The sequence below is a fragment of the Streptomyces sp. NPDC056479 genome, assembly GCF_042795335.1.
GTDB lineage: Bacteria > Actinomycetota > Actinomycetes > Streptomycetales > Streptomycetaceae > Streptomyces.
Genome location: NZ_JBHTRZ010000002.1, coordinates 6,670 through 235,383, shown reverse-complemented (window position 1 = coordinate 235,383; position 228,714 = coordinate 6,670). Strand labels below are relative to the sequence as shown.

Annotated in this window: 195 protein-coding genes and 18 pseudogenes (1 of these 213 only partly in view); 98 read left to right on the top strand and 115 right to left on the bottom strand. The window is 68.9% G+C overall.

Annotated features, from left to right (window positions below; genetic code table 11):
• From ACFQ6S_RS07370 to ACFQ6S_RS07360, 3 genes are all read left to right on the top strand, one after another.
• Positions 1-534, top strand: the 3' portion of a protein-coding gene (locus ACFQ6S_RS07370; protein WP_383404725.1) for a hypothetical protein. It extends 483 nt beyond the left edge of the window; 534 of the gene's 1,017 nt are visible here — the last part of the coding sequence; the start codon falls outside the window, past its left edge; it ends in the stop codon at positions 532-534.
• 206 nt (positions 535-740) lie between these two features.
• Positions 741-1,025, top strand: a complete 285-nt coding sequence (locus ACFQ6S_RS07365; RefSeq protein ID WP_383404723.1) for a hypothetical protein — start codon at positions 741-743, stop codon at positions 1,023-1,025.
• 19 nt (positions 1,026-1,044) lie between these two features.
• Positions 1,045-5,514: a hypothetical protein gene (locus tag ACFQ6S_RS07360; protein WP_383404721.1), complete on the top strand. Its 4,470-nt coding sequence runs from the start codon at positions 1,045-1,047 to the stop codon at positions 5,512-5,514.
• Between the two features lie 67 nt (positions 5,515-5,581).
• Here the strand turns inward: ACFQ6S_RS07360 and ACFQ6S_RS07355 are convergent, their stop codons facing one another.
• On the bottom strand, positions 5,582-6,166 hold the full coding sequence (locus ACFQ6S_RS07355) for an SMI1/KNR4 family protein (protein WP_383404719.1): 585 nt from the start codon (positions 6,164-6,166) through the stop codon (positions 5,582-5,584).
• A gap of 497 nt (positions 6,167-6,663) precedes the next feature.
• The gene (locus ACFQ6S_RS07350) at positions 6,664-6,990 is read right to left on the bottom strand and encodes a hypothetical protein (protein ID WP_383404717.1); all 327 of its coding nucleotides are present in this window, start codon (positions 6,988-6,990) and stop codon (positions 6,664-6,666) included.
• 213 nt (positions 6,991-7,203) lie between these two features.
• On the opposite strand from ACFQ6S_RS07350, the gene ACFQ6S_RS07345 reads away from it, so the two are divergent.
• A complete protein-coding gene (locus ACFQ6S_RS07345) occupies positions 7,204-9,171 on the top strand; it encodes a protein-arginine deiminase domain-containing protein (protein ID WP_383406467.1) in 1,968 nt (655 codons plus the stop codon).
• 3 nt (positions 9,172-9,174) lie between these two features.
• Here ACFQ6S_RS07345 and ACFQ6S_RS07340 read toward each other — a convergent pair whose 3' ends face one another.
• From ACFQ6S_RS07340 to ACFQ6S_RS07255, 18 genes are all read right to left on the bottom strand, one after another.
• A complete protein-coding gene (locus ACFQ6S_RS07340; protein ID WP_383404715.1) occupies positions 9,175-9,564 on the bottom strand; it encodes a VOC family protein in 390 nt (129 codons plus the stop codon).
• On the bottom strand, positions 9,561-10,358 hold the full coding sequence (locus ACFQ6S_RS07335; protein ID WP_383404713.1) for an ArsR family transcriptional regulator: 798 nt from the start codon (positions 10,356-10,358) through the stop codon (positions 9,561-9,563). The genes ACFQ6S_RS07340 and ACFQ6S_RS07335 overlap by 4 nt, the downstream gene beginning before the upstream one ends.
• A gap of 32 nt (positions 10,359-10,390) precedes the next feature.
• Positions 10,391-10,825: an NAD-dependent epimerase/dehydratase family protein gene (locus tag ACFQ6S_RS07330; protein WP_383406464.1), complete on the bottom strand. Its 435-nt coding sequence runs from the start codon at positions 10,823-10,825 to the stop codon at positions 10,391-10,393.
• Between the two features lie 128 nt (positions 10,826-10,953).
• Entirely contained in the window at positions 10,954-13,125 is a 2,172-nt protein-coding gene (locus ACFQ6S_RS07325) for a hypothetical protein (RefSeq protein WP_383404711.1), read from the bottom strand.
• On the bottom strand, positions 13,122-17,141 hold the full coding sequence (locus ACFQ6S_RS07320) for a hypothetical protein (protein ID WP_383404709.1): 4,020 nt from the start codon (positions 17,139-17,141) through the stop codon (positions 13,122-13,124). Before ACFQ6S_RS07320 ends, ACFQ6S_RS07325 begins: the two co-directional genes overlap by 4 nt.
• A 6-nt stretch (positions 17,142-17,147) precedes the next feature.
• Complete coding sequence (locus ACFQ6S_RS07315) at positions 17,148-18,134, bottom strand: hypothetical protein (protein ID WP_383404707.1); 987 nt, start codon at positions 18,132-18,134, stop codon at positions 17,148-17,150.
• 44 nt (positions 18,135-18,178) lie between these two features.
• Positions 18,179-18,796, bottom strand: coding sequence for a hypothetical protein (locus ACFQ6S_RS07310; protein WP_383404706.1), 618 nt, complete (start codon positions 18,794-18,796; stop codon positions 18,179-18,181).
• Complete coding sequence (locus ACFQ6S_RS07305) at positions 18,789-21,881, bottom strand: LamG-like jellyroll fold domain-containing protein (RefSeq protein ID WP_383404705.1); 3,093 nt, start codon at positions 21,879-21,881, stop codon at positions 18,789-18,791. Before ACFQ6S_RS07305 ends, ACFQ6S_RS07310 begins: the two co-directional genes overlap by 8 nt.
• Positions 21,878-23,197 (bottom strand): baseplate J/gp47 family protein, encoded by a 1,320-nt coding sequence (locus tag ACFQ6S_RS07300; protein WP_383404703.1) that lies wholly within the window; start codon positions 23,195-23,197, stop codon positions 21,878-21,880. Before ACFQ6S_RS07300 ends, ACFQ6S_RS07305 begins: the two co-directional genes overlap by 4 nt.
• Entirely contained in the window at positions 23,194-23,706 is a 513-nt protein-coding gene (locus ACFQ6S_RS07295) for a hypothetical protein (RefSeq protein ID WP_383404701.1), read from the bottom strand. Before ACFQ6S_RS07295 ends, ACFQ6S_RS07300 begins: the two co-directional genes overlap by 4 nt.
• Positions 23,703-24,047, bottom strand: coding sequence for a hypothetical protein (locus ACFQ6S_RS07290; RefSeq protein WP_383404699.1), 345 nt, complete (start codon positions 24,045-24,047; stop codon positions 23,703-23,705). Before ACFQ6S_RS07290 ends, ACFQ6S_RS07295 begins: the two co-directional genes overlap by 4 nt.
• Positions 24,047-25,765, bottom strand: coding sequence for a hypothetical protein (locus ACFQ6S_RS07285; protein ID WP_383404697.1), 1,719 nt, complete (start codon positions 25,763-25,765; stop codon positions 24,047-24,049). Before ACFQ6S_RS07285 ends, ACFQ6S_RS07290 begins: the two co-directional genes overlap by 1 nt.
• The gene (locus ACFQ6S_RS07280; protein WP_383404695.1) at positions 25,762-26,145 is read right to left on the bottom strand and encodes a hypothetical protein; all 384 of its coding nucleotides are present in this window, start codon (positions 26,143-26,145) and stop codon (positions 25,762-25,764) included. Before ACFQ6S_RS07280 ends, ACFQ6S_RS07285 begins: the two co-directional genes overlap by 4 nt.
• A 53-nt stretch (positions 26,146-26,198) precedes the next feature.
• Positions 26,199-26,702: a hypothetical protein gene (locus ACFQ6S_RS07275; protein ID WP_383404694.1), complete on the bottom strand. Its 504-nt coding sequence runs from the start codon at positions 26,700-26,702 to the stop codon at positions 26,199-26,201.
• Positions 26,699-27,010, bottom strand: coding sequence for a hypothetical protein (locus ACFQ6S_RS07270; RefSeq protein WP_383404692.1), 312 nt, complete (start codon positions 27,008-27,010; stop codon positions 26,699-26,701). The genes ACFQ6S_RS07275 and ACFQ6S_RS07270 overlap by 4 nt, the downstream gene beginning before the upstream one ends.
• Before the next feature lie 3 nt (positions 27,011-27,013).
• Entirely contained in the window at positions 27,014-27,406 is a 393-nt protein-coding gene (locus ACFQ6S_RS07265) for a hypothetical protein (protein WP_383404690.1), read from the bottom strand.
• A gap of 34 nt (positions 27,407-27,440) precedes the next feature.
• Positions 27,441-28,871, bottom strand: a complete 1,431-nt coding sequence (locus ACFQ6S_RS07260) for a hypothetical protein (protein ID WP_383404688.1) — start codon at positions 28,869-28,871, stop codon at positions 27,441-27,443.
• Between the two features lie 237 nt (positions 28,872-29,108).
• Positions 29,109-29,927, bottom strand: a complete 819-nt coding sequence (locus tag ACFQ6S_RS07255) for a hypothetical protein (protein WP_383404686.1) — start codon at positions 29,925-29,927, stop codon at positions 29,109-29,111.
• Between the two features lie 270 nt (positions 29,928-30,197).
• On the opposite strand from ACFQ6S_RS07255, the gene ACFQ6S_RS07250 reads away from it, so the two are divergent.
• Complete coding sequence (locus ACFQ6S_RS07250; RefSeq protein WP_383404684.1) at positions 30,198-30,491, top strand: hypothetical protein; 294 nt, start codon at positions 30,198-30,200, stop codon at positions 30,489-30,491.
• 33 nt (positions 30,492-30,524) lie between these two features.
• Here ACFQ6S_RS07250 and ACFQ6S_RS07245 read toward each other — a convergent pair whose 3' ends face one another.
• Positions 30,525-31,187 carry a LuxR C-terminal-related transcriptional regulator gene (locus ACFQ6S_RS07245; RefSeq protein WP_383404683.1) on the bottom strand — a complete coding sequence of 221 codons (663 nt, stop codon included), beginning with the start codon at positions 31,185-31,187 and terminating at the stop codon, positions 30,525-30,527.
• A gap of 489 nt (positions 31,188-31,676) precedes the next feature.
• Here ACFQ6S_RS07245 and ACFQ6S_RS07240 point away from each other — a divergent pair, with 489 nt between their 5' ends.
• The gene (locus ACFQ6S_RS07240; RefSeq protein ID WP_383404681.1) at positions 31,677-32,906 is read left to right on the top strand and encodes an MFS transporter; all 1,230 of its coding nucleotides are present in this window, start codon (positions 31,677-31,679) and stop codon (positions 32,904-32,906) included.
• A 114-nt stretch (positions 32,907-33,020) separates the two neighbouring features.
• On the opposite strand, the gene ACFQ6S_RS07235 is transcribed toward ACFQ6S_RS07240, so the two are convergent.
• Positions 33,021-34,085, bottom strand: coding sequence for a glycoside hydrolase family 5 protein (locus ACFQ6S_RS07235; protein WP_383404679.1), 1,065 nt, complete (start codon positions 34,083-34,085; stop codon positions 33,021-33,023).
• A gap of 290 nt (positions 34,086-34,375) precedes the next feature.
• Here ACFQ6S_RS07235 and ACFQ6S_RS07230 point away from each other — a divergent pair, with 290 nt between their 5' ends.
• The gene (locus ACFQ6S_RS07230; RefSeq protein ID WP_383404677.1) at positions 34,376-34,891 is read left to right on the top strand and encodes a hypothetical protein; all 516 of its coding nucleotides are present in this window, start codon (positions 34,376-34,378) and stop codon (positions 34,889-34,891) included.
• On the opposite strand, the gene ACFQ6S_RS07225 is transcribed toward ACFQ6S_RS07230, so the two are convergent.
• The 3 genes and pseudogenes from ACFQ6S_RS07225 to ACFQ6S_RS07215 form a co-directional block, all read right to left on the bottom strand.
• On the bottom strand, positions 34,870-36,765 hold the full coding sequence (locus tag ACFQ6S_RS07225) for a glycoside hydrolase family 76 protein (RefSeq protein WP_383404675.1): 1,896 nt from the start codon (positions 36,763-36,765) through the stop codon (positions 34,870-34,872). The genes ACFQ6S_RS07230 and ACFQ6S_RS07225 overlap by 22 nt on opposite strands.
• 75 nt (positions 36,766-36,840) lie before the next feature.
• A complete protein-coding gene (locus ACFQ6S_RS07220) occupies positions 36,841-38,331 on the bottom strand; it encodes a glycoside hydrolase family 76 protein (protein WP_383404673.1) in 1,491 nt (496 codons plus the stop codon).
• 233 nt (positions 38,332-38,564) lie between these two features.
• Positions 38,565-39,266, bottom strand: a pseudogene (locus tag ACFQ6S_RS07215) (thioredoxin domain-containing protein).
• A gap of 795 nt (positions 39,267-40,061) precedes the next feature.
• Here ACFQ6S_RS07215 and ACFQ6S_RS07210 point away from each other — a divergent pair.
• Complete coding sequence (locus ACFQ6S_RS07210) at positions 40,062-40,736, top strand: DUF4232 domain-containing protein (protein WP_383404671.1); 675 nt, start codon at positions 40,062-40,064, stop codon at positions 40,734-40,736.
• A gap of 409 nt (positions 40,737-41,145) precedes the next feature.
• Here ACFQ6S_RS07210 and ACFQ6S_RS07205 read toward each other — a convergent pair.
• A pseudogene (locus ACFQ6S_RS07205) lies at positions 41,146-41,568 on the bottom strand (SAM-dependent methyltransferase); the annotation flags it as partial.
• A 577-nt stretch (positions 41,569-42,145) separates the two neighbouring features.
• Here ACFQ6S_RS07205 and ACFQ6S_RS07200 point away from each other — a divergent pair.
• Both ACFQ6S_RS07200 and ACFQ6S_RS07195 read left to right on the top strand, forming a co-directional pair.
• A complete protein-coding gene (locus tag ACFQ6S_RS07200; protein WP_383404669.1) occupies positions 42,146-46,231 on the top strand; it encodes a discoidin domain-containing protein in 4,086 nt (1,361 codons plus the stop codon).
• 67 nt (positions 46,232-46,298) lie between these two features.
• Complete coding sequence (locus tag ACFQ6S_RS07195) at positions 46,299-46,526, top strand: GyrI-like domain-containing protein (protein WP_383404668.1); 228 nt, start codon at positions 46,299-46,301, stop codon at positions 46,524-46,526.
• Between the two features lie 75 nt (positions 46,527-46,601).
• On the opposite strand, the gene ACFQ6S_RS07190 is transcribed toward ACFQ6S_RS07195, so the two are convergent.
• Positions 46,602-47,549 carry a PLP-dependent cysteine synthase family protein gene (locus ACFQ6S_RS07190; RefSeq protein ID WP_383404666.1) on the bottom strand — a complete coding sequence of 316 codons (948 nt, stop codon included), beginning with the start codon at positions 47,547-47,549 and terminating at the stop codon, positions 46,602-46,604.
• A gap of 249 nt (positions 47,550-47,798) precedes the next feature.
• On the opposite strand from ACFQ6S_RS07190, the gene ACFQ6S_RS07185 reads away from it, so the two are divergent.
• Positions 47,799-48,500 carry a hypothetical protein gene (locus tag ACFQ6S_RS07185; RefSeq protein WP_383404664.1) on the top strand — a complete coding sequence of 234 codons (702 nt, stop codon included), beginning with the start codon at positions 47,799-47,801 and terminating at the stop codon, positions 48,498-48,500.
• 195 nt (positions 48,501-48,695) lie between these two features.
• On the opposite strand, the gene ACFQ6S_RS07180 is transcribed toward ACFQ6S_RS07185, so the two are convergent.
• Positions 48,696-49,160 carry a hypothetical protein gene (locus ACFQ6S_RS07180; protein ID WP_383404662.1) on the bottom strand — a complete coding sequence of 155 codons (465 nt, stop codon included), beginning with the start codon at positions 49,158-49,160 and terminating at the stop codon, positions 48,696-48,698.
• 487 nt (positions 49,161-49,647) lie between these two features.
• Positions 49,648-50,466, bottom strand: a complete 819-nt coding sequence (locus tag ACFQ6S_RS07175; protein ID WP_383404660.1) for an SAM-dependent methyltransferase — start codon at positions 50,464-50,466, stop codon at positions 49,648-49,650.
• A 548-nt stretch (positions 50,467-51,014) separates the two neighbouring features.
• On the opposite strand from ACFQ6S_RS07175, the gene ACFQ6S_RS07170 reads away from it, so the two are divergent.
• Positions 51,015-51,326: a WhiB family transcriptional regulator gene (locus tag ACFQ6S_RS07170; protein ID WP_383404658.1), complete on the top strand. Its 312-nt coding sequence runs from the start codon at positions 51,015-51,017 to the stop codon at positions 51,324-51,326.
• A gap of 157 nt (positions 51,327-51,483) precedes the next feature.
• Here ACFQ6S_RS07170 and ACFQ6S_RS07165 read toward each other — a convergent pair whose 3' ends face one another.
• Positions 51,484-51,696, bottom strand: a complete 213-nt coding sequence (locus ACFQ6S_RS07165; protein ID WP_383404656.1) for a DUF4287 domain-containing protein — start codon at positions 51,694-51,696, stop codon at positions 51,484-51,486.
• Between the two features lie 151 nt (positions 51,697-51,847).
• Here ACFQ6S_RS07165 and ACFQ6S_RS07160 point away from each other — a divergent pair, with 151 nt between their 5' ends.
• The 3 genes from ACFQ6S_RS07160 to ACFQ6S_RS07150 all read left to right on the top strand — a co-directional run bounded on the left by ACFQ6S_RS07160 (position 51,848) and on the right by ACFQ6S_RS07150 (position 55,145).
• Complete coding sequence (locus ACFQ6S_RS07160) at positions 51,848-52,810, top strand: threonine/serine dehydratase (protein WP_383404655.1); 963 nt, start codon at positions 51,848-51,850, stop codon at positions 52,808-52,810.
• Between the two features lie 58 nt (positions 52,811-52,868).
• Positions 52,869-54,014, top strand: a complete 1,146-nt coding sequence (locus ACFQ6S_RS07155) for a serine hydrolase domain-containing protein (protein WP_383404653.1) — start codon at positions 52,869-52,871, stop codon at positions 54,012-54,014.
• A 249-nt stretch (positions 54,015-54,263) separates the two neighbouring features.
• Positions 54,264-55,145 (top strand): GNAT family N-acetyltransferase, encoded by an 882-nt coding sequence (locus ACFQ6S_RS07150; RefSeq protein ID WP_383404651.1) that lies wholly within the window; start codon positions 54,264-54,266, stop codon positions 55,143-55,145.
• A gap of 70 nt (positions 55,146-55,215) precedes the next feature.
• Here the strand turns inward: ACFQ6S_RS07150 and ACFQ6S_RS07145 are convergent, their stop codons facing one another.
• The 3 genes and pseudogenes from ACFQ6S_RS07145 to ACFQ6S_RS07135 form a co-directional block, all read right to left on the bottom strand.
• Positions 55,216-56,199, bottom strand: coding sequence for a BtrH N-terminal domain-containing protein (locus ACFQ6S_RS07145; RefSeq protein WP_383404649.1), 984 nt, complete (start codon positions 56,197-56,199; stop codon positions 55,216-55,218).
• A gap of 696 nt (positions 56,200-56,895) precedes the next feature.
• Positions 56,896-59,904: a family 16 glycoside hydrolase gene (locus ACFQ6S_RS07140; protein WP_383404647.1), complete on the bottom strand. Its 3,009-nt coding sequence runs from the start codon at positions 59,902-59,904 to the stop codon at positions 56,896-56,898.
• Positions 59,905-60,253: 349 nt separating this feature from the next.
• Positions 60,254-61,032, bottom strand: a pseudogene (locus tag ACFQ6S_RS07135) (SAM-dependent methyltransferase).
• 262 nt (positions 61,033-61,294) lie between these two features.
• Between ACFQ6S_RS07135 and ACFQ6S_RS07130 the strand changes: the two are divergent.
• Entirely contained in the window at positions 61,295-62,767 is a 1,473-nt protein-coding gene (locus ACFQ6S_RS07130) for a glycoside hydrolase family 43 protein (RefSeq protein ID WP_383404645.1), read from the top strand.
• Between the two features lie 268 nt (positions 62,768-63,035).
• Here ACFQ6S_RS07130 and ACFQ6S_RS07125 read toward each other — a convergent pair whose 3' ends face one another.
• Positions 63,036-63,440, bottom strand: a complete 405-nt coding sequence (locus tag ACFQ6S_RS07125; RefSeq protein WP_383404643.1) for a type II toxin-antitoxin system PemK/MazF family toxin — start codon at positions 63,438-63,440, stop codon at positions 63,036-63,038.
• A 167-nt stretch (positions 63,441-63,607) separates the two neighbouring features.
• Between ACFQ6S_RS07125 and ACFQ6S_RS07120 the strand changes: the two are divergent.
• The 4 genes and pseudogenes from ACFQ6S_RS07120 (at position 63,608) to merB (ending at position 69,792) form a co-directional block, all read left to right on the top strand.
• Positions 63,608-64,815, top strand: a pseudogene (locus ACFQ6S_RS07120) (IS701 family transposase).
• Between the two features lie 337 nt (positions 64,816-65,152).
• Positions 65,153-68,668 (top strand): SpoIIE family protein phosphatase, encoded by a 3,516-nt coding sequence (locus ACFQ6S_RS07115; RefSeq protein WP_383404641.1) that lies wholly within the window; start codon positions 65,153-65,155, stop codon positions 68,666-68,668.
• A 100-nt stretch (positions 68,669-68,768) separates the two neighbouring features.
• Positions 68,769-68,953, top strand: a pseudogene (locus ACFQ6S_RS07110) (transporter); the annotation flags it as partial.
• 131 nt (positions 68,954-69,084) lie between these two features.
• Positions 69,085-69,792 carry an organomercurial lyase gene (merB, locus tag ACFQ6S_RS07105; RefSeq protein WP_383404639.1) on the top strand — a complete coding sequence of 236 codons (708 nt, stop codon included), beginning with the start codon at positions 69,085-69,087 and terminating at the stop codon, positions 69,790-69,792.
• Between the two features lie 48 nt (positions 69,793-69,840).
• Here the strand turns inward: merB and ACFQ6S_RS07100 are convergent, their stop codons facing one another.
• Positions 69,841-70,746: an alpha/beta hydrolase family protein gene (locus ACFQ6S_RS07100; RefSeq protein ID WP_383404637.1), complete on the bottom strand. Its 906-nt coding sequence runs from the start codon at positions 70,744-70,746 to the stop codon at positions 69,841-69,843.
• A gap of 611 nt (positions 70,747-71,357) precedes the next feature.
• Between ACFQ6S_RS07100 and ACFQ6S_RS07095 the strand changes: the two genes are divergently transcribed.
• Together ACFQ6S_RS07095 and ACFQ6S_RS07090 are read left to right on the top strand one after the other, a co-directional pair.
• Positions 71,358-71,873: a hypothetical protein gene (locus ACFQ6S_RS07095; protein WP_383404635.1), complete on the top strand. Its 516-nt coding sequence runs from the start codon at positions 71,358-71,360 to the stop codon at positions 71,871-71,873.
• Between the two features lie 357 nt (positions 71,874-72,230).
• Positions 72,231-72,545, top strand: coding sequence for a hypothetical protein (locus ACFQ6S_RS07090; protein ID WP_383404633.1), 315 nt, complete (start codon positions 72,231-72,233; stop codon positions 72,543-72,545).
• Positions 72,546-73,631: 1,086 nt separating this feature from the next.
• Here ACFQ6S_RS07090 and ACFQ6S_RS07085 read toward each other — a convergent pair.
• Positions 73,632-74,810, bottom strand: a complete 1,179-nt coding sequence (locus tag ACFQ6S_RS07085; RefSeq protein WP_383404631.1) for a PucR family transcriptional regulator — start codon at positions 74,808-74,810, stop codon at positions 73,632-73,634.
• A 218-nt stretch (positions 74,811-75,028) separates the two neighbouring features.
• Between ACFQ6S_RS07085 and ACFQ6S_RS07080 the strand changes: the two genes are divergently transcribed.
• The gene (locus tag ACFQ6S_RS07080) at positions 75,029-76,510 is read left to right on the top strand and encodes a long-chain fatty acid--CoA ligase (protein ID WP_383404629.1); all 1,482 of its coding nucleotides are present in this window, start codon (positions 75,029-75,031) and stop codon (positions 76,508-76,510) included.
• Positions 76,507-77,952, top strand: coding sequence for a carboxylesterase/lipase family protein (locus tag ACFQ6S_RS07075; protein ID WP_383404627.1), 1,446 nt, complete (start codon positions 76,507-76,509; stop codon positions 77,950-77,952). Before ACFQ6S_RS07080 ends, ACFQ6S_RS07075 begins: the two co-directional genes overlap by 4 nt.
• A 431-nt stretch (positions 77,953-78,383) precedes the next feature.
• On the opposite strand, the gene ACFQ6S_RS07070 is transcribed toward ACFQ6S_RS07075, so the two are convergent.
• The 5 genes from ACFQ6S_RS07070 to ACFQ6S_RS07050 form a co-directional block, all read right to left on the bottom strand.
• Positions 78,384-78,518 carry a hypothetical protein gene (locus ACFQ6S_RS07070; RefSeq protein WP_383404626.1) on the bottom strand — a complete coding sequence of 45 codons (135 nt, stop codon included), beginning with the start codon at positions 78,516-78,518 and terminating at the stop codon, positions 78,384-78,386.
• Positions 78,519-78,590: 72 nt separating this feature from the next.
• Positions 78,591-78,815 (bottom strand): hypothetical protein, encoded by a 225-nt coding sequence (locus ACFQ6S_RS07065; RefSeq protein ID WP_383404624.1) that lies wholly within the window; start codon positions 78,813-78,815, stop codon positions 78,591-78,593.
• Positions 78,812-79,207, bottom strand: coding sequence for a hypothetical protein (locus ACFQ6S_RS07060; protein ID WP_383404622.1), 396 nt, complete (start codon positions 79,205-79,207; stop codon positions 78,812-78,814). Before ACFQ6S_RS07060 ends, ACFQ6S_RS07065 begins: the two co-directional genes overlap by 4 nt.
• 170 nt (positions 79,208-79,377) lie before the next feature.
• Complete coding sequence (locus tag ACFQ6S_RS07055) at positions 79,378-80,070, bottom strand: iron dependent repressor, metal binding and dimerization domain protein (RefSeq protein ID WP_383404620.1); 693 nt, start codon at positions 80,068-80,070, stop codon at positions 79,378-79,380.
• 8 nt (positions 80,071-80,078) lie between these two features.
• Complete coding sequence (locus ACFQ6S_RS07050; protein WP_383404618.1) at positions 80,079-80,618, bottom strand: YbhB/YbcL family Raf kinase inhibitor-like protein; 540 nt, start codon at positions 80,616-80,618, stop codon at positions 80,079-80,081.
• Positions 80,619-80,780: 162 nt separating this feature from the next.
• Between ACFQ6S_RS07050 and ACFQ6S_RS07045 the strand changes: the two genes are divergently transcribed.
• The 4 genes from ACFQ6S_RS07045 to ACFQ6S_RS07030 all read left to right on the top strand — a co-directional run bounded on the left by ACFQ6S_RS07045 (position 80,781) and on the right by ACFQ6S_RS07030 (position 83,195).
• Positions 80,781-81,455 (top strand): GntR family transcriptional regulator, encoded by a 675-nt coding sequence (locus ACFQ6S_RS07045; protein ID WP_383404616.1) that lies wholly within the window; start codon positions 80,781-80,783, stop codon positions 81,453-81,455.
• A gap of 324 nt (positions 81,456-81,779) precedes the next feature.
• The gene (locus ACFQ6S_RS07040; protein ID WP_383404615.1) at positions 81,780-82,049 is read left to right on the top strand and encodes a helix-turn-helix domain-containing protein; all 270 of its coding nucleotides are present in this window, start codon (positions 81,780-81,782) and stop codon (positions 82,047-82,049) included.
• A gap of 63 nt (positions 82,050-82,112) precedes the next feature.
• On the top strand, positions 82,113-82,271 hold the full coding sequence (locus ACFQ6S_RS07035) for a hypothetical protein (RefSeq protein ID WP_383404613.1): 159 nt from the start codon (positions 82,113-82,115) through the stop codon (positions 82,269-82,271).
• A 57-nt stretch (positions 82,272-82,328) separates the two neighbouring features.
• Positions 82,329-83,195 (top strand): GNAT family N-acetyltransferase, encoded by an 867-nt coding sequence (locus ACFQ6S_RS07030; RefSeq protein ID WP_383404611.1) that lies wholly within the window; start codon positions 82,329-82,331, stop codon positions 83,193-83,195.
• Between the two features lie 187 nt (positions 83,196-83,382).
• Here the strand turns inward: ACFQ6S_RS07030 and ACFQ6S_RS07025 are convergent, their stop codons facing one another.
• The gene (locus ACFQ6S_RS07025) at positions 83,383-85,584 is read right to left on the bottom strand and encodes a SpoIIE family protein phosphatase (RefSeq protein WP_383404609.1); all 2,202 of its coding nucleotides are present in this window, start codon (positions 85,582-85,584) and stop codon (positions 83,383-83,385) included.
• A 133-nt stretch (positions 85,585-85,717) separates the two neighbouring features.
• Here ACFQ6S_RS07025 and ACFQ6S_RS07020 point away from each other — a divergent pair, with 133 nt between their 5' ends.
• A complete protein-coding gene (locus tag ACFQ6S_RS07020; protein WP_383404607.1) occupies positions 85,718-86,023 on the top strand; it encodes an HIT family protein in 306 nt (101 codons plus the stop codon).
• On the opposite strand, the gene ACFQ6S_RS07015 is transcribed toward ACFQ6S_RS07020, so the two are convergent.
• The 4 genes from ACFQ6S_RS07015 to ACFQ6S_RS07000 all read right to left on the bottom strand — a co-directional run bounded on the left by ACFQ6S_RS07015 (position 86,020) and on the right by ACFQ6S_RS07000 (position 92,531).
• Positions 86,020-88,506: an FtsX-like permease family protein gene (locus ACFQ6S_RS07015; protein WP_383404606.1), complete on the bottom strand. Its 2,487-nt coding sequence runs from the start codon at positions 88,504-88,506 to the stop codon at positions 86,020-86,022. The two genes, ACFQ6S_RS07020 and ACFQ6S_RS07015, sit on opposite strands and share 4 nt — an antisense overlap.
• Positions 88,503-89,318, bottom strand: coding sequence for an ABC transporter ATP-binding protein (locus ACFQ6S_RS07010; RefSeq protein WP_383404605.1), 816 nt, complete (start codon positions 89,316-89,318; stop codon positions 88,503-88,505). The genes ACFQ6S_RS07015 and ACFQ6S_RS07010 overlap by 4 nt, the downstream gene beginning before the upstream one ends.
• Positions 89,319-89,547: 229 nt before the next feature.
• On the bottom strand, positions 89,548-91,431 hold the full coding sequence (locus ACFQ6S_RS07005; protein WP_383404603.1) for a LamG-like jellyroll fold domain-containing protein: 1,884 nt from the start codon (positions 91,429-91,431) through the stop codon (positions 89,548-89,550).
• 206 nt (positions 91,432-91,637) lie between these two features.
• The gene (locus tag ACFQ6S_RS07000) at positions 91,638-92,531 is read right to left on the bottom strand and encodes a S1 family peptidase (protein ID WP_383404601.1); all 894 of its coding nucleotides are present in this window, start codon (positions 92,529-92,531) and stop codon (positions 91,638-91,640) included.
• Between the two features lie 176 nt (positions 92,532-92,707).
• On the opposite strand from ACFQ6S_RS07000, the pseudogene ACFQ6S_RS06995 reads away from it, so the two are divergent.
• Positions 92,708-93,382, top strand: a pseudogene (locus ACFQ6S_RS06995) (GntR family transcriptional regulator).
• Positions 93,383-94,010: 628 nt separating this feature from the next.
• Entirely contained in the window at positions 94,011-98,282 is a 4,272-nt protein-coding gene (locus tag ACFQ6S_RS06990; protein WP_383404599.1) for a discoidin domain-containing protein, read from the top strand.
• 138 nt (positions 98,283-98,420) lie between these two features.
• Here ACFQ6S_RS06990 and ACFQ6S_RS06985 read toward each other — a convergent pair whose 3' ends face one another.
• Together ACFQ6S_RS06985 and ACFQ6S_RS06980 are read right to left on the bottom strand one after the other, a co-directional pair.
• The gene (locus tag ACFQ6S_RS06985) at positions 98,421-99,218 is read right to left on the bottom strand and encodes a hypothetical protein (RefSeq protein ID WP_383404597.1); all 798 of its coding nucleotides are present in this window, start codon (positions 99,216-99,218) and stop codon (positions 98,421-98,423) included.
• A 113-nt stretch (positions 99,219-99,331) separates the two neighbouring features.
• A pseudogene (locus ACFQ6S_RS06980) lies at positions 99,332-99,412 on the bottom strand (IS5/IS1182 family transposase); the annotation flags it as partial.
• A gap of 196 nt (positions 99,413-99,608) precedes the next feature.
• Here ACFQ6S_RS06980 and ACFQ6S_RS06975 point away from each other — a divergent pair.
• Entirely contained in the window at positions 99,609-99,935 is a 327-nt protein-coding gene (locus ACFQ6S_RS06975) for a hypothetical protein (protein WP_383404595.1), read from the top strand.
• An 11-nt stretch (positions 99,936-99,946) separates the two neighbouring features.
• On the opposite strand, the gene ACFQ6S_RS06970 is transcribed toward ACFQ6S_RS06975, so the two are convergent.
• On the bottom strand, positions 99,947-100,255 hold the full coding sequence (locus ACFQ6S_RS06970) for a hypothetical protein (protein WP_383406554.1): 309 nt from the start codon (positions 100,253-100,255) through the stop codon (positions 99,947-99,949).
• Between the two features lie 251 nt (positions 100,256-100,506).
• Positions 100,507-101,182 (bottom strand): annotated as a pseudogene (locus ACFQ6S_RS06965) (IS701 family transposase); the annotation flags it as partial.
• Positions 101,183-101,337: 155 nt separating this feature from the next.
• Here ACFQ6S_RS06965 and ACFQ6S_RS06960 point away from each other — a divergent pair.
• Positions 101,338-101,829 (top strand): SRPBCC domain-containing protein, encoded by a 492-nt coding sequence (locus ACFQ6S_RS06960; RefSeq protein ID WP_383404593.1) that lies wholly within the window; start codon positions 101,338-101,340, stop codon positions 101,827-101,829.
• Between the two features lie 977 nt (positions 101,830-102,806).
• Here the strand turns inward: ACFQ6S_RS06960 and ACFQ6S_RS06955 are convergent.
• The 5 genes from ACFQ6S_RS06955 to ACFQ6S_RS06935 form a co-directional block, all read right to left on the bottom strand.
• Complete coding sequence (locus tag ACFQ6S_RS06955; RefSeq protein WP_383404591.1) at positions 102,807-103,493, bottom strand: flavodoxin; 687 nt, start codon at positions 103,491-103,493, stop codon at positions 102,807-102,809.
• A complete protein-coding gene (locus ACFQ6S_RS06950) occupies positions 103,490-104,341 on the bottom strand; it encodes an aldo/keto reductase (RefSeq protein WP_383404589.1) in 852 nt (283 codons plus the stop codon). The genes ACFQ6S_RS06955 and ACFQ6S_RS06950 overlap by 4 nt, the downstream gene beginning before the upstream one ends.
• Positions 104,342-104,401: 60 nt before the next feature.
• The gene (locus tag ACFQ6S_RS06945; RefSeq protein WP_383404587.1) at positions 104,402-104,530 is read right to left on the bottom strand and encodes a hypothetical protein; all 129 of its coding nucleotides are present in this window, start codon (positions 104,528-104,530) and stop codon (positions 104,402-104,404) included.
• An 80-nt stretch (positions 104,531-104,610) separates the two neighbouring features.
• Positions 104,611-104,778, bottom strand: coding sequence for a hypothetical protein (locus tag ACFQ6S_RS06940; protein ID WP_383404585.1), 168 nt, complete (start codon positions 104,776-104,778; stop codon positions 104,611-104,613).
• A gap of 46 nt (positions 104,779-104,824) precedes the next feature.
• A complete protein-coding gene (locus ACFQ6S_RS06935; protein WP_383404583.1) occupies positions 104,825-105,802 on the bottom strand; it encodes an aldo/keto reductase in 978 nt (325 codons plus the stop codon).
• A gap of 218 nt (positions 105,803-106,020) precedes the next feature.
• Here ACFQ6S_RS06935 and ACFQ6S_RS06930 point away from each other — a divergent pair, with 218 nt between their 5' ends.
• Both ACFQ6S_RS06930 and ACFQ6S_RS06925 read left to right on the top strand, forming a co-directional pair.
• Complete coding sequence (locus tag ACFQ6S_RS06930; protein WP_383404581.1) at positions 106,021-106,929, top strand: helix-turn-helix transcriptional regulator; 909 nt, start codon at positions 106,021-106,023, stop codon at positions 106,927-106,929.
• A 215-nt stretch (positions 106,930-107,144) separates the two neighbouring features.
• A complete protein-coding gene (locus ACFQ6S_RS06925) occupies positions 107,145-108,596 on the top strand; it encodes an amidase (protein ID WP_383406461.1) in 1,452 nt (483 codons plus the stop codon).
• Positions 108,597-108,885: 289 nt separating this feature from the next.
• Here the strand turns inward: ACFQ6S_RS06925 and ACFQ6S_RS06920 are convergent, their stop codons facing one another.
• Both ACFQ6S_RS06920 and ACFQ6S_RS06915 read right to left on the bottom strand, forming a co-directional pair.
• On the bottom strand, positions 108,886-109,428 hold the full coding sequence (locus tag ACFQ6S_RS06920; protein ID WP_383404579.1) for a DUF1707 domain-containing protein: 543 nt from the start codon (positions 109,426-109,428) through the stop codon (positions 108,886-108,888).
• Between the two features lie 197 nt (positions 109,429-109,625).
• Positions 109,626-109,931 carry a hypothetical protein gene (locus ACFQ6S_RS06915; RefSeq protein WP_383404578.1) on the bottom strand — a complete coding sequence of 102 codons (306 nt, stop codon included), beginning with the start codon at positions 109,929-109,931 and terminating at the stop codon, positions 109,626-109,628.
• 596 nt (positions 109,932-110,527) lie between these two features.
• On the opposite strand from ACFQ6S_RS06915, the gene ACFQ6S_RS06910 reads away from it, so the two are divergent.
• Positions 110,528-110,974, top strand: a complete 447-nt coding sequence (locus tag ACFQ6S_RS06910; protein ID WP_383404576.1) for a ricin-type beta-trefoil lectin domain protein — start codon at positions 110,528-110,530, stop codon at positions 110,972-110,974.
• Between the two features lie 489 nt (positions 110,975-111,463).
• Here ACFQ6S_RS06910 and ACFQ6S_RS06905 read toward each other — a convergent pair whose 3' ends face one another.
• Positions 111,464-112,108, bottom strand: a complete 645-nt coding sequence (locus tag ACFQ6S_RS06905) for a dihydrofolate reductase family protein (protein ID WP_383404574.1) — start codon at positions 112,106-112,108, stop codon at positions 111,464-111,466.
• A 331-nt stretch (positions 112,109-112,439) separates the two neighbouring features.
• Here ACFQ6S_RS06905 and ACFQ6S_RS06900 point away from each other — a divergent pair, with 331 nt between their 5' ends.
• A complete protein-coding gene (locus ACFQ6S_RS06900) occupies positions 112,440-112,838 on the top strand; it encodes a nuclear transport factor 2 family protein (RefSeq protein WP_383404572.1) in 399 nt (132 codons plus the stop codon).
• A gap of 667 nt (positions 112,839-113,505) precedes the next feature.
• Here the strand turns inward: ACFQ6S_RS06900 and ACFQ6S_RS06895 are convergent.
• Positions 113,506-114,882 (bottom strand): cytochrome P450, encoded by a 1,377-nt coding sequence (locus tag ACFQ6S_RS06895; protein ID WP_383404570.1) that lies wholly within the window; start codon positions 114,880-114,882, stop codon positions 113,506-113,508.
• 457 nt (positions 114,883-115,339) lie between these two features.
• Positions 115,340-115,771: a hypothetical protein gene (locus ACFQ6S_RS06890; RefSeq protein WP_383404568.1), complete on the bottom strand. Its 432-nt coding sequence runs from the start codon at positions 115,769-115,771 to the stop codon at positions 115,340-115,342.
• A gap of 618 nt (positions 115,772-116,389) precedes the next feature.
• Here ACFQ6S_RS06890 and ACFQ6S_RS06885 point away from each other — a divergent pair.
• From ACFQ6S_RS06885 to ACFQ6S_RS06875, 3 genes are all read left to right on the top strand, one after another.
• Positions 116,390-117,394, top strand: a complete 1,005-nt coding sequence (locus ACFQ6S_RS06885) for an STAS domain-containing protein (protein ID WP_383404566.1) — start codon at positions 116,390-116,392, stop codon at positions 117,392-117,394.
• 534 nt (positions 117,395-117,928) lie between these two features.
• Positions 117,929-118,297 carry an STAS domain-containing protein gene (locus ACFQ6S_RS06880; RefSeq protein ID WP_383404564.1) on the top strand — a complete coding sequence of 123 codons (369 nt, stop codon included), beginning with the start codon at positions 117,929-117,931 and terminating at the stop codon, positions 118,295-118,297.
• Between the two features lie 566 nt (positions 118,298-118,863).
• Positions 118,864-119,631 (top strand): GAF domain-containing protein, encoded by a 768-nt coding sequence (locus ACFQ6S_RS06875; protein WP_383404562.1) that lies wholly within the window; start codon positions 118,864-118,866, stop codon positions 119,629-119,631.
• 18 nt (positions 119,632-119,649) lie between these two features.
• Here ACFQ6S_RS06875 and ACFQ6S_RS06870 read toward each other — a convergent pair whose 3' ends face one another.
• Positions 119,650-120,162, bottom strand: a complete 513-nt coding sequence (locus ACFQ6S_RS06870) for a DUF5994 family protein (protein ID WP_383404560.1) — start codon at positions 120,160-120,162, stop codon at positions 119,650-119,652.
• A gap of 180 nt (positions 120,163-120,342) precedes the next feature.
• On the opposite strand from ACFQ6S_RS06870, the gene ACFQ6S_RS06865 reads away from it, so the two are divergent.
• Positions 120,343-120,594: a hypothetical protein gene (locus ACFQ6S_RS06865; RefSeq protein ID WP_383404558.1), complete on the top strand. Its 252-nt coding sequence runs from the start codon at positions 120,343-120,345 to the stop codon at positions 120,592-120,594.
• Between the two features lie 354 nt (positions 120,595-120,948).
• Here ACFQ6S_RS06865 and ACFQ6S_RS06860 read toward each other — a convergent pair whose 3' ends face one another.
• Positions 120,949-121,347, bottom strand: a complete 399-nt coding sequence (locus ACFQ6S_RS06860) for a DUF5994 family protein (protein WP_383404556.1) — start codon at positions 121,345-121,347, stop codon at positions 120,949-120,951.
• A 59-nt stretch (positions 121,348-121,406) separates the two neighbouring features.
• Complete coding sequence (locus ACFQ6S_RS06855) at positions 121,407-121,748, bottom strand: hypothetical protein (protein WP_383404554.1); 342 nt, start codon at positions 121,746-121,748, stop codon at positions 121,407-121,409.
• Positions 121,749-122,669: 921 nt separating this feature from the next.
• On the opposite strand from ACFQ6S_RS06855, the gene ACFQ6S_RS06850 reads away from it, so the two are divergent.
• On the top strand, positions 122,670-123,017 hold the full coding sequence (locus ACFQ6S_RS06850) for a hypothetical protein (RefSeq protein ID WP_383404552.1): 348 nt from the start codon (positions 122,670-122,672) through the stop codon (positions 123,015-123,017).
• Between the two features lie 403 nt (positions 123,018-123,420).
• On the opposite strand, the pseudogene tnpA reads toward ACFQ6S_RS06850, so the two are convergent.
• Both tnpA and ACFQ6S_RS06840 read right to left on the bottom strand, forming a co-directional pair.
• Positions 123,421-123,612 (bottom strand): annotated as a pseudogene (gene tnpA, locus ACFQ6S_RS06845) (IS200/IS605 family transposase); the annotation flags it as partial.
• Positions 123,613-123,888: 276 nt separating this feature from the next.
• A complete protein-coding gene (locus tag ACFQ6S_RS06840; protein ID WP_383404550.1) occupies positions 123,889-124,260 on the bottom strand; it encodes a winged helix-turn-helix transcriptional regulator in 372 nt (123 codons plus the stop codon).
• A gap of 92 nt (positions 124,261-124,352) precedes the next feature.
• On the opposite strand from ACFQ6S_RS06840, the gene ACFQ6S_RS06835 reads away from it, so the two are divergent.
• The gene (locus ACFQ6S_RS06835; protein WP_383404548.1) at positions 124,353-125,192 is read left to right on the top strand and encodes an SDR family oxidoreductase; all 840 of its coding nucleotides are present in this window, start codon (positions 124,353-124,355) and stop codon (positions 125,190-125,192) included.
• Between the two features lie 629 nt (positions 125,193-125,821).
• Here the strand turns inward: ACFQ6S_RS06835 and ACFQ6S_RS06830 are convergent.
• The 3 genes from ACFQ6S_RS06830 to ACFQ6S_RS06820 form a co-directional block, all read right to left on the bottom strand.
• Positions 125,822-125,968, bottom strand: a complete 147-nt coding sequence (locus ACFQ6S_RS06830) for a hypothetical protein (protein WP_383404546.1) — start codon at positions 125,966-125,968, stop codon at positions 125,822-125,824.
• A 64-nt stretch (positions 125,969-126,032) separates the two neighbouring features.
• Positions 126,033-127,094 carry a YihY/virulence factor BrkB family protein gene (locus tag ACFQ6S_RS06825; protein WP_383404544.1) on the bottom strand — a complete coding sequence of 354 codons (1,062 nt, stop codon included), beginning with the start codon at positions 127,092-127,094 and terminating at the stop codon, positions 126,033-126,035.
• A 543-nt stretch (positions 127,095-127,637) separates the two neighbouring features.
• Positions 127,638-128,312, bottom strand: coding sequence for a helix-turn-helix transcriptional regulator (locus ACFQ6S_RS06820; protein ID WP_383404542.1), 675 nt, complete (start codon positions 128,310-128,312; stop codon positions 127,638-127,640).
• An 86-nt stretch (positions 128,313-128,398) separates the two neighbouring features.
• Here ACFQ6S_RS06820 and ACFQ6S_RS06815 point away from each other — a divergent pair, with 86 nt between their 5' ends.
• Entirely contained in the window at positions 128,399-128,833 is a 435-nt protein-coding gene (locus tag ACFQ6S_RS06815) for a hypothetical protein (protein ID WP_383404540.1), read from the top strand.
• A 33-nt stretch (positions 128,834-128,866) separates the two neighbouring features.
• On the opposite strand, the pseudogene ACFQ6S_RS06810 reads toward ACFQ6S_RS06815, so the two are convergent.
• Positions 128,867-129,744 (bottom strand): annotated as a pseudogene (locus ACFQ6S_RS06810) (FAD-linked oxidase C-terminal domain-containing protein); the annotation flags it as partial.
• A 499-nt stretch (positions 129,745-130,243) separates the two neighbouring features.
• Between ACFQ6S_RS06810 and ACFQ6S_RS06805 the strand changes: the two are divergent.
• A complete protein-coding gene (locus ACFQ6S_RS06805) occupies positions 130,244-130,468 on the top strand; it encodes a DUF6480 family protein (protein WP_383404539.1) in 225 nt (74 codons plus the stop codon).
• A gap of 445 nt (positions 130,469-130,913) precedes the next feature.
• Here ACFQ6S_RS06805 and ACFQ6S_RS06800 read toward each other — a convergent pair whose 3' ends face one another.
• Complete coding sequence (locus tag ACFQ6S_RS06800; RefSeq protein WP_383406459.1) at positions 130,914-131,576, bottom strand: GAF and ANTAR domain-containing protein; 663 nt, start codon at positions 131,574-131,576, stop codon at positions 130,914-130,916.
• 448 nt (positions 131,577-132,024) lie between these two features.
• Here ACFQ6S_RS06800 and ACFQ6S_RS06795 point away from each other — a divergent pair, with 448 nt between their 5' ends.
• The gene (locus ACFQ6S_RS06795; protein WP_383406456.1) at positions 132,025-133,563 is read left to right on the top strand and encodes a CHAD domain-containing protein; all 1,539 of its coding nucleotides are present in this window, start codon (positions 132,025-132,027) and stop codon (positions 133,561-133,563) included.
• A 390-nt stretch (positions 133,564-133,953) separates the two neighbouring features.
• On the opposite strand, the gene ACFQ6S_RS06790 is transcribed toward ACFQ6S_RS06795, so the two are convergent.
• The gene (locus ACFQ6S_RS06790) at positions 133,954-134,940 is read right to left on the bottom strand and encodes a hypothetical protein (RefSeq protein ID WP_383404537.1); all 987 of its coding nucleotides are present in this window, start codon (positions 134,938-134,940) and stop codon (positions 133,954-133,956) included.
• A gap of 480 nt (positions 134,941-135,420) precedes the next feature.
• Between ACFQ6S_RS06790 and ACFQ6S_RS06785 the strand changes: the two genes are divergently transcribed.
• The 3 genes from ACFQ6S_RS06785 to ACFQ6S_RS06775 all read left to right on the top strand — a co-directional run bounded on the left by ACFQ6S_RS06785 (position 135,421) and on the right by ACFQ6S_RS06775 (position 137,704).
• Positions 135,421-135,702: a hypothetical protein gene (locus tag ACFQ6S_RS06785; protein WP_383404535.1), complete on the top strand. Its 282-nt coding sequence runs from the start codon at positions 135,421-135,423 to the stop codon at positions 135,700-135,702.
• Between the two features lie 78 nt (positions 135,703-135,780).
• Positions 135,781-136,770 (top strand): ornithine cyclodeaminase family protein, encoded by a 990-nt coding sequence (locus ACFQ6S_RS06780; RefSeq protein ID WP_383406453.1) that lies wholly within the window; start codon positions 135,781-135,783, stop codon positions 136,768-136,770.
• A 328-nt stretch (positions 136,771-137,098) separates the two neighbouring features.
• Positions 137,099-137,704, top strand: a complete 606-nt coding sequence (locus tag ACFQ6S_RS06775; RefSeq protein ID WP_383404534.1) for a dihydrofolate reductase family protein — start codon at positions 137,099-137,101, stop codon at positions 137,702-137,704.
• Positions 137,705-137,902: 198 nt separating this feature from the next.
• Here the strand turns inward: ACFQ6S_RS06775 and ACFQ6S_RS06770 are convergent.
• A pseudogene (locus ACFQ6S_RS06770) lies at positions 137,903-138,109 on the bottom strand (IS5/IS1182 family transposase); the annotation flags it as partial.
• A 95-nt stretch (positions 138,110-138,204) separates the two neighbouring features.
• Here ACFQ6S_RS06770 and ACFQ6S_RS06765 point away from each other — a divergent pair.
• Together ACFQ6S_RS06765 and ACFQ6S_RS06760 are read left to right on the top strand one after the other, a co-directional pair.
• A complete protein-coding gene (locus ACFQ6S_RS06765) occupies positions 138,205-138,618 on the top strand; it encodes a cytidine deaminase family protein (protein WP_383404532.1) in 414 nt (137 codons plus the stop codon).
• 607 nt (positions 138,619-139,225) lie between these two features.
• Complete coding sequence (locus ACFQ6S_RS06760; RefSeq protein WP_383404531.1) at positions 139,226-140,146, top strand: phosphotransferase; 921 nt, start codon at positions 139,226-139,228, stop codon at positions 140,144-140,146.
• Here the strand turns inward: ACFQ6S_RS06760 and ACFQ6S_RS06755 are convergent.
• Positions 140,100-140,786: an SDR family oxidoreductase gene (locus tag ACFQ6S_RS06755; protein ID WP_383404529.1), complete on the bottom strand. Its 687-nt coding sequence runs from the start codon at positions 140,784-140,786 to the stop codon at positions 140,100-140,102. The genes ACFQ6S_RS06760 and ACFQ6S_RS06755 overlap by 47 nt on opposite strands.
• Positions 140,783-141,436 (bottom strand): hemerythrin domain-containing protein, encoded by a 654-nt coding sequence (locus ACFQ6S_RS06750; protein WP_383404527.1) that lies wholly within the window; start codon positions 141,434-141,436, stop codon positions 140,783-140,785. The genes ACFQ6S_RS06755 and ACFQ6S_RS06750 overlap by 4 nt, the downstream gene beginning before the upstream one ends.
• Before the next feature lie 110 nt (positions 141,437-141,546).
• On the opposite strand from ACFQ6S_RS06750, the gene ACFQ6S_RS06745 reads away from it, so the two are divergent.
• The 3 genes from ACFQ6S_RS06745 (at position 141,547) to ACFQ6S_RS06735 (ending at position 143,691) form a co-directional block, all read left to right on the top strand.
• Entirely contained in the window at positions 141,547-142,188 is a 642-nt protein-coding gene (locus ACFQ6S_RS06745) for a TetR family transcriptional regulator (protein ID WP_328665595.1), read from the top strand.
• 275 nt (positions 142,189-142,463) lie between these two features.
• Complete coding sequence (locus tag ACFQ6S_RS06740; protein ID WP_383404525.1) at positions 142,464-143,000, top strand: transposase; 537 nt, start codon at positions 142,464-142,466, stop codon at positions 142,998-143,000.
• A gap of 340 nt (positions 143,001-143,340) precedes the next feature.
• Positions 143,341-143,691, top strand: coding sequence for a hypothetical protein (locus ACFQ6S_RS06735; protein WP_383404523.1), 351 nt, complete (start codon positions 143,341-143,343; stop codon positions 143,689-143,691).
• A 130-nt stretch (positions 143,692-143,821) separates the two neighbouring features.
• Here the strand turns inward: ACFQ6S_RS06735 and ACFQ6S_RS06730 are convergent, their stop codons facing one another.
• Complete coding sequence (locus ACFQ6S_RS06730; protein ID WP_383404521.1) at positions 143,822-144,442, bottom strand: HAD family hydrolase; 621 nt, start codon at positions 144,440-144,442, stop codon at positions 143,822-143,824.
• Between the two features lie 247 nt (positions 144,443-144,689).
• Between ACFQ6S_RS06730 and ACFQ6S_RS06725 the strand changes: the two genes are divergently transcribed.
• Positions 144,690-144,971: a hypothetical protein gene (locus ACFQ6S_RS06725; RefSeq protein WP_383406551.1), complete on the top strand. Its 282-nt coding sequence runs from the start codon at positions 144,690-144,692 to the stop codon at positions 144,969-144,971.
• 89 nt (positions 144,972-145,060) lie between these two features.
• Here ACFQ6S_RS06725 and ACFQ6S_RS06720 read toward each other — a convergent pair.
• A pseudogene (locus ACFQ6S_RS06720) lies at positions 145,061-145,234 on the bottom strand (LLM class flavin-dependent oxidoreductase); the annotation flags it as partial.
• 356 nt (positions 145,235-145,590) lie between these two features.
• Entirely contained in the window at positions 145,591-146,799 is a 1,209-nt protein-coding gene (locus ACFQ6S_RS06715; protein ID WP_383404519.1) for an MFS transporter, read from the bottom strand.
• A gap of 90 nt (positions 146,800-146,889) precedes the next feature.
• Between ACFQ6S_RS06715 and ACFQ6S_RS06710 the strand changes: the two genes are divergently transcribed.
• The 7 genes from ACFQ6S_RS06710 (at position 146,890) to ACFQ6S_RS06680 (ending at position 152,983) form a co-directional block, all read left to right on the top strand.
• Complete coding sequence (locus ACFQ6S_RS06710; RefSeq protein WP_383404517.1) at positions 146,890-147,651, top strand: DeoR/GlpR family DNA-binding transcription regulator; 762 nt, start codon at positions 146,890-146,892, stop codon at positions 147,649-147,651.
• 387 nt (positions 147,652-148,038) lie between these two features.
• Positions 148,039-148,533: an SRPBCC family protein gene (locus tag ACFQ6S_RS06705; RefSeq protein ID WP_383404515.1), complete on the top strand. Its 495-nt coding sequence runs from the start codon at positions 148,039-148,041 to the stop codon at positions 148,531-148,533.
• Complete coding sequence (locus ACFQ6S_RS06700) at positions 148,526-150,145, top strand: phytoene desaturase family protein (RefSeq protein ID WP_383404513.1); 1,620 nt, start codon at positions 148,526-148,528, stop codon at positions 150,143-150,145. The genes ACFQ6S_RS06705 and ACFQ6S_RS06700 overlap by 8 nt, the downstream gene beginning before the upstream one ends.
• A gap of 235 nt (positions 150,146-150,380) precedes the next feature.
• Positions 150,381-151,265, top strand: coding sequence for an SDR family oxidoreductase (locus ACFQ6S_RS06695; protein WP_383404511.1), 885 nt, complete (start codon positions 150,381-150,383; stop codon positions 151,263-151,265).
• Positions 151,266-151,299: 34 nt separating this feature from the next.
• Positions 151,300-151,554, top strand: coding sequence for a DUF2945 domain-containing protein (locus ACFQ6S_RS06690; RefSeq protein ID WP_383404509.1), 255 nt, complete (start codon positions 151,300-151,302; stop codon positions 151,552-151,554).
• 10 nt (positions 151,555-151,564) lie between these two features.
• On the top strand, positions 151,565-152,053 hold the full coding sequence (locus ACFQ6S_RS06685; RefSeq protein ID WP_383406450.1) for an MSMEG_6728 family protein: 489 nt from the start codon (positions 151,565-151,567) through the stop codon (positions 152,051-152,053).
• 69 nt (positions 152,054-152,122) lie between these two features.
• Complete coding sequence (locus ACFQ6S_RS06680) at positions 152,123-152,983, top strand: oxygenase MpaB family protein (RefSeq protein WP_383404507.1); 861 nt, start codon at positions 152,123-152,125, stop codon at positions 152,981-152,983.
• Between the two features lie 37 nt (positions 152,984-153,020).
• On the opposite strand, the gene ACFQ6S_RS06675 is transcribed toward ACFQ6S_RS06680, so the two are convergent.
• From ACFQ6S_RS06675 to ACFQ6S_RS06650, 6 genes and pseudogenes are all read right to left on the bottom strand, one after another.
• On the bottom strand, positions 153,021-154,523 hold the full coding sequence (locus tag ACFQ6S_RS06675; RefSeq protein WP_383404505.1) for an APC family permease: 1,503 nt from the start codon (positions 154,521-154,523) through the stop codon (positions 153,021-153,023).
• Entirely contained in the window at positions 154,520-156,082 is a 1,563-nt protein-coding gene (locus ACFQ6S_RS06670; protein WP_383404503.1) for a GMC family oxidoreductase, read from the bottom strand. The genes ACFQ6S_RS06675 and ACFQ6S_RS06670 overlap by 4 nt, the downstream gene beginning before the upstream one ends.
• A 129-nt stretch (positions 156,083-156,211) precedes the next feature.
• Positions 156,212-157,678: an aldehyde dehydrogenase family protein gene (locus ACFQ6S_RS06665; protein ID WP_383404501.1), complete on the bottom strand. Its 1,467-nt coding sequence runs from the start codon at positions 157,676-157,678 to the stop codon at positions 156,212-156,214.
• A 255-nt stretch (positions 157,679-157,933) separates the two neighbouring features.
• Positions 157,934-159,031 (bottom strand): annotated as a pseudogene (locus ACFQ6S_RS06660) (winged helix DNA-binding domain-containing protein).
• Positions 159,032-159,038: 7 nt separating this feature from the next.
• Positions 159,039-159,218 carry a hypothetical protein gene (locus ACFQ6S_RS06655; RefSeq protein WP_383404499.1) on the bottom strand — a complete coding sequence of 60 codons (180 nt, stop codon included), beginning with the start codon at positions 159,216-159,218 and terminating at the stop codon, positions 159,039-159,041.
• 84 nt (positions 159,219-159,302) lie between these two features.
• Complete coding sequence (locus tag ACFQ6S_RS06650; protein WP_383404497.1) at positions 159,303-159,725, bottom strand: VOC family protein; 423 nt, start codon at positions 159,723-159,725, stop codon at positions 159,303-159,305.
• Between the two features lie 166 nt (positions 159,726-159,891).
• Here ACFQ6S_RS06650 and ACFQ6S_RS06645 point away from each other — a divergent pair, with 166 nt between their 5' ends.
• Complete coding sequence (locus ACFQ6S_RS06645; RefSeq protein ID WP_383404495.1) at positions 159,892-160,875, top strand: helix-turn-helix transcriptional regulator; 984 nt, start codon at positions 159,892-159,894, stop codon at positions 160,873-160,875.
• 99 nt (positions 160,876-160,974) lie between these two features.
• On the opposite strand, the gene ACFQ6S_RS06640 is transcribed toward ACFQ6S_RS06645, so the two are convergent.
• The gene (locus tag ACFQ6S_RS06640; protein WP_383404493.1) at positions 160,975-161,625 is read right to left on the bottom strand and encodes a TetR/AcrR family transcriptional regulator; all 651 of its coding nucleotides are present in this window, start codon (positions 161,623-161,625) and stop codon (positions 160,975-160,977) included.
• A 65-nt stretch (positions 161,626-161,690) separates the two neighbouring features.
• On the opposite strand from ACFQ6S_RS06640, the gene ACFQ6S_RS06635 reads away from it, so the two are divergent.
• Positions 161,691-162,353, top strand: a complete 663-nt coding sequence (locus ACFQ6S_RS06635; protein WP_383404491.1) for an O-methyltransferase — start codon at positions 161,691-161,693, stop codon at positions 162,351-162,353.
• Between the two features lie 466 nt (positions 162,354-162,819).
• On the opposite strand, the gene ACFQ6S_RS06630 is transcribed toward ACFQ6S_RS06635, so the two are convergent.
• Both ACFQ6S_RS06630 and ACFQ6S_RS06625 read right to left on the bottom strand, forming a co-directional pair.
• A complete protein-coding gene (locus ACFQ6S_RS06630; protein ID WP_383404489.1) occupies positions 162,820-163,659 on the bottom strand; it encodes an SDR family oxidoreductase in 840 nt (279 codons plus the stop codon).
• A 72-nt stretch (positions 163,660-163,731) separates the two neighbouring features.
• Positions 163,732-164,610 (bottom strand): alpha/beta fold hydrolase, encoded by an 879-nt coding sequence (locus ACFQ6S_RS06625; protein ID WP_383404487.1) that lies wholly within the window; start codon positions 164,608-164,610, stop codon positions 163,732-163,734.
• Positions 164,611-164,715: 105 nt separating this feature from the next.
• Between ACFQ6S_RS06625 and ACFQ6S_RS06620 the strand changes: the two genes are divergently transcribed.
• Together ACFQ6S_RS06620 and ACFQ6S_RS06615 are read left to right on the top strand one after the other, a co-directional pair.
• A complete protein-coding gene (locus ACFQ6S_RS06620; RefSeq protein ID WP_383404485.1) occupies positions 164,716-165,147 on the top strand; it encodes a MarR family winged helix-turn-helix transcriptional regulator in 432 nt (143 codons plus the stop codon).
• Between the two features lie 203 nt (positions 165,148-165,350).
• A complete protein-coding gene (locus ACFQ6S_RS06615; protein ID WP_383404483.1) occupies positions 165,351-165,695 on the top strand; it encodes a hypothetical protein in 345 nt (114 codons plus the stop codon).
• A 160-nt stretch (positions 165,696-165,855) separates the two neighbouring features.
• Here the strand turns inward: ACFQ6S_RS06615 and ACFQ6S_RS06610 are convergent, their stop codons facing one another.
• On the bottom strand, positions 165,856-166,419 hold the full coding sequence (locus ACFQ6S_RS06610) for a carboxymuconolactone decarboxylase family protein (RefSeq protein WP_383404481.1): 564 nt from the start codon (positions 166,417-166,419) through the stop codon (positions 165,856-165,858).
• Between the two features lie 102 nt (positions 166,420-166,521).
• Between ACFQ6S_RS06610 and ACFQ6S_RS06605 the strand changes: the two genes are divergently transcribed.
• Positions 166,522-166,797 (top strand): winged helix-turn-helix transcriptional regulator, encoded by a 276-nt coding sequence (locus ACFQ6S_RS06605; RefSeq protein WP_383404479.1) that lies wholly within the window; start codon positions 166,522-166,524, stop codon positions 166,795-166,797.
• A 466-nt stretch (positions 166,798-167,263) separates the two neighbouring features.
• On the opposite strand, the gene ACFQ6S_RS06600 is transcribed toward ACFQ6S_RS06605, so the two are convergent.
• Positions 167,264-168,169, bottom strand: coding sequence for a S41 family peptidase (locus tag ACFQ6S_RS06600; protein WP_383404477.1), 906 nt, complete (start codon positions 168,167-168,169; stop codon positions 167,264-167,266).
• Between the two features lie 57 nt (positions 168,170-168,226).
• On the opposite strand from ACFQ6S_RS06600, the gene ACFQ6S_RS06595 reads away from it, so the two are divergent.
• The 5 genes from ACFQ6S_RS06595 (at position 168,227) to ACFQ6S_RS06575 (ending at position 172,942) form a co-directional block, all read left to right on the top strand.
• Positions 168,227-168,769, top strand: coding sequence for an ArsR/SmtB family transcription factor (locus ACFQ6S_RS06595; protein WP_383404475.1), 543 nt, complete (start codon positions 168,227-168,229; stop codon positions 168,767-168,769).
• Between the two features lie 276 nt (positions 168,770-169,045).
• The gene (locus ACFQ6S_RS06590; protein WP_383404473.1) at positions 169,046-169,519 is read left to right on the top strand and encodes a hypothetical protein; all 474 of its coding nucleotides are present in this window, start codon (positions 169,046-169,048) and stop codon (positions 169,517-169,519) included.
• A 435-nt stretch (positions 169,520-169,954) separates the two neighbouring features.
• Complete coding sequence (locus tag ACFQ6S_RS06585; RefSeq protein WP_383404471.1) at positions 169,955-170,884, top strand: helix-turn-helix transcriptional regulator; 930 nt, start codon at positions 169,955-169,957, stop codon at positions 170,882-170,884.
• Between the two features lie 275 nt (positions 170,885-171,159).
• Entirely contained in the window at positions 171,160-171,741 is a 582-nt protein-coding gene (locus ACFQ6S_RS06580; protein WP_383404469.1) for a TIGR03086 family metal-binding protein, read from the top strand.
• 130 nt (positions 171,742-171,871) lie between these two features.
• Positions 171,872-172,942: a hypothetical protein gene (locus tag ACFQ6S_RS06575; RefSeq protein ID WP_383404467.1), complete on the top strand. Its 1,071-nt coding sequence runs from the start codon at positions 171,872-171,874 to the stop codon at positions 172,940-172,942.
• Positions 172,943-173,558: 616 nt separating this feature from the next.
• On the opposite strand, the gene ACFQ6S_RS06570 is transcribed toward ACFQ6S_RS06575, so the two are convergent.
• The 7 genes from ACFQ6S_RS06570 to ACFQ6S_RS06540 all read right to left on the bottom strand — a co-directional run bounded on the left by ACFQ6S_RS06570 (position 173,559) and on the right by ACFQ6S_RS06540 (position 179,001).
• A complete protein-coding gene (locus ACFQ6S_RS06570) occupies positions 173,559-174,692 on the bottom strand; it encodes an AI-2E family transporter (RefSeq protein WP_383404465.1) in 1,134 nt (377 codons plus the stop codon).
• Between the two features lie 134 nt (positions 174,693-174,826).
• A complete protein-coding gene (locus ACFQ6S_RS06565; RefSeq protein WP_383404463.1) occupies positions 174,827-174,988 on the bottom strand; it encodes a hypothetical protein in 162 nt (53 codons plus the stop codon).
• A 223-nt stretch (positions 174,989-175,211) separates the two neighbouring features.
• The gene (locus ACFQ6S_RS06560) at positions 175,212-175,433 is read right to left on the bottom strand and encodes a helix-turn-helix transcriptional regulator (RefSeq protein ID WP_267007426.1); all 222 of its coding nucleotides are present in this window, start codon (positions 175,431-175,433) and stop codon (positions 175,212-175,214) included.
• Positions 175,433-175,918, bottom strand: a complete 486-nt coding sequence (locus ACFQ6S_RS06555) for a DUF2975 domain-containing protein (protein ID WP_383406447.1) — start codon at positions 175,916-175,918, stop codon at positions 175,433-175,435. Before ACFQ6S_RS06555 ends, ACFQ6S_RS06560 begins: the two co-directional genes overlap by 1 nt.
• A 723-nt stretch (positions 175,919-176,641) precedes the next feature.
• Complete coding sequence (locus ACFQ6S_RS06550) at positions 176,642-176,800, bottom strand: hypothetical protein (protein ID WP_383404461.1); 159 nt, start codon at positions 176,798-176,800, stop codon at positions 176,642-176,644.
• A 121-nt stretch (positions 176,801-176,921) separates the two neighbouring features.
• A complete protein-coding gene (locus tag ACFQ6S_RS06545) occupies positions 176,922-177,908 on the bottom strand; it encodes a hypothetical protein (RefSeq protein ID WP_383404459.1) in 987 nt (328 codons plus the stop codon).
• Positions 177,909-178,077: 169 nt separating this feature from the next.
• Positions 178,078-179,001, bottom strand: coding sequence for a helix-turn-helix domain-containing protein (locus tag ACFQ6S_RS06540; protein ID WP_383404457.1), 924 nt, complete (start codon positions 178,999-179,001; stop codon positions 178,078-178,080).
• Positions 179,002-179,094: 93 nt separating this feature from the next.
• Here ACFQ6S_RS06540 and ACFQ6S_RS06535 point away from each other — a divergent pair, with 93 nt between their 5' ends.
• The 5 genes from ACFQ6S_RS06535 to ACFQ6S_RS06515 all read left to right on the top strand — a co-directional run bounded on the left by ACFQ6S_RS06535 (position 179,095) and on the right by ACFQ6S_RS06515 (position 182,548).
• Positions 179,095-179,679, top strand: a complete 585-nt coding sequence (locus ACFQ6S_RS06535; protein ID WP_383404455.1) for an SRPBCC family protein — start codon at positions 179,095-179,097, stop codon at positions 179,677-179,679.
• Positions 179,680-180,003: 324 nt separating this feature from the next.
• Positions 180,004-180,345 (top strand): ArsR/SmtB family transcription factor, encoded by a 342-nt coding sequence (locus tag ACFQ6S_RS06530; protein WP_383404453.1) that lies wholly within the window; start codon positions 180,004-180,006, stop codon positions 180,343-180,345.
• Between the two features lie 3 nt (positions 180,346-180,348).
• The gene (locus ACFQ6S_RS06525) at positions 180,349-180,855 is read left to right on the top strand and encodes an SRPBCC family protein (protein ID WP_383404451.1); all 507 of its coding nucleotides are present in this window, start codon (positions 180,349-180,351) and stop codon (positions 180,853-180,855) included.
• Positions 180,855-181,544 (top strand): dihydrofolate reductase family protein, encoded by a 690-nt coding sequence (locus ACFQ6S_RS06520; protein WP_383404449.1) that lies wholly within the window; start codon positions 180,855-180,857, stop codon positions 181,542-181,544. The genes ACFQ6S_RS06525 and ACFQ6S_RS06520 overlap by 1 nt, the downstream gene beginning before the upstream one ends.
• A gap of 263 nt (positions 181,545-181,807) precedes the next feature.
• On the top strand, positions 181,808-182,548 hold the full coding sequence (locus ACFQ6S_RS06515) for a class I SAM-dependent methyltransferase (RefSeq protein WP_383404447.1): 741 nt from the start codon (positions 181,808-181,810) through the stop codon (positions 182,546-182,548).
• A gap of 88 nt (positions 182,549-182,636) precedes the next feature.
• On the opposite strand, the gene ACFQ6S_RS06510 is transcribed toward ACFQ6S_RS06515, so the two are convergent.
• Positions 182,637-183,278: a TetR/AcrR family transcriptional regulator gene (locus ACFQ6S_RS06510; protein ID WP_383404445.1), complete on the bottom strand. Its 642-nt coding sequence runs from the start codon at positions 183,276-183,278 to the stop codon at positions 182,637-182,639.
• 84 nt (positions 183,279-183,362) lie between these two features.
• Between ACFQ6S_RS06510 and ACFQ6S_RS06505 the strand changes: the two genes are divergently transcribed.
• On the top strand, positions 183,363-184,100 hold the full coding sequence (locus tag ACFQ6S_RS06505; RefSeq protein ID WP_383404443.1) for an SDR family NAD(P)-dependent oxidoreductase: 738 nt from the start codon (positions 183,363-183,365) through the stop codon (positions 184,098-184,100).
• Between the two features lie 199 nt (positions 184,101-184,299).
• On the opposite strand, the gene uppS is transcribed toward ACFQ6S_RS06505, so the two are convergent.
• Positions 184,300-186,069, bottom strand: coding sequence for a polyprenyl diphosphate synthase (gene uppS, locus ACFQ6S_RS06500; RefSeq protein ID WP_383404441.1), 1,770 nt, complete (start codon positions 186,067-186,069; stop codon positions 184,300-184,302).
• A 1,173-nt stretch (positions 186,070-187,242) separates the two neighbouring features.
• On the opposite strand from uppS, the gene ACFQ6S_RS06495 reads away from it, so the two are divergent.
• Positions 187,243-189,366, top strand: a complete 2,124-nt coding sequence (locus tag ACFQ6S_RS06495) for an acyltransferase family protein (RefSeq protein ID WP_383404439.1) — start codon at positions 187,243-187,245, stop codon at positions 189,364-189,366.
• Positions 189,367-189,585: 219 nt separating this feature from the next.
• On the opposite strand, the gene ACFQ6S_RS06490 is transcribed toward ACFQ6S_RS06495, so the two are convergent.
• The 3 genes from ACFQ6S_RS06490 to ACFQ6S_RS06480 all read right to left on the bottom strand — a co-directional run bounded on the left by ACFQ6S_RS06490 (position 189,586) and on the right by ACFQ6S_RS06480 (position 192,701).
• Positions 189,586-189,801, bottom strand: a complete 216-nt coding sequence (locus ACFQ6S_RS06490) for a hypothetical protein (protein ID WP_383404437.1) — start codon at positions 189,799-189,801, stop codon at positions 189,586-189,588.
• Between the two features lie 749 nt (positions 189,802-190,550).
• On the bottom strand, positions 190,551-191,204 hold the full coding sequence (locus ACFQ6S_RS06485; RefSeq protein ID WP_383404435.1) for a hypothetical protein: 654 nt from the start codon (positions 191,202-191,204) through the stop codon (positions 190,551-190,553).
• Positions 191,205-191,216: 12 nt separating this feature from the next.
• The gene (locus ACFQ6S_RS06480; RefSeq protein ID WP_383404433.1) at positions 191,217-192,701 is read right to left on the bottom strand and encodes an alpha/beta hydrolase; all 1,485 of its coding nucleotides are present in this window, start codon (positions 192,699-192,701) and stop codon (positions 191,217-191,219) included.
• Between the two features lie 208 nt (positions 192,702-192,909).
• On the opposite strand from ACFQ6S_RS06480, the gene ACFQ6S_RS06475 reads away from it, so the two are divergent.
• Positions 192,910-194,094 (top strand): sensor histidine kinase, encoded by a 1,185-nt coding sequence (locus ACFQ6S_RS06475; RefSeq protein WP_383404431.1) that lies wholly within the window; start codon positions 192,910-192,912, stop codon positions 194,092-194,094.
• Positions 194,095-194,772: a response regulator gene (locus tag ACFQ6S_RS06470; protein ID WP_383404429.1), complete on the top strand. Its 678-nt coding sequence runs from the start codon at positions 194,095-194,097 to the stop codon at positions 194,770-194,772. It abuts the gene before it with no gap.
• Positions 194,773-196,191: 1,419 nt separating this feature from the next.
• Here ACFQ6S_RS06470 and ACFQ6S_RS06465 read toward each other — a convergent pair.
• Entirely contained in the window at positions 196,192-196,596 is a 405-nt protein-coding gene (locus ACFQ6S_RS06465) for a hypothetical protein (protein WP_383404427.1), read from the bottom strand.
• Positions 196,597-198,287: 1,691 nt separating this feature from the next.
• Here ACFQ6S_RS06465 and ACFQ6S_RS06460 point away from each other — a divergent pair.
• Both ACFQ6S_RS06460 and ACFQ6S_RS06455 read left to right on the top strand, forming a co-directional pair.
• Positions 198,288-198,767: a hypothetical protein gene (locus tag ACFQ6S_RS06460; protein WP_383404425.1), complete on the top strand. Its 480-nt coding sequence runs from the start codon at positions 198,288-198,290 to the stop codon at positions 198,765-198,767.
• 799 nt (positions 198,768-199,566) lie between these two features.
• Positions 199,567-200,274, top strand: a complete 708-nt coding sequence (locus tag ACFQ6S_RS06455; protein WP_383404423.1) for a hypothetical protein — start codon at positions 199,567-199,569, stop codon at positions 200,272-200,274.
• Positions 200,275-200,288: 14 nt separating this feature from the next.
• Here ACFQ6S_RS06455 and ACFQ6S_RS06450 read toward each other — a convergent pair.
• The 11 genes and pseudogenes from ACFQ6S_RS06450 to ACFQ6S_RS06400 all read right to left on the bottom strand — a co-directional run.
• Positions 200,289-201,133, bottom strand: a pseudogene (locus tag ACFQ6S_RS06450) (IS5 family transposase).
• Positions 201,134-201,554: 421 nt separating this feature from the next.
• Positions 201,555-201,908, bottom strand: coding sequence for a hypothetical protein (locus ACFQ6S_RS06445; RefSeq protein WP_383404421.1), 354 nt, complete (start codon positions 201,906-201,908; stop codon positions 201,555-201,557).
• 133 nt (positions 201,909-202,041) lie between these two features.
• Positions 202,042-202,752: a maleylpyruvate isomerase family mycothiol-dependent enzyme gene (locus tag ACFQ6S_RS06440; protein ID WP_383404419.1), complete on the bottom strand. Its 711-nt coding sequence runs from the start codon at positions 202,750-202,752 to the stop codon at positions 202,042-202,044.
• Between the two features lie 11 nt (positions 202,753-202,763).
• Positions 202,764-203,273 carry a GNAT family N-acetyltransferase gene (locus ACFQ6S_RS06435; RefSeq protein ID WP_383404417.1) on the bottom strand — a complete coding sequence of 170 codons (510 nt, stop codon included), beginning with the start codon at positions 203,271-203,273 and terminating at the stop codon, positions 202,764-202,766.
• Between the two features lie 285 nt (positions 203,274-203,558).
• Complete coding sequence (locus ACFQ6S_RS06430) at positions 203,559-204,479, bottom strand: NADP-dependent oxidoreductase (RefSeq protein ID WP_383404415.1); 921 nt, start codon at positions 204,477-204,479, stop codon at positions 203,559-203,561.
• Positions 204,480-205,558: 1,079 nt separating this feature from the next.
• Positions 205,559-206,143, bottom strand: a complete 585-nt coding sequence (locus tag ACFQ6S_RS06425; RefSeq protein ID WP_383404413.1) for a hypothetical protein — start codon at positions 206,141-206,143, stop codon at positions 205,559-205,561.
• Positions 206,140-207,480 carry a DUF58 domain-containing protein gene (locus ACFQ6S_RS06420; protein ID WP_383404411.1) on the bottom strand — a complete coding sequence of 447 codons (1,341 nt, stop codon included), beginning with the start codon at positions 207,478-207,480 and terminating at the stop codon, positions 206,140-206,142. Before ACFQ6S_RS06420 ends, ACFQ6S_RS06425 begins: the two co-directional genes overlap by 4 nt.
• Positions 207,477-208,475: an AAA family ATPase gene (locus tag ACFQ6S_RS06415; protein WP_383404409.1), complete on the bottom strand. Its 999-nt coding sequence runs from the start codon at positions 208,473-208,475 to the stop codon at positions 207,477-207,479. Before ACFQ6S_RS06415 ends, ACFQ6S_RS06420 begins: the two co-directional genes overlap by 4 nt.
• Positions 208,472-209,050, bottom strand: coding sequence for a hypothetical protein (locus ACFQ6S_RS06410; protein ID WP_383404407.1), 579 nt, complete (start codon positions 209,048-209,050; stop codon positions 208,472-208,474). Before ACFQ6S_RS06410 ends, ACFQ6S_RS06415 begins: the two co-directional genes overlap by 4 nt.
• The gene (locus ACFQ6S_RS06405; protein ID WP_383404405.1) at positions 209,047-209,901 is read right to left on the bottom strand and encodes a DUF4129 domain-containing protein; all 855 of its coding nucleotides are present in this window, start codon (positions 209,899-209,901) and stop codon (positions 209,047-209,049) included. Before ACFQ6S_RS06405 ends, ACFQ6S_RS06410 begins: the two co-directional genes overlap by 4 nt.
• Before the next feature lie 788 nt (positions 209,902-210,689).
• Positions 210,690-210,986: pseudogene (locus ACFQ6S_RS06400) on the bottom strand (dienelactone hydrolase family protein); the annotation flags it as partial.
• A gap of 594 nt (positions 210,987-211,580) precedes the next feature.
• On the opposite strand from ACFQ6S_RS06400, the gene ACFQ6S_RS06395 reads away from it, so the two are divergent.
• The 3 genes from ACFQ6S_RS06395 (at position 211,581) to ACFQ6S_RS06385 (ending at position 218,431) form a co-directional block, all read left to right on the top strand.
• Positions 211,581-213,497, top strand: coding sequence for a hypothetical protein (locus ACFQ6S_RS06395; RefSeq protein ID WP_383404403.1), 1,917 nt, complete (start codon positions 211,581-211,583; stop codon positions 213,495-213,497).
• Positions 213,498-213,830: 333 nt separating this feature from the next.
• A complete protein-coding gene (locus ACFQ6S_RS06390) occupies positions 213,831-215,948 on the top strand; it encodes an NACHT domain-containing protein (RefSeq protein ID WP_383404401.1) in 2,118 nt (705 codons plus the stop codon).
• A 356-nt stretch (positions 215,949-216,304) separates the two neighbouring features.
• Positions 216,305-218,431, top strand: a complete 2,127-nt coding sequence (locus tag ACFQ6S_RS06385; RefSeq protein WP_383404399.1) for an NACHT domain-containing protein — start codon at positions 216,305-216,307, stop codon at positions 218,429-218,431.
• A gap of 130 nt (positions 218,432-218,561) precedes the next feature.
• Here ACFQ6S_RS06385 and ACFQ6S_RS06380 read toward each other — a convergent pair.
• Together ACFQ6S_RS06380 and ACFQ6S_RS06375 are read right to left on the bottom strand one after the other, a co-directional pair.
• Positions 218,562-219,111: pseudogene (locus ACFQ6S_RS06380) on the bottom strand (GNAT family N-acetyltransferase).
• Entirely contained in the window at positions 219,111-220,106 is a 996-nt protein-coding gene (locus ACFQ6S_RS06375) for a hypothetical protein (protein ID WP_383404397.1), read from the bottom strand. Before ACFQ6S_RS06375 ends, ACFQ6S_RS06380 begins: the two are co-directional and overlap by 1 nt.
• Before the next feature lie 480 nt (positions 220,107-220,586).
• Here ACFQ6S_RS06375 and ACFQ6S_RS06370 point away from each other — a divergent pair, with 480 nt between their 5' ends.
• A complete protein-coding gene (locus tag ACFQ6S_RS06370) occupies positions 220,587-221,207 on the top strand; it encodes an integrase core domain-containing protein (protein WP_383404395.1) in 621 nt (206 codons plus the stop codon).
• 178 nt (positions 221,208-221,385) lie between these two features.
• Here ACFQ6S_RS06370 and ACFQ6S_RS06365 read toward each other — a convergent pair whose 3' ends face one another.
• Complete coding sequence (locus tag ACFQ6S_RS06365) at positions 221,386-221,532, bottom strand: hypothetical protein (RefSeq protein ID WP_383404393.1); 147 nt, start codon at positions 221,530-221,532, stop codon at positions 221,386-221,388.
• 179 nt (positions 221,533-221,711) lie between these two features.
• On the opposite strand from ACFQ6S_RS06365, the gene ACFQ6S_RS06360 reads away from it, so the two are divergent.
• The 11 genes and pseudogenes from ACFQ6S_RS06360 to ACFQ6S_RS06310 form a co-directional block, all read left to right on the top strand.
• The gene (locus ACFQ6S_RS06360; RefSeq protein ID WP_383404391.1) at positions 221,712-221,996 is read left to right on the top strand and encodes a hypothetical protein; all 285 of its coding nucleotides are present in this window, start codon (positions 221,712-221,714) and stop codon (positions 221,994-221,996) included.
• Positions 221,997-222,517: 521 nt separating this feature from the next.
• Positions 222,518-222,838 (top strand): annotated as a pseudogene (locus tag ACFQ6S_RS06355) (hypothetical protein); the annotation flags it as partial.
• Between the two features lie 255 nt (positions 222,839-223,093).
• Positions 223,094-223,414 (top strand): gas vesicle protein, encoded by a 321-nt coding sequence (locus ACFQ6S_RS06350; protein ID WP_383404389.1) that lies wholly within the window; start codon positions 223,094-223,096, stop codon positions 223,412-223,414.
• A 34-nt stretch (positions 223,415-223,448) separates the two neighbouring features.
• A complete protein-coding gene (gvpJ, locus tag ACFQ6S_RS06345; protein WP_383404387.1) occupies positions 223,449-223,904 on the top strand; it encodes a gas vesicle protein GvpJ in 456 nt (151 codons plus the stop codon).
• A 3-nt stretch (positions 223,905-223,907) separates the two neighbouring features.
• Positions 223,908-224,654 (top strand): GvpL/GvpF family gas vesicle protein, encoded by a 747-nt coding sequence (locus tag ACFQ6S_RS06340; protein WP_383404385.1) that lies wholly within the window; start codon positions 223,908-223,910, stop codon positions 224,652-224,654.
• Between the two features lies 1 nt (position 224,655).
• Positions 224,656-224,973 carry a gas vesicle protein GvpG gene (locus ACFQ6S_RS06335; protein ID WP_383404383.1) on the top strand — a complete coding sequence of 106 codons (318 nt, stop codon included), beginning with the start codon at positions 224,656-224,658 and terminating at the stop codon, positions 224,971-224,973.
• Positions 224,966-225,361, top strand: coding sequence for a gas vesicle protein (locus ACFQ6S_RS06330; RefSeq protein WP_383404381.1), 396 nt, complete (start codon positions 224,966-224,968; stop codon positions 225,359-225,361). The genes ACFQ6S_RS06335 and ACFQ6S_RS06330 overlap by 8 nt, the downstream gene beginning before the upstream one ends.
• Positions 225,358-226,170, top strand: coding sequence for a GvpL/GvpF family gas vesicle protein (locus tag ACFQ6S_RS06325; RefSeq protein WP_383404379.1), 813 nt, complete (start codon positions 225,358-225,360; stop codon positions 226,168-226,170). The genes ACFQ6S_RS06330 and ACFQ6S_RS06325 overlap by 4 nt, the downstream gene beginning before the upstream one ends.
• A 20-nt stretch (positions 226,171-226,190) precedes the next feature.
• Entirely contained in the window at positions 226,191-226,418 is a 228-nt protein-coding gene (locus ACFQ6S_RS06320; RefSeq protein ID WP_383404377.1) for a gas vesicle protein, read from the top strand.
• Complete coding sequence (locus ACFQ6S_RS06315; RefSeq protein WP_383404375.1) at positions 226,415-226,696, top strand: gas vesicle protein K; 282 nt, start codon at positions 226,415-226,417, stop codon at positions 226,694-226,696. The genes ACFQ6S_RS06320 and ACFQ6S_RS06315 overlap by 4 nt, the downstream gene beginning before the upstream one ends.
• Before the next feature lie 143 nt (positions 226,697-226,839).
• Positions 226,840-227,338: pseudogene (locus tag ACFQ6S_RS06310) on the top strand (amino acid transporter); the annotation flags it as partial.
• Positions 227,339-228,714: the final 1,376 nt, after the last annotated feature.

Sequence of the window (228,714 nt, the reverse complement as noted above, 5' to 3'; positions counted from 1 at the left end):
CCCGAACTGCCCAAGGCTCCCGAGGGAGTCAAGGCCGGAGCGGCGTTCGCCAGTCCTGGCCAGGGCATGAAGCCCGCTCGGGCGGAGTACAACGGAAAGAAGTTGAAGACGGGCGGCTGCATCGGCTGGTCCAAGGGTCAACTCGGCGTGCAGGAAGCCGACCCGGTCGCCGTGGCGCAGCTCGCCGGGGACAGCCTGGTGCAGTCGATGAAGGACGACAAGGTCATCAAGGCCATCGCCGCGTGGTCCTCGTGCATGGACGGCAACGGGCACGCGGGACTGGCCGATCCGTACAAGGCGATGGATCAGGGGGTCACCAACGATGGGAAGCCGTCGCAGGAGTCCATCGCACTGGCGGTCGCCGACATCGACTGCAAGGACCAGACGGATCTGGTGAAGATCTGGTTCGGTGTGGAGACTGCGATCCAGAACAAGCAGATCGCCGACAACAAGAGCCAGCTGACCGGCATCAAGGAGCAGCACGGCAAGGAAATCGCTGCCGCGCGCAAGCAGATGACGACCTCCGCCCAGTGAAGGCTGGTGCAGGAGTGCCCGGACCGTGGATGGTCCGGGCACTGAGCCTGATGGCGGCGGGTGTGCTGGCCGCCGGGTGTACGGACGGCGCCGCTGACAGGGCCCCCGCGTCGCAGCGGCCGGTGACTCCCAGCGCTGAGCAGAGCAGTCCGCAGGCGCGTCCATCGCCCGTGCCTTCGGTGCACTCCGAAGGACGTACGCGTGTCTTGGAGTACGGAGACCTGGTCGTGCGTGCCACACCGGAAAGCAGCGGTGTGCGTACCGAGATCAAGGTCGCCAATTCCTACGAGCGGAATGCGACGTATTCGGTCCAAATCAGCATCGCTGACGGTGAGGGCTGGACCGCGCACAACCGGTTCTGGCTTCAGGATGTCCCTCCGGGCAAAACCGGCAGGGACGATGCGGTGATCGGCTCGAAAGACATGGGTCCGGTTCCGCAGATTCCGAAGATTTACGTCGACGAGTTCACTCCCCTCGTCGACCAAAAATAGAAGAGGGAACACCAACGCTGTGCGTATAAGACAGAGCAAGCGCGCGGTGGTGATAGCGGCAGCGACTGCGCTTCTCACCTCGTTGCTGTCCATCTCCGCGCAGGCACAGGGACCTGAGGTCCCCGACAACGCCGTTCAAGGCGGCAAGAGCCTGCCGAAAGCCACGAGCAAGCCCCGCGAGGTCGGCAAGAAGGACCGCGCCGCCGTTCTGGGAAGTGGCCACTCTTCCTCCAAGGACACGGCCCTGTCCACTTCCGGCGACGGCGCGGGCTTCCATGTCCTTACGGGCAAGGAGAAGGACGGCTACAAGTTCACCACCGTAGCCACTCTCCGCGAAGACGGATTCGACGCGGACAGCTGGATCGGCAACGCATGCGTGACTGGATCCGGGAAGTACGCGGCCATCGCCTACGCACCCCGGACGTTCACCAACAACCCCGAGCTGATGGTGCGCGGCGCGTTCACGGCCGTCGTCGACCTGGGCAGCGGCAAGGTCACCAAACTGCCGTTCACCGCGTCGCTGGCCTACTTCTCTCCGGGCTGCGGCACCGGTGACGATGTGGTGTTCACCCAGCTGACCCACGACGGTGACGAGGAACAGAAGACCCGTCTGATCACCGTGGACGCGGCCACCGGCAAGCAGACCCAGCCGGTCGCCTTCCCCGGTCAGATCACGTCAGCCGTCCCGACCCGGCACGGCATCGTGGCCGGCCACGGCAACAAGCTCGTCCGCATCAACGGTCACAAGGAAACCGTCCTCGCCGAGACGAAGCATGTGCCGTTCCAGATCGCGGCTGACAGCGGCGACGGCGTGACCTTCATCGACCGGGAAGCCGACACAAGGAAGACCAAGGCGAAGTCCTGGGCCAAGCACTTGGACGCCACGCAGGTCAAGGGCAAGAAGACCAGCCCGAAGACGGTGGCTGAAGGAAAACTCACCGACTGGGACCTGTCTGCCACCCCTGGCGGCACGGTGTTCCTCACGGGTAAGGCCAAGAACAAAGGGACCCTGCCGGGAGCGGTGAAGAACCCTGGGCACCTCGCCAAGGGTGCCCGCATGTCGAGTCTGGGCCACGCGGGTGTGTCCACCTCGTGGGCGGACGGCAAGACCAGCCTGATCACACCCGAGGACGCCAAGCAGGTCCGTGATGCGCGGATCACTCTGGACGTGGTCGCCACCGGTAAGCGCACCGAGTTGGACGCCACACCTCAGCTGTCCGCCGAGCGGGCCGAGGCCGGAAGCCGACTCTCCCCGGCGCTGGGCATCCCGACGGGGAAGGAGTCGTCCGCGAAGCCGTCGGTCAGCGGTGACAGCGACGGGCTGTCGACGCAGACGATGCGCACCCAGGCTCTGCCGGCGTCGGCGACCGGTCCGAGCGAGGGCACTGATGAGCGCTACTGCGCGGTGGCCCGCAACGATGTCAAGAAGCAGGCATTCCAGCCCACTCCCCGACAGGTGGAATGGGCCGTGGACCAAGCCGTCGTCGGTGAGCTGAACTTCTACCGCTCGCCGAACTGGAAGAACACCGGCATGGGCGGCTACCAGCCTCAGGGCCTGTTCCCGCCGATCGTGCTGGCCGGCGACCCCAACGGCACCCTCGACAACGAGGACCCCGACGTCACCGACCGCTGGCACGTACCCTCGCAGGTGATGCTCGGCGTCACCGCGCAGGAATCCAACATGTGGCAGGCCACCCGGTTCGCTGTTCCCGGTGTCACCTCCAACAGCCTCATCGGCAACTACTACGGCACCCAGTACACCTCGGACGGTACTCAGGCCGACCCGTGGCGCATCAACTTCTCCGAGGCCGACTGCGGTTACGGCATCACCCAGGCCACCGACGGCATGCGGCTGGCGGGCAAGGAGAAGGACGGTGAGACGGCTCTGTCCGCGCTCACCCAGGAGGCCGTCGCGCTGGACTACACCGCCAACATCGCCTACGGCGCGCAGATCCTCTCCGACAAGTGGAACCAGACCTACCGGGCCGGCATGAAGGTCAACGACGGCCACCCGCAGTGGATCGAGAACTGGTTCTTCGCCCTGTGGGCGTACAACTCCGGCTTCTACGAGACGGCCGACTCCGGCGGGCACAAGGGGCTGGGCTGGACCAACAACCCGGCCAACCCGTTGTGGAAGGCCAACCGGATCCCCTTCCTGCAACACGCCACGGACCCGTCCAAGGACGACTACAGCCACGCTGCGCACCCGCAGGACTGGCCTTATGAGGAGAAGGTCCTCGGCTGGGCCGCTCGCCCGATCTCGGCGATGTTCGCCCCGGGCGACTTCAAGCCGGGCTACCTGGCCGCTTGGTGGAACACCAACGCGTCCCGCAGTGCCGTCAAACCGCCGGTCGACCTGTTCTGCGACGCTTCCAACAACTGCGATGCGTCCAAGATCGGCGACAACGACTCCAACGATCCCGGCATGGGTGCCTGCCAGCTTGATGCGGGTGACTCCGACACCAACCCGCACTGGCTGCACTGCTGGTGGGACAAGTCGGCCGAGTGGAAAGAGTGCGACCGGTTGGCCGAGTGTGGCCACCAGGTCCACCGCTTCAACACGTCGTATCCGGAACAGGCGGACGCCAACTCCTACCCGCCGCGCTGCAGTAGCGGCCTGCCGTCGAACGCGCTGATCGTGGACGATGTGCAGGGCGGCACCACGCCGGCAGGATCCGCTTCACGCGGATGCGGGGCGGTGCAGTCGGACGGCACGTTCACCCTCACGTATCAGCCCTCCGACATCATCGATGCCGAAACCGGGCAAACGGTCACCACCTACCCCGGCAAAATCGACACCCACCAGATCGGCGCGGCGTACGGCAACCACTTCTGGTTCACCCATACCCGTTCCCCCGAATCCTTCCCGGCGCCCGGCGACCGGATGAAGGTGACCGGCACCTGGAAGCTCGGCCAGAAGATCACCGAGCACAGCGGCCAGGCCAAGGTCTACGCGCACATACCGGACCACGGGGCGCAGACCTCCAAGGCCGAATACCGCATCAAGCACGCACACGGCACCACCGTCAAGGCGATCTCCCAGGACGCCAACCAGTCCAACAAGTGGGTCGACCTGGGCGCCTACCAGTTCAACGACACCGTTCCAGAGGTCAGCCTGGACAACTTCAACGGCGGCGACGGCTCCAAGGACATCGCTTACGATGCCATCGCCTTTGTGCCCGGGGACTACGACGGTCTGAACGACATCATCTTCCCCGAGGCGGACCCGAACGCGCCCGACGTCGACTTCGTGGCCGCTCAGGACGCCAAGGAAGTCCCGGCGGGCGCCGCTCTGAGGGCTTCGGCGGCCGCTGAGCCGGGGAGCCAGACATGCGCGACCGGTCGCGACGGGATCAGATGGTGTGGCTCCTACGTCCCGATGGACAAGGAGACGGCCAAATCCTCGAACACGCTCAGGAGCGCCGCTGCTGCGGCGGCTGTGGGCCCCGTCGGATGGTGCGCGAACGTCAACGGCGGTGCCATGCAGACCAGGACGGAAGGATGTCTGCGAGGCCTGCTTCCGCTGACTGCGACACGCGACGGCGTCCCCGTCGGTAACGCGACCATGAAGGTCATCCAGGAGATCAACCTCAATCCCAAGTCCAACGAGTTCACCACGTGGACCGAACTGTCTCTGGTCAACATGACGGGGCTCACCTCCACCACGCTCACATCGTTCGCGGAGGACTGTTGGCCGACCGGGGACTGCACCGAGAGCACCGGCCCTTGGATCGGCAGCACCACCTGGACCCCCGGTGACGCGCACGTCGCCACCCGGACCAACACCTACACCTGGAACAAGACGACCGGAGGCGAATCGAAGCTGGACTTCACCTGGGACACCACCTGGTCCACACCCAGCGCCGGAGTTCAGGCCGTCCCGAAGTGGAGCAACGGCGCCTTCGATGTCCGCTGCGACAACAAGGTGGGCGGCAACACCGGATGCGTGTTCCCCAAGTACACTCCGACGCTTCCGATGAACACGAAGAAGTACCCGGCCGCTGCCGCGTACTACTGGGTGATCATGGAGAAGCTGGCCTCCCACCCCGGTAGCGAGCAGCACAACAAGCCGCTGCACCGCCTGGCGGATGACACGAAGGCAAAGGAAAACCGGGGGAAGATGTGCGAGCTCGCGGTCGCGGAGTGGAACCCCCACCCGAACGCGGACGGCACCAGCTGCGACGAGTACCCGTTTGCGAAATCCCGTGAGAGCGGGGGGATGACGCTGGCCTCGGGCAAGTACTGCGCGCAGTTCTACGCCGACAAGCAATCCGACGGCAGCTGGATGTTGGAACTCGACAACAATTACCCGTATCCGTCATGGAACGAGATCTGCGGCCGCGCCGCAGTCCCGGTCACGCAGAACACCAATGCCGGTGGCGACCTTGGGCGGTTCACGTCCGAGATCCGCCTGCTCGACAATGACGCGTACTTCGTCCAGACCGGGTTCGAGTACTGCGACATCAAGTCGGTCTGCAACATCAGCTGACAGCGGGACCCAAAGCTAAGCGTCCTGCCGGATCATGGCGATCCGGCAGGACGCTTCGTTTCGTGGGTCAGCTCGTGACCCACTCCAGCATGCGCCCTTCGTGGACCGAGGGGCGACGACGCGTGGTCGGTAGCGGCAGCGATTCCTCCACCGCGTTGCACAGGTCAGTCAGCATCACGGTCATGGACGGCCAGAGCGGCAGGTACTCGGGATCGCCGAACGAGATCTCGCCGACTTCTCCGTCGTGGCCGGTACGGTGGTCGACGAACAGCAGATCACCTGTGAGGCTCTGAGCAAAGGGAACCCACTGGGCGTGTGCGGTGCGCCCGACCACTTCTTCCTCGTAACCTTCCTCGACCGCCTCGTGCGCCATGGCGGAAAGGTTCTGATGCCATTCCAGGATTCCTTCGGTATCCAGAAGGCTGTACCCGAGAAGAAAGGCGCCGGGTGCCGTGCTGGACCTGCGCGGTGTGACACCGTTGTGTTCCGAGAGGAGCGACTTCAGTTCGCCGTGGAGCGGGAAACCGACGCGGCTCTCCAGCCTGGATACATCATCGTCTGATGCTCCTGGGCGGAGCGCGGAATAATCGCCCGGCGCGTTCCGTCGAAGCCACTCTTCGAATCGGCGCCACAGTTCCTGCATGTTGTGCATCCCGTCCAATGTGGTTCCCGCGCGGGACAGCCGAGCTGTCAGTTCTGCTGTCACGGTAGCAATCCGGCCGGCCGACGGTGGCTCGGGTGTGCCCCACTGCCACGTAGCGTAAGTTGATCAAGCTGTTCGGGTGTCTGATCTGGCCGGTTGGCCGGGCGCACGGTGGTGGCCCGGTAGAGAGTTCCCTGCGGGGGTGAGCTCAGAGGCCGTCAGGGCTCTGGTTTCGAGTGGGGTGGCGTAGCCGCTTTTCGGCTGCGGCGTTGTCGCAACACGAGTCCCAGGGCACCACCGCGTCGCCCTGAAGTCGGCCGCGTAAGTTCGCTGACCTGCACCGAGTCCCAGCCTGACGGACGATCTTGGGACTCACACGAGCCCCGATGACCTGCGGATTCTAAGATCACCCTCCGTCGGCCGCTGGCCGGGCGCAGGGGATCGTCGCTGCGCTCGGAGCGGTCAGCGCTGCGCCAAGCCGTGGACGAAGCTATCGCTTCAACTGGTCACAGACCGCCGAGTTTTCCTGCCGCGTCACGTACGGAGTCAAGCGCGTCCACGACGGAGTTGTGCCGCCTCGCGCGCGCCGCCCGGTCCGCCGGCACCAGCCGCGCGGCGGTCTGCACGGCGTAGGCGTCCGGGTCGCCGAAGGCGGTCCGCGGGTGCTCGCCGGTCTCCGCGCAGTGCGCCGTGACCTCCTTGACCGCCTGGAGCACGACGGCCCGGTCCACGCCCGGCTGCATGGCCAGCCGTACCTGGAAACGCGCCATCCACTTCTCGCGGTCCTTCTCCTTCTCCTTCGCCGCGTCCGTCGTCTGGTCCTTTTTCGCCACGTGCTCTCCCGGATGATCGACAGTCGTCTGTCCTGTTGGACGCGGGGACATCGAAGCGGGTTGCGGAAGCGGGAGAGTAGTTGCTGCACAGCTGGCCCATCCCGGCCTCGGGCACTGCACGCGCATCCGTACTTTCTGTCAGCGCAGGGAACGCACAGCCGCTTCTTTCATCTCTTGCACGGTGCACACCCCCCAACTGAGGAGGAACGCGCCGTGCGTTCACATCGACGTATACGTACGAACCCTGCTGGGCCCGTAGTCCTCGTGCTCGCCGCGGTCGGAACCGTTCTGGCCGCGCCGAGCTCACCCGCCTCGGCTGCGGAGCCGGCCGCTGATCTCCGTGCTGATGTGAACCGCGACGGGCGGGTTGATGTCGCCGGCGGCACCGACACGACTGGTGAGGACAGATGGTCTTTGGGCCGGGGAGCGGTCTACCTGCCCAACATCGACGATGACACCAAGCGTTGCCCGGTCACCGGACCCGGCGGCAGACCGCTGTCCGACGCCAAGCTGGCCGCGTGCAACGACGCCTCCGACACACGGGTCAACGGTTCGGCCGACGTCGCCGATCTGGCCCGTATCCGCTCGGTGCCGATGGGGGACCTGCCGGCGGGTGCCAAGGGCAGCGTCAAGGTCACCACTGGAGCCAAGTACACCCACGTCTACCTCAAGCGTGCGGGCAACTGGGTCATGGTCACGCCGCGGACCACCTTGTCGGCCGCTGAGTTGCGCTCCGGCGTGGAGTTCGGGGTCGAGGCCACCGACGTGATCCGGGACACCCGGACATGGGACGGCAGAACGGTCATCCGCCTGAGCGTGGCGGTCGGCGACCGGACCACATCCGACTCTGTCACCCTGCGCGTCGCTCCGCTCCTCACCCACCATCATCTGCAGCAGACCCAGCAGGTGATGGTCACCAAGCTCGACAGCGACGCAGACTGGAGCGGGCTGCAGGGGAAGTTCGTCACCGACCTGAAGAGGGAAGTGCAGAAAGCCGGCATCACCCGGCCGCTGGTGACGTTCGACAAGTACTCGGACCCCTGGGCGCAGGACTTCGTCGAGCCGGCCTATGTCAGCATGACCGGAACGGACGGACGCCGGCGAGTGATCCGTGTGATGCTGCGCTCCGCGCAACCGAATCGTGAGGCCGGCCGGGAGCTGTTCGAGAAGGTCCGAGGACGGGACATCGGCGTCGTTCAGGCCTTCGACAGGTCGGCACCGGCGGACTGGTCGCTCAACTCCATGGGGAACCTGGAGACCGTCCCGCCGTACGCACACAACGGCCGCTCGTTCCCGGCCGGGCGGATCATCATGGGGTGGCGCAAGGACAGCGGCAAGCGGCCCTCTGCGACGATGCGCACGCTGCTGAAGTCCCAGGGACTGCAGGACCCGTTGCTCCTGGACACCTCCTGGCTGGAAGTCGGGCACGTCGACGAGTTCGTGCAGTTCCTGCCCGCCGACACCCCGCGAGGCTGGCGGATCGGCATTGCCGACCCGGAAGCGGGGCTGCAACTGCTGCGTGACGCCAAGCGCGCGGGCCATGGCGGCACCAAGATGTTCTCCGTTCCGGGGCTCGGGGGCTCCCCACCGCTGCAGGAGACCATCGACCAGGCCCTCGCCTCTCGGCACCTGGTGGGGGACAACACCATGGCGGCCCAGCGGATCGCGGCCAATCTGGAGACCCTCAAACGTGAGACCGGCGTGACCGAAGACGAGATCGTGCGCGTGCCGGCGCTCTACACCCGCGGCTCGATGGCCCGTACGGACGGCGGGGAGAACGTCCCTGTGCCGCGACTGACGCGCATGGGTGGTAACACGCCCCTGTTGGACGCGGTGGAGAAGCGTGGTCAGCAGCGATGGCTTGCCAGGGGCGGGAACGACTCAGCTGCGGCTGCACGGGCAACCGTGGCGACGAGCGCGTACGTGCCCGGCGCGGTCAACGGCATCCTCCTCAGCCGTGACCGTTACCTCGCTCCTCGCCAATGGGGTCCCGTCATCGGCGGCAAGGACATCTTCACCCAAGCCGTCACAGCGGCCTACGTGCGGGCGGGGCTGAAGGTGTCGTACATCGACGACTGGTACACGTACCACCTCGGTATGGGTGAGGTGCACTGCGGCACCAACACCCTGCGTGATGCCTCGGCCGCTTGGTGGCAGCCGGCAGGATCGACGACGCCGTAGCAGCTAGTGCCTCGGGTGGGCGGGCTGGAACAGTTCGATGAGGTTGCCTGCCGGGTCGGCCAGCAGGATCTGACGTCCCCCGGGGCCGGCGACGACCTCGCTGCGGAAAGTGAGACCGGCGCTGCGCAGCCGAGCGATCTCGGCGTCGAGGTCGTCGAAGGTGAGGTGGATGCGGTTGCCGCCCGAGGCGGCTGACTCCTTCGGGGTGGCCCGGGCGCCCGAACTCGCCGGGCCCGACAGGAGCAGCCGCAGCCGGCCGCGGACCACGTCGGCGAAGGCGGGGGCGGCGCTGGAGTGCAGTGTGAACCCGAGGTGGGTGGTGTAGAAGTCGGCGGCGGCCTGTACGTCATCGACGAGGTAGCGGACGCTGACGTATTCGTCGTGAGTGGTCATGACTCGGACCTCGCAACGGTCTCGGGGATGTTCAGGACCGGCATCAAGTGCCTGATGCGGGTGTCTATGTCTGCTGCCGTGTGCTGAAAGGCCGTATAGCCGACCCGGCCGGTGTCATCCGCCGCGCCAGGGTCGGCAATGCTCCAGTGGACCCGTCGCGGGCCGAACTCCGGGCAGACCTCGCGAGCCTTGTCGCACAGGGTGATCACGTGGTCGAAGCGACGGTCGGACAGGTCGTCCACGTGCTGGGTGCGCCCGCCGGAGAGGTCGATGGCGAACGATTCGCGCAGCACCCGGACCGCATGCGGGTGCAGGTGCGGTTTGGGGCTGGTGCCCGCACTGGCCGTCGTTACGCGGCCGGCGGTGTGGTGGCGCAGCAGGGCTTCGGCGATCGGCGAGCGGGCACTGTTGCCGGTGCACACGAAGAGCACCGTGACACGGTGGGATCGCGCACCGGTGACCCGACGGCGGGGGAGTGCGGGCGCCTGGCGCAGTGCCGGGTGCAGGGCGGCACCGCCGGCCGCGAGCGCCTCAGCGCAACGCTCCAGGTCGAGGTGGTAGTAGGTGTCCCGGCCGTCGAAGCTACTGCGCCTGGCCGCCACCAGGCCGCCGTCACGCAGCAGCCGCAAGTGGTACGACACCAGGTTCTGTGGCTCCGTGACACGTTCCACCAGTTCACGGACCCGCTGATCGCCGTCGGCCAGTGCCGTAAGCAGCCGCCAGCGCAGTGGGTGCGCGGCCAGCCGGAGGAACTGGGGCGGCGTGACGGTCACGTCCCTCGGGTGCGATCCCATATCTCGAAGTTACATCAAATGAGATTGATGCATCAATCCCCATCCTGCTGCGCCCGCTGGAGAACGGCTTCCTCGACAGGCTTGCGCCAGGCGACCAGGGACGGCGGGTTCCAGGGGGCGGTCTCGTCGACCACGCCCTGGGTGTCGCCGTAGACCCAGGTGCCGCCCGTGTGCACGTAGGGGCCGGTGCCAACGCCGTCCTGCATGGCGGTGGCGGCCGCCAGGTCCTCGTCACCGGACTTGGCCTGCGCCAGGTGCACGACTGCCTCCGCGCGGGCTGCCGCAGCGTTGAGGACGCCGAGGTCTGTCAGGCCGGCGGAGACCGGAGGCGCTCCGAGGGCCCTGACGATCTCGGCGGCCCGGTCGTTGCGCGCCAGCGCCTCTACGGTGTGCCCTTGCCGGAGCAGCGCGCTGATCGTCGCCCTGCCGATGTATCCGGATCCGCCGGTGAGGAAAACTCTCCTGATCTTGGCTCCTGGCTGTCGGTGGCTGGCTTGCTCTCACAGCCTCTGTCCGCCAACGGGGCTCCGTCCAAGAACTCTTATGGCGCCTCTGATACCCGACGGGCATCACACATGCAGAGCGGAAGCCCCGGTCAGGGGAGTGTGGCGCGCATCCTGTCGACCAGTGCGAGTGCGATCCGCCACGCCTCCCGGTGCAGGGTGCCGATGTTGCCGTCGACCAGTCTTTCGTACGCCCTGCCGCTGATCTGGGTGCCACCGCTGAGCTCGGTCCGCAGGTAGTTGATCTCGTGCATCTCGTGTGCGAGTACGGCGACGATGGCCTCATCGGAGTCCAGGACATCCGGGTGCATTCGCACCGCCATCATGGTGCTCACTTCCTCGATCGGCTCCTCCGTCCAGTACGTCGGCAGGACGCCGGGTTTGGGCGGGCCGATCTTCCCGGTCAGGTGCTTCCACCCAACCTGCTGATCGCGGAGGACCTTGTTGCCGTAGTAGGCGAATTCCTTGTTGATGTCGATTCTGCTGTCGAGCCCGATGAGAATGTCGTGCTCGATTCGGATCCCCTTCGACTTGGCGAGCGCCACCGCCTCGGGCAGCGTCCGTGGACCGCCAGGGTTGGGCCGGAACAAGTAGGAGCCGAATCGCAGGGAGGGCTTGGCGGCAGCACCGCCGATCTGCCGCTTCGCCGACTTCAGTACTGCGTCCACGAACTCCTGTTCGGTGCCCGCGAGTCGGCCCTCGGCGGCCAGTACCCTGGCCTGCGCGCGGGCCGCCTGCTCCAGGCCGGCGAACTCCTTCGCCCCGACCGCCAGTTTGGCGAGGCGGGCCATGTTCCGGACGGCGACGATCGCGGCGCCGACGTCGGCCACGGCTCCCAGGACGGACACCGTCAGCCAGACGATCGACGGGTCCTCGCGAGCCAGGGCGGTCATCGGGTCGAGGGATGCGTGTGCGGCCGCGCGGCCGAAGGAGTAGCTCTCGTACTGTTCCACCGCGCCGAACACCGACACTCCCGCCGTGGCCAGGGAGAGCCCGCCGGCCAGGGCGGCTGCTCCGGCTCCGGCGGCGGGTGCGGCGGCGCCCGCCGTGGCCACGGTGGCGGCGATCGCCAATGTGATGCCGAGTGCGGTCAGCAGCAGCTGCCGGATGATCTCGTCCCGTTTCATCTGGGCCAGATACCTGTCCAGCGCCTCCGCGGCGGGCGTCCCGGGGACGACGCCCAGCACGTGCCTCGCGGCCTCCAGCAGCGGGGGCAGTTGCCACACCGACTCCTCGGTCAGCCTGCCGCGGAGCTGGGCGATGCTCCGCAGCACGTCGGAGGTCGTCCCGCCGACCGCCTGGGCCAACCGCCCCGGATCCATCACCGCGAACTGCGCGTAGTCCAGGTTGCGCCCGAGCAGAATGGGGAACTCCGCGCCGTAGATGCGCCTCAGCGTGTTCAGCCGGGGCAGCAGTTCGTGCTGCACCTCGACGTCGGCACGGGCGTTGTCACCGGCCATGACGTCGTCGAAGTGGGACGGGTCGAGCGGGCCGCCGGCCTGGGGTGCGTAGGGGACCGCGGCCATCCTGGCGTTCCCGGTCTGCCTCACACGGTCGAGGATCCGGCGCTGGAGTACGGCCAGTTCGGTCGCCGCCGCCCGCAACCGGACCGCCGGGCTGCCGGGCACCGTCGCGTTCGGTTCGCCGTACCGGGCGGCCTCCCTCCGTACCACCGTCTCGTTGCGGTCGAGCAGCACGCCGGCGATCCGCAGCGCCTCGGCGCTCACCACCCGGATGAGCCGTCCCTCCACCTGTTCCAGGTCTGCCCGTGTCGGCCGTAGCAGCCGGCCGGTGTCCTCGGCCGCAGCGCGGGCCCACATCCGGCCGAGAATCCCGGTGCCGGGACGCACCGTGGGCTGCACCGGCGAGTGCGCCTGCTCGGCCCGTCGTACCTGGGCCGCGACGTCGTTGACGGCGGTCACCAGGGGGTGAGCCGGGGGAGCGGACGCCGTGCCGGACGGAGCGCCGGCCGGCTTCGGGACGACCGGTACGGCCACCGAGCGACCCTGGTCCTGGTAGCTCGGCACCGCAACGTGCCGCTGCTCTCCCGGCCCGTCGCCCGGATCGCCTCCGCCCGGACCCGTCCAGCGGCGCGGCGGTGGGCGCAGCAGCGGAACGATCTCCCCGGAGGATCGGGTGCCGTCCCCGACGAGGTCCTGGACGGCGCGGGTCACCCCGCGGAGCACGGCGGTCCGGACGGCGCGCACGACCTCGTCCCCGGCTTCCGGGCCGCCGTCGTCGGGTACGTGGTAGACGTGCCTCATGGGGTGAACTCCAGCACCCGGCCGGTGTTGGGCACGATGAACTCCTGCAACTCCGGTAGCAGCTCCGCGGGCACCTGCAACTGGTCGACGCCGTAGCGGGTGTCCACGATTCTCGGCAGGCCCGGGACGTCGGAGATCCCCGGCGCCTGGCCCGGGCCGTGCAGCGGGGTCCGGGCCCCGGTGACCGGCTCGGTGACGACGAATCGCGCCGCCTTGCCCTGCTCCGGCGTCGACACGCCGCGCATTGCTTGGAACCAGTTCTCCTCCACCTCGAAGACCTTGAGCCGTGCCCCGGATCGGTTCTCCAGCAGAAACTCGACGGCCCGCTCGAAGACACCGAAGTTGAGGTTCAAAGCCTTGCCGCCGGTGGCCAGGCGTACGTTTCCCGCCTGGTCGATATTCACGAAGCTGCGGCTCTGGGCCGTCCCGGATCCGCCCTCCACCCGGAAGACCACGCGGTTGCCGCTGAGGCTGCGGAACAGTGGCCGGACCAGGCGTTCCAGTACGGGTGCGTTGCCCCGTACGGCGCGTACCGGCAGCCGAACCCATGCCTGTGGACCGCCGGTCGCCGAGGTCCCGGACTCCAGTGCCGCGAAGGCCGCGTCGAGTTCGGGGTCTGTGGGGACCACGTCGGCTGGTTTCGGCCCGGCGCCGGCCGGCAGTTGCTCCGCCTGGGCTCTCGCCTGCTCGCCGGCGGACTCCGCGATGTCTGCGCGGCGCTCGAGCTTGTCCGCCTCCGCCCGCTTGGCCGCCGCCCGACGGGCGTTGCCGCTCGTCGCGGCGCGGTCGGCCTGTTCCCTGGCGCGGGTGGCGAGCGTACGCAGCCGCGATCCTTCGGCCGCCTGTCCGGCTGCCTGGACCCGCAACGACGCCGCGAGCTGACGGTTCAGCACCTGCTCGGTGGTGAGGGTGCCCGCCGGCTCCGCCGCAACGATCCCCAGCTCACCGAGCAGTCGTACGACGGCCCGTTGCTGGGCCGGCTCGTAGTGGCTGATCCGGCCCAGCAACGCGGCAAGTTCCTGGGTGCTGCCGAAGGTGCCGGAGACCAGGTGGCGTGCGGCGTCCGTCTCCAACGTGGCGAGGGCCTCCAGGAAGTGGACTGTCTCTTGCGGGTGTTGGGCGAAAATCCGGACCAGTTCCAGCGAGCGGGTCGGTGATGCCGAGACCTGCGCGGCTTTGAGGAACCGTTGCAGCCCCTCGGTGGCCGTGGGTGTCAGCCGCGCCCCGGACAGCTCCAGCACCCGCACGGCGACCGCTCCGCTGCCGAGCTCACGGATGACGGGGCCCAGCCGATCGGCGAGGGCGGTGCTGAATCCGCGCGCGGCGGCGTCGCCGGCCAGGGTGGTGAGGCCGGCGCGCAGGTTCGCCAGCGCCTCGGTCACCCCCGCCGAGAACTGGACGGCGCTCCAGCCCTCCGCCCGGATCCTGGCGACGAGTTCCGCGGTCGACTCCAGCGCGGTACGGCCGCCGGCGAGCAGGCTGTGCAGCGCGGGCTGGAGCGCGAACTCGCCGACCACGCCGACCGCCGCCCCGAAGGCCATCGCCCGCACATAGTCCCCGATCCCGGACCACGATCCCTCGCCCGTGGCGACCCTGAGGACGTCATCGGCGAACCGTTCCAGTGCGGCCGTCATCGCGCCTCCGGCGACCCCCGCGACCAGCCGCTCGGCGATCCAGCCCGAGACCACCCGGCGCAGGGTCGCGGTGCCGATCTTCTCGGCGCCCCAACGGCCGAGCAGACCGCCGAACCGGAACCCGAGGGCCATCAGATAGCCGTCCAGCGCGGCCATGAAGAATCCGCGCAGGGTGAACTTCTCGTCCGTGAAGGCGACTTTCAGCAGCCAGACCAGTTCCGACAGGGTGATCGACACCGCGAGCGCGGTGGCACCGCCGGCCGCCTCGACGAGCAGGGCGAGCAGCCCGGCCTCCCAGGCGACGAGCACCACCCCGACGACGGTCACGGCAAGACCGAACGTCTCGTAGAACTCGCCCGCCCTGCCGAGTTCCCACCAGATCAGACGGGCCTCGAAGTCTCCGGAGGTCTCGCTCACCTCGTCGCCGACCGGCCGCCAGCGCCCGCCCTCGGTCCGCTCGACGAACACGAGCCGGATGTCGTACGAGGGAAGGCCCTGGATGTCCCGGCGGCGCACCGAGAGCAGTTTCATGCTGCGCTCGATCGTCACGTCCTCGATGTCCTGCTTGCCGATCGGCACGTCCTTGAGGGCACGGGCGAGTGCCTCGCGGGCGAAGCCCTCTTCGTCCATGTCCTTGGGGAGTTTTCCGGTCGCCGCCTCGGCCAGGATGGCGGCCCGGTGTCTGACGAGCGCTTCCTTGAGTGCCGTGAGCCTCGCGTCCTTGATCCGCTGGGCGTCCCGGCTGACGAGGTATGTGTCGTCGAGGTCGCCAAGAACGGTGCCGATGGCCCAAGTCCGGTTTGAGGCCCGGCCCATGAGGACGGCGCCGCCCGTGTCATCCGGGAGGTACAGGTTGCGCATTGTGCCGACGCGGGCGGCAGTGAGTTCCTCGTGCAGCCGCCGGACACGGGGGTGATCGGCGAACCGTGTCGGCAGGCTGATGGCCAGGAGCCACGCCCTGAGCCCGAAGTGGCCGGTCTCATCGGTCTGGTCGTAGAAGGGGACGAAGTCACCGGTGCGGTCCAGATCACCGAGCATGTGCTCGACGAGGGTGCCACCGGGAGGCCGGGTCTGCGGCGGTCCGCCCGCGTTCGCCTCGTCCAGCAGCGCCCATACCTTGAACACCCAGTGGTCCAGGCCGGTTCCGGCCCGCATCAGCCGGCGCAGGTCGTCGGCGATGCGGCGGGCCAGGGGTCCCTGCAGCGCCGCGGCGAGACGGTCCGGGCCGAGCGCGATCTCCGCGTGGACGAGGAGCACCGGCCAGCCGGGCAGCAGCCCGACGTCGGGACCGGCGCGGATCCCGGTCGGCGCGGGCGGGCTCGCCACCGAACGGGCGTGGGCGGCGACCGGGGACGGCAGCGCGCTGAGGAGCTCGGGGGTCAGTACCACCATCCCCTCGCCGAGCAGCTCCTGTTGGTCATGCGCCGAGGCCGCGGTCGAGGCCTGCTCGTCGGCCGCGATGGTGATGAGGTAGTACGCCGCCTGCGCGAGCACGCGCTTGCGCAGGCGGGCGCCGAGCATCCGGACCGTGACGTGCTCCGTCGCGAACTCCTCGGCGAAGCGGTTCCAGGCGACCCCCCAGCGGTGGGCGAAGTGCTCCTGGTCCACGAGCCTGGCGGCGTCCGGCACCGGGACGAGTACCTGGGTGAGGGCGCCGACGTCCAGTACCTCCTCGACGCTGATGCCCGGCAGCCTCATGAAGGCGAACAGCACCCAGCCGCCGTGACTGACCACCGCGTCCTGGCCGTTGCCCTCCACCCGGCGCTGGTCGCGGACCCCGGGCGACGGGATCAGGGCCCGCACCTGACCGGTCCTGTCCAGCCGGACGAGGTCCTGCCAGGCGTTGTCGAACGGGCTGATCAGAGAGGTGAGGATCTCCCGTGGGCCTAGCCGGGACAGCTCGGCGGCACGGGCGTAGAGGATCGGTTCGAGGTCGGTGAGCGACGTGGTGTCGTTCACCTGGACGAGCCAGAGGGCGACCCATCGCTCCTCCGCGGCCTGTTCGTCGTAGAGTGCGCGCGCCGTCAACGGCTCGTCGCGCTGCCGCTCGACGGCGTCCAGGAACGCGCCGACGGTGGTCCGGAAGTGCACCGCCCGCAATACGGTCCACGGGCGATGGCCCCGCACCGGCACCTGCGTCGGCTTCCCGCCTCCCTGGTAGGACGGCAGCTCGTAGCCGGAGCCCGTGTCCCGGGACGGGTCGTACAGCTCGTGTGTTTCCCGTGGGCGTCCGCCCGGGTGCCCCGTCCCCAGCTCGCGTCGCGCGGCTGCCAGCCGGGCGGCCACCAGGGCCGTGACGCGCCGGGTGAGGAGTTCGAGGGTCTCCTCGTCCGGCACGCCGACGACCCTGACCCGTACCGGGACGTGCAGGTTCGGGGGCACGCGGGTTCACCCGTTGACGAACGCGAGCATGCGCAGCGCGCCGAGGGCCCGGTCCTCGCAGTCACGCTGCACGATCTCGAAGACGTGCAGTGCCCCCAGCTTGTCCTCCTTGGGCAGGTGGAACCGGATCCGGGCGCGCCGCGGTTGCTCGAACGGCGTCAGCCAGCCCTCGGACTCCTCGCAGTCGTCGACGGTCAGCCGGACCTGCAGCTCGGCGTCGGAGAGGAAGAGCGGGAACCGCTTGCCCTTGTGGTGCAGCACCAGCCCGCCCTTCTCGCAGTCCTCCGAGATGTCACGGTGCGAGAGCAGCAGCCAGCGCTCGCCGGCGCCGATCGCGATCTCGGGGTCGACCCTCTCGATCGTGACCCGGGTCTCCGTCTCCACCGGCGCCGGCATGAGGAGGAACTCGGCTTGCTTGGGCCGTAGCTTCGACGCCGCCAGCAACTGGATGTTGCGCTGGCCCTGGTGCTGGTCGTCGACGACATTGAAGTTCTCGCCCTCCAGCAGCTGGTGCCCGTCGTCGTCGGCGAAGACGTTCGCGATCACGCACAGATGGCCGTCGCCGTTGACCGTGCCGCTGAGTTCCGGCTCGGTCGGTGTCCAGGGGATCGGTCCCTCGGCCGGATCCTGAATCATGCAGGTGACGACGTGCGCGTCCGACGGGCTGGTGCTGCCGGAGCCGGCCGCGATCGAACCGACGCTGCCTGACAGCCGCTGGATCGCCTGCTGTGGCTGGGCGAGCCCGACGTGAGGGTTCATCACGTAGGCGTCGACCCGCACCGCGCGTACCGGGCTCTCACCCATGTTGCTGACCCTGACCTTGATCGTGGTGGGGGTGCCGACGTGGGTCTGGGTATCGTTCGGCCCGCCGGCCAGCCAGATGCTGGAGCTGTTCCACTGGGGGTTCGAGCCCGTGTAGGGGCGGCTGCCGTTGTCCTTCGTGGGCGACGAACCGAAGTCGACGCTGATGTAGAGGTCGCCGGGAATGGCCATGTGCGCTCCTTGGGTTGGTCCAGTGCCCGCCGGACGGCGGGCCGTCAGGCGGTGTAGATGACCTGGAATCCGGAGAGGGTGACGGTGTCCCCGGCCACCGCGCCGTCGAGGGTGGCGAGGATGAAGTAGCGGAAGGCCGTGGTGTCGACCAGGGCGAAGTTGGCGTCGGCCGACTCGTTGCGGTCGAAGGGGTTGGTGTCGCCTGTGACCCGGGCGATCCGCTCGGCCGTGGTCACCGCGGACAGCAGCCGGGCCCGGAGCAGGGTGATCCTGAGCGTGCCGGTACCGCTGTTCTGGCCGAGCGAGCGCAGCGAGACGAGGCGCGCGCCGTTGGGTACCGACACCGACTGCACCCCGGCCAGAGTGGTCAGGGTTCCGGAGCGGGAGGCGTATCCAGCGGTGTCGATCACCCAGGCAGACGCGCCGGCCACGGGGACCAGCGCCGGGGACAGGGTGAGCGTGTGCTGTGTCGGTGGCGGTCCCGCGCCGAGCGTGTCGAGCGTGGTGTCGACGTCCGTGATCACCGTGGACAGCGTGGTGAGGTCGGCCTCCAGGGCACGGAAGCGTGCGTTGAACCCGTTCGGGCCTCCGGCCTGCACCCGGTCCCGGTTGTCGATGTAGTCCGTGTGGTGGAACGTCGGGGTGAAGGAGACATTAGCCATGCTCGACGTCCTTTCGAAGTCGGGGAGCGGGGCGGTGGAGCCGGAACTTCGGGTAGGTGTAGTCGGGGTCGGCAAAGGGGCGGCCGGCGAGTTCGACCACGGCCGGGCGGATGCCATGGGTCAGCACTTCGACGCCGAGGGGATGCAGCACGCGCACCACGTTCATGATCAGGTCGTACTGGTCGCGGGTGATGATGGAGCCTGCGGGCACGGCGCTGCTCAGCCGCACCTGCAGGGCGTTCGGGCCGTTGGCGCCCGCCTCGCGGAACGCGGCCTGCGCCCAGACCCAGCCGGCCCGGCGTCCGACCAGATCCACTGTCGACAGTGAGGTGGCCGTCACGTCGGCCTGTCCCGAGGTCGGTGCGAGCGGTCCGCTGGACCAGCTGAGGCGGGTGGTGGGGGAGACCGCGGCGGGGCTGGGTTCGACGTGGAGGGAGATGGTGTCTCCTTCCTCGACCAGGGTGCCGCCGCGGACGGCGATCAGGTCCTCGGCGCGGTGCAGCACCTCCACGGTGGTCCCGGCGACGGCGACCCGGCTGAAGCCGACGCCGTGCGCCTGTGCCGCCAGTCGGCCGGCGTCGAGCGTCGAGTGACGCAGAGTCAGCGCCCGGCCTTGGGAGGCGAGCGTCGGTGCGCCGGCGGCCGGCGGCGGGACGAACGCCGAGAGCACGGTCAGCGTGCCCGGGGTGGCGTCGAGGGAGTCGAGCAGCTCGATCAGCCGCCGGGCGACGCCGCGCTGCATCCGGCGGGCGTCGGCAGTGGCGAATGCCGCGCGGCCGTCGGAGACCGAGGCGAGCAGCGCCGGATCGACATGGTCGGCGGGTTCCCCGGCCACCACGGGACCGGGGTTCGGGGTGCCGTCGGCCGCGATCGACGAGCCGTCCGCGACCGTCGTCGGCACCACCCTGACCGCGGCCGACGCGGTGGCCGAGAATCCGCCGTACACGATGTCCAGGCTCACCTGGACCGTGCCCGCGCTCAGGCCCTGAACGGAGGCCTGGCCGGCTGACTCCGACGGAGTCAGACGCACCGCTGCGGGGCCGCTGCCCGTGGCCACGGACCAGTGAAGCTCGGCGCCTGCCGGAGGCACCGGTGACGCCATCAGCGTGAGTGCGGCGCCGACGGCGACGGACGGGAGCTCGTCGGGGTTCGCGGATCCCTGCGCGCCGAGGGTGAAAGGGGCGCCGGGGGCGCAGGACGCGTACACACCGACCGGCGGCTTCAAGGTTCTGACCAGGGCGAATCCGGCCCGGTGGGCTAGGGCGGCGAGTCTGGGGGCGTTGATGGTGGGGTGGTTCACAATGACGCCTCGGCCGGCCGCGCGGGCGTCCGGGGCTCCGGGCGTCCAGGCGCTCGACACCTGGAGGCGGGTGGGACCGGCGGAGGACACCAGGGTCAGCAGCCGGTCGAGCGCCTGCGCCGTCGGCGGCTGCATCAGGTGCGGGTCGCCGGTCGCCACCGGACCGTAGTCGGCTTCCGGCCGGTCGTGCCGAAGGAGCAGCACGGGGTCGATGGCCAGGTCGTCCGGATCGCCGTAGAGCTGTTCCTCGTCGGCTGCCCGGCGGCCGACCGCGTCGATGCTCTCGCCGGGTGCGAGTGCGGCGGGGACCACCCGTACGAGCGAGTGGCCGCGAATGATCGGGGCGTCGGCGTCGTCGATGACGAGGGGGTCTTTGACATGGCCGATCTCGCCGACCGCGTCGTTGAGGACGGCGGCGATCGCGTGCGGGGTGGGAAGCGTCCAGCGCTGGAAGATCCGCAGCCGTCGGCGGTAGTGGTCGTCGTTCTCGCCGAGGACGGGGGAGAGGTCGGGGCGCGCCACCCGACTGATGCGTACCTCGGCCACGGTCGCGCGCAGTGTCGCGCCGCTGCCCGGCCCGATCACCAGCGGCGCGGCGGCGGTCAGTGCGCCGAGCGGGCCGGCGTCCTGCAGGTCGGCACGGACACCGTCCACCCACAGTGCGACGGACGCCTCGGACCGGTCGAGGACGAGGGCGATGTGGCTGAACCGGTCGACGGGCAGCTGCCGGTCGCTGTGCAGGACCCGCTCGGTGGCGCCGTCGGAGACGGTGGCGCGGACGGCACGGTCCAGGCCTCGACCGAAGGCTCCGACCTCGATCGACCAACCCGCGCCGGTGGCGCCGCGCCGGGCGAGGACCCTTGCGTCGGGCGTTCCCAGGTCGGGTTTGACGAAGCACTCGGCCGTGAGGCCGGCGGCCGCGGGGACGTCGAAGACCGGGTCGGACGGGGCGGTCACCGCACCGGACCCCATGAACGCGACGGCCGAGCCGAACCGGCCTGGGGCGCCGGCAGCGGCAGCACCCGAGAGCGTTCCGTGGTGGGGGACGCGGCTGGGGAAGCGCCCGGTGAAGTCCTCGGCACCGATCGGCGCGCCCGGCGTGTCGTCGAGGTGGTAGAGCGCGACGGTGTCGTCGTCCACCGAGTAGGGCAGCGGTGGGAAGCGGGGGACGGCGAGGTCGGCGCCGATCAGATCCAGGCCGGTGCCAAGGGCGGTCTTCAACTGTCGTTGGGTAGCGGTGCGGGCGATCTGACGTCGCAACAGGTCGCGCTCGCCGCCGAGTACCCACAGCAGCCGAGCGGTGTTGCCGAGCAGCGCGCTGATCGCCCATTTTCCGTCTGCCGGGTCCTGCACTTCCACGAAGTCCCGCCCCTTGCGCCGCTTCACGGTGATCCGGGTCAGCCGGGCAGCGTCGGAGGCGCCCGCAGGCGGAAGCAACGGCACGGACTCGCCGGAGAGCGCGCCCGCGGGGAAGTGCACCAGGGCGTTGCCCGTGCCGCCGGGCAGAGCGGGGTCCACTACGGTGACGATCACCTGCGTGTCGTACGCGAGGTCCCGCAGCGTCCGAACGACGTAGGACGGTGTGGGCGACGCGCCGAAGCGGGCGACGTGGTCGGAGAAGTCGTAGCGGGTGATGTCGGCCGACTGCGGTGAGCCGGTGACGGGGGTCAGCACCAGGTGCAGCACGTCGGCACCGGCGGCGAACGGCTCGGTCAGCAGGCCCGACATCCGGCCCACGGCGCCCAGGGCGGCGGAGGCGAGGTCGAGAGCGGCGGGCAGGGTCACGCGGTCACCAGCTCAAGGTCGTGCAGAGCGGCGTCGCTTCGGAACACCGGCAGCTCCGTCGGCCCCATCAGGAGGTTCTGTCCGACCGCGGCGTCCACCACCGTGGTCTGGTGCGGCACTTCGCCGAAGGTGATCCGGCCGAACGCGGGCGGGTAGCGCCGTAGGTGCAGCCGCTGGACGTCGACCACACCGGGGACTTCGACGATCGCCCGCATCACCTTGCTGTAGAGCACGGCGGTGCCCAGCCGCAGGTCGCCGCCGAGCGTGTCGGTGAGCCTGGCGCGGATTGCCGTCGACAGGGCCGCCTCGTCGTAGCCGCGCTCCACGATCACGCGAGCCCGCACTCCTACGTCGATGTGGTCGGCCTCGACGATGTTGGGGTGCACCCCTGCGGGCCGGACGCGGTCCGCCACTTCCGCGACCCGCTCGTACACCCCCGGCACGCTGCCGGTGGTCCGCCATGGCCAGCGGAAGTCGTGCGCCACGACGAGATCGAAGGTGTACGGCTCGCCGATCCGCCGTTCGGCGCTGAACAACCGCTCCCCGAAGCTGAACTCGTTGAAGAAGCTCTGGGACACGTCGACCCCGCCGAGCGGATCCGAGAGCAGTACGTCGATGACGCCGTCGACGTCGAGCACCGCCTGGCCGACGGCCTCGGAGGTCCACAGGGTCCGGGAGATACCGAGTTGGCGGCCGCGGTAGGTGTCGTCGTCCTCACGGCCGTCACCGCCGGACAATTCGTGTTCGTTGGTCACGTTCACGTCGGCGGGTCCGAAGTCGGCCAGATAGACGGCCCGGTACGCCGGGTCGATCGCCGTGATGGTGCCGAGGGGCACGTCGCCGTCCGTGCCTCGGGTGAAGGCACGCACATCGACGGACCGCTCGGTGACGTCGGTGGTGAGTTCGGCCGCAGCCAGGGTCGCGAACGACTGTCCCCGCGTGGGGGCCAGCAGGATCGTGCCCTCGGGCACGATGTAGGTGCGCCCGGACAGGCCCCCGGTGAGGGTGAGCGTGACCGCTCCGGTGGCGAACGCGTCCCGCCGGACGAGACCCACGTCATCGCCGAGCAGGTCGAGGGCGTCGCCCGTGGCCGTGGAGACGAAGGCGCTGTAGTAGAAGTCCTGCAGCCGCTTCCAGAGTTCGGCGTCCTCCTGTGCTGTGGCCTCGATCAGTTTGAGCAACGGGCTGGTGGCGCTGAGGTCCGGCTGAAGGCCGAGAGTGGCCCACATCTGCCCGGCGCGCGCTTTGGCGTCGCCGAGGATGGCGTCGAGCCCCTTGAGGACGAACCCTTCCTGGGTCACCCCGAACTCGGTCATCGGTCAGAGCTCCCCACCGGCATGAGATCCACCGGGATCAGCGTCGTGGTGTCCTGCACCGTCTCCACGGTCACGACCGCCCGCCGGCCACCATTGCGCCGGTCGGCCGGCCTGCTGACCGCGCTTCCCGTCTGCGCGGCGAATTGCGGATCGTCGTCGAAGACCACGTCGGTGACCTCCCGTACCCGGGGATCCGTGGCCAGCGTCCTCACCACTTCGAGGCGGATCAGGTCCTTCACCGCCCGGCGACCGAGGTCGCCGGTCAGCGCGCGCCTGACGTCCAGCCCGTAGGTGGCGTTCACCTGGTCGCTGCCGTACGGCGTGAGCAGCCGCAGGACCAGGGCCTGCTGAAGGTTCGGCAGGCCGTGCACGAGCTTCAGCTCGCCTCGTGCGCCGCTGGTGGAGATCACGAGGTCGCCGTCCTCGAGGAGGAAGCTGGAGCCGTAGCGGGCCTCGTCGCCGACGGGAGCCCTCACGGGCGTGCCGGGGCTGCCGGGCGGAAGGCTCATGACGCCTCCAGTACGCTCTGGCCGGCCGTGCTGACCATCCACAGCACAGGCAGGGGAGGGGTGGCGTCGGTCAGGCCCCGGGCGGTTTCCAGCATCACCGGCTGTCCGGCCACCGTGAGGGTGGTGCTGGCGCCCGCAATCACCGAAGTGACCTTGAGGCAGGGTTTCTGCCCGAGGTTGGCGTTGGTGTTCGTGCACTGGGAGACCGTTGCGGCCAGCAAGTCGGCCTGGACGAGCACCGGGGAACCGGCGGCGCTGAGGGCGGTGGTGGAGGCCTGGACGATGAGCTCGGCGCCGTGTGCGCAGACGAGCTTCGAGGCGGTGGTCAGTACGGCGGGCATCAGGACACCGCCACCTTCGTGCCGTCGAGTTTCAGTGAGACCTGCCCGTTGGTCAGGGTCAGGGTCTTGTGGTCGGTGGTGATCGTCACCTCGCCGGTGGCCGAGATCTTGATGGTCGTTCCGCTGTGGTGCTCGATGGTCACGGTGTCGTCGGGCGGGGCTTCGGGCCGGGTTCCCACGGGCGGCAGCTTCGGGCCGCCGACCAGCACGTGCAGCGCCCTGGCCTGGACGACGCGGCGTCCCTGAGCGTCGATCAGATCGTTGACGCCGCTGCCGGTGGGCAGGCCGTCCCCGCCGATCTGGGTGGGCAGCGCAAGCCAGTAGTCGCCGGGCTCGTTGGCCGGGGGCTCAAAGCGGGGTTGCTCGGACCAGAGCCAACCGGTGACGATCGCGTCGTTGACCAGGCTCCGGTTGTGCGCCAGCACAGCGCGCATCCCGGGGTAGACCGGGGTCACGAGCCCGGTCTTGTGGAACGCGAACGGTGCGGCGATCGGCTTGCTGTGCAGTGTGACGTCCTTGTCGACGGGTCCCGCGACGCTGGGCGCGACCACGTCCGGCTGTGGGCTCTGCCCGTAGTGCAGGTCCGCCAGATGCTTCTTGTCCTTGCCACTGCGGTAGGCCGTGACTTGTCCGACGTCGACGGCCGGATGGTCGGAGCGGTCGCGGGCGACGACGTCCTGCCAGCGGTCGACGACGCCCTGGACGCCCCCGGTGAGGCGGACCCGCTTGCCCGCCGCGACGGCGGTCAGCGCCAGCGCGCAGGTGTAGCCGGTAGCCGCGCTGTAGGTGTGCGAGACGTGGCTGATGCGCAGGGGTCCGGCCGGTACGTCGTCCATGCCCGTGAGCGTCGCGACCTGGCCGGCCCGCAGGCCGGGGTGTCCGAGCACGGTGACGTCCAGTCCGGTGCGCACGGGTGGGGCTTTTGCACCGGCGCCGGGCAGCGCCGGGATCGACGCGTCTTCGGCCCTCTTCGGCGGCGCGCCGTCCTCCTTCTGCGCGTCGACGCGGGAGACGAGGTTCAAGTTCGGATCGATGTGTACGGGTGCCGGCTCCTGTCCGACCGCCGCGCCGAGCAGCACAGACCCGTCCCGGACGACGATCGGGACGTCGGACTTCTCGGCGAGGTCCTGCAGTGCGCCCAGGGTGGACTCGGAGCAGATGCTGATGTCCCCGAGCGACCCGGGGATGCTGGAGCCGGGGGCGAGACCGACGCCGGCCGCCTCCACCAGATCGCGGACGAGGTGCAGCCGGGGCAACGCGGAAGGCCGGTCGAGCCGGGCGGGCTTGGTGCGCAGCCGGTATCCGCCCTCCTCCTGTCCCTCGATCACCGTGCGGGTCACCCCACCGTCGCCGATCCCGGAGGTCATCGAGGTGACCCGTCCGACCATGACCGGGCGGGAGCCGATCCGGGTGGCGGGCTCGTCGAAGTAGCCGAGGCTGATGGTCGCCTTCAGCCCGCCGTGGGGGTGGTGAGAGCGCAGTTGGGCGATACTCGACGCCGGCAGGTCGACGAGGGTGACGGAGAAGGTGTCGGCGGTCGCGCCCTCAGCCATCGTCACGGTCACCTCGGCGTCAAGCACAAGCCCGCCGCGGTAGACGTCGTTCGTCACCGTCAACGGCAGCCCGAGTCCCGCGAACGAGGCGACTGCGCCGAGCAGCCCGCCGGTCCTGCCCTCCGCCTCCTCGATCCGGATCGAGTGCCACAGCACGAAGCTCATCGCAGCGCCACCCCCGCCACCAGTTCGGAGCCGTATCGCCCGACGCCGTGCAGGTTGCCCAGCGCGATCCGGATCGTGCGCACCACCAGGGCGAGTTCACCGGCGCGATAGACGAGTCCCGGAATCACCTTGCGGCGCAGCAGCGTGGTGCCGCCGGCGGGCGTCTCGCGGACCACCGTCATCTCCAGAAAGGCACCGTCGGCGGGCAGGGTCAGTGCGGTGGTCAGATCCCGCTGGGTGTCGGCGGCCGGGAGGGCTTCGCGGGCGATGCTGACCTGGAAGCCGAACACGTAGTTGCGGCCTTCGAAGGAGAGTCGGAACGACTGCGGGAAACCCTCGTCCGGGTCCACCGGCAGCCGGAGGAAAGGCGGTGCGCTCATCTGGCCTCCAGATCGTGCGGTGTGGGCGGGGTGGGTGCGCGTGTGCGGACGTGTCAGAGCGGCGGGCCGGGGCTGCGGGGCACCGGGCTCGGTGGCGGCGCGGCGGTGGCAGCGGCGGTGGCCACCGCAAGGGCGAGGTCAGCCGCCTCGCCGACCAGGGCGGAGAGGTTGGACCGGGGCACGTGCTGGAGGCTGATGGAGACGTCGAGAGCCTCGCGTTTCGTCGTGCTGTGGGTGATGCGCAGGTCGGTGATCTGCATGTCCAGGCTGATCGTCATGCCGAAGACCACCGGGATCCCGCTGACCGCGAGCAGCGGTGCGGCGGCGGCCACCAATGCCCGGCTGGTCAGTGCCATAGCCTCCAGCGCCTTCTTGACCAGCAGCCGGTCGGGCCCGATGAGGATGGCCTCGATCGCGATGGTCTTCACGGTCGGCTGGGTCGCCTGAGACCAGCGGCTGCCCATGATCCGTTCGATGCGGTAGCCCTGACTCATCGTCATGCTCTGTACGTGGAACAGCGGGACGACACCGACGAGCACCGGCAGGTTCGGGCTCACAGCCGGCTCGACAGCTCACGGTCCAGCTCGGCGAAGACCCCGGCGACGACCCGCCGCACCATGGTGTCGTCCAGGTCGCCGACGAGTTCGACCTCGACGGGAAAGTAGTAGTTGACCACGGGGCCGGTGCCGGCCGCCGGGCTGAGCACGGCCTCGCTCCCCGGCGCGGGAACGATGTACTCGCCCTCGTGGACCAGTGCGATGCCGGTGCGCTCGACCCTTTCGCCGGGCAGCCCGGGAGCGCTCTGCGCTGCCGTCGGCTCGCCCTCCGGCATGCCTGCCGCAGGCATGGTGTCTTCGGCGGCCACAACTCAGTCCTCCAGGCTCACGGTCAGGGCCATGCAGGAGAAGTTGGCCTGCGGCACGCCGTCGATGACGATGTTGCTCGGAGAGGCGGACGTGATCACGCAACGTGCGAACTTCATCGATTTGAACGACCAGTCGGTTCCGCGCTTCTCCGCCACGCTGATGGCGAACTCCGTACCGCTGACCGCCAGTTCGGTGAGGTCGGCGACGGTCTCCGCGACGGCCGGCACGGTCATCGTGAAGGTGAAGGTGAACGGCTGCCGCACATAGCCCGTGCCGTCCTGTTCCAGGCTGTGGATCACGGTGTGCGGCACATTGAAGGTGGGGGTGAAGTTCGAGATCGGGGTGATCGTCCGATCGGCCAGTTTGACTTCCAGGCGCGTGTTCCAGTCCGCCATGATTGCTGCTCTCCTGCTCCTGCTCGGATTCCCGCTACACGAACTTCATCGTGATGGACAGGCGGTGGATGGCCCCGGCGTAGTCAACGGCGATCAGAACCTCGACCACCCGCTGGCTCTGTGCGTTGTTGATCTGGTTGAGCTCCGCCGCCGTCAGTGAATTGGGGTCCTTGTCGAGCAGCGTGATGAGGGGAATCGTGATGTCGAATCCCTCGATGACCTCGTTCTGTTCGAGTGGTTGGAGCACCGACTCCAATTGCGCCACGAGCGCACGCAGTCCGGATCGGCTGATACGGACGGTGCCGATCGCCTTGATGAGTTGCGCCTTGAGCCGGAAGGACACGTCGTCGACGGTGCGGACGATGTCGATGTACTTCTTGCCACCGGGATTGCCGGTGTAGCCCTCGCCCATGTAGACGCCGCGACCGGGGATCAGCGAGGGATCGACCAGCCAGTTGACGCCGTTTCCGGCCGGGCCACTGGAGAAGGTCTCGTTGCCGTTGATGGCCGAGATCTCGGTGGGGGTGAACGGGTCGCTGGAGATGTTGACCGGTTTGAGGAGGATCGAAATGTGCGGTTCGTAGCCGGCGATCACTCCGGCGACCGATGCGGCCGCGTCCTCGTCGCTCTTGTGGGCGATGTACACCATCCGTTCGTGGGCCAGTGCGCCGCTGACGACGGCGGTCGCGGTCGCGGCCTTGGCCAGCATGGCCACACCCATCCGTTCCTTGCCGTCGCCGCCGGTGTTGGAGACGGCGCTGACATGGTCGGAGAGCAGGTGGATGGCGCCGCCGGACGCGCCGGTGGTGGTGTCCAATGCCGTGTTGGCCAGCACGACGAACTGGGCGTCCAGCGGCGCCACGGCGTCGAGGGCCGCCTGCCAGTCCGGGCCGGATGCCGTACGGACGCCGTACACCAGCGTGGGGCCGGGCGTCTGCGCGAAGGCCTGTGCGATGGCCTCGCCGAGGTCACCCGGTACCCGACGGCGCGCCTCGCCCGGATCGGTGAAGACGATGGGTGTGTTCGGGCCGGCGACGGGCGGGATGTCGCCCAACTTCGCGTCCGGCACGATGTCGTTGAACGCGGTGGCGGTGTTGTCCTCGATCGTCGCCAGCAGCCGCTCGGAGCCTGTCGCGCCGCCCACCGCCGTGCGGTACAGCCTGCGCGCCGTCGTGCCGGCCGGCCCGGTCGGGATGGTGGTGAGGTCGACCTTCTGGTTCCCGGCGGTGGTGGTGACCGTTGTCTCGGCGCCGGTTTCGGTCTCCGCGCCGGCGGTCACGAAGGTCACCGCGTACCGATAGGCGCCGACTTCGAGTCCGGCACCGGCTACCGCGGTGGCCGTGGGAGCTGCGGGAGCCTGGCCCGGGGGCGTGACCTGGCCCACGATGGCGATGTTGCCGTACGCGCGTACGGCCGGTGCGAAAAGGTCGGCAACCGGATTCACCCGAATGTAGCGAACAGTCATCGGCGGTCTTCTCCACCTTCGTCGGTCGGCTCAGTGGTATTTGGTCCGGAGCTGTCGTCGCAGCCGGGCCTGCTCTTCGCGACTGAGCTGCGGTGGCAGGACCGGCGTAGCGTTTCCAGCGGCGTCTGGTGGATCCGTGATGGCGTCCGGTGGGCCGGCGGTTGCCTCGGGCGGCTCCTTGTCCGGCTTTCGTCGGCGTGGCGGCATGGCGTCCTCCGTCCCGGCATTTGCCGAGCGCTAGACGAAAAGGGTGAGTACTCCTTCGGAGGCGAAGAACGACTCCAGGACGGACTGAGTCAGCGGCGGGCCGGGCACGGCCGCCACGGGAAAGAGCAATACCGGTGCGTACGGTGTCCGTACTTCCGTTCCGTCCGACCGGGGTTGAGGGACGATCGCGCGTTCCATAGCGGTCCGGGCCAGTTTGGCGTCCCGTAGTGCGGCCGCCACGTCCAGCGTTTCGCGGATGAGGATCGCCAGTTTGAGGTCATAGCGATGACGGTTCGCCGGGTCGTTCGGGTCGAAGGGGCCCGGGAAACGCAATCGGACTTCGGTGATCAGGTAATGGAACGCCTCGCGGAGTTCCTCGACCGTGGTGATGTCGTGCTTGGCCATGAAGGCGTCGAGGTCGATGAAGCGGAAACGGCTGCGGAATTCATCCAGGGTCGCGAAATCGGTGATCTCGTGCGAGAGAACCGACTGCACGTCGCCCACATCGATGTCCAGCAGCAGGGTGAGGCCGAGTTCGGCGGCCAGGTCGACCCAGACCGGGGCCGTCGGATCATGCCGTTCGAGGGCGAGATCGGTGCGGGTGTAGGGCGGCATGGTCTGAAACCAGGTGCCGGCGGTGCGGCGTGGCGGGAAGACGGGGCGCTGGAACTCGGTCTGACGGACCTGTACGTCCGACACGCCGTGGATGGTGGCGAACTCCATGGTGTACGCCGCACCCAGCAGGGCGCGTACACGGCCATGTTGAGGGTCGCCGGGCGGATCGACCAGACTGGTGAGCTGCGCGGGATCACTGAGCCGGACCATCTGCTGGTCGACAAATTCGCTCATGAAAGCGCCCTTCCGGGATCGTCGGGCCGGCGGCTGTCGCGTAGGTGCGCTGTGTGTGCCCGTGTGCGACCGGTGACACCATTTCCCGGGGACCAGGGGCAGCATCGGCGTGGGGCCGCCGCTCCTGATCGCTGTCCTCCCTAGCGCGTGGTGCACGGCCTCCCGCAGACTCGTCGGCGAGACCTCCCGCAGGGGACGGGTCGACGGCCGCAGCTCACACGTCCACGCGAGTCGGCCGTCCGTGGAGAGGCCGAGGACGGTGAGCCCGGGATGCCCGAGCAGCAGGTCGCACGGCGCGATCCGGTCCACGGCGACCTCGGCGGCGTCGACACCGACGATGACCATGTCGGGTACCTGTCGGTCGATGACGGCATCGAGACAGTCGTCGTGGGGGAGCCGCAGAGTCTCGACGCTGACCGACGGGTCGTCGACGAATGCCTCGCGGACCATGTCGGCGAGCAGTTCCGGGAGCCGGGTCAGGGCTACGGTGGCGGGCACTCGGCCACCTTCCAGGACGGCCGCCCGGCCGAAAAGGACCTTAGGATCCAGGACCTCGGCGGGTGAGGTACCGGACCGGTTTCTCTCCGGGCCGCGGTGTCACAGGGCGGAACTCCTCCTGAGCCGGCGGAACTCGGCCACGGCCTCCCCGCGCCGACGGGCACCGGCCTTCTCCAGGATGCGGTGCACATGGTTCTTGACCGTACGGACCTCGATGCCGAGGCGATCGGCGATCTCCTGGTTCGAAAGGCCCAGTTCCAACAGCCCGAGAACCTGGTCCTCCCGAACGGTGAGGGCCGGCACCCGCGGAGCCGGACGCGCCTCGGAGGCCAGTGTGGCCACCCTGCGCAGCAGGAGGGCCGTCATGCGCGGTGTGCACAGGGTCTCGCCGACGACGACCGCACGCATGAGGCGCAGCAGATGCTCCATCGGCTCGGAGCGCAGCAGGTAACCGTGCACTCCGGCCTCGGCGCAGGCGATGACCTCATCGTCCGATTCCGTGACGCCGATGACGATGGTGCGCGGCGTGGGCGTCACCGCCTGTACGGCGCCGAGCAGTCCGCCGCCGGCGAGCAGTCCGGGATTGACCAGGATGAGGTCCGGTGCCTGTGTGGTGATGGCGGTGATCGCCGTGGGGACGTCGGGTGCGGCCAGCACCGTCTCGATACCGGGTTGCCGCGCGAGGATGCTCGTGAGTCCTTCTCGGTAGAGGCAGACATCGTCGACGACGAGCACCTTGAGCTCCGTGAAAGCGAAAGCCATCCGACAGCACCTCCCCCGACGGCACCTGTCCGAATTCCCACGTAGTGCCCTAAATGGAAAATATCGATGTCCGTCGGGGCGGTGGCCAGAGACGGAGATTTTCACCGGATCAAGCGCACAACTTTCGGCCACGAGCGGCGGCGTCTCAGGCCGGTTGGGGGCGGACGGACCGAGTCGAGGGGCTGACGGCTGGTGATCACGGGGTGTGAAGGGTGTTCCGGGCCTGGCGTGGAGAGTCCGGAAACGGCGGAAATGGCCCCGTCCATTCGAGAGCACCAAAGGGCATGACACAGATCACGTCGACACACGCCCCGATCTTGGAATGCCCGGCTTCCCGCCGCTGCTGCACTGTTGACGGGCTCGCCCTGTGTGGGGGTGCGCTGGGCAACGGTGCTCGACGCGGCCGGCCGAGGTGGATGTACCCACGACCTCGGCCTTCTTCTGCTCCCTCGTCCCTGGACCGCTGTCTTCGAAAGGTTCTCCCGCACCATGCCTCTGGCTCTGCTGGCCCTGGCTGTCGTCGCTTTCGGCATCGGCACGACCGAGTTCGCCACGATGGGGCTGCTGCCCCAGATCGCCGACGGGGTCGGGGTGTCGGTGCCCCACGCCGGCAACCTCGTGTCGGCGTACGCGCTCGGTGTCGTCGTCGGTGCCCCCGTTCTGACCGGCATCGGTGCACGCATACCGCACAAGAAGCTGCTGCTGCTGTTGTCGGGGCTGTTCGTGGTCGGCAACATCGCCTCCGCGCTCGCCCCGAACTTCGGCCTGCTGTTCGCCGCGCGTTTCCTGGCGGGGCTGCCGCACGGGGCGCTGTTCGGCGTCGGCGCCGTCGTCGCTTCCCGGCTGGTCGCCCCCGAACGGGCGGCACGCGCGGTGTCGATGATGTTCCTCGGTCTGACGGTCGCCAACATCGTCGGCGTTCCGGCCGGCACCGCGCTCGGCCAGCAGCTGGGCTGGCGGTCCGCCTATGTCGCCGTCGCCGTCATCGGGCTCGTCGCGCTCGCCGCTCTGGCCGCGTTCGTCCCGCACCAGTCCCGCGGTCAGCAGGCCGGCATCCGCCACGAGGTGCGGGCCATGAAGAACCGGCAGGTTGCGATCGGCCTGGCCACGGCAGTGGTCGGATTCGGCGGCTTCTTCGCCGTCTACAGCTACCTCGTGCCGATGCTGACGCACCTGACGGGCATCTCCGACACTTCGACCACCCTGGTCCTCGCGCTGTACGGCGTAGGCATGACGGTCGGCACACTGATGGCCGGCCCCCTCACCGACCGCGCCCTGCGCCCGACTCTCTACGCCGGGCTCGCCCTGCTCGCGGCCGGCCTGGTGACGTTCTACTTCACGGTCCACAGCACCATTCCGGCCCTGGTCACGATCACCTTCATCGGTGCGATGGGTGCCCTCATCACCACCCCCGTGCAGATGCTGCTGATGGCGAAGGCAAAGAACGCCCCGACGATGGCCGCTGCCTCCAATCACTCCGCCTTCAACCTGGCCAACGCGGGCGGCGCCTGGCTCGGCGGGCTGGCCATCTCCGCGGGCTGGGGCTGGGCCTCACCGAACCTCGTCGGCGCCGCCCTTGCCGTTGCGGGCCTCGGCCTGGCCTTCACCGGCGGCCTCATGGACCGGCGCGGCCGACATGCCGAGAGCTCCGAAGTGATCACGTCGTCCGCCGCGGAAGCCCCGATGGAGGCGGCACCCGCCGCTCCGGCCAAGGGGTGACCCCGCCTACGGCGCCACCTCCAAGGATGAGGTGGCCTGTGTGAGTCAGCCACACAGGCCACCGGTTCGATCACGCTCATTTACGCTCGCCCATTACCTGTTGTCCGGAGGCCATTACCAGCTGTCCGGCGACATGATGCGCTCGCGAATCCAGACTCCGGCCGGCTTGAGCGGCGAAGTGCCGGTCCAAGGGCCGGACCTGTCGCACGTTCCGGTCTTGAAGACGGCTCCGGTGCGGTTGTCGTCGGAGAAGTTCCAGTTCGTCCAGCTGACCTTCTTGGCGGCCATGAGGTCGAGGTAGCGCTGCGACATGGCGAAGTCGTTGCTGCCTTCGCCGGCGTAGTTCTGGGTGCCGAATTCGGTGACGAACACCGGGAGCTTGTCGGCGGCGCGGGACAGGGTCGCCAGGTACTCGTCGCGGTGCGAGTACGCGTAGAAGTGGAAGGTGTACATGATGTTGGACGCCCTGACCGGGTTGTTCACCACCTCCGACTCGTCGGCGCCCTCGGAGACACCGAACGAGGACCAGGCGCGGGTTCCGACCAGCACGGGAGCGTCGGAGTCGATGTTGCGGATCGTCGGGATGATCTGCTCCGCGTAGCTCTTGACGCGCGACCAGCTCACGCCGCTCGGCTCGTTCGCGATCTCGTAGAGGACGTTGTTCTTGTCCGTGTTGCGGTTGGCGATGTCGGTGAAGAACTGCCGGGCCTTGCTCAGGTTGGCGTGGGGGTCGCCGGGGGTGAGCATGTGCCAGTCGACGATCACGTACATGCCCCGGTCGGTCGCCTGCTGGATCAGGGAGTTCGCGAGGTTGGTGAAGTGCTGCGGGTTCGTCTCGTATCCGCCCTCCTGTACGTAGGTCGAGACGCGCAGGACGTCGGCCTTCCAGTCGCCGGCCAGGGCGTCGAGTGAACCGCTGGTCAGGCAGTGCGGGTACCACTGGGTGCCGTGGGTGCTCATGCCCCGTAACTGGATGGGGTTCCCGCGGCTGTTGCACAGCTTGGTGCCACAGACCCTGAGTTGTCCGTTGACGGAAACCGGCGAGGCAGCCGTGGCACGCTGATCGGTGCTGGCCGCTTGGGCGGAGCCGATCGGGATGAGGCTGAGCAGAAGCAGCAGGATGCTGCCGAGCGCGGCGGCAAGCGCACCTTGCCGTAGCGAGAGATGAGATGCCCTCATATGAACCTCGTTCATGTGAGTGATTGATAGGAAACTTTCCTAATGGAGGAAAGCAGAGCCTTCTGAGGGCTTCAAGGGTCCTGTCGCCGTCCACTTCAGCTGCGGCATTCACAGGGATCTGTTCGCCTACATGAATGCCGATATGAATGCGGTGCGCCGCGGAGTCAGCGCGGCCCAGGTGTTCCGCTTTGTCCTCTGGCCAACGCGCGTAGATCGCGGGCACCATGCTTCCCGCACCACCTGCACAGCCGCCCTCACGAAGCACGGCCCACCGCAGGAAGGTCCCTCAGATGAAGGTCACCAAGGCCTTGAAGCTCCGCTCGGTCCTGACCGCCCTCGCCCTCGTCATCGCCCCCGGAGCCGCCGTCATCGGCACCGCGGGCGAAGCCTTCGCCGTCACCAAGATCAGTCACGCAACGGCGACCTCAATGTTCCAGCAGGTCGGCATCACCTGGTCGTCGTCCGGGAACTGCTCCAACCGCAACAACGCCACCTGTACGTCCTTCGAGCAGCTCAACCTGGCGACCGCCCAAGGCGCCCAGACCCTGAAGCGTGCCAGCGGCTGCGCGCTGAACATCACGGGCGGCACCGAGACCGGGCACGCGTCCGGCACGTACTCGCACTGGAACGGCCACAAGCTCGACTTCAGCAAGTACACCTGCGTCGGGAACTACATCAAGAACAACTTCACCTACATCGGCCTGCGCGGCGACGGCGCACCGCAGTGGCGTTCCGGCTCCGGCAACATCTACGCCGACGAGGGCAACCACTGGGACGTCCTGTACTACAACTGCGGCGGCTGCTGAACCCTGCCGCACGGAAGCGGCGCCCAGGTTCGTTCCGCAGCAGTCAAGGCCTCCAAAGCGCTTGCCTGGGTGCGCCAGTCCGACGGGTTGGGAGTGGTGCCGGACCAGCGTTGGCCCAGGCGGTTCAGGGAGTCCCGGTCGTTGGTCCAGATCGAATCGGCCTGCCTTTCGGCGTACGCCCGATAGGCGGCCGATCCGGTCGCGTCCGCCAGGTCCGCCAGGTGACGCATGAAGATTCCCTTGAACTGCTTCTGGTTGTCGTCGCAGGAGTTTGTCGCGATGTCGCACGACTCGGTCAGAATGCCGTCGCGGGTAAGAGTCGGCGAAGAGATCGCGGTGTCGGCCAGGTGCGTGGCCGTTTCCAGGTATCGGTTGTTCCCGGTGGATCGCCACAGTTGAGTGAAGGCACCGATGGCCAGGCCCTGGTTGTAACTCCACACCGTCTGGCCGTTGTTGGCGCAATCCCTGGTCAGCCCGTCGTTGACCAGACCCGCGGAGTTGATCACCCCACTGGCCAGGTACCAGTCCGCCGCCGTGACCGACCGGTCGCCCCACATGGTGTCGCCGCCAAGCCGCTGGTGCAGTGAGGTGGTGAGCCACAGGTACAGACCGTTGGTCACGGCGTTCTTGTACGTGCGCTCCCGGTCCCACCACACGCCGCCACCGCATGAGCTCGGGTCCCAGAACTGGTGGACGTAGTCGGTGATGGTGATCGCCTCGTCCAGATACGGGCGCTCGCCGGTGTAGTCGTACGCCGTGATCCAGGCCACCGCCCACCAAGCCGCGTCATCGACGGCGCGGCTGATGAAGTGGCCCTCGACCGGGTCCGAACTGCGCGTGCCCGCCGGGAAGACGCCGCGGTTCTGCTCGAAGGTGCGAGCGATCACCCAGTCGTAGTCGTGCCGCCCGGTCTGCTCGGCGAAGTCGATGACCGAGGTGAGCGCGACGGCGGAGTTCCACCAACTGCCGTGCCACCAGCCCTCGTTGGTGTGGTACGACGCCAGCAGCGCGTCCGCCGCCGCGCGCGCCCGGGTGGGTGTGGGCCTCGCCCATGCCGTACAGCTGCCCTCCTGGTGGGAGGCCTCACGGCCGCACGCGCGGACCGCCCCGCCGTACAACAGGCCACGCGGGTCACGGGTCGCGAACATGGCGGTCCGGGTCGAGGACGTCCCGGACGGCACGCTCTTACGGCCGAGGGAGGAGCCCTCGGGCCAGGTCGCGCCGGCGTCCCAGGAACGGTCGAGCCAGATCTCGTCGCCCGCGCCGCCGCCTTCGATCACGCCCCAGGCCATGCCGTTGCGCTGGTCGACGTGCAGGCTGATGGTGCGGCCGAAGAGGGTGGTCGAGGGGACGGGAGTGTCGTCGCCGGATGCGGTGGTGGGATCGGCGCCGTCGCAGGACGTACCGTCGCAGACCTGTGGGTACACCCAGTCGGTGCAGTTGACTGCGCCGCCGTCTCCGCAGGCACGGATCCAGCCGCGCCGATGACCGACCGGGTCGGAGACGTTGAACATCAGCGTGCGGGTGCCGGTCCAAGTGCCGGGGATGCTCGCCTTGCCGAGCAGCGGCTCCCAGGTGGCGCCACGGTCCCACGACCGGTCGAGCCAGACCGAGTCACCGCGCACACCATGGTCGATGCTCGCCCAAGCCATGTTGTCAGGGTCGGAGACATGCAGTCGGAGGATGCGACCGTTGATGTTCTCGTCCGGTACAGGGAACGTGTCCCGCTGTGCCTTCGCGGGGTCCAGCGTGTCGCACGCCAGCGCGCAGACGGTCGGCGCTGCATGGGAGGGCGTGGGCAGGGCGACCGGTCCGGACAGGGTGAGTGCCAGGACCAGGAGGCCGGTCCATGTGCGATGTCTCCGTGCTGACATGACGACGTACCCGCCATTTCTCCGTCAGGGTCGGGTCGGGGGGAGCGACACCCTGCGGTGCCGTGAACGCTTCTGCTACGGCGCCGTGTTGAGCAGGTCGAGGGCGCTGTGCTGTCGTGCCGCGTCCACCCCGTCGATCGGGCCGGACCAGCGCAGTCCGTACTGATCGAGCGCGTTGCGGTCGCTTGTGCGGGCACGGTCTGCCTGGCGTTGCAGATAGGCGCTGTAGGGATGCTCCGGCAGCGCGGCGTTGAGTTTGCCCAGACCGCGCACATGCGCGCCCTTGAAGGACGGCCCGTCGGCGCCGCAGTCGCCAGCCTCGCATGGGTCGCGCAGGATGCCCTCGGTGGTGTGGAGGGAGGGAGCCGTGGTCGCGGCGTCGGCGATCTGTCGTGCGCGAGTGAGCAGTTCGCTTTCCCCCGTGGCCCGGTGCAGCTCGGTGAGGGCGCCGAGCAGAACCCCTTGGTTGTACGACCAGACGGCCTGGCCGTTGTTACGGCAAGTGGCCAGGTCGATACCGTCGTTGACCAGATTCGAACCGTTGATCATTCCAGTGCCCTGGAACCAGGACCAACCCGCACGGGCCCGCTCCCGATACGTCGTGTCGTCCGGAATCCGGTTGTGCAGGGCCGCGTTGAGCTGGATGTAGAGGGAGTTGGCGATGGCGTTCTTGTAGGTCTTCGCCGTGCTCCACCACACTCCGCCGCCGCAGGTGCTGTCCCAGTACGCCGCCATGTGGTCCGCGTCGGTGCGGGCGGTGTCGAGGTAACGGCGGTCGCCGGTCAGGTCGTAGGCGGCGACCCACGTCAGACCCCACCATCCGGTGTCGTCGATGTAGTCGTTGCGGAACTGCCCGTCCTGCGCGTTCAGATTCAAGTCGTAGGTGCGGGAGATCGCGTACGAGTAACTGCCCATCCCCGACACCCGGATGTTGTCGATCACCGAGGTCAGGGCATTGGCGGAGTTCCACCACCCGGTGGTGTCGAACAGGCCGGTCGAGTAGTTGTAGAAGGTCATCAGACCGGTGGCCGCCGCGGTGCGCCGGTCGCCGGAGTTCCAGGTGGTGCGGGCCCACGCGGTGCACGCGATCTCGGCGCGATCGCCTGCTTTGCCGCAGGCACGCAGGGCGCCGATGCCGTGGTTGTTCCAGTCGTCCACGTTGTACATGAGCGTGCGCCAGCCCCGTTGACCCGAGGGAACGGTGGTGTCGCCGAGCTTGCTTCCGGAACTCCAGGTACGGCCGCCGTCGAAGGAGCGGTCGAGCCACACCTCGTCGCCCGGGCTGCCGTTGCCGATGGACGCCCAGCCCATCGCGTCGGCGTCGTCGAAGTGAAGCACGATCGACCGACCGTGGAGGCTGGTCGTCACCGGGATGCGGTCGCCGGGGGAGAGGGCGGGATCACGGGCGTCGCAGTACTTGTTGCAGATGGCGGCCGTGGTGGTGGCAGTGCCGGCGGCGGACGCCGACGGCGAGGCGGTGGCCGCCAGCAGCGCGAGGGCGATCGCTGCGGCCGAGCGTCCGACGGTGCGGGGAATTGGTCTGCGGAATCTTCGTACGGGAGTCATGGGGCCTCCCAGTCAAGGCAACGCCCCCTGCTTCGCCGACAGCCTGAAGACGCCGGTGAAAGCGACAGTGCGGGGACCTGCTGTGAGTGAAAGAGAGCGCTCTCGGAAGGTAATGACGGGACGACGGGCCGTCAATGGTACGGGGATGCACGCGTTCCCCAACTGGAGTCGGCGCGTGGCGAGTTCGGTGGCCGGGTGGGGAGCCGCGGTGCAGGGCCGCGGTGCAGGCCCGCTCATCTTGCAGGCTTCGACAGTCCGGCCTGAGCGGCCAGCACTCGTTGCCTGGCTTGCTCGACTGTCTGCGTGAGGGCTGCGATGTCGTAGGCGCACTGGTGGCGGCGTCCGTTGATGAAGAACGTCGGTGTGCCCGACACCCCGATCAAGTCCGCGGAATCAACGTCCTCGGCGACGCGCCGCGCACCCCGGCGCTGCTCCACGTCGTCTCGGAACCGTGCCATGTCCAGACCGAGTTCCTGCGCGTACCGCAGCAGGTCCTCGATGCCGAGGGCGTCCTGCCGTGCGAAGAGCTGGGCGTGCGTCTCCCAGAACTTCCCCTACCGCGCGGCCGCTTCCGATGCTTCCGCCGACAGCTCCGCGTCGGGGTCCACATCCGACAGCGGCAGGTGTCGCCAGACGCAGCGGACGTCGTGCTCGTGACCCAGTAGTTCCCGCACGACCGGCTCGGCCTGCCTGCAGTACGGGCACTCGAAGTCGCCGTACTCCACCACGGTGACCGCCGCCTTCTCAGGGCCGCGGATCCGGTTGGGGTGGACGTCGACGGCCACCGCCAGATCCGTCGGCGTGCCGGTCGTGCCCAGCAGGGCCCGCGCCCTGCGGGCCTCCGGCAGCAGGCCGATCACGCCCGAGACGGCCCGTAGGTGGCCATGAAGTACGTGGCCGTACCCGACCGGCACCTCCTTGGCGGCCCCGGACATCTTCCAGCCGCGTGCCACCAGCTCCGAGAGGACCACGTCCAGAGGCTTTCGCGACTGGTCCGGGCCGGACGAGGACGAGGAGGAGTCCGTGCCGTCGTGCGACCAGGAGACCTCCCAAGGGGACAGTCGCGCGGTGAGAGCGGCCAGCTTCCGCTCCTTCTCCGTCCCTCCCGGGCGGGGCGATGCGCCGGAGCCCAAGTCCGCCACTCCGGCGGCCTCGGCTGCCGCTTCCAGGTCGGCCCGCACGTCCTGCCGGCCGCCGGGAGTCGGCGAGGCGGTGGTCGAGGAGACCTCAGCCGGGGGCGGAGAGCGCGGCGCCGCCGCAACCGGTGACGAGCGCCGCCCCCGCGACGGCGGTCACGAGCCGTCGGGCCCTGGTCGGGTGATACGCAGGCGCTCTTCTTTCGGGGCGTGGTCACCGCGTGCGGTTCAGCCGGTTCCGGGGTGATTGTCGATATCGCGGACCCGGATCGTCGCACAGGGGCTCCCTGACCTGCGCAGGGAGGGGTTCCCTTGAGTGGGTGTGGTCGGCTGAGCCGCATGGTTGCGGCCCGGGGTGGGCGTGGGATGAGTGGGCGCGCGTGGGCTGCGCCGTCGGGTACGCCGCGTCGCTGCCGCACGGCGACGCGGCGGTCGCGGCAAGGGCCGCCGGCCTCTTCCGGTGCCGTTGCGCTGGGGCGCTGTCGCAGTGTCACAAGCGTGTTCGGAATCGGATCCTGCTCGGTGTGATCAGGCGGAAGCATCGTTCTCATGCGGCACGATCACCGGAACGTTCCGACTCTCGGGGGATTTCTCATGGCTTACGCAACTCGTCCACGCCGTACCACCGTGGTGCTGGCCGCTGTCTCGCTCGGCATCATGGCACTGACGGCATGCAACGGAGGTGGCGAGAAGGACACGGCCGATTCGAGCGCGGCAGCGACCCCGTCCGCTGCGGGTGCCGACAAGGGATCCGGCGAGTCCTCGACGGCCGGCCCAGGCGATGGCGCCAAGGCCGACGGTGACACCGCCGACAGTGGTGGCAGCACCCCGCAGGCGTCGGAGCCCGCGGCAGGCGACGGCCAGGACGGAGGCGTGGGCATGTGCGAGACAGCCGACTTGAGCTACAACGTCACCGTCGCGTCCAAGCCCGTCAACCACGCCTTGCTGACGGCGACGAACAAGGGCAGCGCCTCCTGTCTGCTGCCGGCAAACGAGCTGGTGATCACGATTCCGGGGCTCGACGGGGCCGCCGAGCACGCGGGACCGGAGGGCAAGGACTGGATCCTCAAGTCCGGCGAGACCGCATACGCCGGGATCATGTTCTCGCGCGCCGACACCGCGGGCGGCAAGAGTGCCGAAAAGGTGGAGATTGCGCTGACGCCCTCCGAGAGCCCCGCGACGGTTCCGATCAACGACGGCCCCGTCACGGTGAACGACGGCCAGGTCACCAGCTTCTTCGGCACCGCTGAGGACGCACTGACCTACTGATCGCCCGTAGGGCAGAGTTCGTCACGGCCCGTGAGGGAACCGGCCACTCGCAGCCTTGGACTCGCTCCAGCGGGAGGTGGGGGAGGGGCGGGAGTTCAACCTGGAGGGATCGTCGGGACGGACGATCCCTCCACGGCGGACCACAGCCATGACGCCACTTTTGAATGTGAACTCGCCGGACACGGGGTCCAAGGCGAAGACCTCACCGAGCAGCCCCTTGCGGGGTGGCGGCCACAACAGCGCCCTCACCCCGCCCCGGCACCCCAGATCGCGGCGACCAGCCGACCCTCACGGACCGGCTCACCTTCGGCGGCAACATCATCGAGACCGGAACCGACTCCTACCTATCGGGGTTAACGTGCCTGCGGCCATGCTGTGGCTTGCCGGCAGGCAATCGGGGTGCTCCGGATCAGGTGCGGCGTGCGGCCCACACGCGATGTTCGGTGCGTATCGCAAGGTCGTCGCGGCGCAGGATGCTGTGCGGGCGTCCCGTGTCGAGGAGTTGGTCGAGTGTGGTGAGGTCCTCGCGTGAGAGCTCGGTGGCGGCGGCGTTGCGGATGCGTTGCAGGCCGCTGAGGGCGTAGCGGCCGATCGCTTCGCTGCGGAAGCCCTCGACGTTCACGGCGATGGTGCGTTCGCCCTCGAGCGTGAAGCCGGCGGCGGTCAGCATCGGGCCCCGGTCGGCGGCGCGGTGGGGCATGTGTTCGGCCTGGAAGCGGTCGGTCGCGGCATGGCAGCGCTCTTCCAGGCCGGGTCGGTCCTCGGGGGCGCTCTCGGGCAGGAACCGCGGGAAGCCGGCCAGCTCCACGACGGTGAACAGGGCGCCGGGCGAAGCCACCGAGGCCGTAGCCGCCCGATGACCGCACAGGAGTTGGGCGCACAGCGAGAAGACCGCTCGTGCCCGGGAGGGTGTCCGGCACCGTTATCGCGGTGCCGGACACCCTGCGACCACCAGCCCAATCTCGGAACGTTGTTCAGTAGCTCATGTGATCGTCGCATATGCAATGTCTCGAACAGGAGCGGCGCCGCGCATGGACCCGGCCTGCGGCGTGTGACTGCAAGATCGGCCGACGCCGGCGGTCCTTCTCCCGGGCAGGCGGCGCCTGACGACTCCGTGATCACGTGCCTGAAATGGCCTATCCGTAAAGGATCTTCGCGCGGCGCATCGGTGTCGTCGCCTCGGCGGATTTCCGAGTCTCGGCCGAACGCGCAGCGCCCGGAGGTCGGATCCGACCGTTCGCTCCAGTCATACTTCGCGAACCCTTATCCAGCGACGCATGAAGCAACCTACGTCTCAGGGGTTGACAGAAAACGCTGAGCGACACAGCCTTTGGCAACGTTGTCATCCGGTTCGGCGCGGGGCGTGCGGAGCCGGTTCGGCTTGCGCTTTTTGATGGGACGTCACACACATGACAGATCTGTCGGGTCCGTCGCGCCTCCCGTCGCGACGGACTGTTGTCACCTCGGGAACCACGCTGCTGGCCGGGTTCGGCCTCGGTTCCGTGCTCCCCGGGCCGAATGCTGCTGCCGCCCCCACCGGCGCACCGCTCGCACCCGCCACACCAGGCGAGTTGGCCCTCTACCGACCCGTCTCGGTCTCCTCCACCGCCTACGCCGCCACGCCCGGCTCGTTCGTCGTCGACCGGCTCGCCTCCCCGGGCGTCAAGGGCAGCGGATGGCGCGCCGAGGGAGGCGACCCGCAGTGGATCGCCGTCGACCTCCAGGAGACCTGCGAGGTCACCCACATCCGTCTGACCTTCGAGGCAGATGCCTCCGACCCGGTGTACACGCCCCCCACCACCGGCAATGTGCACAGCGGCACCACCGGCAAGGAGATCCAGTCGAGCTATTCGCTGGTCTTCGCGGTGGAGACCTCTCTCGACAACAAATCGTGGGCCACGGTGTACCGCACCACGGCAGGCACCGGCGGCGTGGTGAACGTCCAGCTCCCCCGCCCCGCCCGGGCCCGCTGGGTGCGCATGACCTCCCAGAAGCGGTCCAGCCCACTGGCCCTCGGCCTCAACGGCTTCGAGGTGCACGGCACCGCCAAGGGCCAGCGCCCCTCGGCCACCGGCTGGACCGACTGGGGTTCCCGCCCCGGCAAGGCACCGAAGCTGTCGGTCGCGGACGACGGGACCGTGCCCGTGGAGTCGGGCTGGCGGCTGACCATGGACGACTGGGCCGACGCGGACGGCGCCGGCCTGTCGAAGACCTCCGTGGACACCAGTGGCTGGCTGCCCGCGAGCGTTCCCGGCACAGTGCTCGGCTCGCTCGTGGAGCAGGGCAAGCTGCCCGACCCGGTGTCGGGCCTGAACAACCTGCACATCCCGGAGGCCCTCTCACGCCACTCGTGGTGGTACAAGCGGGACTTCGCGCTGCCGCGGGGTCTGCGGACCGGCGCCGGACGGCACGTCTGGCTGGAGTTCGACGGCATCAACCACAAGGCTGAGGTGTGGCTCAACGGCAAGCAGGTCGGCGACCTGACCTACCCGTTCGCCCGCTCCGCCTTCGACGTCACCCGTCACCTCGACGCACACGACGAGAACGCGCTCGCCGTGCGGATCACGCCGATGCCGGTGCCTGGCAGCCCGGGGGACAAGGGCCCCGAGGGCGAGGCATGGGTCGACGCCGGCGCACAGCAGATGAACCTCAACTCCCCGACCTACCTCGCCTCCTCTGGCTGGGACTGGATGCCCGCCGTACGCGACCGCGCGGCCGGCATCTGGAACCACGTCCGGCTCAGATCGACCGGGCACGTCGTCATCGGCGACCCGCGCGTGGACACCGTTCTGCCGAAGCTGCCCGACGTATCGGTCGCCGAGGTGACCGTCGTCGTACCGGTCCGCAACGCCGACGACGCCGACCGCCGCGCGACGGTCACCGCGGCCTTCGACGGCGTACGGGTGTCCAGGACCGTCACCGTGAAGGCGGGCGAGCGCGTCGACGTCGTCTTCGCCCCCGACGTCTTCCAGCAGCTGACGCTGCGTAACCCGAAACTGTGGTGGCCCAACGGTCTGGGCGAACCCCACCTGCACGACCTCACGATGACGGCCTCGGTCGACGGCCGGGAGAGCGACCGGCGCACCACCCGCTTCGGCATCCGCCAGTTCGGCTACGAGTACGACACGCCGCTGCCGTTCACCGCGTCCGGCGACGCCTACACGCAGACCGTGACCTTCGACCGGCAACAGGCCCGGCACGTCCGCATCCGCTGCATGACCCGCGCGACCTCCTGGGGCAGCTCCCTGTGGACCCTTGCCGTCGGCGACAGTGTCAGGCCGGGCGTCGACCTCGCCCTGCACGCCGCCGCCGAGGCCTCCAGCACCGACCAGGACGACCACGGCGCGGCCAACGTCACCGACGGCGACGCCGGCACCCGCTGGTCCAGCTCCTACGAGGACGACCAGTGGATACGCGTCGACCTGGGCTCCGCGCAGTCCTTCGACCGCGTCGACCTCACCTGGGAGCAGGCGTACGCGAAGACCTTCGTCGTCCAGGTCTCGGCGAACGGCTCGGACTGGACCGACGTGAAGTCCGTGGACAACGGGGCAGTGCCGTTGCCGTTCAGCAACGGCAACGCCAGCCTCCAGGTCGAGGACTTCGACCGGCGGGCCGGGCGCTACATCCGCCTCAACTGCGGCCTGCGCAACACCAGTTGGGGTAACTCCCTGTGGAGCTTCAGCGTCATCGACCAGAGTGACCCGGGCACCGATCTCGCCCTGCGTCAGAAGGCCACCGCCTCCACCGAGGAGTCCGACCACCCCGCGTCCCACGCCACCGACGGCGACCCGGGCACCCGCTGGTCCTCCGCCTACGAGGACCACCAGTGGATCCAGGTCGACCTCGGATCCTCGCGGACGTTCGACCGCATCGCCGTCGTCTGGGAGAGCGCGTACCCGAAGACGTACGTCATCCAGGTGTCCGACGACGGCGAGAACTGGACCGACGTCAAGTCCGTGTCCAACACACCCGACCCGCTGAAGGTCAGCGTCAACGGCGTGCGCGTGCTGGCCCGCGGCGGCAACTGGGGCTGGGACGAACTGCTGCGCCGGATGCCGGCGGAACGCATGGACGCGGCCGTGCGCATGCACCGCGACATGAACTTCACCATGATCCGCAACTGGGTCGGCAGCAGCGACCGGGAGGAGTTCTTCGCCGCCTGCGACCGGCACGGCCTCCTGGTGTGGAACGACTTCCCCAACGCGTGGGGCATGGACCCACCGGAGCGTGAGGCGTTCATCTCGCTCGCCCGCGACACCGTGCTGCGCTACCGCATCCACCCGAGCGTGGTCGTCTGGTGCGGCGCCAACGAGGGCAACCCCCCGGCCGCCATCGACAAGGGCATGCGCGAGGCGGTGCAGGACCAGGTCCCCGGCCTGCTCTACCAGAACAACTCGGCCGGAGGAATCGTCACGGGCGGCGGCCCCTACGGCTGGGTGGAGCCGGAGAAGTACTTCGACCCCATGACGTACGGCAGCAAGGACTTCGGCTTCCACACCGAGATCGGCATGCCCGTGGTCTCCACCGCGGCGAGCGTGCGCAACATGACGGGTGACGAGCCGGAGTGGCCCATCGGGGGCGCCTGGTACCACCACGACTGGAGCGAGCGCGGCAACCAGGCGCCGCAGAATTACAAGGCGGCCATCGCAGCACGCCTCGGCGAGTCCGGAGATCTCGACGACTTCGCCCGCAAGGCGCAGTTCGTCAACTACGAGAACACCCGCGCCATGTTCGAGGCGTGGAATCACAACCTGTGGGACAACGCTTCCGGTCTGATGCTGTGGATGTCCCACCCGGCGTGGCACAGCACGGTCTGGCAGACCTACGACTACGACTTCGACGTCAACGGCACCTACTACGGCGCCCGTTCGGCCTGCGAGCCCCTGCACATCCAGGCCGATCCGGTGAAGTGGCAGGTCCTCGCGGTCAACCACACCTCGACCGACCTGCGCGGAGCCACCGTCGCCGCCCGACTGTTCGACCTGACCGGCCGGCAGCTCGGCACGACCAGGACGGTACGGCTGGACGTCGAGCGGGCGGCCACCGCGAAGGCCTTCACCGCGGAGTGGACGAACGACCTGCCGGACCTGCACCTGCTGCGGCTCACACTGACGGACGCCAAGGGCAGGGAGGTGTCACGGAACACCTACTGGCGCTACCGCGACACCTCGGCCCTGCGGACCCTGAACAGGGCCAGACAGGTGAAGCTGACAGGCGACATCACCAAGGTGTCGCGCTCCGGTGACCGTCACGAGCTGACGGCGACGATCCACAACCGCGGATCGGCGGTGGCCGCCATGGTCCGGCTGTCCCTGTTGGAGGAAGCCCACGGCCGCCGCGTCCTGCCGACGCTGTACAGCGACAACTACCTGTGGCTGCTGCCCGGCGAATCCCGCCAGGTCACTCTGTCCTGGCCGTCGCAGGCCTGCTCGTCACGGCACCCGGTGCTGACCGCGCAGGCCTACAACAGCCCGGTGACCACACTGCGCGGCTGAGCTCCCCGTGTCCTGGCCTGGCCGCCCAGGCCAGGACACGGTTTCGCGCGGGCTTGCATCGGCCACCGTGCACGAGCTGCGACTGCCGCGTCGGACCGCCGCCGTCGCCACCCACATCGGGCCGCACGACGACATCGACCTCACCTACGGCGCAGTGGGCTCCTTCGCTGCCCGCAACGGGCTGCGCGCCCAGAGCATCGTCGAGGAGGTCTATCTCGTCGGGCCGCGCGACACCGACCAGCCCGATCGCTGGCGCACCCTCGTCGCATGGCTGATCGAGTCCGACATCGACTGATCTGCCCGTCCGGCTGCTGCCGATCGCCCGGCGGCTTCTCGAGGTGAACCTCGAACGCCCCGCAGACACCTGACGTCAGTCGATGAACAGATCGCCCGTGAGGTACTTGAGCCCGGTATCCGGGGTGATCGTCACGACGACGTGTCCTTCTCCGATCTCGCGGGCCAGGTGAAGCGCGCCGGCGACGTTGAGGGCGCCGGAGGTGCCGGTGAAGATGCCTTCCCGCCGAGCGAGCGGCAGGGCCAGCCGACGGGCCTCCTCTTCGTCGATGGCACGGGCTTCGTCGAATGAGCCTGCTGTGAGCAGCGGTGGGACGATCCCGGTGGCGATTCCTTCCACCCGGTGCGGTCCGGCCCTACCGGCGGTCAGCATCGGCGAAGAGGTCGGCTCGAGAGCGACGGTGCGTACCGGACCACCCTCGCGCAACGACGCGGAGACGCCGGCGAACATTCCGGCTGTGCCGACGGCCGCACAGAAGACGTCCACCGTCACACCGTCGCCACCGGTCTGCTGAAGGATCTCGCGACCGAGGACCGCATAGCCGGTGAGCGCATCCCGATTATGGAACTGATCGGTCCAGAAGGCGCCCTCGCGCTCGATGATCTGGTCGACTTCTTCGCGCATACGCACGAAGAGTCCGGGCGTGATCTGACCTTCGTCGCTGGGCACCACGGTCACATCCGCACCGAACGCCCGCATCGTGCGCAGCTTCTCCGGCGCGAACGCGTCCGAGGTCACGATCGACAGCGGATACCCCTTCACAGCGCAGACGAAAGCCAATGAGGACCCCGTACTGCCGCCGGTGAACTCCACGACGCGCTGCCCGGGGTGCAGGGCACCGCGACGTTCCGCGCCCTCGATAATGGCCAGAGCCATCCGGTCCTTATAGCTGCCGGTGGGGTTGCCCCCCTCCACCTTGACCAGGACGTCAGCCGCTCCCTCGGGTACGACCTGACTCAGGTGCACCAGTGGCGTCCCGCCGATCGTCTGCAGAGACGAGGACCGAATACCGGGCAAACCCATGGGACTCCTCGCTCACCTCGCGATCCGGAATTCCGGACCGGCCATCGCGGCAGCGGCCGTGAACAAGCCCAGGCTAAGGCCGTCCCGCAATGATCGAGGGCTATGCGTCGTGGTGTCGCCCAGCGGCCGCTCAACCGCTGATGCCAACAACCTCGGGGGCGGGCCCCAGCGTCTAGGAACGACTCGTGATCACAAAGGCGAGTGCTGCCGTAGACCGGGCGGGCGGTTCTGGGAGGAATATGATCACGGGTGGGAGAGACGGAGCGATTGAACTGCCGGCGCGGGCCGGGTCGTTGGTCGTGGGGGAGCGGTGAGGCCGAGCGGGCGGCGGCCGGGGAGACTTCCGAGGAGCGGGCGGCCGCCTGGGAGTCGCTGTTCGAGGGACTGAAGCCCACGCAGAAGCTGCTGGATGCCTGGGCACGCGGACTGTCGCTCAACGCGTCCACCCCGGCGGACCTGCGGCCCACGCTGCTGGAGAGATCCCACTACACCATCTACCGGCCCATGCCTGCGGAAGTCGTGGAAGCCATGCTGGTTCACCCGAACTGGAAACTGCGGGCGATGGCGGCCGAGGTCCAGCCGTACATCACCTCGGAGCAGTGGTCCCGGGTGATCCTCGGCGAGGAGGACGAGCGCCGTCGCTGGATCCTCACCCTGCTGGCCGCCGGGCCGAACTCGACGAGGGCACCTGCCGAAGGCTGGCGGCCGACCCATCCTCGGCGCGGACCAGTCGATCGGGCCGCGGCGACGGATGGAAATGCGCCTACGTCATTGGTGGTCGGCCCATGCGGCGCGGACAGGCGACCAAGCGCAAGCTCACCCACTCGCCTCCCCGCCGCGGGCATCAGGGAGCAACCGCATAGCTGCCCAGGGCCACAGCACGGCAAAAGCTACGCCAGATCGCTTGCGACCTGTACGGACCGTCAAGAAGTCCTGCTGGCAGTCCGTTGAAGCGATGCTTCTAGGAGTGTGGCCCACGCATTGCCCATGGCCGTGAGCAGAAGAGATCGAAACGAAGACACGCCCCATCTGGTACAGGCCTTGCACGCGGCTAGAGGGTCAACGGCGCGGGGCCAAGCGCCGACGCGATGATGTCGCCCCGGATCCGATCGCCGCAGGAGTTGGCCTGCACATCGAGGCTTCAGGTCAGTCGGAAGTGAGGTCGGAGCGCATGGCCGTACGCAGATTGTCGAGTGCCTCCCTAACGTTGCTCATGGCTGATGGCCACTCAGGGTCAGCGGCGATGTCGGCTCCGTCGAAGCGGTCTCGTAGGTCTCGGATCCGCATGAATGCCTGGTTGGCGTCGTCGCCGAGACGTTGTGGAGCGATGATCAGCATCTGGTAGCGCAGATGGTAGGCATTGGTCGATCCGAGAATCTCGCCTGCCTGCTTCATTCGCTCTTCCCTGGTTAGACCGGCGCTGCGCTTCAGGTCTCGCAGGCGATGAGTGGTGAGCGAGAGCGTCCCGAGATATTCGGCGTAGAGCTGCTGCTTGACTGCGCGTTCGCGAGCCGAGTTCTCCCGATGCCATCGCGATCGTTCGGCGAGGAGTGTGGTGCTGACGCCCAGGATGGCGCCGAGTGCAGTGCCGGCAAGCGTTCCCCAGTCCACAAGGCGATGTTAGGGGCGGGATGCGATACAGCCCAGAGACTTGGTGTCATTCGAGATCCGAAGACCTGAGCTTGGGAAGCCGAATGATTTAAGGGGCCGTTGCTCGGCTGGTATGGACGGGAGCTCTGCCGGTGTTTGTCCGCTTGCTGAATTGGTGCCCGGTGTTACGCGTGGTTCGCCGCACGATCTCGAACGGGTCTGGCATACCTAGTACGGATGGCAGAGCCAGTGGCTAGCATCCTCCACGTCGAGGAGTGTCATGGCACTGGGCGTGAAGGCGCGCATCGCATCGTCATCGACGGCATGGCGTACCGCTGGCGACTGCGACTGCGACTGCGACTGCGACTGCGACGCCGGCCGATGGCCGTGAGCACCCCCTGACATGGTTGAGCCCACGGGCGGGGTCGCTTCCACCCCGTCCCCCTCTGCACGGAGGCTCTCTGTGTCGACTCAGTGTCGGAGCCGCAACTGCGTAGACGGGGCGGGCTCAAGGCTTGCGCGCCAGCCCGGCCGTGATGAGGTGCTCCCAGACGGTAAGTTCCCTTTCACCAGCATCGTTCCATTGACTGCTGGTCGCTTCTGGGCGCCATAGGGATGCGGGCACGATGCCGGGGTCGAGGATCTCCAGACCGTTCAGCAGGTGCTCGATCTCCTCGTCGCTGCGCCACCGGCCGCGGCCGAAGGTTTGCTGAAGGACCTTCTCGGCTTCCCTCGTCTCCGAGTTGTTGCCGGAACGGAAGTGGCTGACGAAGAAGCAACTCCCGGACGGCACGCGGTCGCGCCAGTAGCGGACGATCCGTGCCGGGTCCTCGTCGTCGTTAACGTGGTGAAGGATGGCGCTGAAAATGACGGCCACAGGATGTTCGAAGTCGATCAATTCCTGGGTGTCCGGGTGTTGATAGACATCCTCCGGATTGCGAACGTCGGCGGCGACCACTCGGGTCCGGTCGTTCTGCTCCAGCAGTGCGCGGCCGTAGACCAGCACTTGAGGATCGATGTCGACGTAGATGACGCGGGACTCCGGAGCGTGTCGCTGTGCAACCTGGTGGACGTTGTCGGCTGTCGGCAGACCGCTGCCCAGGTCGATGAACTGCCGCACGTCGGTCGTCGTCACGATCTCCGTCACCGCCCGGGTCAGGGCTGCGCGGTTGGCGAAGGCGATTCCGACCGAGCCGGGGAGGTCCCGTTTGAACACATCGCCGATCTCGCGGTCGACGGCGTAGTTGTCCTTCCCGCCCAGCAGGTAGTCGTAGACACGCGCGATACTGGGCGTGCTGGCGTCGATCGAGATGCCCTCATCCGTCATGACCACCATCTTCGCCCGTGACAGACCCTCCTGACCACCCGATTGGGAGCAGGAACGGAAGGACCGTCAGGGATTGCAGGCGCACTCTCCGTTCGTCCAGCCAATGGTGGCAGCCCCCCTTGGAGCCGGAGGGTACGTCGCGGCCGGAGAACCTTCCCCCATACACGACCGTGCCTTGAATCAAACTCGGAACTCTTGAAATCGACCGAGCCCGAGCCCGGTCAGCTCCTGCGGCCCAGCGGGGCCGCCCGGCCCCCTGGAGACATTTCGGTGCTGCCGGCCATCGCAGCCTTCGCCCCGCCCGGGCCAGGTCGAGGCCCTCGCCTGTCGAGTCTGCCTCGTAGCCGGGTCCTCGGAGCAGTCATCGCCGGCAAGCGGATGCAGCTATAGCGCTACCGTCCGCACCAGGCAAGCACCGCTCACCCGAAGGTGTGACAACGTACGGCAGGGTCGGCAACAGCCGCTGAACGACGTAGTGTCATATGCCGGTTGCCTACAGCATGGTGGCAACCGGCATCTCCAATCCAGGGGAGAGGACGGCATCACAGATGGCGGGCACCGACTGGAGTGAACGTGGACTGTGCCGGACTGCCGACCCTGACGACCTGTTCGTCGAAGGGGCAGCACAAAACCGGGCCAAGGCATTCTGCGGCGGCTGCCGCGTACGAACCGAGTGTCTCGCCCACGCCTTGGACGAGCGCATTGAGTACGGCGTGTGGGGAGGCATGACCGAGCGGGAACGGCGGGCCCTGCTGCGGCGGCGGCCGACCGTCACCTCCTGGCGGCGCCTGCTGGAAACGGCCCGCGCTGCACACGAGCGCACCACCGGCACAACAGCCTTGACTCTCAAGGCGAGTTGACCCCGGAGCAGGGCCACCCTTGTAAAGAGACCTGGGAGACCGGAGAGCACACCAGGCTCATCTAGTCGGGGTGCCCGCAATGCAACGGCAACCGCACGGCCGCCGTAGGGCAATCCTGACGGCCCGACGGCGGCGGTGTATCGGCGCTCCCGCCTGACTACTTGCCGGCGTCCTCGGCGAGGGTGTGTGCCACGAGGGCGTTGGCGTGGCCGTGGCCGAGGGCGTGCTCGGACTTGAGCCAGTTGACGAGCTCCATGTGCTTGGTGAGCGGGGAAGTGCGGATGAGTTCCTTCCACTCGGCGATCGGGCGGCCGTACTTCTTCTCGATGGAGGGGAAGTAGGCGGCGGGACCCTTCACTTCGGCGGCCATCGGTGTCCTCGATTCCTGGCTGTTGGTGTGTTGTCGATCATTCGACCGGCGAAGACCACCGAAGTCATCGCTGCAAGCAATGTGTACTGGATCACGGCAGCCGACCGGAGGTGACCATTGGCGAGTGCCGCCGGCGCTACGCTGGTGTGCCGTGCGGGAGACGCGCCTGAACACCGCCCGGATCCGGGCCGCCCGCCGGGTGATCGACCCGGCCTTTCTCGACACTCCGCTGTACCGCTGCGAGGCGCTGGAGCCCGGCCTCGGGTGCACGGTGAGCATCAAGCTCGAAACGGCGAACCCGGTCCGCAGCTTCAAGGCCCGCGGCACCGAGGTGGTCGCGAGCCTGCTGGCCGAGCATGGACGGCGGGCCGTGGTGTGCGCCAGTGCGGGCAACCTCGGCCAGGCCCTCGCCTGGTCCGGCCGTGGTCGATCCCTCGACGTCACCGTCGTGGCATCCCGCTTCGCCACCGCGGCCAAGCTTGATCGGATCCGAGCCATGGACGCGACGCTGGAACTGGTGGACGGCGACCATGAGATGGCGCGCGAGCGGGCGGCGGTCATCGCTCGCCACGACGGCATTCGGCTGGTCGAAGACAGCCTGGACATAGAGACCTGCGAGGGCGCGGCGACCATCGGTCTGGAGCTGGCGGACACGGTGCCGTCCTTCGACACCGTGGTGATTGCTCTCGGCGGCGGGGCGCTCGCCACCGGTGTGGGGCATGTGATGAAGGCGTTGGCGCCCGAGGTCGAGGTGATCTGTGTCCAGCCGCGAGGCGCACCGGCGATGACACACTCGTGGCACAAGCGGCGCGTCGTCACGACCGACTCGACCGATACCATCGCGGACGGCGTCGCCGGCAGATGTCCCATCCCGGCCGTCCTGGACGACCTCCTAGTGGTCGCCGACGACGCCGTCCTGGTTCAGGAGGCGTCGATCATCGCCGGCATGCGGATGCTCCTCGACCACGCAGGCCTAATCGTCGAACCGTCGGCCGCACTCGGGATCGCGGCGGTCCTCGAAGATCCTGACCGCTTCGCCGGCAGGCACGTGGTCACCATCGTGTGCGGCAGCAACGTCGACATGGACGCCTATCACCGCTGGGTGGGCCGATGAGTTTCCGGCGCCCGGACGGTCGTACAGGCTACGACCACCTCGACCGGAAGGCCGCCCGATGAACGCCCTGCACGACACCCTGCACCGGTACGTCGACGACGGGACGGTGCCGGGCGCCGTGGGCCTCGTGGCCCGCGGCGACGATGTGGAGGTGGTGACCGTCGGCTCGGTGGACGTCGACGGCACCGCGCCCATGGCGAGGGACTCGCTATTCCGTATCGCGTCCATCACCAAGCCGATCACGGCGGCTGCGGTTCTGATGCTGGTGGAGGAGGGGCGGCTCGCTCTGGACGCGCCGGTTGAGGAGTGGCTGCCGGAGCTGGCGAAGCCGAGCGTGGTGCGCACTCCTGACGCCCCGGTCGAGGACGTCGTCCCCGCGGTCCGTCCGATCACGGTCGAGGACCTGCTCAGCTCCCGCACCGGCTGGGGCTTTCCTTCCGACTTCTCACTCCCGGCCGTGCAATCCCTGTTCACCGTGCAGAAGGACGGCCGCGCCCTTCAGGACTGGCCTGACGCGGACACCTGGCTGGGCCTCCTCGCGCAGGTGCCGATGCTCCACCAGCCGGGAGACGCCTGGCTGTACGGCACCTCGTCCGACCTTCAGGGCATCCTGGTCGCGCGGGCCTCGGGCCGCACGCTCCCCGACTTCCTCGCGGAACGGATCTTCGAGCCACTGGGCATGCAGGACACGGCCTTCGAGGTACCTGAGTCGAAGCGGCACCGCTTCGCCTCGTACTACACCCCGGCCCCGGACGGCACTCCGGAACTGGCGGACGCACCCGACGGGCTGTGGAGCCGGGTCCCGCGCTTCCATTCGGGCGGCGGCGGTCTCGCGTCCACGGCCGACGACTGGCTGGCCTTCGCCCGCATGCTGCTGAACGGCGGCGAGGGCAACGGCCACCGCCTCCTCACCCCCACCACGGTCAGCCGCATGACCTCCAACCACCTCACGGCCGGGCAGCGCGCCGACGTCACCCTCTTCCTGGAGGGCCAGGGCTGGGGCTACGGCGGCCAGGTCGACGTCACCGCGGCCGACCCGTGGAACGTTCCCGGCCGCTTCGGCTGGGTCGGCGGCACGGGTACCACGGCACACGTCGTCCCGTCGACGGGAACGATCGCGATCCTGCTGACCCAGGTGGGGATGACGAACCCGAAACCGACGCCGCTGATGCGGGACTTCTGGCGGAGCGTGGCGGGGAGCTAGGGAACGTCCGACGGGGCGCCTGATGACCTGACGGGTGGGTCGTTCGGCTTCCGGTGCGGGGCGCCGTCTTGAACAACGGCCCCTCGTTAAACCCGTTGCCGAGGAACGATGGCCGAACTAGATTCTCCCAGCCATCCGTGATGTTCCGGACCGGCGTTGTCGACGAGGAGGTGTGGAGCACATGCGCAGGAGTGCCCAGCAGTTGAGCCCGCATATTCACCCTTGCCACCTCCTCACGACGGAGACACCTTGTCGCTTCGCATCACCCCACTGACCGACCCCGATCACGGGCCGCACAGCCGGTCTCTTGTCTGGCTGGCGTCCGATGCCGCTTCCATCCCGGTCGGGACGGCCTTTCTGCGTCTGTTCACCGATCCCGGACAGCAGCACCTGGCCGAACTGACCCTCCAGGTGCATCCCGCGGAGCGACGCAAGCGCGTCGGGTCCCGGCTCCTCGACGCTGCCGTGGCCGCGGCTCACGACAACGCCCGACGCTGCGTCATAGCGCAGACCGAGGCCGGATCGCCGGGCGACTGCTTCCTGGCGGCGCGCGGCTTCCGGAAGGTCCTCACTTTGAGGTACTCCCGCTTGGCCCTGTCAGGCGTGGACACCAGCGCCCTCGCCGAGATCGTCGAGCGACCGCATCCTGGCTACAGGCTGGCGCACTGGCAGGGAACCGTCCCCGACGGGCTCGCCCACACGTTCGCCGCCTCACGCCGCGCCATGGACGACATGCCTATGGACGACACCGACTACGGCACCGTGACCTGGGACGTGGACCGGGTCCGAGCCGCGGCCAAGACTGTCGAACAGCGCGGTGACCGGCTCCACACCGTCGTCGCCATCGACACCTTCACCGGCTCTATCGCCGGATTCACCGAACTCGTCGTCCCGGGCGACGGCACAGGCGATGCCCAGCACTACGGCACCGGCGTGCTGCCCGAACACCGAGGACACGACCTGGGCCGATGGATGAAGGCCGAATCGATCCGACAGGCCCGCGGGCACTATCCGGACCTCGGTGGCCTCCTGACCGACACCGCCGAGAGCAACACGCACATGAGACGAATCAACGACAGCCTCGGCTACACACCCACGCACACCACAAACCAGCACCAGCTCGACCTCTAGCGGCGAACAGACGGGCCGGACCAAGGCATCACCTGGTCCAGCCCGTCTTGCGGATGTGCCGGCAGGGCCTCTAGAGCATGCTGAGTGCCTGCATCGCATCGCGTTCGATGCGCGAGAGTCCGTGAAGGATGGTGCCGGCCTCCATGAGGTGCGGCGCGTGGCCGGATTCGCCTGCTGTCGCGACGAGTGCGGCCACCTGTGTCCAGAGGGTGGCGGCCTCGGCATACAGGCGGTGGCCGGTGCGCAGGTGGCTGTTGTCGATCTGCTGGGCACACTCGGCGAGGAAGTCCCGGTAGAGATTGCGGAACAGGGCGCCGCCGGTGCCGGCCCTCTCCATGAGGTCGGCGGTCCGTGACAGGTCCTCGCGCGGATTCTCGCTGCGCTGCAGCCACTTCGGCACTTGCCTGGCGGTCTTCTCGATGCCCCGGTGGCCCAGGTTCGCGATGGGTGGGTTCAGGAAGGCGTCGGCGCAGGTCTTGATCGCGGGGATGATCCGGTCCTGCGGTGACGTCACGTTGCCGGGCACCGTGATGGTGAAGGTGCGGTGCCTGGCCGTCATGGGGCCGCGCTCGGCTCTGGCCCTGGCCAGGCCGGCGAGGCTGGTCGAGACGGCTCCGCCCTGCGGTTCGGTGTCCACCAGGTAGGCGTCCTGTTCGTCGTAGCCGTACATGGCCACGACGTGCCCGCCGAAGTGCACCTTGGTGTTGAAGTAGTCCAGGTGGTAGCTGTCGAGTTGAAGGCCGACCGGTCGACCGGCGTCGATGGGGGCCGCCGCGTTCTGCCATGCCTTGCGCGGGGATGCGGTCTCCTCGACCAGCAGTTCAAGTCCGAGTGCGGCGGACAGGTTCCTGGTGAGCTCGAACGGTTTGACCCGGCCGCCCAGGAAGGGAAAGCCCATGCCTTTGCTGTCCCAGTAGATGAAGGACAGCCCCGAGCCGAGCCCGAACAGCATGGGCTCGGACAGGTCGAGTCCCTCATGCCGTAGCAGCACGCCCAGCGCCGTCGTCTCGCAGTGCTGCATTCCGCGGACATCGATGCCCTCCACCTTGGCCATGCTGCTCATTCTCCTCCGGGAACCAGGCGGCGGCCGGGGTCCTTGTCGGGCCCGGACGCCGTAGTCGGTTATGGGGTGCGGTGGCCGGGTCGTGGTCGGTGAGGAGTTCGGTGATGACGGCTGGGGGCAGATTCGGGTGCGCGGCAGCCAAGGGACGGGCTTTCCGGTCGGTCAGGCAGGCCAGCAGTGCGGGGGCTGAGGCGTGGGGGTGCCGGGCGACTTCGCGGAAGACCTTCCGCACCGGTCGCCGGTGCCTGGTCAGTTCCTCCGGCAGGGTGGGGGAGGTGTCCGGGTTGGCCGCCACTTCGGCGACCACCTGGACTGCATGGCGGGCGACCATGGCGCGCAGGCGCGTCTCGGAGAGACCCGGGTGGGGTGCCTACGGACTTGGCGACCAGCCGGCCCTCGTACGCCAGGTGGACGGCGATCTCCTCGCTGCGGGCGGCCAGCGTGGTCAGTTGCGCAGGAGTGAGGTCCGTGCGTGCGGCGGGTTCGCTGCTGAGGTCGGTGTCAGCGATGGTGATGAGCCGTTCGATCCGTTCGGATGGCAGTGACGGGTTGGCGGCGAGTCCGCGTAGGACATGGTTCACGGGCACATCCTGGTCGGACTCCGGGTGGATGGCTCGTGGATTTCGAGGTGAAGGCGCGCCCACAGTCTGCGTAGGCGCGCCCCCGTTCCTCGCGGTTCTGGTCTTTTCAGTTCAGCGGCTCCACCCAGATGTTGCGGTAGCGCACCTTGTTGCCGTGGTCCTGGAGGCGGATGGCCCCGGCCGACGGTCCCTCCGGTTGGCCGCCGCCGGTCGGGCCGTCGATGGCGATGTCGTCGTGGATCTTCTTGCCGTTCCAGACGACGGTGACCCGCGCGTCGGCCGTCTTGGTGCCGTCCGCGTCGAAGCGGGACGCTCGGAAGGTGATGTCGTACGTCTGCCAGGTCTCCGGTGCTGTGGCCGCGTTGACGTCCGGAGCCTTCTTCAGATAGATCGCGCCGGCTTCGTTCGTGTCGAGCGTCGTGTCACCGAAGGAGTCGAGGATCTGAAGCTCGTATCGGTCCTGGAAGTAGACGCCGCTGTTGCCGCGGTCCTGACCGGTCACGTCGTCCGGCAGGAGCGGGACGCGGAACTCCACGTGCAGCTTGAAGTCCTGGTAGGCGTCCTTGGTGCGGATGTCGCCGCAGCACACCTCCATCGACTGCTCGTCGGTCAGTGGCCATTCCACGGACCGTCCGTCCGTGTGCTGCCACTGACCGCGGGAGGCCGCGGTGCCGTCGAACAGGGCGACCCGGGTGCCGTGCGGGTGGACGGTGATCAGGTCCAGATTGACGTGGCCTGAGTCGCCGGAGTCGAAGCGGTAGGCGATGGTGTTCCGGCCTTCGCGGAGGGTGACCCGTTCGGTCTGTGTCGACCAGGTGTCCCAGTTGCCCGTCGAGGCGAGCTTGGTCTGTCTCAGCTTCTTCCCGTTGGCGTACAGGGAGAGGGACTTGGTGCCCTGGAAGGGGTTGGGCCCGTTGGAGTAGCGCAGGCTCACGTCGTAGTCGCCGGCCTTCGCGACGGTCACGTCGAAGGTGGTGGCGGCCTTGCCCTCGGTGCCGTAGCGATCGACGAAGCCGCTGCCCGAGTAGCCGGTGTGGTCGGTGTTGATCCCGGCCGTCCCGGTCAGCCGCGCCTCCTCGGCCTCGTACAGCGTCGCGGGCGGCGGCTGCTGGCCCGGCAGGGCGTTGAGCGTGTACCAGGCCTCCGTGCTCCACAGCGCCTCACCCGACGCGGACGCGAAGGGGCGTGGTGAACGGACGTGCACGACGCGGCCCGTCTTGAGCCCGTCTAGGCGTAGCGAGACCGTGCGCCCGTCGTCGGCGAGAGTCGCCGAGCGGACGTTCAACCGCTCCTCGGCGATCTTCGGACCGCCGTAGTCCGATGTGGGGGAGTAGCGCCACTGTTCGGCCTGGTAGCTGGAGGCCAGCTTCTCCACGGTGGCCTCGGACAGCGGCTGCGTGTATTCCAGGTCGAAGCCACCGGGGACGGCACGCATCTCCTTGATGTCGAAGGTGTTGCCGCCGTTGGGTGTCAGCTTCTGGAGGCCGAACTTCAGCTTTCCTTCCTGGCCCCAGTTGCCGTCGGCGCCGAGCCCGCCCGCGTAGACGGCGCCGTCGGGGCCCATGGTGATGCGGTTGACGCCGGCCTCGAGTCCTTGCGTGTAGCGGAACACGGCGCCCTGGTACTGGCCCTTCACCTTCTCCAGATAGGCACGCTGGAGCCCGCCGTAGGTGACGTCACCGACGAGCATCTGCCCGGCGAACCGGCCCTTGGTCAAGTACAGCGGTGTGCTGGGGGAGTTGGCGATCTCGTTCTGCGGCAGCCACAGCACCGGTTCGGTCACCGGCCGGTCGTCGAAGGGGCCCGAGGGCTCGGTGTAGTGGTTGAAGAAGCGGTCCTGCTTGATGTGGACGAGCTTGGACGCGGGCAGCCAGCCGCCTTGGTTGTCGGTGGTGAAGATGTCGCCACCGGGGCCCCAGCCGATGCCGTTGGGGGTGCGCAGACCGCCCGCGATCGGCTGGATCTTCCCTGACTTCTTACTGATCTTGTACGTGGTACCGCGGCCGGGTGCCGGCTGGGGAGTCGTGGTCGCGCCGCCGTAGTTGATGGCGACGGACAGGTTCACGTAGAAGTAGCCGTCGCGGTAGAGCAGCCCGAAGGCGAACTCGTGGAAGTTGCCGCCGTAGGGCCATGTGGCGACGGTGCGGTACTCGTCGGTGACGAAGTCCCGGTCGCTGTCGACCAGTTGGGTCAGCTCGTGTTTCTGCGACACATACAGCGAGCCGTCGACGTACTTGATGCCCATGGGCTCGCGCAGCCCGCTCGCCACCTTCTTCACGGTCACCTTGTCGCGGCTCGTGGCGCCGGTGACGTTGTCGAGGAGGTACGCCTCGCCCGTGGTGGTCTGTGAGCCGCCCCAGGTGGTGATGGCCAGGCGTCCGTCGGGCAGCCAGTCCATGCCGGTGACCTGAGGCTCGAAGCCGTCGGGGCGGAGGTCGGTGAGGGTGAGGTCGGGGCGTACGTCGGTCAGCGGCAGGCCGTCGCCCGGGCTGTCCGCTCCCGACTCGCACTCCTTGCGTCCCGGGGCGGTGACCCGCACCACTCCGGCGTCGGTGCTCAGTGCCTCGCTCGGCACGGTGGTGAAGCCATCCGCGGCCGGAGGCTTCCACGCCAGCGCGAGGCGCTGCTCGCCGCCCCGCTCGAAGTAGTCGATCCGGAACGGGTGGGATCCGGGGGTGAGTTGGACGGAGCCGTCCTTCGGCTCGGCGGCGTGCAGTCCGTCGTGGTCGATGACCGTCCGGTCGTCGATGGTCAGCCGCGAGCCGTCGTCGCTGGTCAGGCGGAAGGTGTAGGACCCGTCGTCGGGAATGACGAGGTAGCCGGACACTTCGGCCGAGAAGTTGTCGGCGAAGCCGCCGAAGTCGCCGGTCGTGGACCAGTCCACCGTCGGCATCAGCTTGTCTTGGTTGGGGGTCTGCCCCGGCTTGAGCGTGCACAGCTTGCTGAGCGGGACCTGGGTGTCGAACACCCGCAGGGTCACTCCCGGTTCCTGGGGCGGGATGTCATCGGGGGCGGCGGCGGACGGGGGTGCTGTCCACACGCCCCCGATGAAGAACGTTCCTAGAAGCAGGGGGGTGAGCCGTCTTCGGGCGCGGCGGAACAACCGTGGATGCATCGGTCCTCCAGAACGGACCGGAGGCCGCCGGATTGCACTCCGGTCGAGATACCACTGCGCGGGGAGCGCAGAGGTGGTACTCGTGCGGTTGCGCCGATACCGTAGGGGACTTTTGCCGAGCGCGTCCATACTTTGTCATCAGTCGGTTCAAAGTCCGATCCGGTGAACTGGTCGTGCACAGGACGGTCGGCTCATGCGGGACGGTGTCTGCCCGTTCGCCCGCCGGGTGCCATGGCCCTGCGATGCGTGAAGCACTGTTTCATCGGCTCGCGCGGGGTGCCTGTCTCGCGCCGGCCGGTAACGCTTTGGCAGCCCTCTTGCGGGGGCCGCCCTCCCCGGCCGAAGACGGTCAGACCTTGAGCCCCACGCCACCGAACATGGCTACCTCGGCGGGCAGATCGGTCTCGTCGCCATCCGGTCGCCATCCGGTCGCCAGCGGTTGCAGGACACGACGCCCGGGTCGAGGAGCTCGAGCCCGTTGAAGAACCCGGCGATGGCGGCCAGCGTGCGCTGAGTCAGCTTCGGTGTGCCGTGCTCGTTCCAGAACGCCACCGCGGCTTCGACGTCCGGCATCTCCGGCCGCGTGATCGTATGCCAGAGGACGAGGTGACTCCCGGCAGGCAGTCGGTCCATCAGGCGACGTAGGACCTCGACACCTCATCGTCGTGCTCGATGAAATGACGACGCCGAGCAGCATCAGTGCTACGGGCTCACTGAAGTCCAGGGTTCGCCCGGCATGCTCCAGGATGGTGTCGACGTTGCGCAGATCCTCGTCTAGATAGTCGGTGCGGCCCTCGCTCGTGCTGGTCAGCAGGGCTTGGGCGTGGGCCAGCACGATGGGACTGCGTGTGTGTTGTCGGCCGTCGGAAGGCCGGTGCCGATGTCGAGGAACTGCCGTATCCCGCGCTCGCCGGCCAGGTACCGCACGGCGCGCCCGAGAAACTGCCGATCGGCGAGGGCGTAGTCGCCGATGCCCGGATGCAACGTGCGGATCTGGGCTCCGGCAACCTGGTCGACAACGTAGTTGTCCTTGCCGCCCAGCCAGTAGTTCCAGATTCGGGCCGTGTGCGGCTGGTCGGTCTTGATTCGCTTGCGCGCCTCGGTCGAGGCGGCGGGAATCCCGGTCACGCGGTGTCCTCCGGATCAGCCCGAGTTTGGGGTCAAGGAGCAGCCTGGTGGCAGGAGTTGGGGAGACCGACTCGGGCCGGGACGGGGTTCGACATCGCAGATTCCGCGCAAGTCATAGGTGTGGTAGCTCGGCTGACGGATCGTCACCTATCTCAGTGCAGGTGTTTACATCGATGTAATGACTGTGGTGCCATAGACAACCGCCCGCTCATGTAGCGCTGTCCGCTGTCCAAGGCACTTCGAGAGATGTGGGGAGTCGCCGATGCGCGCTCGTTCCGTCACCACCTTGGTGACCGGCCTGTTCGCCCTGCTCGTCAGCCTGATCTGGGTACCGCAGGCCACTGCCACGGCCACTGTCACCGCCACTGACCGCACGTCGGACGCGGCACCGGTAGCCGCCGCCGCGGGAACCTTCCGCAACCCACTCAACACAGGACCGGACCCGTTCATGACCTACGCGAACGGGGCCTACCACCTCACCACCACGCAGGGCGACAGCATCAAGATGTGGCGCTCCTCCTCACTGAGCACCCTGCTCGCGGCCGACCCGATCACGGTGTGGCGAGACACCGACGCCTCGCGCAGCCAGCACATCTGGGCAGCCGAGTTCTACCGCTTCAACAACCGCTGGTACATGTACTACACGGCAGATGACGGAGTGGACGAACACCACCGGCTGTTCGTCCTTGAATCGCAGGCCGACGACCCGGCGGGGCCGTACCACTTCAAGGCGAGGCTCACCCCGCCCAACCACACCGGCGACTTCGCCATCGACCCCGGGATCCTCCAGCACAACGGCAAGCTCTACCTCGCCTACAGCGGCATCAACGCCTATCAGCACAACGGCCTGAACATCGCGCCCATGTCGAACCCCTACACCGTCTCCGGCAACGCCATCGCCCTTGACGGCGCCGGAGGATGCCCCGAGGTCCGTGAGGGACCCGAGTTCCTGAACCGCAACGGCCGTACCTGGATGACGTACTCGGCGTGCGACACCGGCAAGCCCGACTATCAGGTGTGGATGATGTCCCTGCCCGATGGCGTCGATCCTCTGGTGCCCGGCAACTGGACGCAGCACAGCGGGCCGGTCTTCTCGCGCCATGACGCCAGGGGCGTGTTCGGTCCCGGCCATCACGCCTTCTTCCGTTCCCCCGACGGTAAGGAGGACTGGATCATCTACCACGCCAAGACCACGTCGGACTTCACCTACACCAACCGCACGACCCGTGCCCAGAAGATCGGGTGGCGTGCAGACGGCAGCCCGGATCTCGGCATCCCGCTCGCACTGGGCGCCACACAGGACCTGCCCTCCGGTGACCCCGGATCGGGCAACTACTGGATCAACGATGACGGCCGTTCCAGCGGCAGCGGCACGGTGACGTTCCAGGGTGCCTGGAATTCGGGCACGGGCTGCGCGGCACAGTGTTTCTGGAGCGACGATCACTGGAGTGACCGGGCCGGCAACACCGCGACATTCAGTTTCACCGGCACCAGGATCGCGTTGCTGTCCGTGAAGGACACGGGGAACGGCATCGCGGCCATCCGCATTGACGGGGGCGCCGAACAACGCGTCGATTTTCACGGAGCGATCCGCACCGGTGAGACGCTCCAGTACCTCAGTCCACGCCTGCCGTACGGCGCGCACACCCTGCAGATCCGCGTCACCGGGGAACGCAACTCCTCCTCCCAGGCAGCCTTCGTGAGCGTGGACCGAGCCGAGGTCTACACCGACTGACAGTTGCATTGCCGGGGGCGACGGCACCGGGCCGGGCCGGAGCGGGCGGGTGGACTCTCCCCTGTCGCGCTATCGCGGCACGTCCGTGCAAGCTGGTCCGTCCGGCGCACGAATGGGCCGGGATCGTGCCGACCCTGGAGAGGCAGATCGTGTCGTTGACCTGGCCGATGAAGCGCGCGGTCTCCTCCCTTCGCGAGCTGAGGAAGGAGATCCCCGCCTAGTACTCCAGCCGTAGATCGTGATCTCGATGGTGAGGGCGCCTCTCCGCCTACCCGAGTTCGCCGAGACGGAGGGCGTCCCTTATCTCGCTGAGCTTCGCGGTTGTCGCCGGGGTCCGTTCCTTCGCCTGTTCGCCGAGACGGAGGGCGTCCTCAATCTCGCTGAGCTTCGCGGAGGACAGGACGCCCGCCCGCTCGATCAGGTCGTCCCGGGACACGGTGGTCAGCCACGTGCAGGGGGTAAAGCCCGGGCGCGGGAACGCGAACCGCAGCACGCCTTCAAAGGGCAGTCCTTCCATGGCACCTACTTGCACTTCGACGCCCAGACCGCTGATGTCGACGCCCGCAGGAGTGACGACCTGCATCGCCCGGATCCTGGACGCGTCGTCTGCCGCCAGCAGTACGACCAGCCGCCGCTCGTCGAACTCCACCCACCAGACTTCGCCACGTTGCACATGTCCTCCTGACTCAGGACGGCAGGCGGAACTGCGCGACCCTGACGCGTTGTGGAGACGGGTGCGGCCACCGTTGATCATCGTGAGTTGTGTGGACTGACGAAGAGACAGTGGCCGCAGGTCGCAGCATAGAACCCGCCCGTTGGCGGGACGCGTTCGAGGGCCTGATGGGCCGGATCGCGGGGCGCTTCGCCCGGGTCGAACCCCGGCGCAGGACGGCGCGGTTGGTGCTCGGTCTATTGGCCGACCTGTCGCGCAAGAACTGCTGGACCATCGCCGAGTGGGCTGGCGAGACCACTCCGGACGGCATGCAGCACCTGTTGGGCAGGGCCAAGTGGGATGCCGATCAGGTCTGCGACGACGTGTGTGCGTACGTGGGCACCTGCACGACGACCGGGCGGTGCTGGTCGTCGACGAGACCGGCGATGTGAAGAAGGGCACTGGCACGGTAGGCGTCCAGCGCCAATACACCGGTACTGCCGGCCGGATCGAGATCTCCCAAGTCGCCGTCTACCTGGTTTACGCATGCAAGCGCGGCCATGCCGCAGTGGTCCGGGAACTCTACGTTCCGCGCTCCTGGACCTCCGACCCCGACCGTTGCCGCGCCGCGGGCCTTGCCGAGGAAACCACCTTCGCCACCAAGCCGGAGCTGGCCACTCGTATGGTCGCCCGGTTCCTGGACGCCGGCCACCAGGCCGCATGGGTTGCCGGCGACGAGGTCTACGGCGGCAACCTGAAGCTGCGAACCGCCCTGGAGGAACGCGGCACCGGCTCCGTCCTCGCGGTGGCCTGCTCGCACGAAGTCACCACCGGTGCGGGGAAGTTCCGTGCGGACATCTTGGCCAAGAAGGTACCCAAGCGGGCCTGGCGGAAGCTCTCCGCAGGGGCCGGGGCCAAGGGCCACCGCGTCTACAACTGGGCAGTCATCGACCTCCTCGACCCCCGCCCCGGAAGTCGTCAGCTACTGATCCGCCGTAACCGCAGCACCGGCGAACTCGCCTGCTACCGCTGCTACTCGCCCGCGTCCGTGCCGCTGACCGTGCTGGTCAGAGTCGCCGGATCAAGATGGCGGGTGGAGGAGTTCTTCCAGTCGGGCAAGGGCCTGGCCGCACTCGACGAGCACCAGATCCGCCGCTATACCTCCTGGTCCCGCTGGGTCACCCTCGCCATTTTCGCGCACGCTTTCCTCGCCGTCGTACCCGCAGACGAGCACACCCGCCCCGCACCCGATGCCCTCATTCCGCTCACCTGCAACGAGATCCAGCGCCTGTTCATCACCCTCGTCGTCCGACCCGTCCACGACACAGCCCACCGGCTCGGTTGGTCGAACTGGCGACGCCGCCACCAGGACCGATCCCAAGCCACTCAGGAATGAAGATCACGAACTACGGCTGGAGTACTGGCTTGCGGTGGCGGGCTTGACGCGTTTCCGCGCTTGACGAGTGCGCTTTCCGGTAGCCGCGACCGCCACCAAGTGGCCGATCCGGAACAGCTGCGAGTTGATGATCGCCGCCGTCGGTGTGTTCGGCTGAACGCTTACGCTTCTGAGTAAATCGGCGTTTAGAATATTTTAACCTTTCAATTCTGGCAGGCAGGTAGCCAATACCTTCGGATCCGGCGTCCGATCTGCCCGGAAGGTTCGCAGCGAGTGGCCGTCGGCAGCCTTGGAGGGCGCGGGCGGAGCAGATAGGCGCCAGGAGGAAGATTTCTCGATGACCCGGCCCGATGACCCTCGCACCGCGGCGGCCCGGATGTTCGCCGAGGCCGGCGCGTTCGGCGAGCTTCTGGCCGGGATCGAGTGGGCGGCGACGCCGCTCGGGCCCCCCGAGTCCTGGTCGGGGCCCCTGGTGGAAACCCTGCGGCTCATGCTCACCTCGGAGCACGGGATGGCTCTGTACTGGGGCGCCGAATTCGCCACGCTGTACAACCTGGGCTCCTCACCCATCGTCGGCGCCAAGCACCCCTGGGCGCTCGGCAAGCCGTACAAGGATGTGTTCCCCGAGGTCTGGGACCACCCCGTGAGCTCCCACTTTCACTATGTGATCGACACCCGCAAGTCCCTGCTGATCTCCGATGAGCCGCTCATCATGGAGCGCCACGGGTTTCCGGAACAGTGCTACTTCGAGTCGTCCTTCCAGCCCGTGCTGCTGGACGACGGCACCGCCGCCGGCGTGCTGCAGATCATCACCGAGACCACCGGCCGGGTACTGGGAGAGCGCCGGCTGCGCCTGCTGAGCGAGACCGGCGCCCGCACCGCCGGGCTGCTCACCCCGGGCGAGGTCGCCCGCGTCGTAGCGGAGGTGCTGGGCTCCTATCCCGAGGAGATCCCGTTTCTGAGCCTGTACCTGGCCTCCGAGCCGGGGATGCTGCGCCCGGCGGCCTCCGCCGGGCTCCAGCCGGCGCCCGAGGCCGTCTCACCGAGTGTGACGGACGGGACGGAGGTCGCGGCCCGGCTGGCGCAGGTGGTCGCCGACGGTGCCCCTGCCACACTGCCGGCCGTCGCGCTCACCGGCGGCAACACGGCCGGGCAGCACGCCGCGGCCTCCCGGCTCCCGGTCGAGCAGGCGCTGGCCCTGCCGCTGGACTGTGCGGGCCAGGTGGGAGGCGTCCTGGTGGTGGGCGTCAACCCCTGTTTCCCGCCGGCCGGGACCTACCGGGACTTCTTGGAGGTGCTCGCCGCCGCCGTGGCCGGAGCGCTGACGGCCGCGCTCGCCCATGACGAGCAGCGTCGGCGGGCGGAGGCGCTGGCCGAGCTGGACCGGGCCAAGACCACCTTCTTCGCCAACGTCAGCCATGAACTGCGCACCCCGCTCACCCTGCTGCTGGGCCCGCTCCAGCAGACCTTGGCCGACGAGGACCGGCCCGAGCGGCGCGAGCGGCTGGAGCTGGCCGAGCGCGGCGCCCTGCGCCTGCTGAAGCAGGTCAACACCCTCCTGGAGGTCGCAAGGGCCGATGCCGGGCAGATACGTCCCGTCCTTGAGCCGGTCGACCTCGCCGGTGCCACAGCCGAGCTGGCCGGGGTGTTCCGCTCCGCCTTCGAGGCCGCCGGGCTGACGCTGGAGGTGGACTGCCCGCCGCTGCCCAAGCCGGTGTCCCTGGACCGGGAGATGTGGGAGAAGATCGTCCTCAACCTGCTCAGCAACGCCCTGAAGTTCACCTTCGCCGGTGGCGCCCGCGTGCAGGTGGCCGCGGTCGGCGAACGGGCCCGAATGACCGTGACCGACACCGGCACCGGCATCCCCGCGGACGAGCTGCCGCGCCTGTTCGAGCGCTTCCACCGGGTCCGCGGCGCACGCTCCCGCTCCCACGAGGGCAGCGGCCTCGGCCTGGTGCTGGTGAAGGACCTGGTGGAAGCGCACGGTGGCGCAGTCGGAGTGGACAGCCGGCTCGGCCAGGGCACCGACGTCACCGTGGACCTCCCCTTCGCCGCCGCCCACCGGTCCGGCCCCGACCCGCCCGCGACCGGCGCCGGATCATCCGGGGAAACCCCCGGGGAAGGCGGAGATGGCCGCTCCGGCCGCGCCGCGGCCTATGTGGACGAGGCGCTGGGCTGGCTGGCGACGGATCCCGTCCCCGTCCCCGCCCCCGCCACGGCCACCCCCGCGGCACGCACCCCGCACGCCCCCACGACCCACGACGCCCCTCAAAGCCCGGGTCCGCACGAAACCGACCGCCCCCACCGCCCCCGCCTGCTGGTCGTCGACGACAACGCCGACATGCGCGCCTACCTCATCCAGCTCCTGCAGCCCGACTACGACGTGCTGCTCGCCGCCGACGGCCGGGCCGCTCTGGAGATGGCCCTGGCCCAGCCGGTGGAGCTGGTGCTCAGCGACGTGATGATGCCCCGCATGGACGGATTCGAGCTGGTCCGGGCGCTGCGCGCCGACCCGCGCACCGCCCGCCTGCCCATCGTCCTGCTCACCGCCCGCGCCGGCGAGGAGGAATCCGTGCTGGGCCGGCAGGCCGGCGCCGACGACTACCTGGCCAAACCCTTCTCCGCGCGTCAGCTGCTGACGCGCGTCCGCACCGGGTTGGAGCTGTCCCGGCTGCGCGAACAGGTCCTGACCGAGACCCGCGACCAGCTGGCCGTGCTGGGCTCCCTGGCCGACGCGGGACTTCGGCTGTCCGCCACTCTCGACCCGGACCAGATACTGCAGACTGCCGGACAGGTATTGCTGCCCGATTTCGCCGACCAGATCAGCATCCACCTCACCGCAACAAGACCCGCCTCGGAGCAGTCTCCCCCGGCTTACATCGCCGGCAGCCCCCTTCTCGCCCGTGAGGTACTGGCCACCGCCGCCACCCGCGCGATCAACGGCTCCGCCCTCGCCGTCCCAGCCGGCCCGCACCCGCGCGATGCCGTACTGGCCCTGCCGCTGCACGCCCACGACCAGACACTGGGGGCCCTGGTACTGGTCCGGCACACCGGCTACTCCGCGGTCGAGCACAAGTATCTGGAGAACCTCGCCCATCGCCTGGCCCTGGCCTACGACAACGCGACCCGGTTCCACAACGAGCGCCGCCTCGCCCTGACCCTGCAGGGCGCCCTGCTGCCCCACGGCCTGCCCGAGGTGCCGGGGGTGCGCCTGGCCACCCACTACCGGGCCAGCAACCGAGGCGCCGACGTCGGCGGCGACTGGTACGACGTGCTCGCACTGCCCGACGGTGCCGTGGGGCTGGCCATCGGCGACGTCATGGGCCACGACGTGGAAGCCGCCACAGTGATGGGCCAACTCCGCTCCGCCCTGCACAGCCTCGCGATGGAGGGCGCCGGCCCGGCCCAGGTGCTGGCCAGGCTGGACGCCTACCTGCAGTCCCTCGGCACCGAACGCTTCGCCACCTGCCTGTACGCGGTCTACGACCCACACCGCCACCGCCTGCGCTACGCAGCCAGCGGGCACCTGCCGCCCCTGCTGATAGCCGCCGACACCGCCTATCTGGAGCTGGCCCCGGCGCCGCCGCTGGGACTGGGCAGCACCCCGGTCGACCGCGAGGTGGCGTTCCCGCCCGGCACCAGCCTGCTGCTGTACACCGACGGTCTGGTGGAAAACCGGTCGCTGTCCCTGGACGGCTGCCTGGAGGCCCTGCGCCGGACCTGCGGCACACTGCCCGCCGCCGCCCGCACCGACCCCCAGCAGATCACCGAACGGGCCCTGGAGCTGCTGAACACCCCCGACCGGGTCGACGACGACACCGCCCTTCTCGCCGCCACCGCCGAACCGACATGAACCACCCCGTCTCCGTGCCGCCGATGCCGACCTGACCGATGTCGCGGTGTTCCGCGGCACTTCTGTCCCAAGTCTTGACCCGCTGGGCCGGGAGGTGGCCGCCGTCCTCGGCATGACCACCTCGTACAACCAGGTCTTCGGCGTCGCCGACCCCACCAGCACCCGACCGTGTGGAGCGCCCAGTACGCGGGCGTCACTCCGCAACAGGTCATGATGCGCACGCTGCCCTATGTCTGGGCGGTCGCCCTCGGCGGCCTGTGCGTGACCGCGGCCACCTACTTCTGAGCCCCACGAACGACTGGGCGCCGGCGTCGGTGACGCCGAAGTAGTAGGTGTCGTGGGCGGGCATCGGATACGCATAGTGCTTCGGGGCGCACCCTGGATCCATCGCCACAACCAGCGAAGGAATCCCAGCAATGAGCGGGAACGTCTCAGCAGAACCTGCGAGCCTTCAGGGGACGGAGAGGGTCCGCCTGGCCGTGTACAACGGATTCGCCACCACCGGCCGTGCTCCGAGCGTGCCGGAGCTCGCCTCACTCACCGGACTCACCCCCGACCAGGTGCGTCAGGAACTGCAAGCCCTTCACGAGAGCCATGATGTGGTCCTGAGCCCGCAGAACAACGACCAGGTCGTGATGGCACACCCCTTCGCGTCCGTGCCGCTCGGCTTCTCCGTCATGGGCGCGCACACGCTGTGGTGGGGCGGCTGCGCCTGGGACTCGTTCGCCCTGCCCCACCTGCTCCGGGACGAACCCGACGTCCTCGTCGCCACCCGCTGTCCGGCCTGCGGCACCCCGCACGCCTGGGTGGTTGGCCGAGACGCGCCGCCGCCTGGCGACGAGGTGGCCCATTTCCTCGTCCCCATGGCCCAGGCCTGGGACGATGTCGTCCGCACCTGCGGCAACCAGCGCCTGTTCTGCTCCCCCGACTGCGTCGACAGCTGGCTGCGGCGGACGGGCCAGGAGCGCGGCTACGTCATGGACCTGGGCACCCTGTGGCGCTTCGCCGGCGACTGGTACACCGGACGTCTGAACCCGGGCTACACCCGCCGCGACCCCGCCTCCGCCACTGCCTACTTCGCTGAGGTCGGCCTGCACGGATCGTTCTGGGGACTCCCTGAGTGAGGTCCATGCGGGGCCGTCACGGTGACCCCGCAGGCCCGAGCCCGCAGCTCAGATCACGGACCCCGGAATCTGCTGCGCTCTGGCATTGCGCTTCCAGTCCGACCACAGCGCCGAGTCAAGGCAGTAGCCACAACCCGGACCGAAGAACAGCCCGCGGGCCCTCTCGTCGCCCATCAGCCAGTAGCGGAGCCAAGCCGTCACAGGGGCCCGGAACGCACCCCCGTCGCCGATGGAACTGAGGTGCCCGGCGCCGCGGACCTCGCCGTAGACGGCCGGCACGTGGTCGGAGTCGTTGTAGAACGCCTTGACCAGGATCGGCCAGACGATCAGGTCGTCTTCTCCTGCAAGATAGAAGACGGGCTCGTCCATGTTGTCGGCGTCGGCGATCGGTCCGGGCTGAATGGGGACGGCCGTGTCCACCCGCGGATCGATGGCCGCGTTGAGTGCCGCCGCACCGCCCTGGGAGTGCCCGGCGGATCCGATGTGCTCGAGGTCGACTTTCTGGTGGAAGACGCTGCGGCTGTCGGCGTTGCGCCGTTCCAGCACGTCGATTCCGGCACGCATGCTGATCGCGAAGTTGGACGTCGGGGTGTTGGCTGCGGCCACGATGAACCCGTGGCTGGCGAGGTGGCGCAGCAGGCCGCTGTAGACGCCGGGCACGGCGCCGGTTCCGTTCCCCCAGATGACCACGGGGTGCCGTTCGCCCGACTGGCCCATGTTCTTGGGGTAGTAGAAGGTGTGTACGACTCCTATGTCGACGCTCACCTCGTACGGGCCGGCCTTTCCGAAGTCCGTACCGGCGAAAGGAAGGGAACCGGTCGACTGCGCGGTGGCGCTCGGCGTTGAGGCGACCGCGGGGGCGGCGGGGAAGGCGGGGGCGGCGACGGCCGTCAGGCCGGTGAGAAGCCCGGTGACCATGAGGCCCCGGAGCGTGCGGTGGGTTCTGCCGGGCATCGAATCTCCTTGTGTCCCAGACACGTTGCGGCTCGTCATGAACGTGGCTGAGCGCCCATGCTGAAGTTCCGCGCCCGCACTGTCTGCTGGCAGGTGCCCAAGGTTGAGGGCGCCCGCTTGGGCGCTCGCACACCGCTCCAGGTCGGAAGAGCGCGTATGCGGACGCCGTCTGAGCTGGCGAGACGCTGACCTGCCCATTCCCCGGTCACTCGCTGGCGTTCCCCGTTGTTCCCCGCTGGGCGCTGCTCGATCGGACAGGCAAGGGGCACGCAAGGGAGTTCTCCCGCCCTCCCCGGCCGGCAGTGTCCCCTGGGGTCCGATCAAGTCCAGTCGGCGACTACGGGAGCATCTGGACCTGCCGCAGAGACGGCGTGGATCGCCGAGCCTGCAACGAGGACCGCAGACAAGGCGATCAGGCTGGCTCCGGATTGGTGCGTATAGGGGACCATCATCGTCCTCGGAGGGCTGCGTAGAGTACCTGCGGTCATCGATTGGAGAAGACGTTGGACGCGGTCGAGTTCCCTCTCAGCGCTCGGGTGCGTGGGGCCCGGCGATGGCTCGTGGCCACGAGCGTGGCGGGTGCCCTACTCGTGGGAGCCACCGTTGCATCCATGGTCGCCGACGCCTCCGGATGGGTTTCGGTGCCGCGGGCGGTCCAGGCGGGTTTGGTGCTGGCGACGCTGTTCGTGCTGCCCGTCGCATGGATGGCGGTGCACGCTGTGTGGGCGCTGCGCGGGCGGGCCGAGCTGTTCATCGCCGCCAAAGAGCACCCGCGGCGGCGTCCCACCGACCGCCAGTTGGTCAACCACCTGCGCAACGAACATCCGCTCACGCCACTGTGGTGGATGGTTTCCGTCCTTGGGGGCCTCGGCGCGCTCTGCCTCGGGTTCGCGCTTCCGTTCGCCCTGGCGGACGGCGCCGTACTCGCCGGTGTGCTCCTCGGGACCGGGCTCGCCGTGTCTCTGGCCGCCCTGGCGCTGGCCGTGCCCGGTATCCGCCGCGCCGCCCGCCAGGGCTCGGAGGACGAAAAGCGGCGCGCCGAACTGTGGTCCCTGCCCACCGCCGTCGAACGCCGGCTCATGATCCCCCTTCTCGGCGCCGGCGACGGGGCACACCTCGGAGCCTGAACAATCGTTGGGCAAGATCACGGCCTCAGGCGGCCCAGTGAGCCCTGGACGGCCCCTGAACTGCGCTTCCGTGCAGGTCAGGGGCCTTTTCGTCGATAGGAGCCTCTGAAGTTCTCAACTTACGTTCGGGGATTGGTGCCTGCGGAGGCGTTCAGCGAATCGCTTCTGATCAGGGGGAGAGTCGTTGTCGGCTGGCCTCGGAGGGCCCAGAGACGGTCCGAGGCTCGCAGATCCGCGACACGGCCCCTTCGCGCGCGAGCCCTCCTCCGCGGTCGGAGCCGGGATTGCCGTTCGCGAAGCACCTCGGGGCGGCCTAGGCTGAGATCAAGGGCCCCTCGGCTGGAAGGGAACCTCAAGATGCATTTCGTCCTGATCGCGACCCACACTCCGGAAGTCTGTCCGACCTCCAACGCGACAACGCGCGATCTGATGCTGAAGACCGCCCCTGACATCCCGAACCTCGCCCAGAAGGCAGGCGTCGAGATCGTGGCCGGCCCCTTCGTCAACCGCGAACACACGATTGTCATCGTCGTACAGTCCGACAAGGTCGAGAACGTCGACCGCTTGCTGATGGAGTCTCGCCTCCCTCACTGGAACCGCGTCCGCGTGCTGCCGTCGCTGACCATGGAGGAAGGACTCACCGAAGTCGAAGCGCAGACGCCGATCTTCTGAACCCACTCGCTCAGGCGCGAACCGGTGTTTCGATGGGGCGCCGAGCTACGCCATCGCGCGGACGAACACCGTCGGCCCCTGCCTATCGCCCTCTTCATGGCCACGTGCCGCCATCTAGGTTTGAAGATCGCGTATGCGGGTCGGGGCTGATCTGCCGCGATGCTGACCTCGGCGTTCCCGAGTCGTTGGTCGACGCGCCCCGAGTCCCCGTCCGGTGCTGCTCGATCGGGCACGCAAGGGGCACGGTGGCCTCTTCCGCCTTCTAGGCCCGCCGAGTGTGACCCGGCGGGCCTAGCGGGGGGTCACGCGGCCGTGTGGGGCTGCCTCGCCGATGCTGCGCTCACTGCGGTGCCGGAAACGAGGGCAGCCGACAGCGCGATCAAGTTGGTCAGGACGTCCTGGACCTGTGAGGCGGGGACGTAGATGACCACGATGATGACGAGAACGGCAGCCCAGTCCCGCGGGCGGGGGATTGAAAGTGTGTTGGTTGGGGTCACACTCATAGCAGTACCTCCTAGGTGCGCGCCCACCGATAGCTGCTCTCGCCGGGAAGCCTGTGCAGCGGTCGGTGGGCTTTTGCGTTCGACCACTGTGATGTGGGTCTCCCCAAGTGTGCAGCGAAGTAACGGCAGGTAGGCGTGACCTAACCCACGGCTGCGGTGCACAGGGGGCGCACGAAGTCATGTCGTCCACCAAGTGGACAGTGCGGCGCGCCTGATCGGTTCGGTAAACGGATACAACATTCGATAATCGGAGCGCGCGCATGGGCCACAGCACCGCCCGCGCTGCGTTGATCTACCAGCACGCCAGCGCCGACCGTGACCGGCACATCGCTGACGCCCTGAGCCGGCCTCGCCGACAAGGCGCGCAAGAAGATTCGGAAGGCTCAGAAGAAGCAAGATCGAAAGCCCAACGGGCACGCGGGGGACACGGCGGACTGATCGGAGCCCCCGGAAACGATCAGGGCCAGGCGGAGGAATGTTCCTCTGACCTGGCCCTGAGTCGTACAGAGCGGGCGACGGGAATCGAACCCGCGTAGCTAGTTTGGAAGGCCCGTCGCCCGGGAGGGCCGGGCCCATCGGCCGCCTAGCGGGGCACCTGTGCGGCACGCAGGGCCAGTGCCCAGCCGAGGCGGGCCTCGCCCGATTCGACCGACCAGCCGGTGAGTTGGGTGATCCGGGCCATGCGGTTCAGGATCGTGTTGCGATGGCAGTACATCTGCTTCGCCGTGTGCGCTGCCGAGCAGCCGCTGTCCAGCCAGACGCGCAGGGTCTCCAGGAGGACGGGGCCGTCGGATCCGCTGTCGGCCATGCCGTTCAGGTAACGGGCGACCAGGCGGTCGGCGATCTCCGGGTCGCTGGTGAGGACCGCCTCCACCAGCCGGTCGTCCACTTCCGCCACCTCCTTGCTGCCCGGCGGCAGTGTGCGCAGTGAGCGCTCGGCCAGGCGCAACGCGGTGTCCGCGTCCGCCAGTTCCTCAAAGGGCGGCGAGATGCCCGCGGTTCCGGCCCGGCCGCTGCGCAGGACCTCCGCCAGCTCCGCCGGTTCGGCCATGCCAAGGCGCACGATCCCGGTGTTGCGCTCGCCACGGGGACGCCAGAAGGACCACATGCCCGCCGCCTGCAAGGCGGGCTCGGGGTCGGTCGGCGCCAGAGGATCCTGGTCGACCGCGACCACCGCGTAGCGGTCCCGCAAGGGAATACCCAGGGCGGAGGCCGCCGCGGCGGCCACGGTGGGATCGCTGCCGCGGCCGTCCAGCAGCGCCTCGAACAGGGCGCCACGGCGGGAGCCCTGACGGTGGTGCAGTTCCAGCTGGGTCAGCCGGTAGGCATCCGCCATCAGCGTCGAGAAACGGTCGATGGTCTCCCACAGCGCACCCGCGACCTCAAGCACCAGGTCCTGATCGACCGCCTCCCGGCCCCGCAGCGGCGTCGTCATCGCCTGCCACAGCACTCGGCCACCACGGCGATATGCCATCAGTACGGTGTCCAGCGGCATCCCCTGCCGGGCCCGCCGCTGACCGGTCTCGGTGGCCGCGGCGGCGAAGTCCCCGGAGCTCGCGGGCAGTCCGCCGAAGTCTTCCAGGGCGAGGACCAGGTTGTTGTGGCAGATCGCGCGCAGATCGGAAAGAGCCACAGGACGCCCGGAGGCGTAGGTCGGACTGTGCGCGCAGATGTCCGCCACGACGCGTCCCGTGATCGCGTCGATGTCGTTCAGCAGGGTCTGCGCCAGATGGCGGTGCAGCTCTTTCTGGCCATCGTTCATGCTGCGCACACTAGGCGGTTGCCCTGCGTCCGACCAGACTCCGGGGTGCCAATGCCCAGGTCACGGCAGTCGACGCTGGGCAGCTGCACATGGCCCGGGGCGGTCGGATGCTGGATGCTGAGGCGGCCCTCCCGTACTGGTGCCTGCCGCACCCTTGCTTCCCGCCGGTTCTTTCGGGCCGGGATCTGCCCACACCGTTCGTTGCGCAGGAGAGCCGCATGCAGCTGAGTGTCGCCACCATCTTGCAGGAGTCAGCCAGCCGCCATCCCGACCGGACCGCGGTCGTCCAGGACGGCAGCCGGATCACGTATCACGAGCTGTGGCAGGAGGCGCTCCGCTTCGCCGCCGCGCTGCGTGCCCGGGGGATCGGGCCGGGGGACCGGGTCGCGGTGCTGCTGCCCAACACCGCCGACTTCCCACGGGCGTACTACGCCGTGCTGGCAGTCGGCGCCACGGTCGTTCCGGTGCACGCTCTGCTGGTCGCCGATGAGATCGCCTTCGTGCTGCGGCACAGCGACTGCCGCGCCATCGTGAGCGGCCAGCCACTGCGCCCGGCTGCCGAAGCCGCCGCGGCAGCCGTCGGCATCGAGGTGATCGGCGTGAGCACCGGGCACGAGCCGCTCGAACGGGCTGCACCGCGCCGACCGGACGACACCGCCGTGATCCTCTACACCAGCGGTACCACCGGCCGACCGAAAGGCGCCCTGCTCACCCACTTCAACCTGGTCATGAACGCCGGCATCTGCGCCCAGGACCTGATGGGCCTCACCGCCGACGACGTCGTACTGGGATGCCTGCCCCTGTTCCACAGCTTCGGTCAGTCCTGCGCGATGAACGCCGCCCTGCGCGCCGGCGCCACCCTCGTGCTGGCCCCGCGCTTCTCCGGACCCGGCGCCCTTGAACTGCTCATCACCGAGGGCGTGACCGTCTTCATGGGGGTACCGACCATGTATCACGCGCTCGCCGAGGCGGCGGCCCATGACCCTCGCCGGCCGGCAGCACTGCGGATGGGGATCTCCGGTGGCGCCGCGCTGCCCGGGGCGCTCCTGGAGCGCTTCGAGGCCACGTTCGACATGCAGATCCTGGAAGGCTACGGCCTCACCGAGACCTCCCCGGCTGCCACCTTCAACCGCCGCGAACACCGCCGCCCGGGCACGGTCGGACAGCCCGTATGGGGCGTGGAAGCCGGTGTCGCCGATGCCGGCACGGACTGTCGCATCGTGCTGCTCCAGGACGGCGAGGTCGGGGAGGTGGTGCTGCGCGGCCACAACATCTTCGCCGGTTACCTCGAAGACCCGGAGGCCACCTCGGCGGCGCTCGTCGACGGCTGGTTCCGCACCGGGGACCTAGGGAAGCGCGACGCGGACGGCTTTCTCACCATCGTCGACCGCAAGAAGGACCTGATCATCCGCGGCGGCTTCAACGTCTACCCGCGCGAAGTCGAAGAAGAGCTCGCCCGTCACCCCGCGATCGACCAGGTGTCCGTGATCGGCCTGCCCGACGAGTCACGGGGAGAGGAGATCTGCGCCGCCGTCGTCCTGCGCCCGGGCGTCACGGCAACCCCTGAGGAGATTGTCGCCTGGTCGCGTGACCGGCTGGGAAAGCACAAATACCCTCGCGTCGTACGGCTGCTCGGCGAGCTCCCGCTCGGCCCCAGCGGCAAGATCCTCAAGCGTGAACTCCAAGAGGTGTGCGCGTGACCCTCATCACCCCCACGCACGGCACGCTGCGCGGCACCACCGAGCACGGCGTCGCCGTCTTCCGCAACATCCCCTACGCCGCCGCCCCGACCGGCCCGTTGCGCTTCCGCCCACCGGCACCCGTCACCCCCTGGGACGGCGTCCGCGACGCCACCGCCTTCGGGCCCACCGCACCGAAGAACCCCTATCCCGCGCCCCTGGACGAACTGCTCCCCGATCCCGACATCCCGGGCGATGCCTGTCTCAACCTCAACGTCTGGACACCGTCACCCGACAAGGCCCGGCGCCCGGTCATGGTCTGGATCCACGGCGGATCCCTGCGCAACGGCTCGTCGGCCGTACCCGCGTACGACGGGACCCATTTCGCGCGTGACGGCGTCGTACTCGTCTCGCTCAACTACCGCCTCGGCATCGAAGGGTTCGGGGTCTTTCCCGACGCCCCGGCCAACCTCGGTCTGCGTGACCAACTGGCAGCACTGCGCTGGGTGCAGGAGAACATCGGCGCCTTCGGCGGCGACCCGGCGAACGTCACCTGCTTCGGCGAGTCCGCCGGTGCGATCAGCATCGCCGCGTTGCTGACGAGCCCCCATGCCAAGGGCCTCTTCCACCGAGCGATACTGCAGAGCGGCGCGCCCGCAGCCGTCCCGCCCGCCAGGGCGCGGGCCACCACGAAAGCGATGGCGCGCCACCTCGGCATCGCCCCCACCGCCAAGGCCTTCGCCCAGGCGGACCGGGCCGAACTCCTCGCCGCTCAGGCGGCCGTCACCCGCGGCGGCAACCCGCTCACCGGCGGGGCAGGCTTCCACATCGTCGTCGACGGCGACCTCATACCCGACGACCCGGCCACCGCACCGGCACAGGGCGCCGGCCACGACATCGACCTGCTGCTCGGCACGAACACCGACGAATACCGCCTGTGGTTCGTCCCCAGCGGACTCGTGGACCGGATCGGTCGCGGGACCCTGCGGGCAGCCGTGCTGAAGCATCGAGCACCGTGGCGCTCACCCCGCGTCTACCGAACCACGCGCCGGGGCGCCTCACCGGGCGAGATCCTGGGCGCCATCGCCACCGACAAACTGCTGCGCATCCCCCTCAACCGCCTCGCCGACGAGCGCGCCTGCCGTCCCGGTCCAGGTCGCGGTCGGACCTTCTTCTACGAGTTCGCCTGGCCGTCGCCCGTACGTGAACTCGGCGCCTGCCACGCCCTGGAGATCGGGTTCGTCTTCGACAGCCTCGACTCACCCGACACCCACGCCCTCGCGGGAGACACGCCACCACGCGCACTGGCGACCGCCATGCACACCGCGTGGACCTCCTTCGCCACCAACGGCCAACCCGGATGGGCCGAATGGAACGAGCAGCGACCGGTGATGACCTTCGGCGCGGACGGCTCCGAAGTCGTACGAGCGCCCCGGGAAGCGGAACGCCGGCTGTGGGGGTGAGCGGGCCCACGCAACCGAGAGCCGGTGTTCGGCGGCGTTGGCCGAGGCGATGGCGCGCCGCCCACTGGAGACGGTGACCAATGGCCCGGGCGGGCGCGATTCACGGAGCCCTCCAAGGGCCGGGTCCCGCCCGCCGCCGGGCGAAGGCCGGTGCGCGGTTACGGCACGGTGTAGCCGCCGTCGACCAGGAACACCGCGCCGGTGACGAAGCTCGACCGCTCGGAACCGAGTCAGAGCGCGGCGTCGGCGATCTCCCCGTGGTGACGGCCGGGCAGCGCGGCAACTCGCCGCAATTCGAGCCCATGCCCGCAACCGCAGGAAGCTCGGCTCCCGTGGCGGCCGCCCGCCGCCTTTCTCCGTCTGCTACGAAGGCGACTGTGCTGGTCGCGGCCGTGAACGAGTGGCTGTAACCAGCACAGTCGCAACGGCCCTCAGACGACGTCGAATTCGTTGCCCTCGGGGTCCCGCATGGCGGCGGCGTAGAGCCCCGTGTCCGGCTCGTCCTTCATCCGCAGCACGGTCTCGGATCGGAGCAGTCGGATCGTCAGCTGCACTGTCATCTCCATGCTCGGAGCATCCCAGGCAGGTCTGACAGACGATCCACTTCCGCACAGGCCCTTAGTGGCCTCGATCGGGGGTCACACCTGTGGTGGTCCGATGACGAACTGACCGATCTGCTCTGCCAGCCAGGAGGCGTGCCGCTCCTCGGACCCGTCGCGATTTGCGCGGAGCACGTGGACGAGCACGGTGTGGTCGTCGGAGCGCTCGTCGAGGCCTTGGGTGCGGCAGTTGAACAGCAGGGAAACCCGGGCGTTGTTGGCTTCGCGGTAGATGCCACGGTCCGGTACGTCAGGCCAGATCAAGCTGGACCACCAGATCTCCCCGATGTTCGGGCCCACCAAGCGGCGAACTCCTCCTCGACGCTGCCAACGCGCCGGTATTCCATCGATGCCCAGAGCGGCAGGTGCCAGGAGAGAAAGCCCGGATCACTGGAAAGCTCGGGCGCGTGGACACCACCGTGCAGACCCGTCGGGTCAGAAGGATCCCGTGCCCACTCCTCGACATCCTCTTTCCGGAACCAGGCATCCGGCAGCGCCTCGCGTATCCGCAACACCTCCGGAACGGTGCACAGCTCGACGTCCACTGACACATCCGCGTACTGCTGGTCACCCACTGCCATAAGCTGACGCGCCACGCGCAGAGCCGTTACCGGATCGGTGGTGCGGAAGACCGGATACGCGATGGGGTTGGACATGCGGGCACCTTGCCACAAGCGATACTGGACGAAGATTCATTTTCCTTCCCGGTTCGGCCCTCCCGCGCCATCGGACCCGCCGCCGTGTTCCGCCGTGCCTGCTGAACCGGCCCGCTGTGCTCGCGTGAGGTCGTGTTCGCAAGCGCAGCCCCCCGAGGGGCCGGTCCAGCTCAGGACTCGGTAACGAAGACGTGCGCGGCGCTCTGCGTGAGGAGTTCGGCGGTCCTGCCACCGCCCTTGACTCTCACTCCGCGGGGTGTCGACGTCACGCTCACGACCGCTCCGGGCCTCACCCCGGCGTGCCGCAGGGCGTGCATCAGCTGTGGGTCGGTCTGAACCGGCTCGCCGATACACCGTACGAGCGCCCTCGCGCCGTTCGGCCCGGGCTCCAGGTCGCTGAGGCGGACCATGCGCTCGTCGGGGAGCGGATCCGCGGTGTTCTTCTCGCCGAGCTCCTCCAGGCCCGGGATCGGGTTGCCGTAGGGCGACTGTGTCGGGTGGCGTAGGAGCTCTAGGAGGCGTCGTTCGACGGCCTCGCTCATCACGTGCTCCCAGCGGCAGGCTTCGGCGTGGACCAGTTCCCACTCCAGCCCGATCACGTCGGCGAGCAGGCATTCGGCGAGCCGGTGCTTGCGCATCACGCGCGTGGCGAGCTGCCGGCCCTCCTGCGTCAGCTCCAGGTGCCGATCGCCCGCGACATGCACCAGGCCGTCGCGCTCCATGCGGGCGACGGTCTGGCTGACGGTGGGGCCGCTCTGGTCCAGGCGCTCGGCGATGCGGGCGCGCAGGGGGAGTACACCCTCCTCCTCGAGCTCCAGGATGGTGCGGAGATACATCTCCGTGGTGTCGATGAGTCGGGACATCGTGCTCGTCAGGCGAGGATCTCGGCGGTGGCGGTCAGGACCGCGCGGCCGAGGATGTGGCCTGCCATGGTGAAGCCGAGCACGGCAGGGGTGGCGTCGTCCGCCACGCCGATGGACTCGATGTCGAGGGCGTGCACGACGACGAGGTAGCGGTGCGGGCCGTGCCCGGCGGGCGGGGCGGCGCCGATGAAGCGGGCCGCGCGGGCGTCATTGGGCAGCTGGAAAGCGCCCTCCGGCAGGCCCGACCCGGTGTCGTCGCCCGCGCCCTCGGGCAGCTCGGTGACGCCGGCGGGGATGTCGGCGACCGCCCAGTGCCAGAACCCGGACCCGGTGGGAGCGTCGGGGTCGTAGACGGTGACTGCGTAGCTCTTGGTGCCTTCGGGGGCGCCGCTCCAGGAGAGCTGCGGGGACACGTCCTTCCCGCCGGGGACGCCGAAGATGCCGGAGAACTGCCCGGGGGACCAGGCGGCGCCGTCGGTGACCGTGGTGCTGGTGACGGTGAAGGAGGCCGCCTCGGGGAGGCGGGCGAAGGGGTCATTGGCGTACATCGTGTCGTTCCTTTCAGGTGAGTTGGCGGTGGTGTGGCCGGCGGAAGGGTCGGCAGCCGTGCGTAGAGGGACCGCTGTCGCCTGCCGCCAACCGAGCGCCAGCCGATGGATCGACGATAACACTAATAATCGATTATTGAAGCGATCGTCTATGCTTCAGGTATGACGCAGACGGCCCCCACCTCGGCTTCGCCGGGGAAACAGATGCTCTCGGAGCAGGTCTACGCACACTTGCGGGACGCGATCATGCGCGGCGACTACGCCCCCGGTGACGCCCTCAAACCGCAGGACCTCGCCAGGGAACAGGGCGTGAGCCTGGCCGTTGTACGCGAAGCGCTCGTGCGGGTCGTCGGCGAGGGCCTCGCCGACCGTCTGCCCAACCGCGGCTTCGCCGTCCCGGCCTTCTCCGACCGCCGCTGGCAGGAGATCGCGGAGGCCCGCCGGACCATCGAACCGGTCGTGCTGCGCATGTCCATCGAGCGCGGCGATGTCGACTGGGAGGCCCGCGTACGAGCCGCCCACCACCGTCTGACCCGCACTCCGGCGTACGTGCCGCAGGAGGGCGAGTACTACAGCAGCGCATGGTCCGAGGCCCACCGGATCTTCCACCGCACGCTGCTGGAGGGCTGCGGCAACCCCGTCCTGCTGCAGACCTTCGACCGCATGTGGACCGCGAGCGAACTGGCCCGCCGCTGGTCGGCGCATCGCCACCCCGACCGGGACGGCGTCGGCGAACACGGCCGGCTGGAGGAGGCGGCGCTGGCCCGCGACGCCGACACCGCGGCCGAGGTCCTGACCCAGCACCTCACCATGACCGCGGCCGCACTGACCGACTGAGCGTGCGCCGCCCACCAACCCACGAAGCACGGCGAAGAACGGGCCGCGGGGTGGGTTCGCGTCAACCGTCAACCCGCTGCGGCGGTGGTTCCCCTGGTGACGAGATGAGGCGCGACGACGTCTTCCCCGGTCGGGCGGATTGGGGGACCTGTGCGCATCGACGAAGTCGAGTGGCCGCGCTAGACGGCCGAGACCGCACTGACGAGACCGAGGCCGTGCTCCGGGGCGAGGGTGCCCGTCAGTTCGTTACTGACTTCGGTACTGCGAGGTGGTTGGCTGGTTTGTACGGCCGACTGACGGTCATTTGCGCAGTACGTCGTTGGTATGCGCTTTGTGGATGGGGGCGGGCTGACGGCGAAGGGCCGTCGTCACGGCGAGGCGGTGCGGCGGAAGGCTGCCGGGTTGTTCGCCGAAGGGGTCGTCCCGCCAGAGGTCGCCCGCCAGTTGCGGGTCAGTTCGAAGGCGGCCTACCAGTGGCAGCCGGCTTGGCGGGAGGCGGGGCCAAGGCCCTGGCCTCCCGGGGCGCGAGCGGGCAGCGCTGCAAGCTGTCGCCTCAGTCTCGGGAGAAGCTGGCCGACTCCATGCGCTGGCTGACGGTGCTCACCCGGCCCGCCTACGCGCCCGCAGCTGGACGCGGTCGAGTACCCATGGGCCCACGTGAAACACAGCCTCGCGAACCTCGCCCGCGTTGCCCTCGACCGGCTCGCCGCGCTCGTGCGCAACCGACTCAAGCGCCTCCAGTACCGCCCCGACGCCCTAGACGGCTTCCTCGCCGGGACCGGACTCGGCATCGACAACCCGCCACCATCACCCTGAAGCGCCTGGTCAGTTAATCGGTTGCACGCCACCGGGACGGAGTGTCTGATCCCGGCTATGACGATTGTGCTGAGGACGCCGACGGCCGACGGAATGCGCGAGGCCATTGTGACGCTGCGGGAGTGGCAGCACGACGAAGCGCCGATGCAGCTGCATCCCGGGGACATCGGCTGGAACTACCGGTTCGGAACGGCCGAGACGGCCGCGGCGGTCCGGACCTGGAGCCGGGACGGACGGATCCTCGCCGTCGGGATGCTGGATTCGCCCACCCTGGTGCGGATGGCGGTCGCTCCCGACGCTTTCCAGAACGAGGACTTGGCGCGTCGGCTCGTCGAGGACTTCTCGCAGCCCGAGCGCGGCGTGCTGCCGGAAGGAGCGGTGTCCATCGAGGCGCCGCAGGGCCTGCTGCTCCACGAACTGTTGACCAAGGAGGGCTGGGGTGTCGACGACCCGTGGACGCCGCTCTTCCGCGACCTCACCGAAGCGGTCGAGGACCCCGGCGTGCGGATCAAGGAGATCGGCCTGGAGCAGGCACAGGACTTCGCCGACGTCCTGCGGTCCGCGTTCAACCCCACGAGGCCCACACGCGAGTACCGGCACAAGATGTCCGCGGCACCGTTCTACGCCGACGCCCGCTGCCTGGGTGCTTACGACGACCAGGGCAACCCCGCGGCGGTGGTGACGGTCTGGTCGGCCGGCCCGGGGAAGCCGGGACTGGTCGAGCCGATGGGCGTCCACACGGAGCACCGCGGCCGCGGCTACGGCCGGGCGATCACCGTCGCCGGGGCGGCCGCACTGCGGGAGATGGGCTCGTCGAGCGTGCGCGTGTGCACGCCGAGCTCCAACGTCGGCGGCGTCGCCACATACAAGGCGGCCGGGTTCGCGGCGAGGCCGGAGATCGCCGACCGGATCCGGAAGGCCTGACGTCGGGTCCTCCGGACCGTCTCACCATGCCTGGCACCTCGTACGGCGACCATGCGCCAGAACCTCGCACGGCAGCCGTACGAGGCTCTGCTCTCGGCTCGATCGGACATCCACCGCTCCAACTCCGACTGCGCAAGAGACCGCCAGTCGGCCGTACAAACCAGCCATCCACCTCGAAGCGTCGAAGTCAGTGGCTGTGTGTGCGCTCGGTCGCGGCCGTGGACTGGATACGGGTGAGCCTGGTCACGAACACGGTGGCGTCGTCTGCCGAGTTGGAGGGGCGTACCGCCATGAGCGCGTCGCAGACCTCGTCCAGGGGCGTCTCGGTGTTGTGAACGGCCCGGCGGAGCATGGCGATCCCCTGGTCGAGGTCAAGGAGCGTGCTGCGGTCTTCGATCACGCCGTCGGTGTACAGGACGAGCAGGCTTCCGGACGGGACGACGCAGTGGACGTTTTCGTACACGTGGGCAAGACCCATGCCAACGGGCGGCCCGGGGTCGACCGCCAGTATGTCCGTCGACCCGTCGGGGCGGACCAGCAACGGCGGTGGGTGACCGGCCAGCGCGATCCGCAGATCTCCGGTTGCCCCGTCATAGAGAGCGCAGACGCAAGTGGCAGGCGGGTCGTTGTCGGCGTCGTCGTTCAGTGCGTCCAGGCGGGTGAGGAGTTGACCGGGTTCCAGTCCCACGGCCAGCAGAGCTCGGGCAGAGGAGCGGTATCGGCCCATGGCCGCTGCCGAACCCAGTCCGTGTCCCATGACGTCACCGACGGTCAGTCCGATACGTCCACCGGGGAGTTGCACGGCGTCGTACCAGTCGCCCCCGGCCAGAGTCCCGTCCTGGGCGGGGAGATAGCGGTGTGCAGACCTTGCCCAGGGGATGTCGGGCAGGCGTGCGGGCAGCAGATGGCGTTGCAGGGCCAGTGCGGCGAGTCTTTCCCGCCGGTAGAGCAGGGCGTTGTCGATTGCCATGGCGGCGCGAGCGGCGATGTCCCGCGTGGTGAGCACGTCGTCGGCGTCGAAGCCGCCAGGCCTGGAGAAGGTGATCGCCCCCAGCACATGTCCGGCGGCCAGCAGGGGCAGAGCGATTGCGTGGTGCTGCTCTTCGTGGGCTCCATCCATGCGGAACGAGACAGCGTCGGCCGAGCGGACGCACTCACTGACAGGGATCGATGCCGTGCGGGGCTGAGGCAAGTCCCGTCCCGGATGCGTGAGTCCGCTGTCTGTGGCGGAGGCGCTCAACGGGTGGACTCGTGGTCTGGCAGACGTGTGCGGGCAGTCCACGCTGTGCTGCTTGCCCGCGGTGCACATCGGTGCGTCCGGGACCCGCTGCACTGCGCTTTCCAGGAGGTCGACGTTGACGGTCCGGGCGAACGCCGGGGTGCAGACCGCTGAAAGCCTGGCGGCGACGCTCGCCACGTCCAGCCCCTGGCTGAGGCCGGCACTGATCCGGCTGAGCAGTTCCAGGCGTCGCTGATTGCGCGCGGTGTCCAGCAGCTCTGCCCTCGTGTTCCCCAGGTCGTGCACGACGCCGGCCTGACCCACGATGCGGCCGTCGGCGTCTCGGAGAGGGAAGAGGGTTCCCATCGCCGCGTACGGGGTGCCGTCGGGTCCGATCGCGGCCACGTGCAGATTGTCGATCGTTTCGCCGCCGTCGGTCACACGTCGCAGCATGTGCTCGTACGCCTGTGGATCGGGGAGGTCGAGGACGTCCAGGATGCAGCGGCCCAGGTGTGCGGGGACAGGCAGGCCATTGAGACGTGCGAGGGCGTCGTTGATGAATCGGTAGCGCAGGTCCTTGTCAAGGACGGCCAGGCCGATCGGTGACGAGTGCAGGAGAAGCTCGGCTGCCGCGGGGTCGCACCAGTCGATCTGCTGTGCGCCGTGGCCGGCCACGGCGACCAGGCCTGTACCAGCAGCGAGCGATACCGGCACGGCATGCCACCGGATGCTGCGGCTGGTGCCGTCGAAACAGCGCAACCAATCCGTGCGGACACCACCGCCGGCTCGGGCCAGCTGATCGATGAGCACTCGTCCCTGGCTGGTATGGCCATCCGCGAGTACGGACAGGTCGCAACCGACGATCTCGGAGGCCGGGTGGCCGGTCAGGGTCTGCGCCCCGGAACTCCACAGGCTGATGCGGCCCGCCGGGTCGATGAGAGCAATGGCCATGCCATCGTCAAGGGCCGGCGTTGCGGGGTCGTGCACCGGTCCGGCAGACGGCCGTTGCGGATCATGCGACATGCGCACCGCCATCATCCACCGTGTGGCATCCTCCCGGCACAGCACGCTCCCCTCATGCGCCGAAGGCCCCTCCCCGGCCCTGCTCGGCGCCCCCAGCAGGTTATGCGTCTCCCCTCCGATTCTCCCGAGTGAGGCCGCAAGCGCCACTCGGAGGAGTGGTGCGCTCTTGTGACCAGCCGTCGCATCGCTCACCGCCGCCTCAGCGAGGAAACGAGTCGCACGCGGACCTCAGGCTCTGCTGTCGTGGGGGGGGGTTCCCAACACACAAGGAGCAAGAGCTGTGGCCATAGGTGAGTGCATCTTCTGCGCCATTGTGAAAGGCCAGGCCGAAGCCAGCATCGTCTACGAAGACGACGCGGTCGCAGCGTTCATGGATCTGCAACCGGTCACGCCTGGTCATGTGCTCGTCGTCCCCAAGGCGCACGCGGTAGGACTCGAGGACCTTGACGAGACCCTGGGCTGCCACATGTGGGCGGCGGCTCACCGCCTCGCACGCGCGCTACGTCGCTCAGACCTGCGACTCACCTCACAGCGACACCGACCTCAACAGCCATCCTCAGCCCCACCCGGAGAAGCGAGGTCCTAGCGTCGGAGCGCTGCTCTGGCAGGCAGGGTCACTGCGAGAAGGCCCAGTCCCACCGCGCCCCCGGCGAACGCCGCGTACACCAGCGGAGGGACGTACGGGTCCTCACCGGTGAGGCCACGCATCATCGGGATCAGCGTCGCGGCGGCGATTGCCGTGCCGAGGACGATGCCGGCGAGTGCCACCAGGAGGCCTTCCCAGCGCAGCATCCGCATCACCTGACGCCGGGTGGATCCGACGAGGCGGAGCATGCCGAGCTCGCGGCGGCGGTCGAGGACGGTCATCCCAAGGGTGTTGGCGGCGGCGACGGCGGCGAAGCCGCCGAGGACGGCGGCCATCGTGTAGTTGGCCCAGGCGTTGAGCTCGCGGTCGGTGTTCTGCTCGACGGCATAGCCGGAGGCATTGGTGACCTGGCCGAGCGGAGAGAGCACCTTCGCGTCTCCGCCCCGTACCAGCAGCACGCTGTCGAAGCCCGAGGTGACGTGGGGCGCGAGGGAGGCGCGGTCCATGGTCACGATCGCGAGGCCGAGCCCGCGGCCGTACACGGCCACGACTTCGGGGCTGGTCCTGGTGCCGTCCGGAAGGTACATCGGCAGCTTGTCGCCCACCTCGGCCTTCGCCGACGTGGCGAGCGTCTTGTCGATGGCGATCCGTCCGCTGCCGATGCGGTCCAGGCTGCCGCTGCGTACGTCGAGGTCCTGCACCTTCGCGAGCTGCTTGCCGGAGCCGGAGATGCCCTGCGTCGTCGAGCCTTGCAGCCACCGGTCGCCGCCGGAGCCGACGGGCACCAGCACCTGCGTTTCGAGCAGACCCACGGCCGTATCGACGCCGGGCGCGCGGGCGGCCAGTGCGGTGGCGTCGGCGGGCAGCCCGGCCGGGTCCGTGACCACGTGGTCCGCGGTGACGCCTGCGCGCAGCTGCTCTGCGGCGACGTGGCTCTCGCTCGTGTGCATGAAGACAAGGGTCGAGGCGAAGGCCATGGCCAGCACGATCGGGGTGATCGCGGAGGCCAGCCGACGGGCGTTCGTACGGGAGTTGGCGGCCGCGAGCGAGGCCGAGGCGCCGCCGCCGCGCAGCGCGAGCCCGAACAGCGCCGCGCACAGCCGCGCCACCAGCGGACCGAGCAGCGCCACGGCGAGCATGAAGAGCATGACGACGCCGAGAGCCGCGTTGGCGGCGTCGTCCCCGGCCGTACGGGCGGCGACGACGGTGAGGAACCCGCCGCCGACAAGGGCGCTGAGACCTAGCAGAAGTCGGATCACGCCCGGCCGTAGCCGCTCCACCGACGCCTCGGTGAGGGCCTGCCCCGGCTTGATCTTCGCGGGCCGGCGCCCGGCCGCCCAGCCGGCGGCGAGCGCGGTCAGCAGCCCGGCGCCGACGGCGACGACGAGTGGGATCCATGAGACGTGCAGCTCCACGGCATCCGGGATGGCCCCGCGGTCCTTCAACTGTCCGAACCACCAGTGCGCGAGCCCGATGCCGGGCAGGCAGCCGGCCAGCCCGGCGAGCGGCGCGACGAGCAGAGCCTCGGCGGCGACCGCGCGACGGATCTGCCGCGGGGTGGCGCCGACGGCACGCAACAGCGCGAACTCCCGGGCGCGCTGGGCGACGGACAGCGCGACCGTACCGGAAGCTGTGAAGACGGCGACCACCGCGGCGATCCCGCCGAAGGAGCCGCCGAGTCCGGTCAGCATCTCCTGGGCGTACCCGAGCCCGCGGTCCTCGACGCCGCCGCGCTCTTCGCCCGTGCGCACCTGGGCGCCGGATCCGGCGAGCGCCTTCTTCACGCCGTCGGCGAGGGGGCCGGCGTCGGCCCTGTCCTTGGACAGCACGGCGATGGCGTCGGCCTTGCCGGGATGCCCGGCGAGCGCGGGGGAGTGGGCGTCGGCGAACCAGGCGGTGGCTCCCTCGGCCACGTCACCGGATCCGGGCTGTGCCAGCCCGGAAACGCGGAAGTCGGCGCGCCCGGTGACGGTTTCGAGGGCGACGGTGTCGCCAACTCCGGCCTTCGCGGCCCGCGCAGCGGCGGCGTCGAGCACGACCTCGCCGGTACGGGGCGCGACCCCGGAGTTGAGCGCGGCACCGGTGAAGACGTGCGATCCCCAGCCGTGGCCCGTCAGGGCATGGTCCCCCTGGCGCACCGGGAACATGAAGTCCGGCACCGCCGCCTCGACGCCGGGCACTCGCGCCGCCTTGTCCGCCAGCGAGGCGTCCACGCGTGCCGTGTCCGGCAGCAGCTCCGCCGACTCGGACCGGCCGTCTCCGCTGCCCGTGACGAGGCGGGCGTACTGGTCCGCCGCCGCGACGACCGGCGCCTTCGCGTACCGCTCCGGCGGCACCGAGGCGCGGACGCCCGTCTCCAGGAGGATGCCGCAGGCGGAGACGATGAACGCCGCCATCATCAGCGCGACGAACGTACCCGCGAACGAGGCGGGTTTGCAGCGCACGGCCGCGCGGGCGAGGCCGTTGGGGGCGAAGCTCCTCACGCCGCGGCACCCACCATCGGGCCCGTACGGGAGGTGAGGGCGGTCATCCGGGCCGCGATCTGCTCCGCCGAGCCGCGGTCGAGGCCGCCGGCGAAGACGCCGTCCGCGAGGAACAGCACGCGGTCGGCCCAGGCCGCCGCGACCGGGTCGTGGGTGACCATGACGACGGTGGCCCCGAGAGTGTCCACCGCCTGCCGGAGCAGGCCGAGGACCCCGGCGGCGGTACCGGTGTCCAAGGCCCCGGTGGGCTCGTCGGCGAAGATCACGTCCGGGCTGGTGACCAGGGCGCGGGCGATGGCGACGCGCTGCTGCTGGCCGCCGGAGAGCTCGCCGGGACGGCATCGCGCCTTGTCGGCGAGCCCGACCTGAGCGAGTACCGCGGCCGCCCGGCGGCGATCCCGGCGCTGCCCTGCGAGGCGCATCGGGAGCAGCACGTTCTGTTCCACGGTGAGGGAGGGCAGGAGGTTGAAGGCCTGGAAGACGAAGCCGAGGCGGCTGCGGCGGAGCTCGGTGAGCCGGTTCTCGCGCATGCCCGTGATCTCCGTACCGCCCAGGCGCACGGATCCGGCCGACGGCCGGTCGAGGCCGGCGGCACACTGAAGGAACGTGGACTTGCCGGACCCGGACGGTCCCATGACGGCGGTGAACGTACCGCGTGGCAGGGCGAGGTCGATGCCCGCGAGCGCGTGCACGGCGCCGCCGCCGCGGCCGTACTGCCGCCGGACGCCGCGCAGCTCGACGGCGAGACCGGGCGTACCCTGCGCCTCCGGCCGGTCGTCCGTCTCCTGCCGCTTGCCCTTGCGCAGCCTCATGGTCCGCCCTCTCGCGATCTATTCGAGCCGATAACTCGAAGTTACGGATCACGGTCATCGCGGACCATGGTGGCTGCTGGCGAGTCCTGGGTGGGGATATCCCCAGGTCCGAAGGAAACGGACCGGGCCCATCCGCACCACTCAGATGTCCAGCCGTGGGCGTCTCACCGCAGTGGCCGGATGAGTGACGCCCACGGCTCCCGCCGTCACGTATTCGTGCGCTCGCCACTCACTCGAAGGGCGTCAGGAAGTCGCGCGTGGACAGCGCCCGGTTCACGATGCGGGTGTCGCCGATCCACCCGTAGAAGCCCTGCCCGAACTTCTCGTCGAACTGGGTGGCGCCGATGACGAAGGGCTTGCCGAGCGTGGTGATGCCGGTCGACGGCTGCGCAGGATTGCGGGCGATCTTCGAGCCGTCGACGTACATCACCGTGCGTCGGCCGTCGTTGACGAGGGCGATGTGCATCCAGCGGCCGACCGGCACGGCGTGGCTCCAGGACGTCGGGTCGGCGTCCTGTGCGTAGGGGTAGACGACGAACTGGAGAAACCTCTCCGGAGACAGATTGAGGCTGCAGGTGGGCTCCAGCGGGGACCAGCCCGTGGTCTTGCCGGCGTCGCCGTTGCGGCCCTCCCAGCTCAGGATGCCCATCCAGCTGTGATCGCCCTCGAAGGGCTCGGGCAGCATGATGTGCGTCTCGATGGTGTAACCTCGGGTGAACTTCGCGCTGTTGACGGGAGCGCTCGAGGCGGTCGTGAGGATGGCGCCGCGGTCCGGGCTCTTTCCGCCGTCGAAGTGGAGGCTGGCGTGCGCCGGCTGGCCCGGGTGGTGGTCGGCGGACCAGGTGAGGGCGTCCGGTCCGCTCGCGTTCAGCCGACTCACCGTCAGATCGTTGCCGTTGCCCGTGAGGTCGCGTACGAGCGCTCCGTCAGCCACGGGAGCACCCGGGGCGCCCGCGGCACTCGTCCCGGACGCGTCGAAGCGCCAGTACGCGACCGTGCCGCGCGGCATGACGGCGGACGCGGGACGCGGCTTCGGCGCGGGGACCGGCGCGAAACCCTTGAAACGCTCGTCGAAGTCGACGCTGAGGCTGAACCGGTCGGCGGGGCCCGTCAGTTCGATCGTCTCGGCCTCAAGCGGCGAACGCTGCTCGGGGTCACGGGCGAGGAACCACGGTGAGAACGTCTCGACGTCGATGACCCCACGCACCACGTCGAAGCCATAGAGGCGGATCATCCCGGCGCCGCCGTAGTAGCGGTCCTGGTAGTTCGTGATGTGGACGTGGACATCGTTGTCAGCGTCGTTGGTCAGAACGGTGCGCCCGGGCGGCCAGTAGTGCCCGCCCAGCGCGAGGAAGATCTGGTCGTTGCCGCGGATGAGACCGTCCCACAGCCGCTTGCCGTTGTCCGACAGCTGCGCCGCTCCCTCGTCGTCCGACCAGGCGAGGTCATGCGTCGTGAGCACGGCCGGCAGAGTGGGATGCGCGTCGAGTACGCCCTGCGCCCACCGCAGGCCCTTGTCCGACACCCGCCAGTCGAGGGCGAGCACCAGCCACTCCCGGTCCGCCGCGCGGAGCACGTGGTAGCTGTTGTAGCCGTCGGGGGAGGCACCGCGGAAGGTCGGCATCGACGCGTAGCGCCCGGGGCCGAACGCCGCGAGGTAGGCGGAGTCGCCGCGCTGGTCGTCCGTGGACGAGCGGATGTCGTGGTTCCCCGCCAGGACGCTGTACGGCACCTTGCCGTGGATGCCCCTGAAGGTGTCGGCGGCGAGCGCGATCTCCTCCTCGGTGCCGTGCTCCGTGACATCACCGAGGTGCGTCATGAAGGCGATGTTCGCCTCCTCCCGCTCGGTGACGAGGTAGCGGAACGTGGCACGCAGCGGCGCCGGATCGGAGCTGTCGGCATCGAAGAGATACTGAGTGTCGGGAAGCACGGCCAGCGCGAACCGCGGACTCTCGGCGTCGAACCTGGACCGACCGCTGCCTACGGTCACCGAGTCGGCCTGCGCCGGACCCGCGCCGGCCGCCGTGACCACCGTGCCGGCCGCGGGTATCGCCACCGCGGCCTGCAAGAGTGCCCGTCTGTCCAGCCTGTGTCGGTGCTCTGGTGTGCTCATCTGCCCTCCACCTCACGAACGTTGCGTGGGAGGCACAGTGCTGAGCGGTCGTGGCCACGTGATGGCAACAGCCCGAACGGCGGACCCACAAAGGGCGAATGCCCGCTCGTGAGGCCGCCGGGGCGGCTGCTTCGCCGCCGACGTCACGCGGGCGCGAGAGGTGCCGTTCGTCAGTCCGGTGGAAGCGGAGGGCGTGTCGCGTGTCGTCAGTACACGGACAGGCCGTAGGCGCTCAGCACTTCCTGAATCGGCTGGTAGTAAGTGGTCCCTCCCGTGGCGCAGTTGCCGGACCCGCCCGAGAGGATGCCGATGACCTTGTCGCCGGCGTAGAGCGGGCCTCCGCTGTCACCGGGCTCGGCGCAGATGTTGGTCTGGATCAGCCCGTAGACGATGTCACCGCCGCCGTAGTTCACGGACGCGTTCAAGGCGGTGACCACACCGCACCGGACTCCGGTCGTCGCGCCCCGGGTGCAGACCCGTTGGCCGACGTAGGCGGACGCGGTCCCACTCACGTCGACTGTCCCGATGGTGCCGGGATGCGGCACGGCCGGATTGGCGTAACGGACGACCCCGAAGTCGTTGCCGGGAAAGCTGCTGCCCGTGGTGGGTCCGACGGCCGTGTCCATGGCGGCGCTGGTGTACCAGGTGGGCAGGTCCGAGGTGCAGTGTCCGGCGGTGACGAAGTAGTACGTGGACCCGCTCTGCACATTGACGCCCGCCGTGCAGCGCCGACCGGCGGCGTGGATGCCGTCGCCCCCGGACACGAGCGTGCGCAGCCGGCCGTCGAGCCGCTCGATGACGACGGCACCGGCGAACCGGCCGACGGCGTGGCGAAGTCGGACAAGCTCGGTGTCCGTGACCGTCGAGTCGGCAAGGACTCGCAACTTCCCGCTGTGCTTGTCCACGGCCCATGCCGTCCCGTCGATCCCCAGTGATGCGACGGTCGACGTCAGGCCGGACACCGAGGATGGCGTGGTCGGCGCGGCAGCGGGCGCAGCTGCCGCGCTGGTGCCGGACAGCGTGAGGGCGGCCACTCCGAGCAAACTCAGTACATAGGCGATCAGTTGTGGACGCCTGGTGGTGGTACGGCGTGCTGTCATCCCGAATCTCCCCGAGGACGGACCGTCAGTTTCGGGCACGCCCTACTGGTCACCGAGCGTGCCGGCCGTGCATGCCGTGGTGCTGGTGTCGTGCGGGATTCGAAGGCGAGCCCGGGTCCCGTCATGACCTCGCCCGCGACGCCGGGCGGAGGCGAAGCAGCGCTCATTGTGCCCGGGTGCGTCTGGCGGGGGTAGGGCGTGTTCAGTCGCGGCGGGGGGGGGGCGTCTACGAGCAGATCAAGGCCATGGTCATGGCCCATGAGATCGCTCCCGACGCCCGCGTGGGCATCGAGGCGCTGTCGCGTGCACTCGGTGTCTCGCCCACACCCGTCCGTGAAGCGCTGGCCAGGCGGAGTCCGACGGACTCGTGGTGAAGAGATCGCTGTCCGGCTACCGCGCGACCGAGTTGCTGACCCGCGCAGGCCTCGAGGAGTTCTTGGCGATGCGGCAACTCCTGGAACCCAGAGCGGCGGCGCTCGCCGCCGCCGACGCCACCGAGGAGCAACTCGACAGCATCGAGCGGCTGGTGGAGGAGATGCAGACTCATCCGTGGCCGACGGGGCGGTACGCGGACTACCGCGACTTCGCTGCGCTCGATCAGCGCTTTCACGACGCGATCGCGGTGGCACTCGCAACGTCCGCTGCTCGGCGACGTGGTGGAACGGCACCACTCCCACCTCCATGTCCTTCGACTCAGAAGCGTCAGGAACGCCGACGACCCGACGCCGGCGGAACACGCACGTGTCGTACGCGCGAAACTGCGCCGCAAGCCCGAACGCGCCGCCGAAGCCATGGCCGAGCACTTCACGCGCAGCCTTCAACGCCAGCCGGGCCAGGACCCGAAGCCTTGACCGGCGTCGCGGGGGTCCGGCACTTACCGCGCCGGCGCTCAGTACGTCTGGCAGCCCGGTAGACGACGTCGTCGCACCGGGGGAGGGGAGCGCCGGAAGCCCGGTTGTCCGGGTCCGCCCAGGTGAAGCCGCATCCCCCGGGGCGGACAACCGGTCGCCCGTCGAGGAGTAGAACACGGAACGTAGAGCGCAAGAATTTGCGCACCTTGCGTTCGCTTGCGTTTCGTGAGCGCAAGTCCCCGCAAACCCGTGGGCCAGAGCATGGCGGATCGTGCAAAGCCCGTCCCGTGTCTGCTCCTTGCTCACTCTGGCCGGCATTCGACCCATGCGCCGCCATCACCCCTGGGTCATGGGTGCTTCTGGTGAAAATTGTGCCCTCTCGGTTGTAGACCACCTCTCACTGCTCTGCAATATTTTGATGAAACCTCGCAAAATCCTGCCGTCCATCTCGCTCTCAGGATCACGCACCTCTGTCAGGCCGGCCCCACCACCCCCACAGCACCGCATCGCCGCCTCACTGCCTTCCCCGCACCGCTCTGATCGTGTCGCACCTTTCTGCACCACTCGTCAGGAACGAGCCGTCCTCGCCGCCCCCTTTCGGTGTGCGACCGCGTAGGAAGTGACCCGCATGACTCGACACCAACCGAGATCCTCACGACGGCGCGCAGCGACCACGGTGCTCGCCTTGGCCGTGATGGTTCTGGGACTGCCCGCCGTCAGCACGTACGCGGCCGGCGCCGCCAACGCTGCCTCCGACGCAGCGACCACGGCGGGCAGCTCCCGCGGTGGACACCAGGCGGCCTACGTCACCGACGGTGACACCGACACCTACTGGCAGGCCGCGAAGGAGTCGGCCCAGTGGGTGCAGACCGACCTCGGACGGACCAAGCGCGTCCGCCAGGTCGTGCTGCGTCTGCCCGAGCGCTGGCAGACCCGCAAGCAGACGCTGGCGCTCCAGGGCAGCGCCGACGGAAAGACATTCGCCACGCTCAAGTCGTCGGCGCCGTACGTCTTCAGCCCCGCCAACGACAACACGGTGAAGATCTCCCTGCCCGCGACCCTCGCCCGGTACGTACGGGCCGACTTCAGCGCCAACTCGGTCGCCGGCACCGCCCAGCTCGCCGAGATGCGGGTCCTCACCACCGCCGCCGCGACCCCCAACCTCGCCCAGGGCCGGCCATTCAGCGAGAGCGGGCACGCCGACGTCTACCCCGCCGCGAACGCCGGTGACGGCAACCGCAACACTTACTGGGAAAGCACGAACAGCGCCTTCCCGCAGTGGCTCCAGGTCGACCTCGGCTCGTCGGTCAAGGTCAACCAGGTGACATTACGACTGCCCAGCGGCTGGCCCAGCCGTAGCCAGACCCTCAAGGTCCAGGGCTCGACCGACGACCAGAACTTCACCGACCTGACGGCGTCGAAGGCGTACACGTTCGACAGCTCCAACGACCAGTCGACGACCATCAGCTTCGACACGACGACCACGCGGTACGTGCGCGTACTCGTCACCGCCAACACCGGCTGGCCAGCGGGCCAGGTCTCCGAGCTGGAGGTCTACGGACCGGCGACCGGCGACACTCAAGCGCCCACCGCGCCGACCAACCTGAGCTACACCGAGCCGGGCACCGGTCAGATCAAGCTGACCTGGAACGCGGCCACCGATGACACGGCCGTGACCGGCTACGACATCTACGCCGGCGGCCAGTTGCGGGCGAGCGTCGCCGCTAACGTCCTGACCTACACCGACACCCAGCCGAACGACAGCGACATCACGTACTTCGTGCGGGCCAAGGACGCCGCAGGCAACGTCTCCGCCAACAGCAACAGCGTCACCCGCAAGGGATCGAGCGGCGACACACAGGCCCCCACCGCGCCCGGCAACCTCGCCTACACGCAGTCCGGCAGCGACGTGAAGCTCACCTGGCAGGCGTCGAGCGACAACGTCAAGGTTACCGGCTACGACGTCTACGCCAACGGCCAGCTCATCAAGACCGTGGCGGGTGACGTGACGACGTACACGGACGCCCCGGCCGCGTCTGCCACGGTCACCTACCACGTGAAGGCGAAGGACGCCGCCGGAAACGTGTCGGTGGCGAGCAACAGCATGACCCGGCCCGGGTCCGGCACCGGCTCCGACCTTGCCCAGGGCAAGCCCATCGAAGCCTCCTCCCACGCCTTCACCTACGTCGCCGCGAACGCCAACGACGGTCAGATAGGCACCTATTGGGAGAGCGGAGGCGGCGCCTACCCCGCCACCCTCACCACCAAGCTTGGTGCCAACGCCGACCTCAGCCAGGTCGTCGTCAAGCTGAACCCGGACGCCGCCTGGTCCACGCGTACGCAGAACATCCAGGTGCTCGGACGCGACCAGGACGCGACCGCCTTCACCAGCCTGGCCGCGGCCAAGGACTACACCTTCAATCCGGCGAGCAGCAGCACCGTGACCATCCCGGTCTCCGGCGCCGCCGCGGACATCCAGCTCAAGTTCACCTCCAACACCGGCGCCCCGGGCGCGCAGGTCGCCGAGTTGCAAGTGATCGGCACGCCGGCCGCCAACCCGGACCTCAAGGTCACCGGAATCGCCAACTCGCCCGCGGCTCCCGTGGAGTCGGACGCCATCAGCCTGACGGCGACCGTCACCAACAGCGGCAGCAGGGCCTCCAAGGCCACCGACCTGAAGTTCACGCTCGGCGGCACCGCCGCCGCCACGGCCGACGTCCCGGCCCTCGCGGCAGGCGAGTCGAAGACGGTCACCGCGAGCATCGGCACCCGGGACGCGGGCAGCTACCCGGTCGGCGCCGAGGCGGATCCGTCGAACAAGGTCATCGAGCAGAACGAGGCGAACAACACCTTCACCCGTGCCGACGCGCTCGTCGTCAAGCCCGTCTCCAGCTCCGATCTGCTCGCCGCGCCGGTCTCCTGGACCCCGTCCAGCGCCTCGGCCGGTGACGAGGTCAAGTTCACCGTCGCCATCAAGAACCAGGGGACGGTGGACTCAGCCTCCGGCGCCCACGGCGTCACGCTGACGATCCAGGACTCCAAGGGCGCCACCGTCAAGACGCTGACCGGCTCCCACAGCGGCACCATCGCGTCCGGCCAGACGACCGCACCGGTCAGCCTCGGCTCCTGGACGGCCGCCAACGGCAAGTACACCGTCAAGACGGTCATCGCCGACGACGCCAACGAACTGCCGGTCAAGCGGGCCAACAACACCACCACGCAACCCCTGTTCGTCGGCCGCGGCGCGGACATGCCGTACGACATGTACGAGGCCGAGGACGGCACGGTCGGCGGTGGCGCCAAGGTCGTCGGCCCGAACCGCACTATCGGCGACGTCGCCGGCGAGGCCAGCGGCCGCAAGGCGGTGACCCTCGGCGGGACCGGACAGTACGTCGAGTGGACCACCCGCGCGGCCACCAACACCCTGGTGACCCGCTTCTCCATCCCGGACGGCACCAACACCACGCTCAATGTCTACGTCGACGGCCAATTCCTCAAGCCGATCGACCTCACCTCCAAGTACGCCTGGCTGTACGGCAACGAGACCGCCCCCGGCAACTCGCCGGGCTCCGGCGCCCCGCGCCACATCTACGACGAGGCCAGCCTGCTGCTCGGCAAGACCGTCCCGGCAGGCTCCAGGATCCGGCTGCAGAAGGACGCGGCCAACATCTCCACCTACGCCATCGACTTCATCAACACCGAACGGGCGACAGCGAACCCGAACCCGGACCCGGCCGCCTACACGGTCCCGGCCGGCTTCTCCCACCAGGATGTGCAGAACGCGCTCGACAAGGTCCGCATGGACACCACGGGCAAGCTCGTCGGCGTCTACCTGCCCGCCGGTGACTATGAGACCTCCAGCAAGTTCCAGGTCTATGGCAAGGCGGTCAAGGTCGTCGGAGCCGGACCGTGGTTCACCCGCTTCCACGCCCCCGCCTCGCAGGAGAACACCGACGTGGGCTTCCGGGCCGAGGCCAGCGCCAAGGACTCGACGTTCGCCGGCTTCACCTACTTCGGCAACTACACGTCCCGGATCGACGGTCCGGGCAAGGTGTTCGACTTCTCCAACGTCTCCGACATCACCATCGACGACATCTGGGTCGAGCACATGGTGTGCCTCTACTGGGGCGCCAACACCGACAACATGACCATCAAGAACTCCCGCATCCGTGACATGTTCGCCGACGGACTCAACATGACGAACGGCTCCACGGACAACCATGTGGTCAACAACGACGCCCGGGCCACAGGGGACGACAGCTTCGCGCTCTTCTCGGCGATCGACGCGGGCGGCGCCGACGAGAAGAACAACCTCTACGAGAACCTGACGTCGACGCTCACCTGGCGTGCGGCCGGTATCGCCGTCTACGGCGGCTACAACAACACCTTCCGCAACATCCGCGTCGCCGACACCCTGGTCTACTCCGGCATCACGATCTCCTCGCTGGACTTCGGCTACCCGATGAACGGCTTCGGGACCGATCCGACGACGATCGAGAACGTCTCCCTGGAACGGACGGGCGGCCACTTCTGGGGCTCGCAGGTGTTCCCGGCCATCTGGGCGTTCTCCGCGTCGAAGGTCTTCCAGGGCATCCGGGTCAGCGACGTCGACATCGACGACTCCACCTACGGAGGCGTGATGTTCCAGACCAACTACGTCGGCGGCCAGCCCCAGTTCCCGGTGAAGGACACGATCTTCACGGACATCTCCATCACCAACTCCAAGAAGAGCGGGGACGCGTTCGACGCGAAGTCCGGGTTCGGCATCTGGGCCAACGAGTTGCCCGAGCCCGGTCAGGGCCCCGCCGTCGGTGAGGCCGTCTTCCGCAACCTGCGGATGAGTGGCAACGCCGAGGACATCCGGAACAGGACGACCACCTTCAAGATCAACGTCGAGTAGCTCCCGCCGACACCACCCTGAGCGGGGCCGCCTCCATGCGAGGGCGGCCCCGCATCATCTTGCTGTCCGCACGACGGCCACCGGAGGGCGGGGAGCCGGGGTGAGCCGCAACCATGGGCAGCGGGGAGGGAGCGTCGTTCATCCCTGTTGACCTCTCTTGGCGGTGGCCCCTGGATCAGCGGTATCAGAGATCGCCGGGACAGTGTCTTGCTGCGTCGTCGCTGGGACAGTGCCTTGCTGCAACGCCCGCCGTTCCACACCCCAACGCCGACAGGCCAGGACAAAGCCAACTCCCGCTATCAAAGCGGGAACGGCCAACTCCACTGCCAGTGAAGCCACCCAGTCAGGGTTCATCTGCCACGTCTCGCCGCTGGCGTACTGGCAGGTCGCCTGAGGTGGAAAGAAGCTGTACTCCAGCGTCTTTGGCGGATGGAATCCCCAATCTGCTCCCGCAGAGCAGACTGAAGACGGTCCCGTGAACAGCTGCCATCCGGCCAAGGCATAAAACAAGAGGAACCCAGAGCCGGTCACGAAGAAGGCTGCCGCCGTACGGCGCAACTTCGCGACCCTGGACATGGGCACCACCTGATTGCTGCCAAGGCGCGGTTCGAAACACTCCGCGACAAGCGCGGCGAACAGGCAGACAACCAGGACCAACAAGCTGCCCCAGAGCAACACGCTAAGCACTCCCGAACCCCCGACCGAGGAGACCTCCCCCCGCTCGAACTCACAGATCGTCGCCGGGGGAAACGCCTGATCCCGCACCCGCAGCAGCCTGCCCGGCCCCTCAACCAGCCCGTGACTGCACTGCTCGTCAAATTCGAGCATGCCGAACAGGGCCAGCCCCGAGCCAACCACCACCGCCCCGAACGAGATCCCGGCTGCGGCCCATAGGCCGCCCGTCCGGTAGCCGCCATACGCATGCACATTTGACATTCGCGCACATTAACCGACGGCAACACCGTGGCTGGCGGGATCGACCCAATGAACCTTGGCTGCCCCGGAGTCGGCGTCGCTGCGAGAAGCACCGCCCGGATTCCGTCTCGCCGAGACAGCGGACGACACTTGCCGTCCGCACTCAGGTGCAGCTTGGTGATCAGTCCACCGCGGGAGCGGCCGAGGGCCTCGCCCGCCGCACCGAAGGCTGCCCCTACGTCCGACAAATCCGCAGGCGGGGCGAACTCGTTCGCGACCTCGTTCGATATCGTGGCACGATGTACGGCATGACGACGAACCGAAAGGTCCATGCCGCCTAGACGGCCAGGACATATCCGGGCCGGCAATCCCTGCCTCCGGACTCCCGTAGCAAGGCCGGACATCGATGGCTTGTCCCCGCGTGCACTGTCCGAGATCTTCCGTCTCGAACAGACCCGCAACTATCTGCAGTCAGGGGACATCAGCGCGGCCGTACGCCTGTGGAAGGACTACGTCCATCGTCCTGAGCGCGAACTGTGGCACGACTACGAGTGGGGCAACGTGCACTGGTACTGCTGCGGTAATCCCCTCGATGCCCGTGCTCTCCTCGATGGTGTGATGCAGGCCCTGTCGCCTCGAACCGCCCGCGAGCTCCGGCGGATCGTCGGCCGGTCTGACGCCGTCTGGAATCAACCGTCACCGCCGTACAACTCGAGCGAAGGTCAGAGAACCGGCTGAGAACCTGGATCTCATGCGTAGTGGCCGTTGCGGGCGCGGGCTTGATGGCGGCGTCGCCGGTGGGACCAGCGGAACCGGTGGGCTGCGTCGTGGACGGACTGGACGGCCGGGCTGGTGAACAGATGCTGGATCTCGTTGCAGGTCAGCGGGATCAGTTCGTCGGGGGTCGGTTGGCGGGCGTGTTCGTGGGCGGCGGTGACGGCGAGAAAGGCGTGCGCGAGCACGGCGAGGGTGACCCACCGGCGCCGGGAGGTCCACCGTCTGACCTGGTGTTCGTCCAGGCCGGCCAGCCCCTTTCCGGATTGGAAGGTTTCTTCCACCCGCCATCTGCTGCCCGCGACCCGCACCAGTGTGGCCAGAGGTGCCGGGCGGGGTGAGTAGCAGCGGTGGAAGGCGAGTTCACCGGTGCGGGCGGTTGCGGCGGACCAACAGTTGGTGGTGTCCCGGCTGTGCTCGGCGAGGTCGGCCAGGGCCTAGTCGTAGAGGCGCAGTCCCTTGGCTCCGGCGCCTGCGGAGCGTTGTTGCCAGGCTCGTGCGGGCAGCTTCCTGGCCGGCATGTCGGCCGGAACTTCCCCGCTCTGGTGAGCGCCTGGTGGTCGCAGGCGACGGCGAGGACGTAGCCCGTCCGGCGGGCTTCGAAGGCCGCGCGCAGGTGGGGGTTGGCACCGTAGACCTCGTCGCCGGTTACCCAGCGCGCACCGACGCCGGCGTCCAGGGAACGCGTGATCATCGCGGTGGCCGGGGCCGGTTTGGTGGCGAACGCCACCTCGTCGGGTATCCCGGCCGCCCGGCCGGCGTCGGTCGGCATCGTCGGTCCATGAGGGCGGGATGTACAACTCCCGATCGATTGCCGCGTGTCCGGCGGCAGTGGCGTAGACGAGATAGACGGCGACTTTGGAGTTCTCGATCCTGCCCGCGGTGCCGGTGTACTGGCGCTGCACGCCGGCCGTGTGGGTGCCCTTCTTCAGATCGCCGGTCTCGTTGACGACCAGAACGGCCTCGGTGTCGCCAAGGTGCTCCACGACGTATTCGCGTACGTCGTCGCGGACTGCCTCAGCGTCCCACTTGGCCCGTGCCAGCAGGTGCTGCAGGCCGTTCGGTGTGGCGTGCCCGGCATGCTCGGCGATGGTCCAGCAGTTCTTCCGCGGCAGGTCGGACAACAGTCCCACAACGAGCGACAGTGCCCGGCGTCGGGGTTCGGTCCGCGTGAAGCGGCCCGCGATCCGGCCCACAAGGGCATCGAACATGTCCCGCCAGCGAGCCAGGTCTACGCTATGGCCGCTGCCAGCTCTTGATCTTCGTATGTCCCTACAGCACGCGATGACCACCAGTGGCCGCACCTCTACTCACACCGCCCTGGCCAGCGAGATCGCGGTCTACGGCTGGGATAATTACGATAAGCATGCTGGTCAATCTCGGCGCTTTCGGTTGGAGGAGGTTCGCGATGACACACGATGGCGGGCTGAGGCTGCATCTGCAGCGTGTCCTCCGCGCACCGCGCTCGGTCGTATTCCGAGCGTTGACCGAGCCGCAGGAACTGGCCAAGTGGTGGGGCCCTGACGGGTTCACCATCCCAAGTGTGGAAAGTGACCTTCGGCCAGGCGGTAGGTATCGGATCGCCATGCGGCCTCCGGAGGGCGATCTGTTCTACCTGGTGGGGGAATTCGTTGAGGCCGACCCTCCGGAACGCCTGTCCTACACCTTCCGGTGGGAGGATCCCGATCCCGAGGACCGGGAGACGGTGGTGACGCTGTCGCTTCGCGATATCGGCGGTACACGGGCCGAGTTGGTCATCAGCCAGGGCGACTTCGCCACTGAGGCGCGCCAAGCTCTTCACGAGGAGGGCTGGACTCAGAGTCTCAACAAGCTGGAGGAGTTGGTGTCGTCGGCCTGAGATCTTTGCCGCGGGGAGGGGCCCTGACGGTGGCCGTACCTGTCTTCGCACCGTCCCTGAATGGTGAAGAGCCGACAGCCAAACCGCGCTTGCGGTCTTCAACCGGTAGTTCAGAAAGGCCTGCGTCCGCTGCTCTCTCTCCTTCGCCCCGATCCCGCCCAACGCGGCGGTCTAGCCGAGATCCGCGACAACCTCGTCGATCGCATTGCTGAGGCAGAACAGGTGGGCTGGCTGGCTGGGCGAGATCGAAGGACTCCATGTCAGCGTGGCCGGCGCTGAGTCCAAGATCAACCGGGGCGTCATCCGTTCCGAGGAAAGCCCCCGGGTTGTCGGCGCAGACCAGAGCCAGCGACCCGAACTTGCTCACGCAGACGACGATCCGAGTGCCGCAGACGGTTGCGTCCCCGGGCACGACGACGCGTCCGTACTCGCTGGAGTCCTGGGTGTCCTGCTCGGCCGTGCAGCGAGCTGCGAAGTCAGCTTCGAGCCGGGCTGCCAGAACACCGAAGTGGACCCCGGTCCCACTGCGGTCGTAGTGCTGCGGCCACTCCAGCCACTCCGCATCATCGAGCTCGCGCAGCCACGCCAACAGATCCGCTTCGCTCTCGCTCATGGCTCACCTTCGCGCAACAGCCATCCGCGGAGCAGCTCGGGGCACCCCCACACTCGCCGTTCCCCGACATCACTCATTCAGGTTCAACAGCGCGCTGCGGCGCCCACGGTGCCCTCAGCGGCAAACGCGCCAGCCGGCCATGCGCCGGCCGCGACGTCCTGTGATCCCTCCTGTGATGCCAGCACCGTGGCATGGATCTTGCTGATCGGATTGATCTGTAGGTCCAATCCAGGGTGCGGATCGAGGCGACGGTTAGCTTCCGCGGACAAGGTGGCACGGCCGAACACAGGTCATGGGGATCCGCGGCAGGGGCACGGTCACACTGCACCAGACCCATGTCGATGGTGCGGGCCGCGCCACGTCGTCACGAGCGGGTGAGCCCCAGATCGCGCAGCCAGGTCGTGACGTCGGTGTCGGCGTCAGCGACTTCCTCGCCGCGAACCGCGAGACCCTGGGCGATCGTCGCGCCGCGGCAGGAGCGCGCGTAGTCGCGTGCGGTCGTGCCCAGGCCGCTCATGGCGTGCGTGGTAAACGGGACGACGGTCTTGCTGCGGAAGTCGAGCTGTTCGGTGAACGTGGTCATGATCATGGGTGCCCGGACGTTCCAGATGGGGCTGCCGAGGAGAACGGTGTCGTAGCCGTCGAGTGAAGGCCGTCGGCCCTTGATGGTCGGGCGCGCGTCATCGTTCTGTTCACGGACGTTGCGTCGGACGGTCTCGTCGTAGTTCCGCGGGTAGGGATCGGCGGCCTCGATGCGGTGTACGTCGCACCGGATGAAACTGCTGATCTTGCGCGCCAGGACCTCCGTGTTGCCGACCTGCAAAGTGGTGCGTCCGCCGTAGTAGTAGTTCTCGCCCGGACGCGAGAAGTAGGCCAGCAGCACCCTCCTCCTGCCCGGGGTCGTCGCGGACGACCCTGGGAATGTCGTCTGACGCTCGCCCTCCTGGCCCGCAGGCGAGGAACAGTCCGCGAGGTGGGCTCCGGTCATGGCGCCGAGTCCCGTCATCATGGTGGCTCGCAGGAGGGCGCGTCGTCCCGGTACCGCGGTCATGCGTCGAGGCGGCGCTTGGCGAGCCAGGTGACGATCTCCGGGTCGCGGTGGTCGAAGAAGAGCGAGCTGCCGGAGTCCAGGGTGGCGATCCGCGCCATCTGCTCGTCGGTGAGCTCGAAGTCGAAGACGTCGATGTTCTCCGCCATGCGTTCGGGTCGCACGGACTTGGGGATCGCGATCACGCTACGCTGAGTGAGCCAGCGCAGGACCACCTGCGCCACCGACTTGCCGTACTCCTTGCCGATCTCGGCCAGCAGCGGGTTGGTGAACAGGTCACCCTTGCCCTCGGCGAAGCCGCCCCAGGACTGGATCTGCACTCCGCGCTCGTGCATCAGGGCCTGGTAGTCGGCGCGCTGGAAGAACGGGTGAGTCTCGACCTGGTTGACCGCAGGTGCGATCTCGTTATTGACGATCAAGTCGATCAGACGGTCGGGGTAGAAGTTGGCGACACCGATCGCCTTGGCCAAGCCCTCGCGGTTCAACGCCTCCATGGCGCGCCACTGGCCGTAGACGTCGCCGTAGGGCTGGTGCATCAGGTACAGGTCCAGGTAGTCCAGCTGCAGCTTGTTCAGGGACGTCTCGAACGCGCGGCGGGTGTTCTCCTCGGCCGGGGCGTCCTGGACCCACAGCTTGGTGGTGACGAACAGGTTCTGGCGGCCGATGCCGCTGGCCTTGATGGCACGGCCGACGGCTTCCTCATTGCCGTACGCGGCGGCGGTGTCGAGCAGGCGGTAGCCGGCGGCCAGTGCGTCGGAGACGGCGCGCTCGGTGTCATCGGCAGGGATCTGGTAGACGCCGAAGCCGAGGAGCGGCATTTCGATGCCGTTGTTGAGGGTGATGGTCTGCATGAGCGGGATGTCCTTCGCAGGGTGCGGGCGGGGGAGAGGGAGGGGGAGAGGGGTTGGGATTCAGGGGCGGATGACGGTCTTGGGGACCTCGCAGTCGGCCATGCCGGTAGGCGCCCGGTGTCTGATCGAGAGGAAGGTCTGATCGAAGACGCGGCGAGGGGCGGTGGTGCCCTCCAGGACGTCAGGCACGATCCGCTCGGCTCCCAGCTACCGTTCTTCAGGCCGGTCACGACCGCGCCGGTCCCTTCGACGATGCGAGGAGCTCGTGCTCATGGGTCGCGGCCGGTGTCGGGTATCGACTGCTCGGGCCACAGGTCGTTGCCGCACGCGCACGCGGCCAGGGTGCGGACAACAGCGTCCATCGGCTTGACGATCTTGAGGTCGGGCCGGTCTTCGATGCGGACGTCTCTGGCTTCGTACATCACTGCTGCACGCATAGGAGGTATTACTCCCAACGCGGGTCGGGCCGAGCGGCGAGAAGGGTCAGCGTTCGAGCATCTGGGCCTGGGCCTCGGTGTGGGTGTCTCCGGCGGCGGGCGGCAGAGCGCTGAGCCCGTCGAGCTGCGCGCCGGTCAGCGTGACGGCGTTGGCGGCGGTGTTCTCCTCGACGCGGCTGACCCGCTTGGTGCCGGGGATCGGGGCGATGTCGTCGCCCTGGGCGAGCAGCCAGGCCAACGCCACCTGCGCGGGTGTGGCCCCGACCTCGGCGGCCAGGGCCTGCACCTCGTCGGCGATCGCGAGGTTGCGCTGGAAGTTCTCACCGGAAAAGCGCGGATTGTCACGCCGGAAGTCGGAAGCGTCGAACTGATCGGTGGAACGGACGGTGCCCGTCAGAAAGCCGCGCCCGAGCGGGGAGAAAGGCACCATGCCGATGTGCAGCTCCCGCAGGACGGGCAGGACACGCTCCTCAATGCCGCGGGTCCACAGCGAGTACTCCGATTGCACCGCAGTGACCGGCTGGACGGCGTGCGCACGCCGGATCGTGTCCGGGCCGGCCTCCGAGAGCCCGAAGGAGCGCACCTTGCCCTCGGCGATCAGCTCACCGACGGCGCCGGCCGTCTCCTCGATCGGCGTGTTCCGATCAACCCGGTGCTGGTAGTACAGGTCGATGTGATCGGTGCCCAGTCGCATCAGGGATCCCTCGACTGCGCTGCGGATGTTGGCCGGGCTGGAGTCCAGGTTCCATGGGCCGTCGCCGGCGTGGGAGACCAGTCCGAACTTCGTGGCCAGCACCACCTGCTCCCGGCGCCCCTTCAGCGCCCGGCCCAGCAGCTCTTCGTTGGTGTACGGGCCGTAGATCTCGGCGGTATCGATCAGCGTGACACCCAGCTCCAGTGCCCGGTGCACGGTCCTGATCGACTCCGCCTCATCGGTACCGGAGCCGGTGTAGCCGTGGGACATGCCCATCGCGCCGAGGCCGATCCGGGAAACCTCCAGGTCACGTAGCTTGATGTAGCGCATTTCGCCCTCTCAGCATCGTGGTGCTGCCCGACACCCTCACTCTCGGCCGGCCGGCAGGTCGTGCCTGCGGCCGCCGGCGGCGGAAGCCGGGGTACCGGCGTCTTGCTCATTCACCTTCGCCTGGATTGCGTCGGTGCGGCAGGGCGGGTTCTTCAGGGGTAATGACAGGGCCCCCCTCTCACCTGCACGGCAGGTAGTGAGCGGGTGAGACTGGAGACATGGCATCCGAGAGCGCGAGCAGCGAGGGCGCCGAGCTGGGCCGCTACCTGCGCGCCCGCCGCACCCAGACCAGCCCTGAACATGTCGGCCTCACCGTCGGCGCCGGCATCCGTCGCACCCCCGGGCTGCGCCGCGAGGAGCTGGCCACCCTCGCCGGCATCAGCATCGACTACTACGTGCGCCTCGAGCGCGGCAAGGAGACCCGGCCCAGCACCGCCGTTCTCGACTCGCTCGCCCGCGCCCTGCACATGGACGACCAGGAGCACCAGCACCTACGCGAACTCGCCGCCCGCGCCGCCCGCTACACCCCCGAGCCGCCGCCCGCTCCCAGCCGCACGGTGGGACCCCACCTCAAGCTGTTGCTCGAATCGCTGCGCCCGAACCCGGCGTACGTCATCAGCCGCAGCATGGACATGCTTGCCTGGAACCCCAGCGGCCTCGCCCTCTACGCGGGCCTGGACGACTGGCCGGTCAAGCACCGCAACCTGGCCCGCTACCTCTTTCTGCACCCCACAGCCCGCGAACTCTTTGAAGACTGGGACCGGCAGATCACCGCCTGCGTCGCCCGCCTGCGCGCCACCGCCGGCACCGCCCCGGACGCCCCCGACCTCACCAACCTCGTCGGCGAACTCCTCCTCAAAAGCCCCGACTTCGCCGGTCTCTGGGAGCGCTACGAGGTGACCGGGCGCAAGCCCGCGCACAAGACGTTCCACCACCCCCAGGTCGGCACGCTCACCCTCACATCCCAGTCCCTGCACGTGGAGGGCACCCCTGGCCAGCGCATCGGCGTCTACACCGCCGAACCCGGCGGCCCCGACCACGATGCTCTGCTCCTGCTCGACATGACCGCACCACGATCGGCGCAACGCCCGTCGCCCGCCCCCAAGTCCACCGGTCAGCAGACGTAAACCGGTACTTCCGGATCGAAGGCGGATCCACGGCATGCGCCCACGCCTGGACTATGCATGAGCCGTGAGACCGACCCCACACCCAATGGGGGTCTCAAATCGCAGGCCCGCGCGCACCGCGGCGGCAGATGTGTGGCCGGAAGTATTGAGCCATCCAACCCGTTGTGCAAATCGGCATTTCATGGCCCCTTCCAGTGGCCGATACGGTCGTATTCATGGACTGGAATTTCCCGACTGCCGAAGAACTCGTGGCTGCTTTGCGTGCCGGTGAAGTGAGCTCGGCGGAACTGACCGACGAGGCGATCACCCGTATCGAGCGGGACGACAAGGCGATCAACGCGATCTGTGTGCCGGACTTCGACCGTGCACGGGCCGCCGCGCGCAGCGCGGACGAGGCACGCGCCCGCGGTGAGGACCGGCCACTGCTCGGCGTTCCGGTGACGGTCAAGGAGTCCTACAACATCGCCGGACTGCCCACGAATTGGGGCATGCCGCTCCACCGGAACTACATGCCGGCCGAGGACGCGGTGCAGGTGTCGCGGCTCAAGGCCGCAGGCGCGGTGGTGCTCGGCAAGACCAATGTGCCCTTCGGACTGCAGGATGTGCAGAGCTTCAACGAGATCTACGGCACCACCAACAACCCGTGGAATCACGGTCGCACGGCGGGGGGATCCTCCGGCGGCTCGGCGGCGGCCCTGGCAGCCGGATTCGGCGCGCTTTCCATCGGCTCCGACCTCGCCGGTTCGTTGCGCACCCCCGCACATTTCTGCGGTGTCTACGCACACAAGCCGACGCTCGGGCTGGCGCCGAACCGCGGCATGGTCCCGCCGACCGTGCCGGCCTTGCCGGTCGACGTTGACCTCGCCGTCGTCGGTCCGATGGCGCGCACTGCCCGCGACCTCGCGCTCCTGCTGGACGTCATGGCCGGACCGGACCCGCTGACCCAAGGTTTGGCGTACGACTTGACGTTGCCGCCCGCGCGCCACGAGCGGCTGCTCGACTTCCGAGTGCTGGTCCTCGACGACCATCCGCTCATTCCGACCGGGTCCGCTGTGCGGGCGGGCGTGAACCGGGTGGCCGACGCGCTGGTCGACGGCGGTGCCCGCGTCGAGCGGCACAGTCCGCTGCTGCCCGATCTGACCGAAGCCGCGATGCTCTACACGCAGTTGCTGTTTTCGAGCTCTGTAGCACGCTTTCCCATCGAAGCGTACGAGCAGTTGCAGACCCGCGCCGCCGGACTGAGGGCAGACGACCAGAGTCTCGATGCGGCGCGGCTGCGCGGCATGGTGCTCAGCCACCGCGACTGGATCGAGGCGAACGGCCGTCGCGAGCTCCACCGCCACGGCTGGCGGCAGCTCTTCGCCGAGTTCGACGCCGTGGTGTGTCCCATCACGCCCACACCCGCGTTCCCACATGACCACAACCCCGATCCGAGGGAACGCCGGATCGACATCGACGGCGTCGAGTACCCGTACTTCGACCAGCTCGTCTGGGCCGGCGTGGCCACCATGCCCGGTCTTCCCGCCACCGCCATACCGGCGGGCCGGTCGTCCGAGGGTCTGCCAGTGGGAGTGCAAGTCATCGGTCCGATGTTCGAGGACCGCACCCCGCTGCGGCTGGCCGAACTGCTCGAGCAGAGGATCGGCGGCTTCCAGGCGCCGAAGTAGGGCGTATCAGCTGGGTGTCTCGGATCTGAATGCACATCAGCCGCACATGCGTGCCCTTGCGTGAGACTTCCTGATCGGAGCGCTCGGACCACTGGGACAGATCACCATCGACAATTCCGACCATCCCAACTACACCGTCTGGGCCTGGGCGAGAAACGTATGCGGGGGTGCGGCCGTCCTCTCAGGATCGCAGCCTGAGCCAACTGGCGACGGGTGGGCGCCGCCGCACCAGCAGTCGAGCGGGGATGAAGAAGTGACGGACAGGTGCTCCTACTGCCCGGATGGGGCCTCAACGCCGCGCGTGGCGGATCTTCAACCGCCCGTACCCCATGGTCCCGGAGATCCGGATCGTCGGCCCGCCGGAGGGGGAGCGCCGTAGGGGCTTGTAGTGCGTGTCCTTCCACCCGGCGTGCAGATCCTCGAACTCGACGGTCGCGTCGCGAGGCACCGTGATCTTTGCCCTGCCGGTGCCGAGTTGCAACTCGATGTCGACCACCGGATACTCGATGACCGCCCGGGACAAGTCCAGGTGCACCCTTCCGAATGCGGATGCGACCTTGAGTTGCCGAGGTACTCGCCATGCCCCGCGCCGCCGGATCCGTCCACCGGCGGCGGCAATCGTGGACGTGGTGCCCGCATTCTCCGGCGGGAGCGAGGCCAGAGGTGACATGACCTCGCTGCGCGTCCTGGCGGTGAGCACCTGATGGAGGCGTTCGTCCAACTCCTCGTGCGAGATGAGCCCTTCGGCGTACGCCTCCTGCAGGCGCTGTACCGCCGTGTCGCGGTCATCATCGCGGATCAGCGAAGACGGGTCTTCCGGCAGAGAGGTCACCGTCTCACTCTAGTGCCGTGCCGACGATGCGAACACGCCAAGGTCCATAGCGGGCAAGGCAATTGACGGAGAGATCAGCCGCTCGTCTTCATGGCCTTGATCGCTCACCCTGGCGAACCCATGCGATCGTACGTAGCACTGGTCGCCGTGCTCAAAGATTCCCGGTGGGGGCTTTGAAGGAAGGTTCCGCGAGCGAATCAAACGTAGAGAAAACCCTGGCCGTCGCCCGACGTTCTGATCCCCATGGCCTTCAGTGATTTGTCGCTCTCGTGGCGTTGCTCGAACGCTTGAAGTGCTGCCAGTCCGACGGGAGGGAGGAGGCCTTTCGCGTCGTCAGTGACTCTTGCGAGAGACGTGCCGATCAGGGTCGTGCTGTCATTGGCGGCAGCGAGTACGAAGAGGTTGTCCCGAGGGTCATCAAGATGCCCTTCTGCCAGGGCAATAGCAATGATCCCGCGCCGCAGGACGTCGACGGACCTTGTCCGAACCGCTACCGATGCCATGCGCTGCCCGTACGCACTCAGAACCGCAGCGGCTCGACGGTCCAATCCGTCGATCAGAGCCTCTCTCGTGGAGGCCGGCCCCGCAATGTATGCGGTGACCACAGCTTCGACATCAGCATCCAGCGGGTGCGGGATCTCAACTCTCAAATACCCGTTGAAACGCTTGTCCCGTAACCGGGAGCTGCTGACGGTGGCCCTATCTGGCTTCCTGATATGTCGGTGGGACAAGTCAGTCCCTTTCCATCTGTCGCCGTCCTGAAGGAGCTGCTGAACTTACTGGGCGAACATTGGGCCCGGGCACCGCGGCCGTACGGGTCACTATGCCTGGACTGCGCGTCTTGGGGTGTGTGCAGACTCGCTTTCCGGCCACCGGCGGACCAGTGGGCGGACCGGAGGACAAGGCGAGGCGGACGATGCTGATAGCCGGGCAATCGGACATGACGTAATGGACGAGCGCTGGGGGAGGCGCTGGTGATTCCGGTAGCGGAGGCGGTCCGGTGTTTGGGGAGTAGCTGTGGAGGTGTCCTCACTCCAGATTCATCGAGCACACCTCTCGGTATGGTCTCGGCGGAACTGCGCCGAGCAGAGGGGGACTTGTGATTCTGAAAAGGCTGGCCGCAGTGGGGGCCGTGGTTGGGCTTTCGCTGGGTCTGGGCAGTGCACCGGCGAGCGCGACACCGCGCACCACAGGTTTCCAGAATCAGGCCACGGACAAGCCATGCTTGGACTTCCGGGCCGACTACGGCCCGTATGTCTTCAATTGCAATGGCACCGACTACCAAAAGTGGCACTGGAACGACGACGAGGAGTACAGCGCGCTGCGGCAGGTGGCCACCAGGCTGTGTCTCACGCTGCGCAACGATCAACTGACCATGAAGCCCTGTGCCGCTGCTGACGATGCGGCACTGTGGCAGATCGACGAGACGGACCCTCGGCTGATCAGGAACATGGTCAGCCGCAAGTGCCTCGCGCGGACGGCCAACGATCGTGTCTCCACCGCGGTGTGCACCGGAGGGAACTCCCAACGCTGGACGATCCGGTAGACCCTGGAAGGGGAGGCGCGGGAGTTGCCTTGATGTGTCGACTGTTGCTCCAGTACGACACGTTGGTTGGCCGTTCAGCCGGGCCGCGGTCTCGCAGCATCCGAGGCGGCGAGTTCGGATGCCGTACAAGGACCACAGCGTCACCCCCCGAGCCCCAGACGGGACTTGAGTCGTCAACGGGAGGCTTTCGTCCTGCGGGTCACAGCCGGACGGTGCCCGGATGACGGCGTCCGCGCCTGCGCACTCTCCTCCCGGCCAGCCTGCGTCTTGGTCATCGGACATGGCCAGGGCGGCACCCGAAACGGGGCCGCCACAGTGTGAAGAGTCCTGGTTACGTAGCCGCGGACGTTGCCGTCCGGGTAGCCCTGTTCCTTGTTTTCTTCCGGCAGATTCCAGGCGTTGGTGTAGCCCTCCTGCCAGCGCTGGTCGAGGCGTGCCTTTGCCGCCGGCGAAGTTGCCCGTCCAGATGGGTCCGGCCTACTGAATGCTTCAGGTTGTGGCCGTCTCGTACTGCGGGCGATCGGTGGTGCGGTAGGTCTGGATCGTCAGCCCCTTCGGGGTCGACCGCAGGTCAACCAGCTCGAGTCCCATGTCCGAGCCGGTGGCGGGGAAGAGCCGCGTGCCCTGGCCGACGATCACGGGGTAGGTGAGCAGCACGATCTCGTCGACCAGCCGGTGGTTGAGCAGCCAGCGAATCAGGGTGCCACTGCCCCATACCTGCATCTCACCACTCGGCTCGGCCCTCAGCCTGCCGATGGCGTCCGCGATGTCACCGGACAGGACCGTCGTGCCCGTCCATTGCGGGTCGGTGAGCGTGGTCGAGGCGACGTACTTGGGCCGAGTGTTCAACGCCTCGCCGACGGGGTTTCCCTGATCCATGCCGACTCCCCAGGAGCCGGCGAAGATCTCGTAGGTCCGCCGACCGAACAGGAACGCGTCCGCGCGCTGGAAGGTCTGGCTGATGAACGTCGAGGCCTCGTCGTCGAGAAGTGGCGGGGCCCATCCGAAGCGGTCGAATCCGCCAGTGCCATCCTCGTCCGGCGCGCCGGCTTCGCGCCCGGTCCCTGCGTCAATCCGTCGATGTCCCTGAGTCACTCCGTCGACGGAGACGTTCGTGACGGTCGTCAGTTTCATGGTCTCAGTTCCCTTCGCGCTGGGGCCGTCGGTCGGTGCGACCGGACCGCGACGCCGATCTCATCGGTGGATCTACCTCGATCCGCTCGGCAACAGCCGCACGCTACTGCCGCAGGTTCGCGCGAGGTCGCAGGTGGAGTGCACCGAAGGGTGCGAGGACACGTGACCTGGAGGAGCGGCGAGCGACGGCCGGACCCGGCGCGCGAGGCAGGGCGGGTGACTCCCGGACTCAAAACTCCTGGGCTCGCCGATCTCACGAAGGACCAGCTCAGACCCGTGGCACGGCTGGAGACCAGCTGAAGGCGAGCATGGAATGGTGCATGGTGAAGATATGACCGATCGCGATGATTTCCTGGCGTGGGTCGAGACCGCCCTGTACGAGGCGGAGCTTGCGCTGCACAACGGCGATTCGACCCTCCGCCGGGCGCTCTGGTCGCGCAACGAGCCCGTGAGTGTCCTGGGTGCGTGGCGCAACGCCTACGGTCAGCAGGAGCTCGACATGCTCTTTGCCGCCCTCGGGAGGAGCTTTTCCGACTGCACGTCGTACGTGTTCGAGCTGCAGGCGTACGACGTTGTGGGAGACATGGCCTATACGGCTGGTCTCGAACACACCTCCGCTTCCGTCGACGGAGAACCGCGCACTTACACGTTGCGAGCCACTCAGGTGTACCGCCGCGAGGACGGCGCGTGGAAGGTGGCCCATCGTCATGCCGACGCAGTGACCGAGTGAGGGCGACCTATGAGTGGGTGTGTCCGTCCCGGCCTTCGTGGCGCCTGTCTGAGGCGCTTCCGCCGCCCCAGCCCTTGTCTCGTTCCTGAGTGATGTCATGCCCGGCTGAAAGACCGAGTAGGCGCCAAGCAGTCCACCGACCCGGACTCGTCCGGCCGAATCGATGCCTCTTCATTCTCGTGTACGGCCTTGGCGCCGGAGCGAATTAGAGCGCTGTCGGGCAGGCCCGCAGCTGGGGTGGGCGCGGGTGGGACAGCGTCCGCGCAAGGGCGCCGCAGCGGGTGAGGCTCCCGCTGATCATGTCCCAGCAGTGAGGATCGGAAGGCAGCACAACGCGCACCCCGCGTCGGCTTCGGCCCGGACCTGTACGCCCGGGCCCGTGCGTCGACGACGGATGCGATTCCCCCTGAGCTGTTCGCACGGTGAGCCGTCAGGAGCCGCGCAGCGAGCACCTTGCCTACGCGGCTCCCTCATGACCAGAGGCCCGGACAGGGGCTTGGGCCCGTCCCGGCGTCCGTGGCCCGGATCGACCGGGCACTTGCCCCCCGCCGAGCCGCGGCTTGCGACCGTGAGCCAGTGACGGGTGCGTTCTTCCACACGTGGCAGAGGAGGGCATGGGTGGGCCCCCTGGGGATGGCCGACTGTCGGTGGGTGCTGTCTTCTTGGCTCAATCCGCCCTTTGCCCCAGCCCATGACGGGGTTCCATCGTCATGAGCATCTTCCCGGGGCGGACGGTGACCCGGGCGACGGGGCGCACGGTCTGACCGGGGGCGAGCGTGAAGCGTGCCTGTCGCAGGATCGTTGCCAGGCCGGTAACCAGTTCCAGCATCGCGAAGCGGTCGCCGATGCACCTGTGTTTGCCGGCGCCCCACGGCAGGAGTGCTCCTGGCGGGGGTTTTGTCGTGCCGTCCAGCCATCGGTCGGGGTCGAACCGTAGCGGGTCGGGATACAGGTCCGGGTCGCGGTGCAGGGCGTGCTGGCAGTAGGCCAGGTTCGTGCCGGCGGGCAGCGTCCACGGTCCGAGTTTGGTCTCGGTCAGGGTGCGGCGTGTCAGGAGGAAGCCCGTGACGTGGAGTCGGAGCACTTCCTTGATCACCCGGTCGAGGATGGGGAGCTGGCTGGCGTCGGCGAAGGTCACCGGCCGGTCGCCGAGCACTGTCTCCAGCTCGTTGAGCACGTCAGCTTCGATGTGGGGATGCCGGGCGAGCTCGTAGAGCACCCAGGCCATGATGGTGGCGGTATTCTCCTGCCCGGCCAGGACCAACGTCAGGACCTCGTTGCAGATCTGTTCATCCGTCAGCTGGTGACCGGTCTGCTCGTCCTGCACGGTCATCAGCACGGACAGCATGTCGCGGCCGTCGAGGTCGTGTTCGGTGGCGCGTAGGTCCGAGACCGCTGCGGAGATGGTTGCTCGGATGTCGGCACGGGCTTTGTCGAATCGCGTGTTGAGGGGGATCGGCAGGCGCTTGGCCCAGCCTGGCAGCATGAGGCGCAGGCCGATGCTGTCCATCACCGTGGACATGTTCTGGCGTAGCCGGCGGAAGGCTTGCGCGTCGAGGCGGTCGGAGAAGATCGTCTGCATGAGCATGTCGAGCGAGAGACGGATCATGGTCTCGCGTACGTCCATGCGCTGGCCGGGCTCCCAGGTGTCGAGCTCGGTCTCAGTCGCGGCACGCATGATGTCGACGTAGCGCCCTAGCTCGGGGCGCGCGAAGGCCGGGTACATCTGGCGCCGCCTGGCGCTGTGTTCGTCTCCCGCAATGGTGACTACGGAGTCGCCCAGCAGCACCCGCATCTCGTCGAAGAAGGCTCCCTTGTCGAGGGTGCTGGCGATGGGGTCGGTGAGCATCGCGCGAATCAGGGCGGGGTCCTGGACGACCAGTGTGCGGGTGCCTGGCTGGAGCCTGATTTCCACCATGTCGCCGTATCGCTGACGCAGCGACGCGATGAAGGGGAGGGGGTCAGGCATGAGCTGGAAGAGGTGACCGAACAGCGGGACCGATCCCGTCGCCCGGGGTATGGGGGGAGGCTCTACTAGCGTCACAACGCGTCCCTTCTGGGTGAACAGGCGCCAGAATGACTTCCCTTCGGCCACTACTCGGCAATCACTCGGCCCGCGTGTCGTCCGCCACGCCGGAGACGGGGCTGTCGGAGAGGGGAGACGCGACGCCGGCGTCAGCGAAGCGAGGTTCGCCAGCAGTTGCCCACCGCAAACCACTCGTCCACTTCGTCAGCACGGCTACTAAGGAAGACCGGCTGAGAGTGGTAGCGGTGCAGCTGGCCATCGGTCGGCTCAGGCATGATCGGGAACGCGGTGGATACTTTACGGATCCGGTGGGCGGTCTCGTTGGCCGGAGCGTGGGGCGGGCAGCTTGGCCGCGCGCCGGTAGTCGTCCTCGTTGACCTCCCGCATGTCCTTGTCGACGGCCACGACGTCACCTCCGGAAAATGCGATGGCCCGGCCACCGGGCATGGCGGCCGGCCGGCCGGTCGAGGGTGGTTCAACAGCTCTCGTCGTCCTTGACCGCGAAAAGGGTCACGAGTGTGTCCGTGGGGTGTGTGCCGGGCGCGGGCTCCTGACTGCACACGGTCCAGTTGCGGTCCATGATCTGCAAGCGGTTCTGGCCGCTGGCGTCCTGATCATCGAGGACGTAGAACCCGGCGGCCTGCGCCCCGTCCTGGGCGGCCTGGAGGTCCTGGCCAACGAGGTCGGGCAGTGTCGCTGTCGCCGACTCTGCCTCGGCGGTGCTGGCATCGCTGGCCGGCGCGTCCGTGTCGGTCAGGGTGCTGTCGGTGTCCTGTTTCGTCCGGCCGCTGGTGTCCTGCTCGGCGGTGTCCGGCTTGCTGGAGCTGGTGTCGTTGGTGCCTTCGCAGGCGGTGAGCGCCAGCAGGGCTGCGGCGGCCAGTCCGGCCGCGACGGTACGCGTGTGCATGGTGTGCCCCCGGGGATGTTCCGTTGGACGGGGGAGCATCATGCGCTGCGTGTGAGAGAAACGGAGACGGAGCGACGTTCCTGTCGCACGAACGAGTGCCGGGTAGAACAAAGACCCGCGCTGTGGCGGGGCCTACCGGTGGCGGGGCACGGAAACCACCTCTGACCTGCTACGCATAGCCTGAGTCGGCTTCGGTCGAGTCAGGCGCTGCTTCACGTTCGGCCCGTTGCGTGTGCGATGCGTGAGCGGGGAGCGTGCGTACCTACAGCGGGCTGCGTGGGGTCCACGCTCGGCGGGTACCCGTCGAGCGCGGAGCCAGGCAGTGTGCCCCACGGGTGGGCCGTCTGCCCAGGATGTCGCCCTGAGCCCTCGGCAGGCGGTGCGCTCGGTTCGGATGAGCCCGCCCGATACTGCGGGTCGAGGCCGTCGGCGGCGTACCGTGGAGGTACCGAGGAGATCGCGCATTCCGGCCGTCCTGCCGGATCGTCCTCGGCGCGAGACGAACCCCGGGTCGCCCGAGCGGACGGTGCGGAGATGGGTCGGCACCATGTACGCCGCGACCACCGCAAATCCGCGCCCTTCCCCGGTCGTTGTGACTCCCTGCCGAGAGGCGGGGTGATGGCCGTGCGGCGGCTGGACATCCACCGGCGTGACAAGGGAGAGCGGGCCCTGGTCACGCTCCTGGGTGAGGTGGGGCCCGCCACGGCGCCCCTGCTGCGGGCCGCGCTGGAGCAGTGCCTGCGCGACGGCATGACCGTCATCAACGTCGATCTCACCACCGTCGGCTCCTGCGACGCCAAGGGCCTGGACGTGTTCCTGACGGCGTCACGACATGCCGAGCGGGTGCACGCCGCGCTGCGGCTGCACCATCCGTGCGCGCAGATCACCCGGCTCCTTGCAGTCACCGGCTCCGCTCCCCAGCTCCTCGCGGCCCCGGCCCATCCGGTGCCACCCGCACTGTTCCATGACCTGCTGGACACATCGGCGCCGGTTGCGTCGGCCGGAGGGACCCATGCGCCCGGTGGCCGCACAGACGCGCCGGTGGTCAAGGACGGGATCCGTCTGCGCCGGCTGACTCGCTGGCAGGCGGAGGGGATGAGCGAGGACATCGCCGACCTGGCAGTGGAACCCGTCGCGGGCTCCTCCGGACAGGCGCACCGAGAGCGGGTCGACTTCCTGTGGCGGCTTGCCGTCAGTGCACGACGGCCCGGGTTCGCGTTGTTGCTCGCCGAGACGACGGTGCTGGTGGGATGTGCCTTCGGATTTCCGGTGAGCCCCGAGGGCAGGTCCGAGCGAGGGCTGCAGGAGTGCATCGGGCGGCTCGTCGGCGGTACCGGGTTCCTGCTCCTCACTCAAGTCGTGGCGCAGCACCAGAGCCAACACCGCGACATCGGCCGCCGCTTGCAGCAGCGTCTGCTGGCCGATCGGCACGCCGCATTCGGGGTCGCCCTGCTTCATCCGGCCGACCGGGCCGCACAAGCCGCCTACGAGTCGTGGGGCTGGCGGAACCACGGACAGTTGGTCGGGCTGCCCGGACAGGGTGCCCCGTGCGTGCTGACCCTGTCCCGGGCGAGCGGACCTCCGGTGCCTGCGCCTCGGGCCACCGGGCGGGGCCGGACGTAGCCCGGGAGTGATGATCCCCCGCCCCCATTTCGAGTCCAGTACGGCGGTCGGTGAGGGGAGTTCCGCCCCGAGATCGCGATTGCGGGACTACCAGGCGCCGTCCTCAGAGCGTGTGCGGAATCGACGGGAACCAGCGACAGGTGGACCGTGGACGAGGAGGAGAGGCGGACTGGATATCGGCCTCGAGTGTCGGCGACGAGGAGATGGTCGCCGTCATGACCCGGACCGTGCCATGGGCCGCCAGCAACCGACCTGGCCCAACCAATCGCCGTCCACTCGATACACGGTCCAGCCGCCGACGACTCCACTGCGGTGATCGCTGGAACTCCTCACAACACGGCTGGACTTGGGCGACCCGCAGGGACCTATGACAATCCCGCCAATAACCGGCGAAGGGGCCCGCTTTCTCTCTCCCAGCAGTAGGTTGGTCGTACGGCCGCCCGTGACCCCGGCCCTCTCCGTGAAGTCCGTTCCGCGCAACAGAGGCCCTGCGCAAGGCGAAAGCCACCCCAGTGACGGAGGAGATGGGCACACATGGGCCCGTACCCCAATCTGTTCGACGAGTGCCGCGTGGTCCGGACCGGTGGCGAACTGGACCTGACGACCGCGCCGGCCTTCGCGCGTGACCTGGAGGACGCCCGCCACGGCACGGGTCGGCTGTTCCTGATCGTCGACCTGAGCGGTGTGACGTTCATGGACGGCAGCGTCCTGGACCCGTTGTGCGCGGCGTGGCGCGACTGCCGCGGGCGGGGCGGATGGGTGCGCGTGGTCCGCACCCGGCGAGGATCGAATCTGGTGTTCCGGGCCGCGAGTCTGCTGGAGCGGTTCCCGCAGTACGCCAGCGCCCAGGACGCCTGGCAGGACGTACTCGTGGACCGTGCGGCGGCGGACCGGTCCGCGTAATGCATGGCGGAAGCAGGGCAGCGCCGCGGTGACCGGTGATCAGCGACGCGTGCTGGGTGCCGCGGACGTCGGGTTGTCGCTGTTGCTGGAGGAAGGCCGGATGGCCGAGCCGCTGTGGTGCCACCCAGGGCTGAGCGTGCGGTTCGAGGAGATGCGGTTCGCGCTCGGCGAGGGGCCCGGGCCGGATGCGGTCCGCACCGGGGCGCCCGTCTCGGAGCCGGACCTGGACCGGCTATGGCCCTGCCTGGGTCGGCGCTGCTGCCGGTCGCGCGTGAGCTGGGTGTACACGGTTGTGCTGCTTCCCCCCTCGGCATCAGGGCCATCCGGATCGGCGTACTGCGTGCCGTGCGACCGGAACCGGCCTATGGGCGAGCAGCCGTACACGGACGCCACCGCCGTGTCCAGCTGGGCGCCTGCTGCGTCCGCGTGCCCACGCATACGGCAGTGCGCGCCCCCTCGGCGAGGGCGCGGCGGACGTGGTCGCCCGCAGGCCGCGCTTCGACGCCCTTCGACGACGCCTTCGACGACGATGGGAGCGGGCCGTATTCGCCCGACGGTCGAAAGGGATGATCGGCATGGCCCGCGAACGACGTCTGTCCGAGATCTTCGTCGAGGTGGCGGACTCCCTCGTCGAGGACTTCGACGTCATCGATCTGCTGCAGCGGCTGTCCGCGCGCTGCGTCGAGCTGCTGGACGTCTCGGCCGCCGGGATCCTGCTCGCGGACGCACACGGTGAACTGCAGATCATCGCCGCCTCCGACGAGCACACGCGTCTACTGGAACTCTTCGCGCTACAGCACGACCAGGGCCCGTGTGTGGAGTGCTACCGCACCGGCACCGCGCGGGCGAACATCGACCTGACCCGGCCGGAAACCACCGCCTGCTGGCCGCGGTTCGCCGTCCGGGCCCGCGAGACGGGGTACGTGACCACGCAGGCCATCCCACTGCGCCTGCGCAACCGGATCGTCGGCGCCCTCAACCTCTTCCAGACGACGTCGCACCACCTCGGCGACGACGACATCGCGCTCGCCCAGGCGCTTGCCGACGTGGCCACGATCGCGATCCTCCAGCAGCGCACCCTGGCACAGTCGCAAGTCGAGAACAGCCAGCTGGAGACCGCGCTGATCAACCGTCTCCTCATCGAGCAGGCCAAGGGCCTCCTGGCGGAACGCTGGAACACCTCCGTCGACGACGCGTTCGAGATGTTCCGGTCGTACGCCCGCGCCCGTCACCTGCGCCTGTCGGACCTCGCCACACAGATCATCTCGGGCGCCTTCGACACCACCGCCATCCCGGCGCCCAGGGTGATCCCGCACGAGGACCGCCGCAGCTGACCACCGCAGCCTCACGGGCTATTCGCGGCGCGCCGGTGGGCCTTCCGAGGCGCCCGGATCCCTTCGGGCGGTGCCGGTGTCGACCAGGATCTGTTCGGCCTGCGACACGCTGCCGGCGCGGACGGCCTCGGCCATGGCCGCACGCGCGGCGTCGGGCGCGGCGTGCGGCGGGACCACGAGGAGCGAGAACAGATCCTGCTCGCCCCGGGTGATGAGGACGGTGTCGTCGCCGACCGGAGAGGAGTCGATGTGCACGACGCGGTCCTCGATGGTTATCCGCGTCGGCAGCTCTTCCCAGGCGTCGGCGTCCAGGCCGACGCGGGTGACGGGCCCGAGGTGTTCGGTCAGTGCGGTGATCAGGTTGGGAAGCTCGGTGGCGATGTCGCGGGAACGCGGCCACCATGCCCCGTCCAGCACTCCCTGCCGGTCGTGCGTCGTCTCCAGCCGTACGACAGCTGTCCCGGGCTGTACGGCCTGGTGGACGGCGTCCGGCAAGAGCCTGGTCACACGAGGGGAGCCACGGTCGGACATCGCACTCGCCTGCCTGCCGGGAACGAGGAAACCGAGTGGCTTCCTCATTTCACGGTACCCCCCGGCCGACGGCGATAGGGGAGTCGTCCGCCGGTCACTCGCGGAGGGCTGTGGGGTACGCCGGAGTAGAGTGAGAGATCCGGCCCGTCCCATACCGAGGCATCGAACTCCGAGGTCGCCATGCAGTCCACGGAAGCACTCTCGGACGGGCACGCCGAGGTCCGCATCCTCGCCGCCTCACCCGAGGTCGCCCGTCGGGTCGCGGAGGTTCTCCGCCGTTGCTTCGCCGCCACCGAGCAGCGAAGCTACCCAGCGGGCGCCGACGGAGGAACCCGCCTCGACCTCACCGTGGACACCACCCGCGCGGCAGAGCCCGCACGGTCGTGGCTGGAGACGAGCCGGTCCGCGGACGACGGCGGCGGGCGACTGTGAGCCGGGCTCGGAGAACGGTCCGCCCGACCCTCTCCGGGAGTGGCCTGAAGTCATCGGAAGTACCTCGCGCACCGGCCCCACTGGCAGTGGCGTTCCCGGCGAGTGACGACACCGGGCGTCTACGCTCGCGCAGGGGTGGCCCGGAGACAGGTTTGCCTGATCTCGGCGACCACGTGTCCCGTACCCCGCTACGGGCCGTTCCCTTCAGGGCCCCGACCGCGCGGCTCGCCAGCCCGCCCTGGCCGGCAGTGCCCCGCTGATCCTGGTCGTCACCGCGACACGCCTGGTCCATCGGGTCGAGGCGCGCCCGCCACGCACCGCCCGGCTCGACCGGACGATACGTGACGGCTCGCCTCACGCCTGACGTTCCGCCGCGGCCGCCATGAGCGGTTCCGCGGCCTCCTCGGTGGTATCCGGTGGCACGACCAGCAGGTCCCAGCGCCCCTGGCCGGGCGCGAGCAGGATGATGGTGTGCGCGGCGGATGCCGTGAGAGTCCTGTGCAGCCGTACGACCTGGTTGGAGACGAGCATCCGGCCTGGCACCGCGGACCAGGTCGCCCCGTTCACCGTGACGCTGGTGATGTGGCCCCACATGCGCGGCAACCCGGCGAGCAGCCGGGGGAGTTCGGCTAGCAGGTCGTACGAACGGGGCCACCACGCTCCGTCGATGGGCCGGGGCATGCCGCCGGGAGGAGCCAGGCGCAGACGGAGGAGGGGATGGGAGGGAAGCGGGGGTTGGAGTGCGGTGGTCATTGGGGCTCCTGCCAACTGCCTTACGGAGGTGGGTGGTCGGTGTCAGGTGCGGCGGGCGGTCAGGCGGGCCGGAGTCGACCGGTGCAGGTCGTGCACCCAGCCGAGCGTTCGAGGATGCGGATGACGGCGGCCGACGGGTCGATCTGGCCGCGGTCGACACCCTGGCGGGCGCTGGCGGGGAGCAGCCTCTCGCCGTACGAGAGCAGGGCGAGGGGCCACACCTTGGTGGCCGCTCGTGGCGCGGGGGTGCGGAACGCGCGCTCACCGATCGTCTGGCGGAGGGAGTGCACGCTCCAGGCGACGTGGTGGAGCGGCGTGATGCGCACAAGTCCCGCACACAGCAGGGCGGTCAGCGCGTGCACCCATGTGCCGCCGATGAGCCGGCCCGCAGGGACGGGCAAGTCGAGGGGGAGGACGCACAGAGTCGGGAAACCCGGGCTACGGCGGGGATGTCGCGGTCGGCCGGCAGGTCGGGAGCGTATCTGTCGGCGGGTGTGCGGTCGTTGCGGACCATCCGGCTGACGCGTGCGTGCAGCATCCCGCGAGACTGGCCGCGCAGATGGGTGCCGTAGTGATACGGGGAGTGCGGGTCGCCGGGCCGATCCGTGAGGGCGGGGCGGGGGCGGTGGGTGGTGACCCAGCCGATGACATCGCCGTGGAAACGCATCGAACCGGCCACCGCGAGCGCTGTCCGCAAGGGTCGGACGGCCCGGTAGCCGCCGTGGGTGAGACGGCTGTGGAAGCCGAGAGCGACGGCGAGACTCGTGATCGTGTAGAAGACGAGCGCCAGGATGATGTCTGCGGGATGGACGCTGCCTCACAGCAGCCGACCGAGCAGGCCGAGCGCTACGGACGACAGGACGACGATCGCCGCCGTCACCGCCGTGACCGCCATCGTTCGGTTGCCGGCCCGTCCGGCGGGAAGGGGGACGTGCCGTCGTAGCCCTGGGATGGCGGGACGGTGTGCGACGGTGCGACTGTCGTGGACGTGGTGGACTGAGCGACATACGGGGCTCCTCGGCCTGGAATGCGGATAGCGCGGCGGGCCGGGCTCACGGGCTGCCCCGGTGAGGATGGGTGGCGTGCTGCGGAAGGAAGTGGTCCGGTGGACCCGAGCACGAGGCGAGGGTATGGGCCGGTCCGAATTCCGGCATACGAGAAGTCCTCGTCGTCTGCCACCGTACTCTCACCTGTGTAACAACCGCGTCCGTTCGGAAGCGGCGTCACGTTGACACGGACCGGCGCCGGACGTTGACTGGCGGCACGGCGCAAGGCCATGCCGCTCCGGAGATCCGGCACGACGCAGAGGAAAGCGGCACTTGATGATGTACGACCAGACACGCGCTCAACAGCCCGCAGACCAGCCCCGCGGCGTCACGGGAAGCCGCGTCCCCGGCCCGGCACCACTGTTCCCATCGGTCGAGCGTGACAAGATCGCCCGGCGCCTCGGACGGGCCCTCAACACCTTCCCCGACAGCCCACGGCAGTCCCTGGAGGAAGCCGAAGGTGCCTTCGACGAAGCCACCGCTCTGCTCATGGCCGTCCTCGCCGAACAACGGCGTACCCTCCGCGCTGGCTGGCAGGACCACGATCCCGAAACGCAGTCCGCCGAACTCCACCTCGCGCTGAGGCAGTATCGGGAGATCACCCAACGCCTGCTCCGCCTCTGAACGACGCGGGTCGCGTCATCGAACACGGTGTCACCGATGTTCCGCGTGTGCTCCACGACCACACTGGCCCCGCTCGCCAGTCTGTGTCCGTCGTTGAGTCGCTTCGGTCGCTGATGAGGGGTGCGGAAGCCTGCTGAGCTGCACTTTTCCCGCAGCGACTCACGGGTTTCCGTGCCCGCGGCTTCAGTCGTTGCCCCCCAGCTTCCTCGCAGCGCGGTGGTGGGCCCGCCGGGGCTGGCCTGTGCACCCGCTCGCCTCTGGCGCAACTCGCCGTCGGGGAATTGCACCGACTGGACTGTCGTGAGGACGCCCATGCGCCGAGCGACCGCCCATGCCAGCATGCTGGGCGCTGGCTCAAAGCTTCTACCTACCCGCACCGTGGCACGGGTCCGCAGTTTTGTCCTCAGCTCACGGGGCGCTGCTGGTTCTCGATGTACTGCTTGACCACGGTCAGCGATGCCCTGCCGCAGCTTCCAGCGAAGTAGGAGCCGGACCAGAAGTGTCCGCCCCACAGGTGTCGGCGGACGTGCGCATCGTAGCCCTGACGAAGTCTGCGACGGCTGACGCCCTTGAGGCTGTTGACCAGCTTGGAGAGCGGACGGCGGCGGAAGGGCTCTGGCGTCGGTCCGTAGCACGCCCTCACTCCCGCGATGGCGCCCTGCACCTTGTCCTCGTCCTGCCCTCCAACCAAGCGTCCACGAGGATCTGCCTTGCGCCGGCGAGCTCGGGATCGCCGACCATGCCCAGTGGCAGGTCGGCCGCGGTGACCTTGGCGGCATACGCGGTGCGCTGTCCTTGACCTCGAGGTCAAGAAGGGGGCTCAGGCCGCAAGTTCACGCGGGACGCGCCTTCGTGGCCGATCACGACCGCACTATCCCGCGCTGCCCGGCGCCAGCCGCTGGGTGATCCGGTCGAACAAGTCCGTCAGCGGCTCGCCGACGTCCTGGCCGAACTCCGTGAGTCCGTACGTGACTTGGGGCGGAGTCGTCGGCTCGACCTCCCGCCAGACCAGGCCGTCCTGGACCAACCCGCGCAGGGTCTGAGCGAGCATCTTCTCGCTGATGCCCTGGATGCTGTCGCGCAGCTCGTAGAAGCGAAGGTCGTTGCTCCGCAAGGAGATCAGCACCCAGATGCCCCATCTGCTGGTCACGTGGTCGACCACGTCACGGGCGGGGCAGTCGGTGTGAAACACCTCATACCGATGACCCGCCTCGGCTTGTGTCAGCTGCGCGCCTTCCCTCATGTTAGGAGCTTACCTCTGGGTGTGTTCTTACGAAAAGTAAGCCCGACTCCTAGCGTCAATTGCCGCAGTACACAACGGACTAGGAGCTGAACATGATCGTGGTGATCGGGGCTACCGGGAATGTGGGCCGGCCTTTGACGCAGGCCCTGACCGACGCGGGCGAGCAGGTGACTGCGGTGTCGCGGCACGCGGTGGCGGTACCGGACGGGGTCCGCCATGTGGCGGCCGACTTGGCCGAGCCGACGGGCCTCACACCTGCGTTGGACGGGGCGAAGGCGCTGTTCCTCCTGCTGTCCGGCGACCTGCACGCCCCCGAAGCCAGGCCGACGGACATCATCGACCTGGCCGCGGCCAGTGGGGTCCGCCGGGTCGTCCTGCTGTCTTCGCAGGGCGTGGCGACCAGGCCGCTCGGCCCGTCGCGGGTCGCGATGCGCGCGGTGGAGGACGCGTTGCGGCAGTCCGGCCTGGACTGGGCCGTCCTGCGGCCGGGCGGGTTCGCCTCCAACGCCTTGGCCTGGGCGGAGTCTGTCCGCACGCATGGGACGGTCCCCGCACCCTTTGGCGACGTCGGGGTGCCGGTCATCGACCCGGCGGACATCGCCGAGGTCGCGGCGGCCTGCCTGCTGGAGGACCGGCACGCCGGCGGGGTGTACGAGCTGACCGGGCCGGAGGTGATCACGCCGCGTCAGCAGGCGGAGTCCATCGCCACCGCGCTCGGCTCGTCGCTGCGGTTCCACGAACTCACTCGCGACGAGGCCAAGGCCGCGATGACCCAGTTCGTCCCGGCCGAACTCGCCGACGACACCCTGGACATCATCGCCGCTCCGAACCTGGCCGAACTGCGGATCAGCCCGGACGTGGAACGAGTCCTCGGCCGCGCCCCGCGCCCCTTCAACGACTGGGTCGCCCGCAACATCGCTGCATTCCGCTGAGACACACAACTCAACTGATGCGCCCCGGCAGCCTCGTGGGGTAGTAACAAGGCGGGCTCCTTGCGGGGTTGCCGGTCGGCGAGCAGGTCCGAGCCGTTGCATTAGGAGACAGAGCAGCCGAAGGAGGCCTTGCAGCGGCGGTTGGTCATTGATGTGGCCCGGCCCGCGGTGTGCTGTTGGCGACTTGGTCCTGCGCTGAGGAAGAGGCGTGAGAGAACCTGGTCCGGGTGTCGGTCGACAACCGCGCTGTACGACGTCGCGGAGGCCGGAGCGGCGACTACACAGCTGGCGCCGATGCCAGTGCACTGCCGGCTCATCGTCAAGGCCACCTTGGGCGGCAGTGACGGTATGACGCGCGCGCCGAGCCGGAGGCGCGTAGGGCGCACGGCTTCGGGTAGAGGTACCGGGCTGGCGGGGGCGGCGCAGCGCCTGGGGAGGTCCGGCGCCGCCTCTCGCCCGCCGGTCGGCGTGACGGCGATGAGATGGACGTTGCTCAGGCGGCGGCCGGCACGGCCAAGGTGATCGGTGCTCGCGCGGCGTCGTCCGACTGCCCCACCTTTTCGGTCCGTTGGGTGCGTGTGCACGCGGACGGAAGTCCGTTCGGCCGCTCAACCGGCCGAGGGCGGCCATCACCCTGCGGCCGCCCAGCACAGCTTGGTGTGCTCGGCCGCTTCCTCCACCGCGGGCGCGAGCTGCCGCACCCAGCCCGGTCCCGACGCGATCGCCCGCCTCGCCAGCCGCCGATCCCGGTCGCGCAGGCCCGCCATCACTCCCATAACCAGCCGACTCCCGTCGATCCCCGCTCACTCCGATACCGCGGCAGAGGGTGATCCACCGCCGCTAGGATTCGAGGCGACGACGGTCCTCCTCGTCCCACTTGCGGGTGTCGCGAGGCTGGACGTACGGCTCGTCGTCGGCCGGGTGGCCGCCTGCGACAGCCCGCTGGCGGACCAACTCGGCATCGAACTCCAGGCCCAGCAGCACCGCCAGGTTGGTGATCCACAGCCACACCAGGAAAATGATCACGCCGGCGAGGGCGCCGTAGGTCTTGTTGTACGAGGCGAAGTTCGCCACATACAGCGCGAACCCGGCGGAGGCGATCATCCAGATCAGCAACGCCAGGAAACTGCCTGGAGTGATCCAGCGGAAGCCGCGGACCTTCGCGTTCGGCGTCGCCCAGTACAGGACCGCGATCATGATCGTGACCAGGACCACCAGCACCGGCCACTTCGCGATCGACCACACCGTCAGCGCGGTGTCGCCGACTCCGAGCGTCGTGCCCACCTGCCGTGCGAGCGCGCCGGTGAACACGACGATCAGCGCGCTGATCACGGCCATGACCATCAGTACCACGGTCACGCCGACCCGCACCGGGAGCACCTTCCACACCGGACGGCCCTCAGGGAGGTCGTACACCGCGTTGGCGCTGCGGATGAACGCGGCGACATAGCCAGATGCCGACCACACCGCCAGCACCAGACCCACGATCGCCATGAGCGAGCCCAACCCGGCGTTGCCCTGCATCTGCTGCACCGCGCTGCGCAGGATGTCCTGCGCCGCGCCAGGGGCAAGCTTCTCGATGTTGTCCAACACCGCCTGCGTCGCCGACTGCCCGACGATGCCCAGCAGGGACACGAGTGCCAGCAGCGCCGGGAACAGCGCCAGAATCCCGTAGTAAGTCAGCGCCGCCGCCCGATCGGCCAGCTCATCCTTCTTGAACTCTTTCAGGGTGCCTTTCAGCACCATTCCCCAGGAGCGCTTCGGCAGATCCGTCGGACTGTCCGGCGCCCGCCGCTCCACCTGCTCATCCGGCCCTACGCCCGGCGCCTGCGCGGTCTCGGCCTCACGACCGGCCGCGGCATCCCCGCCGTGCCTTCCATGCTGTTTCAATGTCCGCACCATGGCATGCGGGTATCCGGCTTAAATTCGCTTATACGTGTATTCCGGCAGGAATCGAGTTACTCGACGGGACGATCACGATCCGCAGCGACGACATTACGGACTGCTTTGTGGTGGTCGCCCGCAGCGGGGTTTGCCGTTGGCGTGGCGTGAGTGATGTGAGCGACGGCGAGGAACAGCGTGGTCACTACCCAGCTGACCAGCTCCTTAGGGTGGACACATCCCGCGGGGGAGTGGCGCTGGCGCGGTGACCGTTCACGGGTCAGAGTGATCAGAGGCAGGCGTCGGGCTGGTGCCCGCCCTGGCATGCCAGACCGATGGGGCCGATTGCGGGTGGTCATGTTGGCGCGGTGCCGCGCCGCTTAACCGGCCTGAGGCCTCCCACCCAATGCCATGAATCGCTCCCGCACCGTCCAAGCCGGCTGGTCCAAAGCCGGGCCGCTTTGAGCAAACTGGACGCAGCCGCCGCAGGAACATCAATCCGATTCAGCTGCCGGCTGGTGCCGACGCTGCGATCGGTCAGGTTGCCCGATTTGCTGTTCGGGGTCAGGAAGCCGGCTCCAGGATGACGCAGCAGCGGCCGGGGGCAGGCGCGAGGCGTGCTTCTAGGGACGTGTCCGCTGAGGCGGTGGCACCGCGCAGCAGGTGAAGGTTCATCGAGCACACTGTCTCGGTGTGCTCGCGCGCCAGCGCGTGGAAGGGACAGTTCCCGAGGACCACGGTCTGGCCTTCGTGGCGGGGCTCGAAGCCGTACCGCTCCAGTAGGTCGATGAATCCGGAGGGTGCCTGCCTGCCCAGGCGCTCGCCCAGGGCTGTCGCCTTGCGGTGCAGAACCGTGCGCACCGGTTCGCCCGTGGCGTCGGACTCCTCCACTGCCTGGGCAAGCAGTTGCCCGGCCAGCTCGTAGCGGCGGTCGGGCAAGCTCACGCCGACCTCCCGGCTCGAGCGTCGATACAGCTTGGCGGGCCGCCCGGCACCCGGGCCTGTGCGCCCGCTGCGCCGCTCATAGATGACGTCCAGTAGTCCCTCGTCCGCGAGTCGGTCCAGGTGGAAAGCGGCTGTCTGGCGTGCCAGCCCCAGGGCCTGTGCGGCCTCATCCCGACTCACGGGCCCCACACTGCGGGCCAGGTGTTCGTACAGGCGGCGGCGTGTCGGCTCCTCCAGTGCGGCGATGGCGGATAGGTCGTCGCGGGGTGCGTCTTTCGAGTGATCCACGAACACCAGTGTAAAACCAACTCCTATTGACTAAAGAGCGAGGGATGCGCTTCTATCGACAAGAAGGGTTGTTCATAGAAGGAGGGCACGTCATGTCGTCCGCACCAACCACCGCCACCCCGGTCAGCGCGAGGCAGGCCATCGCCACCGACCCCGGCTACCAGGCTTTCTGGATCCTGCGAGTGGGGTTCGCCGTCGCGCCGGTGCTGTTCGGGCTGGACAAGTTCACCAACCTGCTGGTCGACTGGCCGGGCTACCTCGCCCCGTGGATCAATGACATCGCCCCCGGCGGTGCGCAGGGCTTCATGTATGCCGTCGGCGTGATCGAGATCGTCGCCGGCCTGGCTGTCGCAGTGGCACCGCGCTTCGGGGGCTGGCTGGTGGCCGGCTGGCTCGCGGGAATCATCGTCAATCTGCTGACGATCCCCGGCTACTACGACATCGCGTTGCGCGACTTCGGGCTCTTGCTCGGGGCGGTCGCGCTGGCACGGCTCGCCCAGCGCTATCACGGTGCCGGACTGCGCTGATGAGGGGCGGTCAAAGGACCGCCGGAATCGCTGGAGGGCGTCGCGGACCTCGGTCGAGCGCCAGCCGCCGGTGACCGCCGAGTCGCGATGCCCGTCGAGCATCTCGACCAGCAGCCGAGCGCGCCCCCGCGTGGAGTGCTCCTCCTCGCCCGTGGCCCGGTAGGAGGGCACATCACGCCGCCCCGCTGGGTACGGCAGTTGCCGGTGCCGACGCAGCGCAGCACCGCGCGGGTGAAGGAGTGCTCGTCCTGGGGATAGCCGAAGTGGGATTCCGAGGTCGTCGGGCGCCACGCGGGGCCCAGGCGCAGCTGACCGTCGACCGGGTTCGGGTAGACGACCTTGCCGGCGTTCATCAGGTCGCCGGGATCGAACAGCGACTTGAGCTCCCCGAAGGCGGTCACGAGCCGTTCGCCGAACAAAAGGGTCAGCAGCTCGCCCCTGGCCTGGCCGTCGCCGTATTCGCCGGACAGCGAGCCGCTGTAGCAGGCCACGAGGTCGGCGGCCCGCTTCAGGTAGCGACGGAAATCCGCCACGCCGTCGGCCGTGGTCAGCCCGAAGGGATGCGGGTGTGCACACGCCCCTGCCCGAAGTGCCCGTACAGGGACGGGCGGCGGACGCGCCCATACTCCGAGCCCGGCCTCCCGGGCCTTGAGCATGCGCTGCTCGCGTTCGCGGTCGCCGGAGAAGGCGACCGAGGCTTCCTTCTTGGTGCGGCCGACGGCCGCCAGCAGCGCATGCGCCTGCTCGTCGACCTCCGCCCGGCCGTCCCCGTGGAACTGAAGGAGCAGCCAGCTGTCGCCCTCCGGAAGCGCGCCGAGGGAGTCGAGATGGGCGTGTTCCTCGCGCATCAGCTGGGCCATCCGCCCGTCCAGAGACTCCAGTTGGGAGGAGGAGTGCTCCAGCAGATGCGGTTTCCGACTTCGTCCGGCTCACCCAGGGGTCAGCCTGATCTGGGCCGACTCAGCCTGCGGCGGGGAGCTGCCACCTGGGTCGCGCCTTCCCGCTGGCAGATAATGGGGCTACTCCTGCATGAGATCCGGCCTAGTGGTGGAACGGTCTACCGGATACTCCGCGGAGCGGCCGGTAACTCGGATTGTGCTTCCCGTGTCGTGCGGAGGAGAGCGCCGCTCGACGACAAGATGACCCTCGGTCTCCGCCTGCCACCACCTGCCTGTCGGGGGCGTCGAGACCCTGGATCGGGCAGGATGGTGAGTTGGACACGCCGGAAACGGATACCGGAAACGGATATGGGTCAGTGCGCCGACCACAGAGCCATCCAGCGGAGGCTGGAAGTTGGCTCGACCGGCTGTGTCCGAGCGCCCACCGCCTCACGGCGCGCGCGACAAGCTCGGCAATCCCAGGGTTCTCCGGCCCTGGCCGGCCGGGCAGGAGGGCCGAGAGGAGCAAGATATGACGAGCCCGCATGCGGAGCCGAGAAGAGCCCTGGGGCTTGAACCGGGCGGGGTACCCCCTGGTGAAACGCCTCCCGCTGAGGGCAGTACGACCACCGGTATCTCCTACCCGGAGCCCGAGCTGCGCAAGGGGTGGGGGCCTATGCCGCTCACCCTGATCCTGCTGGTGGTGGCGCTGATCGCGGCCGGGCTGATGGCGATGGCGGTGGACTTGATGATCTAGATCCTCTGGCCGCCGCTGCTCACGTTCGGCGTCGGCAGGATCGCATCCTGACCAGCAGCTTGATCGGCCGGACAGGTCCCAGGTGGTGGAGCCGCGCAGAGCGCCTCTGGGTGGCGCGGTTGTGCCCGTGTCCAGCCGCTTATAACGCGGCGCCTGCGGGAGAGTGCGATCAGGGCTGTCCCTGTGGCCAACGCCAGACCGGCGGTGCCGGACATTATCCCGATGGAGCCGGAGCCGACGGAGCGCCGCTGCGGACCGCGGCCTCGAAAGCCTGACACGCCTCCCAAAGGATGCACATGGGCGTTCGGCCCGGCCGTGCAGGTGTGGGAGTGGTGGGGGAGGGGACTTGGTGTGCAGGCTGGGTGCAGGAGCGTTCCCCTGGGGACTGGCTCGGCTCAGGCTTCTCTGGTTCAGCCAACGTGCCGGGGGAGCCGTTCACCCGTGGTCATGACAGGCTGCCCTGTTCGCAGACCTGTCGGGCGACCTCGCGGAGTTTGATGTTGTTCTCCTGGGAGTAGCGGCGCAGCACGTCGAATGCCTGCTGTTCGGTGAGGTGGTGGCCGCCCATGAGGATGCCCAGGGCTTCGCCGATGAGGTGGCGGGTGGCGACGGCCTGTTCCATCTGGGCGTGGGTGCGGGCGCTGGAGAACGCGACCGCGGCGTGGGAGGCCAGCAGCCAACCGGCCAGTTCACTGTTCTCGGTGAACGCGCCGGGTTTGTGGGAGTAGAGATTGAGGGCACCGAGGTCTTCGTCGTCGGTGAAGAGAAGGAAGCCCATCATGCTGCCCACACCAAGGGCATGGGCCTGCGGAGCGTAGGCGGGCCAGCGCTGGTGCTCGGCGGTGAGGTCGGCGATGCGGAAGACCCGCTCACCCAGCGAGGTACGGGCGGCATCGAAGCACGGTCCTTCGCCCAGGCGGTGTTGCAGCTGGTCGCTGTTGATGACCAGCTGGTGCGTGGGAGCGAGCGTTTCTACCGTGCTGTTGTGCAGTACGAGGATGCCAGCCTCGTCGCAGCCTTCCACCAGCTCGGTGGCCGAAGCGGTGATCCGCTCCAATGTGGCACCGACGGAATCCTGCGCCAGAAGATCCCGCGCCATTGACGCCATCTGCTGCGCGAACCGACCCCAGTCCACTTCGTCCTCCGCTACTCGTCCCGCCTGGACAAGCCATATACCCAGCTTTCCACGTGAGCCGCGCAGAGACATCGGCGAGCCGTTCATGCCATTGGCCACGCCCCCGCGCCGGTCCGGCCGGGACCGGCGACCCTGAGTGCCGACCCGCGGAATACGGCCTGCAAGAGGTTCTTTGACGGGTGTCTCCCGTGACCGGTGAGCCGTCCAACGGCGAGATTCGACGTGCAGGAGAAGAGCATCGCGTCGGGAGACCAGGAAAAGGACGCCGACCTGCAGCTCCGGCCCCAGTGAACTATTTCGCGTTGTCGACGGACGACACACCGAGAAGCAGTCGCCGCGCGACCCGCTCAGCCGGCTTGCTCACCGCAATGATGTTGCCCCACCAGCGTTTGAACTGCGCTGCTGAGTGCACGCGCCCGGTATGACCCATTCGAAGCGAGAGACAGAGCGCAAGTACGCAGCGCCGTCGGCCGATGACACCTCGTGGCTGCCGGACCTCACCAGTGTGGACGGCATCACGTCGGTCGTGGGAAAGGGCCTCGACGAACTGGACGCCGTGTACTTCGACACGGACGACCTGCGCCTGGCCGACGCCTCTGCAACGCTCCGCCGAAGGACGGGCGGGGCCGATGCGGGCTGGCATCTGAAACTGCCCACGTCCGGGGACAGCCGGGAGGAGGTGTGGGCCCCGCTGTCCGACACGGTCCCGGACACCCTGCGTGACCTGGCCCTTTCCCGCACTCGAGGGACGGAACCGAGGCCAGTAGTCCATATCTGGACTACCCGCAGCACGCAGCACCTCGTCGATTCCGAAGGCTCGATCCTCGCAGAACTGAGTCTCGACAGGGTCCGCGCCGAGTCCCTGCTCGCCACGACCACACGGGCCTCATGGACCGAGATGGAGATCGAGCTCGCCGAGGACGCCGATCCCTTCGTGCTTGACGCCGTCGACAAGACGCTGCGCAAGAACGGCATTGACCGCGCCGAGCATTCATCCAAGCTGGACCGGGCACTGGAAGAAACAGGAACGGGGGCGCTGCACCTGCCGGACAGGCGTGCCGAGATCGTCGTACCCGGCTCAGCCGCCGACGAGGTCCTCAGGTACATGGACGAGCAGGTGCAAACCCTGGTGAACATCGATCCCGCGGTACGCCGCGGCCGGCCCGACTCCGTGCACAGGATGCGCGTCACCTGTCGGCGGCTGCGCAGCACGCTGCGTTCCTACCGGGCGGTGCTGGACCGTGCGGTCACCGATCCGATTCGTGCGGAGCTCAAGTGGCTGGGCGGGGAACTGGGTGCGGAGCGCGACCAAGAGGTCCTTGTGGAACGGCTCGGCACGGGCATCGGGGCCTCGCCCCGTGAGCTGGTGCTTGGGCCCGTCGATGCCCGGTTGCAGGTGTGGAACGTCGCCCGCGCCTCGGAGGCGCGGAAGCGCAGCCTCGACGCCCTGCACTCACCCCGCTACCTGGCCCTGCTGGGTTCGTTGGCCGCGCTCACGGAACAGCCCCCGCTGCTTCGAAAGGCCGCTCGCAAGCCGGAGAAGGTGATGGTCAAGGCAATTCTCAAGGAGTACGCCCGGCTGGCCGGCCGAGTAGCACACGCGCTGGAGCTTTCCCCGGGGACGAAACGGGACGCGGCCCTCCACCAGGCTCGGAAGGCGGCCAAGAAGACGCGGTACGCCACCGAGCCGGCGCACACCTCGCTCGGGAAACCCGCCAGGCGACTCGGCAAGCGCGTCAAAGCCCTGCAGAGGATGCTCGGCGACCATCAGGACAGCGTCGTTGCGCGCGACGCCCTGCGGAACCTGGCCCTGGCGGCACACGCGGCGGGAGAGCCCGGCTTCACCTGGGGCATGTTGTACGGCCAGGAGCAAGCCGTGGCAGAAAGGTGTGAACGGGAATTGCCGACCACATGGGTCGAGGCATCGAAGCCCAGGCTACGCAAGGCGCTCGTTCACTGAGAGGCCATGCGCTTCGGTGGCCCTATCGCGGAATCGGTGTCGGATGCCGGTATGCCGGGATGCTGGGTCGGGCTAGGAGACGGCCGCCATCGACCGCAGAATTCGAGCCTCGACATCAGCGGAAAGCTTGCGCGCAATGACGGGCTCAAGTGCGCCGACCTCACTGCCAGCCCGAGCCCTCGCTGGCCGCTCTGGCGGCCGCCAGGGTTTGAACCTGCCGCCGGTTCCGTTCGAGTAGCCGAATGCCGATTCCGATCCTGGCGTAGCGCTAGCGGTTGGCACTCCGTGACCGTTCCCCAAGATCTGTGCCAGAACCGAGAGTTGAAGTAGCTGCGGGTGCCCAGAGAGCGTCGAGGTGCTGCCGGGGAAGGCCTCTCTGCACGGCCAAGGTCACGGGTGACGGTCCACCCGCTGCGCGGATTCCTCGGCGCTGTCGGCCCCGTTCAATCGCCTACGGTCGCCGCGAACGAGTGACTGCGTCATCCCGGCCCCCGTCAGTACGGCCGTGACGTGCAGCGCGACGGCGATGGCGACGTTCTCCGGGTAGCTGACATCGCTCGGGTGTGTCAGCGCCACGTACACCGTGGCCGGCAGTCTCCAGCCGCTCCACGCGAACATTGAGCCCGATCCCAGCCAGGCCAGCGCAAGCAGGAGCAGATATGGCAGCCGGGTGATGCGGCGCCGGTGGTCGATAGCCAGTACGGCGCCGGACGCGGCGAGGGCCCAGCACGCGCTGACCCCGACGAGCACGTGCCAGCTGACGGTCCGCTCATCGAAGTGCGCGATGCCAAGGCTGCCGCCGGCCGCCCAGTAGAGCCAGGCCAGGCCGGTCACGCCGCCGGTCACGGCGGGCCACAGTGGTCCTGAGGAGGTGCGGGTGCGGGGTTGCTGCGGCCGACGCAGCGCATGGGGCCAGCGCCGCCGCAGGTAGGCGGGAAGCGCGATGGCCAGCGCGATGCCGGTGCCCACGAAGCTGCACTGGAGCAGCGCCGCTTCCCAGCCCGGCATCGCCGCGTCGCCCCCCGAGCCTCCCGAAGTCCCCGTCGCGGAGTTCACCAGCGCGCTGACGACCACGAACGGCAGGATCGACACCAGGAACCCCGACCCGACCCAGGCGACGAACCCCACCAGCCAGCCTGGCATCCGCATCCCCCACGGCCGTACCAGCGCCAGCCCCAGCATGATCCCGGCCGAAGCCATACCGATCGTGACGGTGTTGAGCACCAGCCATCCGCCCAGGCTGAACCCCCGCCCGACCGGCAGCAGCCCCAGTAACGAACCGACCACCCACGACACCTTGATCACCAGATACGGCACGAGGGCTGCCGCAGCCCCATACGCCGCCGCACGCCCGACCCGGTCCCAACGCTCCACCACGACTCCCTCCGCTGGAGATCCTCATCGTCCGGCGCCCGAACACCCCTCCGCATCACCCCCCAGAGGCACCCCGCTCCGCCGCTGGTCTGACTCGACTTCCGCCCTACGGACCACCCCAAATGCGCACCACGGCATTGCGGCCCGAGCCGCGCGTCGGCACCGGAGACCTCAAAGTCATCGGAGTTGACGCAGGCTTGGTTGATCGTCACGGTGTGGACGGTTGTGAACTCGTGTTAGCGGTTGGTGGTTTTGTGTGGAGGGCCCTGGTCGCTTGGTGTGCCGGTAGTTACTGTCACGGGTGTGAGTACGGGTGTTGCATCGGCGGTCGCTATCGCGGCGGGTTCGGTGGTATTGGTGTGTGCGATCGGCCGAATTATCTGCTACTACATGGGCTCTTACGCGAACAGCCCGCTTTGAGGGTTCAAATTCGACTATTTGCGTCTCGAGGGCCCGGGGCCAGGGCGGACCGCATTGCTGGCTGTGACCTGGCTGGGCCTTATCAATCTGCATGCGTACGCGTGGTTCTGGCCGACCGGCGTCGACCGGCAGGAGGCCAGTGTGGTGCTCAGCCTCGTGATGTGCGGCGTCGGCGTGCTGTTCATGGTGACCTACATGAACGTGGGGCTGCCAAATTCCATATCTCCTGCGATGGCAGGGCCGTCGGCTGTGACTTTCAGGGTGCCGATCCAACGACACGGCACCGTCTGTGCGGGTCCTGCTGGATTGGATGAACGTGCTCGAGGGGTCGGCGTGTCGCAGTAGCGGAAGGGATGTTGTAAGGGCGACGCTTCGACCAGCCGAGTGTCGCTGGGCGCGACGGCTCTGAGGAGGCTTTGTCGGATGCTTGTGCTCGGGCGCTCGCAGGTTGAGGCACTCATCGATATGGACGTGCTGATCGACGCCTTGGCCCCGGCTATGGCGGACTTGAGCGCGGGCAGTGCCTCGGCACCGGAGCGGATCGCGGCACTGGTGCCCGAACGGGAAGGCTTCCTCGCCGCGATGCCGGGCTATGTGCCTTCGACGGATGTGCTCATGACCAAGCTGGTCTCGCTCTTCCCACACAACGCCGGGACACCATTGCCGACCCATCAGGCGGTCATCGTCGTATTCGATTCGACTACCGGCATGCCTGCCGCGCTGCTCGACGGTACGGCCATCACGGCAGCGCGTACCGGGGCCTGTTCGGCTCTGTCGGCGCGGCTGCTGGCGCGCGAGGACGCGACGGTGCTGGCGGTTCTGGGCACCGGAGTGCAGGCCCGGTCCCACGTCCACGCGATGTGCCGGGTCCGCCCCATCCGCGAGGTCCGGATCGCCGGCCGGGTTCCGGCGAAGGCGGCTGATCTCGCCGCGGAGCTGTCGAGCGTCGTGGACGCCGAGGTGCGGGCGGTGTCCACCTACGCCGAGGCGCTGGACGGTGCGCACATCGCCGCGGCGGCCACTCACGCGGTCGAACCGGTGGTGCGTCGTACCTGGCTGACTCCCGGGGTGCACGTCACCTCGGTGGGCTACAACCCGGCCGGCCGTGAGATCGACGACACCACGATCGCCGATGCACTGCTGTGCGTGGAATCTCGGCAAGCCGCGTTGGCTCCCTTCCCGGCAGGCAGCAACGACCTGCTGATGCCCATCCGGGACGGCGTCATCACGGCCGAGCACGTGCACGCCGAACTGGGCGAACTCGTCTCGGGCCGCAGACCGGGCCGAACCTCGCCCGACCAGATCACTTTGTACAAGTCGGTTGGCGTGGCCGTGCAGGACGCTGTCGCCGCCCAATTGGTCGTCGCCGCCGCCCGCGGGAAGTCGGTCGGCGAGGACGTCCGACTGGCGTGATGCCGGCGTTTGGCCCGGTCATCATGAGCGGAGGAGATCGTGAGACGGACTCGTGGGAGCCCGCGCGGCTGAGCACACTGGCTCGTAGGCCGCCATTGCTCTTCGTCTGCGGACGAGCCTTCTGATCCGGGGCACGCCATTTCGCGCGCACCGCACTCGGCGCCGTCAGAACCCATCTTTGAACCGGCCCCCCGGGCCCTCCGAAGCAGTGCCGCTCCGCCGACCTGATCGGCTGAAGAATGGGTTTTCTCGTTATTTCACAGCGCGGCCGATGAGTTTGTGGCTCCCGGCCGGTCCAAGCTCATGACACCTAGGAAAGGACACCGCCATGTCGGAGCTTCTCGTCGACTTCATCACTTCCCTCGATGGCTACGCATCGGGAGAGGGCTGGCCCGGGTTCTGGGGCCTCGAGGGCCCGGAGTACCTCGCATGGCTCGGCGAGCAGCCGGAGGCCACCTACCTGATGGGAGCGAACACCTACCGCCTGATGTCGGGCTTCGCCGCAGGCGAGGTCCCGGATGGCCAAGACGAGTTCAGGCCCGAAGAAGAGGCGTCCGTCGACGAGCTCACGCAAGCGTCCAAGGTGGTGTTCTCCTCCTCACTCAAGGAGCCACTGACGTGGGCCAACTCCACGCTCGTCCGCGACGACGCCGTCGAGGCGGTCCGTGCCATGAAGTCGAATGGCTCGGGGCTCCTCAGCACGATCGGCAGCCTCAGCCTGTGCCGGTCCCTGCTACGAGCCGGACTCGTCGACCGCTTCCGGGTCGTGATGTTCCCGGTGATCACCGGGGCCACGGGCGAGGAACGCATCTACGACGGCTATCCGGACGTTGCCCTCGAGATGATCGAGCACCGCACTTTCGACGGCCGCATCCAGCTGGTCGAGTACAAGCCCCGAGTGCTCGAGCACCCGCCGCTCGGCGTCCCTGCGTGACGTCGCCCCGTCCGCCGGTCTGGACGGCCGCCAGGCCGGCGCCGGCGGGCGCGGAGTTGAGGGAGACAGGGTTCCTCTCGCACTCGGAGGCGGTCGCGGCCCGACACGGTCACGTCTGTCATCAGGTGTTACTCCGTTTCGAAGATCCACCGTTGACCGTGCAGACCCGGCAACTCAGGATGCTGCGACGGCTGGCACGGGCCGGGGAGTGGCCGAGGTCGGGCGAACGCTGCCGCGGGTCAGCGGACGGGTCATGAGAGTGATCGCGGCGAGCTTGAGCATCGCTTCGGAGTGCTCGGGCACTCTCGGTCTGCTCACAGTCTTGATCGTCAGGTGGAGGAAGGATTTCGCCCTGTCGACGAGCGTGCCCGCGTAGGCGAGGTCGGCCCAGACGACGGTGACTTCGCGCACTGCAGGGGCCGGCGCGCACCGCCGATATTCGCTTGCACGCCATCGTCACTCGGGTCAACGTCGCCTGACACCCGACGAAGGCAGAGAAGATGACCACGCAGCCCCACCCCGTCGACCACGAACTCATCCAGGCCGCGGCGCACGTCGCGCGCACTCGCTGCCGCGGCGACAACCACACCATGGCGGCCGCGGCCCGGGCCCGGGACGGCCGGATCGTCACGGCGGTGAACGTCTACCACTTCACTGGAGGACCCTGCGCCGAACTGGTCCTCATCGGCGCGGCAGCCGCCCAAGGCGCATACGAGTTGGAGACGATCGTCGCCGTGGGCGACCGCGACCGTGGCGTTGTCCCTCCGTGCGGCCGCTGCCGTCAGGTCCTTCTCGACTACTTCCCCGCTCTCAAGGTCATCGTCGGTGCAGACGACCGCATCCGAACCGTCCTCATCACCGACTTGCTCCCGGCAAGCTACGTCTGGGCCGACCACCAGCTCGACGCCGAGTAGCCGCGCCCCGCAGCACGAGCTGGCACCGCCGGCCGACAACCCGTCAGGCACGCCCAGTCTCGTGGGCGAATCAGCGGTGGAGGCGGCACCAGGGTTCGTGACTGGTTGCCTCAGACACGCTTTCCAAATGTTCGTCCGGGGGTTCAGGGGTGCGCGGGAGCGTTCTGACCTGGGTGCAGCTGGGGCGGACGGGCTTGTGAACAGTGCGGTACGCCGGTAATGCACCCAGGACTGCAACCACGGACCAGTGTGGTCTGGCTGCTCGACACGCCCGTGACGGAGTTGCAGGCCGAGCCGTGGCCACCTTCGCGGAGCCACATCCGGGTGCACGGGTGACCAAGGGTCTCGGATGTGGGTGAGGTGCGTGATCCTCGTGTCCGGGTGTGCTGTCCCACGTATCGTCTTCCGCGTGACTGATGCGTCCGTGGCCGAGCGGACCGACATCCCCGACGGCATCCTCGCCGAGCTGACCAGAGCCTTCTCTTATGCGGGTCACAGACGTGTCGCTTGATCGGCTGAACCGTAACCTCGGCGTGCTGGCTGCGCTCGCCAGCGTGTCCCGGCCGTTGCTCCGGTTGCCACCTCTGCCGGTTCGCTGGTCGCGGAGGTGGGTGGCCGCCTCTGGTGCCTGTTCCCGTGGGCGACGGGGGCTCACGTCCGGGGTATTGACCTCGGCCTGTCCCAGGCGGCCTCGCTGGGCGCTCACCTGGGCCGTTTGCACGTAAGCCTGGGCCGGGCCTGTGGTCGAGGCTTGCTGCCCGGCGTACCCGATGCGGTCATGGCGGAGGTCACGTCGCCGAAGCAGGCTGTAGAGAAGTCCCACCGGCTATCCGCCGCAGTGGCGGACAAGGGGGCGGCAGCGCCTTCGGTGCGGCGGCCGCCACAGCTCTTGATCAACGTCGGGCACCGATCACCGAGCACGCCGGCCGCCGCCCCCAGCAGGCGACCCCTGAAGATGCACGGGTGGACGCACGGTGACGTCCAGTACCGGAACCTGCTGCGGGAGGGCGAGGAACTCGCCGCCGTCCTGGACTGGGACCGCGTCGGCGTCCGCCGGTACGCCGACGAGGTCGCCCGTACCGCGCAGGTGCAGTTCGGGGTGGACGGCGTGTTCGACCTGGCTCGGGTCTCGGCGTTCGGCGGCGGGTATCGGTCCGTGATGTCGCTGGAAGACACCGCGCTCGCGGATGGTGTCCGCAGACTCTGGTGGAAGCGGATGACGGACTTCTGGCAGCTGGAGTTTCACTACGACCGCAGTGACTTCTCCTGCGATGAGCTGTTCACGGCGGATGAGGCGCTGCTGCACTGGTGGAGGACGGAGCGGCTCGATCAGGTCGAGGACGCGTTCGCCGCCGGATGGATCCCGAGGAATTCGAGATCCGGCAGGCGCGGCCGGGTGATGCTCGCCGCGCGCTGCCGGGCATGCTCTCCCAAGGCGTCATCCGCGGTGCGGATGGCGTCCGCCCACGCGGAACTGTGGGTCAGGTGGCCAGCAAGCCGCCGTCGATGTACAGGTCGTGGGCGTTGATGCCGGTGTTGCGGAGCAGGAAATCGGTGGCGTCGGCGATCTCGGCCATCGTCACCAGTCGTCCGATCGGTGTCTGGGCCGAGTGCGGTGGGTTGGGAACGTCGCGCCATTTGGGGCTGTCGCCGATCAGGCCCGGATGCAGGGCGTTGACGCGGTGCGGAGCCATCTCCACCGCGAGGGTCTTCACCAGGCCGGTGATTCCGGCGTTGAAGGTGGTGACGACGGTCGAGCCTGGATACGGGCGTTCTTTGGCGAGCCCGCCGAAAAGAACGACGGAAGCGCCTGGGCTCAACCGGTCGCGCAGCACACGGACGGTCTCGGCGTAGCCGACGAGCTTCATGGTCACGGCCGTCACGGCATCAGTGATGTTGAACTGCGCCAGCGTGTTCGCGGCCTGCCCGACCGCGGTGATGACAAGATTGTCGACCTCGGCCACGTCGGCCAACGAGGCGCCGATCGTTTCGGGTTGGGCAAGGTCGAGGGCCAGCCCCCGGACGCCGACGCCGATCCCGGCGGCAATGGTCTCGGCCCGTGCCTTGTCCCTGCTGGTGATGATGACGTCGTCACCGCGGTCTGCGAAGTACTGGGCGATCACTCCGCCCAGGCCGCCGCTGCCGCCGACGATGAGTGTGCTGGTCACGCGATGATCGTCCTTACGTTGTCGGTTGTGTGAAGGCTGTTCAGGGTGGCTTTGGCCTGCTCACGCATGGCCGGCACGAGGGGAAGAACGGCTTCCGGCAGGTTCGCTGTGACCACCGCGAGCTCGGCGGGAGTGCCCACCTGTTCGAAGAAACCAAGGTTGAGGTGGGCCCCTACGGGCGGGGCCGAGGCGATCACCGCGCGGGAGAACTCGGTCCAGGCTTCATCTGACATGTGCGCTGCCAACGCGGGAAACAGCACCGGTTCCTCGTGCTCAAGGTGCTGGTGCACCAAGTCGCGCACACTGGCTGCCGCGGCGGCCAACGCTGCCCGGTCCGCATCGTCCTGCACGGGAGCGACGGCGAGCGCGTCCAATGCCGCGTCCAGCGCATCGTGTTCTGTGCTGAGTTCGCTCAGCACGGCGCCGGCCACCGGGTCGGCGGCGATCAACTGCGGCCAGAGCACATCGTCTTCGCTCTCGTGGTGATGCCGCAGCGCCGCCACCACGAAGTCGCGCAGTTCGGCCAGTGCGGCCGACGGGGCGTTGTCGCGCTGTGCGGCGTCGGCCAGCAGGGACGTCGCGGCCCGGTGCATCTTGTGCAGTAGCCGCGTCTCGACGATCCCCGCGGACTCCGGCGGATTCGTGTTCACAACAGCCTCCAATCTCAATGGCCCTTAATATCCAGTTGGATATTAAGGGTACCAGCGGTCAGTGGGGGCTCCGGTGGCCGGCACTACAGTGATCAGATGAAGGAGTCGCCATGAACGGTCAGGAAGCGTCCGAGAAGCCGCTGCGCACACGCCGACGGGACCCGGAGGGACACCGAGCAGCCATTCTGGAGGCGGCCCGTCACACCTTCGCCGAGCGTGGTTACGCCCGCACGACCCTCCGCGAAATCGCGCGTCGAGCCGGTGTCACCCACGGTCTGATCACGCGTCAGTTCCAGTCCAAAGAGCGGCTCTTCCTCGCGGCCGTGCCCGGTAACAGCGACCTGGAACGGGTAGTTGCCGGAGACCCGGCGACACTGCCCGACCGGATCGCCCACGCCTTCGTCCAGCGGATGGAGACCGACGCCGTCAACGACCCACTCGTCGCCCTCGTGCGCAGTGCCGCGTCCGACGAGCGTGCAGCCGCTCACCTCCTGGTCGCGATGCAGGAGCACAGTGCCGCTGCGTACCGGTCCGTGCTCTCCCCCAACGCACCGGCAGCGCTCGGCGATGACTTGGACACCCGTGTAGCACTCGTGGGGTCACACATGATCGGAGTGGTCTTCAGCCGGTACATCGCACGAACCGAGCCACTTGCCTCGATGCCGCCCGAGCAGCTCACCGAACATCTCACCCGGATACTGCGGCACATCCTCTTCGATGATGCCCCCGCACCTCGGAATCCGCCCCAGTGAACAGGGGCTTCGTCCACGCGGAGGTCCGTCGGGGACTACGAGGACATCGCAGCCGATCAAGACAGGAACGACAGACGAGTCGGACCATACGCCGAGACAGTTTCGAAGCCCGGGATCAACCAGACGCGCGACCGCACCTCTGAATCCCCTCTGAACCACGAACGCAAAGCGAAACGGCCGCCACCGTGATCACGATGACGACCGTTTCGTCGCTGCTCTGAAGCACCTAACGTCGGTGCTCCCCTCCAAGGCTTGGGGGCTGATCACCGCCGATTGTGGCTGGTGACGATCCTGCTGGTTCATTCGGTCACACGGCGAGGGAGGCCGAGGCTGGCGAGGTGGCTGACGCGGGTGCGGTTGAGCGTGTGGCCGTTCCATCAGGCATCGACGTCCTACGAGCCGTCAGCCCCGCTGGGCGCGGAATAAGCCAGCAGGATCGCTGGTGCCCCCCCCCAAAAAAAAGGGGATCTGCAGCGGGACAAGCCAGGCGGAGTCACAGACGAGCCCGCCGACCACGGGCTCGGACGCTCACGCGGTGGACTGACCGCGAAGGGCACCTCGCCGTCGAGCACGGACAGAAGCCGCTGTCCTTCCTGGCCACCGCCGGTCAGCGGCACGGCGGCCCCCAGGTCCAGCTCGTCCTGGAGCGCATTCCAGTGCCCCGCACGGGCGTCGGCAGGCCGCGCTGCCGACCGATCCGGGTGCGGGCCGACAGAGCCTACGGGTCCCGAACCAACCGCGGCTACCTGCGCAAACGTGGGATCCGCTGCACGATTCCGGAGAAGTCCGACCAGATCCGCAACCGCAAGTAACTGGGGCAGCCGCGGTCGCCGTTCGCCAAAGTTCGACGAGGCCGACTACCGCGAGCGCCACGCGGTCGAGTGCGGAATCAACCGCCTTGGGCGCCACCGGGCCGTGGCCACGAGATACGACAAGCTCGCCGTCCGCTATGAGGCCACCGTCACGATCGCCGTCATCAACGAGTGGCTCTGATCTTGCTCGCCGGGCTCGGGCAGAGAGAAACCCGGTATCGCTGCAGGAAGTCAGGCATTTAGCCTAGGGCGCATGCATCAGCCTCGAAGGCGCGACCGGCGCCTGGCTCGCCGCGCGCCGTCGGAGCCGGTCCAGCGCCGGGCGTTCCGACTCCCGGCCGTGGGCGCTGATGTGGTCCTGGTTGGCTACTTCTCTGCGAAGCAGAAGGACTTCGAAACGGTCATGGCGTCGGCAGCCGCAGAACTGGCAGCGCACGGCGCTCGGGTCGTCGCGCAGACTGTGCAACGGCGAGGCGTCTCGGACGGCGGGGTCCAGAAGATGGGTCTGCCCTACTCCTCACGGACTCTGCTGACTTACGGGAAAGTCCGCGAAGTGGCTCAGGCATGTGACCAGGCCGACGCTGACGCAGTGATCTTCGTTGCCTCCTTGACCGAGCGCCAGCAGCGCACGCTGACAGACATGCTCGGCCGCCCAGCTGTGAGTCTCTCCGACATCTTCGCTGCCGACTGAGAGCTCACTCGAAGCGGGCTTTTGAATCACGCCTTCGCCCGTCGACATCCAACCGAGTCCTTTGACAGCGAACCTAGGCGTATCGCTCTGTTCGCCAGCTCCGTTCAGAACAGAGGCAGGGCAGCGTTGCTCATCGGATTGGCAGCCACGCGTCGACGACGGCTGCGAGTTCGTCCTGGCCTTTGAAGACGTGCCCGTTCATGCCGACAGCTTGTGCCGCACGGACGTTCTCCTCGCGGTCGTCGATGAAGAGGAAGTCAGCGGGAGCGGCGTGCAGGGCGATGATGCAGTGCTGGAAGGCGGCCGGGTCGGGCTTGGCCGCGTGGATCTTTCCGGAGAAGGCGACGTGGTCGAGGTGGTCCAGCCAGGGCTGGGCGGTGCGGAAGGCGTCCGCGTGATCTGCGGGGATGTTGGACAGCAGGGCGACCTGGGCGCGGTCTCGCAAGGTCTGCACGTAGGTGACCATGCGGTCGTCGACGCGGGACCAGCTGTCGATGTCGGTGAGCCGTAGCTCTTCGATCGTGTCGGCGTCGGCGGGGCGGGACAGCGCGTGCAGTACGTCTGTCCAATACCGGAATGCGGTGTGCCGGCCGGCGTCGTAAGGCGGGCGGTAGGCCCAATAGGCCGTGTTGAAGGCGTCGAGGGAGGCGTGGCAGCGGGCGGCCATCTTCTCCAGGGCGCCTGGGCGTTGGTGGCGGGCGATGACCCCGAAGAGGTCGCAGAGCACGACGCGGCGGCGGTCGGTGGACATGAGGGTCGGTTCCCTTCGGGTCTCGGGGCGTTCGGTTCAGTGCTGGTGGAGCAGGGCGGCGAGTGAGTCGAGTGAGGCCAGGGCGTCGGGGCCCGCCGGGGCGAGAACGACGCTGGTCGCGCCGGCTGCATGGCGGGCGTTGATCGCCGCGCGGGCCTGGGCGGGGTGCCGGCGATGCTCAGCTGACGGACCCAGGCGGCGGGGATGGTCTGGGCGAAGTGCCGGGCGTCGGGGCAGGCGGCGCGGTGTGCGCGCAGTTCAGTGGCTGTGCGCGCAGTTCAGTGGCGAAGGGCAGGGGGTCGATGTGTTCTGCCCAGTCCGGCTCGCCGATCGCCTCCAGGCCGGTGCGGACGCGGGCGAGGGCGGCTTCCTGATGGTCGTCGACGGCGGCGGCGTCGTAGGTGACGATCTGCGGAGGGTTCGCGGAGGCGGCGGGGCCAAGGTGGTGCAAGGCGGCGGTGATGGTGGCGGGTGCGGCGGGCTCGGCCAGGAGGAGTCCGTCAGCGACCTCGCCTGCGGCTTCCTGTGATCTGGGGCCGCGGACGCCCAGGACGACCGGGGGGACGCTGTCCGGGGTCTCGTTGAGGGTGACGCCTTCGCAGCGTACGTAGCGGCCGTTCGTGGGGCCGGCTCGACGGCGAGGAGCAGGCGCAGCGCTCTCGTGTACTCCTTGATCAGCGTCAGGGGGCCGGCGGGCCAGGATCCGACCTGGCGCGTCCACTCGGGCATGCCGTGGCCGATTCCGGCGATGAGCCGGCCGGGGTGGAGCTGGGCGAGGGTGGCCAGTTCCATCGCGGCGAAGCACACGTTGCGGGCGCCGGCGGGCAGGATCCCGATCCCGACGGCGAGGTTCGTGGGTGCCGGCCAGGACGGTGGCGGCCTGTGCGATACCGCCGCGCCAGCCGAGGTCCTCCACCACCCAGACCTGGTCGAACCCCAGCTCCTCGGCACGCCGAATGTAGGGCAGCATGCCGCCGACGGGGAGATCGATGGGCAGCATGACACCGACGCGGCCGCGGGCGGGCAGTGCGTGGGGCTCGGGCATCGTGGGGCTCCTTTATCGGCTGAAAGCCTCGCTCCCTGGCCCCTGGTGGCCGGGGGAGGGGGCTTGTGCGGCACGGGGGTCAGGAACCGTGCCGCACAAGCGGTCAGTGGCTGCTGGCTGCCATCTCGCTCTGCTGGGTGCGGTCGGATCCGGGGCGCAGGACGCGGGCACCGACAGCGGTGGTCGCACACAGCAGGGTCAGCAGGACGAAGGCGTGGTTGAGGGCGACGAGATGGGTCAGCCAGCCGATGACGGCGGGGCCGGCGAGCATGCCGACGTAGCCGAGCCCGGCGACGCGGGAGACGTTGGCACCGGCGGCGGATGGATCGGCGTGCCCGGCTGCGCTGAACAGTTGCGGGACGCAGCCGGACAGACCCAGGCCGAACAGTGCCCAGCCGGTGAACGCGGCCCACATCCACGGGCCGAGGGCCACGAGGGTGATGCCGACGGCGGCCGCGGCTGCGCCATAGCGCAGGATCGCCATGGAACCGAACCGGGCGACGAAGCGGTCCGCGAGCAGTCGGCCGATGGTCATGGCAGCGGCGAAGGTGCCGTACGCGAAGGCCGCCGTGCTGGCGGGCGCACCCAGGACGTCCTTCAGGTGCAGAGCGCTCCAGTCGTTGGCGGCGCCCTCGCACAGCATGACCATCAGCGCCAGGACGGCCAGCAGCCAGACCCGGCCCGTGGTGCCGGGCCGCTTGACGGCCGGTGACGTCTCGGTCTCCTCCGCGGAGCCGGGACTCTGGACGGCGGGAGCGGCAGGCAGCAGAGCGCGGGCCGCGGCCAGGGCGATCACGATGCCCGCGGCTCCCATGGCGGCCATGCCCGCGGCTGGGTTCAGGCCGGCGCTCGCAGCGCCCGCTCCGACGAGCGAGGCGAGGACACCGCCGACGGAGAACGTGGCGTGGAAGCCGGACATCACGGGCCGGCCGTACGCCTTCTCCACGTGTACGGCGTGGGCGTTCATGCTCACGTCCAGGCAGCCGTTGCAGAACCCGAAAAGCAGCAGCGCGCCGGCCAGCGTCCACGGATCACGGGCGAGACCGGGCAGGACCAGGGCCGCGCCGCACAATATGCCGCCGGCGGGGACCACGATGCGGGCGCCGAGGCGGTCGGTCAGGGGACCGGCCACCTGCATTCCGACGAAGGCCCCGAGCCCGAGCACCACCAGCAGACCGCCGAGCACGGCGTGGCTGATGCCCACGCGTTCCTCGATCGCGGGGATGTGCACCACCCAGGTGCCCATCAAGGTGCCGCACAGGACGAAATAGGCATAGGTCGCCACACGGGCGGCTCGAAGCGAACGTTCCATGCCGCTCACCGTAACGAACATCTGCAATGTTCGAAAGTCGGAGAAATGAACAAGTTGATTGTTTGTTTCCCGGTGGTGTTCAATCGCGGCATGAGCAACGCAGACCGGCACGGGCTGATCGCGAAGGCCGTCAGGGACTCCGGAGGCGCCACGGTCCAGGAACTCGCGGAGCTGACCGGCGCATCGGAGATGACCATCCGGCGCGACCTCGACACCCTCGCCGCCCAGGGCGTCCTCGAACGCGTTCGCGGAGGGGCACGCACCCTGCTGCTCCGGGGCGAGGAGCCCCCCTTCGTGCTGCGCGCCCACGAGGCGGTCGACGCCAAACGACGGATCGCCGCCAAGATCTCCGCACTCATCGGCGACGGCGAGAGCGTCCTGCTGGACAGCGGCACCACCTGCCTGGAGGTCGCCCGCCTCCTGCGCGAGCGTCCCGTCACCGTGATGCCCCTGTCCCTGCAGGCCATCCACCTCCTTGGCGAGACACCCGGCCCGGCCACACTGGTCGTGCCCGGCGGACAGCCCCGCGCCGCCGAAGGAGCCCTCACCGGGCCCCTCACCCTCGCCTCCCTGGCCGCCCTGCGCTTCGACACCGCCGTCATCGGCTGCTGCGGGCTGACCGCGGCCGACGGTCTGACCGCCTACGACCTCGACGACGCCGCAGTGAAGAAGGCGAGCATCGCCTCCGCCCGCCGCGTCATCGTCGCCGCCGACGGCAGCAAACTCGGCCACACCGCCTATGCCTACGTCGGCCCCGCCGCCCTCCTGCACACCCTCGTCACCGACACCACCGCTGCCGCCGAAGAAGTCACCGCACTCGAAGGCAGCGGCACCATCGTCCAGACCGTCTGACAGACCCTTCCGGCCTCAGCGCCACGGACGGGCTCCATCGGGCTGGACGCTTACGAGTCCGTTCGTGCCGACCGTCCGAGGGCGGATGCATGTCATGTAGTGGCGGAGCTGTGGTAGGTGACCGAGTAGTCGTGACTGGGAGCGACCTGCGAAGGCCCATCCCTCGGCAGCGACGTCATTTCATGTGAACTCCTCAGGTGCCTCCCACCGGTGACGGTCGTCAGACCGTGCTTCCCGACCGAGCCTCCTCACGGAGCCAAAGCGTCCCGTCGACCCCGTTCCGCCTACCGGCCCCAATCACTGCCAGTGGTGCTGGTTGGACCCGTGATGCACGGGCACTCGGGGCGTGGCCGCCGGACAACCGGTCGAGGCACCCTGGAGGTCTTCGTGGCCGTTCGCCATCGTCTGATCCAAGCCAGCCCCAGTGCCGTATGGGCCGTCCTCGCCGATGGCTGCCGCTATGCGGATTGGGTGGTGGGGACCTCGCGGTCCCAGCCGGTTCGCGGGCAGTGGCCGCACCTGGACGCGGCGATCCGCTACGAGGTCCGGCTCGGTCCGGTCCAACTGGTCAACGAGACGATCGTCCGCCGCTGCGAGGAGGGCGTCTGCCTGGAGCTGGAGGCCAAGGCCGGCGCGCTCGGCACGGCACGGATCGCCATGGAGCTGCGGCCGTGGGGCGAGCTGTGCTTGGTGATCGTGGATGAACACCCCCTCCAGGGAGCGGGCGGCCGGCTGCACAACTTCGGCTTCGAGGCGCTGATCCAGCTGCGCCACCGCGCCATGCTCGCCCGTCTCGCCCGACTGTGTGAGAGCGAGGCGCAGGACGAGAGGCAGGCGGTCGTGGCGGCTGTGCCGGACGCGGACGGAGCCGGCCATGCCTGACGCCGTGGTGATAGGTGCCGGCCCCAACGGCCTGGTGGCCGCCAACGTGCTGGCGGACGCCGGGTGGAGCGTCGAGGTGCTGGAGGAGCAACCGGAGCCGGGCGGCGCCGTGCGCCACGACCGAGGCGTCGACCCCGCCTTCGTCAACGACGTCTTCAGCTCCTTCTACCCGCTCGCAGCCGCCTCGCCCGTCCTCGCCGCGCTGCGACTGCAGGACCACGGGCTGCGGTGGAGCCACGCGCCCAGTGTGCTGGCACATCCCCTCACGGACGGCAGCTGCGCCGTACTGGACCGGGACCTCGACATCACCGCCGCGTCGCTTGAGGCCTTCGCACCCGGCGACGGAGCCGCCTGGCGTCGGCTGCACGCCCTGTGGCAGCGTCTGCACCCCGATCTGCTGAACTCTTTGTTCACCCCGTTCCCGCCCGTCCGCTCGGCGGCGCGGCTGGCGCTGCGGCTGCGGGCCGCGGGCGGATTGCGCGTGGCACGCTCCCTGGTGCTCCCGGTGCGCCGCCTGGGGGAGGAGGAGTTCCGCGGCAGCGGCGGCCGGCTGCTACTGGCCGGCAACGCCCTGCACGCCGACCTCGCTCCGGAGTCGGCAGGCAGTGGCGGCTTCGGCTGGCTGATGTCCATGCTGGGACAGACGTACGGCTTCCCCGTCCCTGTCGGCGGATCCGGCGCGCTGAGCCACGCCCTGACCCAGCGCCTTCGGACGCGGGGCGGGCGGGTGCGCTGTGGGCAGCGTGTCGAGCGGATCGTCGTTCGTGGCGGGCGGGCCGTCGGCGTGCGTACCGCGGCCGGCGACGCGGTGCAGGCACGCCGGGCGGTGCTGGCCGACGTGTCGGTCCCCGCCTTGTACAGCGATCTCCTTGACCCCGAGCACGTGCCCACGCAGCTCCTCGACGACCTGCGCCGCTTCCACTGGGACTTCGCCACCTTCAAGGTGGACTGGGCGCTCGACGGCCCGGTGCCCTGGCGGGCGGAGCAGGCGTCCCGGGCCGGCACCGTCCACCTCGCCGACGGCCTGGACGAGCTGACCCGCTTCACCGCGCAGATCGCCATGCGGCAGGTCCCGGACCGTCCCTTCCTGCTGTTCGGTCAGATGACCACCGCCGACGCCACCCGCTCCCCGGTGGGCACCGAATCGGCCTGGGCCTACACCCACGTGCCCCGTGAGATTGCCGCCGACGCCGCCGACGAGGGCATCACGGGCCGCTGGGAAACCAAGGACCAGGAACTCATGGCAGACCGGGTCGAACGGCAGGTGGAACGCTTCGCTCCCGGCTTCCGCTCGCTGATCCGGGCCCGCCGCATCCTTGCGCCGCCCACCCTCGAGGCACTCGACGCCAATCTGAGCGGCGGCGCCATCAACGGGGGTACGACCGCGATCCACCAGCAGTTCCTCTTCCGCCCGGTACCCGGTACCGGACGCCCCGAGACGCCGATTCCAGGCCTCTACCTGGCCTCCGCCGGTGCCCACCCGGGCGGCGGGGTGCACGGCGCGCCGGGAGCCAACGCCGCCCGAGCCGCACTGCACCGCCACCGGCTACCCGGCCTCGTACGCGCCCAACAACTCGTGACCCACCGCGACCGCACCGGAACCAGGCGCTGACCGCCCACCCTGCCGCCGCGCCGGGTCACCCCGAAAAGCGACCGAGCGGACCAGAAGCCGCTTGTACGGCGTCGGCGTCCACCGGTCCACATGGGGCGGGGAGAAGGGAGAACCGCCGTAGCCCATCCCCACCGTGCGCTCGCCGGCCCGGCGGAGCCGAACTGCATCCGAACACCGACCCCGCAAGGAAGTGGCGCACAAGCCGTCCACCCGAGTCGAGAGGAAGGTGCAGCCCGTGCGCAGCACCAGGCCGCTTGCCGGCCGTACGGTCGTCGTCACCGGAGCCGCTCGCGGCCTGGGCGCGGCGCTGTCCCACGAAATCGCCCGACGCGGCGCCCGGGTAGCGCTGCTCGGGCACGAGAAGGCCGCGCTGGAGGCGGTGGCCGCGTCCCTGCCGGGTCCGGCGCTCGCCGTCGAGGTCGACGTCACCGACCCCACCGCACTGGTCGCCGCGGCCCGCAGGGTGCGAACCGGACTCGGGCGCTCCTCCGCCGTGGTGGCGAACGCGGGCATCGCCGAGGGCGGCCCGTTCCTCGCCTCGGACCCGGTCGCATGGCGGCGTGTCATCGACGTCAACCTCACCGGTAGCGCCCACACGGCCCGCGCGTTCCTGCCGGATCTCTTCGACACGGCGGGCTACTTCCTCCAGATCGCCTCGCTGGCGTCGATCAGCGCCGTGCCCCTGATGAGTGCCTACTGCGCCTCCAAGGCGGGGGCCGAGGCCTTCGCGCACGCCCTGCGGGCGGAGGTGGCGCACCGAGGAGTCGCCGTGGGCATTGCCTATCTCAACTGGACGGACACCGACATGATCCGCGACGCCGACGAGTACACCGCCCTGCGTGAACTGCGCGCCCAGATGCCTCCGCCGGCCCGCCGGGTGAGTCATGTGGACACGGTCGCCGCTCGCCTGGTGAGGGGCCTGGAGCGGCGGCGTACGGCTGTGTACGTCCCGGCGTGGCTGCGTCTGACCCAGCCGGTGCGCGCGGCCTTGCCGGCCGTGGTGCTGCGCGTGTCGCGCCGGGAGCTGCCCCGCATGGAGGCGGCGCACGCCTTGGAGTACACCGGACCACTCGGCGCAGGCGGCCTGGCCGACCGAGCGGCGTCCGGGCGCAATCCGTGACGCCACAACCGGCACCGAGGAAGTGAAAGATCCGATGACGAAGAAGGCGAAGAAGGCAGAAGGGACGAGCGGCGGGGACAAGGGCAAGCAGCTCACCCCGGGCGACGAGGTCACCTGGAACAGCCACGGCAGCAGCACGGAAGGCACCGTCGAGCGGAAGATCACCCGACGTACCCAGGCATCCGGCCGGACCGTGGACGCCTCGTCCGAGGAGCCGCAGTACGAGGTGCGCAGCGCCCGGTCCGGCAAATCGGCGGTCCACAAGCCATCCGCGCTGCGCAAGAAGTGAGCGGGTGACGATGCAGACGTTCCTGCCCCACCCAGACTTCCGGCAGACCGCCCTGCTCCTGGACCGGCGTCGGCTGGGCAAGCAGCGGGTCGAGGCACTGCAGGTCCTGCGTGGCCTGACCGTCCCTGGCTACGGGTGGCGCCGGCACCCGGCCGTACGGATGTGGGCAGGCTATGAGGAGGCACTCGTGCGCTACGGCCTGGATATCTGCCGGGTCTGGCGGGAGCAGGGACACCAGGACAGCTGCGCCGCCTCCCTGGTCGCCGGACTGGCCGCGCACCGGCCGGACGCCGCGCTGCGCGACCAGGAGGAGCTTGCGACAGCCGGCGAGCTGCCGCCCTGGCTCGGCGACGAGGCCTTCCACGAGAGCCACCGCTCGGCACTGGTCCGTAAGGACCGCGACGTGTACGCCGCCCTGTTTCCCGGCGTCCCCGACGACCTGCCCTATGTGTGGCCGGCATCCGACCGCGAACCACGCCACGCGCACACCGGTCGGTGAACCGCTCCGATATGCCCGGAGACGAGCGGGCATCGCGGACACTGGGGAGCAGGAGAGGGGAGGCCGATCGTGCTGACCGCAGTCCGTGCACAGCTGGGCCAGGCCCTGTTCCGCCGGGTCGCGGGCCCCGACGGACGGGAGACGCGCGCTCGCATCCACCACACCCCCGGCCCGCGCTGGTTCGGACCCGACCGCCCGATCCGCACCGTCCACGGCGACGCCTCGATGTTCATCGGCGGGCTGAGCGCACTGCTGTTGCAGTCCCTGCATCCGCTCGCCATGGCTGCGGTGGCGGGGCATTCCGGCTACCGCGGCGACCCCTGGGGCCGCCTCCAGCGCACCAGCACCTTCCTGGCCGTGACGACCTTCGGTACCGCCGAGGACGCCCAGGGAGCGGTCGACCGCGTCCGGGCCATCCATGAACGCATCCGCGGGACGACCGCCCAGGGTGTGCCCTACCACGCGGCCGATCCGCACCTGCTCGCCTGGGTGCACGCAGCCGAGACGGACAGCTTCCTGCGCGCCCACGAACGCTACGGAGCCCACCCGCTGGACGCCGCCGGCTACGACGCCTACGTCGCCGACACCGCGCGCGTCGCCGAGGCGCTCGGGGTGATCGACCCACCGCGCGACCGCCGCGAGCTCTCCGAGCGCCTGACCGCCTACCGACCCGAACTGCGGGCCACATCCCAGGCCCGTGCCGCCGCCCGCTTCCTGCTGTTCCAGCCGCCCCTGCCGCTGGCGGTACGGCCGTTCTACGGCGGGCTGGCCGCGAACGCCGTATCGCTGCTCCCGCTCTGGGCTCGCGGCATGCTCTGGCTGCCCCGGGTCCCGGTCGTCGAGGACCTTGCCGTACGCCCCACCGGCCAGGCCCTGACCCGGACCATCCGCTGGGCCATGACCCCACAGCGCCAGTCCCACCCGACGTGAGCACCCGGACCGCACCCGTCGGACGGCCGCATCCGCCTCATCCCCGCTTCGGGCGAGGCGTGTCGTCAGACGCACCTTGCTTTTCCGGTACGGCGTCGCCGGCGGGTGCGTCGCCGCGGCCGTAGTGATGGGTGGTGAACATGTAGAGCAGACCGGTGCCCAGGACCACCGCGCCGCAGAGCAGCACGATCCAGTTCTCCCACCAGGACTTCTCCGGGGTGCGGGCCCAGGAGATGTTGATGATGGCCAAGATGCCGTAGACCAGCGCCGCGATGTTCACCGCGAGGCCCCAGCGGCCCAGGGTGAACTCGCCTGCCGGGCGCCAGCCCTTGAGCCGGGCGCGCAGCGCGGCCAGGACCACCATCTGGAACGAGCCGTAGATACCGAGGATCGCGAACGAGACGATGTTGGTGAGCGCGTCTTCGGAGAGCAGCGAGGCGAAGGCGATGAGCAGCGGCACCGCCGCGGACACGAACAGCGCCCAGCTCGGCACCGCACGGGCGTGGACGAACCGCCGCAGCAACCGGTGCCCGGCGATCATCTCGTCACGGGCGTAGGAGTAGATGAGCCGCCCGGCCGCGGCCTGGAGGCTGATCGTGCAGGACAGGAAGGAGATCAGCACCACGGCCATCACCAGCCGCGCCCCGGTCTCGCCCATGGCGTCGTACAGCACGTCCACCACCGGGTCGGCCTGCTCGCCCGAGATGATCGCGTTGAAGTCCGTGACCGACAGCAGAAGCGACATACAGGTGAACGTGGCCGCAGCGCCGCCGATGTAGATGGTGCGGCGCATCGCGCGGGGGATGACCCGGCCCGGGTGAGCGACCTCCTCGGCGGTGTCGCCGCACGCCTCGAAGCCGTAGTACTGGTAGAGGCCGATGATGCCGGCTGCCAGGAACGCCGGCAGGTAGGAGCCGTCTCCCTCGACGCCGTAGGTGTCGAAGATGACGCCGAGGTTCTGGTGGCGGTGGGTGGACAGCAGGTAGACGCCGACGACGAGGGCGCCGATGAGCTCGCCGGCGAAACCGATGAGCGCCGCCGTCGACAGTGCCTTGGTGCCCATGTAGTTGACGAGGATGGCGACGACGATGAGTACGGCGGTGCACAGCACGGTGGTGTGCACGGTGGCTCTGAAACCGAAGAGGATGGCGATGTAGGGGCCGGCGCCGTACGCGACGGAGGTGATGGTCACCAGCAGTGCCCACATGTACACCCAGCCGGTCATCCACGCCCAGCGCTTGCCCCACAGCCGCCGGGCCCAGGGGTAGACGCCGCCTGCGATCGGGTACTGGGCGACGATCTCCCCGAAGATCAGCGCGACCAGGAACTGGCCGCAGCCGGCGACCAGGAACGCCCAGATCATCGGCGGTCCGCCGTCGGCGATCGCGATGCCGAAGAGGGTGTAGGTGCCCACCACCGGGGAGAGGTAGGTGAAGCCGAGGGCGAAGTTGGCCCAAGGGCTCATGTCCTTACGGAACTCGGAGCCCGGCTCCCCGGAGGGGGCGCCGGACGCCGGTGCGGGAGGCTGCGTACCGGTCATCGTCGTGCCCCTCGTTCCGCTTTGATCAGGTCGGCGGCGCGTTCGGCGGCGAGCAGCACGGTCACCATCGGGTTGACGGTGGGCAACGTCGGGAACACCGACGCGTCGACGATCCGCACGCCCTCGAAGCCCCGCAGTCTCAGCTCGGGGTCGCAGACGGCCGCCGGGTCGTCCGCCGCGCCCATCCGGCAGGTGCCGGCCGGGTGGTAGACGGTGTGGGCCGCGCGGCGGCCGTACTCCGAAAGGTCGGCGTCGGAGACGACGTCCGGGCCGGGTGCGACCTCGCGGACGAGCCAGTCGCGCAGCGGGTCGGTCTTGGCGACCTCGCGGGCGACCTTGAGGCCGTCCACGATGGTGCGCTCGTCGTGCCCCTCGGGATCGGTGAAGTACCGGAAGTCCAGGGCGGGATGCTCGGCGGGGTTGTTGCTGCGCAGCCACATGCGGCCGGTGGAGCGGGCCCGCGGCACGTTCGGGGTCATGCACACCCCGTGCTGCGGTACGGGGTAGCCCAGGCGTTCGGTGTTGACGGTGAACGGCACCTGGTAGAAGTGGAACATCAGGTCGGGGCGCGGCTGGCTCTTGTCGCGGCGCAGGAACAGACCGGCGTCGGAGTCCATCGCGGAGTTGGGCGGCAGCGGCCCCGCGGTCTCCCAGACGATCACGGACTCGGGGTGGTCCAGCAGGTTCTCCCCGACACCGGGCAGGTCGGCCCGTACCGCGATGCCCAGGGCGCGCAGGTCGTCGGCCGGGCCGATGCCGGAGAGCAGCAGCAGGCGCGGGGTGTCGATGGCGCCCGCGCACAGCAGGAGTTCGCGCTCGGCACGCACGGTGGCGGGTTCGCCGTCGGCGCCCCGGACGGCGACCCGGGTCAGCCGGCCCGACGCGTCGGGGATCACCCGGTGGGCCCAGGTCTCCAGCTTCAGCGTGAGGTTGGGCCGGTCGAGCATCGGGTGGAGGTAGGCGACGGACGCGGAGGAGCGCAGGTTGCCCTCCGGCTGGTAGGCCAGGGAGAAGAACCCGGCGCCGTCGGCGAAGGGGTCGGCATTGAAGTCCTCGACGACGGGGACGCCGAGGGCGCGGGATGCGGCGGTGACGAAGTCCTTGGCGATGGGATTGCGGTCGGCCTCGGCCACCGGGACGATCTGCGTGAGCAGCCGGTCGCGGTAGGGGAGGATCGTTGCCGGGTCCCAGCCGGTGCAGCCGCGGCTCACCCAGTCGTCGAGGTCCTGCGGCAGCGGCAGGAAGCTGATCAGCGTGTTGTGGGAGGAGCAGCCGCCGAGCACGCGGGCCCGTGAGTGCAGGATGTGCGAGTTGCCGCGCGGTTGCTCGACGGTCGTGTAGCCGTAGTCGAACTCCGAGCCGAGCAGGTTGATCCAGTTGCGCAGGCGCAGGATGCGCTCGTCGCCGACGTCGCTGGGGCCGCCCTCGATGACGCAGACGCGACAGTCGGGGTCCTCGCTCAGGCGGGCGGCGAGGACGCAGCCGGCGGTGCCGCCGCCGACGATGACGTAGTCGTAGACGGACTCGGCGCCGTGCGTGGGGCTGGGGGTGGAGGCCATGCGGTGCCTTTCTTCTTTGGCCGAGGCGACGTGGGGGTCCGGCCGGTCTTCGTCGGCCGTCGCTTCGCCGGCGTGTGGCCGGTCTTCGGTGGTCGTCGCGCCAGGGATGGGCGCTGCGCTGCCTGAAGGTCAGCCCTTGAACCAGCCGGAGGGAGCGGGGGCGAGGTTCTGGTAGATGTGCTTGGCCTCCTGGTACTCGCGCAGCCCGGTGGGGCCCAGCTCGCGCCCGACGCCGGAGCGCCCGAAGCCGCCCCACTCGGCCTGCGGCACATAAGGGTGGAAGTCGTTGATCCACACGGTGCCGTGCCGCAGCCGCTGTGCGACACGCTGGGCGCGGCTCGCGTCGGAGGTCCACACGCCGCCGGCCAGGCCGTAGCGGGTGTCGTTGGCCAGTTCCAGCGCCTCGTCCTCGGTGCGGAAGCGTTCGACGGTGACCACCGGACCGAAGACCTCCTCCTGGACGATGCGCATGGACCGGTCGCAGTCGGCGAAGATCGTCGGCAGCAGGAAGAAGCCGCGGCTCAGGGCGGGGTCGTCCGGGCGCGTGCCGCCGGTGACGAGCCGGGCACCTTCCCCCTTGCCGATGGCGATGTAGCCCTCGACCTTCTCGCGGTGCTCGGCGGAGCTGAGCGGGCCGCTCTCGGTGCCCTCGTCCAGGCCGTTGCCGATCCGGATCTCCCGCGCGCGGTCGGCGTATGCCTCGACGAACCGGTCGTGCAGCGAGTCCTCGACCAGCAGACGCGAACCGGCCGAACAGACCTGCCCGGAATGCAGAAAGGCGGCGTCCAGCGCGTAGTCCACGGCGGCTTCGAAGTCGGCGTCCGCGAAGACGATGTTGGGGTTCTTGCCGCCCAGTTCCAGCGCGATGTTCCTCGGTCCCTCGGCGGCGCTGGCCATGATGGACCGTCCGGTGTTGAGGCCGCCGGTGAAGGACACCAGGTCGACCTCCGGGTGGCTGGTGAGGGCAGCACCGACGGTGGCCCCGGAGCCCAGCACCAGGTTGGCGACCCCGGGCGGCGCGCCGGCTTCCTCGATGAGCCGGACCATGGCGATCGTGGTGAGCGGTGTGACCTCGCTGGGTTTGAGGACGAAGGTGTTGCCGGCGGCCAGCGCCGGGGCCACCTTCCAGGAAGCCTGCAGCAGCGGGTAGTTCCAGGGGGCGATGAGCGCGCACACCCCGACCGGCTGGTAGACGACGCGGCTGAGGACGTCCGGCCCGACGTCCACGACCCGGCCGCCGTCCTTGCCCGCGAGTTCGGCGAAGTAGCGGAAGGCGTTCGCCACGTCCTCCACATCGATACGGGCCTCGGTCAGCGTCTTTCCGGTGTCAAGCGTCTCTGTGCGGGCGATGTCCTCCTTGTCGCGCAGCAGCAGGTCGCGCACGCGCAGCAGGAGATCGGCCCGGCGGCGGGTGGGGGCGTTCGCCCAGTCCCCCTCGTCGAAGGCGCGCCGGGCGGCGCGTACGGCGCGGTCCACGTCGGTGGCGTCGGCCTCGTCGACGGTGGTGACGACGGAGGCGTCGTAGGGGTTGACCACCTCCCGCCTCGCACCGGCCGTAGCCTGTGTCCACTGACCGTCGATGTACAGCTCACCCACCGCGGGGCCTCCTTCGCGTCCGGCCTGTGCCGATCGGTTCGACGGTCAGCAACATGGCCCATCGGACGGGCGGCGGCCGCGGGACGCACCGCCGCGATGCTGTCCGAATGGCCCAGAGGACCCGGGTGGGCTAGGGATTGCCGCCAGTCTCCTGCGGGTCGGCCCAGCCGTCACGACCCCGTAGCGGCCGCTCGCTGGTCTGCACAGGGCCGGACGAGGTCTGACCGGGACACACACCGGAGGCGTCACGCCTTCTCAGCTGTTGTCGGCAGTGATGCGTACGTGGGTGATGCCCTGGTCCAGGAAGGTGGTCAGGGCCTGGGCTTCGGCGTGGACGGCTTCCCGCTCTGGGGTGGAGAGGGGGCGGAGTGGGGTGACGTCGAGTTGTTAGCCCTGTGTGGTCCAGGTGGCGGCGGCGCGTCCGTCGATGAGAACGGCGCGTTGGCCGGCGACGGACAGGCCGAGGTGGGCGTCGTCGATGATGCGGCTGCGGTCGTGGTAGCCGAGGATCGCGTTGTCGAATGCGGGTAGGAACCGGACGGGTGCGGGGGTGTCCGGGTGTGGGCGCGGTGCGTCGGGCAAGTCGAGGAGCTCGCGCCCGCGTTCGTCGCGGAAGGTGACGAGCTCTTCGCGGACGGCCTTGACCGCGGCGGGTAGTCCGGCGAGGCCGCACCAGAAGCGGATGTCGGCGGAGGCAGCGGGCCCGTAGGCGGCGAGGTAGCGCCGTACCAGCTGTTGCCCCGTCGGGTCGGTTCCGTCGGGGGAGAGTGGGTCGATGTCGCGGCCGAGCCAGGTGACCAGGGGCAGGTTGCGGACGCCGGCCGTCGTACGCCAGAGGCCGCGGGGCGGGAGTTGGACCATCGGGATGAGGGCTGCCACGAGCAACTCGCCCAGGACGCGGCGCGGGGGTGTGGGCCAGCGGTCTTCGAGTGCCTGGACGAGTGCGGCCATGGTGCGGGGCTGATGGTCGGCCATGACCGCTCGGCCGGCCACGGCGACCTCGTCCACGTCGATGCCCGCGAGTTCGCGTCGGTAGGTGGCCAGCACCCGCTGGCGCAGCATGGTGTCGTGACGGGCCCGCCAGGCCAGCGCGTCGTCGGCGGTGACGAGGTGGACGGTGCGACGCATCAGGTGCGTGCGCACGACCGTGCGTCCGGTCATTGCGTCGTCCAGTTCTCGCGGCTTGAAGCAGTGCAGCCGGGACCATAGGCCGATGAAGGGTTCCTGGGGTTGTTGCGCCTGCATTCCGCACAGGTGCGCCACGGCGGCCCGGACGGGTGTGACGGTTCGTTCGAGCAGGTACTGGCGGGCGAGGGTGGCGCGATTGAGGGCGCGTGGGCCGAGGACGGTCATGGTCTCCTCATGCTGCGGCGCGCTCATTGGCCGGACGCCGACGCAGGGCGGGTAGGGGATGGGGGGCGTAGGAGACGTCCAGTGGGCTGATGTCGATGCCGGGCGGGACGATTGCTGCGATCGGGGCGAGGACATCGTCGTCGAGTCCGGCCTCGATGCCGGTCCGCCCCAGTCGCCGCATGCTCACGTGACCCGCGTCCGCCCCCTTGTCTGGCGGGTGCCGCCGCTTCGGCCGCGGCGGCACCCGTGATCCTGTGTCGAGTCGGCCGGCTCAGCCGTTGTAGGGAGCGGTGACGTCCAGGACCCAGGTGACACCGAAGCGGTCGGTGAGCATGCCGTACAGCGGTGCCCACTGCGCGGCCTCCAAGGGGCGCACCACTGTCGAGCCCTCCGCGAGCTTCTGCCACAGGGCGCTGATCTCGTCGGCGTCGTCGCCTCGCACGGAGACGAAGAACGGGTTCTCGCCCCGGTTCCAGGGCAGTTGGGAGGGGACGTCGTAGGCCATGACGTGGAAGCCGTCGTCCCCGACCACCTCGCCCCACATCACCCAGTCCGCCTCGTTGTCGTTCTGTACGTTGCCGGCGTCCTTGTAGGTGACGGCGACGGCGTGTCCACCGAAGACGGACTGGTAGAAGTCCAGCGCCTGACGCGCCTCGCCCCGGAAGTTCAGGTGGGTGGTGGTCGTGACGGACATACCTGCTCCTTGCTCTGGGTTTCCTCGAATGTGCGCCGCCGCGATGAAAGCCGGGGCACGTCGCGGCCACCGTGACCTGGGGCATTGCCCCCTCGGTGGCTCTGAACCTCACCATCGCAGGGATAGCGGACAGGATGTGTCCTGTACTGCGGGCAGAATGATGGGCATGCACAAGACGTCCTCGCGACTGCTCGCGCTGCTTTCGCTGCTCCAGACGCGTCGTGACTGGTCCGGCGAGGACCTGGCGGAGCGGCTCGACATCACCCCGCGCACGGTTCGCCGCGACATAGATCGCCTGCGGGAGCTCGGCTACCCGATCATGGCCTTCAAAGGACCCTCCGGCGGGTACAGCCTGGATGCCGGCACGCAGCTGCCCCCACTGCTGTTCGACGACGACCAGGCCGTCGCCCTGGCCCTCGCGCTGCAAACCGCCGCCACCGGCACGGCACTCGCCGAGGACGCGGCCCGCGCCCTCGCCACGATCCAGCAGGTCATGCCACCTCGCCTACGCCACCGCATGGACACAATGCGCATAACGTCCGTCCACCCACCGGGGATCGGGGAGGCCCCACAGGTCGACGCCCAGGTCCTCACGGACCTGAGCACCGCCATCCACACCCATGAGGAACTCCGCTTCGACTACGCCGCGGACGGCACCGCGACCGCCGGGCAGCGCCGCCGAGCAGAGCCCCACCACCTGGTCACCCGGCACGGCCGCTGGTACCTCCTGGCCTGGGACCTCGACCGCGAGGACTGGCGGACCTTCCGCGTCGACCGCATACGGCCGCGCACACCCACCGGTCCGCGCTTCATGCCCCGCGAGCTCCCCGACGGCGACGTAGCCGCCTTCGTCATGAGCCGATTCCGTGGCTTGGACGGCACCACCACGGAGTGGCCCTGCCAAGGCGAAGTCGTCCTCAATCTCCCTGCCACGGCTGTCGCCCCCTTCGCTCAGGACGGAATCGTCGAAGAACTCGGCACCGACCGCTGCCGACTCACCCTCGGCTCCTGGTCATGGACCGGCCTGGCCGCCACCATCGGCCGCTTCGACACCGACATCGAAGTCATCGGCCCACCCGAACTCAACGACGCCTTCGCACACCTCGCCACCCGCTACGTCAACGCCGTCCGCAACACCACCCCGTCCTGACCTCGCGCACGGACTGAGTGCCGCGTCGGGGATAACGTCACGTGCGGCGACAACGGCAGTGTTGGTCGTCTTGCGGACCCGCGCGTCGGCCGTGCCTGTTCAAGAGCCCTCCGACGTCTGCAGCCCATGCCGGCGGAGGAACGCGTCGACGAGCCCATCGGTGAACTGATGGCTGATCAGCTCATCGGTCACGAGCGCGCGGTAGTAAAGAGGGCCCACAAGCTGATCCGTCTCGGCCGTCAGGTCGAGATCGGCAGGCAACTGCCCCCGTTGTACGGCGCGTTCCAGCGGCAGGCGGTCGCGGCGGCGTTGCACGTCGAGACATTTGGACCGGAAGTCCTGGGCGAACACCGCATCGTGCTGGCTCTGAGCGATCAGCGCCTTGAAGACGGCGCCGGGGTCGGATTCGTTGAGGAACCAGGCCAGGCGGGGCAGATAGTCACGCAGATCGAGAGCGATGTCTCCGGAATCGGGCGGGGTCAGGTCCTCGGTCGCGTCCTGGAGGAAGGCATGCATCAGGACGTCGGTCTTGGTGTTCCACCAGCGGTAGATGGTCTGCTTGGCCACACCTGCCCGCGCGGCGATGCCCTCCATCGTGACGCCGGCGAAACCCTTCTCGACGAGCAGGTCGTCGGCCGCCTCCAGCACCGCCAACCGGGCCTGTTCACTGCGTCCGTGCCGGTTGCCGTGGTGACGCCGCCCCGCTCCGTCGGTGCTGCTTGCCTCGGCCGCGCGCGCCTCAGATGCCATCTCGTCTGCCTCGCTCAGGAAATTCTCGCTAGAGATTACGCAACGTTGCGTCTACTCTAGCGGACATGACGCCTACTCACACACTCGCCGCTCCCCGAGTCGCCGCAACCCTCAGCCGCATGTTCGAGCGAGCCGAGCAGGACGAAACCACCGCGGCCCGCGTGGGCGCGGAGCTGCCCGGCGGGTTCGCGCCGATGACGCCCCAGGAACACGCCGACGCCGCGGCGGACATCTACATGCCGATCTCCGCCGCCGGCGGAGAACTCCTCTACAACCTGGTCCGGGCCGTCCGCCCGGCCACGATCGTCGAGTTCGGTATGTCCTACGGGATCTCCACGCTGTACCTGGCCGCGGCGGCACGGGACAACGGCGCCGGACGAGTCGTCACCACGGAACTCAGCAAGGACAAAATCGCCGCGGCACGTCGAACCTTCAGCGAAGCCGGCCTGGACGACCTGATCACCGTCCTGGAGGGGGACGCCCGCGAAACCTTCCACAACCTCGACGTCCCCGCAGACTTCGTGCTGTTGGACGGCTGGAAGGACCTGTGCCTGCCCGTACTACGGCTCCTTGAGCCGCGCCTGCAGCCCGGCACCCTCGTCATCGCCGACGACACCAACCTGAGCAGTCTGCAGCCGTACCTCGACTACGTACGCAACCCGGAGAACGGCTACCAGAGTGTGAACTTCCCCGTCGAAGACGGCATGGAAATCAGTTGCCGACTCTGAGCGATGGGGTGAGGCACCCCAGGCCGGTCGATGTGCCGTCGCGTGACGACCAGGCGTTGGTGCGCACGTGCTACGTCACTAACGTCGCCGCGCATCCCGCCAGGGCAGGTGGCCGGTCTTGACGCCGAGAAGCCGCCGAACGGCAAATCGGCCAGCATGATTCATGTGTCGCGGATCCTGGCAAACTCGGGCTGCGCGAACGGGGTCCGTCTACGAGGCGCCGGCTGGGTGAGCCCCGGGCCATCGAGGCGCTGGGCACGGCACCGGCTTCTCACTGCACCACCGTACCCACGGATCACCGACCCTCACTGACCGGATCGACTCAGCCGGACCATCCGGGCCTGAGCGACCACATCACACGGTGCCATCGAGCCCTCGCGAGCCGCTCCACGAGCTTGCGCCACCAGCGCGCCGACGGCAGGTCCGGTATGGCCTGCGTGCGCTACCGGCAACTGCCGGACCCTGATCAGCCCAGGTACGCGCCGGTCATCGCGAGGACGGCCGAGCCGTCGTTGTCAGCGAGTTTGGTGCCGGTGAAGGAGGTCGCCCACTCGGAGGTCTGGATCCGGAATGCGGGGTGCTCGCTCGTGAGAGCCTCGAGAACGGTGGCGGCAGCCTGCGCAGGGGTCTGCGCCGAGGTGGCGAACTGGCCCTGGGTGCGGGTGGCGTAGCTCTGGAGAAGCGGCGCGTAGTCGCCCGCGGCGGCGATCATCTGTGCCGGGTCGAGCCCGATGTTGCTGACGAACTCCGTGGCCACAGCACCGGGCTCGATGACGGAGACCGCTACTCCGAGCCTGCCGACCACCGGAGCGAGGCTCTCCATGAATCCCTCGACCGCGAACTTGGCAGCGCAGTACGCCTCGTTGAAGGGCTGGCCGACGACTCCGCCCACCGAGGTGACGGTGATCAGCCGGCCGCCCGAGGCGCGCAGATGCGGCAGAGCGGCCTTGGCGGTCTGCACGACACCGAAGAAGTTGACCTCCATTACCCGGCGTACGTCCTCGACCGTCTCGTTCTCGATGGTGCCGACGTGACCGGCGCCCGCGTTGTTGATCAGTGCGTCGAGCCGGCCGTGGTCGGCGACGGCACCCTGGACCGCTGCGGTCACGGAGGCCGGGTCGGTGACATCGAGCCGGCGGATGTCGAGCGTGACCCCGGCCCGGTCGGCGGCGTCGCGCAATGCGTCAGCCCGGTCCGGGTCGCGGAGGGTGGCGACAGTGGTCCACCCGGCGCGGGCGGTGGCGACGGCGGTTTCCAGGCCGATGCCGGAGGAGGTTCCAGTGATCAGGGCGACTTTGGAGGACATGACTGCCTTTCTTCGGGTGTGCGGGTGCACGGTCCCGGGGCCGGGAGAGGGGTGTGGGAGGGGGTGGGGGAGCTATGGACAGGATCTAGGCCGGTACTTCGGCAGGCGAAACAGGAAATTTGCGATGCTCTCGGCGACCTGTTCCGCGATCTCGAGCTGGGGCACATGACCGGCGCCCTCCAGGACCTGGAGGCGGGCGTTCGGGATGCGCGCCTCGTACGCCTCGGCGACCGCGAACGGGACCACGACGTCATGGCGGCCCCACAGCACCAGTGTGGGCTGATGGATCTTCCCGATCCTCTCGGAAATGTCGTAGTCCTCGCCCGCGACGACTGCGCGTGTCATGGCGTTGACATGATCGAAACGGCTGTCCAGCTCGTGGAGCATGTGCCGAACGACGAAGCCGGGGAGCTTGGGCTTGCGGTAGTACATGCGGTCGAGCACCGCATCGAAGTCCTCGCGGGTCTTCATGCGCGCACCGAATCCGACATAGATGAGGCGATCGTCCAGCTGGAGACCTGGGGCGTTGACCAGCATGAGGCTGAGGACCCGCTCGGGGTGGCGAAGTGTGTATGCGCCGGAGACATGGCCACCCATGGAGTTGCCGCCGAGGTGGAAGCGGTCCAGGCCGAGTTCGCTGACCAGCCTCTCGAGTGCGGCCGCGTGGCCACGGATGCTGTAGTCGCGACGGGGGTCCTGCTCGTTCTCGCCGTGACCGGGCAGATCCGGGAGGATCACGCGGTAGCGGCCGGTGAGCCGGGCGGCGGCGGCGAGGAACGAGTTCTTGTCGTCGGCCAGACCGTGCAGCAGTACGAGTGTCTCGCCGGAGCCGCCCTCGTAGTAGTGGAAGACATAGCCGTCGGCTGTGACTGCGGTGCGCTTACGCAGGCGGCCGCGAACTCGAGTGGTGATGGTGGCACCGGTTAGGACGGTGGCCGCGAGGCTGGGCATTCGGAATCTCCTGTACGAGGGGGAGTCTGCTTGCTAAATACTTATGGAGTACCACCATCATTGTCAACCATGGTGGTGGAGAATCACCCGGCCTACACTGTGGGCATGAACGCTCCGGACCAGCTCACCGCCGAGGTGATCGCCCTGTTCGCGAAGATCACCGACCTCTACAACCGCGAGTACGACACAGCCTCCGCCCATCACGGGCTCACCCCGCAGCAGGTCAAGGTGCTGCTCGCGCTGGACGAAGCGCTCCCTATGCGACGCATCGCCGAGCGTCTGGGCGCCGATCCGTCCAACCTCACCGGGATGGTCGACCGACTTCAGAGCCGTGACCTGGTCGAGCGCGTTCCTGACCCCTCCGACCGACGGATCAAACGCATCGCCGCCACGGAGGCGGGCCGGGCCGTCGCACAGGACCTGCGGGCCCGCCTGCGCTTTGCCGGCGACCCGCTGGTCGGCCTCGACGGGGATCAGCGGCACGGGCTTCGGGATCTGCTTCAGCTGATGGTCGATTCGCAGGAACGTGGCGCCTGATCGAGGTTCTGAGTAGTGCATGCAGTAGCTCGATTGGGAGTTCCCGGCCGAGCCGTTATTGCGTCCAGGAGAGCGGCATCGTGTCGCCGCTTTGGCGGGCGGAGGGGTGGGCACCCCTCAACGGGGCCTGGCGCTGCTCCTCCGTCCTGCACTGCCAGGCTGGGCCAGGATGAAGTCTCATGAACGACGGATCGAACTGGCCAATGGACAAGCTGACCGCGCTCCGCCTTGGCAGGCGGCTCGTTGCAGAGGTCCCAGCATCGCGGCCAGAGCGTCGGGCATTCGTGGACATCGCCGCCAGGCAAAGCGAGGCTGATGTCCGGGCGGGGGAGGAGGGATGGATCCGCAGCGACGTTGAACGAAGCTTCCGGCTTGAGCATTGGGAGTACGACAGCGAGCGCATCGACGGCTTCGACTACGACATCGGCGCTGTCCTTATCGGGTTCGCTGATGCCACGGACGAGTCTGAGCTGATTACGGTGCTGTCGGCATGGGGCGTACCGTCCGACCTCTTCGTGAATCCCTGGGACAGCGATGATCCCCGATAGGGGTAGTAGGCCGTTCGTGCTCTCGTTCATGCCGTGCCGCCTGCAGGCGGGGCGGCAAGGTCTGCTCGGAGGCGATGAGGGGGTTGCGCGAGGCTGCGAGGCTGTGGCCGCTAGGCAGGGACTGCGCCCGAAGTCGTCCAGCGGTGTGCATTGCCTGCAATCAGGACGCGGCGATCGGGTCGGTGCCGGGCTCCAGCGGCAGACGGAGAGCCCTGACGGCGAACGAGACGGCGTGGTACCAACCGCAGATCAAGACCAGGTCGAGGGCGGCATCCTCATTCGCGACAGAGACCAGGTTCGCCCAGGTGTCGTCGCACAGATCAAAGGTCGTATGGAGCTCGTCGACCGCTTCAAGTACAGCGCGATCACTGGCGTCCCAGCAGTCGTCCGTCGGTCTTCCGGCCGCGAGGGACGCGAGCTGCGCGCCGTCGAAGCCCGCCTTCTCGGCGAAGCCCGCGACGTGCACGGCCCACTCGTAGTCAGCGCCACACAACGCGGTCGTCCGGTCGATGACCAGTTCACGCTGGCGCACAGTGAGAGCGGAGCGTCGAGAGAAGTAGTAGCTGCCCCAGCCCGCGATGGAGCGGGCGAGCTCTGGTCGGCGGGCCCACACTCGGAACAGCTGGATGGGTGAATGCCCGAGGAGGTCGAGGGCCTGGCCGGCCTCCTCGTCGTACGGCGGCGAGAGCGGTTCGATTCGAGGTTGCTTCGATATTCGAGGCATGGTGGCACGCTAACATTGACGCTTCGGAAAGGGAAGCAGATGACGCGATCGACACCACTGCCAGGCCGACCGGTCCGCGGCTCACACACCGGTCGGCCGATCATGGCCCTCCTCGACCTGCTGGGGCGACGCTGGACTCTGCGAGCCTTGTGGGAGCTGCGGGACGACTCGGCACCGACCTTCCGCCAGCTCCAGCAACGATGTGACGGCGTCTCATCAAGCGTCCTGGCAGACAGGCTTCGTGAGCTCGGACAGGCCGACCTCGTCGAGCACTCCGGCGACGGCTACCTGCTCACCGGACAGGGCAGGACCCTTCTCGAACATCTCGGCCCGCTCGACGCATGGGCCTCCGACTGGCGGCCCAAGACGGGGGACTGACGGACGGTCCGGTGCCGAGCCCTAAGATCCCGGCACCGGGTCAGGAGCCCAGTTGATCGTCGAGGAAGCCGACCAATTGGTCGACGACCTTCTGGGTGGTCCAGGGCTCGCTCATCGAGGCAGGCACCCGACGGCCCCGTCGCCGTGACCGGCGCCCGTGATGACGTAGCGGGGTGCTGTCGACGCCCTCGGCCAGGAGAGAGGAACCGACGAATTGCGGCTCGTGGGGTGACGGAATGCGCGGGGTGGGTCAGCGGGCCGCGCGGCCGCCGCGTGATTGTCCTCTGTGGTCCAATCGAGGCGTTTGACAGCGAACCCGGTCGCTTCGGCTTCCCTGGCAGTGAATCCAGTCGTGCGGAGTGCGCATGCCGGGAGCGCCGGAGACTGGGGCCTCCGCCGCCGAAGTCAGCCGTCGACGTTGATAAGGGAGGCGATGCGCGCGGTGCTGTCGGTGGGCTGGGCTGGGTCAGCCTGCTAGTTGGGCGAGGGCCAGCGCGTGTGCTTGGTCGAGGGAGTCAGCAGCAGCGCAAGGGATGTCCGGCTGCACACCGGTGCCCTCCCAGTTCGTGCCGGAGACGGGGTTGATGGCACGGCCCATAGGGATAGTGGCCTCCAGGTGTGGGTGCACCGTCCAGCCCTTGCACGGATGTGCGCCGCCGCGGGTGCGCTCGCCGACGACTACGGCGCGGCCGAGCTGCTGGAGGTCGTACGCCATCTCCTCAGCAGCAGAGAAGGTGCTGTCGCTGGACAGCACGTACAACGGCTTGCTGCCACCGAAGCAGGCGCCGGGAACGTGTGGCTGGCTCCAGGACTGTTCGCGGCGCTCGCCGTCGCGCCAGTGCATGGTGTTGAGGTGGGTGCGCTTGTCCAGTAGGTAGCTGCAGACGAAGGCGACCGTGTCCGGGTCGCCGCCCCGGTTGGCGCGAAGGTCCACGATCAGCGCCTGGGCGCGGGAGACCAGGGTGAGCGCGGCGCCCAGCGGTTCGGCGGCCCACTCCAGCGGAAACAGCATGGGTGCCAGCTCAAGTACGGCGACCCCTCCGTCGAGCAACTGCACCCGAGGCGCACCGCCCAGTGAGGTGTCGAAGTCCCGGCGCATGGCGTCCAGGGTGGCCGCCCCCTCCTTCGGGGACACCGGGTCGGTGTGGTGCTTCAGTCTCAGATGTCGGTCGCCGTTGACGGACTGCAGGTCCGCGGTGACCAGACGGGCGAACTCCTCCGTTCCGTCGACATCGTAGGCGCCGGCGGTGAGGCGTCGTTGCAGCAGGCCGGCAAGCTGCTCGGCTATCTCGGGGAAAACGTAGTGCTCGATCAGGAGCCGGGCTGTCTCGTCGATGACAGGGGCGGGCTGAACCTTCGTCAGAGTCGTCATGGCAGGAAGTAGAGCACTGCCCTTGCGAAAGCGTCAAAGAGTTTAGACACTTTCGGTATGCCTGATCAGCCGTCCTATCTGCCGCCTCCTGAGGATGTCCTGGAGATCGGTGCGCCTGAGCAGTTCGCGGCGCTCGCTCACCCGTTGCGTCAGCGGTTGCTCTTCGCCCTGGGCCAACGGCCTGCAACCGTCGGCCGGCTTGCGGCGCAGCTAGACGCGAAGAAGGGCAACGTGGCCCACCACCTCAAAGTGCTCCGCGAAGCCGGTCTGGTCCACGTCGCCGAGACCCGCCAGGTCCGGGGTGGCACCGAGCAGCACTACCAGCGCACGGCCCGTCACATGGTGGTCGCCGAACCCCAAGCGGCAGGCACCGCCGCGATGCTCGCCGCGGTCGCCCAGGAGCTGGACCGCTCACCCGCCGAGACCCACCTGACACTGCGCCACCTGCGTCTGAGCCCAGCGAAGGCAAGAGAACTCGGCGAGGCCCTCGCCAAACTGGTCGACGAAGCCGAGGAAGATACCGAAGACCAGCCCGTGCACGGCGTGTTGGTAGCGCTCTATCAACAGGCTCCGCCGACCAGCACCGCCAGTTTCACCTAGCGACCTCAAGCTCACGAGGCAGCACTCTGGCTGACTCGAGACGAACCACGCCCATTGACATCCAAACCAGTCGCCCCAGATCAGCGCGCTGCAGGCGACTGTCTTCCACGTCTCAGGACAGAGATCGTCGGCGCTCGTGCCGCGTTGGTTCCCAGACTGGGAACCCGGGACCCGCTCGGGGATCTTGGGCCTTTCCTGGAACGTGAATTCGGTGGCCAGTTCCAGGGCCCGGCCGGCCTCCTCGGCAGTGGTGGAGGGCTGATTGCGCTGCCGAGCGTGGCCGTGGACAGCGCGGACGAAGCTCTCCACCCACCCGGTGAACTGTGCGCGTTCGGCAGGGTCGTCGCGGTCGTCGATGGTCTCGGCGATCTCGCCGAGCCAGTCCGTCGCCCAGCCGTCGAGGACGATGCCGTCGCGGTGCTCCAGGAGCAACCGGCCGATCTGCCGGGCGACAGGGAAGCGTCGTTCCTGTACGAGCATCAGGGCCCGCCCGGCCCGCTGTTCGGCGGCCAGGCGGTCCTCGTGTTCGCGGGCGATCTCGGGCGTGCGGCGCCCGCCCGGGTTCGCGGGCCTGCTCGGCCTTCAGTCGCCGAGCCTTCTGACACACACCCTGCTTGGACCCCCACCACGAGGAGATCGACGGCCCCGACAGAAGACAGCGCCAGTACATCGGCTCAGGCACCTCGCCTTGCTTCGGCAGCCCGCCAGGTGCCCTCCAGAAACCTCGCGATCGCAGACCTAGTGCTGTGAAGGCCGCGTACGGCTCCAGGCAGGACACCCAGACGCCGGTGCCGAGCCTGAGCTGATGGTCCAGCTCGTACGCGGACGTATGTCTGGTGACGAAGCCGAGGACCAGGACCGAAGCAGGCCGTCCACGCTGAGCAGGCGATCGCGAGGAGGATGCAGCACGCGCCGCAGTGCTTTCTGTGAGGTCGGAGGTGCCACGTGCGCCCGCGCGGAGAGGCACGCATGGCCGACCGCTCGCACGTTCAGACCGATCCGCACCCCAGACTCCCCGAATTACGCGGAACGCGGGCTTCGGCCAGCGCCGGCCAGGCTTCAACTCCCCATTGCCGCCACTGAAGTCTGACGGAACATCGCCGCACGGCCGGCACGCCCGCGATCTTCGCACCTGCTAGTCCCAGTAGCAGGCTAAGAGATTTGGGCCGGGCCATACTCGCTCCCATGAACGACACAACGCACGGCAAGTCCCTCCTCGGCGAGTTCTTGTCCACGCGTCGGGCGCAGCTGAAGCCGGCGGACGTCGGGTTGCCCGACTACGGCGACCGGCGGCGGGTGCCGGGTCTGCGCCGCGAGGAGCTGGCCCAGCTGGCCGGTGTCAGCGTGGCTTACTACATCCGGCTGGAGCAGGGGCTGTCGCTCAACGCCTCGCCGCAGGTCCTCGACGCGCTGGCCACGGCTCTGCGGCTGGATGACGCGGAACGGCGGCACCTGCACGCCTTGTCCGGTGAGGTCCGGCAGCGTCGCCGCCGGCTCCCGGCGGAGCGTGTCACCCCGGCGGTGCGGCAACTGGTGGATGCCTTCGGGGACTCACCCGTGGTCGTCCTCGGCCGACGCTCGGACATACTCGCGTGGAACCGCACCGGGCATGCGCTGTTCGCCGGGCACTTGGCCCCGGACAGCCCGGATCAGGCGGCCACGCGGCCCAACACCGCCCGGCTGGTATTCCTGGACGCCCATACGCGGGACCTGTACGTGGACTGGCTCAGGAAAGCACGGGACGTGGTGGGCAAGCTGCGGCAGGCGGTTGGCGAATACCCGGATGACCCGCATCTGGCGTCCCTGATCGGTGAACTGACCATGCATAGCCCGCAGTTCGCGGCACTGTGGGCCGAGCACAGGGTGCGGGCCTGGGACATGGCCGAGTACCGGATGCGCCATCCGATGGTCGGGGAGCTGGACGTTCTGCAGCACTCGCTCCCGGTGCCCCGGGGGCGGGGGATCCGGCTGGTGGTGACGACGGCGCAAGGCGATGCCTCTCAAGCGGCACTGCAGTTGCTCGCCCAGACCCTTCAGCCAGCCGCAGACATGCCGGCGACCGTCCACCCCGCCGCCGGCACCCCCGCACCCGTCGTTCCGCCCGTGCACTCCTGATCAGGCCGTCCGGCCGCCGCAGTACCGCAGGCCGCTCAGAGCGTCACGCCTGTCACGCCTGTCACGTCTGAGCATCACCATCACCCGGCAGCCCCCGGCCCCGAGGCCGGCAGAGAGTGCCCTGGGAGCCTCGTCACCCGCGTGTTTCTGCCGCCGATGACGCGCTGCCCGCCCCCTCTTCCGCTGTTTCCGCGCCCGTCGGCATCACTCATCCGGTGCTCGCACACGACGGGCGAATGCACGCATCCCTCTTTCACCCCTACTGGAGGCTCCGCATGTCCACCACACCCGTCACACCCGTCACGGCTTTCATCGAGGTCGTCGACACCGTCGCCTACCTGGTCGAGGCCGTCGAGGGGGAGCAGTGGAGCGCGCCCACGCCCTGCACCGACTGGAATGTCCAGCAATTGGTCGACCACCTGGTCATGGGACAGCGCACGTTCGCCGAAGTGATGGGGGCGCAGTCGGCCCTGCCGGAGCTCGATGCCCGGCCCGCTCCGGAGGCGCTCAAGGGGACGTTCCGGATGTCCGCCGCCGCCCTGGTGGCCGGCTTCGAGCGCCCGGGAGCGCTGGAGCGCACGGTGCAGGCCCCGATAGGCGAGGTGCCCGGGGCTGTGGCCCTGCATCTGCAGACCATCGAGCACCTGGTGCACGGCTGGGATCTGGCCCAAGCCATCGGCCAGAAAGCCCTGTTCGGCGAAACCGCGGTCGAGCGGGAGATCGACTTCGCCCGCGGCCTCGTAGCACAACTGCCGTCCGGGCCGGGCGCCCCGTTCGCGCCGTCCCGGACCGCTCCTGAAGACGCCCCCGCGATCGACCGCCTGGCCGCCCTGCTCGGACGCGACATCACCAGGTGACCTTCACGCCGTCCGATCGCCACGGCTTCCGTCAACTCACCGCAGTGCGCGCCTGCATCACCGCAGTGCGCGCCTGCATCACCGCAGGCGCCCCAACCATCAGCCCCAACTCTCCTGAGGAACAAGGACAATGAAGAAGAAGATGAATCTGAGGATCGCCATCACGGGCGCGGCTCTTGTCGCTGCCGTGGCCACCGGGACGGCGTTTGCCGTGAACGGTTCCACTTCCGGACCCGGCTCTGAGCGGCCCCGGGTCGAGCAGAGCAAGCAGACCACGCCAAGCGTCATCGATGCCAAGGGCCCGGGTGTGTTCCCTCATTCCCTGGGCTACGAGGCGCGGTCGAAGACGTTCTTCACCGGCTCGCTGAAGCACGGCACGGTCTCCGCCGTCGGTCTGGACGGAAAGGTGCGCACCCACATCGATGACCCGGAACTGGTGTCGGCACAGGCCGTCCTCGTCGACCGCAAGCGAGACCGCATCCTGGTGAGCAACGTGGACTACGGCACTGCCGACCGTTCCAACAAGGACAACCCCTTCCGCGTCGCCGGTGTGGGCAGCTACGACCTGAAGAGCGGCAAGCAGGACTGGTGCGTCGACCTTACCGCGGTCGCCCTCGACGGCAAGCGACACCTGATCTCCGACGTGACGGTGGCGCCCGACGGCACCGCTTACGCCGTCGACGAGCTGACCCCGACGGTGTTCCGCATCGACCGCAAGGGCCGCGCCTCGGTCTTCCTGCAGAGCGACCTGCTCAAGGGCACGCTGGACATACCCAACTTCCTGAACGATGTGGGCATGTCGGCGGTGGAGTGGGTACCAGGAAACCAGCTGATCATCGCCATGGCCGACGGCTCACTGGTACGGGTGCCCGTCCACCGTCCGGAAGAGGCGCGGAAGGTGAAGCTCGACAAGCCGCTGGGGGCGCCCACGGCCGGCATGCGGCTCCTGAAGGACGGCTCGATCGCAGCGGTCAGCAGCGGTCTGCTGTCCGGAAAGCCCGCCAAGATCCAGCGTGTGGAGCCCCGTGACGGCTGGAACGAGGCCACGGTGAGTGTCACCGACACCGTCAAGGATCCCATCACCAGCGACGTCACCGCCGGACCGGGCGGGACGACGTACGCGCTCAGCGGCGGGCTGGCCGACCTCCTCGCAGGCAAGCCCAACAGCGGATTCGCCCTGACCCCCGTCAAGACCAACTGAACCGGAGGCCGTTTCTTCGCCCGCGGGAGGGCTACCGCCCCTCCCGCGGAGAGGGCTACCGCCCCTCCCGCGGAGAGGGCTACCGCCCCTCCCGCGGAGAGGGCTACCGCGCTCTATTGGTGCGGGACGGAACACACGGAGGTCGGCGTGCTGTAGGCGGGGTACCGCGGTTCACCGGGAATCTCCGCACTCGTTCACGGGCGCCCACGGTCTGGCGACGCCGGTGTGGCCGGGCTGCCTGGAATGGAGGTAGCGGGGGGCACGTCTTGGGGGAATGGTCCTGGACCGCACCTCTCCCTCCGCAGTCATGGTGCTCGGCGATGGCACTGTGGTATTCGTAGCCCTGACAGCGGGAGCCCAATTGGCCAGGCGTCTCACCTGGCCAGGCAGCGCAGAAGGCGCATGATCGAGCAGCCGACGTTCATACGCCCCTGGAGCGATCCGGTAGGCCAGGAACTCGACGCAGCGCGCGCCTGAGTAGCTCGGCAAGGCGGGTGTCATCCGACACAACTACGCCGACGTCCCACGCCGAGTCGAAGCCTCGATCCCCGGTCCGGTCACGGCACTGAAGGCCAACTCACCTCATCGTGTTAGCCGTTGTAGGAGTTGTGGCCTTCTAGGTACTTCTGTCGTTGGTTTGGTTTCCGCTGTTGCTCGGGTCGTTGTCGGCCTTTCGGAGTGCTTGGTGCACCGACCACAGCACAGCGACGAGGGGTACGGCGACCACGGCGCCGATGATTCCGGCTGCGACTGCTCCGCCGACGACGGCGAGGGCGACGACGACCGGGTGGAGGCGTACTGCCCAGCTCATGACGATGGGGTGCAGAAGGTGCCCTTCGATCTGTCCGATGATCACAATGAGGGCGACGACGAGGAGAGCGGTCAGCGGTCCCTTCGTGGCGAGTGCGACGACGGTGGCGACGGCGAGTGCGAGGGGCGAGCCGATGAGGGGGATGAAGGCGGCGGCGAATTCGAGGAGAGCGAGGGGAAGGGCGAGGGGCACGCCGAGGGCGGTCAGGGCGATGCCGACGAGGGTGGCGTTGGTGGCTGCCACCAGGAGGATGCCGTGGGTGTAGCCGGTGAAGGTGCGCCAGGCGGCGTGGCTGGCGGTGGTGAAGCGTGGGCGGGCTGCCGGGGGGAGTTGGTCGCACAGCCATTGCCATTGCTGGTGGCCGGAGTGGGTGAAGAAGACGGCGCAGAACAGGGCGAGGGCCAGCACGGTCAGTACTTCGAGGAGCCGGCTGGCGCCGCTCAGTGCTTCGCTGATGAGGGTGGAGCGGTGGCTGGCGAGGAGTTTGCCGATCCGGGACTGCAGGTCGTCGAAGCTGTCCGCAGGGAGACGGAAGGGCGGATCTTCCAGTCGCCGTTCGATGCGGTCGATGCCGGCCACGAACTCCTTCTCCAGGCTGCTGCGCTGGTCGGCAACGATTTCGCCGATCAGGGCCAGTACGGCGAGGACGGCGGTGATGCCGCCGATGAGGGTGACGGCCACGGCGAGCGGGCGGGGCATGTGCCGGGCGAGGAGGCCTGCGGCGGGGCGAAGCAGGGTGCTGAGGACGAGGCCGAGGAAGACGGCGACGGCGATGCGGTGGAACTGTCCGAGTACGGAGAACGCGGCTTGTACGACGATGCCGACGACGATGATCCGCCAGGCGTAGGCGGCCGCGGTCCGCAGCAGGTCCGGTACACGTGATTCGCCGCTGCTCGGTGCTGCGGGCGGCGCGGCGGGTGGATCGGGGGGTGTGGGCATCTCCCTTCCCCGTACCACCTACCGCCGTGCAGGGCGCGCGGATGGCCCGGAATTCCCCTGGAAGGCCGGTACTGGCCTTCCAGCGGTGGGGGAGGGGTGCATCGAGCCATGCCGTCGGGTCATGGCCGCCGGAGTCATCGGGTGATGGTCGCAAGCCGGTCGGGAGTGGAGCAGGGCTTCGGCGTTCCGAGGAGGTCGAGCGGCCCGCTGGTGTCCCGGGCGTTGCGCCGGAGCCCCGCGGCGATGTTGGTCTTGCTGGCCGGGCGGAGGGCGCCGATGGCGAGGTTGCGTCCCATCACTACATGGTGTGGGCCCTCGACCTTCGAGCGCTCTCGGATCAAGCTCGCGAGCTCGGCGGGTGTAGCCCGCCCGGCGGTGAGGCTCGTGGCGACGTAGACGGTCTATCCAACGGGGTCCCGAGGGTGCTGCAGGTGATCGGCGATCCACGTGCATGCCGCGGTCCACTGCCGTGTCACGGGCCGGTGCTGTCAGGCGTTTTCAGGCCCGCCCTGCGGCAGGTCATCCGCTCGCGGCGTCCTCGGCCTCCCAGCGCAGCAGGTCACCCGGCTGGCACTTGAGCACCTCGCAGAGCGCGGCGAGCGTCGCGAAGCGCACGGCCTTGGCGCGGCCGTTCTTGAGTACCGCCAGGTTTGCGGGCGTGATCCCTACGCGGTCCGCGAGCTCGCCCACGGACATCTTCCGCCTGGCCAGCATCACGTCGATGTCGACGGCGATCGGCATCAGATCACCTCGTCCAACTCGGCCTGCATCTGCGCCGCTTCGCCATAACGGGCGACGGCCTGGGCGAGCAGCATGCGCAGCACGAGCACAATGAGCGCGACCCCGAGGATGGCCACGCCAACCCCGCCCATGATGACGGTCACGCCTGGGTCCTCCCGCTGGCCCGGCGCATTGAGGGCCGTGACCGCGAACCACACGAGGGCGGCCGCCACGATCGCACCGATCACGCCGTCCACGTACCGGAAGGCCGCGTGGGAGAACACGGTTCCACGTCGCACCATCGTCACCAGCCGCCATACGCAGACCATGGCGACCTGAGCCGACACCATGCCCAGGATCGTGATCACGCGCAGCGGGGTCAGCGGGAGCGACCCGTCCTCCGGATCGGTGGCCAATGCCCACACCATCAATGCCTGTACGAACACGGTGCCGGTGAGCACCACCACGAGCACGGCACGCAGCGCACGCACTGTCAGCTTTCCCATCACCAGTCCTTCCATCGAGTTGCGATGGGAATCTATCGAGTTTCGATAGATGAAGCAAGGCGAGGGTTGGGCGGAGGATGGGCGACGGCTTCGTACCGCGTCGGAACGTCGCCACCCCCTCCCGTGACATGGCGTTCACGCGAACCGGACATGCCTACGCGCATCCTCGGCGACGGGCTCTTCGGGGCGGGCGCCCGGCAGATGGCCGGTGCGCACGCGAGTGCTGCGTTCGGACGAACGTACTACTGCGAGTTCGGCTAGCGCTCCACCGAACCGCCCGCCTAGCTCGCCGGCAGGATCCACCGGTCATGGGTCGGTTTCGCTGAGACCGGCAGCCCCGGCTGGCCCAGCCGCCACCCATCGGGAGGACAAGTCGAGCGCCTCGGTGCAGGCCGAAGTGGCGGCAGGGGAGTCCTGCAATTCGCGGTGGCGGAACTGGTACCCGACGCCCGACCTCCGCAGCAGTCCGGCTTGGGAACACCAGTCCAGGAACCGACTCAGCCGCAGCGGCACCCACCATCCCGAGCCTCGCCTCCTAGACAGCAACAAGGTCACGTGTCGCCATGCAGCCTTCCTGCCGTAGAACGCCGCCAGGGCCCCGACGCCGAGCCCGGCCCACAAGCCCGGCCTCAAGCCCGTAGGCGAGCCCACCCCCAACGTCAGTGACGGGCAGGTCGTCGAGATCGAAGGCGCCGCCAAGCACGGATGGCGTCCGATCTGCGTTCAAGCGAGGCCAACCTCGGCAAGATCAAGACCGGTGGTCCTTCCAAGCGTGCTCGGGCAAGTCCGGGAAGAACTGGTCCGTGGCATGACCGGCCCGTACATCTCCTCGATCCGGGCGATGGTGGCCTCGCCCAGGGTGATCTCGTTCGTGTCCTGCATGGTGTGTCTCCGCCCTGTGTGGGTTATGAGAGGGATCGGGGTGGCATGAGGGGACCGTCGACGAGGACACGTCGTCCGGGACGAGCCGGTGTGTTGCCCGTCGGGTCGGTGCCCGCGGTGCTCAGCGCTTCAGGTGGACGCGGAGCAGGTTGGGGTCCTTTCCGGTGAGGTAGGCGGCACTCGTCACATGGACGGTGTCTCCACGCACAGCAATGGAGGTGGGGTTCTGCAGGCCGTCGGCCGGGGTCAGCACGATGGAGTGCCTGCCGTCGGGCTGGACGAGCGCCACCTGGTTCGTGCCGTTGAGGGTGGCCAGCAGCTGGTCGCCGCGGCCGGTGAAGGCGAAGTCATCGATCCCCTGCAGGCCGGTGGCCTCGGTCCGGACCCGGCCGGCGCGACCGTCCGGGCGGATGGGGATGTGCAGGATCGTGCCCTTGTCGAGGTTGGTGGCCCAGACCGCACCCTTGTGGATCTTCAGGCCATTGGCGCCGAGGAAGCCGGTGGAGGCCAGCTCCGGGGCGGTGGACCAGGAGGTGGGGGTGCCGCCGGTGGTCCGCACCCTCCAGACGGTGCCGAGCACGGAGTCGGTGACGTAGAGCATGCGGGTGCGTGCGTCCAGGGCCAGGCCGTTGGGCAGGCCGTTCGCGGGGAGCGCGGCGATCCGTTCCGGCTCGCCGCCGGGGCGCAGACGCCACACGCCGGTCAGGTCGGCGGTACCGGTGGCATACAGGAAGTACAGGGTGCCGTCATGGGCGCGGACGATCCCAACCGTCAGTGCGAAGCCCAGCACCGGCGTGTGCATGCCGCCGTCGGCGGGCTTGGGCAGGGTCGCCAGGATCCGGGTGGTGCCGTCGCGGGAGACCTTGGCGACCTGGCGGCCCGCGGCGAAGGTGATATACGCGTCGCCACCCGGTGCCAGGGCTATGTTCTCCGGAGTCTGGCCCTTGGCCAGGTCGAAGTGCACGGACACCGGTGGGCCGCTCAGCGGCGCGGCACCGGTCGAGGCCGAAACCGCGCCCGATGCCGCCGGGTTGAGCGCTGCGGCGGCGGCCGCGACCAGAACGGCTGACGCCGCCGAGAGATTGAGCAGCTTCTTGTTGCTGGACATGGTTCCTTCACTGGTTTCGGGCATGCGGCAGCGGCACGCCGACGCATGTGTGCGACTGGGTGGGGGAGGGTGGTCCCGGGCTGGTAACCAGGCGGCTGCTCGGCAGCGGATGATGGGCCGTGCCCGGCGTCCGTATGCGCGGGTGCGCGGTTGGGGGGCGTGTTGGGTGTCAGTCGGTGAGCAGCCGAGATCCCGGCAGCGCGGGGTCCGCCCGGCGGAGATCCTGCGTCACGGGCCGAGTGGTGGCCGGTGCGGTGGCCTGGGTGAGCAGGGTCAATGCAGCACGCGACGGCGAGTCCGCCTCCGTGGTGGCCACGATGACAACAGGGCCGGGCCCGTGACTCAGGGTCTGCTGGATGACGCTGAGATTTCCGACCAGTGGGTGCCGCATCTCATAAGCCGCGACAGTGCACGGCTTGACCTGGTGGTCGGCCCACATCGACGCGAACTCAGTGCTTTTCGAACCCAGTTCACCCACCAGCGCGTGCAACGCACCGTCCTGCGGGTGCTGGCCCGCCACGAGCCGCAGATTCCCCACCACCGCCCTGGCCTTACTGGGCCAGTCCGCGTACAGCTCGCGGGTGTGGTCGTCGAGAAACACGAGTCGGGCCATGTTGGGACGCTCACCCACGCCCTGCGGGCCGTCGGGGTCCAGGTGCCCCGCGAACAGTGCGTGGCCCAATTGGTTCCATGCCAGCACGTCACTGCGCCGGCCGAGCACGACCGCGGGAACGTCCTCCAGGACGTCCAGCAACTGACGTGCCGCCTCGGTCACGCGCTCCGGCGCGGGCCGCCGGTTCCGAGGACGATGCCGGTCCGCCCCGGCCAGGTCGTGCAGGTGCAGCCGCTCGGACTCGTCCAGCTGCAGGGCGCGGGCGATCGCGTCCAGTACCTCGGGTGAGGCGCTCTGCGAATGGCCCTGCTCCAGCCGCGTGTAGTAGGAGACACTCACACCCGCCAGCTGCGCCAGCTCCTCGCGCCGCAGACCCGGCACGCGCCGGCGCTCGACGTAGGTGGGTACTCCGACATCCGCGGGACGCAGCTGGGAACGCCGCGTCCTCAGGAAGTCCCCGAGCTGTGCTTGTCCGTTCATGGCTCCGAGTATCGACCCGTTCAAAACGCTTTGCCTGCCCCGGCTGTGGATAGGAAAGGGCGGGCCTGGCTACCGGACGGCACCGTCGGTGAAGTGGGTACTGCCGATCCGGCACCCGCGTACACCCAGGAGCACGCTTTGAGCGCCACCACCAGCGAACACGACCCCATCGAGACTCTCGACGCAGCCGACTACGCCTTCACCAGAAGGGCATGGGTCGATGCCGCACCCGCCCGCGTCTACGAGTTGGTCAGCGACGTGTCGGCGATCAGCAGATGGAGCCTCAACGCCAGCGACGTCGCCTACGACCACGGCGCCGGGCCCCGCGTCGGCGCCTGGTTCAGCGGCCGCAACCGCAAGGACGGAAGGGAGTGGGCAACCCGCTCCCAAGTCGTGCGAGCCGACCCCGCGACCGCATTCGGCTTCGTCGTGGGCGGGCACGAGAAGGGAATCGTGCACTGGGACTGGACCTTCCATCCCCAGGGCCGCGGCACCATCGTCCAGCAGTCCTGGCAGCTCCTGCGCCTCGACCCGGTCCTGGGCACGACCCGCGCGGACCTGGACGCGTTGCGTCGCTACATGGAGGACAGCGTCGAAGCCACCTTGGCGTCCCTGGCCCAATGGATCGCCGAGGGCTGCGGGCCAGGCGCGATCCGCGACGGCCAATCTTCCTCCTAGTGCCGCCGGGTGATGCCATCACTGTCCAGCGGAATCCGGTGCACATACCAGCGTCGTATCAGCGTGTGCCGGTCCGCCGGCACAGACATCCCCAGCACCGGTTCGCACTCGTCGTCCCACATCGGGACACCGCCTCATTCAGGTGCGCCCGCAGCCCGCGGTCTTTGAACCGGATGTCCACGACCGAGCCGATCGCCGCGCCGCCGGGCTGAGCGAAGTCGAAGCGGGCATGCACGCCGCGGCCACGCAGCCACCCGACAGCCGCGGCTCTCCCCGACTCCCGACCCGTTTGACGCATTCCGATATAGGAATATGATGGCTGTCATGGCACGAGCAGCGACGACGTCGGACGCGTTCAACGCGATCGCCGAGCCGCAGCGCCGGGACATCCTGGCGCTGCTGCGGGCGGGTGAGCGGCCGGTGACCGACGTGGCCCAGGAGCTGGGGATGAGCCAGCCCGGAGCGTCCAAGCACCTGCGGGTGCTCCGGGAGGTGGGGCTGGTGCGAGTCCGTGGCGCGGGCAAGCAGCGCCTCTACGGCTTGGACGCCCGCGGGCTGCGGCCGATCCACGAGTGGGTCGGCGGCTTCGAGCAGTTCTGGAACGAGAGTTTCGACCGGCTGGACACCTACGTACAGGACCTCAAGCAGACACGCCAGGAGGACTGACCGATGGCAAGGGCAAGGCAAGAACCGCGGGCGGAGCCGGCGACGGCCGACCGGGAGATCGTGATCTCCCGCGTCATCGACGCCCCGCGGGAGCTGGTGTTCGAGGCGTTCACCGAGGTCCGGCACCTGTCGCGGTGGTGGGGTCCGGAGGGGTTCACCACCACCACGCGCTCCTTCGAGTTCCGCGAGGGCGGGGAGTGGGACTTCGTGCTGCATGGGCCGGACGGGACCGACTACCCCGAGTGGATCCGCTGGCTGCGGATCGCCCCGCCGGAGCGGATCGCGCTGATCCACGGTGAATCCCGCGACGATCCGAACGCCTTCGAGTCGGTCCTGACCTTCGCGCCGGACGGCGCGGCGACCCGGATCGTGATGCGCACGGTGTTCCCCACCAAGGAACTGCGCGACGAGGCGGTCGAGAAGTACCACGCGATCGAGGGCGGCCGGCAGACCCTGAGCAGCCTGGCGGCCTACGTCACGGACCTCGCGCGGAAGGGGGCGGAGGGCTGATGGCCGGGAAGGTGTTCTTCAGCGTGTCGATGTCGCTGGACGGCTTCATCGCGCCCGAGTCCGTGCCCGTTGAAGAAGAGCTCTTCGCTCCCGATAGGCAGGACGACCCGGACGTTCAGCGCTGGATGGCGCAGTGGGCGGAGCTGCAGCAGTGGCTGTTCCCGCTGCGGTTCCTCCGGGAGAACCTGAAGCTGGGCGAGGGCGGTGAGGAGGGCCGCGACAACGACGTAGCGCGGGAGACGTTCGAGCGCACCGGCGCGAGTGTCATGGGCAAGCGCATGTTCGACCTCGGCGAGCGGTCATGGCCGGAGGAGGCGCCCTTCCACACCCCGGTCTTCGTCGTGACGCACACGAAGCGTGACCCGTGGGAGCGGCCCGGCGGCACCACGTTCCACTTCGTCAACGACGGCATCGAGCAAGCCCTCGAACAGGCCCGCGAGGCCGCCGGCGACCGCGACGTCCGCATCGCCGGCGGCGGCGCGACGATCCTGGAGCACCTGAACGCCGGCCTGGTCGACGAGTTCTCGATCGCGCTGTCACCGGTGCTTTTCGGCGCCGGCGCCCGCCTGTTCGACGGAGTGGACGCGTCCAGGGTCGCACTGGAGCAAGTCCGCTCGGAGCCGTCGTCGCGGGTGACGCACCTGACCTACACGGTGCACCGACGGGAGCCGCGCGGCCACTCCACCTAGTGTCCCGAACCCACGCGCGGGTACGGCGAACCGCGGGATCGGTTCAGAGCCCACCCATGCGGCGTTGTGGTCGGAAAGCTCGACCTCGGCCTGGAACTCGGCAACCGGTCCGTCGACATCGTCGCCCGCGCCCAGTTCAGGCGGGCGAAGGACTAGGGCTTGTCCGGCGGATCATGGGCCGAGCCAGGGCCGGACCGAGGCGAAGGCCGGCCAGTGCCCTAGTCGTGTTGACCGCCCCCGGCAGGCAGTGCTGGAGTCGGCACGTGGACAGCATCCCCGCCAACCGGCGGCTCTGGAACCGGATCAGCAGCGCCTACCAGCACGAGCACGACCCACAAATCGGCGCCGCACCCCGGCTGTGGGGCATGTACTCCATCCCCGACGCGCACCTGCACGCCCTGGGCGACGTCACCGGCAAGCGCGTCCTCGAACTCGGCTGCGGTGCCGGCCAGTGGTCCGGGGCGCTCGCCGCCGAGGGCGCCACCGTGGTCGGACTCGACCTGTCCGAAGCCCAACTCGCCGCAGCGGCCCGCGCGATGGGAGCGGCCCGCTACCCGCTGGTGCAAGGCGCCGCCGAACAACTCCCCTTCGCAGCCGACAGCTTCGACCTGGTGTTCTGCGACTTCGGCGGGCTCAGCTGGGCGCCCCCGCACCTGGCCGTCCCGCAGGCCGCACGCGTCTTGGGCCGCGGCGGGCGCCTGGTGTTCAACGTCGCCAGCCCATGGTTCGAAGCCTGCTACGACGAAGCCGCCGGCCGCGTGACCACGACGCTGCAGCAGGACTACTTCGGGCTGAACACCATCGCCGAAGACGACGGCGCGACCAGCTATCAGCTCACCTACGGCGACTGGGTCAAGGTCCTGCGCGGCGCGGGTCTCATCATCGACGACCTCATCGAGCCGCGGCCCGAACTCGGAACACCCAACGGCTACAACGAAACCGACCCACCCGACTGGGCACACCGCTGGCCAGCGGAACTGCTCTGGGTAACCCACAAACCGTAAATTCCACCGCGCCGAGACGTGAAGACATCACCTGGCCGCGCAGGCCTAGGCACTGTCCGGCGGATCATGTGGCCGTGATGGCACCAAGTCAGCTCTCGCGGGCCGGACTGCGCCCGGCTGCGAGGCGCTTGTGCCCCTCGGGCATGGGCAGGACCGCCAGTGCGGTGTCTGCAATGTTCCGGAGCGTCTCCGGGTCCAGGCCGGCTTTGCCTACCGCCTCGATACCGCGGACCACCGTCAGCAGCAGTGCCGCCAACCGCTCCGGATCCGCAGCGCTATCGATGTCGCCGTGGCGCTGGGCGGCGCTGATCTCCGTTCGCAGCAGGGTCAGCAGTGCCGTCATGGTCTCGGCCGACCGTCCGGCGACCGTCGGATCGCGCTGGGCCAGTTCCGCTGCGCCCTTGGCCAACAGGCACCCGCGGCGCTCGGTGTCGGAGGCGGTGTTCTCCGCCATTAGGTGCACGTATTCCGACAGCCGGGCCAAGGCCTCTGCGTCCGGGCCACCTGCCAGCCGCCCTTCGGCCACCTCGACGACTGCGGTGCACCAGTCGCCGAACACACGGTGGAACAGCTTGCCCTTGTCGCCGAACGCGCCGTACAGGCTGCCCTTGCCCAGGCCGGTCGCCTGGGCGATGTCGTCCATCCGGGTTCCTGCATAGCCGGTCGCCCAGAACTGTTCCCGGGCCCGCTCCAGGACTTGGCGTTCGTCGAATGCGCGTGGTCTCGCCATGGTCTCAGGCTATCCATTCTTGACTCGATCGTCCATTACTGCCTACGTTATGGACGATCCATTCCACAACTGAAGGGATTCGACATGCCAGGCGTGCTGCAGGAGAAGGTGGCCGTGATCACCGGAGGGACCAGCGGGATCGGGCTGGCCATCGCCCACCGCTTCGTCCGGGAGGGCGCGCGGGTCTTCGTGACCGGCCGGGACATCGACCGACTCGAAGCGGTAGTCAAGGAGATGGGCCCTGCGGCCACCGGCGTACGCTCCGACGTGTCGGTCCTGGCCGACCTGGACGCGCTCTACGCGCGAGTCCGCGAGGAGGCCGGACGCATCGACGTGCTGGTGGCCAACGCGGGAATCGTCGCGGACGCCGCGCTCGGCGCCCACACCGAGGCGAACGTCGACCTGACGCTCGCCGTCAACGTCAAGGGCCCACTATTCACCGTTCAGAAGGCGCTTCCGCTGCTGGCGGAGAACGCCTCCATCCTGGTTGTCGGCTCGAGCAACAGCGTGCGGCCCAATGAGCACCTCGAGGTCTACAGCGCCTCGAAGGCGGCGCTGAGCAACCTCGTGCACAACTGGGCCCGGCAGTCGCGGGAGCGCCGATTCCGGGTCAACGTGCTCAGCCCGGGACCCACGCGGACCCCTGGCCTGCTGGGCGCCGCGGGGCCGGACGTCGACCAGTTCGCCGAGGCCGTCGTGCCACTGGGGCGGCTGGCCGACGCCGAAGAAATCGCCGAGGCCGCCCTCTTCCTGGCTTCGGACGCCTCGTCGTTCGTCACCGGCGCCGAACTCTTCGCCGACGGCGGCTACACCCGGGCCTGAACCACGGCCGGTGGTGCGCATCCGGTTCTCTCGAAGCGATGGGGCGCACCCCAGGCCCCCAGGCTTGGGTAGTGGGCGCGCAGTCATCGTTTCGTCCCGCTGTACGGGCAGCTGAGCCGTACCTCTGATCGGTGTGCGAGATCCGGGCTGGTCTGCCGATGCGCCCGAAGTCGCATCCGGAGTCGTCGTCGGTTCAGCCCTAGCTGTCGCATGGGTCTTCCTCGGCCCGGGACGCACGGGTGGGCATGGACGCTGTCGCGCCGTGGCGGCGCTGGCGGCGACCGTATTCGGTGACGGCGTGCCATAGATCGCGTCGGTCGGTGTCGGGCCAGAGGTTCGGCGTGAAGTACAGCTCGGCGTAGGTGGTGTGCCAGGGCAGGAAGTTGGATGTGCGCTGCTCGTTCCCGGTGCGCCAGAGCAGGTCGACGTCCGGCATGTCGGGGTGGGGCAGGTGCTGTGCGAAGTCCTTCTCGCTGATCAGGTTGGGATTGAGGTGACCCCTTGCCGTCGAGCGGGCGAGCGCGGCGGCGGCGCGGGTGATTTCGTCGCGGCCGCCGTAGTTGATGCACATGGTCAGGGTCAGAGCTGTGCGGGTGCGGGTGGAGTGCTCGCGCAGCCGCAGGAGATCGACCAGGTCGGTCGGCAGGCGGTCGGCACCGCCGTGCCAGCGCAGGCGGACGTCGAGGTCCCGGAAGGGGTTGGCGCTCACCTCGCTGTGCAGAAGGTGGAGCAGCGCGTCGATCTCTTCTGGTGCGCGTTTCCAGTTTTCGGTGGAGAAGGTGTAGATGGTCAGGTGGCGCAGGCCGATTTCCAGGGCGCCGTAGACAACCTCGCGTACGGCGGTGGCGCCGGCGCGATGGCCTTCGTGCCGGGGAAGGCCGCGTTGCTGGGCCCAGCGGCCGTTGCCGTCCATGATCACGGCGACGTGGGTGGGCGTCTGCCCGGCCGGGATCTTCGGGGGCTGCTGGCCGCTGGGGTGCGCGGGCGGGGTACGGAATGTTGATCGCGGGACCGTCCGGTGGGGGACAGGCGGTCTGCGCCGCACCGCATCCTTCGGGGGCGGCACGGTCACCGGGGTCAGGCTCCAGGCCAGGGCTGCGCGGGCCCGGGCGTGGGCGAGGATGCGGGCGCTGGTGAGGAGTGCGGGTCGGGGCGGGGCGCGCAAGATGGAGGGGCCCGCGCTGGTGACGGCGTCGAGCTGGGCGCGCAACAGGCCGGCCATCGTGTGGCAGATGGTGGCGGGAGCGGGGTGCATGCCATGGGTGAGCGAGGGCTGGTTCACCCATTGACGGGCCAGGCCGGTCAGGTGGGTGATCACCTCGGCGACCGCGGGGCTCCAGCGCAGGTACATCAGATCGTCCGCGGCCCCGGGGTACTGGTTGAGAACTTCGTCGGGTAGAAGGAGGTCGTGCTGGGCGAGGTCGGCGGACAGGTCGGTGAGGGTGTCGGTGAGCCGGAAGCCGTCAAGGAACTGCTCGTAGACCTCCCAGGAGTCCAGCCGAAGGGTCACGGGTACGCCGGCCCGGTCGAACAGATCACGCAGCAGGTCGAACCACGGCAGCAAGTTGTCACGTGCCCAGGCACGCCATGCAGGCCAGTCGGGAAAGCGCCGGCCAAGGGCGTCGTCGCGGACCAGGAGCAGCGCCCCGTGCAGCCGGGTCAGGTCCAGGCGCCAGCGCAGCGCGGTGTCCACCAGCGCGTGACGGATCGGGTCCGCGCTCGTTCCGTCGGCCAGTTCGCGCTCCAGTGCGGTGATCCACTCCTCGACCTGCGCGGCCCGCTCAAAGGCGGCGGCGGTTCGGTCGTCGGCCAAATCGTCGATGGCGTTGGCCGCTGCCCACAGCGCCCAGCACGCCGGCCGCAGCGCGGCGGGAACCAGCTGGATCAGCGCGTACTGTGCCGGGTCCTGGGCTTTGGTCTGTCGCCGGCACAGCCGATAGGCCGCCCGCAGCGACGGGTCATCACCCATCACCGCCGGCTCCGATGTGGTGCGATACACGGGCCGTACTGCGGTGGGTGGCTGTTCCTCTGATGCGGGGTTGGTGGGGGGCACACCGCGCACAACGAGAGCACCACATCCAGGTTCCGCATGGGTGGCAGGCCGTCGCGGCAGGTCAGCGATCTGCTGTGGTTCGCGGGTCAGGTTGTGCCGGTACTGAGGCACGGCCCCTGGCCGCCAGCCGGGCGCTGGGAGTACGCCGGTGGAAGGCCGCATCCCTGTGAGTGCGGCTGCGGCGAACTACGCCAACTGGATGAGCACGTACCTGGGGACGGCGATGTGGGAGGAGAAGCGCGCTGCGGAGCCGCCTGCGGGGCGTCGTAGGAGGGCAGGTAGCGGTTGATCGAGGTGTCGGCGCCGGAACTCCTCACGGAGGTTATGCAGTTCCAGGCGGCGATACTGGTCATCACGATGGCGAAAATGGCTTCGAGCTCGTTGCGCAGCAGAGCGCCCAAGCCGCCGCCAGACACCCCGCAGGTCAGGCCTGCGCAGAAGTACGCCGCCGCGAGCAGGACCGGCTGGCGGGGTGTCAAGGCCGGACAGGTGACCGCGGTGGCGTTGCCGGCCACCAGCGCGGAAGCGAGGCCGAGCCCGGCTGCCTTCGCCGCCGGCAGATGCCCCCGAAGATGGCCGGCCATGGCCAGCGGCCGGTCGAATCCGCTTCCGTGAACGTTCCTTCGAGCGGCGCTGGCAGGCTCTCCATGTCGAGGCGCACCGCCGGAGAACCACGACGCCATCATCACTGCCTCGTTGGTTCGCTTTCCTGCCGCACTCGAAGTGCCGCACGCTCTGGTCAATCTGGTGTACATACGCCGACACGACACCCTCAGATCGCCGCCGGCTTCGGTATCTCCGTCGGCACCGCCCACGAGTAGGCGACAGCCGTCACCGTTCTGCTCGCCGCCCGCGCCCCGGGCTCCTGCGTTCAATGCGCGATGTCGCCCCCCGAGTATGTCCTGCGGCGACGCTCGAAGGGCTCAGTGCTTCTCGTCAACGGGCTGTCTGCGGGTGAACCGATGGTTTCGCGCAGTTGAACCATCGTGGCTGAGGCGAAGTTGCGGCCACAACAGCGGAACCCCGTGTGGCGGCCGGACAGATCTGACTAGCCGAGCATTGTCCGTCGCCCCAAGGAGTCACCCCCTGATGTCGAGCATCACGTACGCCGAGATACGTACGGTCCCGGCGAGAGGCAGGTCCGCGCGGCCCCAAGGCCATGCCCTGCGGCTCGACATCCAGGGGCTGCGCGCGGTGGCCGTCGCTCTGGTGGTGCTCTCCCACGCCGGCGTGTCCCAGGTCGGCGGCGGATACATCGGTGTCGACGTCTTCTTCGTGATTTCCGGCTTCCTCATCACGTCGCTGCTGCTGCGAGAACTCGCCACCACCGGCCGGGTGTCGGTCCGTTCCTTCTACGCCCGCCGGGCACTGCGGCTCCTTCCCGCGGCCTCCCTGGTCATCGCCGTCACGCTGGGCGGCGCGTGGCTGTTCCTGTCGAAGGCGCGGCTCGTCGAGTACGCGGGCGACGCCCTCGCCAGCGCGCTGTACGCGGTCAACTTCCGGCTGGCGGCGGCCGGTACGGACTATCTTGCCCAGAACAGCCCGCCGTCGCCGTTCCAGCACTTCTGGTCGCTCGCCGTGGAGGAGCAGTTCTACCTGGTGTGGCCGCTGCTCCTCATGCTCACCTGGCGATTCGCCCGAGGTCGGCGCCAGCTGGTCGCGGTGTTGCTCGGGGTACTGGTCCTGGGATCGTTCGTGGCGGGCGTCCTCGTGACGAACTTTTCAGCGCCCTGGGCGTACTTCGGCTCGATCACCCGGGGCTGGGAACTGGGTGCCGGCGCACTCCTGGCGCTGGCGACAGGCCGGCTGGAACGACTGCCCGCGGCCCTCGCGGCCCCGTTGACCTGGCTCGGCCTGGCATGTGTCACGCTGGCAGCAATCCGGTTCAACGAAGAGACGCCCTTCCCCGGCCACCACGCCCTGCTGCCTGTCGCGGGTGCCGTGCTCGTCCTGGCCGGCGGCTGCGCGTCCCCCACGCACGGCGCGGGGTGGCTGCTGGGGCGACGACCGCTGGTGTGGCTCGGCGGACTCTCGTACGGCTGGTACCTGTGGCACTGGCCGCTGCTGGTCATAGCCCCGGCGGCGCTGGGCCGCGCCGACGGCACGGCGGACGTGCCACTCGCGCTCGGGCTGTCCGCGGCGGCGCTGGCCCTGGCGTGGCTGACTCTGCGAGTCGTCGAGAACCCGGTCCGCTTCCACCGGGCCTTCCGCAGCCGCCCCCGCCGCGCCTTGGCCCTGGGTGCCGCGCTGTCGGCCGGCGCCTCGGTGCTGTCCTTGACGGCGACGGCGGTCCCGCCGACGATCGAAGTGGGCGACCCCGCACCCGCGCTGACGCAGGCTCTCTCCGACACGCGGGCCCCGCAGGCGCGTCTGGCCGAACTCCTGGCGTCGTCCCCCACTGCCCTGCCGAGCAACCTCGCCCCGCCCCTGCCGAAGGTGAAGTCCTCCCGCTCCGCGGTCTACCGAGACGGCTGCCACGTCGACTACGCCGCCACCAGCACCCGGCCCTGCGTCTACGGCGACCCCACTTCCTCCCGTACGGTCGTCCTGTTCGGCGACTCCCACGCAGCCCAGTGGTTCCCGGCCCTGCAACGGCTCGCGACCACACGCGACTGGAAGCTGGTCTCGCTGACGAAGGCCTCCTGCAAGGTCGCCGACGTGACCACCGTCAGCGGCCACAAGCCGTACAACGCCTGCGACACCTGGCGCTCCAACGCCATGGTAAGGATCAACACCCTGCGCCCCGACCTGGTCGTCGTCTCCTCCTCGGACGCCGGAGACCTGGCCCGCCCCACCGCCGACCCCCTCCACCAGTGGACAGCCGGCTTCGAGAACACCTTCCGCAATCTGGGCACCTCCGGCGCCCGGGTCGCCGCCCTGCTCGACACCCCCTGGCCCAAGGGCGACCCGATCGACTGTGCCGCCAGGAACTCCCTGCAACTACGCGCCTGCGCACACCACTTGCCGGACGCGACCCGCGACGCGAGCCGCGGTACCGCCGTGCGCACCGCCGCATCCGCAACGGCCACCACAGTCATCGACCCCACCCCCTGGCTCTGCGCCCCTAGCACCGGCATCTGCCCCGTAGTCGTCGCCAATACCGCCGTCTACCGCGACGACAGCCACCTCTCGGAGGCGTACGCCGATGCGCTTGCCCCGGTTCTGGCGCCCTCGCTGGATCGCCTCGTGCGGCGCCCTGAACAGACCGGATGATCAGCGACGGTGACCGAGTGATCCGGTGATGTCCATGCCGGGAGAGACTGCAGATCTCAGTCGCAGTACGAAGACGGAGCACATTTCCTGACCTGGTCGTCAGTGGCCGCGCAAGGAGTGCAACACGACCAGGTTCGAGAAGCGTGGCTACGTCAAACCCAGAACGGTCGCCGCGGCCGCACTCGTCATCTGGCTCCGCTCATGAACGTCAGGACACTGCTAGTCAGTTTTGCGGTCCAGGATGCGGCGGGCGGCTTCGGCTTCTGCTGCCGGCGGTGAGAGTTCGTCGAGGGTATCGAGCTCATCGTCCGCTTCCAGTTCCCGTTCCCAGGCCGCCGCAAGGCGTTCTTGTTCCTGGCGCGACTTGGCGCCGATGGCCTCGCGCCGCTCCGGGTCGAGGGCTGCCAGGAATCGTCCAACCGGGTCCATCGGCATTTGGTGCTCCTTGCCGCAAGAAGGGGTGATGCCCTGCCCCAGCATGGCTGAACGTTCCCTCAACGGCCGCCCGACACTGCCGGGGAAACACCCCGTTGGCCTCTTCGCGGCCGGATCAGGCGCGTGTGGCCGTCCAGCTGCGGGTGGCGACGGACCGACGACGGTTGGTGGTCAGCTTGGGGTGCGCCTCGTCGTCGCTCCTCCAGGGCCTGCTGTCGTGCGACCGAGTGAGGACCGGTGAGGCCGGCTCTCGGGAGCGGTCGGGTCAGGTGTGGGGCTTGTCGCTTGCCGCTCACCGAGTGCCGCATTCGTTGAGCGCGTCCGTGTTTCCCGAAGGAGGGGACGCTCTTGAGTGCTGCTGGGTCAAGCCGCCGCTGCGGCCAAGGCGCAATGGGGGGACGGGCTGGGGACGGTCCCCGCGCCGGGCCGACTGCAGCAGATCGGTGGTGACGATGATCTGTGCGACACGTCCGGGCTCTGTCTTGAGCACGGGAAACGTATCCGGGTGCAGTGGGCGAATGCGGAGACAGGAGGAGGCGTCGCAACCGGCTGGCGTCATCCCGATCTCGGCCCTGTCGTTTGGATCAGCTCGGCTGTGAGGATCGGTTGCGCTTGGCCTACGCCAGGCTGATCCAGGCGAAGGGGCCTGGGCCGGCCGGGCGGGTGTTGCGGTGTGGGGGTGGATGTCGCTCGCCCGCGCCGGCGGGGTGTCGCCGGCGCGGCTGGGACGCCTCGGGTGGTTGGGCGGATCAGCCCGCTGCTCCGTCCAGCAGGTGGCTGTAGCGCAGTCGCAGTGCGCGTTCTGTGCTGGCCGCCAAGGTGGCGACGCCGATCGCGATGTTGCCCCACATCGGCACGTCGATGGGCGAGGTGAAGGTCCCGGTGTGCTGGGCGATGCCCTCGGACCTGGTGAGCTGTTCGGCAAGTTGTGGGACGAGGACGGCCAGGGCCGCGACGAGCACGCACAGCGAGAGGAGACCGATGGTGCGGCTCAGCGCGGGGTGCGCGTGTTCGAGGCGCGCCCGTCGCCCCTCGGCGGAGTCGGAGTCCGGGACCAGCTGGAACTCGCGGCCTTCGTCGGTGACGTAGTGACAGCGCTTGAGGCCGAATCCGCTCATCTTCACTTCGACGGTGCCGCCCGGGACGGGGAAGACGGCAGGGAGCTTGGAGACGGCATCCAGCGTGCCGTCGAGATACAGGTGGGCCTTGACGTTGCCGGACGACTGGTTCTGCCAGTGCCTGACGTCGACGGCGTAGACCGTCTCGCGGCCGTCGTCGCCCGCCAGCCGCAGATGGAACAGCGCGCGGAAAGGCAATTGCCACCAGCGGAAACGCTTCAACTCTCGCCCGTCCCCGGGCATGACCCGCTGTACGGCACGACGGTGCCGCCACTCCTTGATCATGCGTCCGCTCCGTTACTTGTTCGGCTCCGCCGCGCAGGCGAGGTCCTCGGCCGGGCGCTGTCCGTTGGTCAGGAACGCTGTCACCGTGCTGTTCGCGCACGTGTTGCGGCCGAACGGGTAGACACCGTGCCCGCCCTGGTCGGCGGTCACCAACGTGGCCCGGTCGCCGAATGCCCGCCGAAGCCTCATGGCGCCGACCAGCGGTGTCCCCGGGTCGCGCTCGTTCTGCACCATCAGTACGTTCGACGGGCCGCGGTCACCGATCCGCACCGGCGGCTCGACCCGGTTGTCCGGCCAGAACGCGCAGGGCTTGATGTTTCCGGTGGTCCCGCCCAGCATCGGGTACTTCAGCCGGTCGATCGCCGCATTGCGCTGGTAGTCCCGGACCTTGCCAGGCCAACGGGAGTCACCGCAGGTCACGTAGAAGTGACTGGCCAGGAAGTTCTCCGAGATCTGCGGCGGCGGAGTCGTCATCGGTTTGCCCTGGTCCAACGCCTGCCAATCCTTGGCCAGTCGGGGCAGGAGGCCCTCGAAGTAGAGGCTCTCGAAGGTCACTCCGCGAAACGCGGTCCCGTCGACGTCGCCGACCGGTTCGGCGTCCAGCCGCTTCACGAGTTCGAAGAACTTGGCGGTCACCTGCTTCGGTGTGGTGCCCAGACCGTACTCGGGGTGCGCGGCCGCGTACGCCGCGAAGTCCGGGAACCGGTCCTCCATTCCGCGACCGAGCAGGCGGAAGCTCGCCAGGTCGTAGCCGCCAGGGCCCAGGTTGCTGTCGAGCACGATCCGGTCGCTGCGCCCGGGGAACAGCGTCGTGTAGACCGCGCCGAGGTAGCTGCCGTACGAGGCACCGAGGTAGGACGCTTTCGGCTCGCCCAGCGCTGCCCGGATCCGGTCCATGTCGCGCGCGGTGTTCGCGGTGGTGGTGTGCGGCAGCATCCACGCCGTCCGCGACGTGGCGCACTGTTCGGCGATGGTCCGCGCGTACGACGCCTCCTTGGCGACGTCGGCCGCGGTGTGCGCGTACGGCGGGAAGTTGCCGCGTGCCTGCTGCTGCGGTGTCAGGTCGCAGGTGACCGGCGTGCTGCGGCCCACGCCACGCGGGTCGAAGCCGATCACGTCGTAGGAGTCGAGGACGTCCTTCGGCAGCCCGACGCCGGCGAGTTGGGCCGGGTAGTCCACCCCGGAGCCACCGGGGCCGCCCGGATTGGTCAGCAGCACACCGCGGCGCTTCGAAGGGTCCTTGCTCGCCAGGCGGGAGACGGCGATCTCGATCTGCCGGCCGTCGGGATTGCGGTAGTCCAGCGGGACGTCGAGCGTCGCGCATTCAAGACGGGGCGCGTCGGCGTTCTGTGATTCGGCCTTCTGCGGACACTGGCCCCATTGCAGGGAGTCCGGCGTGGCCGTCACCGTGTCCGGAGTCGCCGCCGCCGACGCTCCCGAGATCGCTGCCGCCGCGACTGCGGTGGCCGCGAGGGCGAGGGACAGGGTTTTGCGCATCTGGTGTCCTCCTGAGGGGGCGCACGAGGTCGCGCGCCGGAACGATCGGGTGACGGATACGAGTCTGTTCATCCGGCCTCACCGGCACATCGGCCCGGCGGCTCGAGTCACCTTCGACCTGAGTCGAGGCGGTGATACGACTCTGGGCGAGGGCGGGAGTGTCCCAGGGGCTGCTGCACCGGCCGCACGGTTTCGCGACAATGACCGGATGAACACGGACGTCGCGCCACGGCTCGGGGGGTGGCAGCAGACCTGGCGACTGGTGGCGGCCGCCGCACTGGGCATTCCTTTCTGGATCGCCACCGGTGCGGCGCTGCCGCGGGGGTGCGCGGCCGACACGTGTTCCTGGTTGGTCACCGGTGATCCGCTGATGGCTCTCGGCTGCCTGGCGGCGCTCCTGTGGCGGCGACGGTTCCCGCTCGCCGTCGCCATGGCGGTCGCCATCGCCTCGGGCGCGTCGACACTCGCCGTCGGTGCCGCGCTTCTGGCTCTGTGCTCGATCTCCACTCGTCGTCGTCCGGTGGAGATCGGAGTTGTCGCGCTCGTCTACGTGGCCGCGTCGCAACTCACCCTCGTGCTCTACCCGATCAAGACCCCGCCCGGCTCGATATGGCTCCAACTCGCACTCCCGATACTGAGCGCGGGCATCGCGGTGGCCATAGGCGTGGCCATCGGCGCACGGCGCGTCGAGGTGCGGTCCTTGCGGGAGCGGGCAGAGAGCGCGGAACGGGAACAGACAGCACGGGCGGCGCAGGCACGGGCCCTGGAACGGAACCGTATCGCCCGGGAGATGCACGACGTGCTCGCGCACCGGATCTCCCTGGTCGCCATGCAGGCGGGAGTGCTGGACCACCGAGGCGACCTGCCCATTGAGGAGAACCGCACGTTGATCCGTGGCATCGCCGATGGTTCCCACCAAGCGCTGGAAGAACTACGAGACGTCCTCGGCGTGCTCCGCGCCGACCCGGGCCGCCCGGAACCGCCACAGCCCTCCCTCGACCGCATCCCGGAGCTGGTGGCCGACGCCCGCACTTCCGGACTGGACGTCACGCTCACCACCACGGTGACGGGAAACCCGTCCGACGTCGTGGGACGTACCTGTTACCGGGTCATCCAGGAAGGACTGACCAACGCCGCCAAACACGCCCCAGGCGCCCCCGTACACATCACCGTCGAAGGAACAGCCGGCGACGAACTGCACGTGAGCGTCCATAACTCCCCGGCCACCACGAAGACCACTCAACCGCCGGCATCAGGATTCGGCCTGCTCGGCCTCGCCGAACGAATCACTCTCGCCGGCGGAAAACTCGGCCACCACCCGACACCCGACGGCGGATACGTCCTCACCGCACGACTACCTTGGCCGAACCACGACCACGAAAAGAGAAGCTGAGTGGACAGCGAGCGGGAGCCGGTGCGGATCGTCATCGTCGACGACGAACAACTGGTGCGGCTGGCGCTACGACTCGTCATCGACGGCGAACCGGACCTGACCGTCGTAGCGGAGGCTGCCGACGGGGACGCCGCGATCACTGTGGTGGACGAGCAGCGACCGGACGTCGTGCTGATGGACATCCGGATGCCCGGCCGTGACGGTCTCAGCACGACCCGGGAACTCCTCACCCGGCCGGCGCCGCCCCGGGTGCTCATGCTGACCACATTCGACTCCGACGATCTGGTGCTCGGCGCGCTGCGCGCCGGAGCCCTCGGGTTCGTCCTGAAGGACACCCCGCCGGCGCGGATTCTCGACGCGGTGCGGACGGTCGCGGACGGGAACCCCGTGCTGTCCCCGGCCGCCACGGCACGAGTGATCGCCGCGGCCACCGGGCCACAGTCTTCCGAGTCTCGCCGCTCGTCCCGCGAAGCCGCGCGGAAACAGCTGTCCGCGCTGACCGCACGAGAACTCGACACCGCCCGGGCCATCGCGGACGGGCTGGGCAATCCGGAGATCGCCGAGCGGCTACGCATCAGCGTCGCGACCGTCAAGGCGCACACAGGCAACCTGTTCGCCAAGCTGGCCCTCGAGAACCGGGTGCAGATCGCACTCCTGGTCCGCGACGCGGAGCAGTGACCGGCTACACGCCACCCGGACGACCGCCTCGCCGACCATCCCGGTGAGGCTTCCGCAGGGCCGTGCAGAGCAGGTTCCATGATCGTGGGGCGGCCCTCCGGTTCGGCCGGCCAGGCCGGCGGGTGGGCCGTTTCGCCGAGGAGCTCGCCGGTGAGGGTGGCGGTGGCGGCGGGAGTGCCGTCGTGGTTCACCGCGCGCCCCAGGCGCGACTTCCTGGCCGGCGCTGTCCAGGTCGAGTACGGCCACGGCCAGGCGGGTGTCGCCGCCGGGCAGGAGGGGCTTGAGCGCCCGCGCGAGCGTCGTGGTCCGCCGCGCGCGCCGCCGGGCCGGGGGCCGGCGCCGCCGCCCGTACGGAGGGGTTCTGCGTGCGGGAGGGCGGGCCGGAGGGGGTGCAGGCGGCGAGCGATGCCGCGAGAGCGGTGGCGGCGTACGCGGCGCAGACCTTGAGTGTGTGCGCGTGCAGGCGGCGTGTGGGGTGTAGCCGGTTCGGTGCGTCGGGCATGGGTGGGCAGGCCTTGGCATTCCGTAGGGGAAAGACAGCGGGTAACCGGAAAATATGGCAATCCGGACGTGTGGGTGGTGATCCGGCATCCGGACAGGCGGGTCGTCCCCTGAAAAGGCGGAGCTGCCTCACGCGTCCGGCCCCCGCCCGGGACCAGCCCGGCCCCTGCCGTCAGCCCGTAACTCCTCATCCCGGCGCGTCCGCCTGCCCGATCGTCTCCGGGCGCCTGGCCGGACCGATCAGACCAGCACACTCCGGAATGCCCCCTCCCTGGGCGCAGAGGCCGGCGCGGGGGAGCCCGGTCACCTCGCCGGCAGCGGGCCACCGCAGTTGGGGGCGGGCCCGCCCGCGACGGCCCGCCCGCGCTGATCGCGCATATCCGCCGGTAGCTCGCCGTCCCAGCCAGGGCCATCCAGGCGTCACTGCCACCGCCTCCGCCGACGCGGGCGCCGACTGACCCGCCGTCGCGCTGGCCCTAGGGCCGGGTGCGGCGGGTGCCGTCGGCGGGACCCGCCAGCCCGGAGAGTCCTTGGCGGCCTGTCAACCCGGCGGCGTCGCCACCGAATGAGGCGCCATCGTCGCCGACGAGCTGTCCCACGCCGCACTCCCGCACTCGTCGGGCAGCTATTCCACAGTGGCGTCAGCCGATCGCACATTTCCAATGCAACGCGTGGACTTGCGCCAATGGACCGTGGCGACCGCCGATCAGCCGCATGCCCGCGTGCTTTTGCGATCGCTGCGGGGTGGGCTCATTGTGTGAAACGAGCCCAGCCGGGTGTTTTCCGACTGAAGGAAATACCCGTGTGCCGGAGCCCCGGCCCGATTACGGCGGGCCAGGGCTCCAGATACGCGGGGGTGTCCACTGAACGCATCCCAGCCGGCCTGTTTTTCAGGGCTGGGTTGCCGCGGCGGTGTCTTTAGTCGACCACGCGGAAGCTGCTGGTGATGGCTCCGGCGACTCCGAAGCTCGAGCCGCCGGGGCCGACCGTGGCGGCGGGTCCGCCGGCGTCGCAGTTGTCTGCGGCGAAGAACTGCACGGTCCGGTCGGTGTTGTTGGTGATGTTGAAGGTGGTGCCGGCGGGGCGGACCACGGCGACGCAGGCTCCCGGGTCGTCCGAGTAGGTCCGCTCGTTGATCTGGATCTTGCCGTCGTGCTTCTTGTATCCGTCCTTCCACTCGTGGTCGCCGCCGAGGGGGGCCGAGGCGGGGCGGACGGGCGAGGCGGACTGGGGGGCGTCCGCGGAGGCGTAGGTCACGCCGGTGATGGTCATGGCCACGGCTGCCGAGGCGCCGGCGATCAGGGCGACGGTACGCGTCTGCATGTCTGGCTTCTCCTTCTTCAGGGGAATCGGCTGAACTGCCGATCTGGGATTGAACCTAGTGAGGGCCATTTCTGACGGCATCCCGAAGATCTCTAAGGTGTGACGCGAAGCGGCCAATCGGACGTATGCGGGGCGGTGGGCGGGCATGTCCGCATCTTCCTGACGTGCTTTCAATTGGCTGTCGTTGCATGCGGCTTGACGGGCGGCTTAGGCCAGCGCGGTGAATGAAGGGGGTGGTGTTCACCCTGTCGGTGCGTCTGGGGTGTGTCGGACGTTGACACCGCCTCTGGATCGGACCCTGACTGCATGTCAAGGACCGCGGCTCTGTGAGTCGCGCTGTCGCCGCCGGGCGGGCGCCCGGCGCACTGGCCGTGCCGGGGGCGCCTGCGTCTGCAGGGGCGTGCCGCCGGCGGAGCAGGCCCGCGAGCGACACCACGACTGCGCTGGGGGGGACCAGCAGTTCACCGAGCTGGCGCCAGTGACGCGGAGCGACCGGGATCTCCCGCAGGCGGCGGCCGTCCTGGTGGACGACTGTGCGCCCATCGGCGGTGGTGGCACGGGCCCATGAGCCGTCTGCACCTGTCATCACGGCCGCAGGCGGCGTCGGTGGGCGGCTCATGCAGGGTTCACCGGCCGTCGTCGGTCTGTCACCACCGCGGCACGAACACAGGGGCATATGGGCAAGGAGCCTTTGCCTGCGGGGGGCTCGGTGTGTGGACCCGGTCGGCGGGTTCAGCGGCGCTGGCTCTCCACTCACGGAGCCACTTGGAGGCTCGGCGTGGGGGCCGGGGTGGTACGCCAGGGGTCGCCGCCCCCGGTGCCGGCCGAGTCGCAGCCGTCTGAGTCGTGCGGTGTACGGCCCCTCTGCGGCATCGGCACATTGTCGGTGAGCCGATGCCACCGCACCGCTGCCGCCGATGTCGGCGATCCGTCGTCCGCGGACGTTCCCGGCTGCAGGGAACCGGGAAAGGATGCAGCCGGACGCCTGCCCATCGGGGTCGACGGACACGCGGCAGCACCAGCAGATCCCGCACAGCTCGCACGTGTGCGGGACAGGGTGGCGGCGCGGCACGCCTTCCTGACCCCCTCGACCTTGACGCCCGTCACCCCCGGCCCCGAAACACCTCCCGCACGCCGGGGGGGCACGCCCGAAGCGACGCGCTGGTCCTCTTAGAGGTGGGTAGGGAGGCGACCGAGCGGCGTGAGCGTGTCGTTGTGGATGCTTGCGGCCCTCTCATTGTGGCCGCATTGGCCGGCCTGGGCTGGCGTGGGACCTGGCCTTGATGCGACGGCCCCGCCAAGACTTCTCCCGTGGCCACCCGCGCCTTCCCGCTGCAGTCCCGGCCGCCAGGCGCTGAACCAGGAAAAATCCAGAGGACCGGGCGGCGCTCTAACCATCGCGTGGAGTTTTGTCAATACCTGACACGCCAGCAGAAGTGTGAAGGAGTGTCAGACTCGTCCCCCGACCGGCCCAATGTGGGGCCAAGTCACCTTCATTTCCGACTTTCTGATGGGCCATCACCAACGTGACTTTGAGCTTCCGAACGCCCGATCGGCCCCTTCACATCGCCCTCCAGAAATTTCTGAGGTGGCGACAGAATTCGGCATCAGTATGTTCATTCATAGTCGGCTGGCTCAGCCGACACCCTGAGAGATGGAGAAACTGAATGCCCGTGAGAAGGAGAGAGGGAATGCGTACGCGTACCGTTGTCACGATCGCAGTGTCGGTGGTCGTCACCGTCGTTGCTGCAACCGGTGTGAACTATGCCGCGGCTTCCAGCTCCGCCCCGAAGTCCGCACCGTCGGTTCAGGAGGCCGCCGCCTATGTTCCCCAGGGAGGCGACGGCCAGACGCACTTCAACGACCGGTACGACCGCAACGACCGGAACGACGATCATGGACGGGTCTTCGTCAACGAGCGCACGTTTTCCGTCGAGCCGGGTGTGTGCACCGCCGTGATCAGCAGCCCCGCGACGAGCTTCAATGTCCTGAACGAGAGTGACAGGGCCATCGAATTCTTCACCGGGATTACCTGTGACAACGGCTCTGCGATTTCGAAAATCGGGCCCGGAAACTCCAACAGCGCAATCGCCGGCACGCCGGTTCTCGACGGAGCCACGGTGCCATTCGCGCTTGTGGGCAGCTTCCGGGCGATCGGCAAGCGTTACTGACCCTGCGCCGACCAGGGCAGCAGCAAGCCTGCTGGCGTGGCACTTGGACCCGGCCCTCCGTAATGGGGCCGGGCCGCCAAGCCCATCGAGCAGCGGCCGGCGGTCGACGCGACCCTTTTCACTCCCGGCCGGACTTCCGTATTGCCCCCTGGTCAACGTCCTTGGCGGTGGCTGGTGTCGCGGGGCGTGACATACGCGTAGCGGTCGTGGGCACGCCGTCCCGCCCACGGATGTCCGCGCCGCATCCAAGGACAGCGCCGGGTACCTGCCTGGTGACGGCGTCGCCATCGGGACCAGCTCCCGGCCCGCCCCACGCCCTTCCCGCTGCACGGCACAGGCACACCACCCCGCCCCGGCCGTCCCCACCCGACCCGCGGCACCGAGCCGGAAGACGGTGCGCATAATGCGCACGCGATGCCGGGCCTGCCGTCACAGACGCACCCAGCGGGCAGGCGCTTCGCCGTTGCAGGGTCGGTGCCCGACGCCGGGCCCGCCCGCCGTTCAGCAGCGCTCTCCCTGTCAGCCCTGGGCCAGGAGGCAGGTGCGCCCGGTGCCCCGCGGCGCAGGACGCCTGCGCAGCGGGGCACCGGGCTGACAAGGAGAGGGCACGGATCCGGGGGCTGCGCCGGCAGCGTTGAAGTGCCGGCGCTGCGGTCGGCGAGAGCGTTCGTCGCAAGTGATCCGGCCGGGTATCCCCTGCGAGTGGGCATCTTGAGGTCTTAGAATTACTAACGGAATGACTTTCAAGGCCGCGTTGGGGCTTGGACGGTAGGTAGCGGCCGCGTGCGAGGGTGCTGCTGTGCTGGATGAGATCGACGCGGTGGACTGGGGCTCCATACCGGGCCATCCCGACTGGTATGAACCGGATCGTGCCGTCCGTGGTCTACATGCCCTGTCCGAGGCAGCGAACCTGGTACAGGCGGCGGAGGCTGGCTCGCAGCTCGGCGGCGGTGGAATTGTTCATGGCCACAGTGCCGCGGTGTTCCCAGCGGCTGTGATTGCGACCCCGCTGCTTCTCGACATCGCCCGGCAGGGTCACCCGGCGGCAAAGGCCACTGCGTTGGGGCTGCTTGATGAGGCTCTGTTGTGCTATCCGCATGCCGGGTACACGCGGGTGGCGGCTGCTGACGGCACCGCGTTTCCCATCTGCTGTGCCATCGCCCACCATCTGCGAGCTCGCACCGATTTCCTTGTCGGGCTGGGCAAGAGGGGCAAGTCATTGCTGGCCGACGCGGCCGCGCACTGGCGCTTCGAGATCCGCGAGTGTGTCGCCGACAGCAGCGACACGGCAGCCTTTGGCATCTTGGCCGGCTGTCTCCCCGACGGCGTGCACGCGGCGGAATTGCATCGCGCTGGTGCCATTACCGTGCTGAACGAGCTCACCCTCGAGTACCCGCCCGCGGAGGGCTCTCTCGAAGCATGTCTGCGGGTGATCGCCCGGCATCCGGGCGAACTGCCGCCAGGCGCCATGCTGTTGCCGGCGGAGTGCGGGGATCGCGTGCACTGACTGGCTCCAGTGCTTCAAGGACCTTCTGTTGCAGGGACCGGCTGCTGTCGTGACGCGGCAAGAGGCCTCCAGCAGATCAGGGCGCATCCGAGGGTGAGGAAGGCTTCGTGGATGTCGTCGCGGATCTCCCGGCGGATCCGCAGACGGCGGAACCAGTGCAGGTGGGCGAAGGCGCGCTCGACGACCCAGCGTTGAGTGCCCAGCCCGGAGCCATGCTCGGTCCCGCGTCGTGCAATCACGGGCTTCACACCGAGGTCCCAGACAAGGCGGCGGTATTTGTCGTGGTCGTAGCCACGGTCGGCGAGAACGAGGTCCGGGCGGCGCCGGGGGCGGCCGCGCTTGCCGCGTACCGCTGGCACCGCTTCGAGCAGGGGAATGAGCTGGGTGACCTCGTTGCGGTTGCCGCCAGTCAGCGTGACGGCGAGGGGGATGCCGGTGGCATCGGTGATCAGGTGATGTTTGCTGCCCGTCCTGCCCCGATCGACAGGACTTCGTCCCGTCTTGGATCCCCCTTCAGCGCCCGGATGTGCGAGCCGTCGACCGCCGCCCGGGAGAAGTCCAGGGCGTTCGCGCTGCGGAGCCCGGCGAGGAGGAGCTCGTGGAGCTGAGGCCACACGCCGGCCCGGGTCCACTCGGCCAGGCGGCGCTAGCACGTCATGCCCGAGCCGAAACCAAGCTCCTGCGGCAGGTGTTCCCAGGCGTTCCCGGTATGCAGCACGGACAGGATGCCCTGGAACACCAGCCGGTCCGGAAGCCGCTTGCGTCCCGGATGCCGAGCCCGACGCTCCACCTTCGGCAGCAGCGGTTCGGCCACCGCCCACAGCTTGTCATAGACATCCCACGGCTTCGGCCGAGCCACCCCACACCCCCCGGATCATCACACCCGGAGTGATCCAACCACCCCAAAGATCATTCTGATAGGGCTTCTTAGGCAGGGGCCCGGCGCAGCTGTCGGTCATCCTTGCCACCGGTTACACCGTCCGCATGCACACGGACGGTTGCCTGACTCAAGAGCCGCGCTTCCTTTGTGGCGACCAGGCCAGATGGTTCCGCGCCGAGGTTCAGCCGTTCCTGCTGCGTGCGCAGTTGCTCCTCACGCGCGTCGGTGATCGCCCCCCAGGTGATGATGCGTACAGCTGTTGATCTGGGCGACCTCTGTCGGACAACGTCGTCCTTGGTCGCCTGAGTTCCACGACGAGCGGCTTGGCGTTGTCTGAGGTGCGCGTGAGCGGCGGCGAATTGAGCGTGGGTCAGGACCTGCTAACCCTTTTGGTTGCCCGTCAGCTTGATTTGCTCTGCATTGTGTCGGCGAAGGCCAGCCCTTGCAGGGCGAGTCGTTGCGTTTCGTATTGACCTTCAGCCGTAGCTTCAATGTCGAACCCGTGTGCGACCTGCGGTGGGTAGCCGATGAGTTCGAGCGCCCGGCTGGGCAGCGTCTGGCGGGATGCCTCTTCCGACTCCCACAACAGAACGGCTCCCCACCGGTTGGTGTCCGGATCGGAGAGCCACATCTTGAAGCGAAGCCCGGGCACCTCGGAGAACGCGGCGACGGATTCCTCACGCAGGTACTCACGCATGGACTCGATGGTCTGTCCGGAGGCGGACAGGTCCCACCAGACGATATCGGCACGCATAGCGCTCCTTGCTTTCGAGAACGGAATCCGGCTGTCGGCTCGCCATGGGCACGCGGTTAGGGCGCGAGGCAGGCAGTTCTTTCCGCCGCCCGGGCCGAAATCGGCGCGTCCCCCACGCTGCCCGGTGACGACGTCACCGGCGGTCCAGGCGCTGTGGAGGGTGGGGCGGCCAGGGCCCGAGAGCAGGCAGCCCCTCCGCCGCCACCGGTGAGACCACGGGCGTACGTCCGGCCAGCCAGGCCGCCAGGTCGTGCACGCCTCCGGTGACCACCGTGCCCGGCGGCCCGTCGCCGACGGACCACTGGCGGCCCGGACCCTCGGCGTGAAGGCGAGTGCCTGCCGGAAGGCGGCCGAGGAGGAAGTCGATGGCGTGTGCGGCCAGGTCCTCGGGCCAGTCGTCCGGCCGCACGCCGAGTTCCAGATCGACCATGTGGATCCATGCCTCGCGCCAGCGTGCGTAGACGGTGGCGGCAAGGTCCGCGTTGCGGAAGGTGACGGGTCGGCTCCAGTCCACGTCGGTGGCGCGCGCCCAGGACGCCTCCAGCCCGGCGGTGTGCGCGGCGAGTTGCGCGCGGTGCTCGGCTGCGCTGCGGCCCGCCGACGCCTCGATGATCGCGTTGCGCTCGTCGACCCCGCCGTCGTAGCCCGCTACGAGTTCACCGCGCAGGGCATGTTCCGCGAGACGGGCGAACATTCTCGCGTTGTCGGCGAGATGCGCGAGGACGTGACCGCGTGACCAGCCCGGAAGGGCGGATGCCTCGGCGACCTGCTGGTCGCTCAGTCCGGCCACGAGCCTTTCCAGTGTCCGGTGGGCTTCGATCACAGCTGCGACAGGAGGTTGCATGCCCCTCCGTCCTACAGGGCCGGGGTCTGGTTGAGGTCTGCCGGGGCCTGGGCAGCGAGTTCCTTGAGTGGTTCACCGCTCAGCCGGCATACGGTCCACTCGTTGAGCAGTTCCACGCCGAGCGACTTGTAGAAGTCGATCGTCGGTTCGTTCCAGGCCAGGACCCACCACTCGAAGCGCTCATAGCCGTTCTGTTGACAGACGGCGGCCAGGGAGGCGAGGAGAGCCTTACCGTGTCCTCCACCTCGGGCGTGCGACCGTACGTAGAGGTCCTCCAGGTGCATGCCGCGCCTGCCGGTCCAGCTCGAGAAGTGGGGGAACCACAGGGCATAGCCCACGGTCCGCCTCGTCTCGTCGTCCTCAGCGATCAGTGCGAAAGCAGCGGGATGTTCTCCGAACAGCGCGTCGCGGAGCTGCTCCTGGGTCGCTCGGGCGTGCTCAGCAGCCCGTTCGTACTCAGCGAGTTCACGGATCATCGCGTGGATCTCCGCGATGTCGTCCACAGTGGCGGCTCGGATCATGCCAAAGATCATCGGCCACCGTACCGAGCCGTGTCCATCCGATTCCGCGCCTTCTCCGCGGCGTGAACCCGACCGTGGTCTTCCCGTCGACGGACGATCTGCGGAACAGCCCTGGGCCGTGGCCGACTTGACCTGGTACCTACCGCTGGTATGGCTCGCGGGACGTGCCGGAACAGCCTGAGCGACCTCTTGGTTCAGTCACAGGGTGCCGCGCGCGTTCGTCGCCGTGGGGATATCGACTGCTGTCGGGGACGGAGGCAACACCACGTCCACGGGCTCTGTTGCTCAGTCTTCGGTGACGCGGATGATCGTCTTGCCGGGGGTGCGCTTGTCCGGCGTGAACGCGGAAACTGCCTCGGCGAGGGGCCGGACGGCGCCGACGATCGGCTTGAGGCGGCCGTCCCGCAGCCGCTGGGCGAGGTCGGCCAGGCGGGCCCGGTCGGGTTCGACGACGAAGAAGATGGCTCGCCCGTCGCGGGGGTGGACGGCAACCGGCTCGGCGATGGTGACCAGGGTGCCGCCGGGGCGGACCAGTGCCGTGGAGCGTTCGAGGATCTCGCCGCCGATGACGTCGAACACGACGTCGACCTCGCCGATGTCCTCCAGTTTCTCGGCCTGGAGGTCGACGAAGGCGTCCGCGCCCAGGCCGAGGGCGGTATCGCGGCCGCCCGCCCGGCCGGTGCCGATCACCCGGGCGCCGACCTCGCGGGCCAGCTGCACGGCGATGGAGCCGACGCCGCCCGCGGCGCCGTGGATGAGCACGCTCTGGCCGGTGACCAGGTGGGCGTGGTCGAACAGGGCCTGCCAGGCGGTGAGCCCGGAGATCGGCAGCGCGGCGGCCGTGACGTGGTCGACATCGGCCGGGAGCGGGGCCAGGTTGCGGGCCTCGACCGCCGTGTACTGGGCCAGCGAGCCGTTGCGGGTCCAATCGGTCAGACCGAACACGCGCTGCCCGACCGTCAGGCCGGTGGTGCCGTAGCCGAGCTCGGTGACCACGCCGGACAGCTCGTGGCCGGGCACGCTCGGGGTCCGGTCACGACCGGCCCGGTCGGTCCAGGTGCTGGGCCAGGCCAGCTCGCCCGGGGTGAATCCGGCGGCGTGGACCTCCACGATCACGTCGTTCTCGGCGGCGCGCGGGTGGGGCAGCTCGGAGAGGGCCAGGCCGCTGACACCGGCGTCACGGTCCTGGACGGTGATGGCTTGCATGCGGGCTCCTCTGAGTGGGGGGACGGTTGGGGAGTGGGCATCGCGCATGGTGGGCGCAGGTATCGGCCCCCAGAAGGCCGACCACCCGCTATGACCAGCCCAGCGCTGGCCGCCTGCTTCCGCCACCGCACACAGCAGCGGACGAAGGACGGCTGACCGGTGCCGTTGTGATCACGTTTCCGACCCTAGGAGGGAAGCAGCCCAAACGACTGGGCCACTTGCACCCACTTCCAGTGGGCCACTCGTCCAGGACCGGTCGACGACGTCGGGCAGACGGTCGTAGATGAGTTTCCTCAAAGCCGATCCTGAGTTGCTGGAATGCCTCTTGATCGGCTTGATCCCGGCCGTCGACGACCGCCCATTCCAGCGTGTCGCCCAGACTGGCCGCGTCGGCGGCGCCCTGCGGTGTGGCACGGAATTCGGCGCGTGCGCCAGATCACCGGCCCGCCGAGCCAGGGCTCAGGCCCTGCACCGCACGTCCTCTGCATGGTCCTCGGTGGCCTGGGCGCGGGGACCGCCGAGCTGTCGCTGGCTGCCTGCCTGGCAAGGCTCGTCGCCTGGGGTGGTCATGGGGTGGTCACGGGGTGCAGGAGGGGCTGGCTCGGGATTTGGTGGGCCGGGCTCGGCCGGATCGGTGACGTGCGGCGCTTCTGGGGCTGTGGTCTGTACGCGGGCGAGGTGCGCGAGGGCTGCGACGGGGTCGGTGGATTGGGTGAGGAGCCGGTCTTCTTGCCGGCATCGCATCGAGGCGGTGCTTCGCCGACGGCACCACCGCCCGCACCCGCTACAACCGGCTCCACCTCCCCGTGGAGACGGTCTTGTCCGGGGGCGAGGTCTGGCGTCAGGGGTACGACGCACGCGGTAACCGCACCAGTGGCCGGAGCACGCAAGAGGCCCCCGCAGATCGGGAAGAGGCCGCGCCCCGGCAACACCGCCCCGACGAGGGGCTCGGACGCTCCCGGAGCGGCCTCACCTGCAAGATCCATCTGGCTGGGGAAGGCAGATCGCCCATCGGCAACGCCGGGGACGGGTCGGCGGACGACCGTCGGCCACGCCTGCAACATCCACCTCCCGGCCCGCTACCCGTCCTCACCCCTCCACCGAGCACTCAACACTCCGCCACCGATCACCACCATCCCCACCACCACACAAGCGGCGATCACACGTCCCAGCCCAAACCCCGCCTCGGGCACCGGCACCACCGCAGCGGCCACCACCACCCCGGCGCCCACACACGCCAAAGCCGCTTCTCCCCACACCCGCGCGGCCCCGCGCCCCCACCTCCACGGCCATGTCTCACTCGTCACCAGATACGCGACCAACAGCCCCACCGTCCCGGCCGCCTCCCACCACGCCGGATCCCCGAACGCCGCGATCACCACAACGCCGCCCGCCAGCACAGTCGTCCGGTGCCGCAGCAGAACGTAGGACCAGCGCGCCGAATCCAGCGACGGCCGCCGGTCCACCGCCGGCGCAGCCCACACGGCGAAGACGACCGAGCATCCGAGCAGCAACGCCTCCGGCGCCCCGCCCACCGTCACCCACGGCCGCCACGCCACCACAACGGCTCCCACCGCAAGCACCCGTACCGCCACGGTCTGGGCCCAATACCGCGCGTACTCCCGAAAGCCCGCGCGCGCATCGAGCACCTTCATCGCGCTCATCCCCGCCCCCCGACCCGCCCCGACAGCAACGGCGCCAACGCCAGATCCAACGACTCACCCACGACATACCGCAGCACCGGAACGCCGCTGTCCCGCAGGGCGAACCGCATCGCGTCCCGGTCGGCATGCCACAACCGCAACCCCAACTCGCCCGCCGCATCGCCGGGTTCGACCTGCGGATTACCGCTCGGGATCTCCACGACGACCGGCCGGCGCCCCCGCCCCTGTAGATCCCGCAGCACCTTCAGCACCCGTGCGTCGCTCAACGGGGTGAACACGTACACCAGAGCCCCCTGCGGCAGCGCGGGCGGTGGTACCCGCTCGAGCCCGGGCCCGTCGAAACGCCGGTCCTTGCGGACGTCGAGGACGCTTTCGACGATGCGGTAGAACGCCGCGTCTCCGGTCCCCGGTGCCAGCCACCGCGTGGTGCCCCCGATCGAGACAACGCCCACCCGGTCGTGAGTGCGCAGATAGGCTCGGGCCAGCCCGGCGGCGGCCCGCACCGTCTCATCCAGGGACGACACCCCGGTCACCGGGTCGACCACGTCCCCGAACGCGTCGAGCAGCATCACCGTGTCGGCGGCCCGCTCGGCCGCGAAGCGGTGCAGTTGCACGGACCCGCGCCGGGTCGTCGACGGCCAGTGGATACGCCGCTGCCGTTCCCCGGGCACCCACGGCCCGACCCCGATGACCTCGACGCCCTCTCCTGCCTGTCGGGAGGCGTGCTCCCCGAGCCGCTGCGGCAGTCGCACCGGGATCGGTGTGAACCTGGCCGACACGGCCTGCGGGAACACCGACACCTCGGCCGCCTCGACCCGCACGGTGCGGCGCACGGTACCGCCGGCGTCGTACACGTCGAGGTCCACCGGGCCGAGCGACCAGCGCCCCCAGCGCAACGCGGTGTGGCGCAGCGTCACCGAGGACGGGCCGACGACGACTTCGTCGAGGCGCAGGCCCGGGCCGAGCGTGACGCCGGGGTCGAGGCGGACGGCGCCGCCGCCGTCATGGGCCACCGCGATGCGGAGTGTGACGATGTCGCCTTCGAAGCAGCGTCCGGGTTCGACGGTTGCCGACGTCTCGATACGGCGGACGTAGGCGCGCGGCAGTGTGAGCGCGAGCAGCACCAGCGGCACCGCCGCGAGCGCGAGCAGCCACGCCCGGCCGGTGAGCAGGGCGGCGGACAGTGCGATGACGGCGATGGTCAGCAGGCGCAGCGTCCGCTCGCCCGGGCGTGGCCCGCCGGGCGGCCGGGGCGGCGGTTGCGCGGGGGAGGTGCGCCCCTCAAGGGCGCGGATCACTGCGCCGCTGGGCCGCGGCGCGGGTGCCTGCGCGGTCACGGCAGCAGGGCGGCCGTACGCCGCGTGGACGGCGTGTCGACGCTGTCGACGATCTCGCGGAGCACGTCGTCCGTGGACATGTCGCGCACCCACAACTCCGGCCGCAGCGATACCCGGTGAGCCAGGGCGGGCACCGCAAGGTTCTTGACGTCCTCCGGAACGGCGTAGTCACGGCCGTCCAACACGGCGCGGGCGCGCGCGAGCTGCACCAGGGCGAGTCCGCCGCGCGGTGAGGCGCCGATGCTGATCTGGGGGTGGTCCCGGGTCGCGCCGACGAGTGCGACGGCGTACTCGAGCAGGTCGTCGTCGATCTCCACGCGCTCCACGACGGCCCGCCACGCCACGACGTCGGCCGGTCCCGCGAGCGTGTCGAGTACGGCCTCGGGCGCGGCCCGGTCGATCCGGGCCCGCAGCATCGCCAGCTCCTCCCGGGCGTCCAGATATCCCATCCGTACACGGAGTTGGAACCGGTCGAGCTGGGCCTCGGGAAGGGAGTACGTGCCTTCGTACTCCACGGGGTTGGCGGTCGCGATCACCAGGAACGGGTCGGCTAGCGGTCTCGTCTCGCCGTCCGTGGTCACCTGGGACTCGGCCATCGCCTCGAGCAGCGCGGCCTGCGTCTTGGGCGGGGTCCGGTTGATCTCGTCGGCGAGCAGGAGCTGCGTGAAGATCGGGCCGGGGTGGAACACCGTCTCGCCGGTCCGCTGGTCGTACAGCGGCGTCCCGGTGACGTCCGACGGCAGTAGGTCGGGCGTGAACTGGATCCGGCGGAAGTCCAGGCCGAGCGTGGTGGCGAAGGACCGTGCGACGAGCGTCTTGCCGAGCCCCGGCAGGTCCTCGACCAGGACGTGACCGCCGGCCAGCACGGCCAGCATCACGAGTTCGAGGGCGTCCGACTTGCCGATGACGGCACGGCCGATCTCGCGCAGTACGGCACCGGCCTGCTCGCCGACCTGCCCGGCGGTGCGGGACTGAGGCGTGGAGGGACTCGTCACGTGGCTTCTTCCTTACGAGTGCGGGGAGTACGAGTGCGGGGTGTGCCGAGTTCCTCGAGCCGGTCGACGAGGCGGCGCAGCACGTCGAGGGGAATGTCGCCGTCGGGCCCTGTCCGGGGCGGCTCGGGCCCCAGCCACGGCCACAACTCGGGCCCGACCAACTCGGCGGCACGCTGCGGCTGGTGGTCGAGCGATACATGGTGGTGCTCAGCGAGCGCCGCGGCGTACAGGCGGCGCAGTTCGGGCTGGAGTACGGCGCGGTAGTACAGGGCGCCGTCGGGCCCCGTGGCGGTCCGTACGTTCCGTCGCCACTCGCCCATGCCCGGTGCCCGCGTCTGCAGCAGCCGTACTTCGTCCCGTCCTCCGTAGTCGAAGGCGTCCGCCCCGGCGACGTAGCGGGCGACGACGAGCGCCGCGACGACGAGCACGGTCACGAGGGCGGCGGCCGCCCGAGGCCCGTCGAGGAGCAGTACGAGCAGGACACCGGAGCCGGCGACCGCGCCGCCGAGCAGTCCGAGCCGCCGCCGTAGCGTGAGCATGCCCGGCATCTGCCCCTTGCCCGTTGGCCCGGTCACCGTGCGGACTCCCGGTCCTGGAGCAGCGAGGCGATCGTTTCCAGGGCCTCTGCCGCGGCCTCGCGGTGCGCGGCGTCCATGGGGTGCGAGGAGTAACGGGCCTCGCGGAACAGCGCGGTGAGACGGGGCGCGGCCGGAGTCGGGGCGAGGCCCGCGTCGACGGCGCGGGTGAGGAGGTCGGCGGGGCTATCGGAGGCGCGCCGCCGCACGCCGGACGCCGCGAGAGCGTCCTCCATCGCGGCGTAACAGGCGATGACGGCCGCTCGGGGGTCGCCGGCGTCGACCAGAGCGCGGCGGCCCGAGCGTACGGCGTACAGCAGCAGAAGGGCGTCCTCGGCCTCCGCCGCGGCGCCCGCGGGGTCGAGGTGCGGCGGCACCCTCAGCCCGTGCCGCCGCAGCCGCGGCACGACGGCCACCGCGATGATCACGACTACCACCGCGGCCAGCAGACCGAGCAGGAGGTACGGCGGCAGGGCCCATTCGTGCCCTGAACTCCCGCCGGACGTCTCTTTGTTGGGGCCAGTCGGCTGGGAGGAGGGCAGTGGCCCCACAGGTGGGGTGGGTGGAGTGCTGCGGTGATCGAACCGGTGCAGGACCAGGCCCAGGACGCCGATGACGCCCGGTCCCGCGACCAGCAACGGCACGGCTGCCTGCCGCAGCCGTTCCTCGCCCGGTGGCAGCGCGGTGCGGTCGGCGCCGATTCGGTGACGAAGGCGCCGGGTGACGAACATGGCCACCACCGTCCAGGCGACCGACAGCCCGATCGCGACGATGCCCCACTGGCCGAGCGGCCCCTTACCGGAATGGAGCAACCCCTCTGCGGGCCGCAGCACGATGGCGGCGACGGCCAACGCCCCTACGACCCCGGCGGCGACGCCTGCCCCGGGTAACGCCCGGCGCCTGTCCCGCTTCCCTTGTTCCACTCCGTCCCCCGCTGAACGCGTTCCCCCGAACGTCAGTTCACTGCATCGTGGCACATGCCGGGCGGCCGGATCACGGGGCGGGTCGCGAGTACTGCGGCCCGCGCTGAGCAGACACTTGCTGGACGCCCCGTATCGGCTCGGTGTTCACCCGGCGTCGCGAGGTGCGCGGAATGGGGGCAGGGTGAGCACACGTGCCATATGGTGGTGTGCTCGCCATCCGTCTTCTCGGGGGATGGCAGTCTGCGTGCCTCCTCCTGGGCGTGCTCACCGCCTATCGGCGCGACTGCGTCGCGCTCGCGACGGGTGGCGACGGCCCTGGAGTTCTTGAGCCGGTTGATGGTCCGCTCGACCTCGTTACGGCGCCTGTGGATCTCGCTTTCGAAGCCGGCGGGTCGGCCGCCCTTGCTGCCGCGCCGCTTGCGGTGGGCCCGCTGGTCCTTCGGCTCCGGGATGGTGGTTTAGAAGCTGTTGTCTTTCCGGACGTGATCGACGCGTTTCCGCTGGTCGGGGGTAGGAGTGGTGGTTCCGTGGCAGTGGTGGCCTGTCGGGTTGTCGTTCCCCGGGAGGTCGCGGATTCCGTCGGTTGTCGGACTGCTGGAACAGCACGAACTCGCCGCTCGACGTCGAGTCGACGGGCTGCGGCCGAGCTGGAATGGCAGGAGTGGGCGATCGCTCACCGCTGCGAATGTCGGCGACCGCACCGCTGCCCAGGTCCTGCTCTGTGCCTCGATCAGGGGCATCAGCTGGGCGACGACCGCGGGCCGGACCTCTTCTCCGATGTACTCGGGAAGCTCGACCAGCGGTGCCGGGCCGTGCCGGTAGAAGGAGTTGGGGACGAGCACGTAGTAGCCGTGCCCGGCCAGTTCGCGGGCCATCTCCCGCACCACGGGCCGGATGCCGGAGCCGTCCGCGTACATCAGAACCCCTGGGTGCCGCTCGCCGTGGTCGGGGAAGGCGGCGAAGGCGTCGGCCTGGCCGTCCGCGGTGGGAATCCGCAGCGTCTTGGTGGGCATGAATATTCCTGTCGTGGTTGATGTGCAGAGCCTGTGATCAACACGACGGAGGCGGAGCGCGCGCAGCAGCGCAAGAGCCTCGATCGAACGGCGGGCCCAAAGCGGCCCGTACGGCGCTCAGAAGAGCACCGGGTCACCGATCCGTGTGTGGCGCAAGGCCGTCCCGGTATTCATAGCCGCACAGCGTAGCCCACCGGATATGAGCCGACGTCGGCACTGCAGCCCGAGCGGATACCTCGATTGGCTGAGAACCCATACGCGTCGCATGCGACGGGACATCGAGGCTCCCGTTCGACGGACGCTCCTCAAGAACGAAAAGACAACAGCTCCTTAGCCGTCTTGGAATGCGGAGCAGTTCCTGCTGCGCGCCGTCGATGATGGTTCCCTTTGGATTCCACACGCAGGCAGACCGCTTGCCGGCGCACCTGAGAGAGCTGCCGCCTCGTGGCGGCTGGGCCCGCCGCTGCACCTTGCGACGGGGCCGTTTGAGGATGACTGGCTCATGGGCGACTGCGCCCAAGTACGCGGTTGAGGGCCGTTGGGGCCTGGGCTGAGGGCCTTGTCCCACTGCGAGCCGGTGGGGATCATGACCGGGTGCAGCACCGAGAGGAACTCCCCGAACTACTCGCACGCGCCGGACTCACGGTCGTCGAGGAGGTGCGCCCGGGCAGCCTGTTCCCGCCGGAGGCCGGCTGGCGGATCGCTCGCGGGATCGCGGCGCCGGACGGCGTGGTCCGGGATGCGCTCGATGCCGCGTGGTGGCGCCGTCTTTGTGATGTCGACGGCGAGTTCCTGGTGGCCGTCCTCAGGCACCGGATCGGCGGCAACGACTCCTGGTGGACCCGGGTCCGGTGTGCCGGGAGCGGTGTGCCGGAGTTGACCGGCGACCCCGGGTTCGTGGCGCTCTCCCTCGACGGGCAGGTGTTGCTGGCGGAGGTGCCCGGCGCGGGCGGGCCCCGGGTGACGGCCCTCGACCGACTGCCGGAGCGGCTGGAGGAGGTCGTCGCGGCTGCCGGGCGCGAGACGGAGGCCGAGCGCGCCGAGGTGTGGGCGGCGGTGCCCGGCCGACGTGCGTGGCCTCAGCACTGGGCGGAGGGGATCGGGTTCAATCCGGCCGCGACGGACGAACTGCTGATCCGGCTGCTGGATGTGGAGGAGGGCTTCCTGCACGGATGCGACCGGCCCGCCGTCCTCGACGCCGCCGTGGCGCACCCCGATCCACGGGTGCGGTCAAGGCCCGCCGACACGTTCCGGCCCAAGCTCACGTCCGATCAGTGGGTACACCTGGTCCGCGCCGAGCCGTCGCCCGATCGACGCGTGCTCTGGGCGGAGCATGCCTGCATCTGGGGCGCCGAACTCCCTGAGGACCTATACGACGACCTCCTCGCCGGCCCATCCCGCGCGCAGGCCGCCGAACTCCCGGGGCTCCCCGTACGGCACCTCCCCGGCCTCGCGACCGACACCGATCCCCAGGTGCGGGCGGCGGCCTGTACCCGGTGGGAGGACCTCGCTGCGCCGTTGCGGGAGCGGCTGCTGGCCGACACCGACTACGCGGTGCGAACGGCCGCGCTGCTCGCCCACCACGCCGGCGTACCCATGCCGCGCGAGGTTTTCGCCGCCCTGCCCGACCCGCGGACTGTGCTCGAACGGTGCCGCCTCGCGCCCGAACTGGAGGCGGAGCTGGTCCGGGACGGGGACGCGGAGGTACGTCGGGCGCTGGCCGCCAACCCGGGCCTGAGCGCGCACGGCGTCGCCGTGCTGGCCCAGGACCCGCAGGACGACATCCGTTCCGCGGTGGCGCTGCGCCCCGACCTCACCGAGGAGCAACGTGCCGCGGTACGCCACGACTTCGACCCGACGTCGATGTCGATGTCGCACACCCTGCCCTGGGTCGAGGACCTGCACCGCGACGCCGACGCGATGCGCCGTCTCGCCGCGTCGTCCCACCCGCTGGTCCGCCGCAGTGTGGCTCGGGCCCGGCACCTCCCGCCGGATGTCGTGGCGCGCCTGGCGCAGGACCGGGACCGGGTGGTCCGCCTGTTCCTCGCCGAATCGTGCGAGGACGCGCCGGCCGACATGCTGCTGGAGGTCTGGCGCTGGTGGGACGGCAGCTTCAGTCACCCCGACCGGCCCCGCAGCCACCCCAACTTCCCCCGTGCGGGCCTGCTGCGCTACACCGCCGACCCCAGCGGACGAATGCGCCGCCTGGCCCTGGACGATCCGGAGTCGACACCCGCCGACGTCGCACGCCTGGCCCGGGATCCCGTGCCCGAGGTGCGCCGCCGCGCGGCTGAGGATCCCCGGCTGTCACCGGCCGACGCGGTGCGGCTGCTGAACGACCCGGAGGCCCAGGTCCGCGGCACCGCGGTGCGCAATCCGCGGCTGCCAGCCCGCGTCCTGGCCGGGCTGTTGCACGACCGCGACACGGCATGCGCTGCGGTCACCAACCCGGCGATCCCGGTCTCCGTCCTGGACCGCATCCTTACCGCGGCTGCGGCAGCCCCGCGCTGAACACCGACACCCCGTACGACGGCCGTGGTGGTCCGACGCTGAGCTCCGGGATGCCTGGCCGGCCACCCCTACTCCAACCCCGCGGGTACCCGCCGTACCCGGTCGTACGTGCGCCGCCAGCGCACGTGCGGTGTGGCCGCGACGTCGTTCGGCTGCCCCACCCGAGCGGGTGAAATCGCCCCACACCTGAGCAGCGGCACCAGCGTCTGGAACGCAACCGGGCGGCATTGCGGTCCGGAGGTGAGGAACCGGCCTTGGTCGGTCGATCCCTCAACTCGGTGGCGATTGTGGGAAGTCGGCGCGAGCGGAATTCAGCGCGGCGATGATGGCCGCATGCAAGGTGGGGGACGTGGTAGGCGGCGGGTCTGGCAGGCGGTGTTCGCGTTCAGCGGCGTCGCGGTCGCGGCATGTGGGGTGTGGACCCTGCGGGCCCTGGTTCGCGGCGGTCTGGAGCCGCAGGACACGGCGGGTGTCGTGGGCCTCCTGGTAGCTGTCTTGGCGCTGGTCGTGTCGGTGGTGGGGCTGCGGCGCAGTCCGTGGGAGCCGGTGGACTCGCCGATGCTGGCCGAGGACCTGGCCGCGCGGGTCATGGAGTTGGAGACGTTCCAGCGGAGGCAGCTGCTGGGCGCCGATCATGTGGCGATCGATGTGGGGTTCCGGGTGCGCGAGCAGGCGCGGTCTGCGGTCGTGGAAGGCCCTTCGGGACCAGTGTCTGCCGGGCGGCTGGGAGAGATCGGCTCGTTCTACGGATGCACCCGCTACGGGCGCGTGGTACTCACGGGACAAGCTGGGGCAGGCAAGACCGTACTGGCGGTGGAGTTGGTCCTGGCCCTGCTGGAGAACCGCGGGCCCGAAGACCTTGTACCGGTGCGGCTCGCCCTGGCGGGCTGGGACACGCATCGTGCGTTCGAGGATTGGCTGGCCGAGCGGTTGGTGGAGGAGTACGACCGGCATCCGGCCGTCGCCCGGTTACTGGTGAGGCAGGGGCGCGTGCTGCCCGTCCTCGACGGCCTGGACGAGATGGATCCGGCCGCTGCCTCCCCTGCCGCGGCGCCGCGTGCCCGCGCCGCACTGGAGACACTCAATGGCCGGTTCCACGGACGCTCGCCGGCCCCCGTGGTCCTCACCTGTCGCGCCGAGCAGTACGAGGTGTTCAGCGGGGCGGGCAGGGGCTTGCGGGACTCGGCATGGATCGACCTGGCGCCAGTCACTGCCGACCAGGCCCGCCGCTACCTCGACGGGCGCGCTCTGACCAACGCCTGGCAGCCCGTGCTCGACGAACTGGGGCGGCATCCTCAGGGCCCGCTGGCTGCCGCGCTGTCGACGCCGTGGCAACTGACGCTCGCCGCCACCGTGTACGCCGACGGCGGTGATCCGGAGCAGTTGTGCGCGCGAGCCGCCGATGGCAGCGTGCAGGCTCATCTGCTGGCGGAGTTCCTACCGGCTTCCGTCCGGCTGCACCCATGGGAACCCGGCCGCTACGACACTCAGGCTGTCCAGCGCTGGCTGGGACTGCTGGCCGACCATCTGCGGACCATGCCGTCGGCCGTTGGCCCAATGCCGTGGAGCAGCGGGTCGACGGGGACGGGAGTTGCCGATTCGCACCCGCCGGCGGCCCCGGATCGGGACATCGTGCGGCACAGATTGTGGCTGCTGGCCGGTCCCCGCCGCGTGCGGCTGATCCATCTGGCGGTGTGCACCGCACTCGTCGCCCTGGCCGCGGTCGGGTTCGGGCTGCTGGCCTCCCTGACCAGACCCACACCGCCGCTTCCCTTCGTCGTCGGCGCGGCGGTCGTTGTATGCCTGTGGGGACTGCTGCAGTGGAGCCAACCATGGCCCCAGCCCAGAAAGCTCGTGCCCTATCGCAGGCTGGGCCCCGGGGACTCGTGTCTCGTGTCCGCGGGAATGCTGGCCGCAATGTTCGCGACCGTGATGTCGATAATGGCGGACATGACCCAGCGGTTCCCCGTGAGCGTGCTGACTGCTCTGGGCGTCGTGACAGCACTCGTGATGCTGACGAGCACGGCCTTCCTCGGCAAGGCCACCTCGCAGCCCGCGGACGCCGCGGACCGCACGGTGAGCGACCCCCGACTGCTGCTGCGCGGCGACCTCGTCTCGGGGCTCCTGGTGGCCGTTGTCTTCGGCCTTGTGGTCGGGGTGGGGGCAGGGGGCACCATGGGAGCGTCTTACGGTGTAGCGCTGGGTGTGGTGTCGCTGTGCGCAGTCATCCTTGTGGCGAACGCCTGGACCCGCTACGTCATGCTGCTGCTGTGTACGCGGCGGCTTCTCCCCTGGCGGCTCGGTACGTTCCTCGACTGGGCCTACCGGGGCGGACTTCTGCGCATCTCGGGAAACGCCTACCAGTTCCGCCACCGTGAGCTGCAGGACTGGCTCGCCCACCAGTCTGGGACGAGCCCGCGGGATTCCGGGTGGGTGTCGGTACCCCGCTAGCGTCGGACGTGGTGGAGCAGCGTCGCCAGGGATCAGCAGTGGGTGGCTCCGGACGCTTTACCCGGCATGCTCGATGTTGTATGAGGCACGCCAGCTCGTCGGCGGACCCTTCCCTTTCGTTCGTGAGCGGCGACCAGACGGAAGCGGCTGCAGCTGACTCACGATGCGGGGGCACCGATCACTTTCCGCGACACTCTCCGAGACCGCCGGCGTACGAGCTTGTGGCAGTCCTCGATGAGGCCGCATGGTCAGCGCCGGGCCGCTGAACCAGCCACTTCGCGTGGTGGAGAAGTAGTCGATCCGCACAGTTCACCGTCTGCCTTCCTCGTCGCGGATGCGCGCGGGATGATGCGGGCATGGGGGGATGGAGAAGCTCAACGCGGCGAGTTAGTACGGTCTACTTTGCGTTGGCATTGGGTGGGATCATCGGCGCGTTGTGGTTCGCACACCGTTTTCACCTTGGGGCGGCCGCGACTGCAGCGTCACTGCTGCCTACGCTGGCTCCGTTGTTCTTGTCCTGGGTGACCTTCCGCTCGGGTGCAGAACGTGCTGCCGAGCAGCCACTGGAGGAGATCGCAGAGCATCTGGCGCAGGCCGTGCAGAATCAGTGGGAGACCGAGGTCCAGGTGCGGCGCGTGAACGATCCGTATCCCATGACGGTGAGGTGGAGGGCCGCCCCGGACGATCTGGTCGAATCCTGGCCGCTGCTCCAGGCGACTGCCGGCGACTGGCCTGGAGAGCTGGGCAGTGTCCCTGAGGGGTGGGCGAATTCCCCAACAGAGCTGGAAGGCTCTGGGGCGGAAATCACGCGCGTATTCGCAGAAAGGGTACCTACTCGGCGACTTCTGGTGCTGGGAGGACCTGGGGCGGGAAAGACAGTCCTTCTCTCACGGCTGGTGTTGGGGCTGCTTCACCGACGGATGACGAGCGCTGCCGGCCCGCACACTCATGCCGTTCCAGTGCTCTTTCCGCTGGCGACGTGGAATCCCACACGAAAGGATCTCTACGCTTGGATGGCGGAGCGGCTCGCCTCGGACTATCCCAGCCTGGCTGAGCCTGCACCTACGCGGTACGGGCAGATTGATCGCGCCCGCGCTCTACTCGGCCGCCGTTTGATCCTCCCCGTCTTGGACGGCTTCGACGAGATTCCTACGCCCCTTCGCGCGGCAGCTCTCAGTGCGATCAACGAAGCACTTCCCATGGGGCATCCCGTCGTCCTGTCCAGCAGGGTCGGCGAGTACCGGGATGTTTCGCACCCCCGCTCCGGTCTGCCGGCCAGGCTGGCTGGAGCAGCAGGCATTGAGCTACGTCCTCTGGAGGCCGTAGATGTCGCAGGCTACTTGCGGCGCGATGCCGGAGCCGGCGCATACGCCGCTGACCGCTGGGACCCTGTGGCTGCCCAGCTGGGTACCCCAACTCCCATCGGTGAGGCATTGCGCACACCGCTCATGCTCTTCCTGGCCCGCGCCATCTACAACCCCCGCCCTGGCGAGAGCTCTCACGGCTTGCCCAACCCCGGAGAACTCTGCGATACATCACGCTTTTCCACCCGTGTCGCCGTCGAGCGCCACCTTTTCTCCGCGTTCATCACAGCCGCCTATCGCTCCCATCCCCGCTATCCATGCCGGTGGACGCCTCAACAGGCCCAGAGAACTTTCGTCTTCCTTGCGCGCTACCTTCACCGCGTCCACAACGCCACCCCTGACCTGGCCTGGTGGAAACTACGACGAGCCGTTCAACGCAGCATCCCCGTGATGGTCACCCAGGCGATGTGCCTATTACTCGGCGTCGTGTTCACGGCCATCAGCTTCATCATCGCTCCCGATGCCGAGAGCAGGATGTGGGCCCTGCTCGGCGGACCCATCCTCGGGGTCGTCGTCGGCACCGTCCTCGCGGTGCCAGGCTGGTTGGCCTTTGACGAAGAACCACGTCGTCCTGCATCGGGACTGCGGTGGGCGCCGAACTGGCCGGGGGCGGCCATCGCGGTAGCCACCACTGTCCTACTGGTCGCACCCGCAGGCCTGCCCCTTGCCTCGGCCGCGACAGTCGGACTGGGCCTGTGCATTGCCTTCGGGCTGGGAGTCAGCTCAGCCGAGACTGCCTCGGCGGTCGGCCCTATGGTGCTCTGGTCACGGGACAGACGCGTCTTTTGGACTCTCACTCTCGGAGTCGCAGCCTCTGCGGGTCTCGGTCCCTGGATACTCCTTGTCTTGAGCGGTGCAGCCGCAGCGGGCCAAGCGGCCGTGCTGGCGGGCGCCCTATGGCTCGGCCTGACCATCGCCTTCACAAAAACGGCCTGGGGCCCATTCTCAGCAGCCAAGTTGCAACTGGCCTCCCGTCACCGCATTCCTCGCAACCTCATGGCATTCCTCGCCGACGCTCACCAGCATCGGGGTGTGCTGCGGCAAGTTGGAGCGGTTTACCAGTTCCGGCACATCGACCTGCAACGTCATCTCGCCAGGGCTGGGGACGAGCACCGATGAGGGCCTGTGCGCGCGGTGCTCCGAGAAGTGCAGAGGTGCGGCGCATTCGCCAATCCGCTGTTCAGGTCCTGCTTCGCGGAGCGCGGTGGGATCTGGGGGCCCGACGTGAGAGAGACGCCAAACGCGTGACTCAGCGCAGTTCGCGGACCATGCAGCCGTACAGCGGCGCATCGTCCCACGGGTGGGACAGCCCAACCTTCCGGTAACCCCATGCCGCATAGGCGGACTGGGCCGGCGCGGCTTCCGGCTCGGGCCGCATCGTGAGTGTGAGCCGCTCGACGTCCAGCCCTGCCGGCAGCTGCGCGTGCAGTTCGGCGCGATGCCGCGTCGCCGCCACGGCTTGCGCACAGCCAGCTCGATGATGACGAACGTCCGCTGGCCGTCCTCCCGCGTGAACGCGTCGGGCAGCGGCACTTGCTGAAGGTTCTGCCACCAACGGGTGTCAGGAGCGAGGAGGTAGCCATAGGTGAAGCCGACGACCTCGTCCCCCTCGCGTGCCAGGACCAGCCGGATCCCGGGGGCTGCGCCTGGACCTGGTAGTGCTCGATGAACTCAGCGACGTCCGATGGGCCTTCGCAGTAGGGAGGCTCCTGGTAGACCTCCTCGTAGGCGTGGAGGAACGCATCGAGCTGGCTGGCGGCCTCGGTCGCCTCGTGGAGGTCGAAGGTCGCCTCGGCCATCAGGCGGCTCCGCTCAGCTCGGTGTACTCGGTCAGACGGTCAGCAGCCTCACGGGCGCTGACGGCGTCCACGCCCTTCAGGTGACCGGTGACCTCTTTGAGGCGTCGAATGACCCGCCCCGACTCGACCTCTTCCAGGTGCTCGAGGCTCTCGACAGCCTCGTGCGCGGCCTCGTCGACTTCGCCGGCGTGGACGAGACTCCGGGACAGCGTGAGCCGGTACAGGGCCCGGTTACGTCCGTACGTGCGGTGCTGGTGGGCGAGAGCGGCCCGCAAGAACGTCACGGCGCAGTGGTGGTGCCCGGTCTCCGTGTAGAGCAGCCCCTGCGCGTAGTCGAGTTCGGCGTGCCCGTGGAAGGCAGCCCAGTCCGGTGAGGGACGACCGCGGTCTCCCTGCTCGGCGAGCCTCATCGACTCGGTCAACTGCCTCTTCGCGGCGGTCTCGTCGCCGATGAGGGAGAAGGCGCGCGCCTCGCGGGACGCGAGGAGCGATTGCAGCATGGGGGAGCCGTACCGGACGGCGCGGGCCTGCGCGGCGCGGGCCAGGTTCAGGCCGTCACGGGGGCGGCCTTCGAAGCTGGCCTGCATAGACAATGCCGCGAGCACCATGATGGCGAGATTGTCGTCACCGAGAACGGTCGCGGTGGTGAGCGCCTCACCCCAGAAACGCCGGGCGGCCGTCTGGTTGTCGGCGTCGTAGTAGAGCCAGCCGCAATGCTCCGCGGTCTCGCCCGACAGGAGCTGGAGCTGCCGGCCGATCGTGTCCGGGTAGGTGTTGGTGTTGACGATCCGCTCGATGCGCTTGAGGTGCTTGCGGGCGAGGGAGCGCACATCTCCGCCGCCGTAGGCGCCATCAAGCTGGTACAGGGACCGCAGGCCCTCGCGGAGTTCGATGACGTGGGCTGTGCCGACGGAGCCCTTGGGGCCGGGCGGCGTTCCCCTGCCCGCCGATGCAGGCATTCCGGCCGCAGCGGCGACACCGGCGGTGCCCTTCATAAATACCGACGTTTCACGCTCTCGGGGCCTTTCTGTGCGAGGAGCGGTGCACTCCCCACGGTGACACCCGGTGGGCGGTTCCGAAAGCCCAGCTCAATCGGATCGAACCCAAAAATTGCATGCAGCACACGCCATGAGCCCGCCCGGGGCGTTGGGGAGGGGTTTCCCGCCTCCACCGGCGGGCCTGCCGATCAGTCAAGCTCGCCAGCTCGCCGAGGAGCTGGGCGGTTTCCTCGAAAACCCGCAAAAAGTCCCCTGTTTGCCCTAAGCCAGCAGCGATGCATGCGTGCTCGAAGGGCGACTTCTCAGCCACTTCGTACCTCCGGCGATCCGGTCGTCTACCGACCGTAGCGGCTTTCTCCAATCTTGAAAGTCCGGCCCCGATGAAAAGTCCGGTTGAAAGTCCGGTCTGACTTCCGGCGCAAGCAGTTGCACGGGAGTTGGCTCGTGTTGTGAGCGAGCACGTAGGAGGCCGGAACCGTGAAGACCGCGAAGACGAGCCAGACCGACGTCAGGGTGATCACGACTGCTGATCGCCGCCGAGGCGTTGTCGCGTGGCTCCTGCTTGCGGCGCCGGACAAGAACAGGGCGCACGCCGAGTGGGAGAAGGACGGCGCGGCGGTCTTGCAGTGCGGCCTCCTCTTCACCGCCGTACGAATCCCCGGGACCATTGTCCGGGCCGCCGCCGGGACGGCCCACACCTACATCAAGCCCCGCACCCCGCGGCTGAACGGTAAGGTCGAACGCTCCCACCGCATCGACGCCGAGGAGTTCTACCGGCTCCTCGACGGCGTCATCATCGACGACGCCGAGGTCTTCAACGACAAGCTGCGCGAGTGGGAGGACTACTACAACTACCATCGCCCCCACGGTGGCCTCGGCGGCCAGACCCCCGACGAACGCCTCAAGCAGAAGACCACGGCCCAGGCGCAATCGAAGATCGTCAGTTGCACACGGGCGAGTGGGCTGTGTCTTGTCTCGAATGATGCTGTCACCGGGCGGGCGCAGGAGTGTCGCAGAATCCTCCTGCATGGCAGGCGTTCTCGTAGGAGGACTCGTAGTAGCCCTGCGCCGCGCTCCCGGCGGCAAATGCCAGCGTGAGCAGCACTCCGCCCGCTATCACCTGCCCGATGGCCACTCTCCAGGAGCGGAAGGCGGCGGCGACGAGGACAGCCGCACCAGCGGCGGCGGCCACATACAGGGACTTCTCCTGGTAGGCGGCCGGCGGATCTCCGTGGCTCTGCGGATCCCACGACAGGTAGGACACAACCCAGCCCAGTCAGATCAGCCCGAAGAAGGGCCAGTTCGACAGCGCCCAGACCCACGCACACCCCCACAGCGACACGTACGCGGCGGCGTTCCTCTTCTTCAACCACCCGTCGACCGTCCCCCTCCGCAGCCTGCTGTCGTGAGTACGGATACTCACGACAGAAGCATCTGGGAGTACCAGTACTGGGCCTATTCGTGATCTGAACTCAGAACAGGCTCTAGGGCCAGGGCCAGGGCCTCGGCGAAGTCGCGTGATGCCCGGTTTGTGATCGTGGGCTCCCAGGAGGTGAGGGGCGCCGAACGTCCACGAATTCGAGTGCTGATAGCTTCGCGCCCGTGATCGTGTATCCGTTGTGGCATGTCGGCCACCAGAACGAAGCTGGCGACGACGGCTCGACAGTGCACGTCGATGAAAGCGGCGTGTTCTGCGACGAGTTGGACGGCGACGACGTGAAGCTGCTCGGTATCTACTCAACCCTTGAACGGGTTGAAGAGCGTGTGCGTCAGGCTCGACTGCTACCAGGCTTCCGTGATGAACCGGAGTGCTTCTATTTCGACGCCTGCGAGCTCGATGAGAACGATTGGACCGAGGGCTTCATTCGAGTTCCGCCGGGCGAGTAGGTCCGTGGGCAGAGTCTTGGTGGGATGCCGTTCCGTGGTCACGTGAGCCCCAGGGCTTCGGCGTAGTCGGGTTTTGGCTATGTGAGTCCCAGGAGGGCGAGGGGGCGCCGTACGTCGCGGGCGTTGTATCGCAGGCTTGCGGCGAAGTTGGTGCTCCCAGCGCGGCGGAGGGCGCCGATGGCGAGGGTTGCGCCAGGTGGCCATAGCGCGAGGGGCGGTGCTGGTCGGCAGTTGGGAAGCGTCCTCGACGAACGTCTCGTCTCGGACATTGTGTAGGGCCTCGACCTTCCATGCTCGCGGATCAAGCTCGCGAGGTTCGGCGGGTGTGGCTTGGGGCTGCTGCATGAGTTGGTCAATGGCAGGCGAGATCGGCAGTGTTGCGTCCGCTGGCACGGTCTTCCACCCGGATCACAGAGCGTCGAGAACTCTATGATCCTGGAAGTCCGTGCCTGTCATGTTCCCGGAACCCCGTCGAGCCGGCAGATCATCACGAACTGGACGTCAAGCGACCTCGCTGTGAGATCGTCGGCATGCCGGAGGGCTTCCGGTTCTACGACCTCCGGCATACGGGGCACACCCTCTCCACCCGCTCCGGCGCCACCGTCAAGGAGACGATGGTCCGCGCTGGCCAGTCCTCGGAGAAGGCGGCGCTGATCTACCAGCACTCCGACGACGAGCGACAAGAGGAGGTCGCCGCCTGGCTGGACGCGGCCGTCCGGGAGGCTCGTGCCGCCGCCCGTACACAGCTGATCACCATGGACAGTAAGAAGGCCCGGGTCTCTGACCTGGGCCTTAGTCGTGGAGCGGGTGACGAGAATCGAACTCGCGCTCCCAGCTTGTGAAGCTGTGATCACGTTGGGCTGATCGGGCGATGACCCGGGCGAACCCCAGGATTACGAGCAAGAGCACATCAGCTCGCGCGCCGCACTGATCCAGCAGCACATGGCGAGCGACCGTGACCGCACCGCGCCGGCCGTCGCTTGAGTGTCCCCGAGCGCCCGGCGCCCGGGAGTGCCGGGCAGTGGCGGACGTCCGCAGGCACCCCGATGGCTGCTGCCAGGATGCGGAGGCTCACCGCCGCGACCAGGCTGGCCCTCATGGCAGAAGAGCGTCCTTCGCACGCGAGGAAACCCTCGACCGCATCCACCCGCCGCACATCCTCCTCTCGCGGACCGGAATACGCCGCGCATGCCGCCTGCCGCAGTCTGCAGGGACTGATCGACCATCCAGCGGAGGGCGTGTCGGCCGTCACGCCGAAGGACGACGGATGGTGCGTCGTCGTGGACGTCCTGGAACTTCCCCGGATCCCGGACACGACGAGTCTGCTCGCCTCCTACGAGGTGCACGTCGACCGGAACGGCGAGCTCAAGGAATACCGCAGGGTCCGCCGCTATCGGCGTGGCTCCGCCGACGAGTGATCCCGGTTCACCCGACGACTGGAAGGGACGCCCCATGCCTGCGACCACCTATTCCGACGAGGTAGTGGCGTGCCCTCCACGCGCCGGCACGTTGTACGACGTGCTGGAACTCATCCTCGACCGGGGCATGGTGATCGACGTGTTCGTCCGGGTCTCCCTGGTCGGCATCGAGATCCTCAAGATAGACGCGCGCATCGTCGTGGCCAGCGTGGACACCTATCTGCGCTTCGCCGAAGCCTGCAACCGGCTCGACCTGGAACGGGACTCACGGAGCACCACCGTTCCCGAGCTGTTCAGCGGCAGCGCCGCCAAGTCGATCGGCAAGCGCAAGGTGCGCAAGGCCGCGGAAACGGTCGGTGACACCGTACGCAAGGTTGTCGGCGGTCCGGACGAGGAGTCCGAGGAGGAAGAGGAGGAACGGCCGCGCAAGCGCCGTGCCTCCTCCGGCAGCGGCGGCAGCGGTACGAGCCGCCGACGCGAGGAGGCATGAGCCGTGTTCACTGGTGTGTACGTCTACGCGATCGTCCCGGCCGACGCGGTCCTGCCCGCTGACGCCGGCGGCGTGGGCGGACCGGCCGCTCCGCTGCGGACGATCAGTCATGGGCGGGTCGCGGCCGTCGTCAGCGACGCGCCGCAGAAGCTGCGCGCCCGGCGCCGCGACCTACTGGCCCACCAGGAGCTTCTGCAACGCCTCGCGGCCGACGGACCCGTACTGCCCATGCGCTTCGGCATGGTCGCACCGGACGAGGAGACCGTATCCCGGCAGCTCGTCGATGCCGACAGGGGCCACACCGCTGCCCTGGAGCGGGTCTCCGGCCGTGTCGAGGCCAATTTGAAGGCGTTCCCGGCGCAGGACGCGCTGGCGACCCTCGTCGCGCAGGACGGGAAGGTGCGCCGACTGCGCGACGAGGCGCGCCGTCGTCCGAGTTACGAGGCCAGTCTGCGGCTGGGTGAGGCCGTGGCCTCCGCCTTGGCCGCTCGCGCCGCCGAGGCGGGTCGCCGCATCCTGCGCGAACTGACGCCCCTGGCGCGCGAGACGGCTGCCGGACCGGACATCGAGGGCTGTGTGCTCAACGTGTCGTTTCTAGTCGATCGAGCAGCTCACGAGGGCTTCCGCGCCACGGCTCAGCGGTTCGCCGACGGACACCGTGAACACGTGGAACTGCGGCTCGTGAGCCCTCTGCCCTGCTACAGCTTCGTCACCGGCGCAAGCGGGCCGACTCGGACCGCTGGAGTCTGACATGGGGCTGATCACAGGACTGCTCACCCTGCCCGTCGCCCCGGTGCGCGGTGTGGTCTGGGTGGCGGAGAAGCTCCAGGAGGCCGCCGAGCGCGAACTGCACGACCCGGCCGTCCTCCGTACCCAACTGGCCGTGCTCAACAAGGAATTCGAGGACGGCTTCATCAGCCTGGAGGAGTTCGAACGGGAAGAGGAACGGCTGCTCGACCGGCTCGAAGCCGCCACGGCCCGACCTGCGCCAAGAGACCGAAGAGGCACGCGAGATGAAAGGGAAGGGCCTATGGTGAGGCGCGGAGCGAGCAGGCGGCGCCATGGCTGAAGTCGACTTCCGAGAGACGGCCCAGCCGGTTGCAGGCCCCCCGGCCGCCAGCCTCGCCGACATCCTCGAACGCGTCCTCGACAAGGGGATCGTCATCGCCGGCGACATCAAGATCGACCTCCTCGACATCGAATTGCTCACCATCCGGCTCCGGCTGTTCGTGGCATCCGTGGACACCGCGAAAAAGGCCGGCATCGACTGGTGGGAGACCGATCCGGCGCTCAGTTCACGTGCGGCCCGCGACGCCCTGCGGGAAGAGAACAACGAGTTGCGGCGTCAACTGGAGGCACAGAGAGCCGGGGAGGAAGAGTCGCCCCGGGCGGTCGCCGCCCCTGCTGCGGACACCACCTCCGCAGCAGGGGAAAAGAAGGGGAGCCCAGACGTATGACGGATCGCGGCCCATCGGTTTCGGGGGCTCTGGCCACCTATGTCTTCGCGGTCTGCCGTGATGCGGACCCGGCAGCCGTCCGTGATCTGCCCGGCATCGATGACGCGGAGCCCGTGCGCGCACTGCCACTCGGGACGCTGACGGCCGTCGTCCAGTCCGTCCCGGCGGCGGACTTCACCGATGAGGCCTGGCAGTCGCGCCTTTCCGACCAGCGCGAGCTGGAGCGCTACGCGCGCGCCCATCACGAGGTGGTGTCCGTGGCGGCCGCCGGCGCGCCCACGGTTCCGCTGCCACTGGCCACGCTGTATCACGGCGACGAGCGGGCGCGGCAGGCTCTGGCCGAGCAGGCGGACCGGTTCCATTCCGTACTGAGGCGCATCGCCCGGCACGCCGAGTGGGGGGTGAAGGTGTACGCGCCGGCGGAGACACAGGTCGGCCCGGAACCCGTCGCGCCCTCGCCGGTGGCGCCGTCGGGCCGGACGCGCCCGGCCGCTGGGGCGGGCCTCGCCTACCTAGAGCGCAAGCGGGGGATGCACCAGCGGCGGGAGCGGCGCCATGACGGTGCTCTGCGCACGGCTGAGGCCGTGGACGCCGAGGTATGCCGCCTGGCGACGGCGTTCCGCAGACTCCGGCCGCACGGCGAGCGAGCCGGGGAACGGGGTGTCCAGGTCCTCAACGCCACGTATCTCGTCGCGGACCATCGAGCCGCCGAGCTCGCGCAGCTGACCCGGACGATGCAGGAGCGGACCGGGGCACGGATCGAGCTGTCCGGGCCGTGGGTTCCCTATTCATTCGTCGGCGAGGTGTAGGCGATGGCGAGGTGCGGGCGATGACGCACACGGTGGTGCCCTGGGACAGCCCCGAGCCGCTCGGCGGCCCGGTGGGAGTGCCACTCGTGGATCTGCTGGACCGTGTCCTGGCGACCGGCGTGGTGATCAGCGGAGACCTGGTCATCGCGATCGCGGAGGTGCCGTTGGTCCGGCTGTCGCTGCACGCCCTCCTGTCGTCGGTGAACGAGCGGGTTCCGGCGCCCTGGGCGGACGGGGGACCCCTGTGACCGACGGCGGACGCCTCGACCTGGACCCGGACCGGATGGGGCGCGACCTCGTGGCACTCGTCCTGACTGTGGTGGAACTCCTTCGCCAGCTGATGGAGCGCCAGGCGATCCGGCGGGTGGAACAGGGTGATCTCAGCGAGCAGCAGATCGACGAGATCGGAACGACCCTCATGCTGCTCGACGAGCGCATGACGGAACTCTGCGAGCAGCACGGCTTGCGACCGGAGGACCTGAACCTGGACCTCGGCCCCCTGGGCACCCTCCTGCCCCGAGACTGAAGCGACCGCCACGAGACGATCGACATCCACGCCTGCCGAACCGGCACTCCATGTGTGCCGCGCCGGCGCGGCGGGCTCAAGGCTTGCGTGCCAGCCCGGCCGTGATCAGGTGCTCCCAGACGGTGAGTTCCCGTTCACCGGCGCCCCACGGACCAGGGGCGATCCTCACGGGCATCCTGATGGTCGTCTTCTCCTTCAGGGGCAGCGAGATCGTCACCCTGGCCGCCGGTGATGCCGAGAACCCGCGGGCCGCGGTCACCAAGGCCACCAACAGCGTGATCTGGCGGATCGCGGTGTTCTACCTGGGCTCCATCCTGGTCGTGGTGTCGCTGCTGCGCTGGGACGACCCGGCCATCCTCAAGGACGGCTCGTACGTGGCCGCGCTGAACTCCATCGGCATCCCGCACGCCGGCCAGACCATGAACACCGTCGTGCTCACCTCGGTGCTGTCCTGCCTCAACTCCGGCTAGTACACGGCGTCCCGGATGGCGTTCTCGCTCGGCCGCCGCGGACGGCCATCCTGGCCTCGGTGGTCTTCGGCTTCGTCGCGGTCGCTTCAACTACCTGTGGCCGGACACGGTCTTCCCGTTCCTGCTCAACTCCTCCGGTGCGATCGCCCTGTTCGTCTGGCTGGTCATCTGCGCGGCACCTACCCCTCCGGCGGTGCCTACGGCTACGAGGGCGTCACCCGCGTCGTGGTCTCCGGCAGCGGCTGGTGAGGGATCGCCCGTGCCTTCGTTGCCGGTGGCGTGTCGCCGTCACTGCGATGGTGTTCGCCTGGAGCACGATCCTGGTCGCCGTCGGTGAGACGGCCGCCGCGGTGGCCGCGCTCGCCCCGGCCCTCGCCTTGACCGTGCAGCAGATCGTGCTCGCCTCCCGCAGGATGGGGTCCGTTCGGTGCAGTCGTCGACCCACTCGCTGTTCCTGTGGGCCTCGAGCGCGGCCTGGCATCACAGTTGGTACAGGGGCCAGTTCGGCACGCCCAGCTCGGTGGCCAGCAAGTAGACGATTTCCCCAGCGCGGGTAGAGACCGACACCGCGCAGGAGTTCGGAGAGTTTGGACTTGGGGAACCGGACGCGTGTGCTGGGTCGCTCAGGGTCAGGCCGCTGGCGAGGTAGCTGTCGCGCATCGGGTCGAGCCAGGCCCGGTGGGCGCTGTCGACGAAGGGGGCGATCGGTCCGAGCTTGCGGCCGGGCCGGACGGCGGGGGGTCTGCTGGGTGGTACCGGCGGCTGGATGGTTCTACGCCTTGATCGGAGTGAGTCCGCAGGACGTCTCCTTTCCACCGTGCTCCCGACCTTCCGCACGATCTTCCCCACCCCGCAGGACGCGGCCAGCCTCACCGAACAGCTGGTCCGCTTCCCCACGGTGCCCGACGTGGAGCACCACATTGGAGTGGGCCGGCTGTTAGCGCGCGGGCACCCACTCACGCCGGCCGAGCGCTGCACCGATGGCCTGCCATGACCGGATGGACACGTATTCACCCCGAGACATCACTCTTCCAGGTGTATGTGCATCAGAAGTCCAGTCATCGGATCCGGAGGAAACCTGTATCGGTCAGAGTAGACATTGGCTCGCCCCCGGGCTACAGTTTCAGTTGTACTGAGGAAGTCGATGCATGCGCGGCAGACGCGAACTGCCGCGCATGCACGTCAAGAAGGACGCAGCCCCACGGGGGCCGCAAGCAGTACCCGCGGTATCCAACAGTGCAATCGAGTAACCGAAAGTAAGGAGCAGACGCCATCGGGATCGCCCGGGCGAGGAAGAAGTCCGCCCGGGTACCGCAGGCCCCGGATTGGAAGGTGGTCCCCGGTCACGCATCCGCGATCCCCGCAGCCCGACCCTCCCAGGCGGAACCTGCGGACAAAGAAGGCCGGCGCAGTTGGTCGGTAGATGGTGTTGAAAGCTCGGGGCCCGGGGGGGGGGGGGGGGGCGGGGACCCCCCCCCCCCCCCCCAAAAAAAAAGGACCCCCCCCCCCCCCCCCCCCCCCCCCCCCCCCACCCCCCCCCACCCCACC

Bases quoted from the DNA above. Each gene is read 5' to 3' on its own strand.
- ACFQ6S_RS07355 (WP_383404719.1), bottom strand. From the start codon at position 6,166: ATGCACAACATGCAGGAACTGTGGCGCCGATTCGAAGAGTGGCTTCGA.
- ACFQ6S_RS07340 (WP_383404715.1), bottom strand. From the start codon at position 9,564: ATGACCACTCACGACGAATACGTCAGCGTCCGCTACCTCGTCGATGAC.
- ACFQ6S_RS07335 (WP_383404713.1), bottom strand. From the start codon at position 10,358: ATGGGATCGCACCCGAGGGACGTGACCGTCACGCCGCCCCAGTTCCTC.
- ACFQ6S_RS07325 (WP_383404711.1), bottom strand. From the start codon at position 13,125: ATGAGGCACGTCTACCACGTACCCGACGACGGCGGCCCGGAAGCCGGG.
- ACFQ6S_RS07315 (WP_383404707.1), bottom strand. From the start codon at position 18,134: ATGGCCATTCCCGGCGACCTCTACATCAGCGTCGACTTCGGTTCGTCG.
- ACFQ6S_RS07310 (WP_383404706.1), bottom strand. From the start codon at position 18,796: ATGGCTAATGTCTCCTTCACCCCGACGTTCCACCACACGGACTACATC.
- ACFQ6S_RS07300 (WP_383404703.1), bottom strand. From the start codon at position 23,197: ATGACCGAGTTCGGGGTGACCCAGGAAGGGTTCGTCCTCAAGGGGCTC.
- ACFQ6S_RS07295 (WP_383404701.1), bottom strand. From the start codon at position 23,706: ATGAGCCTTCCGCCCGGCAGCCCCGGCACGCCCGTGAGGGCTCCCGTC.
- ACFQ6S_RS07290 (WP_383404699.1), bottom strand. From the start codon at position 24,047: ATGCCCGCCGTACTGACCACCGCCTCGAAGCTCGTCTGCGCACACGGC.
- ACFQ6S_RS07285 (WP_383404697.1), bottom strand. From the start codon at position 25,765: ATGAGCTTCGTGCTGTGGCACTCGATCCGGATCGAGGAGGCGGAGGGC.
- ACFQ6S_RS07280 (WP_383404695.1), bottom strand. From the start codon at position 26,145: ATGAGCGCACCGCCTTTCCTCCGGCTGCCGGTGGACCCGGACGAGGGT.
- ACFQ6S_RS07265 (WP_383404690.1), bottom strand. From the start codon at position 27,406: ATGGCGGACTGGAACACGCGCCTGGAAGTCAAACTGGCCGATCGGACG.
- ACFQ6S_RS07260 (WP_383404688.1), bottom strand. From the start codon at position 28,871: ATGACTGTTCGCTACATTCGGGTGAATCCGGTTGCCGACCTTTTCGCA.
- ACFQ6S_RS07255 (WP_383404686.1), bottom strand. From the start codon at position 29,927: ATGAGCGAATTTGTCGACCAGCAGATGGTCCGGCTCAGTGATCCCGCG.
- ACFQ6S_RS07250 (WP_383404684.1), top strand. From the start codon at position 30,198: ATGCCCGAGCAGCAGGTCGCACGGCGCGATCCGGTCCACGGCGACCTC.
- ACFQ6S_RS07245 (WP_383404683.1), bottom strand. From the start codon at position 31,187: ATGGCTTTCGCTTTCACGGAGCTCAAGGTGCTCGTCGTCGACGATGTC.
- ACFQ6S_RS07240 (WP_383404681.1), top strand. From the start codon at position 31,677: ATGCCTCTGGCTCTGCTGGCCCTGGCTGTCGTCGCTTTCGGCATCGGC.
- ACFQ6S_RS07235 (WP_383404679.1), bottom strand. From the start codon at position 34,085: ATGAGGGCATCTCATCTCTCGCTACGGCAAGGTGCGCTTGCCGCCGCG.
- ACFQ6S_RS07230 (WP_383404677.1), top strand. From the start codon at position 34,376: ATGAAGGTCACCAAGGCCTTGAAGCTCCGCTCGGTCCTGACCGCCCTC.
- ACFQ6S_RS07225 (WP_383404675.1), bottom strand. From the start codon at position 36,765: ATGTCAGCACGGAGACATCGCACATGGACCGGCCTCCTGGTCCTGGCA.
- ACFQ6S_RS07220 (WP_383404673.1), bottom strand. From the start codon at position 38,331: ATGACTCCCGTACGAAGATTCCGCAGACCAATTCCCCGCACCGTCGGA.
- ACFQ6S_RS07210 (WP_383404671.1), top strand. From the start codon at position 40,062: ATGGCTTACGCAACTCGTCCACGCCGTACCACCGTGGTGCTGGCCGCT.
- ACFQ6S_RS07200 (WP_383404669.1), top strand. From the start codon at position 42,146: ATGACAGATCTGTCGGGTCCGTCGCGCCTCCCGTCGCGACGGACTGTT.
- ACFQ6S_RS07190 (WP_383404666.1), bottom strand. From the start codon at position 47,549: ATGGGTTTGCCCGGTATTCGGTCCTCGTCTCTGCAGACGATCGGCGGG.
- ACFQ6S_RS07175 (WP_383404660.1), bottom strand. From the start codon at position 50,466: ATGACGGATGAGGGCATCTCGATCGACGCCAGCACGCCCAGTATCGCG.
- ACFQ6S_RS07170 (WP_383404658.1), top strand. From the start codon at position 51,015: ATGGCGGGCACCGACTGGAGTGAACGTGGACTGTGCCGGACTGCCGAC.
- ACFQ6S_RS07165 (WP_383404656.1), bottom strand. From the start codon at position 51,696: ATGGCCGCCGAAGTGAAGGGTCCCGCCGCCTACTTCCCCTCCATCGAG.
- ACFQ6S_RS07155 (WP_383404653.1), top strand. From the start codon at position 52,869: ATGAACGCCCTGCACGACACCCTGCACCGGTACGTCGACGACGGGACG.
- ACFQ6S_RS07145 (WP_383404649.1), bottom strand. From the start codon at position 56,199: ATGGCCAAGGTGGAGGGCATCGATGTCCGCGGAATGCAGCACTGCGAG.
- ACFQ6S_RS07140 (WP_383404647.1), bottom strand. From the start codon at position 59,904: ATGCATCCACGGTTGTTCCGCCGCGCCCGAAGACGGCTCACCCCCCTG.
- ACFQ6S_RS07130 (WP_383404645.1), top strand. From the start codon at position 61,295: ATGCGCGCTCGTTCCGTCACCACCTTGGTGACCGGCCTGTTCGCCCTG.
- ACFQ6S_RS07115 (WP_383404641.1), top strand. From the start codon at position 65,153: ATGACCCGGCCCGATGACCCTCGCACCGCGGCGGCCCGGATGTTCGCC.
- merB (WP_383404639.1), top strand. From the start codon at position 69,085: ATGAGCGGGAACGTCTCAGCAGAACCTGCGAGCCTTCAGGGGACGGAG.
- ACFQ6S_RS07100 (WP_383404637.1), bottom strand. From the start codon at position 70,746: ATGCCCGGCAGAACCCACCGCACGCTCCGGGGCCTCATGGTCACCGGG.
- ACFQ6S_RS07095 (WP_383404635.1), top strand. From the start codon at position 71,358: ATGGTCGCCGACGCCTCCGGATGGGTTTCGGTGCCGCGGGCGGTCCAG.
- ACFQ6S_RS07090 (WP_383404633.1), top strand. From the start codon at position 72,231: ATGCATTTCGTCCTGATCGCGACCCACACTCCGGAAGTCTGTCCGACC.
- ACFQ6S_RS07085 (WP_383404631.1), bottom strand. From the start codon at position 74,810: ATGAACGATGGCCAGAAAGAGCTGCACCGCCATCTGGCGCAGACCCTG.
- ACFQ6S_RS07080 (WP_383404629.1), top strand. From the start codon at position 75,029: ATGCAGCTGAGTGTCGCCACCATCTTGCAGGAGTCAGCCAGCCGCCAT.
- ACFQ6S_RS07070 (WP_383404626.1), bottom strand. From the start codon at position 78,518: ATGGAGATGACAGTGCAGCTGACGATCCGACTGCTCCGATCCGAGACC.
- ACFQ6S_RS07060 (WP_383404622.1), bottom strand. From the start codon at position 79,207: ATGTCCAACCCCATCGCGTATCCGGTCTTCCGCACCACCGATCCGGTA.
- ACFQ6S_RS07055 (WP_383404620.1), bottom strand. From the start codon at position 80,070: ATGTCCCGACTCATCGACACCACGGAGATGTATCTCCGCACCATCCTG.
- ACFQ6S_RS07050 (WP_383404618.1), bottom strand. From the start codon at position 80,618: ATGTACGCCAATGACCCCTTCGCCCGCCTCCCCGAGGCGGCCTCCTTC.
- ACFQ6S_RS07045 (WP_383404616.1), top strand. From the start codon at position 80,781: ATGACGCAGACGGCCCCCACCTCGGCTTCGCCGGGGAAACAGATGCTC.
- ACFQ6S_RS07040 (WP_383404615.1), top strand. From the start codon at position 81,780: ATGCGCTTTGTGGATGGGGGCGGGCTGACGGCGAAGGGCCGTCGTCAC.
- ACFQ6S_RS07030 (WP_383404611.1), top strand. From the start codon at position 82,329: ATGACGATTGTGCTGAGGACGCCGACGGCCGACGGAATGCGCGAGGCC.
- ACFQ6S_RS07010 (WP_383404605.1), bottom strand. From the start codon at position 89,318: ATGAGGCTGCGCAAGGGCAAGCGGCAGGAGACGGACGACCGGCCGGAG.
- ACFQ6S_RS07005 (WP_383404603.1), bottom strand. From the start codon at position 91,431: ATGAGCACACCAGAGCACCGACACAGGCTGGACAGACGGGCACTCTTG.
- ACFQ6S_RS07000 (WP_383404601.1), bottom strand. From the start codon at position 92,531: ATGACAGCACGCCGTACCACCACCAGGCGTCCACAACTGATCGCCTAT.
- ACFQ6S_RS06990 (WP_383404599.1), top strand. From the start codon at position 94,011: ATGACTCGACACCAACCGAGATCCTCACGACGGCGCGCAGCGACCACG.
- ACFQ6S_RS06985 (WP_383404597.1), bottom strand. From the start codon at position 99,218: ATGTCAAATGTGCATGCGTATGGCGGCTACCGGACGGGCGGCCTATGG.
- ACFQ6S_RS06960 (WP_383404593.1), top strand. From the start codon at position 101,338: ATGCTGGTCAATCTCGGCGCTTTCGGTTGGAGGAGGTTCGCGATGACA.
- ACFQ6S_RS06955 (WP_383404591.1), bottom strand. From the start codon at position 103,493: ATGACCGCGGTACCGGGACGACGCGCCCTCCTGCGAGCCACCATGATG.
- ACFQ6S_RS06950 (WP_383404589.1), bottom strand. From the start codon at position 104,341: ATGCAGACCATCACCCTCAACAACGGCATCGAAATGCCGCTCCTCGGC.
- ACFQ6S_RS06940 (WP_383404585.1), bottom strand. From the start codon at position 104,778: ATGCGTGCAGCAGTGATGTACGAAGCCAGAGACGTCCGCATCGAAGAC.
- ACFQ6S_RS06935 (WP_383404583.1), bottom strand. From the start codon at position 105,802: ATGCGCTACATCAAGCTACGTGACCTGGAGGTTTCCCGGATCGGCCTC.
- ACFQ6S_RS06930 (WP_383404581.1), top strand. From the start codon at position 106,021: ATGGCATCCGAGAGCGCGAGCAGCGAGGGCGCCGAGCTGGGCCGCTAC.
- ACFQ6S_RS06925 (WP_383406461.1), top strand. From the start codon at position 107,145: ATGGACTGGAATTTCCCGACTGCCGAAGAACTCGTGGCTGCTTTGCGT.
- ACFQ6S_RS06915 (WP_383404578.1), bottom strand. From the start codon at position 109,931: ATGGCATCGGTAGCGGTTCGGACAAGGTCCGTCGACGTCCTGCGGCGC.
- ACFQ6S_RS06905 (WP_383404574.1), bottom strand. From the start codon at position 112,108: ATGAAACTGACGACCGTCACGAACGTCTCCGTCGACGGAGTGACTCAG.
- ACFQ6S_RS06900 (WP_383404572.1), top strand. From the start codon at position 112,440: ATGACCGATCGCGATGATTTCCTGGCGTGGGTCGAGACCGCCCTGTAC.
- ACFQ6S_RS06890 (WP_383404568.1), bottom strand. From the start codon at position 115,771: ATGCACACGCGTACCGTCGCGGCCGGACTGGCCGCCGCAGCCCTGCTG.
- ACFQ6S_RS06885 (WP_383404566.1), top strand. From the start codon at position 116,390: ATGGCCGTGCGGCGGCTGGACATCCACCGGCGTGACAAGGGAGAGCGG.
- ACFQ6S_RS06880 (WP_383404564.1), top strand. From the start codon at position 117,929: ATGGGCCCGTACCCCAATCTGTTCGACGAGTGCCGCGTGGTCCGGACC.
- ACFQ6S_RS06875 (WP_383404562.1), top strand. From the start codon at position 118,864: ATGATCGGCATGGCCCGCGAACGACGTCTGTCCGAGATCTTCGTCGAG.
- ACFQ6S_RS06870 (WP_383404560.1), bottom strand. From the start codon at position 120,162: ATGTCCGACCGTGGCTCCCCTCGTGTGACCAGGCTCTTGCCGGACGCC.
- ACFQ6S_RS06865 (WP_383404558.1), top strand. From the start codon at position 120,343: ATGCAGTCCACGGAAGCACTCTCGGACGGGCACGCCGAGGTCCGCATC.
- ACFQ6S_RS06860 (WP_383404556.1), bottom strand. From the start codon at position 121,347: ATGACCACCGCACTCCAACCCCCGCTTCCCTCCCATCCCCTCCTCCGT.
- ACFQ6S_RS06850 (WP_383404552.1), top strand. From the start codon at position 122,670: ATGATGTACGACCAGACACGCGCTCAACAGCCCGCAGACCAGCCCCGC.
- ACFQ6S_RS06840 (WP_383404550.1), bottom strand. From the start codon at position 124,260: ATGAGGGAAGGCGCGCAGCTGACACAAGCCGAGGCGGGTCATCGGTAT.
- ACFQ6S_RS06835 (WP_383404548.1), top strand. From the start codon at position 124,353: ATGATCGTGGTGATCGGGGCTACCGGGAATGTGGGCCGGCCTTTGACG.
- ACFQ6S_RS06830 (WP_383404546.1), bottom strand. From the start codon at position 125,968: ATGGGAGTGATGGCGGGCCTGCGCGACCGGGATCGGCGGCTGGCGAGG.
- ACFQ6S_RS06825 (WP_383404544.1), bottom strand. From the start codon at position 127,094: ATGGTGCGGACATTGAAACAGCATGGAAGGCACGGCGGGGATGCCGCG.
- ACFQ6S_RS06815 (WP_383404540.1), top strand. From the start codon at position 128,399: ATGTCGTCCGCACCAACCACCGCCACCCCGGTCAGCGCGAGGCAGGCC.
- ACFQ6S_RS06805 (WP_383404539.1), top strand. From the start codon at position 130,244: ATGACGAGCCCGCATGCGGAGCCGAGAAGAGCCCTGGGGCTTGAACCG.
- ACFQ6S_RS06800 (WP_383406459.1), bottom strand. From the start codon at position 131,576: ATGGCGTCAATGGCGCGGGATCTTCTGGCGCAGGATTCCGTCGGTGCC.
- ACFQ6S_RS06795 (WP_383406456.1), top strand. From the start codon at position 132,025: ATGACCCATTCGAAGCGAGAGACAGAGCGCAAGTACGCAGCGCCGTCG.
- ACFQ6S_RS06780 (WP_383406453.1), top strand. From the start codon at position 135,781: ATGCTTGTGCTCGGGCGCTCGCAGGTTGAGGCACTCATCGATATGGAC.
- ACFQ6S_RS06775 (WP_383404534.1), top strand. From the start codon at position 137,099: ATGTCGGAGCTTCTCGTCGACTTCATCACTTCCCTCGATGGCTACGCA.
- ACFQ6S_RS06765 (WP_383404532.1), top strand. From the start codon at position 138,205: ATGACCACGCAGCCCCACCCCGTCGACCACGAACTCATCCAGGCCGCG.
- ACFQ6S_RS06745 (WP_328665595.1), top strand. From the start codon at position 141,547: ATGAACGGTCAGGAAGCGTCCGAGAAGCCGCTGCGCACACGCCGACGG.
- ACFQ6S_RS06730 (WP_383404521.1), bottom strand. From the start codon at position 144,442: ATGTCCACCGACCGCCGCCGCGTCGTGCTCTGCGACCTCTTCGGGGTC.
- ACFQ6S_RS06715 (WP_383404519.1), bottom strand. From the start codon at position 146,799: ATGGAACGTTCGCTTCGAGCCGCCCGTGTGGCGACCTATGCCTATTTC.
- ACFQ6S_RS06710 (WP_383404517.1), top strand. From the start codon at position 146,890: ATGAGCAACGCAGACCGGCACGGGCTGATCGCGAAGGCCGTCAGGGAC.
- ACFQ6S_RS06700 (WP_383404513.1), top strand. From the start codon at position 148,526: ATGCCTGACGCCGTGGTGATAGGTGCCGGCCCCAACGGCCTGGTGGCC.
- ACFQ6S_RS06690 (WP_383404509.1), top strand. From the start codon at position 151,300: ATGACGAAGAAGGCGAAGAAGGCAGAAGGGACGAGCGGCGGGGACAAG.
- ACFQ6S_RS06685 (WP_383406450.1), top strand. From the start codon at position 151,565: ATGCAGACGTTCCTGCCCCACCCAGACTTCCGGCAGACCGCCCTGCTC.
- ACFQ6S_RS06675 (WP_383404505.1), bottom strand. From the start codon at position 154,523: ATGACCGGTACGCAGCCTCCCGCACCGGCGTCCGGCGCCCCCTCCGGG.
- ACFQ6S_RS06670 (WP_383404503.1), bottom strand. From the start codon at position 156,082: ATGGCCTCCACCCCCAGCCCCACGCACGGCGCCGAGTCCGTCTACGAC.
- ACFQ6S_RS06650 (WP_383404497.1), bottom strand. From the start codon at position 159,725: ATGTCCGTCACGACCACCACCCACCTGAACTTCCGGGGCGAGGCGCGT.
- ACFQ6S_RS06645 (WP_383404495.1), top strand. From the start codon at position 159,892: ATGCACAAGACGTCCTCGCGACTGCTCGCGCTGCTTTCGCTGCTCCAG.
- ACFQ6S_RS06640 (WP_383404493.1), bottom strand. From the start codon at position 161,625: ATGGCATCTGAGGCGCGCGCGGCCGAGGCAAGCAGCACCGACGGAGCG.
- ACFQ6S_RS06635 (WP_383404491.1), top strand. From the start codon at position 161,691: ATGACGCCTACTCACACACTCGCCGCTCCCCGAGTCGCCGCAACCCTC.
- ACFQ6S_RS06630 (WP_383404489.1), bottom strand. From the start codon at position 163,659: ATGTCCTCCAAAGTCGCCCTGATCACTGGAACCTCCTCCGGCATCGGC.
- ACFQ6S_RS06625 (WP_383404487.1), bottom strand. From the start codon at position 164,610: ATGCCCAGCCTCGCGGCCACCGTCCTAACCGGTGCCACCATCACCACT.
- ACFQ6S_RS06620 (WP_383404485.1), top strand. From the start codon at position 164,716: ATGAACGCTCCGGACCAGCTCACCGCCGAGGTGATCGCCCTGTTCGCG.
- ACFQ6S_RS06615 (WP_383404483.1), top strand. From the start codon at position 165,351: ATGGACAAGCTGACCGCGCTCCGCCTTGGCAGGCGGCTCGTTGCAGAG.
- ACFQ6S_RS06610 (WP_383404481.1), bottom strand. From the start codon at position 166,419: ATGCCTCGAATATCGAAGCAACCTCGAATCGAACCGCTCTCGCCGCCG.
- ACFQ6S_RS06605 (WP_383404479.1), top strand. From the start codon at position 166,522: ATGGCCCTCCTCGACCTGCTGGGGCGACGCTGGACTCTGCGAGCCTTG.
- ACFQ6S_RS06600 (WP_383404477.1), bottom strand. From the start codon at position 168,169: ATGACGACTCTGACGAAGGTTCAGCCCGCCCCTGTCATCGACGAGACA.
- ACFQ6S_RS06595 (WP_383404475.1), top strand. From the start codon at position 168,227: ATGCCTGATCAGCCGTCCTATCTGCCGCCTCCTGAGGATGTCCTGGAG.
- ACFQ6S_RS06585 (WP_383404471.1), top strand. From the start codon at position 169,955: ATGAACGACACAACGCACGGCAAGTCCCTCCTCGGCGAGTTCTTGTCC.
- ACFQ6S_RS06580 (WP_383404469.1), top strand. From the start codon at position 171,160: ATGTCCACCACACCCGTCACACCCGTCACGGCTTTCATCGAGGTCGTC.
- ACFQ6S_RS06575 (WP_383404467.1), top strand. From the start codon at position 171,872: ATGAAGAAGAAGATGAATCTGAGGATCGCCATCACGGGCGCGGCTCTT.
- ACFQ6S_RS06570 (WP_383404465.1), bottom strand. From the start codon at position 174,692: ATGCCCACACCCCCCGATCCACCCGCCGCGCCGCCCGCAGCACCGAGC.
- ACFQ6S_RS06565 (WP_383404463.1), bottom strand. From the start codon at position 174,988: ATGGGACGCAACCTCGCCATCGGCGCCCTCCGCCCGGCCAGCAAGACC.
- ACFQ6S_RS06560 (WP_267007426.1), bottom strand. From the start codon at position 175,433: ATGCCGATCGCCGTCGACATCGACGTGATGCTGGCCAGGCGGAAGATG.
- ACFQ6S_RS06555 (WP_383406447.1), bottom strand. From the start codon at position 175,918: ATGGGAAAGCTGACAGTGCGTGCGCTGCGTGCCGTGCTCGTGGTGGTG.
- ACFQ6S_RS06550 (WP_383404461.1), bottom strand. From the start codon at position 176,800: ATGCAGGACACGAACGAGATCACCCTGGGCGAGGCCACCATCGCCCGG.
- ACFQ6S_RS06545 (WP_383404459.1), bottom strand. From the start codon at position 177,908: ATGTCCAGCAACAAGAAGCTGCTCAATCTCTCGGCGGCGTCAGCCGTT.
- ACFQ6S_RS06540 (WP_383404457.1), bottom strand. From the start codon at position 179,001: ATGAACGGACAAGCACAGCTCGGGGACTTCCTGAGGACGCGGCGTTCC.
- ACFQ6S_RS06530 (WP_383404453.1), top strand. From the start codon at position 180,004: ATGGCACGAGCAGCGACGACGTCGGACGCGTTCAACGCGATCGCCGAG.
- ACFQ6S_RS06525 (WP_383404451.1), top strand. From the start codon at position 180,349: ATGGCAAGGGCAAGGCAAGAACCGCGGGCGGAGCCGGCGACGGCCGAC.
- ACFQ6S_RS06520 (WP_383404449.1), top strand. From the start codon at position 180,855: ATGGCCGGGAAGGTGTTCTTCAGCGTGTCGATGTCGCTGGACGGCTTC.
- ACFQ6S_RS06510 (WP_383404445.1), bottom strand. From the start codon at position 183,278: ATGGCGAGACCACGCGCATTCGACGAACGCCAAGTCCTGGAGCGGGCC.
- ACFQ6S_RS06505 (WP_383404443.1), top strand. From the start codon at position 183,363: ATGCCAGGCGTGCTGCAGGAGAAGGTGGCCGTGATCACCGGAGGGACC.
- uppS (WP_383404441.1), bottom strand. From the start codon at position 186,069: ATGGGTGATGACCCGTCGCTGCGGGCGGCCTATCGGCTGTGCCGGCGA.
- ACFQ6S_RS06495 (WP_383404439.1), top strand. From the start codon at position 187,243: ATGTCGAGCATCACGTACGCCGAGATACGTACGGTCCCGGCGAGAGGC.
- ACFQ6S_RS06490 (WP_383404437.1), bottom strand. From the start codon at position 189,801: ATGCCGATGGACCCGGTTGGACGATTCCTGGCAGCCCTCGACCCGGAG.
- ACFQ6S_RS06485 (WP_383404435.1), bottom strand. From the start codon at position 191,204: ATGATCAAGGAGTGGCGGCACCGTCGTGCCGTACAGCGGGTCATGCCC.
- ACFQ6S_RS06480 (WP_383404433.1), bottom strand. From the start codon at position 192,701: ATGCGCAAAACCCTGTCCCTCGCCCTCGCGGCCACCGCAGTCGCGGCG.
- ACFQ6S_RS06475 (WP_383404431.1), top strand. From the start codon at position 192,910: ATGAACACGGACGTCGCGCCACGGCTCGGGGGGTGGCAGCAGACCTGG.
- ACFQ6S_RS06465 (WP_383404427.1), bottom strand. From the start codon at position 196,596: ATGCAGACGCGTACCGTCGCCCTGATCGCCGGCGCCTCGGCAGCCGTG.
- ACFQ6S_RS06460 (WP_383404425.1), top strand. From the start codon at position 198,288: ATGCGTACGCGTACCGTTGTCACGATCGCAGTGTCGGTGGTCGTCACC.
- ACFQ6S_RS06445 (WP_383404421.1), bottom strand. From the start codon at position 201,908: ATGCGTGCCGATATCGTCTGGTGGGACCTGTCCGCCTCCGGACAGACC.
- ACFQ6S_RS06440 (WP_383404419.1), bottom strand. From the start codon at position 202,752: ATGCAACCTCCTGTCGCAGCTGTGATCGAAGCCCACCGGACACTGGAA.
- ACFQ6S_RS06435 (WP_383404417.1), bottom strand. From the start codon at position 203,273: ATGATCCGAGCCGCCACTGTGGACGACATCGCGGAGATCCACGCGATG.
- ACFQ6S_RS06430 (WP_383404415.1), bottom strand. From the start codon at position 204,479: ATGCAAGCCATCACCGTCCAGGACCGTGACGCCGGTGTCAGCGGCCTG.
- ACFQ6S_RS06425 (WP_383404413.1), bottom strand. From the start codon at position 206,143: ATGAGCGCGATGAAGGTGCTCGATGCGCGCGCGGGCTTTCGGGAGTAC.
- ACFQ6S_RS06390 (WP_383404401.1), top strand. From the start codon at position 213,831: ATGCAAGGTGGGGGACGTGGTAGGCGGCGGGTCTGGCAGGCGGTGTTC.
- ACFQ6S_RS06385 (WP_383404399.1), top strand. From the start codon at position 216,305: ATGGGGGGATGGAGAAGCTCAACGCGGCGAGTTAGTACGGTCTACTTT.
- ACFQ6S_RS06375 (WP_383404397.1), bottom strand. From the start codon at position 220,106: ATGAAGGGCACCGCCGGTGTCGCCGCTGCGGCCGGAATGCCTGCATCG.
- ACFQ6S_RS06350 (WP_383404389.1), top strand. From the start codon at position 223,094: ATGGCAGAAGAGCGTCCTTCGCACGCGAGGAAACCCTCGACCGCATCC.
- gvpJ (WP_383404387.1), top strand. From the start codon at position 223,449: ATGCCTGCGACCACCTATTCCGACGAGGTAGTGGCGTGCCCTCCACGC.
- ACFQ6S_RS06335 (WP_383404383.1), top strand. From the start codon at position 224,656: ATGGGGCTGATCACAGGACTGCTCACCCTGCCCGTCGCCCCGGTGCGC.
- ACFQ6S_RS06330 (WP_383404381.1), top strand. From the start codon at position 224,966: ATGGCTGAAGTCGACTTCCGAGAGACGGCCCAGCCGGTTGCAGGCCCC.
- ACFQ6S_RS06325 (WP_383404379.1), top strand. From the start codon at position 225,358: ATGACGGATCGCGGCCCATCGGTTTCGGGGGCTCTGGCCACCTATGTC.
- ACFQ6S_RS06320 (WP_383404377.1), top strand. From the start codon at position 226,191: ATGACGCACACGGTGGTGCCCTGGGACAGCCCCGAGCCGCTCGGCGGC.